This window comes from Streptococcus salivarius, assembly GCF_009738225.1.
Taxonomy (GTDB): domain Bacteria; phylum Bacillota; class Bacilli; order Lactobacillales; family Streptococcaceae; genus Streptococcus.
In genome coordinates this window covers 130,172-360,857 of record NZ_CP018187.1, presented here as the reverse complement: position 1 = coordinate 360,857, position 230,686 = coordinate 130,172, and the positions used below count along the sequence as shown (strand labels likewise).

At 40.4% G+C, this 230,686-nt stretch carries 220 protein-coding genes, 2 tRNA genes, 4 rRNA genes, 1 other RNA gene and 1 riboswitch (2 of these 228 cut by a window edge); of the genes, 41 read left to right on the top strand and 186 right to left on the bottom strand.

Annotated elements, in window-relative coordinates; all coding sequences use genetic code 11:
* From BSR19_RS01905 to BSR19_RS01890, 4 genes are all read right to left on the bottom strand, one after another.
* A 16S ribosomal RNA gene (locus tag BSR19_RS01905) occupies nt 1-51 on the bottom strand (it extends 1,497 nt beyond the left edge of the window).
* A 416-nt stretch (nt 52-467) separates the two neighbouring features.
* The gene (gene hpf, locus BSR19_RS01900) at nt 468-1,016 is read right to left on the bottom strand and encodes a ribosome hibernation-promoting factor, HPF/YfiA family (RefSeq protein WP_002883786.1); all 549 of its coding nucleotides are present in this window, start codon (nt 1,014-1,016) and stop codon (nt 468-470) included.
* Nucleotides 1,017-1,094: 78 nt separating this feature from the next.
* Nucleotides 1,095-1,757: a ComF family protein gene (locus BSR19_RS01895; RefSeq protein WP_156246370.1), complete on the bottom strand. Its 663-nt coding sequence runs from the start codon at nt 1,755-1,757 to the stop codon at nt 1,095-1,097.
* Entirely contained in the window at nt 1,738-3,057 is a 1,320-nt protein-coding gene (locus BSR19_RS01890) for a DEAD/DEAH box helicase (RefSeq protein WP_156246369.1), read from the bottom strand. The genes BSR19_RS01895 and BSR19_RS01890 overlap by 20 nt, the downstream gene beginning before the upstream one ends.
* 54 nt (nt 3,058-3,111) lie before the next feature.
* Between BSR19_RS01890 and BSR19_RS01885 the strand changes: the two genes are divergently transcribed.
* Together BSR19_RS01885 and cysK are read left to right on the top strand one after the other, a co-directional pair.
* The gene (locus tag BSR19_RS01885; RefSeq protein ID WP_060973192.1) at nt 3,112-3,738 is read left to right on the top strand and encodes a YigZ family protein; all 627 of its coding nucleotides are present in this window, start codon (nt 3,112-3,114) and stop codon (nt 3,736-3,738) included.
* A gap of 101 nt (nt 3,739-3,839) precedes the next feature.
* The gene (gene cysK, locus BSR19_RS01880; protein ID WP_002883742.1) at nt 3,840-4,766 is read left to right on the top strand and encodes a cysteine synthase A; all 927 of its coding nucleotides are present in this window, start codon (nt 3,840-3,842) and stop codon (nt 4,764-4,766) included.
* Nucleotides 4,767-4,913: 147 nt separating this feature from the next.
* Here cysK and BSR19_RS01875 read toward each other — a convergent pair whose 3' ends face one another.
* The 11 genes from BSR19_RS01875 to BSR19_RS01825 form a co-directional block, all read right to left on the bottom strand.
* Entirely contained in the window at nt 4,914-5,573 is a 660-nt protein-coding gene (locus tag BSR19_RS01875) for a CBS and ACT domain-containing protein (RefSeq protein WP_037600377.1), read from the bottom strand.
* Between the two features lie 134 nt (nt 5,574-5,707).
* A complete protein-coding gene (locus BSR19_RS01870) occupies nt 5,708-6,418 on the bottom strand; it encodes an ABC transporter ATP-binding protein (RefSeq protein ID WP_002883761.1) in 711 nt (236 codons plus the stop codon).
* Nucleotides 6,418-7,182 carry an ABC transporter ATP-binding protein gene (locus BSR19_RS01865; RefSeq protein WP_002883723.1) on the bottom strand — a complete coding sequence of 255 codons (765 nt, stop codon included), beginning with the start codon at nt 7,180-7,182 and terminating at the stop codon, nt 6,418-6,420. Before BSR19_RS01865 ends, BSR19_RS01870 begins: the two co-directional genes overlap by 1 nt.
* Nucleotides 7,183-7,184: 2 nt before the next feature.
* Nucleotides 7,185-8,135 (bottom strand): branched-chain amino acid ABC transporter permease, encoded by a 951-nt coding sequence (locus BSR19_RS01860; protein WP_002883720.1) that lies wholly within the window; start codon nt 8,133-8,135, stop codon nt 7,185-7,187.
* A 3-nt stretch (nt 8,136-8,138) separates the two neighbouring features.
* A complete protein-coding gene (locus BSR19_RS01855; protein ID WP_002890014.1) occupies nt 8,139-9,023 on the bottom strand; it encodes a branched-chain amino acid ABC transporter permease in 885 nt (294 codons plus the stop codon).
* Between the two features lie 43 nt (nt 9,024-9,066).
* A complete protein-coding gene (locus BSR19_RS01850) occupies nt 9,067-10,242 on the bottom strand; it encodes an ABC transporter substrate-binding protein (protein ID WP_014633924.1) in 1,176 nt (391 codons plus the stop codon).
* A gap of 154 nt (nt 10,243-10,396) precedes the next feature.
* On the bottom strand, nt 10,397-10,678 hold the full coding sequence (locus BSR19_RS01845; protein WP_002890011.1) for a YlbG family protein: 282 nt from the start codon (nt 10,676-10,678) through the stop codon (nt 10,397-10,399).
* Nucleotides 10,671-11,120, bottom strand: coding sequence for a YlbF/YmcA family competence regulator (locus BSR19_RS01840; protein ID WP_002890009.1), 450 nt, complete (start codon nt 11,118-11,120; stop codon nt 10,671-10,673). Before BSR19_RS01840 ends, BSR19_RS01845 begins: the two co-directional genes overlap by 8 nt.
* Nucleotides 11,121-11,205: 85 nt before the next feature.
* Nucleotides 11,206-11,796, bottom strand: coding sequence for an ATP-dependent Clp protease proteolytic subunit (locus tag BSR19_RS01835; RefSeq protein ID WP_002883818.1), 591 nt, complete (start codon nt 11,794-11,796; stop codon nt 11,206-11,208).
* A gap of 173 nt (nt 11,797-11,969) precedes the next feature.
* The gene (gene upp / locus BSR19_RS01830; RefSeq protein ID WP_002883819.1) at nt 11,970-12,599 is read right to left on the bottom strand and encodes a uracil phosphoribosyltransferase; all 630 of its coding nucleotides are present in this window, start codon (nt 12,597-12,599) and stop codon (nt 11,970-11,972) included.
* Nucleotides 12,600-12,688: 89 nt separating this feature from the next.
* Nucleotides 12,689-15,604 carry a glycoside hydrolase family 68 protein gene (locus BSR19_RS01825; RefSeq protein WP_037599043.1) on the bottom strand — a complete coding sequence of 972 codons (2,916 nt, stop codon included), beginning with the start codon at nt 15,602-15,604 and terminating at the stop codon, nt 12,689-12,691.
* 160 nt (nt 15,605-15,764) lie between these two features.
* Here BSR19_RS01825 and BSR19_RS01820 point away from each other — a divergent pair, with 160 nt between their 5' ends.
* The gene (locus tag BSR19_RS01820) at nt 15,765-17,486 is read left to right on the top strand and encodes a glycoside hydrolase family 32 protein (RefSeq protein ID WP_002890007.1); all 1,722 of its coding nucleotides are present in this window, start codon (nt 15,765-15,767) and stop codon (nt 17,484-17,486) included.
* Between the two features lie 35 nt (nt 17,487-17,521).
* Here the strand turns inward: BSR19_RS01820 and BSR19_RS01815 are convergent, their stop codons facing one another.
* The 4 genes from BSR19_RS01815 to BSR19_RS01800 form a co-directional block, all read right to left on the bottom strand.
* Nucleotides 17,522-18,685: a MalY/PatB family protein gene (locus tag BSR19_RS01815; RefSeq protein ID WP_021151464.1), complete on the bottom strand. Its 1,164-nt coding sequence runs from the start codon at nt 18,683-18,685 to the stop codon at nt 17,522-17,524.
* A gap of 10 nt (nt 18,686-18,695) precedes the next feature.
* Nucleotides 18,696-19,790: a cystathionine gamma-synthase gene (locus tag BSR19_RS01810; protein WP_002890005.1), complete on the bottom strand. Its 1,095-nt coding sequence runs from the start codon at nt 19,788-19,790 to the stop codon at nt 18,696-18,698.
* 293 nt (nt 19,791-20,083) lie between these two features.
* Complete coding sequence (locus tag BSR19_RS01805; RefSeq protein WP_049545739.1) at nt 20,084-22,864, bottom strand: cation-translocating P-type ATPase; 2,781 nt, start codon at nt 22,862-22,864, stop codon at nt 20,084-20,086.
* 116 nt (nt 22,865-22,980) lie between these two features.
* The gene (locus BSR19_RS01800) at nt 22,981-24,612 is read right to left on the bottom strand and encodes a putative polysaccharide biosynthesis protein (RefSeq protein WP_037597440.1); all 1,632 of its coding nucleotides are present in this window, start codon (nt 24,610-24,612) and stop codon (nt 22,981-22,983) included.
* Between the two features lie 94 nt (nt 24,613-24,706).
* Between BSR19_RS01800 and BSR19_RS01795 the strand changes: the two genes are divergently transcribed.
* Nucleotides 24,707-26,152, top strand: coding sequence for a UDP-N-acetylmuramoyl-L-alanyl-D-glutamate--L-lysine ligase (locus tag BSR19_RS01795; RefSeq protein WP_049545737.1), 1,446 nt, complete (start codon nt 24,707-24,709; stop codon nt 26,150-26,152).
* Nucleotides 26,153-26,228: 76 nt separating this feature from the next.
* Here BSR19_RS01795 and BSR19_RS01790 read toward each other — a convergent pair whose 3' ends face one another.
* From BSR19_RS01790 to BSR19_RS01740, 11 genes are all read right to left on the bottom strand, one after another.
* Nucleotides 26,229-26,792 carry an LOG family protein gene (locus BSR19_RS01790; RefSeq protein ID WP_049545736.1) on the bottom strand — a complete coding sequence of 188 codons (564 nt, stop codon included), beginning with the start codon at nt 26,790-26,792 and terminating at the stop codon, nt 26,229-26,231.
* A 64-nt stretch (nt 26,793-26,856) separates the two neighbouring features.
* Nucleotides 26,857-27,210, bottom strand: coding sequence for a 30S ribosome-binding factor RbfA (gene rbfA, locus BSR19_RS01785; protein ID WP_002883798.1), 354 nt, complete (start codon nt 27,208-27,210; stop codon nt 26,857-26,859).
* Nucleotides 27,211-27,305: 95 nt separating this feature from the next.
* A complete protein-coding gene (infB, locus tag BSR19_RS01780) occupies nt 27,306-30,122 on the bottom strand; it encodes a translation initiation factor IF-2 (protein ID WP_049545735.1) in 2,817 nt (938 codons plus the stop codon).
* Between the two features lie 18 nt (nt 30,123-30,140).
* A complete protein-coding gene (locus tag BSR19_RS01775) occupies nt 30,141-30,443 on the bottom strand; it encodes a YlxQ-related RNA-binding protein (RefSeq protein WP_002883776.1) in 303 nt (100 codons plus the stop codon).
* Nucleotides 30,436-30,732, bottom strand: a complete 297-nt coding sequence (gene rnpM / locus BSR19_RS01770) for an RNase P modulator RnpM (protein WP_002883779.1) — start codon at nt 30,730-30,732, stop codon at nt 30,436-30,438. Before rnpM ends, BSR19_RS01775 begins: the two co-directional genes overlap by 8 nt.
* Nucleotides 30,733-30,752: 20 nt before the next feature.
* Nucleotides 30,753-31,952 (bottom strand): transcription termination factor NusA, encoded by a 1,200-nt coding sequence (gene nusA, locus BSR19_RS01765; RefSeq protein ID WP_156246368.1) that lies wholly within the window; start codon nt 31,950-31,952, stop codon nt 30,753-30,755.
* Between the two features lie 65 nt (nt 31,953-32,017).
* Nucleotides 32,018-32,491 (bottom strand): ribosome maturation factor RimP, encoded by a 474-nt coding sequence (gene rimP, locus BSR19_RS01760; RefSeq protein ID WP_002883745.1) that lies wholly within the window; start codon nt 32,489-32,491, stop codon nt 32,018-32,020.
* A gap of 152 nt (nt 32,492-32,643) precedes the next feature.
* Nucleotides 32,644-33,897 (bottom strand): glycopolymer--peptidoglycan transferase LytR, encoded by a 1,254-nt coding sequence (gene lytR, locus BSR19_RS01755; RefSeq protein WP_060973183.1) that lies wholly within the window; start codon nt 33,895-33,897, stop codon nt 32,644-32,646.
* Nucleotides 33,898-33,905: 8 nt separating this feature from the next.
* Nucleotides 33,906-34,427 carry a GNAT family N-acetyltransferase gene (locus BSR19_RS01750; RefSeq protein WP_060973182.1) on the bottom strand — a complete coding sequence of 174 codons (522 nt, stop codon included), beginning with the start codon at nt 34,425-34,427 and terminating at the stop codon, nt 33,906-33,908.
* On the bottom strand, nt 34,420-34,863 hold the full coding sequence (tsaE, locus tag BSR19_RS01745; RefSeq protein WP_060973181.1) for a tRNA (adenosine(37)-N6)-threonylcarbamoyltransferase complex ATPase subunit type 1 TsaE: 444 nt from the start codon (nt 34,861-34,863) through the stop codon (nt 34,420-34,422). The genes BSR19_RS01750 and tsaE overlap by 8 nt, the downstream gene beginning before the upstream one ends.
* Before the next feature lie 270 nt (nt 34,864-35,133).
* Entirely contained in the window at nt 35,134-36,555 is a 1,422-nt protein-coding gene (locus BSR19_RS01740) for an NCS2 family permease (protein WP_002883789.1), read from the bottom strand.
* Between the two features lie 209 nt (nt 36,556-36,764).
* Between BSR19_RS01740 and BSR19_RS01735 the strand changes: the two genes are divergently transcribed.
* Entirely contained in the window at nt 36,765-37,577 is an 813-nt protein-coding gene (locus tag BSR19_RS01735; RefSeq protein ID WP_060973180.1) for a Cof-type HAD-IIB family hydrolase, read from the top strand.
* A gap of 44 nt (nt 37,578-37,621) precedes the next feature.
* Here BSR19_RS01735 and BSR19_RS01730 read toward each other — a convergent pair whose 3' ends face one another.
* Nucleotides 37,622-38,353, bottom strand: coding sequence for a cyclase family protein (locus BSR19_RS01730; RefSeq protein ID WP_060973179.1), 732 nt, complete (start codon nt 38,351-38,353; stop codon nt 37,622-37,624).
* Nucleotides 38,354-38,731: 378 nt separating this feature from the next.
* On the opposite strand from BSR19_RS01730, the gene BSR19_RS01725 reads away from it, so the two are divergent.
* The 9 genes from BSR19_RS01725 to serS all read left to right on the top strand — a co-directional run bounded on the left by BSR19_RS01725 (nt 38,732) and on the right by serS (nt 46,893).
* Nucleotides 38,732-39,739 carry a PTS sugar transporter subunit IIB gene (locus BSR19_RS01725; protein ID WP_021143568.1) on the top strand — a complete coding sequence of 336 codons (1,008 nt, stop codon included), beginning with the start codon at nt 38,732-38,734 and terminating at the stop codon, nt 39,737-39,739.
* 17 nt (nt 39,740-39,756) lie between these two features.
* Nucleotides 39,757-40,557 carry a PTS mannose/fructose/sorbose transporter subunit IIC gene (locus BSR19_RS01720; RefSeq protein ID WP_002886606.1) on the top strand — a complete coding sequence of 267 codons (801 nt, stop codon included), beginning with the start codon at nt 39,757-39,759 and terminating at the stop codon, nt 40,555-40,557.
* A 15-nt stretch (nt 40,558-40,572) separates the two neighbouring features.
* Nucleotides 40,573-41,487, top strand: a complete 915-nt coding sequence (locus tag BSR19_RS01715) for a PTS system mannose/fructose/sorbose family transporter subunit IID (RefSeq protein WP_002889984.1) — start codon at nt 40,573-40,575, stop codon at nt 41,485-41,487.
* 12 nt (nt 41,488-41,499) lie between these two features.
* Nucleotides 41,500-41,886: a DUF956 family protein gene (locus BSR19_RS01710; RefSeq protein WP_070655580.1), complete on the top strand. Its 387-nt coding sequence runs from the start codon at nt 41,500-41,502 to the stop codon at nt 41,884-41,886.
* A gap of 265 nt (nt 41,887-42,151) precedes the next feature.
* Entirely contained in the window at nt 42,152-43,144 is a 993-nt protein-coding gene (locus BSR19_RS01705; RefSeq protein ID WP_060973175.1) for a PTS sugar transporter subunit IIB, read from the top strand.
* 67 nt (nt 43,145-43,211) lie between these two features.
* Nucleotides 43,212-44,027, top strand: coding sequence for a PTS mannose/fructose/sorbose transporter subunit IIC (locus BSR19_RS01700; protein ID WP_038675304.1), 816 nt, complete (start codon nt 43,212-43,214; stop codon nt 44,025-44,027).
* Between the two features lie 14 nt (nt 44,028-44,041).
* The gene (locus tag BSR19_RS01695) at nt 44,042-44,953 is read left to right on the top strand and encodes a PTS system mannose/fructose/sorbose family transporter subunit IID (RefSeq protein ID WP_060973174.1); all 912 of its coding nucleotides are present in this window, start codon (nt 44,042-44,044) and stop codon (nt 44,951-44,953) included.
* 78 nt (nt 44,954-45,031) lie between these two features.
* Nucleotides 45,032-45,406: a DUF956 family protein gene (locus BSR19_RS01690; RefSeq protein ID WP_060972160.1), complete on the top strand. Its 375-nt coding sequence runs from the start codon at nt 45,032-45,034 to the stop codon at nt 45,404-45,406.
* Nucleotides 45,407-45,615: 209 nt separating this feature from the next.
* Entirely contained in the window at nt 45,616-46,893 is a 1,278-nt protein-coding gene (gene serS, locus BSR19_RS01685) for a serine--tRNA ligase (protein ID WP_037597435.1), read from the top strand.
* A gap of 34 nt (nt 46,894-46,927) precedes the next feature.
* Here serS and BSR19_RS01680 read toward each other — a convergent pair whose 3' ends face one another.
* The 8 genes from BSR19_RS01680 to BSR19_RS01645 form a co-directional block, all read right to left on the bottom strand.
* Entirely contained in the window at nt 46,928-47,557 is a 630-nt protein-coding gene (locus BSR19_RS01680) for a hypothetical protein (RefSeq protein ID WP_060973173.1), read from the bottom strand.
* A gap of 63 nt (nt 47,558-47,620) precedes the next feature.
* On the bottom strand, nt 47,621-48,931 hold the full coding sequence (gene der / locus BSR19_RS01675; protein WP_037597430.1) for a ribosome biogenesis GTPase Der: 1,311 nt from the start codon (nt 48,929-48,931) through the stop codon (nt 47,621-47,623).
* A gap of 105 nt (nt 48,932-49,036) precedes the next feature.
* Nucleotides 49,037-49,939 (bottom strand): primosomal protein DnaI, encoded by a 903-nt coding sequence (gene dnaI / locus BSR19_RS01670; RefSeq protein ID WP_002883792.1) that lies wholly within the window; start codon nt 49,937-49,939, stop codon nt 49,037-49,039.
* A 3-nt stretch (nt 49,940-49,942) separates the two neighbouring features.
* The gene (locus BSR19_RS01665) at nt 49,943-51,118 is read right to left on the bottom strand and encodes a DnaD domain protein (RefSeq protein ID WP_060973172.1); all 1,176 of its coding nucleotides are present in this window, start codon (nt 51,116-51,118) and stop codon (nt 49,943-49,945) included.
* A complete protein-coding gene (nrdR, locus tag BSR19_RS01660; RefSeq protein WP_002883820.1) occupies nt 51,115-51,594 on the bottom strand; it encodes a transcriptional regulator NrdR in 480 nt (159 codons plus the stop codon). Before nrdR ends, BSR19_RS01665 begins: the two co-directional genes overlap by 4 nt.
* A 121-nt stretch (nt 51,595-51,715) precedes the next feature.
* On the bottom strand, nt 51,716-53,245 hold the full coding sequence (locus BSR19_RS01655) for a HAMP domain-containing sensor histidine kinase (protein ID WP_060973171.1): 1,530 nt from the start codon (nt 53,243-53,245) through the stop codon (nt 51,716-51,718).
* Entirely contained in the window at nt 53,242-53,931 is a 690-nt protein-coding gene (locus BSR19_RS01650) for a response regulator transcription factor (RefSeq protein WP_002883757.1), read from the bottom strand. Before BSR19_RS01650 ends, BSR19_RS01655 begins: the two co-directional genes overlap by 4 nt.
* A 155-nt stretch (nt 53,932-54,086) precedes the next feature.
* Entirely contained in the window at nt 54,087-54,623 is a 537-nt protein-coding gene (locus BSR19_RS01645; protein ID WP_037600313.1) for a DUF177 domain-containing protein, read from the bottom strand.
* A 299-nt stretch (nt 54,624-54,922) separates the two neighbouring features.
* On the opposite strand from BSR19_RS01645, the gene rsmG reads away from it, so the two are divergent.
* From rsmG to BSR19_RS01630, 3 genes are all read left to right on the top strand, one after another.
* Nucleotides 54,923-55,636 carry a 16S rRNA (guanine(527)-N(7))-methyltransferase RsmG gene (rsmG, locus tag BSR19_RS01640; RefSeq protein WP_048673867.1) on the top strand — a complete coding sequence of 238 codons (714 nt, stop codon included), beginning with the start codon at nt 54,923-54,925 and terminating at the stop codon, nt 55,634-55,636.
* A 68-nt stretch (nt 55,637-55,704) separates the two neighbouring features.
* Nucleotides 55,705-57,069 carry a TrkH family potassium uptake protein gene (locus tag BSR19_RS01635; RefSeq protein WP_081260152.1) on the top strand — a complete coding sequence of 455 codons (1,365 nt, stop codon included), beginning with the start codon at nt 55,705-55,707 and terminating at the stop codon, nt 57,067-57,069.
* 39 nt (nt 57,070-57,108) lie between these two features.
* Nucleotides 57,109-57,780: a potassium channel family protein gene (locus BSR19_RS01630; protein ID WP_002883759.1), complete on the top strand. Its 672-nt coding sequence runs from the start codon at nt 57,109-57,111 to the stop codon at nt 57,778-57,780.
* A gap of 88 nt (nt 57,781-57,868) precedes the next feature.
* Here BSR19_RS01630 and BSR19_RS01625 read toward each other — a convergent pair whose 3' ends face one another.
* The 21 genes from BSR19_RS01625 to BSR19_RS01525 form a co-directional block, all read right to left on the bottom strand.
* Entirely contained in the window at nt 57,869-58,699 is an 831-nt protein-coding gene (locus BSR19_RS01625; protein ID WP_060973169.1) for an energy-coupling factor transporter transmembrane component T family protein, read from the bottom strand.
* Nucleotides 58,692-60,368, bottom strand: coding sequence for an ABC transporter ATP-binding protein (locus tag BSR19_RS01620; protein WP_060973168.1), 1,677 nt, complete (start codon nt 60,366-60,368; stop codon nt 58,692-58,694). The genes BSR19_RS01625 and BSR19_RS01620 overlap by 8 nt, the downstream gene beginning before the upstream one ends.
* Nucleotides 60,369-60,433: 65 nt before the next feature.
* A complete protein-coding gene (locus BSR19_RS01615; RefSeq protein ID WP_060973167.1) occupies nt 60,434-60,979 on the bottom strand; it encodes an ECF-type riboflavin transporter substrate-binding protein in 546 nt (181 codons plus the stop codon).
* 9 nt (nt 60,980-60,988) lie between these two features.
* Nucleotides 60,989-61,837 (bottom strand): SAM hydrolase/SAM-dependent halogenase family protein, encoded by an 849-nt coding sequence (locus BSR19_RS01610; protein ID WP_037600294.1) that lies wholly within the window; start codon nt 61,835-61,837, stop codon nt 60,989-60,991.
* 150 nt (nt 61,838-61,987) lie between these two features.
* On the bottom strand, nt 61,988-63,196 hold the full coding sequence (gene sstT / locus BSR19_RS01605) for a serine/threonine transporter SstT (protein WP_156246367.1): 1,209 nt from the start codon (nt 63,194-63,196) through the stop codon (nt 61,988-61,990).
* Between the two features lie 122 nt (nt 63,197-63,318).
* Nucleotides 63,319-64,011 carry a methionine ABC transporter permease gene (locus BSR19_RS01600; RefSeq protein WP_002883771.1) on the bottom strand — a complete coding sequence of 231 codons (693 nt, stop codon included), beginning with the start codon at nt 64,009-64,011 and terminating at the stop codon, nt 63,319-63,321.
* Entirely contained in the window at nt 64,011-65,078 is a 1,068-nt protein-coding gene (locus BSR19_RS01595; protein WP_060973165.1) for a methionine ABC transporter ATP-binding protein, read from the bottom strand. Before BSR19_RS01595 ends, BSR19_RS01600 begins: the two co-directional genes overlap by 1 nt.
* A complete protein-coding gene (locus tag BSR19_RS01590) occupies nt 65,071-66,444 on the bottom strand; it encodes a M20/M25/M40 family metallo-hydrolase (RefSeq protein ID WP_073685889.1) in 1,374 nt (457 codons plus the stop codon). Before BSR19_RS01590 ends, BSR19_RS01595 begins: the two co-directional genes overlap by 8 nt.
* Before the next feature lie 60 nt (nt 66,445-66,504).
* Nucleotides 66,505-67,407, bottom strand: coding sequence for a MetQ/NlpA family ABC transporter substrate-binding protein (locus BSR19_RS01585; RefSeq protein WP_013990049.1), 903 nt, complete (start codon nt 67,405-67,407; stop codon nt 66,505-66,507).
* 159 nt (nt 67,408-67,566) lie between these two features.
* Nucleotides 67,567-68,415 (bottom strand): amino acid ABC transporter substrate-binding protein, encoded by an 849-nt coding sequence (locus BSR19_RS01580; protein ID WP_060973163.1) that lies wholly within the window; start codon nt 68,413-68,415, stop codon nt 67,567-67,569.
* Nucleotides 68,416-68,580: 165 nt separating this feature from the next.
* Entirely contained in the window at nt 68,581-69,297 is a 717-nt protein-coding gene (locus BSR19_RS01575; protein WP_060973162.1) for an energy-coupling factor ABC transporter ATP-binding protein, read from the bottom strand.
* A gap of 1 nt (nt 69,298) precedes the next feature.
* The gene (locus BSR19_RS01570) at nt 69,299-70,078 is read right to left on the bottom strand and encodes an energy-coupling factor transporter transmembrane component T (RefSeq protein WP_060973161.1); all 780 of its coding nucleotides are present in this window, start codon (nt 70,076-70,078) and stop codon (nt 69,299-69,301) included.
* Nucleotides 70,075-71,052: a cobalt transporter CbiM gene (gene cbiM / locus BSR19_RS01565; RefSeq protein WP_073689639.1), complete on the bottom strand. Its 978-nt coding sequence runs from the start codon at nt 71,050-71,052 to the stop codon at nt 70,075-70,077. The genes BSR19_RS01570 and cbiM overlap by 4 nt, the downstream gene beginning before the upstream one ends.
* Before the next feature lie 3 nt (nt 71,053-71,055).
* On the bottom strand, nt 71,056-71,895 hold the full coding sequence (locus BSR19_RS01560; RefSeq protein WP_156246366.1) for an urease accessory protein UreD: 840 nt from the start codon (nt 71,893-71,895) through the stop codon (nt 71,056-71,058).
* A 1-nt stretch (nt 71,896) separates the two neighbouring features.
* Entirely contained in the window at nt 71,897-72,511 is a 615-nt protein-coding gene (gene ureG, locus BSR19_RS01555; protein ID WP_002889928.1) for an urease accessory protein UreG, read from the bottom strand.
* Between the two features lie 29 nt (nt 72,512-72,540).
* Entirely contained in the window at nt 72,541-73,254 is a 714-nt protein-coding gene (locus BSR19_RS01550) for an urease accessory protein UreF (protein ID WP_002889927.1), read from the bottom strand.
* Nucleotides 73,244-73,696 carry an urease accessory protein UreE gene (ureE, locus tag BSR19_RS01545; RefSeq protein ID WP_002949549.1) on the bottom strand — a complete coding sequence of 151 codons (453 nt, stop codon included), beginning with the start codon at nt 73,694-73,696 and terminating at the stop codon, nt 73,244-73,246. The genes BSR19_RS01550 and ureE overlap by 11 nt, the downstream gene beginning before the upstream one ends.
* Before the next feature lie 140 nt (nt 73,697-73,836).
* Nucleotides 73,837-75,555 carry an urease subunit alpha gene (gene ureC, locus BSR19_RS01540; RefSeq protein WP_002886560.1) on the bottom strand — a complete coding sequence of 573 codons (1,719 nt, stop codon included), beginning with the start codon at nt 75,553-75,555 and terminating at the stop codon, nt 73,837-73,839.
* A gap of 15 nt (nt 75,556-75,570) precedes the next feature.
* Nucleotides 75,571-75,882 carry an urease subunit beta gene (locus tag BSR19_RS01535; RefSeq protein ID WP_002886559.1) on the bottom strand — a complete coding sequence of 104 codons (312 nt, stop codon included), beginning with the start codon at nt 75,880-75,882 and terminating at the stop codon, nt 75,571-75,573.
* Nucleotides 75,883-75,893: 11 nt separating this feature from the next.
* Nucleotides 75,894-76,196: an urease subunit gamma gene (locus tag BSR19_RS01530; protein ID WP_002889924.1), complete on the bottom strand. Its 303-nt coding sequence runs from the start codon at nt 76,194-76,196 to the stop codon at nt 75,894-75,896.
* Nucleotides 76,197-76,220: 24 nt separating this feature from the next.
* Nucleotides 76,221-76,736: an AmiS/UreI family transporter gene (locus BSR19_RS01525; protein ID WP_002886548.1), complete on the bottom strand. Its 516-nt coding sequence runs from the start codon at nt 76,734-76,736 to the stop codon at nt 76,221-76,223.
* A 406-nt stretch (nt 76,737-77,142) separates the two neighbouring features.
* Here BSR19_RS01525 and BSR19_RS01520 point away from each other — a divergent pair, with 406 nt between their 5' ends.
* The gene (locus BSR19_RS01520) at nt 77,143-78,534 is read left to right on the top strand and encodes a DUF4153 domain-containing protein (protein WP_156246365.1); all 1,392 of its coding nucleotides are present in this window, start codon (nt 77,143-77,145) and stop codon (nt 78,532-78,534) included.
* 50 nt (nt 78,535-78,584) lie between these two features.
* On the opposite strand, the gene BSR19_RS01515 is transcribed toward BSR19_RS01520, so the two are convergent.
* The 6 genes from BSR19_RS01515 to BSR19_RS01490 all read right to left on the bottom strand — a co-directional run bounded on the left by BSR19_RS01515 (nt 78,585) and on the right by BSR19_RS01490 (nt 84,406).
* Nucleotides 78,585-78,917, bottom strand: coding sequence for a DUF805 domain-containing protein (locus BSR19_RS01515; RefSeq protein WP_002886546.1), 333 nt, complete (start codon nt 78,915-78,917; stop codon nt 78,585-78,587).
* A gap of 110 nt (nt 78,918-79,027) precedes the next feature.
* Nucleotides 79,028-81,124, bottom strand: coding sequence for a peptide cleavage/export ABC transporter (locus BSR19_RS01510; RefSeq protein ID WP_002889921.1), 2,097 nt, complete (start codon nt 81,122-81,124; stop codon nt 79,028-79,030).
* A 174-nt stretch (nt 81,125-81,298) separates the two neighbouring features.
* On the bottom strand, nt 81,299-82,198 hold the full coding sequence (locus BSR19_RS01505) for a helix-turn-helix transcriptional regulator (RefSeq protein WP_049545716.1): 900 nt from the start codon (nt 82,196-82,198) through the stop codon (nt 81,299-81,301).
* A gap of 177 nt (nt 82,199-82,375) precedes the next feature.
* Nucleotides 82,376-83,026 carry a phosphatase PAP2 family protein gene (locus tag BSR19_RS01500; protein WP_049545715.1) on the bottom strand — a complete coding sequence of 217 codons (651 nt, stop codon included), beginning with the start codon at nt 83,024-83,026 and terminating at the stop codon, nt 82,376-82,378.
* A 2-nt stretch (nt 83,027-83,028) separates the two neighbouring features.
* Nucleotides 83,029-83,586: an ECF transporter S component gene (locus BSR19_RS01495; protein WP_049545714.1), complete on the bottom strand. Its 558-nt coding sequence runs from the start codon at nt 83,584-83,586 to the stop codon at nt 83,029-83,031.
* Between the two features lie 81 nt (nt 83,587-83,667).
* Nucleotides 83,668-83,790, bottom strand: a riboswitch (FMN riboswitch).
* Nucleotides 83,791-83,896: 106 nt separating this feature from the next.
* Complete coding sequence (locus BSR19_RS01490) at nt 83,897-84,406, bottom strand: tRNA (cytidine(34)-2'-O)-methyltransferase (RefSeq protein WP_021143543.1); 510 nt, start codon at nt 84,404-84,406, stop codon at nt 83,897-83,899.
* A 277-nt stretch (nt 84,407-84,683) separates the two neighbouring features.
* On the opposite strand from BSR19_RS01490, the gene trkA reads away from it, so the two are divergent.
* Entirely contained in the window at nt 84,684-86,033 is a 1,350-nt protein-coding gene (gene trkA / locus BSR19_RS01485) for a Trk system potassium transporter TrkA (RefSeq protein WP_060973157.1), read from the top strand.
* Nucleotides 86,034-86,039: 6 nt separating this feature from the next.
* Nucleotides 86,040-87,479 carry a TrkH family potassium uptake protein gene (locus BSR19_RS01480; protein ID WP_002889908.1) on the top strand — a complete coding sequence of 480 codons (1,440 nt, stop codon included), beginning with the start codon at nt 86,040-86,042 and terminating at the stop codon, nt 87,477-87,479.
* Nucleotides 87,480-87,501: 22 nt separating this feature from the next.
* Here BSR19_RS01480 and yidD read toward each other — a convergent pair whose 3' ends face one another.
* From yidD to BSR19_RS01430, 10 genes are all read right to left on the bottom strand, one after another.
* Nucleotides 87,502-87,750 (bottom strand): membrane protein insertion efficiency factor YidD, encoded by a 249-nt coding sequence (gene yidD / locus BSR19_RS01475; protein WP_082759657.1) that lies wholly within the window; start codon nt 87,748-87,750, stop codon nt 87,502-87,504.
* Nucleotides 87,750-88,475 carry a pseudouridine synthase gene (locus tag BSR19_RS01470; protein ID WP_002883686.1) on the bottom strand — a complete coding sequence of 242 codons (726 nt, stop codon included), beginning with the start codon at nt 88,473-88,475 and terminating at the stop codon, nt 87,750-87,752. The genes yidD and BSR19_RS01470 overlap by 1 nt, the downstream gene beginning before the upstream one ends.
* A gap of 91 nt (nt 88,476-88,566) precedes the next feature.
* Nucleotides 88,567-89,148: an SMC-Scp complex subunit ScpB gene (scpB, locus tag BSR19_RS01465; protein WP_064525558.1), complete on the bottom strand. Its 582-nt coding sequence runs from the start codon at nt 89,146-89,148 to the stop codon at nt 88,567-88,569.
* Nucleotides 89,141-89,854, bottom strand: coding sequence for a segregation/condensation protein A (locus tag BSR19_RS01460; RefSeq protein WP_064525555.1), 714 nt, complete (start codon nt 89,852-89,854; stop codon nt 89,141-89,143). The genes scpB and BSR19_RS01460 overlap by 8 nt, the downstream gene beginning before the upstream one ends.
* Nucleotides 89,854-90,615, bottom strand: a complete 762-nt coding sequence (xerD, locus tag BSR19_RS01455) for a site-specific tyrosine recombinase XerD (RefSeq protein WP_156246364.1) — start codon at nt 90,613-90,615, stop codon at nt 89,854-89,856. Before xerD ends, BSR19_RS01460 begins: the two co-directional genes overlap by 1 nt.
* Nucleotides 90,569-91,051 (bottom strand): cyclic-di-AMP-binding protein CbpB, encoded by a 483-nt coding sequence (cbpB, locus tag BSR19_RS01450; protein ID WP_156246363.1) that lies wholly within the window; start codon nt 91,049-91,051, stop codon nt 90,569-90,571. The genes xerD and cbpB overlap by 47 nt, the downstream gene beginning before the upstream one ends.
* The gene (locus BSR19_RS01445; protein ID WP_156246362.1) at nt 91,048-91,569 is read right to left on the bottom strand and encodes a metallophosphoesterase; all 522 of its coding nucleotides are present in this window, start codon (nt 91,567-91,569) and stop codon (nt 91,048-91,050) included. The genes cbpB and BSR19_RS01445 overlap by 4 nt, the downstream gene beginning before the upstream one ends.
* The gene (locus tag BSR19_RS01440) at nt 91,551-92,525 is read right to left on the bottom strand and encodes a nucleoside-triphosphate diphosphatase (RefSeq protein ID WP_060973152.1); all 975 of its coding nucleotides are present in this window, start codon (nt 92,523-92,525) and stop codon (nt 91,551-91,553) included. Before BSR19_RS01440 ends, BSR19_RS01445 begins: the two co-directional genes overlap by 19 nt.
* Nucleotides 92,518-93,333: a glutamate racemase gene (gene racE / locus BSR19_RS01435; protein WP_002889898.1), complete on the bottom strand. Its 816-nt coding sequence runs from the start codon at nt 93,331-93,333 to the stop codon at nt 92,518-92,520. The genes BSR19_RS01440 and racE overlap by 8 nt, the downstream gene beginning before the upstream one ends.
* 63 nt (nt 93,334-93,396) lie before the next feature.
* The gene (locus BSR19_RS01430; protein WP_002883695.1) at nt 93,397-93,648 is read right to left on the bottom strand and encodes a YneF family protein; all 252 of its coding nucleotides are present in this window, start codon (nt 93,646-93,648) and stop codon (nt 93,397-93,399) included.
* 245 nt (nt 93,649-93,893) lie between these two features.
* On the opposite strand from BSR19_RS01430, the gene BSR19_RS01425 reads away from it, so the two are divergent.
* Nucleotides 93,894-94,436, top strand: coding sequence for a TetR/AcrR family transcriptional regulator (locus BSR19_RS01425; protein WP_060972193.1), 543 nt, complete (start codon nt 93,894-93,896; stop codon nt 94,434-94,436).
* 32 nt (nt 94,437-94,468) lie between these two features.
* Here the strand turns inward: BSR19_RS01425 and BSR19_RS01420 are convergent, their stop codons facing one another.
* Nucleotides 94,469-95,722: a diaminopimelate decarboxylase gene (locus tag BSR19_RS01420; RefSeq protein WP_060973151.1), complete on the bottom strand. Its 1,254-nt coding sequence runs from the start codon at nt 95,720-95,722 to the stop codon at nt 94,469-94,471.
* 137 nt (nt 95,723-95,859) lie between these two features.
* On the opposite strand from BSR19_RS01420, the gene BSR19_RS01415 reads away from it, so the two are divergent.
* Nucleotides 95,860-96,996, top strand: a complete 1,137-nt coding sequence (locus tag BSR19_RS01415) for a DUF5105 domain-containing protein (RefSeq protein WP_156246361.1) — start codon at nt 95,860-95,862, stop codon at nt 96,994-96,996.
* Between the two features lie 37 nt (nt 96,997-97,033).
* Here BSR19_RS01415 and BSR19_RS01410 read toward each other — a convergent pair whose 3' ends face one another.
* The 3 genes from BSR19_RS01410 to BSR19_RS01400 all read right to left on the bottom strand — a co-directional run bounded on the left by BSR19_RS01410 (nt 97,034) and on the right by BSR19_RS01400 (nt 99,089).
* Entirely contained in the window at nt 97,034-97,723 is a 690-nt protein-coding gene (locus tag BSR19_RS01410; RefSeq protein WP_049545705.1) for a Bax inhibitor-1/YccA family protein, read from the bottom strand.
* A 23-nt stretch (nt 97,724-97,746) separates the two neighbouring features.
* The gene (locus BSR19_RS01405; RefSeq protein ID WP_002883682.1) at nt 97,747-98,250 is read right to left on the bottom strand and encodes an HD domain-containing protein; all 504 of its coding nucleotides are present in this window, start codon (nt 98,248-98,250) and stop codon (nt 97,747-97,749) included.
* 101 nt (nt 98,251-98,351) lie between these two features.
* On the bottom strand, nt 98,352-99,089 hold the full coding sequence (locus tag BSR19_RS01400) for a TrmH family RNA methyltransferase (RefSeq protein ID WP_060973149.1): 738 nt from the start codon (nt 99,087-99,089) through the stop codon (nt 98,352-98,354).
* 102 nt (nt 99,090-99,191) lie between these two features.
* Between BSR19_RS01400 and BSR19_RS01395 the strand changes: the two genes are divergently transcribed.
* Nucleotides 99,192-99,470, top strand: coding sequence for an acylphosphatase (locus BSR19_RS01395; protein WP_013990023.1), 279 nt, complete (start codon nt 99,192-99,194; stop codon nt 99,468-99,470).
* Nucleotides 99,471-99,555: 85 nt separating this feature from the next.
* Complete coding sequence (gene yidC, locus BSR19_RS01390) at nt 99,556-100,473, top strand: membrane protein insertase YidC (protein WP_002886520.1); 918 nt, start codon at nt 99,556-99,558, stop codon at nt 100,471-100,473.
* Between the two features lie 167 nt (nt 100,474-100,640).
* Here the strand turns inward: yidC and greA are convergent, their stop codons facing one another.
* The 11 genes from greA to BSR19_RS01335 all read right to left on the bottom strand — a co-directional run bounded on the left by greA (nt 100,641) and on the right by BSR19_RS01335 (nt 113,913).
* Nucleotides 100,641-101,123 carry a transcription elongation factor GreA gene (gene greA, locus BSR19_RS01385; RefSeq protein WP_002883697.1) on the bottom strand — a complete coding sequence of 161 codons (483 nt, stop codon included), beginning with the start codon at nt 101,121-101,123 and terminating at the stop codon, nt 100,641-100,643.
* Between the two features lie 84 nt (nt 101,124-101,207).
* Nucleotides 101,208-103,184 (bottom strand): endolytic transglycosylase MltG, encoded by a 1,977-nt coding sequence (gene mltG, locus BSR19_RS01380; protein WP_156246360.1) that lies wholly within the window; start codon nt 103,182-103,184, stop codon nt 101,208-101,210.
* 96 nt (nt 103,185-103,280) lie between these two features.
* Nucleotides 103,281-103,775, bottom strand: a complete 495-nt coding sequence (locus BSR19_RS01375) for a GNAT family N-acetyltransferase (RefSeq protein ID WP_002886517.1) — start codon at nt 103,773-103,775, stop codon at nt 103,281-103,283.
* A gap of 59 nt (nt 103,776-103,834) precedes the next feature.
* The gene (gene murC / locus BSR19_RS01370; RefSeq protein WP_156246359.1) at nt 103,835-105,163 is read right to left on the bottom strand and encodes a UDP-N-acetylmuramate--L-alanine ligase; all 1,329 of its coding nucleotides are present in this window, start codon (nt 105,161-105,163) and stop codon (nt 103,835-103,837) included.
* Nucleotides 105,164-105,189: 26 nt separating this feature from the next.
* The gene (locus BSR19_RS01365) at nt 105,190-105,906 is read right to left on the bottom strand and encodes a hypothetical protein (protein ID WP_037598958.1); all 717 of its coding nucleotides are present in this window, start codon (nt 105,904-105,906) and stop codon (nt 105,190-105,192) included.
* A gap of 155 nt (nt 105,907-106,061) precedes the next feature.
* The gene (locus BSR19_RS01360; protein ID WP_156246358.1) at nt 106,062-109,157 is read right to left on the bottom strand and encodes a DEAD/DEAH box helicase; all 3,096 of its coding nucleotides are present in this window, start codon (nt 109,155-109,157) and stop codon (nt 106,062-106,064) included.
* A 105-nt stretch (nt 109,158-109,262) separates the two neighbouring features.
* Nucleotides 109,263-111,263, bottom strand: a complete 2,001-nt coding sequence (locus tag BSR19_RS01355; protein ID WP_156246357.1) for a cell division site-positioning protein MapZ family protein — start codon at nt 111,261-111,263, stop codon at nt 109,263-109,265.
* Nucleotides 111,264-111,265: 2 nt separating this feature from the next.
* Complete coding sequence (locus BSR19_RS01350; RefSeq protein WP_037598046.1) at nt 111,266-112,432, bottom strand: THUMP domain-containing class I SAM-dependent RNA methyltransferase; 1,167 nt, start codon at nt 112,430-112,432, stop codon at nt 111,266-111,268.
* 142 nt (nt 112,433-112,574) lie between these two features.
* An RNA gene (rnpB, locus tag BSR19_RS01345) (RNase P RNA component class B) lies at nt 112,575-112,942 on the bottom strand.
* 14 nt (nt 112,943-112,956) lie between these two features.
* Nucleotides 112,957-113,289: a cell division regulator GpsB gene (gpsB, locus tag BSR19_RS01340; protein WP_049545697.1), complete on the bottom strand. Its 333-nt coding sequence runs from the start codon at nt 113,287-113,289 to the stop codon at nt 112,957-112,959.
* Between the two features lie 108 nt (nt 113,290-113,397).
* Nucleotides 113,398-113,913, bottom strand: coding sequence for an SLOG family protein (locus BSR19_RS01335; RefSeq protein WP_049545696.1), 516 nt, complete (start codon nt 113,911-113,913; stop codon nt 113,398-113,400).
* Nucleotides 113,914-113,989: 76 nt separating this feature from the next.
* Here BSR19_RS01335 and recU point away from each other — a divergent pair, with 76 nt between their 5' ends.
* Both recU and pbp1a read left to right on the top strand, forming a co-directional pair.
* Entirely contained in the window at nt 113,990-114,586 is a 597-nt protein-coding gene (recU, locus tag BSR19_RS01330; protein WP_002886506.1) for a Holliday junction resolvase RecU, read from the top strand.
* Nucleotides 114,586-116,880, top strand: a complete 2,295-nt coding sequence (gene pbp1a, locus BSR19_RS01325) for a penicillin-binding protein PBP1A (RefSeq protein ID WP_060973145.1) — start codon at nt 114,586-114,588, stop codon at nt 116,878-116,880. Before recU ends, pbp1a begins: the two co-directional genes overlap by 1 nt.
* 103 nt (nt 116,881-116,983) lie before the next feature.
* Here pbp1a and pepC read toward each other — a convergent pair whose 3' ends face one another.
* The 12 genes from pepC to BSR19_RS01265 all read right to left on the bottom strand — a co-directional run bounded on the left by pepC (nt 116,984) and on the right by BSR19_RS01265 (nt 127,384).
* Nucleotides 116,984-118,321, bottom strand: a complete 1,338-nt coding sequence (gene pepC / locus BSR19_RS01320) for an aminopeptidase C (protein ID WP_156246356.1) — start codon at nt 118,319-118,321, stop codon at nt 116,984-116,986.
* 101 nt (nt 118,322-118,422) lie between these two features.
* Entirely contained in the window at nt 118,423-118,866 is a 444-nt protein-coding gene (locus BSR19_RS01315; RefSeq protein ID WP_004183747.1) for a DUF805 domain-containing protein, read from the bottom strand.
* 15 nt (nt 118,867-118,881) lie between these two features.
* Entirely contained in the window at nt 118,882-119,703 is an 822-nt protein-coding gene (gene nadE, locus BSR19_RS01310) for an ammonia-dependent NAD(+) synthetase (RefSeq protein WP_156246355.1), read from the bottom strand.
* A 10-nt stretch (nt 119,704-119,713) separates the two neighbouring features.
* On the bottom strand, nt 119,714-121,168 hold the full coding sequence (locus BSR19_RS01305) for a nicotinate phosphoribosyltransferase (protein ID WP_073685716.1): 1,455 nt from the start codon (nt 121,166-121,168) through the stop codon (nt 119,714-119,716).
* 183 nt (nt 121,169-121,351) lie between these two features.
* On the bottom strand, nt 121,352-122,653 hold the full coding sequence (locus BSR19_RS01300; protein WP_073688879.1) for an ABC transporter permease: 1,302 nt from the start codon (nt 122,651-122,653) through the stop codon (nt 121,352-121,354).
* Nucleotides 122,622-123,305 carry an ABC transporter ATP-binding protein gene (locus BSR19_RS01295; RefSeq protein ID WP_037600215.1) on the bottom strand — a complete coding sequence of 228 codons (684 nt, stop codon included), beginning with the start codon at nt 123,303-123,305 and terminating at the stop codon, nt 122,622-122,624. The genes BSR19_RS01300 and BSR19_RS01295 overlap by 32 nt, the downstream gene beginning before the upstream one ends.
* 218 nt (nt 123,306-123,523) lie before the next feature.
* Nucleotides 123,524-124,234: a MerR family transcriptional regulator gene (locus BSR19_RS01290; protein WP_156246354.1), complete on the bottom strand. Its 711-nt coding sequence runs from the start codon at nt 124,232-124,234 to the stop codon at nt 123,524-123,526.
* 89 nt (nt 124,235-124,323) lie between these two features.
* Entirely contained in the window at nt 124,324-124,749 is a 426-nt protein-coding gene (locus BSR19_RS01285) for a DUF3021 family protein (RefSeq protein WP_037600208.1), read from the bottom strand.
* 9 nt (nt 124,750-124,758) lie between these two features.
* Nucleotides 124,759-125,214 carry a LytTR family DNA-binding domain-containing protein gene (locus BSR19_RS01280; protein WP_156247076.1) on the bottom strand — a complete coding sequence of 152 codons (456 nt, stop codon included), beginning with the start codon at nt 125,212-125,214 and terminating at the stop codon, nt 124,759-124,761.
* Between the two features lie 18 nt (nt 125,215-125,232).
* Nucleotides 125,233-126,075, bottom strand: a complete 843-nt coding sequence (locus BSR19_RS01275; protein WP_156246353.1) for an ABC transporter permease — start codon at nt 126,073-126,075, stop codon at nt 125,233-125,235.
* A complete protein-coding gene (locus tag BSR19_RS01270; RefSeq protein WP_156246352.1) occupies nt 126,075-126,941 on the bottom strand; it encodes an ABC transporter ATP-binding protein in 867 nt (288 codons plus the stop codon). The genes BSR19_RS01275 and BSR19_RS01270 overlap by 1 nt, the downstream gene beginning before the upstream one ends.
* Before the next feature lie 125 nt (nt 126,942-127,066).
* Nucleotides 127,067-127,384, bottom strand: coding sequence for a winged helix-turn-helix transcriptional regulator (locus tag BSR19_RS01265; protein ID WP_156246351.1), 318 nt, complete (start codon nt 127,382-127,384; stop codon nt 127,067-127,069).
* Nucleotides 127,385-127,471: 87 nt separating this feature from the next.
* On the opposite strand from BSR19_RS01265, the gene BSR19_RS01260 reads away from it, so the two are divergent.
* On the top strand, nt 127,472-127,777 hold the full coding sequence (locus BSR19_RS01260; protein ID WP_156246350.1) for a YciI family protein: 306 nt from the start codon (nt 127,472-127,474) through the stop codon (nt 127,775-127,777).
* A gap of 99 nt (nt 127,778-127,876) precedes the next feature.
* On the opposite strand, the gene BSR19_RS01255 is transcribed toward BSR19_RS01260, so the two are convergent.
* From BSR19_RS01255 to leuS, 4 genes are all read right to left on the bottom strand, one after another.
* Nucleotides 127,877-128,290, bottom strand: a complete 414-nt coding sequence (locus BSR19_RS01255) for a YjdF family protein (protein WP_003095191.1) — start codon at nt 128,288-128,290, stop codon at nt 127,877-127,879.
* Between the two features lie 141 nt (nt 128,291-128,431).
* Nucleotides 128,432-129,664, bottom strand: coding sequence for an acyl-CoA thioesterase/BAAT N-terminal domain-containing protein (locus BSR19_RS11440; RefSeq protein WP_197092248.1), 1,233 nt, complete (start codon nt 129,662-129,664; stop codon nt 128,432-128,434).
* A 57-nt stretch (nt 129,665-129,721) separates the two neighbouring features.
* Nucleotides 129,722-130,177 carry a MarR family winged helix-turn-helix transcriptional regulator gene (locus BSR19_RS01240; protein ID WP_156246349.1) on the bottom strand — a complete coding sequence of 152 codons (456 nt, stop codon included), beginning with the start codon at nt 130,175-130,177 and terminating at the stop codon, nt 129,722-129,724.
* A 265-nt stretch (nt 130,178-130,442) separates the two neighbouring features.
* Nucleotides 130,443-132,944: a leucine--tRNA ligase gene (leuS, locus tag BSR19_RS01235; protein ID WP_156246348.1), complete on the bottom strand. Its 2,502-nt coding sequence runs from the start codon at nt 132,942-132,944 to the stop codon at nt 130,443-130,445.
* A 193-nt stretch (nt 132,945-133,137) separates the two neighbouring features.
* Between leuS and BSR19_RS01230 the strand changes: the two genes are divergently transcribed.
* Together BSR19_RS01230 and BSR19_RS01225 are read left to right on the top strand one after the other, a co-directional pair.
* Nucleotides 133,138-133,905, top strand: a complete 768-nt coding sequence (locus tag BSR19_RS01230) for a DeoR/GlpR family DNA-binding transcription regulator (protein ID WP_156246347.1) — start codon at nt 133,138-133,140, stop codon at nt 133,903-133,905.
* Complete coding sequence (locus tag BSR19_RS01225) at nt 133,898-134,707, top strand: Cof-type HAD-IIB family hydrolase (protein ID WP_156246346.1); 810 nt, start codon at nt 133,898-133,900, stop codon at nt 134,705-134,707. The genes BSR19_RS01230 and BSR19_RS01225 overlap by 8 nt, the downstream gene beginning before the upstream one ends.
* A 131-nt stretch (nt 134,708-134,838) precedes the next feature.
* On the opposite strand, the gene BSR19_RS01220 is transcribed toward BSR19_RS01225, so the two are convergent.
* From BSR19_RS01220 to pbp2a, 5 genes are all read right to left on the bottom strand, one after another.
* Entirely contained in the window at nt 134,839-135,327 is a 489-nt protein-coding gene (locus tag BSR19_RS01220; protein ID WP_060973135.1) for a phosphatase PAP2 family protein, read from the bottom strand.
* Between the two features lie 126 nt (nt 135,328-135,453).
* A complete protein-coding gene (gene nusG / locus BSR19_RS01215) occupies nt 135,454-135,993 on the bottom strand; it encodes a transcription termination/antitermination protein NusG (RefSeq protein ID WP_002883644.1) in 540 nt (179 codons plus the stop codon).
* A gap of 200 nt (nt 135,994-136,193) precedes the next feature.
* Nucleotides 136,194-136,370 (bottom strand): preprotein translocase subunit SecE, encoded by a 177-nt coding sequence (secE, locus tag BSR19_RS01210; protein ID WP_002883656.1) that lies wholly within the window; start codon nt 136,368-136,370, stop codon nt 136,194-136,196.
* Between the two features lie 8 nt (nt 136,371-136,378).
* The gene (rpmG, locus tag BSR19_RS01205; protein WP_002886472.1) at nt 136,379-136,531 is read right to left on the bottom strand and encodes a 50S ribosomal protein L33; all 153 of its coding nucleotides are present in this window, start codon (nt 136,529-136,531) and stop codon (nt 136,379-136,381) included.
* Between the two features lie 48 nt (nt 136,532-136,579).
* Nucleotides 136,580-138,907 (bottom strand): penicillin-binding protein PBP2A, encoded by a 2,328-nt coding sequence (gene pbp2a, locus BSR19_RS01200; protein WP_155164413.1) that lies wholly within the window; start codon nt 138,905-138,907, stop codon nt 136,580-136,582.
* Between the two features lie 65 nt (nt 138,908-138,972).
* On the opposite strand from pbp2a, the gene BSR19_RS01195 reads away from it, so the two are divergent.
* From BSR19_RS01195 to BSR19_RS01180, 4 genes are all read left to right on the top strand, one after another.
* Nucleotides 138,973-139,842: an RluA family pseudouridine synthase gene (locus BSR19_RS01195; protein ID WP_155164414.1), complete on the top strand. Its 870-nt coding sequence runs from the start codon at nt 138,973-138,975 to the stop codon at nt 139,840-139,842.
* Nucleotides 139,843-140,026: 184 nt separating this feature from the next.
* The gene (locus BSR19_RS01190; protein WP_013989998.1) at nt 140,027-140,359 is read left to right on the top strand and encodes a TM2 domain-containing protein; all 333 of its coding nucleotides are present in this window, start codon (nt 140,027-140,029) and stop codon (nt 140,357-140,359) included.
* Complete coding sequence (locus tag BSR19_RS01185; protein ID WP_073689661.1) at nt 140,359-140,664, top strand: DUF2752 domain-containing protein; 306 nt, start codon at nt 140,359-140,361, stop codon at nt 140,662-140,664. The genes BSR19_RS01190 and BSR19_RS01185 overlap by 1 nt, the downstream gene beginning before the upstream one ends.
* A gap of 90 nt (nt 140,665-140,754) precedes the next feature.
* The gene (locus tag BSR19_RS01180) at nt 140,755-141,600 is read left to right on the top strand and encodes a superinfection immunity protein (RefSeq protein WP_156246345.1); all 846 of its coding nucleotides are present in this window, start codon (nt 140,755-140,757) and stop codon (nt 141,598-141,600) included.
* A gap of 83 nt (nt 141,601-141,683) precedes the next feature.
* On the opposite strand, the gene groL is transcribed toward BSR19_RS01180, so the two are convergent.
* From groL to mecA, 29 genes are all read right to left on the bottom strand, one after another.
* Nucleotides 141,684-143,303, bottom strand: a complete 1,620-nt coding sequence (groL, locus tag BSR19_RS01175) for a chaperonin GroEL (protein WP_002889816.1) — start codon at nt 143,301-143,303, stop codon at nt 141,684-141,686.
* A gap of 44 nt (nt 143,304-143,347) precedes the next feature.
* Nucleotides 143,348-143,635, bottom strand: coding sequence for a co-chaperone GroES (groES, locus tag BSR19_RS01170; protein WP_002883604.1), 288 nt, complete (start codon nt 143,633-143,635; stop codon nt 143,348-143,350).
* 165 nt (nt 143,636-143,800) lie between these two features.
* On the bottom strand, nt 143,801-144,604 hold the full coding sequence (locus BSR19_RS01165) for an ABC transporter ATP-binding protein (protein WP_002889814.1): 804 nt from the start codon (nt 144,602-144,604) through the stop codon (nt 143,801-143,803).
* On the bottom strand, nt 144,604-146,544 hold the full coding sequence (locus BSR19_RS01160; protein ID WP_156246344.1) for an ABC transporter substrate binding protein: 1,941 nt from the start codon (nt 146,542-146,544) through the stop codon (nt 144,604-144,606). The genes BSR19_RS01165 and BSR19_RS01160 overlap by 1 nt, the downstream gene beginning before the upstream one ends.
* Nucleotides 146,545-147,149: 605 nt before the next feature.
* Nucleotides 147,150-149,012 carry a proline--tRNA ligase gene (locus tag BSR19_RS01155; protein ID WP_156247075.1) on the bottom strand — a complete coding sequence of 621 codons (1,863 nt, stop codon included), beginning with the start codon at nt 149,010-149,012 and terminating at the stop codon, nt 147,150-147,152.
* A 70-nt stretch (nt 149,013-149,082) separates the two neighbouring features.
* Nucleotides 149,083-150,345 (bottom strand): RIP metalloprotease RseP, encoded by a 1,263-nt coding sequence (gene rseP / locus BSR19_RS01150; protein ID WP_049553845.1) that lies wholly within the window; start codon nt 150,343-150,345, stop codon nt 149,083-149,085.
* A 16-nt stretch (nt 150,346-150,361) separates the two neighbouring features.
* A complete protein-coding gene (locus BSR19_RS01145; protein WP_037598929.1) occupies nt 150,362-151,156 on the bottom strand; it encodes a phosphatidate cytidylyltransferase in 795 nt (264 codons plus the stop codon).
* A gap of 12 nt (nt 151,157-151,168) precedes the next feature.
* Nucleotides 151,169-151,918: an isoprenyl transferase gene (locus BSR19_RS01140; protein WP_156246343.1), complete on the bottom strand. Its 750-nt coding sequence runs from the start codon at nt 151,916-151,918 to the stop codon at nt 151,169-151,171.
* 128 nt (nt 151,919-152,046) lie between these two features.
* Nucleotides 152,047-152,385: a preprotein translocase subunit YajC gene (locus BSR19_RS01135; protein WP_013989990.1), complete on the bottom strand. Its 339-nt coding sequence runs from the start codon at nt 152,383-152,385 to the stop codon at nt 152,047-152,049.
* 125 nt (nt 152,386-152,510) lie between these two features.
* Entirely contained in the window at nt 152,511-153,227 is a 717-nt protein-coding gene (locus BSR19_RS01130) for a YebC/PmpR family DNA-binding transcriptional regulator (RefSeq protein ID WP_002883635.1), read from the bottom strand.
* A 160-nt stretch (nt 153,228-153,387) separates the two neighbouring features.
* Nucleotides 153,388-154,965 carry an ATP-binding cassette domain-containing protein gene (locus BSR19_RS01125; protein ID WP_156246342.1) on the bottom strand — a complete coding sequence of 526 codons (1,578 nt, stop codon included), beginning with the start codon at nt 154,963-154,965 and terminating at the stop codon, nt 153,388-153,390.
* 153 nt (nt 154,966-155,118) lie between these two features.
* Entirely contained in the window at nt 155,119-155,991 is an 873-nt protein-coding gene (locus BSR19_RS01120; protein ID WP_156246341.1) for a helix-turn-helix domain-containing protein, read from the bottom strand.
* 194 nt (nt 155,992-156,185) lie between these two features.
* On the bottom strand, nt 156,186-157,535 hold the full coding sequence (locus tag BSR19_RS01115) for a glucose-6-phosphate isomerase (protein WP_139724661.1): 1,350 nt from the start codon (nt 157,533-157,535) through the stop codon (nt 156,186-156,188).
* Nucleotides 157,536-157,638: 103 nt separating this feature from the next.
* On the bottom strand, nt 157,639-158,454 hold the full coding sequence (locus BSR19_RS01110) for an endonuclease/exonuclease/phosphatase family protein (protein WP_156246340.1): 816 nt from the start codon (nt 158,452-158,454) through the stop codon (nt 157,639-157,641).
* Between the two features lie 97 nt (nt 158,455-158,551).
* Nucleotides 158,552-160,738: a PTS transporter subunit IIBC gene (locus BSR19_RS01105; protein ID WP_118185080.1), complete on the bottom strand. Its 2,187-nt coding sequence runs from the start codon at nt 160,736-160,738 to the stop codon at nt 158,552-158,554.
* A 153-nt stretch (nt 160,739-160,891) separates the two neighbouring features.
* Nucleotides 160,892-161,830, bottom strand: a complete 939-nt coding sequence (locus BSR19_RS01100; protein WP_156246339.1) for an AEC family transporter — start codon at nt 161,828-161,830, stop codon at nt 160,892-160,894.
* Between the two features lie 163 nt (nt 161,831-161,993).
* The gene (locus BSR19_RS01095) at nt 161,994-162,806 is read right to left on the bottom strand and encodes a metal ABC transporter permease (protein ID WP_045001971.1); all 813 of its coding nucleotides are present in this window, start codon (nt 162,804-162,806) and stop codon (nt 161,994-161,996) included.
* Nucleotides 162,799-163,506 (bottom strand): metal ABC transporter ATP-binding protein, encoded by a 708-nt coding sequence (locus BSR19_RS01090; RefSeq protein WP_037597367.1) that lies wholly within the window; start codon nt 163,504-163,506, stop codon nt 162,799-162,801. The genes BSR19_RS01095 and BSR19_RS01090 overlap by 8 nt, the downstream gene beginning before the upstream one ends.
* 1 nt (nt 163,507) lies before the next feature.
* Nucleotides 163,508-163,951 (bottom strand): zinc-dependent MarR family transcriptional regulator, encoded by a 444-nt coding sequence (locus tag BSR19_RS01085; protein ID WP_107372488.1) that lies wholly within the window; start codon nt 163,949-163,951, stop codon nt 163,508-163,510.
* A 163-nt stretch (nt 163,952-164,114) separates the two neighbouring features.
* Complete coding sequence (dusB, locus tag BSR19_RS01080) at nt 164,115-165,092, bottom strand: tRNA dihydrouridine synthase DusB (protein WP_070576221.1); 978 nt, start codon at nt 165,090-165,092, stop codon at nt 164,115-164,117.
* Complete coding sequence (gene hslO, locus BSR19_RS01075; RefSeq protein WP_048790378.1) at nt 165,085-165,951, bottom strand: Hsp33 family molecular chaperone HslO; 867 nt, start codon at nt 165,949-165,951, stop codon at nt 165,085-165,087. Before hslO ends, dusB begins: the two co-directional genes overlap by 8 nt.
* An 80-nt stretch (nt 165,952-166,031) precedes the next feature.
* A complete protein-coding gene (locus BSR19_RS01070; RefSeq protein ID WP_156246338.1) occupies nt 166,032-166,391 on the bottom strand; it encodes a hypothetical protein in 360 nt (119 codons plus the stop codon).
* A 174-nt stretch (nt 166,392-166,565) separates the two neighbouring features.
* Nucleotides 166,566-167,984, bottom strand: coding sequence for a Fe-S cluster assembly protein SufB (sufB, locus tag BSR19_RS01065; protein ID WP_156246337.1), 1,419 nt, complete (start codon nt 167,982-167,984; stop codon nt 166,566-166,568).
* Nucleotides 167,985-168,059: 75 nt separating this feature from the next.
* Nucleotides 168,060-168,491 carry a Fe-S cluster assembly sulfur transfer protein SufU gene (gene sufU, locus BSR19_RS01060; RefSeq protein WP_002883658.1) on the bottom strand — a complete coding sequence of 144 codons (432 nt, stop codon included), beginning with the start codon at nt 168,489-168,491 and terminating at the stop codon, nt 168,060-168,062.
* Entirely contained in the window at nt 168,478-169,710 is a 1,233-nt protein-coding gene (locus BSR19_RS01055; protein ID WP_156246336.1) for a cysteine desulfurase, read from the bottom strand. Before BSR19_RS01055 ends, sufU begins: the two co-directional genes overlap by 14 nt.
* Before the next feature lie 53 nt (nt 169,711-169,763).
* A complete protein-coding gene (gene sufD, locus BSR19_RS01050) occupies nt 169,764-171,026 on the bottom strand; it encodes a Fe-S cluster assembly protein SufD (protein ID WP_156246335.1) in 1,263 nt (420 codons plus the stop codon).
* A gap of 36 nt (nt 171,027-171,062) precedes the next feature.
* Nucleotides 171,063-171,833, bottom strand: coding sequence for a Fe-S cluster assembly ATPase SufC (sufC, locus tag BSR19_RS01045; RefSeq protein WP_002883600.1), 771 nt, complete (start codon nt 171,831-171,833; stop codon nt 171,063-171,065).
* Between the two features lie 161 nt (nt 171,834-171,994).
* A complete protein-coding gene (locus BSR19_RS01040) occupies nt 171,995-173,152 on the bottom strand; it encodes a glycosyltransferase family 4 protein (protein ID WP_156246334.1) in 1,158 nt (385 codons plus the stop codon).
* A 3-nt stretch (nt 173,153-173,155) separates the two neighbouring features.
* A complete protein-coding gene (gene mecA / locus BSR19_RS01035; protein WP_021143484.1) occupies nt 173,156-173,905 on the bottom strand; it encodes an adaptor protein MecA in 750 nt (249 codons plus the stop codon).
* Nucleotides 173,906-174,111: 206 nt separating this feature from the next.
* On the opposite strand from mecA, the gene BSR19_RS01030 reads away from it, so the two are divergent.
* A complete protein-coding gene (locus BSR19_RS01030) occupies nt 174,112-174,483 on the top strand; it encodes a DUF3021 family protein (protein WP_002889766.1) in 372 nt (123 codons plus the stop codon).
* Nucleotides 174,484-174,542: 59 nt separating this feature from the next.
* On the opposite strand, the gene BSR19_RS01025 is transcribed toward BSR19_RS01030, so the two are convergent.
* Entirely contained in the window at nt 174,543-175,397 is an 855-nt protein-coding gene (locus tag BSR19_RS01025) for an undecaprenyl-diphosphate phosphatase (RefSeq protein WP_002883622.1), read from the bottom strand.
* A gap of 205 nt (nt 175,398-175,602) precedes the next feature.
* Between BSR19_RS01025 and BSR19_RS01020 the strand changes: the two genes are divergently transcribed.
* Nucleotides 175,603-177,150 (top strand): ABC transporter substrate-binding protein/permease, encoded by a 1,548-nt coding sequence (locus tag BSR19_RS01020; protein ID WP_156246333.1) that lies wholly within the window; start codon nt 175,603-175,605, stop codon nt 177,148-177,150.
* Nucleotides 177,150-177,890: an amino acid ABC transporter ATP-binding protein gene (locus BSR19_RS01015; RefSeq protein ID WP_002886432.1), complete on the top strand. Its 741-nt coding sequence runs from the start codon at nt 177,150-177,152 to the stop codon at nt 177,888-177,890. Before BSR19_RS01020 ends, BSR19_RS01015 begins: the two co-directional genes overlap by 1 nt.
* 87 nt (nt 177,891-177,977) lie before the next feature.
* Here BSR19_RS01015 and BSR19_RS01010 read toward each other — a convergent pair whose 3' ends face one another.
* Entirely contained in the window at nt 177,978-180,545 is a 2,568-nt protein-coding gene (locus BSR19_RS01010) for an SEC10/PgrA surface exclusion domain-containing protein (protein WP_156246332.1), read from the bottom strand.
* Nucleotides 180,546-180,843: 298 nt separating this feature from the next.
* On the opposite strand from BSR19_RS01010, the gene BSR19_RS01005 reads away from it, so the two are divergent.
* Nucleotides 180,844-181,434, top strand: a complete 591-nt coding sequence (locus BSR19_RS01005; protein ID WP_002889749.1) for a VanZ family protein — start codon at nt 180,844-180,846, stop codon at nt 181,432-181,434.
* A gap of 299 nt (nt 181,435-181,733) precedes the next feature.
* Here BSR19_RS01005 and rpsO read toward each other — a convergent pair whose 3' ends face one another.
* Nucleotides 181,734-182,003: a 30S ribosomal protein S15 gene (gene rpsO, locus BSR19_RS01000; protein ID WP_008535715.1), complete on the bottom strand. Its 270-nt coding sequence runs from the start codon at nt 182,001-182,003 to the stop codon at nt 181,734-181,736.
* Nucleotides 182,004-182,151: 148 nt separating this feature from the next.
* Nucleotides 182,152-183,309 (bottom strand): MFS transporter, encoded by a 1,158-nt coding sequence (locus BSR19_RS00995; RefSeq protein ID WP_156246331.1) that lies wholly within the window; start codon nt 183,307-183,309, stop codon nt 182,152-182,154.
* A 107-nt stretch (nt 183,310-183,416) separates the two neighbouring features.
* Between BSR19_RS00995 and BSR19_RS00990 the strand changes: the two genes are divergently transcribed.
* Together BSR19_RS00990 and def are read left to right on the top strand one after the other, a co-directional pair.
* The gene (locus BSR19_RS00990) at nt 183,417-184,055 is read left to right on the top strand and encodes a Crp/Fnr family transcriptional regulator (protein ID WP_156246330.1); all 639 of its coding nucleotides are present in this window, start codon (nt 183,417-183,419) and stop codon (nt 184,053-184,055) included.
* Nucleotides 184,056-184,148: 93 nt separating this feature from the next.
* Nucleotides 184,149-184,763 carry a peptide deformylase gene (def, locus tag BSR19_RS00985; protein ID WP_002889744.1) on the top strand — a complete coding sequence of 205 codons (615 nt, stop codon included), beginning with the start codon at nt 184,149-184,151 and terminating at the stop codon, nt 184,761-184,763.
* A gap of 126 nt (nt 184,764-184,889) precedes the next feature.
* Here the strand turns inward: def and ilvA are convergent, their stop codons facing one another.
* The 4 genes from ilvA to BSR19_RS00965 form a co-directional block, all read right to left on the bottom strand.
* Complete coding sequence (ilvA, locus tag BSR19_RS00980; RefSeq protein ID WP_145517013.1) at nt 184,890-186,140, bottom strand: threonine ammonia-lyase IlvA; 1,251 nt, start codon at nt 186,138-186,140, stop codon at nt 184,890-184,892.
* Nucleotides 186,141-186,251: 111 nt separating this feature from the next.
* On the bottom strand, nt 186,252-189,797 hold the full coding sequence (locus BSR19_RS00975; RefSeq protein ID WP_156246329.1) for a glycoside hydrolase family 66 protein: 3,546 nt from the start codon (nt 189,795-189,797) through the stop codon (nt 186,252-186,254).
* Between the two features lie 381 nt (nt 189,798-190,178).
* Entirely contained in the window at nt 190,179-190,622 is a 444-nt protein-coding gene (gene dtd / locus BSR19_RS00970) for a D-aminoacyl-tRNA deacylase (protein WP_156246328.1), read from the bottom strand.
* Between the two features lie 12 nt (nt 190,623-190,634).
* Nucleotides 190,635-192,854, bottom strand: a complete 2,220-nt coding sequence (locus BSR19_RS00965; protein ID WP_060973237.1) for a RelA/SpoT family protein — start codon at nt 192,852-192,854, stop codon at nt 190,635-190,637.
* A 167-nt stretch (nt 192,855-193,021) separates the two neighbouring features.
* On the opposite strand from BSR19_RS00965, the gene nrdI reads away from it, so the two are divergent.
* On the top strand, nt 193,022-193,480 hold the full coding sequence (gene nrdI / locus BSR19_RS00960; RefSeq protein ID WP_022496522.1) for a class Ib ribonucleoside-diphosphate reductase assembly flavoprotein NrdI: 459 nt from the start codon (nt 193,022-193,024) through the stop codon (nt 193,478-193,480).
* A gap of 41 nt (nt 193,481-193,521) precedes the next feature.
* Here the strand turns inward: nrdI and BSR19_RS00955 are convergent, their stop codons facing one another.
* The 8 genes from BSR19_RS00955 to tig form a co-directional block, all read right to left on the bottom strand.
* Nucleotides 193,522-196,062, bottom strand: a complete 2,541-nt coding sequence (locus BSR19_RS00955; protein ID WP_156246327.1) for a bifunctional 2',3'-cyclic-nucleotide 2'-phosphodiesterase/3'-nucleotidase — start codon at nt 196,060-196,062, stop codon at nt 193,522-193,524.
* Between the two features lie 165 nt (nt 196,063-196,227).
* Entirely contained in the window at nt 196,228-196,971 is a 744-nt protein-coding gene (locus BSR19_RS00950; protein WP_060973240.1) for a 16S rRNA (uracil(1498)-N(3))-methyltransferase, read from the bottom strand.
* Nucleotides 196,972-197,925, bottom strand: coding sequence for a 50S ribosomal protein L11 methyltransferase (gene prmA, locus BSR19_RS00945; protein ID WP_049546098.1), 954 nt, complete (start codon nt 197,923-197,925; stop codon nt 196,972-196,974).
* Complete coding sequence (locus BSR19_RS00940) at nt 197,926-198,372, bottom strand: NUDIX hydrolase (protein ID WP_060973241.1); 447 nt, start codon at nt 198,370-198,372, stop codon at nt 197,926-197,928. It lies immediately after the preceding gene.
* 15 nt (nt 198,373-198,387) lie between these two features.
* A complete protein-coding gene (locus BSR19_RS00935; RefSeq protein ID WP_060973242.1) occupies nt 198,388-198,858 on the bottom strand; it encodes a DUF3013 family protein in 471 nt (156 codons plus the stop codon).
* A gap of 94 nt (nt 198,859-198,952) precedes the next feature.
* Nucleotides 198,953-200,557: a CTP synthase gene (locus BSR19_RS00930; RefSeq protein WP_156246326.1), complete on the bottom strand. Its 1,605-nt coding sequence runs from the start codon at nt 200,555-200,557 to the stop codon at nt 198,953-198,955.
* A gap of 252 nt (nt 200,558-200,809) precedes the next feature.
* On the bottom strand, nt 200,810-201,385 hold the full coding sequence (gene rpoE, locus BSR19_RS00925) for a DNA-directed RNA polymerase subunit delta (protein ID WP_002885605.1): 576 nt from the start codon (nt 201,383-201,385) through the stop codon (nt 200,810-200,812).
* A 157-nt stretch (nt 201,386-201,542) separates the two neighbouring features.
* The gene (gene tig, locus BSR19_RS00920; RefSeq protein ID WP_002889721.1) at nt 201,543-202,826 is read right to left on the bottom strand and encodes a trigger factor; all 1,284 of its coding nucleotides are present in this window, start codon (nt 202,824-202,826) and stop codon (nt 201,543-201,545) included.
* A 142-nt stretch (nt 202,827-202,968) separates the two neighbouring features.
* On the opposite strand from tig, the gene BSR19_RS00915 reads away from it, so the two are divergent.
* Nucleotides 202,969-203,811: a mechanosensitive ion channel family protein gene (locus tag BSR19_RS00915; RefSeq protein ID WP_060973244.1), complete on the top strand. Its 843-nt coding sequence runs from the start codon at nt 202,969-202,971 to the stop codon at nt 203,809-203,811.
* Between the two features lie 107 nt (nt 203,812-203,918).
* On the opposite strand, the gene BSR19_RS00910 is transcribed toward BSR19_RS00915, so the two are convergent.
* From BSR19_RS00910 to BSR19_RS00765, 29 genes are all read right to left on the bottom strand, one after another.
* Complete coding sequence (locus tag BSR19_RS00910; RefSeq protein WP_060973245.1) at nt 203,919-204,416, bottom strand: sigma-70 RNA polymerase sigma factor region 4 domain-containing protein; 498 nt, start codon at nt 204,414-204,416, stop codon at nt 203,919-203,921.
* Between the two features lie 445 nt (nt 204,417-204,861).
* Nucleotides 204,862-204,935, bottom strand: a tRNA-Asn gene (locus BSR19_RS00905).
* A gap of 5 nt (nt 204,936-204,940) precedes the next feature.
* Nucleotides 204,941-205,056, bottom strand: a 5S ribosomal RNA gene (rrf, locus tag BSR19_RS00900).
* 83 nt (nt 205,057-205,139) lie between these two features.
* Nucleotides 205,140-208,039 (bottom strand): 23S ribosomal RNA (locus tag BSR19_RS00895).
* A gap of 146 nt (nt 208,040-208,185) precedes the next feature.
* Nucleotides 208,186-208,258 (bottom strand) — tRNA-Ala (locus BSR19_RS00890).
* A gap of 54 nt (nt 208,259-208,312) precedes the next feature.
* Nucleotides 208,313-209,860: ribosomal RNA gene (locus BSR19_RS00885) — 16S ribosomal RNA — on the bottom strand.
* Together the 16S, 23S and 5S rRNA genes with 2 tRNA genes alongside form the textbook arrangement of a ribosomal RNA operon.
* Before the next feature lie 377 nt (nt 209,861-210,237).
* A complete protein-coding gene (locus tag BSR19_RS00880) occupies nt 210,238-210,711 on the bottom strand; it encodes an ECF transporter S component (RefSeq protein ID WP_156246325.1) in 474 nt (157 codons plus the stop codon).
* A complete protein-coding gene (locus BSR19_RS00875) occupies nt 210,701-211,462 on the bottom strand; it encodes a bifunctional hydroxymethylpyrimidine kinase/phosphomethylpyrimidine kinase (RefSeq protein ID WP_156246324.1) in 762 nt (253 codons plus the stop codon). The genes BSR19_RS00880 and BSR19_RS00875 overlap by 11 nt, the downstream gene beginning before the upstream one ends.
* A complete protein-coding gene (truA, locus tag BSR19_RS00870) occupies nt 211,455-212,201 on the bottom strand; it encodes a tRNA pseudouridine(38-40) synthase TruA (protein WP_156246323.1) in 747 nt (248 codons plus the stop codon). Before truA ends, BSR19_RS00875 begins: the two co-directional genes overlap by 8 nt.
* A gap of 105 nt (nt 212,202-212,306) precedes the next feature.
* A complete protein-coding gene (gene dnaJ / locus BSR19_RS00865) occupies nt 212,307-213,440 on the bottom strand; it encodes a molecular chaperone DnaJ (RefSeq protein ID WP_002886399.1) in 1,134 nt (377 codons plus the stop codon).
* Nucleotides 213,441-213,804: 364 nt separating this feature from the next.
* Nucleotides 213,805-215,628, bottom strand: a complete 1,824-nt coding sequence (gene dnaK / locus BSR19_RS00860) for a molecular chaperone DnaK (RefSeq protein ID WP_002886397.1) — start codon at nt 215,626-215,628, stop codon at nt 213,805-213,807.
* 84 nt (nt 215,629-215,712) lie between these two features.
* On the bottom strand, nt 215,713-216,237 hold the full coding sequence (grpE, locus tag BSR19_RS00855; RefSeq protein ID WP_037598025.1) for a nucleotide exchange factor GrpE: 525 nt from the start codon (nt 216,235-216,237) through the stop codon (nt 215,713-215,715).
* Nucleotides 216,238-216,275: 38 nt separating this feature from the next.
* The gene (gene hrcA / locus BSR19_RS00850; protein WP_060973125.1) at nt 216,276-217,310 is read right to left on the bottom strand and encodes a heat-inducible transcriptional repressor HrcA; all 1,035 of its coding nucleotides are present in this window, start codon (nt 217,308-217,310) and stop codon (nt 216,276-216,278) included.
* A 190-nt stretch (nt 217,311-217,500) separates the two neighbouring features.
* A complete protein-coding gene (locus BSR19_RS00845) occupies nt 217,501-218,085 on the bottom strand; it encodes a glycoside hydrolase family 73 protein (RefSeq protein ID WP_037600237.1) in 585 nt (194 codons plus the stop codon).
* Entirely contained in the window at nt 218,082-218,879 is a 798-nt protein-coding gene (locus tag BSR19_RS00840) for a M15 family metallopeptidase (protein ID WP_156246322.1), read from the bottom strand. Before BSR19_RS00840 ends, BSR19_RS00845 begins: the two co-directional genes overlap by 4 nt.
* Nucleotides 218,866-219,570, bottom strand: coding sequence for a histidine phosphatase family protein (locus BSR19_RS00835; protein ID WP_156246321.1), 705 nt, complete (start codon nt 219,568-219,570; stop codon nt 218,866-218,868). The genes BSR19_RS00840 and BSR19_RS00835 overlap by 14 nt, the downstream gene beginning before the upstream one ends.
* Before the next feature lie 115 nt (nt 219,571-219,685).
* Entirely contained in the window at nt 219,686-221,023 is a 1,338-nt protein-coding gene (locus BSR19_RS00830) for a PFL family protein (protein ID WP_156246320.1), read from the bottom strand.
* Nucleotides 221,024-221,040: 17 nt separating this feature from the next.
* Nucleotides 221,041-221,307, bottom strand: a complete 267-nt coding sequence (locus BSR19_RS00825) for an ACT domain-containing protein (protein ID WP_002889695.1) — start codon at nt 221,305-221,307, stop codon at nt 221,041-221,043.
* A gap of 321 nt (nt 221,308-221,628) precedes the next feature.
* Nucleotides 221,629-222,846, bottom strand: coding sequence for a CapA family protein (locus BSR19_RS00820; protein WP_156246319.1), 1,218 nt, complete (start codon nt 222,844-222,846; stop codon nt 221,629-221,631).
* A gap of 165 nt (nt 222,847-223,011) precedes the next feature.
* Nucleotides 223,012-223,848, bottom strand: coding sequence for a class B sortase, LPKTxAVK-specific (gene srtB / locus BSR19_RS00815; RefSeq protein WP_002889691.1), 837 nt, complete (start codon nt 223,846-223,848; stop codon nt 223,012-223,014).
* A gap of 86 nt (nt 223,849-223,934) precedes the next feature.
* A complete protein-coding gene (locus tag BSR19_RS00810; protein WP_073685760.1) occupies nt 223,935-224,354 on the bottom strand; it encodes an LPKTxAVK-anchored surface protein in 420 nt (139 codons plus the stop codon).
* 1,416 nt (nt 224,355-225,770) lie between these two features.
* Nucleotides 225,771-226,334, bottom strand: a complete 564-nt coding sequence (locus tag BSR19_RS00800; protein WP_156246318.1) for a TMEM175 family protein — start codon at nt 226,332-226,334, stop codon at nt 225,771-225,773.
* 138 nt (nt 226,335-226,472) lie between these two features.
* A complete protein-coding gene (locus BSR19_RS00795; protein ID WP_156246317.1) occupies nt 226,473-227,123 on the bottom strand; it encodes a DsbA family oxidoreductase in 651 nt (216 codons plus the stop codon).
* A 19-nt stretch (nt 227,124-227,142) separates the two neighbouring features.
* Entirely contained in the window at nt 227,143-227,322 is a 180-nt protein-coding gene (locus BSR19_RS00790; RefSeq protein ID WP_014677714.1) for a type Z 30S ribosomal protein S14, read from the bottom strand.
* Entirely contained in the window at nt 227,323-227,592 is a 270-nt protein-coding gene (locus BSR19_RS00785) for a hypothetical protein (protein ID WP_156246316.1), read from the bottom strand.
* Nucleotides 227,589-228,509, bottom strand: coding sequence for a thioredoxin-disulfide reductase (gene trxB, locus BSR19_RS00780; protein ID WP_156246315.1), 921 nt, complete (start codon nt 228,507-228,509; stop codon nt 227,589-227,591). Before trxB ends, BSR19_RS00785 begins: the two co-directional genes overlap by 4 nt.
* Before the next feature lie 8 nt (nt 228,510-228,517).
* On the bottom strand, nt 228,518-228,832 hold the full coding sequence (trxA, locus tag BSR19_RS00775) for a thioredoxin (protein ID WP_156246314.1): 315 nt from the start codon (nt 228,830-228,832) through the stop codon (nt 228,518-228,520).
* Nucleotides 228,833-229,138: 306 nt separating this feature from the next.
* A complete protein-coding gene (locus BSR19_RS00770; RefSeq protein WP_156246313.1) occupies nt 229,139-229,807 on the bottom strand; it encodes an ArsR/SmtB family transcription factor in 669 nt (222 codons plus the stop codon).
* Nucleotides 229,808-230,272: 465 nt separating this feature from the next.
* Nucleotides 230,273-230,686 carry the 3' portion of an aldose 1-epimerase family protein gene (locus BSR19_RS00765; protein WP_002889672.1) on the bottom strand. Its footprint extends 486 nt past the window's final position, so only the last 414 of its 900 coding nucleotides appear in the window; its start codon lies off the right edge, out of view; it ends in the stop codon at nt 230,273-230,275.

The following is a 230,686-nucleotide window of genomic DNA, read 5'->3' as shown; positions in this document are numbered from 1 at the left end:
TTAGGCACGCCGCCAGCGTTCGTCCTGAGCCAGGATCAAACTCTCATTAAAAATTTAATAATTGTTCGAGCGTTAACTCATTACCGTCTTCTGACGATTTATTCTTGTAAATTGACAGGTTATAATTTCTTCTATCATAACCCTGCACTTGGTTTCTTATTCAGTTCTCAAAGGTCTTTGTCTCTGTTAAGACAACTCCTATATTCTAGCAAATCTAGAATAACTTGTCAACACTTTTTCGAAGTTTTTTACTTCTCGTGTTCGCCGCCCCTTCCGAAGCAGCTTATTTATAATATCATCTCTGACTTATCTTGTCAATAACTTTTTTAAAGTTTTGGAACCTTTTCAAGTTTGTGGCAAGTCTGTTAAGACAACTTTTATATCTTAACACCCAATTTAGTTATTGTCAATAGGGTTTTTAAAAAAAAATAAAGGAAGCACGTTTCTCAACCTACTTCCCTTTTTTATTATTTAGCTTCAATCAGACCGTAGTTACCGTCTTCTCGTTTATAGAGAACATTAGTTGTATGATCTTCGCTATCAGTATAGATAAAGAAGTCATGACCCAACAATTCCATTTGAAGGATGGCTTCTTCAACATCCATTGGTTTCAACTCAATGTTTTTAGTTCTTACAACTTCAACAGCTGGTGCTTCTTCAACTTGTTCGTTATTAAAATCAGCTGAGAATACTTCTCCTGTTGGAACTTTTTCACGATGCTTACGTGCAATTTTTGTTTTGTTTTTACGGATTTGTCTTTCAATCTTATCAACCACTAGGTCGATAGAACCATACATATCTTGCGAAACATCTTCTGCTCTTAGTGTTACAGAACCTGTTGGAATAGTAACCTCTACTTTAGCTGTCTTTTCGCGATAAACCTTAAGATTTACACGCGCATTCAATTCTTGGTCTTCGTTGAAGTATTTTTCAACTTTGCTAAGTTTACTTTCAACATAGTCACGAAGTGCTTCAGTTACTTCGATGTTTTCGCCACGGATACTATATTTAATCATAAAAGACCTCTTTCTCGCTTGTTAGCGTTTTCTTTATCTTTATTATATCCTTTTCATGAAAATTTGCAAGGATTTTTATTATCTAGCTAGTGAAAAGGTCAAAACTTCTTTAATACCTATACCTTCTAACAGTTGAACCATCTGATATAAAGTGGAACCCGTTGTATAGATATCATCCACTATAATAATCTTATCTGGTAGATTTATACCTTCCTTGAGACAGAAAGCATTATCTTGACTTAGACGCTCCTCGCGTGTTTTTGAGGATTGCTTCTCAATATCTCTTTTCTCAAAGATATCCCGATAGGGAATTCCCTCTATCAATCCCTCAACTTGGTTGAATCCTCTTTCTGCCAAGCGTTCTTCCGATAATGGGACTGGCACTATGGTATAACCTTTCTTCAAAAATGGTTTTAAGTTGTTTTTAATATCTTGTTGAAATATTTTTCTAAGACAATAGTCTCCCATAAATTTATAGCGACTAAAATACTCTTTCATATTTTCCTCATATCGATAAATAGCAAGGTGCTTAGGAATATAGCCTTTTTTCATCCAAAGTTTACAATCAATACAAGCATCTCCATATAACTCTTTATTACAATTTTGACATCTTTCTTTTGAGAGGTTTTTAAACTGATGTTTACAAGATCGGCAAGAGTACTCTTTTCTTTGGTTAAACATAATAAGGTCTCTTAATTTTGGTAGTGATTCAATCCAATCATTACATAGCAGACACTTCATTGTTAAACCCTCCTTTTTTATTCATAGCTTTTATCTCTTCTCGACACCGAAGCATTGATTTGGATAGTCCTTCATGAAAGAAATAAAGCTTTCCTGTCGGTCTATCTGGTGATCTTCCAACTCGACCTCCAATCTGAATAAGACTCGAACTAGTGTATAAGTGATGATTTGCCATACAAACAAAAACATCTACTTGTGGAAAGGTTACACCACGTTCGAGGATAGTTGTTGTCACTAAGATAGACAGTTCTTTTTCTCGGAACTTCTCTACGATAGTTGAACGCTTCTCGCTTTTTGAGGAAACAAAGGCCATTTTTTCATCTGGAAGATATTTTTGTAGAATACTTGTAAACTTTTCACCTATCGCTATATTTGGAAAGAAGATTAATAGAGGAAATTTTGATTTACGTTGCTTTTTAATCTGATAAAGAAGAGGTCTTGAAAGCTTGCCTCTTGTCAGAGATTTTTGTAATCTGCCCTGCCAGAAGAATTTAGGAAGTACTAAAGGATTTCCATGGAAACGTCTAGCAAGGTGATGTTTTTCTAAAGTCCCAAGTCGAACTTGCTCTTCTAAAGATAATGTTGAAGTCGCTGTTAAGTAAATAAATCGACCGGTTTGGGTCTTCGCCTGTTCTACAGCATGATTTAACATGACATTTCCTACAAAAGGATATGCGTCTACTTCATCTACAATAACTAAGTCAAAACTCTGGTAAAACTTTAGTAGTTGATGTGTGGTAGCTATTACAAGCGGACTACCATCATATGGTTCACTCTCAGCATGAAGCAGGGAAATACTACAAGTAAAATCCCTTTTCATACGTAGAAATAATTCTCGACAAACATCAACCCTAGGACTTGCGATAGCTACATGACCTTTATTTTCAAGAACATAGGCAACGATGTTATAAATCATTTCTGTCTTACCAGCACCGGTCACAGCATGTACGAGACTATCTTTCTGTTTTTGATAAGTTCTCAAAAGTTTCTCTGAGACCTTAGCTTGATAGGGAGTCAGTTCTCCAAACCACTTCAAAACAGGAAATTCAATTTCTGATGTTTTGGAAGGAAAATAATAAAGTTCTTTTCCTTCTTGGTTTCTACCAAAGACAATACATGCTCTACAATAATACTGACCTCCCGGTAATTGCCAATCTTCCTCTATCCGACTGTAACATCTTTTACATCTAAGTTGTTTATCGACCTTTATCATACTTTCTAATGTTAAAGCCTCTGGGTGATAGTCCACTGGCAACTGCTCTTTCGTAAATAGTCGTCCATAATATTCTTTAGGTACCATATCTTTCTATTCGAAAATATGTTTGAATTCATCTTTTTATGATAAAATTTTTTTATGGATTACAAAACTATTGCCAACGATGGAATCGTTGAAGAAGAAATAAAAAAATCTCGTTTTATTTGTCACTTAAAACGTATCAGCAGTGAGGAAGAAGGAAGAGAATATATCGCTCAGATTAAGAAACAGCATCACAAGGCCAATCATTCTTGCTCTGCAATAATCGTTGGTGATGATGGCCAAATTAAGCGTTCCAGTGATGATGGTGAACCTTCTGGAACAGCTGGGGTTCCTATGCTTACTGTTCTAGAAAAACAAGGTCTTACTTATGTCGTAGCAGTTGTGACTCGTTATTTTGGAGGAATCAAGCTTGGAGCAGGTGGTCTTATCCGAGCTTACTCTGGTAGCGTTGCTCATGCTATTGAAGAGATTGGCCGAGTTGAAGTCAAGGAATTAACAGGACTAACCGTAGAGTTAACCTACTCTCAATACCAAGTCTTTTCCAACTTCCTTGAAAAAGAAGGACTCCAAGAATTTGATACAACTTTCTTATCAGATGTTTCTACTACTTTATTTGTCGAAGAGTCTGAGATTGAAAGACTCGGTCAGGAACTAACCGAATTCTATCAAGGGAAAGTTACTTATGAAAAATCTGGAAAGAAAATCGTTGAAATTCCTATCTGATAGTCAAACGTTATCACAGTGATAAAGAAGATGTATTTTACAAGTTGGCCCTACCGTCGTATACTTAGAACCATCAATCAAAGATTAAGAGGATTTTAAATATGACAATTTACAACTCAATTACCGAACTTGTTGGGAAAACACCTGTTATTAAACTTAATTCTATTGTTCCAGAAGGATCAGCAGATGTTTACGTTAAACTCGAAGCATTCAACCCTGGTTCTTCAGTAAAAGACCGTATTGCTCTTCGTATGATTGAAGATGCTGAAAAAGCTGGTACGATTAAACCTGGTGATACCATTGTTGAACCAACTTCAGGTAACACTGGTATCGGTCTTGCTTGGGTCGGTGCTGCTAAAGGCTATAAAGTTGTTATCGTAATGCCTGATACAATGAGTGTTGAACGTCGTAAAATCATCCAAGCTTATGGAGCTGAGCTTGTTTTGACTCCTGGTAGCGAAGGAATGAAGGGTGCAATTGCTAAGGCTAAAGAAGTTGCTGCTGAACGCAATGGTTGGGTACCTCTTCAATTTGCTAACCCATCAAACCCAGCTGTTCATGCGGCTACAACTGGCCAAGAAATTCTTGAAGATTTTGGTGCAGAAGGTTTGGATGCTTTTGTTGCTGGTATCGGTACTGGTGGTACTATTTCAGGTGTTTCAAAAACCCTTAAGGCTGCCAATCCAAATATCAAGGTTTATGGTATCGAAGCTGACGAATCTGCCGTCTTGAATGGTGATAAACCAGGACCACACAAAATCCAAGGTATCTCAACTGGTTTCATTCCTGACACATTGGATACAAAATCATATGACAGTGTTGTGCGTATTCCCTCTGATGAAGCTATCGCAACATCACGTACATTGGGTAGCCAAGAAGGTTTCCTAGCTGGTATCTCATCAGGTGCTGCTATTGCTGCTGCCCTAAAGGTTGCCGCTGAGCTTGGCGAAGGCAAAAAAGTCTTGACACTCTTGCCTGACAATGGTGAGCGCTACCTCTCTACAACACTTTACGATTTTCAAGACTAATAAAAAAGAAGCTGGAGCATAATGCTCTAGCCTCTTTTTATTGTATAAAGTTAAGCCTGTAGTTCATTAATTACTAGAAAAAGTAAGGATTTTAATCTCATTTCCACTGAACTCTTCCTACAAACTTTCTGTTTTTTATCCTTGTTATTAGTCTAACTCTTTTGCTTCTGTTTCTGCAATTTCAGTAACTGTAAATCCTGCTTCTACAAAAACCTTCTTGAGTTGTTCAATCCCAATCTCTCCTTCAACTTGAAGTTCAACACGAAGTACAGTGTCATTTTTAGGGGCAACAATTGTACGTTCGATGTTGAGATTCTCACTAGCAATAAGGTTCGCAATTTTTTCCAAAACACGTGGAGTATCTGTAACTTCCAACCCAATACGAATTCCAGCTTGACCATAACCAGAAATTTCCAAGAAAGCACGAAAGACATCTTTATCTGTGATAATTCCTGAAATTTGGTCATTGTCCACAACTGGAAGGACTCCAACCTTATTTTGAAGCATGATATAGATTGCATCCTCAAGGCTAGCATATTTGGAAACAGTAAGGACATTCTTGATCATGATATCTCCTACTTTTGTCTTATTAAGGAGATAATTCATTTCATAAATTGACAAGCTTGTTGCTTTTGATGGTGAGGCCTCCGCCATTGTACCTTCTGTAACAAGCCCAACAAGTTTATCGTGTTCAATTACTGGCAAACGGCGCAAACCTTTCTCACGCATAATATCTGCAGCTGCTGCAACTGTTGTTTCTGGTGAGACATAAACTACACGTTTCGTCATAAAATCTTTTACTGCCATGTTTCATTTTCCTCCGAATGATTTCTTACTTGTATTATACCACACTAAGTGAAACCGATTGCAATATTTTACTGAAAAATTAGTATTTCACAATCAGCATGAGACGATAGAAAAACGCCCTTGGGCGCTTTTTCTTATCCTCCAAGATAGGCTTTACGAACTTCATCTGATGCAAGAAGTTCTTCACCAGTACCTGAAAGAACCACTTTACCTGTTTCAAGAACATAACCACGATCCGCAATTGACAAAGCCTTATTGGCATTTTGTTCAATCAAAAGAACTGTAGTCCCTTGCGCCTTAATATCTTCGATAATATCAAAAATTTCTTGAATAAAAATTGGAGCAAGTCCCATTGAAGGTTCATCCAAAAGCAAAAGTTTTGGACGACTCATAAGGGCACGACCCATTGCAAGCATTTGTTGCTCACCACCAGAAAGTGTCGCTGCATCTTGATTCTTACGTTCTTCTAGACGTGGGAAACGTTGGAAGACTTTTTTCAAGAGAGCTGCGTTCTCTTCTTTATTTGTATGAAGGAAAGCTCCCATTTCAAGATTTTCCATTACGGTTAATCCTGCAAATACATGACGTCCCTCAGGTACTTGAGCCAAACCTTCGGCAACAATCTTACGTGCTGGTGTTTTGTGGATGTCGTTTCCAAGATAAGAAATGGTTCCCTCAGTTGGACGAACAAGACCTGAGATGGTACGAAGAATTGATGTCTTACCTGCACCGTTAGCTCCGATAAGAGTTACGACTTCACCTTCATTAACTTCAAAGCTGACGTTTTTTACAGCTTCAATCGATCCATATTTAATTGAGAGATTTTCAACTTTCAACATTGCCATTATGCTTCACCTCCCAAGTAAGCTTCAATAACGCGTTTGTTATTCTTAATTTCATCAGGTGTTCCTTCGGCAATCAAGCGTCCATATTCCAAAACATAGATACGCTCAGTAACATCCATTACCAAACTCATATCGTGCTCAATCAAGATGATAGTAATTCCGAAGTCTTTTTGAATTTGACGAATATGAGCAGTCAATTCAGCTGTTTCTTGTGGGTTCATACCCGCAGCTGGTTCATCAAGGAAAAGAATTTTTGGTTCTGTTGCAAGTGCACGAACAATTTCCAAATGACGTTGTTGTCCGTAAGCCAAGTTTTTCGCAAGTGTATCTGCCTCACCATCCAAGTTGAAGATAGCCAAGAGTTTCATAGCTTTTGCTTTTAACTCTTCTTCACTTGAATAGTACTTAGGCAAACGCAAAAGAGATGCAAAGAAATTTGAAGGTTGCTTATTTGATAAACCAACAAGAACGTTTTCAAGTACAGTCATGTCTTTGAAAAGACGGATATTTTGGAAAGTACGTGACAAACCGAGTGAAGCGATTTTATAAGGTGCTTTACCGTTTAGGACTGTACCATCAAGTGTAACAGTTCCTTCACTTGGCTCATAGACACCTGTCAAAAGGTTGAACAAGGTTGTTTTACCAGCACCATTAGGTCCGATAAGTCCAACCAACTCACCTTCATTGAGTTCCATTGAAACATCACCAACGGCAGTCAAACCACCGAAATTTTTAGTCAGATTTTTAACTTCAAGAAGTGCCATTTTTATTTGCCCTCCTTAGATTTATTGAAGAATTTTGAGAGATAGAGTTCTTTTGTTCCAAGAAGTCCACCTGGACGGAAGAGCATTACAAGAATCAAAGCCAAGGCGTAAATAATCATACGAAGGTTTGAAACATTTTGTAGGAACATGTTGATAATACCAAGAACAACAGCGGCAATGATAGTACCTGTGATAGATCCAAGACCACCAAGAACGGCAATGATAAGGTAATCAATTGATTTCATGATAGTGAAGTCTTTTGGCACGACTGTACCGATGTAGCTGACATAAAGTGAGCCAGCAATCGCTGAAATCATGGCACCGATAACAAAGATAAGAACCTTCATTTTTGTGACATTAACACCCATTGACTCAGCAGCAATTTCATCTTCACGAAGAGTGATTGCTTGACGTCCAGTTGCTGAACGTAAGAAATTAAGCACCAAAATGGTAATGATTACCACAAAGAAATAAATTACAGGCCAACTAGTATAAGGAAGGATACCTGTCAAACCAGCGGCACCATTGGTCAATTCACCACCATTAACGATAATGATACGGATGATTTCAGCCATACCAAGAGTTGCAATGGCAAGGTAGTCACCTTTCAAACGAAGGGTAGGTAGACCAAAGATAAGGGCAACAATAGCTGCGATGATGACACCGACAACCATTGAGAGGTAGAAACCGTCATATGTTGGCATCATACCAGTGATGATAGCTGATGAATAGGCACCAATTGCCATGAAACCAGCTTGCCCAAGTGTAAATTGCCCTGAGAAACCAAGAACCAAGTTAGTACCAAGTCCCATAAGGATTGAGATTCCAATCCCCATTAAGATTTGGATATAGTAAAGGTTCATGATACCTGAAAGTTCAAGACCTTTCAAGATAAGGAAGAGCCCAATGATAAGACCAAACCAAATAAGGTTTACTTTTAGATTTTTCTTCATGTCTTACACCTTCTCTTTCACATTTTTACCGAGGATACCCGCTGGGCGAACCAAAAGGATAACAATCAAGACACCATAAACGATGGCATCACGGTAACTTGACAAACCAATTGCAGTTGATAATGTCTCCAAAATACCGATAACAAATCCACCAAGTGCTGCACCAGGGATAATACCGATACCACCAAGAACAGCGGCAACAAAGGCTTTAATACCTGGCGTCATACCCATAAGAGGTTCGATAGAGTTATAGTAAAGACCAATAAGGACACCCGCTGCCCCTGCTAGTGATGATCCAAGAGCAAAAGTGAAGCTGATAGTGTTATTAACATTAATACCCATCAATTCAGCGGCATCACTGTCTACAGATACGGCACGCATAGCTTTACCCATCTTAGTCTTTTTAACAATCAATTGAAGAGCAACCATAAGCACAAGCGCAACTACCAAGATAAGCAATTGCACATTGGTTACAGAGATTGATCCAAGATGATAAGTCTCAATTGCAATCTTTTGAGGGAATGAACGTGTATCTGCCCCTACAAATAGAACCATGATGTACTCAAGGAAGAATGAGACACCGATAGCTGTAATCAAGGCAGAAATACGTGTCGAATTACGGAGCGGGCGATAAGCCAAGAACTCAATAACAACCCCTAAAATCGCACAGACAAGCATAGCAAAGACAAGGGCAACCCAGAAATTCATTCCAAGGCTATTAATCGCATAGTAACCAACGAAGGCACCCATCATATAGATGTCTCCATGGGCAAAGTTAATCAATTTGATAATCCCATAAACCATGGTATATCCAAGGGCAAGTAGGGCATAGATACTACCCAAGATAATACCATTGACTAGTTGTTGGGGAAGTTGTTCAAAAAACATATATAACCAAACTTTCTAGTTCATTTTCAGTATAGATAACAGATTATTTTTCAATTTCAACGGCTTCCGCTGAAACTTCTTCACCATTATCTCTTTTAACCATAAGAGCTGCTTTAATAGGGTTATGATCCTTATCAATCGTCATTTTACCAGTAACCCCGACAAAGTTTTTCAAATGTGCTAAGTTATCAGCAATATCAACTGATGTTTTCGCATCTTTAGATGCTTCTGCAATCATATAAACTGAATCGTAAGCTAGAGCAGCAAACATATTTGGTTCAGTTTTGTAAGCTTTTTTATATGCTTCGATGAATCCTGATGCTTTGTCAGAAAGAGAAACATTTGTTGAATATCCTGATACATAGTAGACGTTTGACGCATTCTTTTTACCTGCAAGCTCAGTGAATTTCGCATCACTGAATCCATCAGGTCCAAGGATTGGTTTATCAATTCCAAGGTCACGTGCTTGTTTAGTGATAATACCAGTCTCAGTATAGTAACCAGGCATTACAATCGCATCATAATCAAGGTCTTTAAATTTAGTCAAAGCTGACTGATAGTCCTTGTCACCTGAAGCAAAGGTAGCTTCAGTAACGATTTTACCTTTATATTCACGCTTGAATTCATCCGCAATCCCCTTAGCATAATCCGAAGCATTATCATAGTAGAGAACTACTTTCTTAGCATTCAAATTACTGTAAGAATAAGCTGCCAAAACTTTACCTTGGTAGCTATCTTTAAAGGTTGTACGGAAAACAAATTTCTTAGCTCCGTTAGCATCTACCGTAAGGTCATCCTGAGTACCAGAAGGTGTCAACAAAGGAACCCCTGTTTTTTGTGATACGAGGCTAGCCGCAGCGACAGCACCTGATGTCGCTGGACCAACGATAGCATTTACATTACTCTGAATAGCCAAGTTCGTTGAAGAGGTTGAAGCTTCAGCGTTTTCAGATTTATTATCTTTTGTGACAAGCTCAAGTTTTTTGCCATCGACGCCACCAGCTTTGTTAATTTCATCAACAGCCAACTTAATACCATTTTGCTCTGCCTTACCATAGGCTGCAACGGCACCTGTCAACTCCATATTAACACCAATTTTGATGGTATCGCCAATCTTAGTACCATTGGCATTAGCAGTCACATCTGGTGACTTGCCACAGGCAACCAAGAAAATGGAAGCAAAAAAGGCTAACACAATAAGTGTGATCTTTTTAGACATAAGATTTCTCCTTAATATTTTCTTAAAAAAGTCCACCTTATAGCTTACAGAATTATCAGACAATTGTCAACTACACATAACTAAGCTTTAGCCACAGTAATCGTTTCCATTACTTTAAGAATAACTCTTTGAAAACAAAAAAACTTTTCTCCTATTAAAGAGAAAAGTTCTTAAACGGTTCAGGAACCGAGGTGTCGTAGCGTTCCAGACTACCTACAAAGTCCATATCAATATCAGAATAGTAGGAAGGCAGAACTTTTTTCACTGCTTTCATTCCATCGAGCTCTTTCAAAATATCCTCGACCTTGTCCTCATCTACATAAAGGTGCACATAACGCATCTTATAAGAATGGTAGACAACATCCCCAAACTTGGCAATTTTACGTAAGTCTCTATTGTAGTATAAATAAACAATAATGCCTTGACGCTTAATCATGACTCATTTTCTCCTTTATGTTAGTGTCTCCCTTTTTATGATGCGGTTTGTGAGGGGCAAGAGGTAGCCCAGAATCGATAAAAATCTGGTCTGAAACAGCTTGGGCAATCTCCTCACCAAGATTGGCTAAAATAGTCTGCAAATCGAACTCTGACTGACGATAGCCAATAACCACCTCGTTCAAATCAATTTGGCGCTTCATTCGCAAAACCTGACGTTTCAACTCTCTCACATCTGGTCTAAAAGCTTCGTACTCCTTAGCAGTATCATAGCTATCCTTTAATTCCTGAAATGCAAAGAGTTGCTCTTGAAGTTCTCTGTCATTTTCGAATTTCTGGCGTTTCAAACGGTAATTTTCTACCTCAGGTAGCTTTAGAAAATACGAAACAAGACAATCTATAGCTTGATCAATAGCAAGCAACTCCTCATTGATTATTAACATGTTTTCTATTATAACACAAAAAGCCAGATGAAACGGTCCTTATACAACCGATTTGCATCTGACTTTTATTTAAGACAAGCTCAGTCTATTTTAATTGGTTATTAGCCATGATTTCATCGATGAAACCATATTCAAGCGTTTCTTGAGCACTCATCCAATTGTCACGTTCAGCGTCTACATGAACCTTTTCAATTGGTTGTCCAGAATTATCTGCTAAGATTTGCTCCAAGTTATTACGTGTCTTGAGCAAGTGTTCAGCTGCGATAGCCATGTCTGTTTGTTGCGTACCGCCACCAGTACCACCCATTGGTTGGTGAATCATGTACTCTGCATTCGGCAACATGAAACGTTTACCTTTTGTACCGCTTGAAGCGATAATTGTTCCCATAGATGCTGCCATCCCCATAACGATAGTCTGAACATCAGACTTGATGAAGTTCATTGTATCAACAATGGCAAGACCTGCCGAAACGGATCCACCTGGTGTATTAACATAAAGATAGATATCTTTTGTATTGTCTTGAGCATCCAAGAACAAGAGTTGGGCGATAATTGAGTTTGCCATATTATCTTCAACAGGACCTGTTAACATGATGATACGATCCTTGAGCAAACGTGAGTAAATATCATAAGAACGCTCACCGCGTGATGTTTGTTCAATTACTACAGGAATCATATGAATCCTCCTTTTAATATTGTCTTGATGCTATTATATGATTTTAGTCAAATTAGGTCAAATAAAAAACATCATTCTTAGCACTCTTTCTGAAAGAGTGCTAAAATTCCCTAAACCAATCTCACTTAAAACTTATTAATCTAGTAAAAAAAGGGAAATTTTCCCTTTTCAACTTATTTTGTACCAAAGAGACGGTCACCTGCATCTCCAAGACCTGGAACAATATAACCGTTTTCATTAAGTTTCTCATCCAAAGATGCTGTGTAGATATCGATATCTGGGTGAGCATCTTGCAATTTTTTGACACCTTCTGGTGCTGCAACTAAGCAAACAAACTTGATATTAGCTGCACCACGTTTTTTAAGTGAGTCTACTGCCAAGATTGCTGAACCACCAGTCGCAAGCATAGGGTCTACTACAAAAATCTGACGTTGATCAATGTCTTCTGGTAATTTAACCAAGTACTCAACCGGCTCAAGAGTTTCCTCGTCACGATACATACCAATATGACCAACTTTAGCTGCTGGTACAAGGCTAAGGAAACCATCGACCATACCAATACCCGCACGAAGAATTGGAACAATCGCCAATTTCTTACCAGAAAGTTGTTTTTGTACAGTTTTGGTAATTGGTGTTTGAATTTCAACCTCTTCGAGAGGAAGGTCACGAGACACTTCGTAACCCATGAGCATAGCAATTTCATTAACTAGCTCACGGAAGTCCTTAGTAGAAGTATCCTCACGACGGAGGATTGAAAGTTTATGTTGAATCAGTGGATGTGAAATAACTTGAAATTTACCCATAATAGTTTCTTCCTTTGCTTTATACTCACTCCATTATATCAAAAAGGCAAAAAAAACGCTTGCTTTACTGCAAACGTTTTTGAAAAGGATTATTTTTTAGGCAAATGAATCTTTCCTGTGACCAAACCATAGCCAAGAAGAGCTAGACTTGCAATTGCTGCAAAGATAGTCGCCAAGATTGAAAGAATGTTGCTCTTTGAACCTTCTGAATCACTTGGTGTCTTAGGAGTCGTAGCAAGTTTGGCAGCAACTTTAGTATTGTTGTCTTTACTTGACTCATCAGACTTAGTTACTTCATCAGCTTTAGCGACTCCGTGAGACTGAACTTCCTCTTCAGACTTCGCTGGTTTTGGAGCTTCTGTTTCAGTGACAGACTCTTCTTTAACAGGAGTCGTTGAAACAGTTGGTCCAGTTGCTACAATAGCCTCTGGTACTGGTGACGCAATCTCTGTAGCTTGAGCTACTGGACGACGGTCACCCACAGAACCCTCTGTTGAAGGTTTCGCAGGAACCTCTACATGATGATCATCTGATGAATTATTATCATTAGATGGGCGATCTGTGAAATAAGGGAACGGATTACGAACTGGAGAATCTGGATTCGTCGGCGTTGCTGGTTTATCTTCTTTATTAGTTGATGGTTGATTATTGTCTGCTGGTTTAGAAGGTGTATCTGGTTTGTTAGACTTATCATCAACAGAATGATTACCTTCTGTTGGACTTACTGGTGTTTCTGGCTTATCTGCCTTCTTGTCTTTACCATCTTTAACAGTTACAGTCAAGACACCGTGAGCTTCAGAAACGCCTGTTGAACCATCAACTGTAGGATAAGTATGTGGTTTAAGACCATAACCCGATACCGCATAATAATCTACATTAAAGTCCTCGTTTGGCAATTTAGCACTGTTTTGATCGCCTACGTGTACCAAGCTTTCACTAGATTTATCCCAAATCCAGTCACCTTGATTCGTCATCTTAGGAAGAACTTCTGTAGTATCATCTGCATTCATCTTGATAAGGAAGCTTGGAGCCCACGTTGATTTATTCTCAGCACCGGCAATTCCACCACGGTTAGTCATGTAAGAAGTTACCAAAAGAGTATCTGATGAGCCTTCAACAGGAACCGCATAGTAAGAATAGGTAGATGTACGCCAGTCAGCTGGTACAGAGGCTGTCAAAACCACACCTGAGCCATTAAGTGGACGATATTCTCCACGGAGGCTATCTGATACGAATCCGAGCATGACAACGTCATCACCGACAGCTTCACGCGCTGCTACAGTACCTTCAGCATCCGTAGATTTATTGATACGTGAAGCAGTGAAGAGGTAATACTTGTTACCCATCTTAACAACACTTGGACGTTCTACTTCATCAGTAACCAAGTGGCTAGTAACAAGTGGTGTGTAAAGTTCAGCTACAGATGGATTTTTCTCATTGTCGTCAAGTTTCAAGATACCAATAGAACCATTTGCCCATGAAGCAAGGTTATAAAGGTGTTTATTATTGACAATATTGAGGAATGACTTAAGGTTAAAGGCGTCATCTCCTCCATAGTTTGACCAGTTGTAGATTTGTTTTTCGCCTTGGTAGTTTTCGTCACCTGTATTTGATTCGAAAATAAGGTAGCGGCTACCGTTATCTTCAATGATGTGTGGGTCACGAAGACAGTAGTTATCTGTACGGTCTGGATTTCCATCGTGGTTGTGGTCATCGTTGAAAGTACTCATGAATTTTGGATAACTTTGATAATGATAGTTATCCCCACCAAAGAGAATGTGGTCATTTTCAACTGACTTAATAACAACTTCGTCGTTTTCAACAGCTAGGTTAAGTGTAGCACTAGCCAATTGTTGCCAGTTCAATTTACCGCCACTAGTATCATTCTTAGTGTAGTAAAGTTGGATACTACCGTCAGAGTTTACCGTCGCTGAACCTGACCATTGTTGGTCATCTTCAAGGGCATTATAACCAAAGATTGGACCCGCATTTTTCCAATGCGTAAAGTCATTATCTCCGTATTTACTATAGAGCAAGTAAATGTGGTTTGAGTTTTTATTTGGTGCACCGGCCATTGAGATAACCAACTGATAACCGTTCCAGTTGCTTACTACACCTGACTCAGCATCTTGGACTGGCCAAGAATCCCAAACGTCGATTTCTTCTTTTTTCATCGTTTGGGCATCAACAGTGTTGAAAGCAGGCATATTGATGATTGTATCTGCTTTAAAGTAAGGAACTGCCAATTTGCTGTCTTGCTTCAAGAAGCTAGCAACGATATCTTTCAAGTTACGGTAAGTCAAGCTAGTACCTGTACCCTTGATAGCATCATCGCTAAAGTCAACTTTATTAAGTGCTTTAATTTCTTCCTCAGTCAAGGCAACGATTTGATCTGAGGTCATATTATCTTCAACAATAGACTTGATACGACCGTTAAGTTTGCTAAGGTTTGCATTAGCAGCGCTGTTTTCAGTAGGTTTAAGGGCTACTTCAGTATGTGTATCAGCTGTTTCTGAGCTTGCTGTTGAAGTTGGTGCTTCTACTGCAGCCTCTGATGTATGAGCTGGAGCAGAAACCGCAGCAACTGTTGATGAAGGTGTTGTTGCATCTGATGAAGATGTCACTACTGTGCTAGACGCCTTTTCTTCGACTACTGATGGAGTTGTGTTGCTTGGTTGTGTCTCTGTAACTGGTGTAGTTGTAACCTCTGAATGTGCAACTGAAGATTCAACTGCTTCTGAAGTTGCCACACTTGTTGCTGTTTCACTGGCTACCGTTAGAGATGCTGTGCTTGTTTCTGGTGTTGCTGTCGCAGTAGCTACAGCTGGTGCTGTTTCTGTAACTTGATCAGCTTTTACCTGAGTGGCACCTAAAAATGCCAAGGTACCAACAAGTGCTGATGTTGCCCCTACTGCGGCAACCTTACGGATGCTATAACGCATCTTTTTGCACTCTGCTTGCTTTGGTGCTACTGTATTTGACTGTGAATTAACTGTACTATCCATATAAAACTCTCCTTTTAGGTTTTTACATGTTTTATTCTATCATTTTTTAATCTAAATTCCAATCTTTTTTTAATGACAAATTGATATTTTTTGTAAAAAACTATTTTTTTGTTAAAATAATAACTACAAAATAAGTAATTTTATCAGGAAATATCACTATATGGAATCAAAATATTCACCTCTAATTTTAGCTCTCGTTTTTTTAATTTTATTTTTTGTTTTTATAATAAAAAATGAGAACGCTAACAATCCTTCCCAAAAAACAAATAAGGTTTCTGTGAGTCAAACCTTTCATCTAGCATCTCATAAAGGATGGTCTAACGACCTACAGACTATCGTGTGGAATCAAGAAAAAAATTACTATGATATCTATTTTCTATACTCTGTGGATGGGGCTACTGATCCTTTTGGACCCAACGGTCAAGATTGGACACATACAACGACTAAAGATTTTATCACCTATAGTAAACAAGAGACTGCTATACCAGCAAAGGGTGGTGACCCTAAAGAGGGGTGGCATTCTGCTTGGACAGGTAGTGTAGTCACAGATAGTCAGGGGATTTCTGGTATCCAAAACGAAGAACCTGTCGCCTATTTTACTGGACTCATGGATGATGGAAGCCAGGCAATCTATGCTAGTGCATCAAATGACAAGGGAGCTAGCTTTACTAATTCCCTAAAAGATGGTAAACCTTTATTGACAAAGGAACAATCCTATAACGGTAAAGATTTCCGCGATCCTTATGTCTTCCACTTCAAAGACAAATTACTCATGTATGTCGCTGAAGGTAACGCCTTAGGTGTTTATCAATCTCAAGATGGTATCAACTGGACCAAAGAAGATAGCAAGGGAGACTCCAAAATCCTACCCGAAACATTTTTTAAGGGTCGTAACTGGCAGGACAACGCTCCTATCGAGTGTCCCGTTCTCAAAACAATGACAACAACTGACGGTCAGGACAAGCAAGTTCTCTTTTTTGGAGCTAAGGATACAGCTTCAGGCGAAACAACTGGAACCTACTATACTGTAGGGCATTTAGATGGTAACGGCTTATTTATTGCAGATACAGAAACAAAACGCTTAGATCAAGGCTCAGACTATTATGGCGCTAACTTCACTGGAAGCAATCGAATCGAAGAAAGCAATCATAACCTTATCAGTCTTGGCTGGGTTGGTAATTGGAATTACTTCACGTCAGGCATTCACAGTGACCAAGAGGCCAAGAGTGATTTTCTAAAAACTATCGGTTTTTACACTACACCCAGACAGCTACAACTGGATAAGAACGGTATTATTCAGTCTGCTCCCCTCTATAAAAATGAACAATTAACCCTCAAAAATCAAAACGGCAACATTTCGAGTCAAAGACCACTCACCAGTGACAATAGAAAACCTTGGATTGATAAAAGTCACAATCAGAATGCTAATGGCCTTCTTGACCTTGCTGAAAAAAATAGTGCGGGGTATTACCAACTGCATTTTTCAAATATTAAGAAAGAAGGAGGCTATATCTACATTGATATCTGGCAAGGCTCTGATTACGTTAAAATCGCCTACCAAATAACAAGTGGTACCTATCAGGTCTCTACCTATGCTGCTGAACTGAACAACAGCATGGATGGTAGTCAAACTGCCTCTTCTTACTATTACGATGGACTCTTAGGTAACGGTCAAGGTTATAAAGCTGACAGTCTCTATAAGGAAAATGATAATATCACTATAACGCTTATTACAGACAATCGTAGCTTGGAAATTTTCTTCCCCAATGGCCAAACCTACACTCTAGCCAGATTTAATACCTCTGGCAAGCAGGATGTCAAGGTTTTCTCCACTCAGGAAGATCTACTATTAAACTTGAAAATCTACGATGTACACTCATAACAATAATAAAAGTGATGCTATTTGCATCACTTTTATTATTTTCCAAAGACAGAAACGAGACGTTTAACTCCTTCAGCAACAACTGTAGTTGGCGTAGCTACGTTAAAGCGGAAATGTTTCTCTCCTTCAGAACCAAAAGTAATACCGTCATTTAGCACTACCTTGGCTTCTTCTTTAAGCAAACGTCCAAGTTCATTATGGTCTTGATCATAGGCTGAAAAATCAAGCCAAACCAAGTAAGTTCCCTCAGGTTTCATGACTTTGATATTAGTCTTTTCACTAAGTTCCTTGGTTAAAAGGTCAATATTAGTTTCAAAGACAGTCTTCAATTCCTCTAACCAAGGTTGCCCATAGGTCAGAGCTGCTTGGGTTGTAATCAAACCAATGGTTGGAATTTCATGTTGATTATTTGCCAACTGCTTTTGTTTAAAGGCTTTACGTAAGTCTTCATTTTCAATGATAGTAAAACTGTTTTTGGTACCAGCAATATTAAAGGTTTTAGTAGCCGAACTAAGCACCAAGGTAAAGTCCTTGTAAGCATCTGAAATGGTATTCATAGAGATGTGCTTATTCCCATATAGGGCTAAGTCTTGGTGGATCTCATCAGATACCAAGAGGACACCATGTTTCTGACACAAATCTGCTACCTTGGTCAATTCCTCTTTGGTCCAGACACGCCCACCTGGATTATGTGGGCTACAAAAAACATAAAGTTTAACATCATTCTCGACGATATCACGTTCCAATTGTTCAAAATCAATTTCGAAATGCCCATTAACCTTAACAAGACTATTTTCAATCAATCGACGATTATTCAAACGGACCGAACGAGCAAAAGGCGGATAAACTGGTGTGTTGATGAGAACAGCGTCGCCTTCTTTGGTAAAGGCTTGAATAGCTGTTGAAATGGCTGGAACAACACCTTCAATGAGAACAATACTCTCTTTATCAACGACGTAACCGTGTTGATTTTTTTCCCAATTAATGATTGACTGGTAAAGCTCTTCACTTGGATAAGGATAACCAAAAATATGTGTCTCAGCATAGTTGATAACTGCATCCCTAATCTCAGGAACAGGTAGGAAGTCCATATCAGCAACCCAAAGCTCAAGCAGTTCTGGATTACTTTCGGCTTCGTGCCATTTCATGGTATTTTGATCCAAGCGATTTGGTTGTGTTGTAAAATCATAACGTGTCATAGATAACTCCTTAAAGACTAAGGGCATTTTCCAAGTCAGCAATCAAATCTTGTGCTGCTTCAATACCAATTGAAAGACGAAGCAAGTCGTCTGTCAAACCATAGGAAGCACGCACATCACCTGGAATATCTGCGTGGGTTTGTGTCGTTGGGTAGGTAATCAAGCTTTCAACACCACCTAGGCTCTCCGCAAAGGTAAAGACTTTTAGGGAATTGATAATGGTTGGAATCTTGTCTTGATTAGCCACTTTGAAGGAAATCATACCACCCTTGCCTGGATAGAGGACTTCCTTAACAGCTGGTGACTTTTCTAAGAAAGCTACAACTTCTTGAGCATTGGCTGTCGATGCCTCCATTCGAAGTTTTAAGGTTTTAAGACCACGCATGAGCATATAGCTATCAAATGGTGACAAGGTAGGACCAGTCGTATTGAGGTTATAATAAAGTTTATCGTAGAATTCTTGGTTGCTGGTCACAACAACACCAGCCAAAACATCATTATGCCCTGATAGGTATTTAGTAGCTGAATGGACAACGATATCAGCACCTTGAGTAATCGGGGTTTGATAGATTGGGCTATAGAAAGTATTATCAACAATAACCACCGCACCCTTGTCATGAGCAATTTTGGCCACTTTTTCAATATCAAACTCAATCATAAGTGGGTTTGTCGGTGTTTCGATGTAGACAATATCGGTATCTTCTGTAATAGCCGCAATCATCTCATCTTCTGTATTTGTGTATTCAAAAAAGAAACGACCTTCTTTTTCCTTGTCATTAAACCAACGGAAAGAACCCCCGTAAAGATCACGCGCAGCTACAACCTTACTGCCTACTGGGAAAATTTCAAAAGCCAAAACAATGGCGCTCATCCCTGAACTTGTCGCAATAGCATAATCTGCTTTTTCAATAGCTGCAAGTGTTTTTTCCACTGTTGCGCGTGTTGGATTTTTAGTTCGTGTATAGTCAAAACCAGTAGAATGGCCAAATTCTGGATGTTGGTAAGTTGTTGAAAAATGAATTGGTGAAGCCAAGGCTCCTGTTGCTTCATCCGAATTGATTCCTGCGTGTGCCAAAATGGTTTCTAATTGATATTCTTGTGTCATAATGTGCCCTTTCTACATGGTAAAGTGGATATACTCCATATCTATGACCTCTATTTTATCACTATTTTCTGAAAATAATGGTAAGTTCATCATACGGATTCTTGATAGTTAGTTATAGTTTATTTCTATAACCTAGAAAGACAGATAGATACTGACTCTAATTTAAAATAATCCCAATTTCTGAGATTGTCGAATGTAGGTTTTCAAGCATCAAAAAGTGCCTGAAACATCATAGTTTCAAGCACTAAGAAATGATTTAAAAATCTTGCTTCAATCTAAGGTATGCCACTGACTTACTTTTTATCAAATAAGCGATATCTGATTTCTTCCAAAGCCATAATAACAAACGGACAAGCAAGTAAATAGAGCCAATCATCAAGTCCAATAGGTGCAGTGTTAAATAACGTGTGGAAGAAAGGCACGTAAGACAGGAGGATAAAGAGGACAATTTCTAAAACAATCCCTAAGCTAATAATCCGATTAGCAAATGGTTTAACTTGGAATATAGACCCTCTACCTTTACGGCTATTCATAGCCATACCAATTTGGGTAAAGATAATAGCACCTAAGGTCATGGTAGTTGCCTCTCGATAGAGGGGACCTGAGCTGGCCAAATGGTTTAAATTACCTTGATTAACCCAATAATTAAGGAAGAAAGCCCCCATAGCTAAGGCTGCTTCAATCAGTCCATACCAGACAAAAGCCTTAATCAATAATTGTCGATTGAGCAAGCGATCTGAGAGACGTCTTGGTGGTCTGTCCATAACGCCCTCTTCAGGCGGTTCAACCCCCAGCCCCAAAGCAGGCATCATATCTGTTCCCAGGTCGATGGCTAGGATTTGCATAACCGTTAAGGGAAGAGGTATGCGTCCCAAAGAGAACAAGAAGAAAGCAGAGGGTACGGCTTCTGGCGTGTTGGAATTAAAAATATAAGTCAGGAATTTTTGAATATTTCTATAAACTGCACGACCTTCTTCGACAGCATGAACAATAGAAGCAAAATGATCATCTGTTAAAATCATATCTGCGGATTCCTTGGCAACATCAGTTCCTGATACCCCCATAGCTACACCGATATCAGCTTTTTTTAGGGCAGGGGCGTCATTAACACCATCACCAGTAACAGCGACAACTTCGCCAAGTTCTTGAAGCGCATTGACCACACGGTATTTTTGTTCAGGTGCTACACGAGCAAAAACGATTTCGCCTTTAAGAGCTTCTTTGAGCTGATTGTCATCCATATCTGCCAGTTCAAGACCTGAAACAACACGCGCATCGTCCCCTTGTACAATTCCGATTTTCTTAGCAATGCTAAGAGCTGTCAAGCCATAATCACCTGTCACCATGATAATACGAATACTAGCTCTATGACATTTTTCAATGGCTTCACGCACACCCTGACGTGGCGGATCACTCATGGCAACCAAGCCTAGAAAGACCATATTGTCCTCCAAGGTCTGCATGTCCCATTTGTCTTCTCCAACATGCTCACTGTCTAAAGGTCTATAGGCCACAGCTAAAACACGTAAACCGTCTCGGGCAAACTGGTCGTTGGCCGCAAGGATAGCCTGACGCTCAGTAGCTGTCAATGATTTAATCATTCCTTGATTATCATAATAGTCTGAGCAAAGCTCCATCACTTCTTTGGGAGCACCTTTTGTGATGGAGATATGATGACTGCCATCCAATCCTGAATCAAGCTTATGCACTGTTGTCATCCGTTTACGATCAGAATCAAAGGGGATTTCCTTGAGGCGAGGGGCCCAAGTATGATTGTCATTTAAATTAATTCCTGCTTTTTCGGCGAGAACATTAAGACAAGCCTCAGTTGGATCACCTAAAATTGTAAAATTGGGATTATCAGCACTAGGGGCCACAACTTGAGCATTACTAGCCAAATGAGAGAATCGGACCAAACGATTAAGGAGCTCATTTTCTTTAAGAGAAACAGGTTGCCCTTCCTGCTCAATCTGTCCTTCTGATGCATAACCCAGCCCAGTTACCTCATAACTATCTGACAAGGTCCATAGATGGTTAACCGTCATGGCATTTTGCGTCAAAGTCCCTGTTTTATCCGAACAAATAACAGAAGTTGCTCCCAGCGTCTCAACCGAAGACAGCTTCTTAACCAAAGCATGGTCCTTAGCCATGCGCTGAACGGCCATGGCTAAAGATAGAGTAACTGTGGGAAGAAGTCCTTCAGGAATAAAGGCCACAATCATCCCCAATGCAAAAATAAAGGCTTGAGACAAAGGCTGATGGACAAATAGAGTCGCTGCCACCATAAAGAAGAGACCTACAGACACCGCAATAACTGAAATCTGTTTAGTCAAATGGTCTAATTCTTTCTGAAGGGGACTCTTTTCCTGAGCAAGATTCTGTGTCAAATCCGCAATCTGTCCAAACTCAGTTTTCATCCCGATAGCAGATACTATAAAATGTCCAGAGCCAGAAGAGACAGTAGTCCCTGCAAATACCATATTGTCATACTCTAACTCAGTCTTGTCGGGAGTCAAATCCGCTTGATCTGACTTATAAATAGGATTAGACTCACCAGTGAGGGCAGACTGGTTAACCTGCAAATCTGTCACAGCGACCAAGCGTCCGTCTGCAGAAATACGGTCCCCTTCTTCAATGAAAACCAAGTCACCTGGTACCAAGTTCTGAGCTAGAATCTTATCCTCCTTACCATCACGAAGAACTCGCGCATAGGATGGAAGAAGCTTATTAAGAGCTGCCGTAGCCTGACTTGCCCTATATTCTTGAATAAAGCTAAAGAGACCATTAATAATGTTGACCAACCAAATTGCAATCCCCAACTCTAAGCTATGAGAAAGCATGGCGATAAAGCCACCAACCCACAATAAGAGGGCCATAAGACTAGTAAAATGTCTGAAAAAGGTCAGCCAAATAGGCTCCTTCTTACTTTCCTTCAATTGGTTAGGGCCATAAGTCGCCTGCCTCTCCTTAACCTCTTGTGAGCTCAAACCTTGAGGGCTTGTCTGCAAGACTTTGTAAACTTGTTCAGGAGGATAGGTCCCTAATTTTATATGTTCTTGTCTAGAATCAACCATAATCCTTTCCTCGATTCTAAATCATTAAAACGATTTCATTTTTTCACCCTCATTATACTCTTTTTTCAGAAATTGTTAAAAAGAAAAAAACCAAGCCACATGACTTGGTTTAGATTTTATTTAATATGTAATTTAGCACGTAGGCTAGCTGCTCGGGCACCAAGCAATTGATCAGCCATACGAGTTACAAGAGCAAGAACGCCATAGACACCGATTCCAAGGCCTCCTCCAATGACCAAGTAAATCACACTACCCATACGGCTTGTTGGTGACAGTACAAACTGGAACAACCAATAGAAGATCGCAACTGGAATAGCCATGAGCACTGTAAGGATACAGATGAGCAAGGCTTTTCTAAACACTGTCTTACGACTAAAGTGCGTAACAGTGTGGAGGTGATTATACATGAGAGCAATCGGAACACCTAAACCGATGGCTGTTGAAATAACCGGGCCAAGGGCTCCTAGGAAAATAATCAATGGTAACTGTAGGATTGCCTTAACTAAAACCCCAATCGCAAAATAGTTGATAGCTTTACGGGTTTCAAAGATTGCCTGAAGCATTGGTGCTAAAACGCTATACAAGGCCAAGAAAATAACTTGAATCAGACTGGCTACAAAGAGCAAGTGGGCCTGACTATCTGGCGCACCATAAAAGACTGTATAAAGTGGTTTAGCTAAAATCACTGATCCTACAATGGCGGGAACAATAAAGAGCAAAAGCAACTGTAAGTTATTGATAATCAGTTTAGCCGCTCCCTTAAGATCTTTCTTAACCATATTTTCCGTCAAGAGTGGAATCCCAACCCCGGCAATAGAAAGAGCAACGGCAATCAAAATCATGGTAATCTTACTTGGGTTTGAAGACAAGTAAGCATAGAGAACCTGAAGTTGACTGTTACTATAGCTTGTAAACTTCTCCATAGTACGGATAAAGGTCCATTGATCAATCAGTTGGAAAAGCTGAATAGCAGATCCAGTGATAATGAAAGGAATGGCTTCCTTAAAGGTTTCAATAACAATTGCAGTTGGATTGATATCCGGATGAACAGCCTGCTTGCCAAAAAGACTCTTGAGTTTCCCCTCCTTCCAAAGGTAAAAGAAAAGCACCCCATAACTAGCCAACATACCGATGAAAGCGGCAAAAGTCGATTGGACAACTGCTGTCACATAATCGCCTGTCCCAATTTTCATGATGAAGAAGGTCGCCAACAGCATCCAAATAACACGGATAATCTGTTCCGCAATCTGACTTAAGGCATAAGGCTTCATATTGTTAAAGCCTTGGAAAAAGCCTCGTAAAACAGACATGGATGGGAAAATAACAACTGCCCAAGAAAGACTACGCATGACGCGAACCAGATCCTCGTCTCCCCCAGAAAGGTAAGACATCCACGGCGAAGCAAAGTACATGAAAACGCCAAAGATCAGTCCGAGACCAATCATGTAATACAAGATACGCTTGAGTAAGAAGAAACTCGTCTCCATTTTTCCAAGAGTGTTGTATTTAGACACCTGTTTGGCAATTGCGACTGGAATACCTGCTGTTGAAATCAAGAGGAAAAGAGCATAAATATTATACCCTTGACCAAAGAGGGCATTGGCTTGGTCACCTTGTTTACCCATCCAAGCATACCAAGGAATAATGTAGAGTGCCCCCAATAGACGACTGATAATATTGGATGCTGTCATCCATGCCGTCCCTCTTAGCATCTGCTGCTGCTGTGTATCAGTTTTAGTTTCAGTCATAACTTTCTTTCTAGAGAATAAAATATAATCTAGTTTATTATAAACTTTTGGCTGTGACTTGTAAAACAAGAACATTAAGGCTAAAATAGGAACTATGATTACTATTGAACAAGTTCTAGAGGTTCTTAAAAAGGACCATAATTTTAGAGATATTATCGACCAAGACAACTACTACTATTCATGGACTGGAGTGACTTTTGATCATCTTTCTTATGATAGTCGTGATGTCACACCATCTTCCCTCTTCTTTGCCAAAGGGGCTGCCTTTAAGCCTGAATTTTTAGAGAATGCTGTCAAAGCTGGCTTGAGTTTCTACGTGGCTGAAAAAGATTATCAAGTGGGAGTTCCTGCCATTATCGTATCAGATATCAAGCAGGCTATGAGCCTCGTTGCTCAGGCCTTCTACCAATACCCTCAAGACAAGCTTAAATTGCTAGCCTTTACTGGGACAAAAGGGAAAACTACAGCAGCCTACTTTGCCTTCAATATTCTCAAGCAAAGTCATAAACCTGCTATGCTTTCAACCATGAACACGACACTAGACGGAAAAACCTTCTTCAAGTCTACCTTAACAACACCTGAGAGTTTGGACCTTTTCCGTATGATGGCTGAAGCTGTTGCTAATGACATGACCCATCTGATTATGGAAGTCTCAAGTCAAGCCTATCTGACAAAGCGTGTCTATGGATTGACTTTTGATGTAGGTGTCTTTCTTAACATCAGCCCAGACCATATTGGGCCTATTGAACATCCAACCTTTGAAGACTACTTCTACCATAAGCGTCTCCTCTTGGAAAACAGTCGAGTTGTTATTGTTAATAGCGGTATGGATCACTTTGATTTTATCGCTGAGGAAGTTGCGGATAAAGAGCATGACTTCTATGGTAAAAACTCCGACAATGCTGTTAAACATGGCTCAGGTTTTAGCTTTAAGGCAAGTGGGAAATTAGCCGGTGACTATGATATCCAACTTATCGGTGACTTTAACCAGGACAATGCTATGGCTGCTGGTCTGGCCTGCCTACGTCTCGGAGCTAACCTTCAAGACATCAAGGAAGGAATCGCTCAAACCTCTGTTCCAGGGCGTATGGAGGTTCTAACCCAAACTAATGGGGCTAAGACATTTGTTGACTATGCTCACAATGGGGATAGCCTAGATAAGCTCTTACAAGTCGTAACCAGCCATCAAGATGGTCGTATTAGTCTAATTCTAGGGGCTCCAGGAAATAAAGGTGAAAGTCGTCGTAAAGACTTTGGACATGTCCTCAATACCTACCCTGATGTTGATGTCATCCTAACAGCTGATGATCCTAACAAGGAAGATCCTCTTGCTATCTGTCAGGAAATTGCTAGCCATATCAGTCGCGAGGTTCGTATCATTGTTGATCGAGAGGAAGCAATCAAAACAGCAATGTCTGAGACTACAGACTCTAAAGACGCTGTGGTTATCGCTGGTAAAGGTGCTGATGCCTTCCAGATCGTAAATGGTAAACGTGATAACTATGCTGGCGATATTGAAGTCGCTAAGAAATATTTGTAAAGATTTAATTAAAAAGATTCAATGATGTGTCATTGAATCTTTTTAATTCATCTCATTTTTACAAATTAAAGCAATACTACCGATAACGTCTCAATTGAGGTGGTTCATAAGACTGGACAAAAGCTGCAATTTCTGAAAAATCATCTGTAAAGAGGAATTTTGCTACTGTTTCAGCCTCCAAAAAATCATGAGCAACCATGGTATCTAACATCGTTTTCATAGCGTCATAATAGCCATTGAGATTGAAGAAAACACAGGGGTTGTCCAACTTACCGACTCGAGCAGCTGCAATAGCTTCAGAGATTTCTTCCAGTGTCCCTAGACCTCCTGGAAGGGCGATAAAGAGATCTCCTTGCTCTAGCATAGCAGTCTTTCGTTCTGCCATAGTTTCTACTATGGTCATTGAAGTTAACCCCTCATAAGCTATCTCCCTATCTTTGAGGAATTGTGGCATAATGCCATGAGCCTGTCCACCATTTTCCAAAACCGTATCACCAAGAACTCCCATAAGTCCCATCTTACTGCCACCATAGACTAGGGTATGACCATTTTTAGCAATCCACTGACCCAAGGCAATTGTTGCTTTCTTAAAGCTAGGACTGTCACCTATATTAGCTCCCAAATAGACCGTTACTTTCATTGAAGTCCTCCTTTTTATTCTATTATAACGCAAAATTCCTGCCATAACTGACAGGAATTTTTTCTTAGTCTTTACGCTCCAAATTACGAAGCATTTCATCAATTTTATTACCGTATTCGATAGACTCATCCTTAATAAAGGTCAAATCCGGAATCTTATACATGGTCAATTTTTTACCAAGTTCACGCTTGATTGTACCAGTAGCCTTTTCAAGACCAGTTTGTGCCTTTTGGTTATCTGAGGCCAAGGTTGAATGAATGGTGTAAAAAATCTTAGCAGCTGACAAATCACCAAGCATCTGTACATCTGTGATAGTGACATCTTGCACGCGTGGGTCACGAACTTTCTTTTGAAGAATTTCATTGACCTCACGTTTGATTTCCATCCCAACACGGTCTACACGAAATGAATTTCCCATAGTCTTATCCTTTCTCTCTTATTATGATGGAACAAAAGCCAGGCCAGATGACCTAGCTTTGTCTCCTTAGTAAGCTTTTTTAAAAGCTAACAAAATTAACGTTTAATTTCTTCCATAATATAAGCTTCGATAACGTCATCAACTTTAATATCGTTATAGTTTTCAATCATCAAACCACCCTCTTGAGCGTTTCCGACTTCTTTAACGTCATCTTTAAAGTGTTTCAAGCTTGCCAATTTACCATCAAAAATAACGACACCATCACGAATCACACGGGCACTTGAGTCACGAGTGATTTTACCACTAGTAACCATGAACCCACCGATTGTTCCGACTTTAGAAACTTTGAAGGTTTCACGGATAATAGCTTCACCAATGACTTTTTCTTCAAATTCAGGATCAAGCATCCCTTTCATGGCATCTTCGATTTCTTCGATAACCTTGTAAATGATGCTGTGAAGACGAATTTCAACTTCATCAGTTTCCGCTTGTTGACGTGCTTGTGGTGTAGGACGAACGTTAAATCCGATAACAACAGCATCTGAAGCTTCCGCAAGAGTAATATCAGATTCGTTGATAGCACCTACTGCTGAGTGAACAACATTAACACGAACACCCTCAACATCAATCTTAAGAAGTGATGCTGCCAAGGCTTCAACAGAACCTTGTACATCGGCCTTGATGATAACATTAACAGTCTTCAATTCACCAGCTTTAAGGGTATCAAAGAGGTTATCAAGACTAACACGATGTGTTTGTTGACGTTGTTTCATAAGGGCACGTTTGGCACGTTCTTCACCGGCTGCACGAGCTGCTTTTTCGTCTTCATAAACGGCAAAATGGTCACCCGCCATAGGCGCCTCGTTCAAACCAGTAATTGAAACTGGTGTTGATGGTGCTGCAGTCTTAATACGACGACCAAGGTCATTGGTCATAGCACGGACACGTCCGAAAGTATTACCAACAACGATTGGGTCTTGAACATGCAAGGTACCTTGTTGAACAAGGAGGGTTGCAACCGCACCTTTACCTTTATCCAAACGCGCTTCAATAACGGTACCGATGGCACGAACTGTTGGGTCAGCTTTAAGTTCTTCCACTTCAGCCACAAGAAGAACTGTTTCAAGCAATTCTTCAATGTTTTGTCCAAATTTAGCTGAGATTTCAACGAATTCACTATCGCCACCCCATGCTGTTGAAATGACTCCATGCTCAGCCAATTCACCGATAACACGTTCTGGGTTAGCACCTGGTTTATCAATCTTGTTAATCGCAACAATGATTGGAACACCAGCAGCCTTAGAGTGGTTGATAGCTTCAATCGTTTGTGGCATAACACCATCATCCGCAGCTACAATCAAGATAGTAATATCTGTAACAGAAGCACCACGAGCACGCATAGATGTAAAGGCCGCGTGTCCAGGAGTATCAAGGAAGGTAATTTTCTTACCACCCTCTTCAATTTGGTAGGCACCAATATGCTGTGTGATACCACCAGCTTCTCCAGTCGCAACACGTGAGTTACGAAGGGTATCAAGAAGGGTTGTTTTACCATGGTCAACGTGTCCCATGATAGTAACAACTGGTGCACGTTCTACCATAGCATCTTTGTTAAGGTAATCTTCGTCAACAAAGAAACGTTCGATATCAGCATTATCGACTTCTTCTTTCTTGGTTGCCTCAATACCATAGTCAACCAGCAACAACTCAATGGTATCCCCGTCAAGAGATTGGTTTTGAGTTGCCATAACGCCCATCATGAAGAGTTTCTTAACGATTTCAGCTGGTTCGCGTTTAATACGTTTTGCGATTTCTGCAACCGTCATGCCTTCAGTGTATTCAAATTCTTTTGGTAATTCATGGAATTTACGCTCTGTTACTGGTTTTGGAGCTGAATTCCCACGGTTATTTTTACCTTTTTTATTTTTGTTTTTGTTCCAGTTACTATTTCGTTGATTTCTCACTTGGTTTTGATTATTCCACTTATTATTTCTTGTTTGCTTAGGTCCATCTTCATTCTCGCGACGATTATCACGTGATTTATCTGGACGTGCCTTTTTACGACGTGTATCTTGTTCTTGTGCAGCCGGTGCTGGTTTTGGAGCTGGCTTAGCTTCAGCAACTGCTTTTTGAGCAGCGACTTCAGCCTGTTGTTTTTCTTTTCTTGCCTTTTCCTGCTCTTTCGCTCGGCGTTGCTCTGCAGCTTTTTCTTCACGGAAGCGTGTTTCACTTTGACGTGAATACTCTGCATTTTGCTCTGCTTTCAAGGCTGCTGCACGCGCTTTAAAGTCAATACGTGGTCCTGCCTGATTGTTACGGGCAGCATCGTTACGTTTATTGCGACCTTGATCATTGCGCTGTTTACCTTGGAAATTACGGTCACGATTACTATTGTTATCGCGGTTTCCATTGTTACGGTTTCCTTGACCATTTCCATTTTGGTTGCGACGATCATTATTCTGACGTTTACCTTGATCGTTTCCTTGTTGTTTTCGGTTACGATTACGGTTGTCACGGCCTCCGCCATTTTGACGACGTTCTGCTTCTGCCTTGGCACGCGCTTCACGTTCTGCCTTAAAGTTACGGCTTTGTGGTTTCTTTGGAGTCGCAGGTGTTTCCTTTGCCTCAGCCTTTGGAGACTCCTTAGCAGGAGTTGGTTTCGAAGCAGGAGCCTCAACAACCTTAGGCGCTACCTTTTCCTCTTTAGGAGCAGGTGCCACTTTGGAAGCTGGCTTACTTTCAGCCTTAACAGCTCCCCCTTTTAAACTTGAAGTGATACGATTAGCATCAGCTTCTTCAACTGATGAGGAGTGGCTCTTCACAGAAAGACCAAGTTCTTGAGCTTTTGCAACAACAACTTTGCTCTCTACACCAACCTCTTTTGCGATTTCATATAATCGTTTCTTTGACACGTGATGTCCTCCTATTCTTTAGTCCATAAGAGTCCTCATTTTCTTTGAAAATCCAGCATCAACTACAGCAACCGTTTTTCTTGGTTTACCAATAGCCATGCTTAATTCCAGTGCGTTAAACACTGTGGAGACTTCTATATTATAGTAGTTACATTTATCAGTCGTCTTTTTAGTCACGTTACTACCAGCATCATTGGCAAGAAAAACTAGTCTCGCCTGCCCTGATTGAACTGCCTTAATGACAAGTTCCTCGCCAGAAATAAGCTTTCCAGCTCTTTGTGCTAGTCCCAACATATTTGACAATTTTTCTGTGTTATTCAAGACCTAACTCTCTTCTTTTGACCTTGTGATCCACATAAGCAATGAGTTCATCATAAAAACTTTCAGGAACATCCATGGAGAAACTATGGTTAAAAGCACGTTTCTTTTTGGCTTGGAGAGCTTCTTCATTATCTAATTTAATGTAAGCACCTCGGCCATTTTTCTTTCCTGTTGGATCAATGAAAATCTCACCATCTTTAGTTTTTACAATGCGGAGCAAATCACGTTTATCAATGATTTCTCCTGAGACAACTGATTTGCGTAAAGGTATTTTTCGTGTTTTAGCCATCAAACACCTCTATGTTCTTCTTATTCTGCTTCTGTTGTTTCAGTTACTTCTTCTGTTGTGACTTCAACAGGTGTAGCTTCTTCTGCAACAATCTCATCTACAACTTCCTCAGTAGCAGCCTCAGCTTTTTCAGCTTCGAGTGCTTCGTATTCAGAAGCTGACTTGATGTCAATACGGTAACCAGTCAAATGAGCTGCCAAACGAACGTTTTGCCCACGACGACCAATTGCAAGAGATAATTTGTTATCTGGCACAACTACTGTTGCACGTTTGCTATCACCTTCGTCGAAGAGAACATAGTCCACTTCAGCCGGTGCAATAGCATTGTAGATGAATTCAGCTGGATCTTCAACCCATTGAATAACATCAATATTTTCCTCAACAGGAACTTCAATTCCTGTCTTAGCATCCAAACGTGTTGGGTGGAAACGGCTGACAACTTTCTTGATGTTGCTTCCACCACGACCAACGATAGTACCAATAGCATCAACGTTAGGATTATGACTGCGAACAGCAACCTTAGTACGATCACCTGCTTCACGAGACACGCTCATGATTTCTACAGTTCCATCAAATACTTCTGGAATTTCTTGTTCCATGATACGTTTGATGAACTCTGGATGGCTACGACTGACAAAGACGTTAACACCTTTAGGGTTGTTTTCAACTTTATAAACATAAACATCAATGACATCATGTGACTTAAAGCTTTCACCAGGAATTTGATCTTGGCGTGACAATTGAGCTTCGAGCGTTCCAAGATTGACATAAATGAAACGTTGGTCGAAGCGTTCAACTGTTCCTTGCATGATTTCACCTTCATGTTGCTTATAGTCATTATAAGTGATTTCACGCATCTGCTTGCGCATTTTTTCCATAATGGTTTGTTTGGCAGATTGCGCTGCAACACGACCAAATTCATCGACTGACTCTTCAAAACGAATCTTGTCACCAAGCTCGTAAGCAGAGCTGATAGCAAGTGCATCTTTCAAGCTAATTTCCAAACGACTATCAAAGACTTCATCTACAACTTCACGAACGGTATAAACTTGAAAATCACCTGTTTTTTCATTGAATTCAACTACAGCTGATTCTGACTGACCATAACGACGCTTGTAGGCTGACTTAAGTGATTCAACCACAGCATCGATGATGTCTTCCTTGTTAATGTGTTTTTCTTCTTCCAAGACACGGAAGGCTTCTAGCATTTCTTTGCTCATATTCTTTGTTGTTTTAGCCTCTATTGGCCAAAACTGGCATCCTTTCTTTATTTACACTAAGAGTTTTAGAGTTTGACTGCCAAACGAGCTTTAGCAACTGTTTGATAGGGAATCTCAACAGTTTTATGGCGAGTCTTATCAAGGTAATCGATTGTTAGGGTTTCCCCATCAAAGGCCACCAAGTCACCTTGGAAAATCTTGATCTTATCAATAGCCTTGTAAAGACTAACATTGATATACTGACCAACAGCATTTGTCAAAGCTTCTTTGGTTTTTAAGGGACGCTCTAACCCTGGACTAGAAACTTCCAGCATGTATTGATCCGGGAAAGGATCAGGCTGAATAGTATCCAAGAGGGGACTGATAATTTCAGTCAAGTCTGCAGTATCTTCTACAGTAATACCACCTGGCTTATCAATCAAAACTGACAAGACATAGTCACCGCCAAGCTTTTCGTACTCGATATCGACCAGTTCGTATGGCTCAGGAATAGCTGGAGCTACGACTGCCGTCACGAGATCAATAATTTTTTGCGACATTATGACCTCCTTACACACACAAGAGACGAAGTTTCTACTCCGCCTCTCTTTCGTTATTTTCCTATATTATAGCATAGCTCAAAAGCCATTGCAAGGAATAACCATATCGCTGTCATTTCAAAGCAAAAAGGTTGGGAATCACCCAACCTCATTTATTGTGCCGCTGGAACAGTGCTATAGGTAGTCACACCCGATCCATTATTATTGTATGTAGGGGTTGTCGTACCTTGTTCCTGAACATAATTACCTGTGTTTTCACTATAGTTATTGCTATAGGTAGTGCCTCCATTGTAGGTACTTACCGATCCACCACCTGCTGCCTCAGATGGCCAAGCCTCATAATTTGAAGATACTTCACTTGAAGCCGTGTTCCCTTTAGAATTAACAAAATCATCTGAGCCATAGTTAGAGCTACCAGATCCATAGAGAACCAAACTAGTCTTAAGGTTAGATTCAGAGACTTTTTTCTTACCAACTTCCTTCTTAATACGGTTTTGCACCTTAAGAATATCCTCAGTAGAGGCCACTTGATAGCTTCCTCCGTTGATCATGGCATCCGAACCAGCCAATTGGTATGACTTAATATTTTTAAGTGCATCACTATAGCCCATCAAGCTACGCAGAGTATTGGTATCACCAAGATCAATGCTAGTTTGAACATTTGAACTTACAGCTGACAAGATTTTCTTGTAAGAACCAATCGAGTCCATCTTCAAGAGCTTAGCTACAACTTTTTGAATAACCTCACGTTGACGTTTTTGACGACCATAGTCACCATCAGGGTCATCGTAACGCATACGTGAATACACTAAGGCTTGCTCACCGTTGATTTTATGGGTTCCAGGCTCAACTTTTGCCTGAAATTCTGGTTCATTTTCTGCAATTGAAATAGGGAAATCAAAATGATTCGTTACCTCAATACCACCAACAGCATCTACCAGATCAATCATACCCTGCATATTAATCAGTGCATAATAGTCAATATCAATATCTAAAACCTTTTGAATGGTTGAAATAGCCAAGTCAGCACCACCCTCAGCATAGGCTGAATTTAGTTTTGCTTCCCCCGACCCCTCAATATCTGTCAAAAGGTCACGTTCCAAACTGGTCATGGTTGTTTTCTTAGTCTTAGGGTTCACTGTTACCAAGATCATGGTATCAGAGTTCCCTTCCCAGGTTTCCTTACGTTCTTTGGATCCTGTATCTACCCCCATCAACAGAATAGTTATAGGCTTAGTCTGTTGAATGGCCTTACTATTCCCAGAAATTGCTTTAGAAGCCCTAAACGTTTTTGACAATTCGCCTGTGGCGTAATTATAAGTTGTCGTTAGGTAAATACCAGCAGCTACTACTGTCGTTGCAAAAATCGCCAACAACATCAATAAAATTTTTCGTCCAAGTTTCATGTTTTTTCCTAATCTATGAGTTTAGCCATAAGGTAAACATCTAGAAATTCTCCATTTTTAGTTCTTGCACCACGTTTCTTAGTGCCTTCAATGTCAAATCCAAATTTTTGATAGAGGTGAACCGCCCGTTTATTACGTGCTTGAACCGTCAACTCTAAGCGGCGGATAATCGGTGTATGATCTGCCCAGTCAATCATTGTTTCCATCAGAAACTGACCAACACCATTTCCCCAGTAGGGTTTAGCAACCGCAATAAATACGTCACCAATATGACTAGTCTTAGTATCTTGATCAGAGGTTACATTACAAACACCAATGACCTCACGACCCAATTTTGCCACCAAACAAATCTCATTAAGCATATGCTGATGGCCTTCAATATAAGATGCTAACTGTTCGGCACTCAGTATAGAACTTCTAGCATCTTGTGCTAGAAAATCCGATTCCAAGGCTACAGTCTCTAGTAAGCGAGCTAGAGAGGCAGCATCCTCTCTTTGAGCTTCCTCAATGACTAATTCTTGCTCAGCCATTTACCATTTCCTCCTGAATCTCCTTACTTCTAGGACCGAAAGATTCAAAAAGCAACTGACGCCCGTCTCCATGATGTGATATCGAAATTAGGAGATAGTCCCCTAACAGACTCTCGTCTAGGAGCTCACCCCACTCGATGATTGTCACGCCTTCACCATACAGAAAATCATCCAAATCAATAGAATCAGGATCATCACCAATGCGGTAGACATCTAAATGATAGAGTGGCTGTCGCCCCTCATACTCCCTTACAATAGTATAGGTTGGACTCTTTATCATTTGAGAAATATCCAAACCTTTGGCAATTCCTTTAGTTAAGGTCGTTTTGCCAGCTCCCAGATCACCTGAGAGAACAATTATATCTCCAGAATTGAGCAGTCGCCCTAGCTTTTGACCGATACTAATCAATTCTTCTTCATTTTGACTGTAAATCATGTTTTCATTATATCAAAAAATAGAAATATGGACTAGAATTCACTGTAAAAATACAGTAGAAACTTATAAATATTGAATCATTTAAGTAAGAAATTAAGATCTATGTTTTAATTTTGCATTTATCTTAGACACATCAAATGCTCATAGATTAGATTTTTTGTGAAATTTCTATGGCATTGAAAATTCATCAAAAAATCCTCTCACCTTTCTTCCACATAAAAATTGCAAAAGAAAAAGCCTGACAAATGTACAGACTTTCTCTTTCAAGCTTTAGAACACAGCCATACTGATGAAGTTAAGGATAAACAAGATATCCAAAATCCACATAATAAAGTGGACATCCTTAGCTTGACCTTTGACAATTTTGACCAAAGTATAAGTAAGGAACCCAGCTGCGATACCATAGGTAATACTATATGAGAATCCCATAAAAATAGAAGTGAAGAAAGCAGGAATAGCTTCAGACAAGTCTTCCCAATCCACACTCTTAAGGTTAGAGAGCATCATAACACCTACAATAATAAGAATAGGCGCTGTTGCTGCATTTGGAACGATTGATACCACTGGACTAAAGAAACTAGAGATGGCAAAGAGCACAGCAACCACAAGAGCTGTCAAACCAGTACGTCCACCAGCACCAATACCAGCTGCAGATTCAACGTAAGTTGTAACGTTTGAAGTCCCTGCAATGGCACCAATACTTGTACCAACAAGGTCAGAGTAAAGGGCACGGTCAAGAGCTTTTGATTCGTTGTTATCACCTGTTGAAGCAATGATACCAACCTTTTCACCAGTACCGATTAAGGTACCGATAGTATCGAAGATATCAGTCAACGAAAAGGCGAGAATAGCCATAAAGACACCAGGCAAACGAGAAACGTCTGCAAAGAGTGAACCCAATCCCTTAGATCCAAGCGCTGCACCAAAGACCTGACCAAGGTCTTTGATAGATGATGTCAAGCTAGCTGCGTGCCAGTCGATGCTTCCAAGATCAACGACACCAGCAAAAATAGCAATGATAGTCGTTACGAGGATTGAAAGCAGAACACCACCACGAATACCTTTAACGATAAAGAAAATCGCAATCGCAAGACCAATCAAACCGACAATAACAGTTGGGTTATTGAAGGCAACCAAACCTGGTGTAGCTGATGATGAAGCTGTAATTGAAGCCTTGGCCATATCAGCACCTTTACCTGCTACAGTGTAGGTATGAGGATTAATTGAGAATTTCAAGAAACCAGCATTTTTAATCCCCACATAGGCAAGGAAAACACCTATACCTGCTGAAATCGCAGATTTAAGGGCTGTTGGAATAGACTCAATAATCATCTTACGTACTTTAGTTACTGTGATAATCAATGAAATAACACCACATAGAAAGACCATCGCTAAGGCCTCTTGCCAAGTGTACCCCAAAGAAAAGACCACTGTATAGGTGAAGAAGGCATTAAGTCCCATACCAGGCGCTTGAGCGTATGGTAGGTTGGCATAAAAGGCCATCATCAATGTCCCTGCAACCGCACCAATAATTGTTGCTAAGAAAACACCTTGTGCAGGCATTCCTGTCTGAGCCAACATCGCTGGGTTAACAAAGAGGATGTAAGACATGGCAAAGAAAGTTGTCAATCCGGCAGTCACTTCTGTACGGACGTCAGTACCATGTTCTTTCAATTTGAAAAACTTTTCCATGAAAGTTTAGACTCCTTAATAAAAAATTATTGTCAAAATCCGAATAATTTCGGAACATTCTCACGTAGAATGCAACGTTACTATTCTACATGAAATTATTTGACGGTGCAAGGTTTATTTCCTGAGACTTTTCTTATGAAAAACCGAACGTTCTCAGAAAGCTCTTTCTTAATCACCAACAAAGGACAGATTTTTGCTATAATGGGAACATGACAAAAAAATTGATTGCACTAGATCTTGATGGAACCCTCTTGCGTCCAGATGGAACTATTTCAGAATTTACACAAAAAACAATTAAAGATGTACAAAACAAAGGACACCAAGTCGTTATTGCTACAGGTCGTCCTTATCGTATGGCTATCGACCATTACAAAACACTTGGGTTAGAAACACCACTCATTACCTTTAATGGCTCCTTGACCAATCTTCCAGACCAAGACTGGGCCTATGAGCATTCGGTTAAATTAGACAAAAAATATCTGATTGACCTCCTACAACGACACGATGAGTTAGAAATGGATTTTCTGGCAAGTGAATACCGAAAACATTTCTATATCACTATGAATCACCCAGAGCGTATTCAACCACAACTCTTTGGTGTTGATAAAATCATTGAGGCTATGCGTTTGGAACCAGCAAAAATTACACGCAACCCAAATGCTCTTCTTATGCAAACTCGTCATGAGGATAAGTACCAACTAGCCGATGACATCAAGAAAGACTTCAAGGAAGAAATTGAAGTTGATTCTTGGGGTGGCCCACTTAATATTTTGGAATTTTCGCCTAAAGGCATCAACAAAGCCTACGCTCTAAACTACTTACTTAAGGCCATGCGTAAATCAACAAATGATTTGATTGCTTTCGGTGACGAACACAACGACACAGAGATGTTGGAACTTGCTAAAACTGGCTATGCCATGAAGAATGCCAGCTCTATCCTTCTTCCCCACGCTAACGAACAAATTGAGTGGACTAATGAAGAGGATGGCGTTGCTCGCAAACTTCAGGAACTCTTTTTATAAATAACAAAAGACACCGAAAATTTCTTCGGTGTTTTTTCTTATGATTAAGGTAAAATAGCCACTGCACGCACTGGGGAACCTGTCGCCTTGTCCCAGTGAGGAAATGCAATTGAAATCAAAGCACCAACAGCTGGAACTTGATCCAATTGATTCAAGACTTCCACCTGATAAATGTTTTGTTCCAAGAGGTAGTATTCGTTAACCAAGCCATGTTCTGCTGCTGGAATACCCGCATCTGTATCAAAAGTCTCATGACCGACAGCCTTAACATGGCGTTCATGAATCAAGAATTCTAGAGCTTCACGGCTCCAACCTGGACTTTGCTGAACCCCATTTTCATCAAGGTTGCGCATAGCATCTTGATTTGGCCAACGCTTCGACCAATCACTACGAAAAGCGATAAAGGCCCCTTCAGTAATTTGTCCATGTTCTGCTTCAAAGTCTAAGATATCTTGTTTGCTCAAGATAAAGTTTGGATTAGTAGCAACTTCTTTAGACTTGTCGATAACATAGAGTGGTAAAAGAAGATCTTTGAGAGCAATCTCATCCAACCAACGACCACCTTCTACAAAGTGAATCGGTGCATCAATATGCGTTCCGTATTGACCAACTACTGTAAATTTTTGAACATGGAAACCATCTTTTAATGTGAAAAGGTCTTCTTGTTTCAAAGCTGGGAGAGCTGGAAAGTGTGGACTTTCCGCATTAATTTTGTGGGTCAAGTCAACCCATTTCTTAGATTGCAATTCATTATAAATACTTAGTAAATCTGACATAAGGAGGTCCTCTTTTCTTATAGATTTAACCTTAAATAGTTAATTGAAGAAATTATAGCAGCCATTACTAGCTATTACAAGCATTTATCTCATTTTTTCTTAATCCCATTTCTTCTAGTTAGATATAGCTTCAAACTATATCTAACTCTTTTTGTCTGAAAAGAAAGTATATTTGCGATAATTTGATATTTTTTTCAATTTTATGACACTTTTGTTACGAAAAGCATTGACAAATCTATGATAACGTTTTACAATTAGATTGTTCTAATTTTCGAGGGACTAAAAAAATATTGTTGTCATTTTCATGTCATGAATGATAATACCAATAATCATTTTTCTATTCCTAAGAAGCAATATATAAAAGGAGGAAGAACACTAATGGGTATCGGTATTATTATTGCTAGCCATGGTAAATTCGCTGAAGGTATTCACCAATCAGGTTCTATGATTTTTGGTGAACAAGAGAAAGTTCAAGTGGTTACTTTCATGCCAAATGAAGGTCCTGACGACTTGTACGCTCACTTCAAAGATGCCATCGCTCAATTTGACGCTGACGACGAAATTCTTGTCCTTGCAGACCTTTGGTCTGGGTCACCATTTAACCAGGCAAGCCGTATCAAGGAAGAAAATCCTGATCGCAAGATGGTTATCGTGACAGGACTCAACTTGCCAATGCTTATCCAAGCATATACGGAACGTATGGTAGCTCCTGATGCTGGGGTTGAAGAGATTGTCGCTAACATTTATAAGGAAACAAAAGAAGGCGTTAAAGTCCTTCCAGAAGGCCTTATTCCTAAAGAAGACACTAAACCAGCCGACGCTAAGCCTTCTGTTCCTAAAGGTACCATTCCTGAAGGAACCGTTCTTGGTGATGGAAAAATCAAATACGTTTTGGCTCGTGTTGACACACGTCTCCTCCACGGTCAGGTTGCGACTGGTTGGACTCACTCAACTCACCCAGACCGTATCATCGTTGTTTCAGACACTGTTTGTCATGATAAACTTCGTACAAACATGATTAAACAAGCCGCTCCATCTGGTGTTCAAGTTCACGTTATCCCAATTAAAAACATGGTTAAAGCAAACAATGACCCACGTTTTGGTGATACACGTGCTATGCTTCTCTTTGAATCTGTTGAAGATGCTCTTGCTGCTGTTAAAGCAGGTGTTGATGTTAAAGAAATCAACCTTGGTTCTTCAGCTTATAAAGAAGGAAAAGTCAACGTTACTAAAGCTCTTTCATTTGACCAAACAGATGTGGATGCTATCAAAGAGTTGCAATCATTGGGTGTCAAATTTGACGTTCGTGGGGTACCAAGTGATAGCCCAGCAAACGTTGATGCCTTGATTAAGTCAGCTGAAACTAAATTAGCAGAGAAGAAATAATTTTGGAGGATGCATAAATGAGTTTAGTACAAATTATTTTAGTCGTAATTGTTGCTTTCATCATCGGTTGTAGCTCAGTTAACGACCAAATCGAAACATACCAGCCAGTTGTGGCTTGTTCCCTTATCGGTCTTGTTACTGGTCATCTCGAACTCGGCGTAATGTTGGGTGGTAGCTTACAGTTGATTACTATGGGATGGGCTAACGTTGGTGCTGCCATGGCACCAGATGCCTCACTTGCCGCTGTTGCTTCTACAATTATCCTTATCTTGGGTGGTCAAGGAACTAAAGGAATTGGTCCTGCCATCGCCCTTGCGGTGCCTTTGGCTGTTGCCGGTCTTGCCTTGACAATGGTTGTCCGTACAGCAACTGTCTTCATCGCTCATATTATGGATAGCCGTGCAGAAGCTGCTGATATCGCTGGTGTTGAAAGATGGCACTTTATCGGTATGGCCCTTCAAGGTCTCCGTGTTGCTATCCCTGCCCTCCTCTTGCTCTTGATTCCTGCACACCTCGTACAATCTGGTCTTGAAGCTATGCCTGAATGGTTAAAATCAGGTATGACAATCGGTGGTGGTATGGTTGTAGCCGTTGGTTATGCCATGGTTATCAACATGATGTCTAGTCGCGAAGTTTGGCCATTCTTCTTCCTTGGTTTTGCTTTGGCTGCCCTTAAAGAGTTGACCTTGATTAGTTTGGGTATCATCGGTCTCTGTCTTGCCGTTATGTACCTTGCACTTGAAGCTAGTGGTTCAAATGGTTCTTCAAATGATGGAGGATCAGGTGATCCCCTCGGTGAAATTCTGGAAGACTTTTAATTAGGAGGAAAGAAAATGGCTGATTCAAAAATTAAATTAACAAAAGCAGATCGTTTCAAAGCTTTCTTGCGCTCATACTTCCTTTTAGCTTCATTCAACTATGAACGTATGCAAAATGGTGGTGTGGCCTACACCCTTATTCCTGCAATCAAAAAACTTTATCAAACTAAAGAAGAACGTGCTGCTGCCCTTAAGCGTCACTTGGAATTCTTTAATACACAACCTTTCATGGCTAACCCAATCTTTGGGGTTACGCTTGCCTTGGAAGAAGAACGTGCCAACGGTGCTGAGATCGATGATGCGGCTATCTCAGGGGTTAAGGTCGGTATGATGGGACCTCTTGCAGGTGCCGGTGACCCTCTCTTCTGGTTTACCCTTCGTCCAATCTTCCTTTCACTAGGAGCAGGTTTGGCTGTTTCAGGTAACGTCCTAGGCCCAATCGTCTTCTTCGTTCTCTGGAACGTCATGGTTGCCGCCGTTAAATGGTATACTCAAGAATTCGGTTACCGTGCTGGTACTGCGATTACAGACGACTTGTCAGGTAACCTTCTTCAACAAGTAACTCGTGGCGCATCAATGATGGGGATGTTCGTTATCGGTTCTCTTATCCAACGTTGGGTAAGCATTACCTTCACACCAGTTGTCTCTGTTGTTAAACAACAAGAAGGTGCTTATATCGATTGGGATAAACTTCCAAAAGGTATTGCCGGTGTTAAAGCAGCCTTCCTAGAACAAGCTGCTGGTAAATCACTCGAAGCCAACAAGGTAACAACATTGCAAGATAACTTGAACCAATTGATTCCTGGTCTTGCTGCCCTTGGTTTGACTTTCCTCTGTATGTACCTTCTTAAGAGAAAAGTTTCTCCAATCGTTATCATCTTGGGTATCTTTGTTCTAGCTATTGTGCTCCACATTATTGGTGTACTCTAATCGGAGCAAGGTATGGTTAAATCGCTCAATACCGAAATGGCTCACACAACTAAGGGAACTTGGTTTCGTGAAGGGCCTATTTACGGAAATATTATGGTCGGTGATAAGGCCTTCGAATTTTACAACGATACGAAGTTACAAGATTACGTTCAAATTCCTTGGGATGAAGTCACTTATGTGATTGCCGATGTCTACTTCGGTGGTAAGTTCATTCCTCGCTTTGAAATCCGTACTAAGCAAAATGGACGTTTCCGTTTTGCCAGTCGAAAAAGCCGAATAACTTTGAAAGAAATTCAAAAAAGAATTCCTCGAGAAAGTTTACGAAAAGCACCTAGCTTTATCGCTGTCCTCAAACAAGGCTTTAAAAATCTTTTCCGACTCATTGTCAAGAAGAAATAATCTCCGAATATTATAAAAAGATTGTCCAATCTAATGGTTGGACAATCTTTTTATAATACTTTGCTCATTTTTGAAAGAAATTGACTTCTTTTGAAATTTTATCTCACTAGCTATTGACATTTGCTTGAAAGCGTTTTACAATATAATTGTTCTTGATTTCTTATGTTTAAAAAGATTGAGAGACGCTTTTTTTAGCGTCTTGAAAAAAATCGGAGATAGTCTTTTTAAGCCTAGGAAAAAATAATTTATAAGGAGGAGAACACGAATGGGTATCGGTATTATTATTGCCAGCCATGGTAAGTTCGCTGAAGGGATCCACCAATCAGGCTCTATGATTTTTGGAGACCAAGAGAAAGTTCAAGTCGTAACTTTCATGCCAAGTGAAGGTCCTGATGATTTGTACGCTCACTTCAACGACGCCATTGCACAATTCGATGCTGATGATGAAATTCTTGTTTTGGCTGACCTTTGGTCTGGTTCACCATTTAACCAAGCTAGCCGAATTGCTGGAGAAAATCCAGATCGCAAGATTGCTATCATCACAGGACTTAACTTGCCAATGCTAATCCAAGCATACACTGAACGTATGATGGATGCTAGCGCTACTGCAGAGCAAGTTGCTGCTAATATCATCAAGGAAGCTAAGGGTGGTATCAAGGCACTTCCAGAGGAGCTAAATCCAGTTGAGGAAACAACTGCAGCTCCTGTGGAAGCTGCAGCACCTCAAGGAGCTATCCCAGAAGGGACAGTTATCGGAGATGGTAAACTCAAGATTAACTTGGCACGTTTGGACACACGTCTCTTGCATGGTCAGGTAGCAACTAACTGGACACCTGCTTCTAAAGCAGACCGTATCATTGTTGCTTCAGACGACGTTGCTAAAGATGAGCTTCGTAAAGAATTGATCAAACAAGCAGCACCAAACGGTGTTAAAGCAAACGTTGTTCCAATTCAAAAATTGATTGATGCTTCTAAGGACCCACGTTTTGGTAACACACACGCGCTTATCTTGTTCGAAACTGTTCAAGACGCACTTCGTGCTATCGAAGGTGGCGTGCCAATCAAAGAACTTAACGTTGGTTCTATGGCTCACTCAACTGGTAAAACAATGGTTAACAACGTTTTGTCTATGGACAAAGACGATGTTGCTTGCTTCGAAAAATTACGTGACCTTGGTGTTGAATTTGACGTCCGTAAGGTTCCAAACGATTCTAAGAAAGACTTGTTTGACCTTATCAAAAAAGCTAACGTTCAATAATCTTCATCCGGATAAATTAGTTGATAAACTCAACTAATCACAACTCAATAGAAAAGGAATTATTACCATGTCAGATATGTCAATTATTTCTGCAATTTTGGTCGTAGTTGTTGCCTTCCTTGCTGGTCTTGAAGGTATCCTTGACCAATTCCAATTCCACCAACCACTTGTTGCATGTACCCTTATCGGTGCTGCTACAGGTAACCTCACTGCAGGTATCATGCTTGGTGGTTCTCTTCAAATGATTGCCCTTGCTTGGGCTAATATCGGTGCCGCTGTCGCTCCTGACGCTGCCCTCGCCTCTGTTGCTGCTGCCATCATTTTGGTTAAAGGTGGTAACTTCACAACTGAAGGTATCGGTGTTGCGACTGCAACAGCTATCCCACTTGCGGTTGCCGGTCTCTTCCTAACTATGCTTGTTCGTACAGCATCAGTTGCCCTTGTTCATGCTGCAGATAAAGCAGCAGAAAGCGGAAACATCGCTGGTGTTGAACGCGCACACTACCTTGCCCTTCTTCTTCAAGGGTTGCGTATTGCTGTGCCTGCAGCTCTTCTTCTTGCTATCCCAGCACAATCTGTTCAACACGCCCTTGGTTTGATGCCTGACTGGCTCAACCACGGTATGGTTGTCGGTGGTGGTATGGTCGTAGCCGTTGGTTACGCCATGGTTATCAACATGATGGCAACTCGTGAAGTTTGGCCATTCTTCGCCATCGGTTTTGCTTTCGCAGCAATTAGCCAATTGACACTTATCGCTCTTGGTGCTATCGGTGTCGCTATCGCCTTCATCTACCTCAATCTTTCTAAACAAGGTGGCGGAAATGGTGGCGGAACTTCATCTGGTTCAGGCGACCCAATCGGCGATATCTTGGAAGACTACTAGGAAGGGGTGCTCTCATGGCTGAAAAAATTCAATTATCTCAAGCAGATCGTAAAAAGGTTTGGTGGCGCTCACAATTCTTGCAAGGTTCATGGAACTATGAACGTATGCAAAACTTGGGTTGGGCTTACTCACTCATTCCTGCTATCAAAAAACTCTACACTAACAAAGAAGACCAAGCCGCAGCTCTTAAACGCCACTTGGAATTCTTCAATACCCACCCTTACGTAGCTGCTCCTATCATGGGTGTTACCTTGGCTCTTGAAGAAGAAAAAGCTAACGGTACCGACATCGAAGATGCTGCTATCCAAGGGGTTAAAATCGGTATGATGGGACCTCTTGCCGGTATCGGTGACCCTGTTTTCTGGTTCACAGTTCGTCCTATCCTTGGTGCCCTCGGTGCATCATTGGCACAAGCCGGTAACATCGCTGGTCCACTTATCTTCTTCATCGGTTGGAACCTTATCCGTATGGCCTTCTTGTGGTACACTCAAGAACTTGGTTACAAAGCAGGTTCAGAAATCACTAAAGACATGTCTGGTGGTATCTTGAAAGATATTACTAAAGGAGCATCAATCCTTGGTATGTTCATCTTGGCTGTCCTTGTTGAACGTTGGGTTTCTATCGTCTTCACTATAAATCTTCCAGGTAAAGTTTTGTCTAAAGGTGCCTATATCGAATGGCCTAAAGGCAATGTCAATGGTGACCAACTTAAGACTATCCTCGGCCAAGTTAATGACAAACTTAGCTTCGATAAGATTCAAGTTGATACCCTTCAAAAACAATTGGATTCATTGATTCCAGGTTTGATGGGACTTCTCCTTACTTTTGCATGTATGTGGTTGCTTAAGAAGAAAGTTTCACCAATCACAATCATCATCGGTCTCTTTGTAGTTGGTATTGTTGCAAGCTTCTTCGGAATCATGTAAAAAGAGTAAGAGTTTAGCAAAGCTGAACTCTTTTCTTATGCTATAATAAAGGTACTACAATCAAAAAGCGAGATAGATATGGCACAATCACTAAACAAAACAGTTGAACTGCATACAACAGGCGTTTCCTACATGGCTATCGGAGGTAAAGTCGGTAAGTTTCTAATAGGAGATGTGGCTCTTGAATTCTACCCAGATGTCAATGTCGAGCAATACATTCAAATCCCATGGACAAGCATCACTCAAATCGGTGCGAATGTCTCCGGAAAAAGAATTAGTCGCCACTTTGAGGTTTTGACAGACAAGAGCAAATTCCTCTTTGCTTCTAAAGATTCTGGAAAGATTCTAAAGATTGCTAGGGAACATCTTGGTAATGAAAAAGTCGTCAAGTTGCCAACTCTCATTCAAACTATCGGCACTCGACTCAAAGGTTTATTTGCCAAAAAATCATAATTTTTGTATAATATAACAGACGGATAAGTACTAGCTAGATCCTTTCAGAAAGCCTGCGGTTGCTGCGAGCAGGTAGGGTTAACCTACGAAATTCTACCGTTTCTAATAATTAAAAACATAAACAAGTGCACTCCTGTGAAGTTGGATGGAACCGTGGCTCATGTCACTCCAACACTTTCACTGGAGTGTTTTACTTTTTGGAGGAACTTATGTTAGATGTAAAACGTATTCGTAACGACTTCGATGCCCTTGCCGAAAAATTGGCTACACGTGGGGTTGCTGCTGAAACTTTAAATGAACTTAAAGAGCTTGATGTTAAACGCCGTGAGCTTCTTATCAAATCTGAAGAACTCAAAGCTCAACGTAATATCGCTTCAGATGGTATCGCTCAAGCTAAACGTAACAAAGAAGATGCTTCAGAACAAATTGCAGCCATGCAAAAAGTTTCTGCAGAAATTAAGGAAATTGATGCAGAACTTGCTGCTATCGATGAAAAGCTTAATGCCATCGTTGTGACACTTCCAAATACACCAAACGACTCTGTTCCAGTAGGTGCTGACGAAGACGAAAACGTAGAAGTTCGCCGTTGGGGAACACCTCGTGACTTTGATTTTGAAGTTAAAGCTCACTGGGATCTTGGGGAAGACCTTGGTATCCTAGATTGGGAACGTGGTGCTAAAGTCACTGGTTCTCGCTTCCTTTTCTACAAAGGACTTGGAGCAAAATTGGAACGTGCGATTTACAACTTTATGTTGGATGAGCACGCTAAAGAAGGCTACACTGAAATGATCACACCTTACATGGTTAACCACGACTCAATGTTCGGTACTGGTCAATATCCAAAATTCAAGGAAGATACTTTCGAGCTTGACGGTACTGACTATGTCCTTATCCCAACCGCTGAAGTTCCTTTGACAAACTACTATCGCGGTGAAATCCTTGATGGTAAAGAATTGCCAATCTACTTCACAGCCATGAGCCCTTCATTCCGTTCAGAAGCTGGTTCAGCTGGTCGTGATACACGTGGATTGATCCGTCTTCACCAATTCCACAAGGTTGAAATGGTCAAATTCTCAAAACCAGAAAGCTCGTACGATGAATTGGAAAAAATGGTAGTTAACGCTGAAAATATTCTTCAAAAACTTAACTTGCCATACCGTGTCATCACTTTGTGTACTGGCGATATGGGATTCTCAGCTGCCAAAACTTACGATTTGGAAGTTTGGATTCCAGCACAAAACACTTACCGCGAAATTTCTTCATGTTCAAACACAGAAGATTTCCAAGCCCGTCGTGCACAAATCCGCTATCGTGACGAAGCTGATGGTAAAGTAAAACTTCTTCACACTCTCAACGGTTCAGGACTTGCTGTTGGACGTACAGTAGCTGCTATCCTTGAAAACTACCAAAACGAAGATGGTTCAGTAACTATCCCTGAAGTTCTTCGTCCTTATATGGGCGGTGCTGAAGTAATCGCACCAAAATAACAAGGAAAATCTCCAGAAAGAACCTGGAGATTTTTTAGTTTTTATTAGCTTTCTCGTAATAGGCTTTCAACTTATCAAATCCATCAGCGAGCTCTTCTACTAACTCTTCCATAGTTTTACTAGTAGTCACTACCACATCATACTTAACCAATACCTTGCGGATACGACCATATCTAACTGCTGCTTTAAGCATCTGACGATTCTCTTCAGTTCCTTCTACACGATGACTGACACCATCTTCCTGGGCAAAATAGTATAGAGAGGGGGCAATCGGTAAGTCTAGGACCTTATGTTGCTTAGCTAGAGTGGTATCTGATTTTTTCCGTTCGACAAAGCTAACCTCAACAGAAATCCCCCATTTTTTAGGCTGACCATAAAGGCGAATCGCCATGGCAACATCGTCTAAACTGTCCTCAGGGGCCCTATAATAGCACCAAAAGTGTGGGCGACATATTTGTGCCTGATTGGCCCAATTGCTGACACGATCCATTTTAAAGGGTGCCAGACGCTCCTCTAGAGCTTTTGATAAGACCTGCATTTCCTTGCGAGCAGCCTGGCCTAAAGCTTTGAGTGCTTCCATCTCTTCTTGATGCAGACCCGCTTTTTCAGGTTTGATATACTTAACCCCTTGTTTAGATAAATAAGCTTTAATATTTTCTAACATCATTTCTCCTTACAATGACAAAAGACCAACCTTTAAAGATTCTATTCTGGTTGGTCTCTTTTTTTATTTACGTTTACGAGCAATCAAGTGGATTGGTGTTCCTTCAAAACCGAAGGCCTGACGAATTTGATTTTCCAAGAAACGCATGTATGAGAAGTGCATAAGCTCTTCTTCATTGACAAAGATAACAAATGTTGGTGGTTTAACCGAAACTTGTGTGCCGTAGAAAATCTTAAGGCGTTTTCCTTTGTCAGTTGGTGTTGGGTTGATGGCAATGGCATCCATAATAACATCATTCAAGACAGCCGATGAAATACGACGGTTTTGACTCTCACTGATGCGTTTAATCATCTCTGGCAACTTGTTAAGACGTTGTTTAGTTTCAGCCGATACAAAGATAATTGGTGCATAGCTCAAAAATTGGAACTGCTCACGGATATCCGCTTCCCAGTTGGCAACAGTATGATTGTCTTTCTTAATCGTATCCCATTTGTTAACTACGATGATAATCCCTTTACCAGCTTCATGGGCAAAACCAGCAATACGCTTGTCATACTCACGGATACCTTCTTCGGCATTTATAACCATAAGGACAACATCAGAACGGTCAATAGCACGCATAGAACGCATGACAGAGTATTTCTCTGTATTTTCATAAACCTTACCAGATTTACGCATACCAGCGGTGTCAATCATGGTATACTCTTGACCTTCACTGTCCACAAAGTTTGTATCAATGGCATCGCGAGTCGTACCAGCAATTGGGCTAGCAATTACACGGTCCTCCCCCAAAATGGCGTTAATCAAACTTGATTTTCCGACATTTGGACGTCCAATCAAACTGAAACGGATGATATCTGGATTTTCTTCTTCAACTTCTGTTGGGAGATTTTCAACGATAGCGTCGAGAACATCCCCTGTACCGATACCGTGAACAGATGAAACTGGATAGGGATCACCAAGACCAAGAGAATAGAAATCATAGATATCTGCACGCATCTCAGGGTTATCCACTTTATTTACCGCCAAGATAACTGGCTTGTTGGTCTTATAAAGAATACGGGCAACGTACTCGTCCGCATCTGTCACGCCTTCCTTACCTGAAACGACAAAGACAATAACATCAGCTTCAGTCATGGCGATGTCGGCTTGGTGCTTAATTTGTTCCATAAATGGTGCATCAACATCATCGATACCACCAGTATCAATCAAGCTAAATTGACGGTTAAGCCACTCAGCAGAGGTATAAATACGGTCACGTGTTACCCCTTCAACGTCTTCGACGATAGAGATACGTTCACCCGCAATTCGGTTAAATAGGGTCGATTTCCCAACATTTGGGCGACCCACGATAGCAACTGTAGGTAATGTCATATGTTTAAGTCCCTGATTAAAATAGGGATTCCTTTCTTCATTTAGCAGTCTCACTTCCACCAAGGGAAGCAAACTCTCTTATTCTTTATCATAATTAGATTCAACTTAGCGGCGATTAACACCCTTCAAGTGAACCTCTTTGGCAAGAAAACGAATACGCTCCATCACACGTTTGGCCTGCCAAGTCTCGTCTCCTTGACGTCCATTGGATAGCTTAGCTTCTAAATCCGCAAAACTATAGTTAGATGTAAAGAAAGTAGGCAGCTCTTCAATCATACGATGCTGGAGGATGACTTGCAAAACATCATCCCTAATCCAAGAAGAGAATTGCTCTGCACCAATATCATCTAGAACCAAAACTTCTGCTTGTTTGACAGCGTCTATTTGTTCCTTGACAGAACCGTCCTTAATTCCATTTTTAACATCAATGGTAAAAGATGGGTAATGAATAATGGTCGTCGCAACCTTCTTGGTTTCGGAAAGTTCATGAGCCATAGCAGCCAACATGAAGGATTTTCCAACTCCCATGTCCCCGTAGATGTAGAGGCCTTTCTGGTCTGGACTAGGGTAATTCGCCACAAAATCCACGAGACTCTCAAAGGTATCCACACGCGCCACATCATCTAGAGCAATATCCGCAAAGGTAATCTTACGATAAGACTGAGGCAGACTCACCAAATTAATCCGTTTAGCTATAGCCTGTTGTTCTTGTTGCTCTTTGAGCTGACGCGTCTCCTTATAGGTCACATCAGCGTAGCCTTCATTCATGGTCAGAATCGGCTCATACCCTTTCGCAATATAGGAGGCATCACCTTCTTTGACCTTACGGCATTCCACCAAGAATTGATTAAACTTAGGAAGACTACGTTTGATTTCATCCTGGCTTAGGCTATGCTCTTGAATAAAGCTAGCCACTCTTGGATCCGCCAAAATTTGCTTCGTTAAATCTGTTGCATTGCCAGACCCATGATGCCCTGTTCGGTTTAGGGTTTGTCCAACTCTTTCCATAGGCTACTCCTTTCCTTTTTCTAGTTTTGCCAAAGCCCGACGTCTAATTTCATCCAACTTAGCCTGATCAGCCTGACTGGTTTGATTATCATAATCTGGATTACTCCAGCTCGGCACATTTGTTTTCTTCTTAGAATCAGCTTTTGCTTGTTGTGATTTCTTGTCGTAACCACTACGCAAAGCTAAAAGCCCTTGTTCGGCAGTGAGGATGTTCTTAAAGTCAAAGTCGTTAGCAAGTTTAGAGATATACTCTTGATTCACATTCGTCGAACGTGTCCGTCCCAAACTGTAGGCAACCATGAGGTTAATGACCTCATCCATAAAGCCTCTTTGTGCCAAATCCGTGAGAATCTGCTTCTCAGAATTAGTAACAGTCCCGCTTGGACCTTTGGCACCTTGTAAGTAATCTATAGGCTTTTCGGACCTAACCGCTTTAAGAATTTTTTCTTCAGTCTCCGTCAAAGCAGAGTCACCACCTAATGTTTGAGCTTGAGCCTGCTCTAATTGCACCTGCATACGCTTGACAATAATCTGGTGGTTGACGGCTGTCTTTTTAGCTAAGAGATAGATATCATACCAATTCATGCCATGAGTCTCAGACAATTTATATATTTCTGGCACATCTGTCTTTTCATCTGTAAATACAAGCCCATCAGCCTGCATACGATTCCTAAAACTAGTTAAATCAAATGAATTTTTAGGCTTGATTTCAGACACAGACTTTTGAGCCAAACGCTCATCGGTAAAGACATCCGAAAAACGTTTAGATAAATCTTGCAATCCTTGGAGACCTGCCGGTTTCAAAGCGTCTACTGCTGGTTCACTAATCTTTTGCTCGAGAAGTGAACTATAAACGGCATGTTTTAGAAACTGCTCAATTGTTAAGGGAGACTTAAGCTCTATCACATAAAACCCTTGAGGTGACTGGTAAAAGGCCAAGAGATCTACTGCTGTCAGAACCGCCAGTGCTTCTTGAAGGGGCTGCATTCCAAAGTTAAGGTGATTCAGAATAGCCGCAAACTTATGGCGGCGATTACCATTGTCATAAAAAGCCACGAAATACTGGTAGAGAGCGTATCCCTCACTCCCAATAATGGGATAATAGCAACGCATTAAACTTGCCTGATCGGGAACGATAACCTGATTACCAACATAGACAAATTCTTCAATAGGTCTCATTTTTTAGACTCTTTTTTCGCACGTACAGTCTTAGTGATTTCTTGAAGCAACTCTTCAATCTCATCAACATCTTTGAAAGAACGGTAGACACTAGCAAAACGTACATAAGTAATTTCATCAAGGTCAGCGAGTTCTTTCATCACTAAATTCCCAATGACATCACTATCAACCTCTCCATCATGGTTACGGCGAATATTTTGCTCAATACGGGTGATGGCATTTTCGATATCCTCACTAGAAACCGGACGCTTCTGAGCACTCATCAAGATACCATTGAAAATCTTATCGCGAGAGAATTGTTCACGAGTACCGTCTTTTTTGACAACCAAAAGTGGAACTTCTTCCACACGCTCAAAAGTTGTAAAACGAGCATGACAAGAATCACACTCACGACGACGACGAATGGTATTCCCATCCTCTGCCTGACGGCTATCGATAACACTAGATTTATTATGTTGACATTTTGGACAACGCATGCACTTCACCACCAATCTTTGAAATTCGGTACTCTATTTTACCATAAAAACACATAAAAAGCACGCTCTAAACGAGGCGTGCTCACGACCAAGAATCACTCTAAGACTCTTATAAATTGATTTAAAGCTCAAGTTGAGGTGTCGTCGTTTCTCCATCCGCAAATGGAATGTAAAAATCGAAACATGTCCCTACACCAAGCTCTGAACTAACCTCAATACGACATCGGTAGGCCTCCACAATCTGGTAAAGAATTGATAAACCAATACCTACACCAGATTGAGTGGATGTACGGTTACGTGCCTTATCTGAACGATAGAAGCGTTCAAAGATATGCTCAATATCTTCATCAGATATCCCTTCACCATTATCTTGTACTTGTACCAACATTTCATCTTCCAGAGCCTTAATTGTAACCTGGATTTCCTTGTTAACAGGAGAATACTTGACCGCATTATCAATCAAAATAGTAATCGCCTGTTCAAAGTGTTGGCTGTAAATCTGTGCTGGACGCTCTGAGCTCTCAAAATCATTGAGATAGAATTGGTAATCTTCATGCAAGACACGGAAGTTACCAATAACCGTACGGATTGAAGAATTCAAATCACACGTATCATTTCTATGATTTTCAAATGATCCTTTGACACGGATAGAATCCAACATATCATTAATCATAATCGTCATACGGTTGGCCTCGTGACTTGCAGCCTCAAGACTCTCCTCAAGAATCTCAGGGTCATTTTTACCCCAACGTTGCAAGAGGTCCATATGGCCCTTGATAACCGCAATCGGCGTACGTAATTCATGACTGACGTCACTCAAGAAACGCATCTGCATCTGATTATTTTCTTGGATTTTATCCATCATACGGTTAAAGTTAACCGCCAAATCACCAATTTCATCGTGGCTTTCAATCTTAGAACGAAGTTCCAAATCACTTGGCGAATCGGTGATAACTCCCATCGTTTCGTGCAACTGTCTCATCGGACGAAGAATAGATGTCAAGACAACCACAGTTGCTGCGATAACTAGGACCGTCATCCCCACTTCTAGGAAAATCAATAAGAAAATCAAACGCTCTTTCAGAGCATAGTAGAATTCCAAATCATGGAAAATCTGGGCATAACCAACGATGGTCTTTTTATCCTTACCGTAAATTGGAACTTGTAGTAAGAAACCACGCTTTCCTTTATAGGACACTGACTTCAGTTTGTTTACTTCAGACATGCCTGGAGGAGAGTCTGTGTTTTCCTCAGAAGTAAAGATAAACGTTCCCTTTTTGTCATAAACAAAAACAGATTGGTTAGAAAATAATTTATTAGAAATTGCAACTTGACCATCCAAAGAGTGCTTTTCAGAAAGCACACCATTAATGATTGATGCATAAATATTTTTAGGCGAATAAAGGGCCGCTAAAAGCGGTTCTGGACTCAACTCTTCATCAGAATCCCAGTCCTTTTCGATATAAGTAACAACTTTCGAAATTGTGTTATTTACATTTTGACGTTCACGTTGCAAAAGAAGCGTATTGGCCGAGAAAACAACAACCAGAGTGAACATCGACAATACAAGAAAGAAGACCACAGCAGTTGTCATGGTCAACTTTTTTCTAATGGTTACTTTACCAAATAATTTATCTTGTAATTTACTCATTTTTCACGGATAACGTAACCCATTCCTCGCACTGTTTGAATGTATGATTCCTTACCTGGAACATCGATTTTCCCACGCAAGTAACGAATATAAACATCTACAACGTTTGTTTCGATTGCATCATCATATTTCCAAACTTGAAGCAAGAGTTCCTCACGGGTCATCACTTGGTTCATATTGCTCAAAAGTGTGTTCAACAAATCAAACTCACGTTTTGTCAATGGAATTGCTTCATCACCACGAACAACTGTACGGTTTTGAACATCCAATTTCAAATCACGATAAGTTGACGCCTTAGCTGGTGCATTCTTAGCAGCTTCGATATCTTGGCGACGGAAGGTTGCACGAATACGTGCCAATAGTTCTTCAATCGCAAAAGGTTTTACAATATAGTCATCAGCACCACGGTCCAAACCAGCAACAATGTCCATGATTGAATCGCGGGCTGTCATCATCATAATATAAGTATCTTTTTCTTGTTGGAGACGACGTGTTACTTCAAAACCGTCCATCTCAGGCAACATAAGGTCCAAGAGAATAAGATCGAAATCTTTCTCGAGTGCCATTTCAAGTCCTTCACGTCCGTTGTCTGCTGTCACAACGTCGTATCCTTCGTGTTGAAGTTCAAGAGAGACAAAACGAGCAAGGTTTTTCTCATCTTCAACAATCAAAATGCGTTTGCTCATAATAAGTATTTACCACTTTCTTAAAATTTTTTGACTTCTATTTCCCTTAAAAAGTCTGTAGATTTACCCTATAAATAAATCCGAAAATTAACTTCTAATGATATAATAATACAGATTTTTAAAATTGTCAAACATTTTTAGTTTATTTTTTTGAATTAATTTTCGTCAAATAGACCGTTCAATTGGGCAAAGGGATTACTTGCCTCTTTTTTCTCCTGTTGAAGTGCGGCAAAATCCTCTTCTGACAAGACTTCCCAGTCATTACCTGAGAGCGAAATTTGTCCTGATTCTTCCTCAGGTGTTAATACTCTCAAAGGAATATTAAGAAGAATATTATCTAGAATACTCTCATCAAGATTAATGGTATCCCCATCCAAGATAAGAACTAGATTTTCTTCGACTAATTCCTTTTGAAGAGCTGCATCTGCCTCTTGTATAAAGGTTTCTGAAACCGGATAGTTAAAGCTAAGTGTCACAGGTTCAAGTGAACGGCTAGATGGCAAGGTAATATCATAGCTAAGTTGATAGTCCAAAAGGTACAAGCCATTATCATAGGCTACCTGACCACTTGCTTGAATCTGTTCAAGATTTAAAACTTGATCATAGCGTTCTTTAATAGACTCCAACAAAGAAGGTGCTTCGGTAAAGGCGAGCCCCTCTGGAGACTTTCTAACTTCTGAAAGATAAATCATTCTTAATCCTCAAATTAAATTTCCCCATAGGGATCTATTTTCAATCCACAAGACCATAATCCCCTACATTCACTTTTCATTAGAGAGCATGATTATGATTTTAGACTTAATTAGTATTATATCAAATTTTTAAGAAAAAATAACACCTTTAATATTACATATTTCTTAAACTTAGAACTTTTTTCAAAGCTAATGAGAAACTTACTCAGACCCTGTTTCCATCTGTCCTATAGAGATTAGATGAAAGCTCTTAATTATGGTAAAATAAGAGCATTGAAACTAGATAAAAGGAATATATAATGACACCTGAAGATTTTTACAAGGCTCTGAAAGAACTGGGGTTCGATCTCAGCCAAAAACAAAAAGACCAATTCCAACGCTACTTTGAGCTTTTGGTAGAATGGAACGAAAAGATCAACCTTACTGCAATCACAGAAAGAGACGAGGTCTACCTCAAACATTTCTATGATTCTTTGGCTCCTGTTCTTCAAGGGCATATTAAAAATCAAAGTATTCGACTTCTGGATATCGGAGCTGGAGCTGGATTTCCAAGTCTCCCTATGAAAATCCTTTGCCCTGAGCTTGATGTGACTATCATCGACTCTCTTAATAAACGCATCAATTTCCTCAATCTCTTGGCTGATGAACTTGAGCTCAGCGGTGTTCACTTCTATCATGGACGTGCAGAGGATTTTGGACAAGACAAGGCCTTCCGTGCTCAGTTTGATATTGTTACTGCCCGTGCCGTCGCACGCATGCAGGTTCTCTCAGAATTGACTATTCCTTTCTTGAAGGTTGGTGGACAACTTATTGCACTTAAAGCTGCAGCAGCTGATGAAGAGTTAGCCGATGCTAAAAATGCCTTGAACTCGCTTTTTGCAAAGCCTATTCTCAACGAGAACTACAGACTGCCAAATGGGGATGGACGTAATGTCACTATTGTCGATAAGAAAAAAGAAACCCCTAATAAGTACCCACGTCGTGCTGGAATTCCTAACAAGAAGCCGCTATAACGTTTATCCAAGGAGGTGTCTTACTCCTTGGATTATTATTTACTCTTATGATAACTCGGAGGTTTTCATTGATCAATCGTCTTTCTGTCACGCAAAAGCTTGTGCTCAGCTTTGTCTTTGTCATTATAGTGGGAAGTATTTTACTTAGCCTTCCCATAAGCCACTATGCTAATAGTCCAGAAACAAGCTACCTGGATCATCTCTTCAATACTGTGTCAATGGTCTGTGTAACTGGACTTTCTGTTGTCCCGGTCAGTAAGGCTTACAATGGTCTCGGTCAAATTTTCTCTATGCTTCTCATGCAGACGGGAGGACTTGGGCTCGTCTCTCTTATAGCCTTTAGCACCTATACCCTGAAAAATAAATTAGGACTGAGTGATCAAGATCTCCTTCAATCCGCACTTAGCAGGGATAACCAAAAAGATTTGAAAGCTTATCTTTTTAAGGTCTATAAAATTACTTTTTCTATTGAAGCTTTGGCAGCACTTGTGATTATGACTGATTTCATTCCTCGTTTTGGACTTGGTCATGGCATTTTTAATAGTCTCTTTCTAGCTGTCTCTGCCTTTTGTAATGCTGGATTTGACAACTTGGGTTCTAACAGTTTACAGGATTATGCAACCAATCCAACCATTAACCTTGCTGTAGCTTTTCTCATTATGTCTGGAAGTTTGGGATTTGCAGTTTGGATTGATTTGATTCAACTATTGCGACGTTATATTAAAGATCGTCCAAGGAATTGGAAATTAGCTTGTAGGCCTTTCAGCAATCAAAGTCGTCTTGTTCTTATAAGTACAGGCTGTCTCCTTTTAGGAGGAACACTACTTGCTTGGTTACTGGAAATGGATAACTCTAAAACAATCGGTACTCTCAATGTCTGGCAACAACTTCTGGTAAGTTTCTTTCAGACTGTAACCATGCGTACCGCTGGCTTTGCAACTATTTCCTATACCAATGCCGATTTCTCCACAAATCTTCTTTTTATGATTCAAATGATTATTGGGGGTGGTCCTGGAGGAACTGCGGGTGGCATCAAGGTGACAACTGCCTCTATCATGTTCCTGCTTTTTAAGTCAGAACTATCTGGTAACTCGAGCGTTGTTTTTCGAAATCGTATTATATCTAATAAGACTGTTTTGCAAGCATTCACAGTTATACTCTTTTTCCTAACAATGCTCTTTGTCGGCTATGTTATTTTGCTGGAGACTAATCCTACACTATCGCCCCTAGGCCTACTTTTTGAGAGTGTGTCAGCCATTGCTACCGTTGGTGTTTCAATGGATTTGACCCCTAATCTAAATACTCTAGGACGACTCGTTATCATGTCTCTGATGTTCATTGGCCGTGTTGGACCTATCACTGTTCTCTTGAGCTTGATGACCAAAAAAGAAAAGCATGTCTCTTATGCCCCAACTGATATTTCAGTTGGCTAAACAATTTTATTCATTGACAATATTCTGAAAGGATTTTATATGAAAACACAAATTATTGGGGTCCTCGGTTTGGGAATCTTTGGACAAACCATTGCAACCGAACTCTCCTCTTTTGGACAAGACGTTATTGCCTTAGATAATAACTCTACAACAATTGATTCCCTTGCTGATCAGGTGACTAAGGCCGCTGTTGGTGACATTACTGACATTGACTTTCTACGTTCTGCTGGTATTGATACTTGCGATACAGTCATTATTGCAACTGGAGAACACTTAGAATCTTCTGCACTGGCGCTCCTGCAATGTAAAAAACTTGGCATTACAAATATTATTGCTAAAGCTATGAATAACAATTATGAGGAAGTCCTTTACGGAATGGGGGCCAACTGGGTCATCACTCCTGAGCGTAGCACAGCAAAAGAATTGGCTTCAAATATCCTCCGTTATAACATTTCAAATATTTTTCATTTAGAGGACGACGTGGCTTTAATTGAACTTAAAATTCCAAAAGAATGGGCTGGAAAGTCTTTGCATACATTAAATCTAAGACAAAATTATAACGTCAACGTTATTGGTTTTAGAGATGAGCAAAATGGCAAGTTAAACACTCACTTTGACCCAAGTAAGAAACTACCTGACGAAGGAATCATCCTAGTAGTCGCCGACAATCGGACACTAGAAAAATTTGATTATTTAGGCTATTTGAAATAACAAAAAAACGTTCCAATCTCGTTCATCTGGACAAGACGGGAACGTTTTTTATTATACTTAATGGCAGATTCTCTCTATGCTAAGAGCATTAGCCCCATGGATTATAAAAACGACCATGATTGAAGAAAATTAATCCAATACTAATCCCCAATATAAGGATAGCTGATAGGATGACAAGGTAATCTTGTTTCATCAAAGATTTATGCACATACCATGTACGTTTTTTGTAGCGACCAAATCGTCGTAATTCCATAGCTGTCGATATGGTATCAATTCGTTCGAGAGATGAAAAAATTAGTGGAAGAACAATTTGGAGATTCCCGCGAATGCGTTTGACCAATCCCACCTTTTGCGACAAATCCAAACCACGAGCCTCCTGAGCCTTACGAATCGTAAAGAATTCTTCTTGAACATCTGGAATATAACGCAAGGTTAAACTCACGGAATAGGCAAATTTATAAGGAACCCCAATTTGATTCAGGCTAGCCGCAAACTGACTCGGATGAGTAGTCATGAGAAATAGAATGGCAAGAGGGACCGTTGAAAAATACTTGAGCAATAGATTTGCAAGGTAAAAAAGCTCCTGACTGGTTAGATAGAAACGCCCCCAACCTTCAATAATAACTGTCTTAGCCCCGTAAATTTCTTCACCATAACCAGGTGAGAAAAGGTAGACCATAAGTAAATTAAAGAGGGCAATCGATCCAATAATCTTAACAACGAATGAAATATCTCGCCAACGAATCTTGGCCAAATAAAAGAGATAAATAGAAAGTAAGCCTACTGCTAGAATAAAACGTGGGTCATAGGTTGCCATACAAGCAACTGAAACCAAGATAAAGAAAAGCATCTTACTTGCCCCAGACAAATCATAGAGGAAACCTTGACCTGACTGATAACCAATTAAACGATTAGACATTAGGGCCTCCTTTTTCGATATAATACTGGGTTACTTCTACTGGATCACTTGACAATTTCTGACCCAAAGTATAAAGAGATGTCTGCTTGAGATTAGCTGACTCAAGTAAATCCTTCTGATTAAGAATTGTAACAGGATTGTCGTCTGCAATGATTTTCCCCTCAACCACAACGAGACAACGATCACTATATTCCAACATGAGCTGCATGTCATGGGTAATCATCACAATGGTATGGCCTTGCTTCTGAAGACTGTCCAAGAAATTCATGATATCTGTGTAAGTCTTGTAATCTTGACCAGCCGTTGGCTCATCCAAAATAATGATTTCAGGTTTCAAGACCAAGATAGACGCAATGGTCACGCGCTTTTTCTGACCAAAGGAAAGCGCAGAAATGGGCCATTTACGAAAGCTATAGAGGCCACAAGTCTTCAGGACCTCATGAACACGCTCTTCAACCTCGGTTTCTTCAATCCCTCGCAAGCGTAAACCAAGAGCCACTTCATCAAAAATCATAGTTTGGCTAATCATCTGATTAGGGTTTTGCAAAACAAAGCCTATACGCTCTGAACGCTCGGTGATGCTATCCTGACTGATATCCTGACCCTTGTAAGTTAATTTCCCTTGACTAGGGACAAAACCGCATAGAGCTTTGGCAAGCGTCGACTTTCCAGCTCCATTTTTACCGACAATCGCTAGTCGCTCACCTTTTTTCAAGCTAAAGGACATATCGTCTATAATCGCCGGATTATCCCCATAGGAAACGCTAAGCCCCTCAACCTTCAAAATAGATTCACTTGAACTGTCTCTTTTATCTTTCAAAACTCTATCTGGCAGAACAAGGTCAGATAAGTCTAAAGCATCCAATTGACTAAGATTTTGTGCATCTCTTGTGTCAAATCCCAACTGACGTAAAACCGTCACATATAGAGGTTCGCGAATCCCATTTTCCAGTAAGAGAGTACTTGATAAAAGCTCATCTGGGCTACCGTTAAAGAGGAGGGTACCATCATTGACCAGTAAAATCCGGTCAACAGGACGATAAAGAACATCTTCTAGACGATGCTCAATAATAATTGTTGTAGCTCCCACCTCTTTGTGGATTTTATCAATGAGGTCAATGGTTTCCTGTCCTGATTTAGGATCTAAATTTGCTAGAGGCTCATCAAATAAAAGAATAGGACTCTCATCAATCAAGACTCCAGCCAAACTAACTCGTTGTTTTTGGCCACCTGATAAGTCTTGAGGGCGGTGATTCAAAAGAGAAGTCAAGTCTAGACGTTCAGCCCAGAGAGCTACCTTATCCTTCATCTCACTTTGATTAGCACAATCATTTTCCAAGGCAAAAGCCAAATCCTCGGCTACTGTTAAGCCAATAAACTGACCATCTGGATCCTGCAATACCGTAGATACCAACTGTGACTTATCATAGATAGATTGCTTGAAAATATCCTGACCATCTATCCTTACCTGGCCTTTTGCCTGACCTTTATGAATATTAGGTATGATACCATTGAGACACTGAGCCAGGGTCGACTTTCCGCTACCAGAAGGGCCTAAAATGAGCACTTTCTCGCCTTTGACAATATCAAAGCTGATATCTTTAAGCGTCGCTTCTGCTTGCGCATCATATTGAAATGTAAACTGATTAAAACTAATGTATTTATCCATGTTTCTACTAAAAAAGAGAGGAGGTATCAAAGCAAACTGACAGTCCCACTCTCCTATGATTCATGCTAGTCTTTGGTAAGACTACCAGATTGTGTACGTGAGCTAGCATAGATTGCAAGAAGGAGGGTTCCTCCGATTGCAATTGTAATAAAGTTAGCTACGCCAGCTACAAAACTTTGTGCATAAAGATATGACCAGGCTTGTGCGAATTGGAGTCTATCACCAATAGGAGTAACGATACCATAGGCAATAAGGAGGGCCAATGCTTGTGCTAAGTTAAACCAAATCATACTCATCAAAGAAAACTTGCCAGTTGTCACATCATATTTTTTGTTGAATAGACCAATTACAAGACCTGTAATGGCACTTGCAAACACCCAAGCCCATGAGATATTTCCGTATTGAATACCATCTTTAAGCGCATGCCCAATAAAGCCCATAAAGAAACCTGTAATAGGCCCAAAAATCACTGAAAATAGTGCTTGAACAGCATACTGAAGTTGGATGCTGGTATTCCCAAAAATAGGAATATTAACAAACATACCAATGATAATAAAGAGTGCTGCACCAATACCTGTCGCAACTACTGTACGAATTGAATTATTTTTCATAATCTTACTTTAATCTCCTAAATGTTTAATTTCAATGTGCCAGTTAGACCCCACACCAACATTATAGGCCTTGGCAAAAGACCCCTGGTTTATGGCTAAGCCAACACGATAAAGGGAATTGATATAAATAATTGGCTGACCGATACGAACATCCGCAAAAGATTTCCCATAGGTAACTTGATTTTGGTAGACCAACATATCATTGTTAAAGATGGTCACCTCGAATCGATCACCAAAGTTTGGTTCCAAGGCATAAAAGTCATCACGTGTGATAGAGGTCCAAAGAGAGCCGAAACGGACGTCCAAAATATCAATTGCACCACGAACCAAATTATCCTCTATGATGGTTTCAACCACTGGAAGCTCTAGAATTTTGTCCACAGGTAACTCAGGACCTACTTCATCAAAACTGATATGACCAGAAGCTAATTTGGCACCTGTATAGGCATAAACATCACGACCATGGAAGGTATAAGACAGCTCCGTATTACTACGACGATTCTCAACTTCTGAAATTTCACGGACAGCAACGATACCGACATCCTTCTTGATATAAGAAAGTGTTCCGTTATCTGGTGTGACGATATATTGCCCCGTCTTTGTTAAGGCAACCACACTTTTACGTGATGAGCCTACACCCGGATCAACTACCGAAACAAAGGTTGTTCCCTTTGGCCAGTACTCGACAGTCTGAAACAGACGATAGGAAGCTTCAAAAGTGTTGTAGGGTGTAATATCATGTGTAAGGTGATGAACTCCCAAACTTGGTTCTTCTTGAAGAGCCACACCAATCATGGCCGAAACAGCACCGTCGACCAAACCAAAGTCTGATTGAAGCACCAATAAATTATTAGTCATAAATGTTTCACCTTTTCTCTTTGAACGGTTTATTTTACCATATTTTATGGGCTTTTTAAAGATGATAGATTCTTGAGCTAGCTATAGTCTTTGACTATGTTTTCTCCAAAATCAAAAAACCAGCCAAATCGGCCGACCTTATACAATTATCTATACTTTCTTCCAACGGCTCTTTTCTGCTACTGCTGTAAAAAGCACGTCTGTTGAAGAGTTAAGGGCTGTTTCACAAGAGTCTTGGATGACACCTACGATAAAGCCAACACCAACAACTTGCATGGCCAAATCATTTGAGATACCAAAGAGGCTACATGCTACTGGCACTAATAGAAGGGATCCTCCAGCAATACCTGAGGCACCACAGGCAGAGATAGCTGAAACCACACTAAGAATGAGTGCTGTCGCAAAATCGACCTGAATTCCCAAAGTCGTTACTGCAGCAAGAGTTAAGACATTGATTGTCACGGCTGCCCCAGCCATATTAATAGTTGACCCCAAAGGAATAGAAACTGAATAGGTATCAGGATTTAAACCAAGATCTTTACAAAGCTGAAGGTTAACAGGAATATTAGCTGCTGACGAGCGAGTAAAGAAGGCTGTAATCCCAGAGTCTTTCAAACAAAGGAAAACCAGTGGGAAAGGATTTTTGCCCATCATCACAAAAACAATGATAGGATTAACAACCAAGGCAACAAAGGCCATTGTTCCCACTAAGACAAGGATTAGGACACCATAATCCGCCAAAACACCAACACCATTCTCAGAAATAGTATTAAAGACAAGACCAAGGATACCAAATGGTGCCAAGTTAATAATCCAACGAACGATTTGTGAAGTCACTTCTGCCAAGGTATGTAGCAAATCTTTCGTGTGAGTGCTAGCTGTTCGCATGGCGAAACCAAAGACAACCGCCCATACTAAAACACCAATGTAGTTGGCTTGAGCCAAGGCATTGACAGGGTTATCCACCATCTTAAGCAACAAATCTTTAAAGACTTCTCCCACACCTTGAGGTGCCGTCGCTTTAGTCGCTGCCGCTGCTCCCAACTTCAGAGAAATTGGAAAAATATAGTGAGAAATAACAGCCGTCAATGCTGCCGCAAAGGTCCCAAAGAGATAAAGAACAATAACTGTCTTCATGTTGCTTTGTTGCCCTTCTCGCGTTTGAGAAAGGGCATTGGCAACCAAGGCAAAGACCAAGAGTGGAGCAATTGCCTTCAAGCCACCAACAAACATATCCCCTAAGAGACCAATAACCGTAAACTTAGGAACAAGCAAACCAAGTACAGCACCAATTACCACACCAATGGCAATACGCTTGATTAGACTGGTCCTATTCCAAGTTGAAATAAATCGTTTCATAACTCATTAACTCCTTTTTATGGGTAGCTCAACCATAAAGTATTCGATAGCTTCCATACTATGATAAATATCTGAAATCGTCAAGAAATGAGAAAAGCCTGTGGCAAACAGGCTCTCAAATCCTATTTATGACTCAATTTACGGGTCAAGAAATCACCCAAGAATTGGATAAGGAAAATCAAAATCAAAATCAAGAAAGTTGCCAAAATGGTAACTGAGGTACTAGAACGGTTATATCCATAGTAGATAGCGATGTAACCAAGACCACCGGCACCGATAGCACCGGCCATGGCAGTTTCACCCACAAGGGAAATCAGAGTTACGGTTGATACACGAACCAATTCTGGGAGCCCTTCACCAAGGTAAACTTTAATCGTATCCCAAAGTGTTGCGCCACTAGCTTGTGCTGCTTCAATAACGCCACGGTCAAGATCTGCAAGTACCACCTGTACTTGACGTGCAAAGAATGGGAAAGTCGCAGCTGACAATGGAACCAAGGCCGCTGTCATACCAAGGTTAGTCCCCACGATAAAGTAAGTGAAGCCTTTCAAAATTGCCAAGAGGATGATGAAAGGAATGGCACGGAAGATTGAAGTGATTTTATCCAAGATTTGGAAAACAAATTTATTTTCAATGACTCCACGAGGACCTGTCAATACCAAGAAGAGCCCCATAACAAGACCAAGAAGCCCCCCAATGATGAAGGAAATAACCGTCATATAGAGAGTCGCATAGATGGCGTCTGGCCAAGAGTTAACCCCCTGCATACCAATACGATAAATATCTGGAAAGTTTTGTTGAATCCAATCTGCCATTATTGGGCTCCTTTCTTAAGTACTTGCAAGCTGACACCTGCATTTTCAATCGCTCTTTGGGCAGCAAGAACCTTATCTGCCTCACCATCCAATACAACGACCAATTCACCAACAGGTGTATCACCTAGAATCTCAAGGTTACCGTAAAGGATGTTACTTGAAACTCCGTAATCTTTGAAAATTTCAGTCAAGAGTGGCTCATCTGTTGAAGAACCAGCATATTTAAGTTGAACGAGAAGGGCTGAGTTTGGTAAGTTTTTCACTACGGGTTGTGCATTAATCTTAGCCAAGGCATCTTCAATCCCTGCAGCAGTTTCAATAAATTCTTGTGTCAAATCTTCTTGTGGATTTGAGAAGATATCAAGAACACTGCCCTCTTCTAAAAGTTGACCATTTTGCATAACAGCCACACGGTTACAAATGTCTTTAACAATTTGCATTTCGTGGGTAATCATAACCACTGTCAAACCAAGCTTTTTATTCAAATCCTGCAAAAGTGAAAGGATCTGCTTAGTTGTTTTTGGGTCAAGAGCTGAGGTAGACTCATCTGAAATCAAGATTTCAGGATCATTGGCCAAGGCACGGGCAATCGCTACACGTTGTTTTTGACCACCTGACAACTGTGCAGGATAGTTTTCGGCACGATCAGCCAAATCAACCAATTCCAAAAGACCACGAATTTTTTTGTCTTTTTCTTCATTGCTTAATTTAGAATGACGAAGAGCAAAAGCTACATTTTCATAAGCCGTCTTTTGAGCCATAAGGTTAAAGTGTTGGAAAATCATCCCAATCGTTTGACGTTTCTGGCGCAATTCTTTTGTCGATAATTGGACCTTACCATCTGCAAAAGTCACATCTTTACCGATAGTGATTTTACCAGCTGTAGGCACTTGCAAAAGATTGATCGCACGCACAAGGGTAGATTTACCAGCCCCTGAATAACCAACAATTCCGTAAATATCACCTTTCTCAATCTGGATAGACACATCCTTAACCGCTTGAATAGTGCGGCGTTTCTGCGTAAAGGTGATATCAATATTTTTCAAATCAATAATGACATTACTCATAACTTGCAATTAACTCCTTAATTAGTTCAATGTGGGTGTAGTAATCTGCTAGACTAACATTTTCATCCCCACCATGGTCACGACTGTTAGCATTCCCTATACCAAAGGCTGCCATAGGAACACCCAAAGCCTGATGAATCATATGCATAGGCCCCGTACCTGCTGCTGTTGGAAGGACAGCGACACCTTCTTCATAAAAGCCTTTTGCTAACTCAATAACATTGACAATAGCTGGATCAGACATATCACTTCGATAACTTTCTTCACCAAGAGTGAAGGTTACCTTGATACGGTCAAATCCTTCTTTTTTGAGGTGAGCCTTAATACACTCCAAAACGTACTCAGGTGTCAAGCCAGGGACCAAACGCATCTCCATCTTAGCTCTGGCTTGAGCTGGTAAAATGGTCTTAACCCCTTGCCCCTGATAACCTGTTGAAATTCCCTCAATAGAAAGAGCTGGCTCAAAATAGTAAGTTTTTAAGAACGCTCGGCGGTCACTTTCTAAAATGGGTAGTTTTAAGCCGTAAATCCTACGAAGACTGTCTGCATTTTCAATGGCATAAGTTTCGATAAGATTCATCTCTCGTTCGTTTGGTTGGACAATCTTTTCATAGATGCCGTCGATAAGGATACGTCCCTGATCATCTCTCATGCTTGAGATAGCATTGAGCAAGTACCATGACGCCGATTCAATCACTGCACCAAATTTAGAGTGGATATCAACATCAGCACTCTCGACAGACAAGTCAAAGGTAATAATCCCCTTGTTGCCACCTGTGATTTCCAATTGACCTTTACTATTTCGGTTCCCTTGCTCCCAAACCAATAGGTCTGCTGGAAGAAGATCATCTCGGTATTTTTCTAAATATTTTTCAAGGTCTGTTGATGCAGATTCTTCAGCACCTTCCATCATAAACGTAATATTTACAGGAAGATCTCCGACCTCACGAATATACTTACGAAGAGCTGTCAACCGAGCTGTGATATGGCCCTTATCATCGTCGACACCACGACCATACATATATCCCTTTCGAACAGTCAGACGGAAAGGTTCATCGGTCCATGGCTGATCATTGTCCGCAGGAACAGTGTCATAGTGTTGATAGAAAATAATTGTTTTCGCTTCTGGATTTGGACTCTTGAATTTCGCCAAGACAAAAGGTGCCGTATGGGTCTCGTCAATTGTCACCTCTGCGCCAACACCAGAGAAAATCTCACCAAGGTAAGCAGCTACATCATAGAGACCAATATTTTGAGCAAAAATAGATTTTTTAGAAATCAAAGTCCGCAAAACTTCAAAATAGTGCTGAGCAATTTCATCGTTACGAAATTTTCGTAACTGCTCTTCTTCACTTGAAAATGCCATCAAATCGTCTCCTTCATACACGACAAAACGGCGTGCTCTCACACGCCCTCTGTCCTTAGCTTATTTCTTTGAATTAGCTTTCAATTGATCTTGTGTTGGGGCACCTTTCCATGCTGGAAGGTCAACCTTGTTAGATGCATCATAGATGATTTGCGCTACTTCATCATTTTGGTAGGCTTTAATCAAAGTCTTGATAGCATCAGCTTTATTTGATTTTTCCCAATCTTTATTAGCTGCAATGATATTGACCCAATCTTTCAAATCTTGGCTTGGATCTTCTTGGAAGAGAGTTGTGTCATAGTCAACGTTTTGTTGTTGTGCGTATGAGTTGTTAACAACTGCTGCATCTACTGATGAAAGAGTTTGGGCAGCTTGTTCAGCTGCGATTTCTTTAATATCCAATTTCTTTGGATTTTCAGAAATGTTCTTGATAGTTGCCAATTCACCATCTTTAACATCCAACTTAATCAAACCAGCTGTTTGAAGGAGTGTCAACGCACGGCTTTCGTTTGTACCATCATTAGGTACTGAGATAGTAGCTCCATCTGGAAGCTCTTTAACATCTTTATACTTAGCTTTTCCGTTTTCAGTACCTGAGAAAAGGTGGATTGGGCTAAGAAGTGTGTCAGCTGCCGCAACAACATCACCTTTATTTTCTTTGTTCCAGTTGTTCAAGAAATAAATGTGTTGAAAAGCATTAACATCGATTTCGCCGTTTTTAAGGGCTTCATTTGGTTGGTTGTAGTCTGTGAACTCTTTCAACTCGATAGTAACACCCTTGTCTTTAGCCAATTCTTTGACTTTATCCCACAATGGCTCAGTAGTGTCATCCAAAGTCATGACACCAACTGTTAATGTTTTATCATCTTTAGCTGATTTGTTACCGCCAGCACCACAAGCAGCCAAAGCTACTGTTGAAGCGACTGCCAATCCTGTAATTCCAAGAATTTTTTTAAGTTTCATAACGAACTCCCTTTAATTGTTTTAAGTGTAAAATTATTATCCCATAGGATAAGAATTGTAGCAAATTGTTTATATTTGTATATATCTATAGTTTTTAACTATAACATGTCCTAGATTTTAATTATATGAAAAAGCTGAGATTCATTCCCAGCTCCTTTCTTATTTTTTGCTTGGAACTTTCAAAGCGTCTTTAGTTGGAATATAATCTTTGTTTCCAAGGAATTTTTCAGCCAACTTAGCCAAAGTACCATCTTTTTGGAGTTCTTCCAAACGTTTGTTTACAAATTTTTGAAGGTCTTTTTGGTTATCTGCGAACAAGAAGTAGATGTATGGTTGTTGATCAGATTTAAGCTCAATCGTCTTCAAGTTGCTCAATTTATTGTTTTTGATGATTGCATTAACAGTTGGTGCATCAAAGATCTTGAAGTCATACTTACCTTCATTCAAACTTGTCAACATTTGTGTAATATTTTCATTTGTGTAGTTAAGTTCAACTGGCTTGTCTGAATGTTTCTCATTAAACTCTGTCAATTGAGTAGCTGTCGATGTTCCTTGAACAACCTGCGTTGAGTGTCCAGCAATATCATCATATTTCTTAATATTACTATCTTTTGGAACAGTCAAAACAGCTGGTGTGGTACCAATTGGATACGAGAAGAGATATTTTTGGTCACGTTCTTCTGAATAAGAGATATTGTTCCCAGCCATTTGGTATTTAGCTGAGTCAAGACCTGTGAAGACTGAAGACCATTCTGTTTTTTGGAATTTCACTTCATATTTGTCAGAGTCTTTGAAGACTGCTTTGGCAACTTCCACATCGTAACCAGTCAATTCACCGTTTTCTTCATATGAGAACGGTGCTGTTGTCCCAACAGTGGCAAAGTTAATTGTTTCTTTAGCACCTGAAGATTTAGATGCTTCTTTTGATGATTTAGATGAACATGCAGCAAGCAAAGCTACTGAAGCAATGGCTACACCCGTAATTCCAAGAATTTTTTTAAGTTTCATAATACTCTCCTTTGAGATTGATTGTTTTTATTGTAACAGAATTCACTAAGCTTAACTAATACTTAAACATAATCAAGGTGATAAGAAAATACTATCACCTAAAAATATCAATTGTTTGACAAAGAAAAAAGTAGGAAACCTAGAACGATTTCCTACTTATCCTTATTAATAATGTGACAAACGCTCAACTACTTGCTGGTTACTGAGCACTTCCTGGACAGGAAAGAAATCAGCTTTGCCATCTTCGAAAAGAAGAACATCAGCCTTTTCATGATGAAGGTGCTTGAAGTGGTGAGCAGACATGATAATGGTTTTTCCAGCTGAATGAAGGTCATGTAGAAGTTCCCTAAAAAATTCTTCATATTCTTTAGAAAGATTATTGAAGGGTTCATCAAGAATATACACATCTGGATTCGTTACCATGATACTGGCAAAAGCCACTTTCTTCTTTTCTCCACCAGACAGTTGATAGGGAACGCGATCCCTTAAATCTTCAATTTTAAGCAGGGATAGCGTGTCTTGAACGCGCTGTGAGACTTCTTCTTCGGTTAGACCTAGCTGGCGAGGACCAAAAGCAATCTCATCATAGACAGTACTATTAAATAACTGACTATCCACATCCTGAAAGAGGATTCCGAGGCGACTATAAAAATCTCGTTTTTGACGTTTGTCCTTCAGCCATTCTTTGAGGTCCTTCCCTAAGAAAAGAATGCGACCAGATTCTTCCTGCTTGAAGCCAGTTAATAAACTGATAAGACTTGATTTTCCAGTCCCATTTTCCCCCATCAACATCACATATTGTCCTTGTCTAATCTCCAAATCAAGACCAGTAAAGACCTTTTTTTGTTCATAGGCACAGGCCACTTGTTTCAATTGAAACATCTCATCCTCCTAACAGAATCTGTCCTAAAATCATTGCTACTAGACCTATCAAGGCCAGCCAGTCCTTCCATGTGAATGACTGTGATGACTTGACATACTCACCAACAAAGCAACGTGCTTCCATGGCTTGAGTCAGTTCCTCACCATAGCGTATAGCTTTAAGGTATAAAATTCCCCAGATATTACTTCCAATCCGGAAACGATGGTTGCCGCCAAAGCTTCGTGCTTCAATCCCTTTGAGCAAATCCATTAATTGTTTTCCAAAGACATCGATATATTTTATGGTGATATCTAACTGGAGCAGAACAAGATCAGGAAAATGCAACCCTTTTAATGCCACTAGCATCTCACTTATTGTACTTGTCTCTGAATAATAAGCAATGGCTACGGCAATCAAAGGAAGTCTAAAAAGAAAGAGCGATTGACCTCCGCTAAGTAAGAGATGCGGTAGATAAAGAACGAGAGGGAAAATCAACAACACTACAGTTTTTTTCAAAGTTCTTACTAAAACAGAATGCGGTAAAAAAGCCACGCCAGCTCCTAAAAACAAGGCTAAAATCCACAAAACTGTGAGATTTCGGCTAATTCCCACTGAAACAAGTAAGAAAAAGAGAAGTAAAACCTTAGCTGTTGGATGAAAGACTGATGCTACTTTTAAAGGATGCGTTTCAAACTTTTGAAGAAGAGCTTCCAGATGGTGACGATTCCGGATAAGAAAGTTATTTCTACCGACTTTAGTGACTACTGGGCGCTCTTCCGACATCCAATCTGGCAGAATCATTTTTCAACCTTTCTACCGAAAATCAAGCGATAGAGGATGAAGAAAATCAAAACAGCAGAGGCAGCGCTCAGGATATAACCCAAAACTTCTGGAATGCCTGCGATACTATAATCTGGGAAGAGGGCATTGAATGAAAAACCATTCAACATTCCTTTTGGCGCTTGGGCTTCCACATGGTAATGAGACAATTTTTCTACCAACTCTTTGACATCCCATTCTGCAAAGGCTGTTCCCGTCGCCAATAAACCAAGTGGCGTTAGGATAATTAAGGCTAAGATAAAGAGCAATAAAGGACGTAGTTTCTTAGTCGTTATTTCCTGAGTATTATCAATATTCAAACGTTCAATGAATTCTTGAACACCGGCTGTGAAAAATCCTTCTACCAGGCCGATAAGCAGGTGAGTCAAGCCCATTACTGGAAGCGTCACTCTCAAAGGGTATGGATTGTAAAGCGGATTACCACTGCTATCTTTAAAGAGAATCGGTTGAATTCCTAGTAAAACCGCAACAGTCAGGGCTGCAACTACAATTCCAATATAACCTCCAAAAAAGCTAGCAATTATCCTGTTCTTTGTCCACTTATTCAAGAGTTTATAAACAGCATAACCCACAAATGGCATGACAACAGCCATACAAAAGGCATTCGCACCAAAGGCCAAAATCCCACCATCACCAAATAGCAAAGCCTGCATAGCTAGAGCCACACTAACTGCTAAACAGGAGGCCCAAGGTCCTAATAATATAGCAATTAGCACTGCCCCAACAGCATGGGCACTCGTTCCACCTGGGGCTGGAAGATTAAACATCATGATAAGGAAGGACAAGGAAGTCCCGATTCCCAACATAGGAATCGTTTTTTTATCAGTGTCAACCTTTACCTTCACCTCCTTGACAGCCTTATACCAAATAGGCAACATAACTGCTCCCATTGCCGCACAAGTCGTAGGGCTTAGGTAATTTTCAGGAATATGCATTTTTTATCTCCTCATATCATTTTTTCTCAAATTCAAAGGGGTTAATCCATGTATTTCTTGTCTAAAATAGTCTGCACAGGCATAAATGACGCGACGATTATCCTCGGCAGTTTTTCCTAAGATACGTAACACCAGACCCGGGATATCTAAGGATGAAATAGCAAAATCAGACTCTAAATTCAGATTTTCTAAGTGCTTCTGCAAAGCCTTAACAAAAGCCTCGTCAATATTTGGTGACACCATTACCAAACTATTGTAATTACGCCAGCCTTCAAAATAACCAAGTTTAAACATATCTTGTTTCTGAGGTTCTAAGAGAGTCTGATCGCTATAAACAAGCTCATTATCTTGGTAAATCTGTGTCAAATTACGAAAACAATGGTATTGAAACGGTAGATCCTCATGAGACCAACCTGCCGTTACACCATCTGAATAAATCAAGTGAGCAGACTTATCCATATCAATACGACTTGTTTGGAAATAGCGTGATTTTAAATAGGGAATAACTTCATCAGCCATGTACTCCAAATAACTATTTTCTTCAAGTGTGATAGACGTATTCTGTTGTGTCAACTGTCCTTTCTCACACTTGTAAACATAAGTAGGTGTCTGAGTGGTCACCAAGGCATGAGCATCTTTATTAACATCAATGATCACTTGATACTGCTCACCCTCGACAAAGCCCCCACCCATATTAATTAGGAAATAGTAAGGAACGCCATTGGCATCTGAATTATCTGCCGATACTCGAGAGTTGCCTTCTTGGTATTTCTTGTGGGAAATTGTACGACCATTTCGATTTGAAAATCCAAGATGGACAAAGCCATCATATGCTTGTGTCATCTTACAAGTCCTCTAGTAGGAAATTCTTACGAATCCATTCTTCCACTTCCTTAACATTGTCATCATTATTCAAATTTGTGAAAATGAAAGAATCTTCGTTACGGAAATGAAGGGTATCTTCACGCATACGGTCTAGGTTGGCTCCAACATAAGGTGCAAGATCAGTCTTATTAATCAAGAACAAATCACTCTTAATCATCCCTTGACCAGCCTTACGTGGGATTTTTTCACCCTGAGCAACGTCAATAATATAAATGGTAAAATCAACCAAATCAGGGCTGAAGGTTGCAGCCAAGTTGTCTCCTCCACTTTCAAGGAAAATAACATCCAAATCATGGTTAAAGCGCTCTTGAAGAGTTTCAATCGCTTCAAAGTTCATAGAGGCATCCTCACGAATCGCAGTATGAGGACATCCACCAGTTTCTACACCAATGATACGGTCTTCGTCTAAGCTTGAATTTTTAGCTAAGAAAAGGGCATCTTCTTTTGTATAGATATCGTTAGTAATAACTGCTAAATTTAAGTCGGACATACGTCGTGTAAGACGCTCAAGCAAAAGGGTTTTACCTGAACCAACAGGTCCACCAACTCCAATAATTACAGTACGTTTTGTCATTGTTTTTTCCTCTCAACCTTGTTGATATTTTAGGACATGAATAGGCGGAATACCTGTGTTTCATGTTTCATCTGAGCTAATTCAAGACCAGGCGTATTGGCCCCAAGGTAGGACGCATCCAATTCTTGAATTTCTTGTGTCATTTTTTCTAATTGTGAAAAGCTACGTAAAACAATCTCCTGTCCAGCAAACTGTCCAAGGGGAATGGCACGCACAGCATTTTGAACCATCGTCGAAATCACACTATAGCCATAAAGTGCTATGGCTTCATTACATCCCAAGCCCTTGTTAAACACATAGAGCGCAAAGACAATAGCTGGATTGCCGAAGACCACACCCTTACGTATTTTAGACTGATAGTCATCCAATACCGGAATAGCATGAAGCCTTTGAATGAGTCGAAGCATTTGCTTAGCAATCATCTTAGTTCCCTGTCTTGTTTCACGCGCTTGCGTCGAAACTGTCAAGACCTTATCATAATGCCAAACCTGCTCTATGTTATCTGTAACCATAGCATCATAAACCAGTTTGATTACAAGACCTTCACCATATTTAAACTGACTAGCTAAATAGGCTTCTTGCCACTCTTCGTAACCTTTATCATCTGTTACAGTGTCTTCACGTAGATAATTTTCCATCCCAAATGAGTGGTTAAATGATCCAATTGGAAAGGTTGAATCGACAATTTGCACAATTTCAAGATAATCTTGCAAAGACACATTAGCAAAGGGATTAATGTTCATGGGCAGTTAAATTCACATGGCGTAGGGGTTTATCAAGGACCACTTCTTCAATCGTGTAGGCAATCTCTTTTTGAGTCAAGACTTGCTCTACTACTGGGTCAACCTCTAAATAAATCTTGGCATCTTTCACCTCAATTGGTTTATGAGTATTCCCAAGAATGTGAGCTGTGATTCCCATTTCATCCATATCTTTAGGTGAGATGACAATCAAATCCTGTGACTCAACACCAATAGCTAGAACATGGTGATCATCGATAAAAAAGGCAGAGCCATTTTGCAATTTTTGTCCCTTATCAAGACGAATACCAAATTCATTCCCATGATCACTCTTCACTCGAATAATTTTTTTGTTAAGATCGTCACTCGAAAGAATGACTGTTTCAATATGGTATTTGTCCACATCGATATCCTTAACAAGAGCATCTACTTTTGTAAAAATCATACTTTTTCCTTTTCTATTACATTTTAAAAGTCTAGCATCAGACTCATATAGCAACCTAATAAAGTACTAAAAACGTTATGGCTGTAAAATACAAAAGAGGTTGGAGGAAGAATTCCAGCCTCATGTATATAGCGTTTTCCTTAGAACAAGAAATAACGTTGAGACAATGATGTCGTATGGATTGGCTCACAAGTAACCAACTCATCATCAATAAAGACATCAAAGGTCTGTGGATCGATACGGATTGTTTTTGGAGCGTAGTCATTAAGCTTCATATCACGCTTAGTCAAGTTACGTGTATTCTTAACAGGAAGAACAATCTTATTCAAACCAATTTCTTCTTTGATACCGTGATCATAAGCATATTGAGAGACAAATGTAAGATTTGTTTCATGAACCGCTTGACCGTAAGCACCATATAATTTACGCATGATACGTGGTTGAGGTGTTGGAAGACTTGAACCAGCGTCACCCATAACACCATAAGTTAACATACCACCCTTAAGCACCAACTTAGGTTTTGCACCAAATTGTGCTGGTTCCCAGATAACCAAATCTGCAAATTTACCAACTTCTACAGAACCGATATAGTCTGCAATACCATTGGTGATGGCAGGGTTAATTGTATATTTAGCCACGTAACGTTTAATACGGTTATTATCGTTAAACTCTGAATCCCCTTCAAGTGGACCACGCTGAGCCTTCATCTTATCAGCTAGTTGCCAACAACGCATTGCTACTTCACCGACACGTCCCATTGCCATGGCATCTGAAGTCATGATACTAAGGGCTCCCATATCGTGAAGAACATCTTCTGCAGCCACAGTTTGTTTACGAACACGTGATTCGGCAAAGGATACGTCTTCTGGGATTTTTGGATCCAAGTGGTGACAAACCATAACCATATCTAACAACTCACCAATAGCATTTGTAGTATATGGGTTAGTTGGGTTAGTTGATGATGGCAAAATATTTTCCTTACCTGCAAAGACCATAATATCTGGAGCGTGCCCACCACCAGAACCTTCGGTATGGAAGGTATGAACGGTACGACCTTGGAAAGATTCCAAAGTATTTTCCATAAATCCACCCTCATTCAAAGAGTCGGTGTGGACCGCAAAAGAAACATCGTATTTATCCGCAACTTTAAGGGAATTATCAATTCCTGCATAAGTCGCACCCCAGTCCTCGTGTGTCTTAATTCCTGCTGCACCAGCTTTAATTTGCTCTTCAACCACTTCAGTCTCAGAACCAACACCTTTGGCAAGGAAACCAAAGTTAGCAGGCATATCATCAACAGCTTGCAACATACGAGTAATATGAAATTTACCTGGTGTACATGTTGTTGCATTACTACCGTCGGCGGGACCAGTACCACCACCAAAGAGGGTCGTAATTCCATTATCCAAACCAAATTCAGGAAGGTCAGCAGAAATATAATGTACGTGGAGGTCAATACCACCTGCAGTCACAATCAAACCTTCTGCAGCAATGGCTTCTGTACTAGCACCCACAACAAAGTCCACATTGTCCATTGTATCTGGGTTACCACCGCGACCAATAGCAACAATCTTACCATCACGAATACCGATATCTGCTTTAATAATACCTGTATAGTCAATGATGGTTGCACCTGTAATAATGGTATCAACAACTGATGGATTGTCACGTGTTTCCGTAGCACTAACACCCATACCATCACGCAAAACTTTACCGCCACCGAACTTAGATTCCTGTCCATAAACAGTAAAGTCTTTTTCAATGGCTGCAAAAAGATTGGTATCTCCAAGACGTACGCTATCCCCTACAGTTGGTCCATAGTGTTGAGCATACTCTTCACGATCCATTTTAAAACTCATCGATTTGTCCTCTTTCTAGTCTAAGAAACCATTGACCTTGTTATTGAAGCCAAAAATACGACGTTTCCCTCCAAAGTCAATAAGTTGTACTGTTTTCGTTTCACCTGGCTCAAAACGAATGGCTGTACCTGCTGGAATATCTAGACGTTTGCCTCGCGCCTTTTCACGATCAAATTGAAGACCAGCTTCGTTTGCTTCATAAAAATGGTAGTGAGAACCCACTTGAGCAGCACGGTCACCCACATTTTTCACTTCAAGACTAATGGCTTCGTAACCACCGTTATAATCAATTGGCTCACTCGCCACATGGTATTCACCTGGAATCATTACACTTCTCCTTACTGAATAGGATCATGAACAGTAACCAGTTTTGTACTGTCCGTAAAAGTAGCTTCAACTTGAATCATTGGAATCATTTCTGCAATACCTTCCATAACATCTTCACGTGTTAAGAGATTGCGAGCTTCATCCATCAGTTGGGCAACAGTTTTACCTTCTCTTGCACCTTCAAGCACATAGTCAGTGATTAAAGCAACTGTTTCTGGATGATTCAATTTGATTCCTTTGTCTTTACGTCGTTGAGCAATCATAGCCGCAAGGCTAATCATCATTTTTTCCTGCTCGCGCATTGTCAATTGCATCGTTTTTCCTCCTTAAATCAATGCTTACCACTTGCCCCAAAGCATCAAAAGCCCTGGAATCCAAGCTGTTACAATTCCTTCAAAAATAGCTAGGTAAGGGACAAATTTTCCTAGATTCTTCTTAAGATTAATTTCAATAAAGGCAGTTAGCCATAGGATACCCCACAAGAACCAAATAATACCATACCAAGCATTACCACCGTATCCAGATGTTAAGCAAAGAATCCCTGCTGGTAGCGTATTAATTGCCACAAATAAACTAAACCACCCATACAAACGTTGATCAAAATCGAAAATCGTATTGATCGCTGAGTAAAGATAGGTGAAAGCAAATAAAAGACCAGTAGCGCTACCATAAAACCATTCAGCGCCTTGCCCTGTACAAGCTCCGTAAGCAATGACAATAATGTTGAGAATCAAACCCAGACCACCCGTAAAGATATTCATGACAACATTTGATTTATCAGGAATACCCTCTAAACGATGGAGTCCATTACTCATCAAAACCATACCAACATAGAGTAGGATGACACCTAACATAAGAACCTCCTAAGTTTTTTATGTTAATATCATACTACTTTGAAAACACATGTCAACGAATTTTCAGAAATTTTGCAACATTTAGATGGTAGTCAATCTAACATATAGTGTCAAAAAATGACATCACCTTTAGTGATCCTCGATAGAAGTCCTTTGCTCAATCCCAGATAAACAAACAGTTAATCTCTAAAAAACTATCTTTAGCATTTGACAGTTTCTGACAATATAGCCCGTACAATCTATCATTCAATGTAAGCATAATATTTTTTTCTCGCCTATTTTTGCAACTCATTCTCCAGACCTAAGTCCATAGACCTATTTTTAGTAATTTTACAGTTAGGTGACAAAATCGAACATTTTTTATGATAAAGTCTTTTTTGGACTAACATCCAAAAGGAGAATTATGATGGAAACAAATAACTATACTACTAATTTACAGCTAGTCTCCCAGGAATATTCCGACGAAAAGACTAGTCTTCAAACCAGAACCAAGAAACTCTTGGAATATTTTTCACCAAAAGACATTTGGAAAATTAAGGGACTGATTGTCGCCTGTCTCGTGGCCTGCTTCCTATATGTCACTTACTTGACCCATTTTTCCTTTGCCTTTCCAGCAACCCTTGTCTTGATAAGTACGATTGAACTGGGCTGTCGTCTATTAGGTGGAAAAGCAAAGGGAATGCGACTTGAATCGGCAATGTTTATGGTCACTAGTCTACTACAAGGTTTACAAATTAGTCTTTGGGGTCTGCACGACAACTGGGGGAGCGCTCAGATTCTTTGCCTTCATGCGAGTATCCTCCTTTACTTAATGGCACGTACTGGACAAAGTAGTCAAGACCGTTTGGGAATTATGGTTTGGCTAGACCTCATATACACTAGCTGCATCTTCCCACTGAAATATTTCTTTATCGGAGCCTGGACACTACTCTATAAAACAGCACCTAAACAAGAAATCTCTGAAGAAGAAAAACACGCAGTTCAGAACCACAAATGGATGATTCTCATTAGTATCATGATTGCCTTGGTACTGACTGTATTCGCTGCTAGTCAGCTTAGTCAGGTCTTGCCTGCTTTCGGACAACTTTGGCAACTGTTCTTCCAGACACTTGCTACTCTACTTGATTTCACTATCACCTTCAAGGATAACGGATTATTGTTCTCTCGTTTAATAACCAGTATCCCTCTGGCTCTAGGACTTTTTGCTCAACTCGGTGCAACCTATTTGGCAAAAGAAAAGCCACTTAGTCAAAAACGATTTGAAGGCCGTCTTAAAACAACCCGTCAGTTTCCAAAAGTAGCAGCTTATATCGTACTCGGAAGCCTCTGCCTTACTTATGCCCTATTCATATTAACTGCCACTAGTCAAATGGGAGAACTCCTTTCTCTCAACCAAGTCAACATTCCAGCTCATCAAGCCTCACATATTGCCGTTCAGGGCTTCTGGCAATTAGTTCGAGTCTCTACTCTTAACTTGGGAATCCTAGCTGGACTTTACATTTTTTCTAAAGAAAACTTCTTCACCCACAAGGGGCTTCGTTTGTTGAGTACCCTACTCTTTACTTTTGCTAGCCTCTTTGCCCTTATCGCCGGCTGGAAACTCTTTGGCGTTTATATAGCACTCTATGGTGTAACGCCACGTCGCTTACTATCAGGTTGGTTTGTCACAGTACTCTTTATTTGGTGTGTCCTAACACTTATTAGACTTTATAAGCCTATCCAGGCAACCCGTCTCGCTGTATTTTATGCAACTATCAGCTTCACCTTGGTTAGCCTCTTAGGTAGCTTTATTTTATAAGAAAAAAGAGTGGAACTAGATTAACTAGTTTCACCCTTTTTATATTGGAGTTATTTTGAATCTCTTGTAGGAAAGGCATACATCACCCAAAGTACTACTAGTAGTGGTGTCGCTTTTAATACAATCCAAGCAACATTGAAATTGGCATCACGTAGACGACGAATCTGCATAGAAATGGTAGGAAGCGCCGTTGCTGCTATAAATAGAATGAAAGCTGTCAATGTAAAGCCAGCAGCTCTTGTTTCCCCAAGTAAGTCCATCAGTAGGAAAATCAAACTACCGATAATTCCATTAATCAAGACAACCCACCAATAGTCTGATCGTTTTGTACGACCATAAAAATCGAGATAGCCTAACCAAAAATTTTTATATGCCTCTAACATGTTTACACCTCTTAATAGTCTGCTACCAGTATACTATATTAATAAGATAGGTGCAAGATGTGAAAATTTAGACTTCTTAAGTTTTCTACATATATAATAGGAAGATTATTTTAAATAAACTGGAATAGATTGAAATTAGGACTGTCTGACTCAATCTGGCCACTCACCATGGTCACTACACGACTGACATGTTGACGTACACTATTGCGGTGAGCAATAAAAATCATTGTTCGTTTAATCTTAGCAAGATTAGCCATGACCCTGCTTTCAGTATCACTATCAAGACCACTGGTAGCTTCGTCAAAAATCAAGATAGGCTGCTTGGACAAGAGAGCCCTCGCTATAGCCAAGCGTTGTTTTTGACCACCTGATAGACCACCGTCTTCAGATACTTGGGTCTGAAAGCCTAGTGGCATTTTTTGAATATCCTCTAAGATATCAGCTTGTTGGCAAACTTTAAGAAGCTTTTTCTCGTCAACTTCTCCTTCAAATCCTAATAGCAGATTCTCTAAAATCGTCCCCGTAAACACATAGGTCTGCTGGGGAACGTAAGTCACCATTTGACGCAACTCCGCATGGCTAATGGCATCTTTATCTAGGGTTACATGACCACTAGATTTCGTATAATAACCTGACAACATTTTAGCTAAGGTCGTTTTTCCAGATCCACTTTTACCCATGAGGGCGATTTTCTCACCCTTATGAATCGTTAAATCAATCTTACTAAGAGTCTCTTGCTGATAACTAAAACGGTGACTGACTCCTTTAAAAGCAAGTTGTTTAAAAGATAACTCTTTAAGTTTTCCTTTTTCTTCCTTGTCCACAACATAAACTTCTTGAAGACGATTATTGGCGACTTTGGCTTGCTGAATTTTGGATTGGAGATTAATAATATTAATTAAAGGAGTTGTAAAATAATTCAGCAACATATTATAGGTAATCAACTGACCTGCAGATAGTTGCCCTTCCATGACCAATTGTGCCCCATACCAGAGGATAAAGACATTAGAAACTAACTGAACCCCTGTCTTTAACCCATCCTGCGTTAATTGCCACTTGGCCTTAGACAAGGACTTCTTCAAATAGTCATGGAATTTCACCTCAATTTCCCGATAACGTCTTTCCTCAACCCTCAAGGATTTTAAGGTTTCAATGCCTCGCAAATCATCAATAACAGCGGTATTGACCTGACTATTTGCCTCCATCAATTGATAATTTTCTTTCTCAAAAAGCTTATAGAATGCCACAATGATTAATACATAAAAAGGAACTACTGTGAGAGTCATCACAAAAAGTGACTGATTTTGTACAATAAGAGCCACAGCTAGAGTCATCACAATGGTCACATCTAGGAAAATCGATAAAATAGTTGAAGCTAGAGCATCTATAATAGTGTTAGCATCCCCAAAACGTGACGTGATTTCACCAGTACGACGTGAACTAAAGAAACTAATAGGCAAGGAAAGGACATGCTTGATATAAGGAAGAATGACAGCAATGGACAGGTAATTACCCAATCGATGTAGAAGATAATCTTTGAAAAAAGTAAAAACTTGTTGAGCAAGATAAGAGATACATAAGCCTAGCGAAATCATAGTCAGAAGATTATTGGCCCCCTGAGGAATCAAGCGGTCGATAATAGCTTGCAAATAATAAGAACCAATAATATTAACAAGGGTCACTAGAAAACTTAATAAGACAATAACTGCAATCAAACCCTTACGACGAAACAAAATTGGTAAAAATGAAAGAAGTCCAGGTACATCTTCTTTGTATTTAGTATAGGCTTCTCCTGGAACAAAAAAGAGAGCAACTCCCGTCCACTCTTTGGCAAATTCCTCTAAGGGCATTTTAATGACCTTCTTGCTAGGATCTGGATCACCAATAACAAGCTGCCCCTTGATTTGACCAAACACCGTATAATAATGTTGCAGCCCACCTTCTTTAACCACATGTACAATAAAAGGATAAGATAGGTTTTCTTGTTTAAACAAGTCTAAATCCGCACGAATAGCCTGAGTTTCAAGACCCAACTGCTTGGCCGCTTCCACCAAACCAAGCGCAGAGGTACCTTCACGAGAAGTCTGAGCCAACTCTCGCAAATAAGCTAAACTATAAGATGAACCATAGTGTTTAAGAATCATGGCCAAGGCAGCGACACCACAATCACGCTGATCAACCTGTGAAATATATGGATATTTTGACATGGTGACTCCTTATTAAAGACAACCTGCAAAATAAGGCAAGATAGTGATAAGTAGTGAGAATAGTGTAAATAATTTTAGTTTTTTCAAAATAAAACTCCTTTTAACTGTTATTTATGTTTCTATAGTAAACATTTAACCATTAAAAAAGTAGTGACATTTATGTCACCACCATTTCTATAAACCATCTGCCGCTTTACCTGCCTTTATACTTTCTTCTAGTACCGAGTCTTCTAAAACGGAAGCAAACATTATGGCCTTATCGTAATTTTCTGCAGCCTCTTTCTTGTTTCCTTTATGAAGAAGTTCATATTTGGCTTTGAGAACAAAAACACTAGGTTTATAGCTATAGAATTGTGATTTTTCTATAACAGCTAAGGCTTTATCCACAACTGTTAAGAAGTCTGAGAAGGAATTGTGAAAAATCTTCAAAGCAGCGATAGCCATCAAATCATTAAACAAAACAATATTATAGACATCATCTGTCCAAATTTCCTGATTTAATACTCTCTTTACGATTCTTTCAAAAAGTTTTTTATCATACTGTTTTCTTCCATAAAGATGGAAGAAATAGTAGTCAATAACTAATAAATCGTTAGTTGAGAATTTCCTCTTCCTTTTGACTTGTTCAAACAAGTCTTCATATATCTCCTCAACTTTAGGACTCTCTTCCCAACTAGTAAAACTCAAAATATTTTCCAAAATATCTAGAGTTAACAATTCTTCTTCTGGAAGAAGTTCAAAGAATTTCTCATAGACCTCCTCAATTAAGGCAAGTTTAGCCTTTATTCTTTCTGGATTTCTATACGTTGGAAACTTAATCAGACGATTCTTCATCTCGTAGTATTCGTCAGGGATAGTGATATTATCATGATCCAATAAATCGGTCATATTTTTTCCTAGACGTTTTGCAATATAAGATAATTTATCCAAAGACGGGAGCGACTCCCCTTTTTCAATGCGAATTAACTGACGAACAGTCAATTCCGCACCATCTAAACATAGCACTTCACGTGACATCTGCTGGCGTTCACGCTCAGTTTTGATTCTTAGTCCAATGCTGTCTTTTATGTTCAAGAGACACTCCTTTATTTCGAAATTTTAAAAACATTATATCATAATTATAATATAATTAATATACAATTAATGCATTTTTAATAGAACAATAGTGAAAATAAGCTATTTTTATACATTTTATATAGGAAAGACCTTCCTTTGTATCAAAAAACATGCAGTTCAAAACTACATGTTTTTTTATTTCTGTTTACTTTGGAATCGCCATTCAAAGCGAATGCGGTCATAAGTTGGATAAATCGCATTAAGCAAACCAAAGGCTAAGGTAAAGCCAGCTAAAACATCTGTTGGATAATGAACTCCTACATAAATACGCGAAAGTCCAACAAGGAAAATCAGAAGCCCAGTAATAGCATAAACTACTATTTTAGATTCTTTTTTCTCCAAACGCTGAGCAAGGACAATGGCAATTGCTCCAAGAATCATAAAAGTTCCCAAAGAATGACCACTAGGGAAAGAATAACCACTAGCATGCACTAAATGCGTAATTGATGGACGCTGACGCTGATAAATATACTTCAAACTTACAATCAAGATACTAGCGAGAAGCCCACTGGCTCCCACAAAGATAGCTTCTGATTTATACTGACGTAGATAAAGCCAGATGACTGCTACGATTGCAATAATAGCCTGTACAGGCGTATTCCCAAGTATGGTAATAGTTTTAAAAAAGCGTGTCAATCCTGCTGGTAAGCCTCCTCGAACCCAAGTTTGAATGTTGCTATCAAATCCTGTCAAGGCTTCAGGATAGAACTTAACCATATAACCGAGAGCAACAAATAACAATAAGGCAAAAGAAGCATAAATATAATGTGTGTGTGTGTGTTTCATATTTATAATTTTACTAGAATAGACTTAAGTGGAGCATAAATCAAAGCAAAGACTAGCGCAAAAATCAATCCTTCAAGTAAATTGAAAGGTACTACCATAGCGAAAAGGTATTTATAGAGACCTATAAATTGCGCAATATCAAAGTTGGCAAATTTAGCATAGAGTGGTACTGCATAAATATAGTTAAGAATAACCATAGCAACTGTAAGCAAAGCAGTTCCTAAAACAGAACCAAGAATATAATTCTTGCTTGTTTGATTTTTCTTCCAAAAATAGCTTAGGCCCCAAACAAAGACGCCTAGAGCAACAAAATTCATAGGAAGTCCAATCATTGATCCTGGTCCACCATTGTTTAGCAAGAGCTTCAACAATGAACGAAGCAAGAGAACACCGATGGCACTCTTAAAATCAAAGATGACCAAGGCAATAAGAACAGGAAGGATTGAAAAATCAACCTTCAAAAAATCTGCTGCTGGAATCAATGGAAATGAAAAATAAAGCAACAAGAATGAAACTGCAGATAAAATGGCAATGTAAGCCAATTTACGTGTGTTTGTCATAAAAAAATTCCTCCAAATTTTAACAATTTGAAAGAAGTTCCCAATGGATTTGCCCATGCCAAAAAAAGCCTACGCAAAAAGACTGGTCTTCTTCCATCCAGACTATACTGTCGGTTGAGGAATCACACCTCATCAGCTTGCGCTCGCGGACTTATCCAAAGAATCACCGCCGGTCGGGAGTTTCACCCTGCCCTGAAGACCTTTTAAGGATAACATAAAAAAACCTTGGTGACAAGGTTTTCAAATTATGGATTTCTAATCTGTTGATAGTCAATGACTATAATTATTCTTTTAAAACAAAATGAAGTATCTATTTTAATTTATCGTGTTGATAACGGTGACTCAGCTCTAGCCCCTCAAATTGTTGCTGACGAAGCGCTTCGTAAACAATCATACAAACAGTATTGGACACATTTAGACTACGCACATGTTCATCATTCATCGGAATACGAATAGCTTTTTCAGGATGCTCACGCATAAAATCTTCAGGTAGGCCTGTATCTTCACGACCAAACATAAAATAGTGGTCCTCACCATCGGCATAGGCCTCTTCTGAATAAGTCTTATCCGCAAATTTCGTGACTAAATGCAAACGACCCTCTTGATTTTTAGACATGAAATCTGCCAAATTGTCATAATAAGTGATGTCAAGCTTATCCCAGTAGTCTAAACCTGCACGTTTCATTTTCTTGTCATCAATTGGAAAGCCCATAGGACGGATGATATGAAGAGGGCTATTAGTCGCTGCACAGGTACGTGCAATATTTCCGGTGTTTTGTGGAATACGAGGTTCAAACAAGACAATATGATTACGTGACATCTCAATTCTCCTAGACATAAAAAATACCATGTCGCCCGGAGTCAAGCTCAGCAGACGACATGGTTGTGGACGTTCATTAGCTTAAATCATGACAGGTTAGATTTAAAATAACGAATCTTTGAATATATTTTAGCACTTCTGGTCTAAAAGTCAATACTATTTAAAGAAAAATTTCACCTTTATTCACTTAAATAGGAATAGTTGATAAAGCTAGCTGAAAAGGATGATTTTTCCGCTAAAATAGAGTATCATAGTAATGATTATTTGGAGGTAACTCATGCGTATTATTGTCGTAGGTGCCGGTAAAGTCGGTACCGCACTCTGTCGTTCTCTTGTTGAAGAGAAGCACGATGTTATTTTAATTGAAGAAAAGGAAGAGGTACTCAAACGCCTCAGCAAACGCTATGATGTTATGGGCTTTGCTGGAAATGGGGCTAATTTTAAAATTTTGGAACAAGCCGAGGTTAGCAACTGTGACGTCTTTATCGCAATGACCGATAAAGATGAAGTGAACATGATTTCAGCGGTTCTGGCTAAACAAATGGGTGCCAAAGAAACTGTTGTTCGCGTACGTAACCCAGAGTACTCTAATGCTTATTTCAAAGACAAAAACTTTCTTGGATTCTCATTAGTAGTTAACCCTGAACTTTTAACAGCTCGCTATATTGCCAATACAGTTGAATTTCCAAACGCCCTATCAGTTGAAACTTTTGCTAATGGACGCGTTATTCTTATGGCATTTAAAGTTACTGAAAATAGCCAATTATCTGGTATGACAATGGAACAATTCCGTAGGAAATTCGGCAATATTCTAGTTTGCACGATTCACCGTCAGGGTGAACTCATCATTCCAGATGGAAATGCTACCATGCAAATTGGGGATAAGATTTATGTCACTGGTAAACGTGTTGATATGGCACTTTTCCACAGTTACATCAAGCCAAAAAGCATCAAAAAACTTTTGTTGATTGGTGCTGGGCGCATCTCCTACTACTTGCTCAATATCTTGAAAAACAATCGTATTAAGGTCAAATTGATTGAGCAAAAAATGGACCGTGCGCAAACCTTTAGTCAGGTCTTCCCTGAAGTTTCTGTTATCTTAGGTGACGGTACTGCTAAAGACCTTCTTCTCGAGGAAAGTGCAGCCAGTTACGATGCCGTAGCTACCCTAACCGGAGTCGATGAGGAAAATATCATTACCTCTATGTTCCTCGAAAGCCTTGGTATTCACAAGAATATTACTAAAGTCAATCGTACCAGTCTTTTAGAGATTATCGATACACGTGAGACAACAACAATTGTCACACCTAAGAGTATTGCCGTTGACACTGTAATGCACTTTGTCCGTGGGCGTTATAATGCTAAAGATTCTAGCCTCGATGCCCTTCACCATGTGGCTAATGGTCGTATCGAAACCTTGCAATTCCAAATTAAGGAAAACAACAAAATCGCTGGGAAGAAACTTTCTGAGCTTGAATTTGCTAATGGTGTCCTTATCGCTGCTATTATCCGCAATGGAAAATCTATTTTCCCAACGGGAGAAGACAGACTCGCTATTGGGGATAAAATCGTGATCGTTACACTCTTACAAAATGTAACTCATATTTACGACTTGTTGAAGAGGTAAGCTGCCATGAATCGATCTATTGTCCGTTTTCTTATTGCCAAGCTCCTACTGATTGAGGCTGCTCTCTTGGTTGTGCCACTTATCGTCGCTCTTATTTATCAAGAAGATGCCAAAGTATTTGCCAGCATCTTGGGTACGATGGGGATTCTCCTCTTTCTCGGAGTGCTTGGTACTCTCTTTAAACCGAAGAACTACCATATTTACACCAAAGAAGGGATGCTTATTGTAGCCCTCTGTTGGGTGCTCTGGTCTTTCTTTGGAGGATTGCCCTTCGTCTTTGCTGGTCAGATCCCAAGTGTCATTGATGCCTTTTTCGAGATGAGCTCTGGTTTCACAACCTCGGGGGCTACTATTCTCACAGATACTGGAGTACTTACCCACTCCCTACTTTTCTGGCGAAGCTTCGCCCACTTGATTGGAGGGATGGGGGTATTGGTCTTTGCCCTAGCCATCATGAACAACAGTAAAAATGGTCACCATGAGGTTATGCGTGCAGAGGTGCCTGGTCCAGTATTTGGTAAAGTCGTTGCCAAGCTCAAAAATACAGCTCAGATTCTTTACATCATCTATCTGACTATGTTTGTTATTTTTGCTGTTATTCTCTGGCTTTGCGGTATGCCAATCTTTGATAGTATCATCACTGCTATGGGGGGCGCAGGTACTGGGGGATTTGCTGTCTATAATGACTCTATCGCCCACTACCACAGTGATCTGATTACCTATGTGGTTACTGTTGGTACCCTACTCTTTGGGGTTAACTTCAACCTTTATTTCTATATCCTCCTTCGCAAAATCAAGTTTTTCTTCCAAGATGAAGAACTACGTACCTACTTTGCGATTGTGGCTATTTCAACAGGTTTGATTTTCCTCAATATTTTTGGGATTTACCACAATTTGGCTGACTCTTTCAAATACTCATTTTTCGAAGTGTCAACTATCATCACAACAACCGGTTTTGGTCTAACGGATATTACCAAATGGCCACTCTTTTCTCAGTATATCCTACTCCTCCTGATGTTTATCGGGGGATCAGCAGGTTCTACTGCCGGTGGTTTCAAGATTATCCGTGCTATGATTATTGCTAAGATTGCACGAAATCAGACCCTGGCTAGTCTCTATCCTAATCGTATCCTGTCACTTCATATCAATGGAAGTGTTCTCGATAAAGAAACCCAGCACAGTGTTCTTAAATATCTAGCTGTATATGTACTCATTATACTAAGTTTAGTCACTGTTTTGTCACTGGATAATCAAGACCTCTTGATTGTGACAAGTGCTGCTGCTTCTACCTTTAACAATATTGGACCTTTACTTGGAACGAGTGATAGCTTTGCTATTTTCAGTCCTTTGTCTAAGCTTATCATGGGATTTGCTATGATTGCAGGACGTTTGGAAATTTATCCTTTACTACTCCTCTTCCTGCCAAAAACTTGGTCAAAAACTTAAGCATAGAAAAACTCCTTTGGATTCATTTATTCAAAGGAGTTTTATTACGTTTTAGACTAAAATAATCTGGCACCGGATCATCGCCAGTCTCTGATAAAGGGTGACATCTTAAGATACGGGCAACTCCCATAAGAACTCCCTTTAAACCGTGCATTTCTATTGCTTGGATCATATAAACCGAACAAGTTGGACGAAAACGGCAAGAGGGTGGAAATAGGGGAGAAATCCATCTCTGATAAGCCTTTACTAAGGCAATCAGAAATCTTTTCATTATTTAACCTTATTGACAGCAGCGTTATGAAGCTGACTGATTTCTTTCTTATTCAGACGGCGTGATTCACCTGGGCGAAGCCCTGTTAAATCAAGGGTACCAAAACGCGTACGTGACAACTTATCAACAAGCAAGCCCACTGATTCAAACATTTTCTTAACCTGGTGGTTACGCCCTTCATGAATTGTCAATTCAACAACTGAACGGTTCTTTTCATGGTCTACTTTGATAATATTGTAACGTGCTGGTTTTGTTTTCTTACCATCAATGACAACACCACGAGTCAAAGGACGAAGGTTCTCCTTGGTCGCAATACCTTTGACACGCGCCAAATAAACCTTGTCAATCTCATTACGTGGGTGAATCATCTTATCGGTAAAGTCACCATCATTAGTCAAAATAAGAAGCCCCGTCGTATCCCAGTCAAGACGACCAACAGGATAGATACGTTCCTTAACGTGGGGCATGAGGTCAATCACCGTCTTACGATTTTTCTCATCAGATACCGAAGAAATAACCCCTCGTGGTTTATTAAGAAGATAATAGACCTTCTCTTCATTATAAATTGGGCTACCATTTACCTCTACAATATCACCATTTTTGACAATTGTTGCCAATTCCGTAACGGTCTTACCATTTAGGGTCACACGACCCTCTTTAATCAGTTCCTCAGCCTTACGACGGCTGGCCACACCAGCGTGGGCAATATATTTATTAATTCGCATTCTTTTTCTACAGCTTAAGCTGTATCCTTTCTACCTAGCATCTCTGCTATGTTTCTTTATTTTTAATGATTAGTTTCAACAAGGTTTACTCTTAATTGTCCAAGTCCTCAAGTTCCTCTGAAGCATCTTCCCTAAAGAGACTCGTTTCTTGATCTTCAAGTTCTAGTTGATCAATCGCCACAAGCTCGTCTAAACTGTTAATACCCATATAGTCTAGGAAATAATCAGTAGTCGCATATAGGTTAGGACGACCGACAGCATCCTTTTTACCAGCCTCTTGAATAAGATCAAAGGCCTGAAGTTTAGCAATAGCGCCACTAGAATTAACACCTCTAATGTCATCAACTTCAGCGCGAGTAATGGGCTGTTTATACGCAACTATAGAGAGGACCTCAAGACTCGCTCGTGATAGACTCTGGTTAATAGGCGTTTTAGAATAGTCACGAAGGAGACTTGCAAAATCTGGTTTAGTCACTAACTTATAGGTATTTGATGATTCCAATAAACACAGAGCTGAATCCTCATCTGCCTCGTACTTAGCTTGCAATTTCTCCAAAGACTGAGTCAGACCCGTCACTGGCATTTCCAAAAGCTGTGCCATAGTACGTAGACTAAGACCATCTTCACCAGCCACAAAAAGTAAAGCTTCTAATCGTGCTAAGTGACTACTCATTCGTCCATTCCTTTCTTAGTGTGATTGTGCCAAAAATTGTTTCCTGTTGTACTGATATGCGATGTACCTTAATCAATTCAAGAGTTGCCAAAAAGAGGGTGATTACTTGATTCATGTCTTTAGCATCTGTGAAAAGTTCATCCAGATATAGCTCATTTTTTGAGCCAAATGCTTCCTCAATAATCAGCATCATGTCTTCAATTTTATAATCGTCACGCGCAATGGTTGTATGATTTCGGCGAATTTCTTCTTGCTTTTCAGTCATGATTTTTGAAAAAGCCAAGAAAATGTCTTGAATGGTCTTATCCTGATTCAGCGTCACATCTTCATAAACTAATTCAACTTTTGGTTTTGAAAAATACTGAGCCCGCACTTCATGCTGCTTAGCCAACTCTTGACTAGCTGCTTTGAAGCGTGCATATTCTTCCAACTGACTCAAGAGCTCTAGTTCTGGATCATCTGCTTCTGGCTCAGCTTCCACCACTGTCGGCAGAAGCTTACGACTCTTAATCAGCATGAGCTGACTAGCCATAAGCATATATTCCCCAGCAACTTCAAGCTTCATGGCTTGCAAGGTTGCCAAATAAGCCAAGTATTGCTCAATAACCTCAACAATGGGGACATCGTAAATATCTACCTCATACTTAGAAACCAGATGGAGCAACAAATCCAGTGGCCCCTCAAAATCTTTTAACTTAATATCCATTAGATTTTATAGTATTTCTCCAAGGTCACTGGACTTTTTAGTCCCAGTAAACGAGCAAGTTCAAAGGCGCCCGTTCCCTTTTCAATTTGTCTAAGAATAAATTGCTGACGCAAGACTTGAGCAGTCACATTCGATAAGCCACAGTCACTAACATAAGTCTGGATTTGCTTATACAGCCATTGTCGAGTATAGACCTTACCCAAAAGCAATCCCTGACTGTTCACATCCTTAATAGCCAACAAATACTGTTTCAAATCTGCTTCAAGTCTAAGAACACGCTTAGTCGTTCCCTTGGCCACAGTTACAACACCAAAATCCAAGTCGATATCGGACCAGTCCAACTCCAAAATCTCTGAAGGCAAGAGCCCCAACTCTAGAATCAGCAGACAGGCCAGTTTCCCAGCCCCTTCACGTCCCTCATAAAGCGATGAAAGATCCAGTATCTGCAACTTATCCTCCTGAGAAGGTAGCGTTACCATCTCTGATAGTTTGAAAAAATTCGCTAATTCACCCTTTTGATAGAGATATAGTAAAAATTGATTGACCGCAGAGCGCTTACGTTTTTGTACGGATGGCTTCCATTCCTTGAGTTGGTTTTCATAGAGCTTTAAAGTGGTTTGATCAATTTGTCCTGAAATCAAAGTTGCAAACTGCTTAAGATCATAAGTATAAGCTTGCTTTGAACTCTCTGAAATGACCTTAGTAGCCAGAAAATCAGTGATCTGAGTTGTTAGTTGTTTTTGGAATGATGATATAGTCATGTGTAAAGTCATGTAAGAGGCTATTAACCGCCTTTAGAATCGATTTTCGTGTGATAATTCCTTTGAAAATACCTTGGCTATCAACCACAGGAAGGAAAGGATTATCAACTAGTTTATGCATTACCTCGTTTAGATTAGCATTATCTTCCACTGTTTCCACGACATCTGATGTCATCGGCCCGATATCACGGTTAACCATCTCCCACTCTTGCAAGTTATGTTCATCTTGATAACGCTTAATATCTGTCAAAGATATGGTCCCAAGATAATGCTTATCCTTAGTCAAAACGGGAACGCGCGAATAACCGTTACTCGTCAAAAGCAAAACCACATGATTAGCGTTATGACTATCAATAAAAATAGCAACCTGATCTGATGGAATTAAATAATTATCTAAACGAGCCAACAAAAAATCTTCAAATTCTTTAGCAATCATCGTTCAAATTCCTGTGTAAGTTCTGAATAAAGTTCATGGTCACGTGTGTAATATTCCACACGAATTTTTGCATCATTTATAATCACCTTTGCATAAAGTTTCTCATGGATAGGTCCACGTGGCTGTAAAACAGAACCTGGATTGATAAACACTGTCTCACCATTTCGCCAAGCTGTTGCCGCATGCAAGTGGCCATAAAGACAAATATCTGCATCCTCTTGTTGCGCCCAAAGATCTAACTTGTCCCAGGTAAAATTAATGCCATAGAGATGACCATGTGTTTGTGCAATAATCACATCTCCAAGTTTAACGACCAAACGTTCTGGATAACCTGAATCATAGTCACAGTTTCCTCGAACAACATGGATACCTTCCCAAACAGGATCACTTGATTCTAACTCAGAATCCCCGTTGTGGAAAATAGCATCCACCTTTCCCTGATAACGATTTTTTATATCTACTACAATGTCACGATCTCCATGGGAGTCGCTCATTACGATTATTGTTTGTTCTGCCATGTTGGGAAGACCTCCATAAGTTTCTTAACAGCTTGTCCACGGTGAGATTGTTCATTTTTCTCTTCTGCAGAAAGCTCTGCTGCCGTTTTACCCGTATTACCAACTAAAAAGAGTGGATCATAACCAAAACCATTATCGCCTTTCGGTTCTCGGCCAATATAACCCTTCCAGTCGGCATCAACAACCAAACTATCACGTCCAGGTGCTGCAACAACTAGGGTTGTATGGAAGTTCGCCGTACGTTTGCTATCATCAAGCACCATAGCCAGCTCGTGCAATAATTTAGCATTATTTTCAGCATCTGTAGCATCAGGACCTGCAAAGCGTGCAGACCAAACTCCTGGTAAGCCTCCAAGAACATCTACCTGCAAACCAGAGTCATCTGAGAGGACCATTTTACCAGTTAAGTCAGAAATGGTTTCCGCCTTCAAGCGTGCATTTTCCTCAAAGGTCATACCTGTTTCAGCAACTTCAGGAAGGTCTGGATAATCATTAAGATTCTCTACCTTAATGCCTAGTTTTCCAAATAGTTTACGAAATTCCTTAGTTTTTCCTTCATTGCGTGTCGCAATCAATAGGACATCACCAAAATCTGATTTGTTATCAGAACCAAAGAAATCACTCAAGGTGACACCTTCTCTTGGCACATGAACATAGACAAGCTTATCCCCTTCACTAACTACCAAGGCCCCTTGATGTTGCGTAACAGCTAGGTCACGACCAGTTTCCTCTTTCAAGCAATCCAAAATAAAGGATACTAAGCGAAGGTCTGAAGAATGTTTAGCAATATGTAACTGGAAACCACTAACAGCCAAAACGTTAGTCAAGGCTTGGAAAAGGTCAACAAATTGTTCATAGGCCTCATCACCACCAAAACAAGTCAAGTGATTGTAGCTTCCAAAACTAGCCAAATACCAGTCTTGTTCGTCTTTATATTCTAAAATTGATTTAGTCATTTTCTAACTCCTTGTCCAAATCGACATGTTGGACAGCAACTTCTTCACCCAGCCATTGTTCTGCGATTTCTTTAAAACCAAGCACACTAGCTGTGGTGTAATATTCTTCCGTCTTGTCTTCGACTTCACGGCTACGATTAATTTCAAAATAATTGAGCAAAACGGAAACATCACGAACCGTTTCAGCTCCGCTATCAATTAGCTTGACACTTGGCCCCATAACATTCTGGATGATAGGACGTAAAAGTGGGTAATGGGTGCAACCTAAAACCAAGGTATCTACCTTACCGACTAAAGGTGCCATGCTCTCATAAACAATCTTTTTAGCCACACTTGAGTTAATTTCATTGGATTCAACAATGGGGGCAAAGCGAGGACAAGATAAACTCAAGACATTCATTTGTGGTGCCAGATGCTTAATTTTTTGTTCATAGATGTTAGAGGAAATCGTCATAGGAGTCCCAATGACGCCAATATGACCCGATTGGCTAGACTTAATGGCAGCACTAGAACCAGGCAAAACCACACCTAGCACTGGGATATCCAAGGCTCCTTTGATTTCCTCCCAAACTACTGCTGTTGCCGTATTACAAGCAATAACGATCATTTTTACATCTTTGGTCAGAAGAAATTTAACCAACTGCCATGTATACTCTCTGATTTGTTCTGCTGGTCTAGGACCATACGGCGCCCTAGCAGAGTCACCAATATAAACAATAGACTCGTGAGGCAACTGACGTTTAAGTTCACGTACCACCGTCAGTCCTCCGACACCAGAATCTAAAAATCCTATAGGTCGATTATCCATCTTGCCTCCTTATCCCCTAGGTTACATGTAAAAAGCTGAGATTCACGTCCCAGCTCCCCACCATTATTTTTTCTTTTTCTTGCTATCTGCAAGTGCTTGTTTTTGTTGTTTGATAATTTGGTTATATGTTTGACGCACTTTTGCTTCATTTGGCTTTTGACCCGCAGCCGACATCATGGTACGAACAGCGTCCACATTCAAACGAGGATTTTCAGCCAATTCTTTCTCCATTTGTTTGCGGGCAAAGTATGCGCCTCCATAAAAACCACCTAAAAGGGCTACAAAAACAAGAATAATCCAAAGGACGGTGTTCATAAATTTAATTCTCCTATAACGTTGATTTACCTTATATTATAGCAAAAATGGACCCTACTGACAAATAAGACGTTGGTTCTTAAAAACGTATAGAAAAAAAGTTTTTTCGTTTAAAATATCGATAAAATGAGAGTTTCAGTATTTTTCACTTACAACTGTAAAGGACTTGTAAGATTTCTAGAAAAAAAATAGGTTATTATATAAGTTGTGGAATTATTATTATGTTTATATAAAGGGGTTTATTTATGCTCAAGGAAGCAACTATTTCCGAACGAAAAATTGTCAACGCATTTATTGAACTCTTAGAAGAGAGTTCACTCGAACAAATCAGCATCACAGACATCATCAAGAAGGCAAATCTCAGCAGACCAACTTTCTACTACTACTATTCAAATAAAGAAGATTTGGTTGAAACAACCTTCTCAAAGATTTTAGATAAAGTTTCAAGTATTCTTCAGGAAGACATGACCTACCAAGAGGGTGTTGTTACTGAAATGCTAGGATATCTTAAGGAAAATCAAAGACTCTGTCTCACCTTAATGACACACATTCCAAACATCAATGAGATGATTCGTGAATTCATTATCGAGACCATCCTTAACTCTGATATCGAAAATGTTACAGAGCTCATGGAACAAAGCTATCATATTCCTGCCAAATATTCATTGGAAATTTATGTTAGCACTATTGTTACCATTTTAACACTCTGGCTCAAAGAAGGCTGTGTCGAATCCCCTGAGGAGTTAGCCGATATCATTCTTGAAGCTGTAATCATTAAAGTAAAATAAGCTAGGGCCTTTAAGGCCTAGCTTATTTTTTGTTAAATGTCAAAATCAAAACCATCAAGAGTAGCAAAGTAATCATTCATCGTCTCTGCACGGCGGATCATACGAGCAGTTCCATCTTCTTGGTAGAGAATTTCTGCAGAACGAAGACGTCCATTATAGTTGTAACCCATTGAGAAACCATGTGCACCTGTGTCGTGGATAACCAAGGTATCTCCAATACGAGCTTCTGGCAATTCACGGTTCTTAGCAAACTTATCATTATTTTCACAAAGAGAACCTGTCACATCAACTACTTGAATGTCACCATCTGGATTAGTCATATTCGTGATGTGGTGGTAGGCATCGTACATAGCTGGACGAAGCAAGTTAACCGCAGAAGCATCTACACCAACGTAACGACGATAAGTGTCCTTAATATGAAGAACCTTAGTAACAACAAGGCCATGAGGTGCTGTCATGAAACGTCCAAGTTCAGTGTAAATACTGATATGTCCAAGATCATTCGGAACAAGGATCTCATCAAATTTAGCATGAACCCCTTCACCGATAACAGCAATGTCATTTTGCTTATTAGCCGGTGTGTAGTCTACCCCAACACCACCTGATAAATTGATAAAGTCAAGACTAACTCCAAGTTCATTCTTGATTTCTACCGCCAATTCAAAGAGTTGAGCAGCCAAGGTTGGGTAATACTCATTCGTTACTGTATTTGACGCTAGGAAAGCATGCAAACCGAATGATTGCACTCCTTTTTCTTTAAGGTAGGCATAACCTTTGAAGAGTTGTTCCTTAGTCATCCCAAATTTTGATTCTTCAGGATGATCCATGATATCAGTACCAAGAGAGAAGACACCTCCTGGGTTAAAGCGCAAAGAAAGGGTTTCAGGAAGCCCTGCAGCCTCTTCCAAGAAAAAGATATCTTCGTAAGCATCAAGGTTAATTGTCGCATTAATATCACGCGCGTAAACAAACTCTTCAGCACGTGTATCATTAGATGTAAAGCTAATCGCGCTACTATCAAAACCAATTTTCTTACTCATGACAAGCTCTGTATCGGTCGCACAATCGACACCACACCCTTCTTCTTTCAAAATTTTGAGGATTGCTGGATTAGGTGTGGCCTTTACAGCAAAGAATTCTTTAAAACCTGGATTCCACGAAAAAGCTGCATTAACTGCACTTGCTGTTTCACGAATACCTTTTTCATCGTAAAGATGGAAAGGTGTGGGAAATTCTGCAGTGATTTGTTCAAGTTTATCAGCTGCAATAAAAGGTGTTTTTGTCATTTTATTCTCCATTTTTTTACAATAGTAATCCTATTATAGCATAAGAAAAGGCTTGAAACCCAATTTTCTAATAATCTCAAGGCATATTTCATGATACAATAGACCTATAACCTAAATAAAATAACGGGGGATTATTTATGAAAAAATATCTTTACTCTGGGGCTCTTGCTCTAGCAGCCATCTTAACGCTCTCAGCATGTGCCAAGCCAAAACTTGATGCCAAGCTTTCTGTTAACGATATTGTCTATATGTCAGGAAGCGACCTCAAGCTCAAGGATGACCAAACCCTAGTCGAAGTCTCATTCAAACTCGAGAATACTTCGGAAGATATGGAAAATGAGCTCAAAACATCTGCTAAACAATTCTACCTCAAAGATAAAGATGGTAAAAAAGTCACAGCAAGCAAGCTCGACAAAGGTGACCTCCCTACTCTCTTCAACAAAAATAAGAACGTAGAGGATGCTACAGATGACTTTGGAAAGCTTGAAGCTGACGACTACAAAACTGTCTCGCTCTTTTTCGAAGTTAACAACGACGAAAGCTATAAACTCTATTTTGAATCAAAGGATGAGAAGACAGAAGGACAAACTGTTTCTACTAACCTAAAAGATTTCGATGGTAAAACAACTACCAATGTTAAAAAGACTGTTGATGCTTATTTCAACGCAGTTCTTCTAGGTGGCGAAAGCAAAGACTACAGCAAATTTGTTTCTAACGACTTGGACAAAGCTAAGGGCGAACTTAACCAATATTTCTCAGATAGCCTTCAATACAGCTATGATGCAACTGATAACATCAAACCAACCGGTGATGAAGTTCCAAAAGTTTTTGGTTGGGTTCAAACTGCTAACCGTGAACGCGGCAGCTACACTGTTGACAACATTATCGTCGCTAAAGATAAGGCAGAATTCAATGTCAACATGTCAACTATCAGTATGAAAGCTGCAGACGATGCCTATGGTGCTAATCACCCAAATCTCACAGACGAACTTAAAAACTACCTACAAAGCAATGGTGCTAACGCTGGAAATGTCGACCAACTGACAAGACAATTCTACATGGAAACTCACCTACCGAATTCAATCAAAGAAGTAACCCCATCAACACCAAAGACTGAAGGGACAAATATCTTTGATAATTACTCAGTCGAGCTTACTAAAAAAGACGACAAGTGGGCTTTCCCAGATAAAGATAGCTATGTCGGAAAATGGGATTACTATCCACTCTTCTACGCTTACACAGGTCAGCAAGGAACACTCACAAAAAACTATTAGACAGTAAAAAAATCAGCCATCTGGCTGATTTTTTTTACTAATTACGTCTAGCAAAGAGTCGCAAGATATTCAAGAATAAGTTAATGAAATCCAAGTAAAGACTAAGTGCCATAGAAACTGCCCATCCATCTGTGACCTGACCATTGGTACCATAATATACCTTCTTAATCATCTGGTTATCGTAGGCAATTAAACCTGAGAAAATAAGAATTGATACAATACTAATCACAAAACTCATCATGCTACTTGCAAAGAAAATATTAATCAAGCTAGCCACAATAATCCCAATCAAGGCTGCCATAAGGAACTTGGCCATGCCTGATAGATCTCGCTTAATGGTAACTCCGATAAGTGCCATGATAAAGAAAACAATGGCAGTGCTAAGGAAAGCTTGGAAAACAATGGCTTGCGTATATTGTACGATGATAAAGCTAAGTGTAAATCCATTCAGAGCAGAATAAACCAAAAATAAAGGTAGAGCCGCAGGTGTATTCCTTCTTGCAGCACCGCTAGCCAAAAAGACCAAACCAAACTCTAAAAAGAGTGCCGCCATGTAAACCCAAGAATAATTCATGAGAATGTTGACAAAAAGATGCGAAAGAGGGAAGAGCATCAGATAAGAGATGACTGCTGAAAGTCCCACTCCCATACCGACAAGACCATAAATCTTTCCGAAAAAGCGGTTCAAGCCCGCATCACTAGTTGTATAAATTGCATTTGATTCCATAGTTATCTCCTAAAAATAATGAATTATTGGTGGTGGCTTTGTAGAGTCTTGCGACGGAAAAACTTACGATTTTTGATTCGGTTTCGTAAAGGTGTCGCTGCTTCTTTAACCGCCCAATACTTATCAACCATAGTAACAATATAAGATTCCTTATACTTCGGCGGCGCAATCGTTGCTCCCCACATATGCTTGAGGATAATATCCTCTTCTTTTTTATTCAGATTAACAAGCTTTCTGGCATTACGAACAGCAATACGTGGGTGTACCCAAGCATGACTCTTGTTAAATTTAGTCACTCGCCAATCATAATAGAAAAAGTCATGTAAGAGACCACCTCGAGCTGTGCTCTTGGCATCCCAGCCAAATTTTTTAGCAATCTTATAGCTGGTGTAACTAACATTAACCGAGTGTTCTAAACGTGTCGAATGATGGTGTTGTACAATCCCATCCAATTTTTGAAAACGTGGATGAGAAATCAAATGTCCCACAACTTCCATGAATTCTTTATCATCTTCTGGTCGTTTCATAATAATACCTCATTAATGTTTCTAATGCTTCTTCATTATACCACTAGTACTTAAAATTACTTTAAAAGTCAGTTGTTTTCTCCTAAAATCATCCTTGAGACCTAGAGACTAAACATGAGAATTCCTGCTGCAACAGCAACATTCAGACTCTCCGCCTGACCTGGCATGCTAATATGTACGAGTTGATCAGCAGACTCAGCCATTTCCTGACTAATTCCCTGACCCTCATTTCCCATCACTAGGGCAAAATTGCCATCTGTCTTAACTGCTTTATAGTCAACGGAAACATCGGAAAGAGTCGTTGCTAAGACGGGGATACCTTGTTTTCTGCAAGCCTCAACCATGTCAAGAATTGGTCCACGATAGATTGGAAGGTGGAAATGACTTCCCTGCATAGAACGCAAGGTCTTCTGATTATAAATATCAGCTGATTTATCCGACAAAAAGACTCCGTCATAACCTGCGGCATCTGCTGTTCGAATCATTGTTCCTACATTACCAGGGTCCTGAACATCCTCCAAGAGAAGATACTTCCCTGAGAGAGACTTTGGCAAGGCTTGAGATTGTTTAGCAACTTCTGCCACAATCCCTTGAGGTGTCTGAGTTTCACAGAGTTCCTTAAGCACCTCTGGACTAACCAACTTAACCTTAGATATATTAGCCACACGATCAGCCATTTCCTCAAGTACGAAAACTTGAAGAATCTCGGCACCACTTGCCTTTGCTTCCTCAAAAAGATGCCATCCTTCTAAAAGATAGCTAGTTTTACGGTGCTTGCGCTGCAATAATTTTCTAGCAGACTTAATGCTAGCATTTTGCTTTGATTGAATGATTTCCATACACTCATTATAGCAGAAATTCCTTGATAAATCTTGGACTTGACCGACTTTATAGCAAGGATTATACTAAAAGAAAGAGCTTTCAAAAGGAGGTCGTGGAACATGCAAAAAGTAAGATTATTAGTCTCAGGAAGAGTCCAAGGTGTTGGTTTTCGTTATTCAACCTATGCTCTGGCACTAGATATAGGAGATATATACGGTCGAGTTTGGAATAATGACGACGGAACTGTTGAAATCCTAGCTCAGTCAGATAATCCTGCTAAGTTAGCTAAATTTATTCAAGAAGTTCGAAAAGGACCTTCAAAATGGTCTAAAGTAACCTATGTCGATGTGACCATGGCAAACTTCTCAAATTACAGCGATTTTCGGATGGCTAATTAAGAGGAAGCCCCGTTTTTAGCTTGTTCTCTTCCTTAAAAAAAGGTAAAATAGACAAGTATAACTAAAAAACAAAAGGAATGATATTGTGAATAAAAATCAAAAACGTCTAGCCCTGATGGGGCTTGCTGCCAGCATGCTACTCTTCCTATCAGGATGTGTAAGCCTTGATAAGTCTGGTAATCCTACTGGTTGGGTCTGGAACCTCCTTGGTCGCCCTATGAGCCACGTCATCACCTACTTCGCAGATAATCTTGGTCTTGGCTTTGGTCTTGGTATTATCTTTGTTACTATCATTGTTCGTTTGATTATCTTGCCACTTGGTCTTCACCAATCTCGTAGCGCAGCCTACCAATCAGCAAAACGTGAGTACCTTGCGCCTATCTTGGAACCAATCAACGAACGTTTGCGTAACGCTGAAACACAAGAAGAAAAAATGGCTGCCCAGTCTGAACTCATGCAAGCTCAGCGTGAAAACGGTCTAAGCTTGATGGGTGGTGTCGGCTGTCTTCCTCTATTGATTCAGTTCCCATTCTTCTCAGCACTCTACTACGCAGCACGTTACACTCCTGGTGTACTCCAAGATAACTTCCTCTGGTTTAACCTTGGTCACCGTGACTTCCCATTGATTATCATCATCGCAGCTCTTTACTACTTCCAATCTTGGTTGTCTATTCAACAAGTTCCTGAAGAGCAACGTAAACAAATGGCAGCGACGATGTACAGTATGCCAATCATGATGATTTTCTTTGGTATTAGCTCACCTGCAGCCGTAATCCTCTACTGGTTCGTTGGTGGTATCTTCTCTATTATCCAACAGTTGATTACCAACTACATCATCAAACCTCGCTTGAAAGAAAAAGTTGCTGAAGAGTTCAAAAAGAACCCTCCAAAAGCACCTCGTACAACACCAATCAAGCGTAAAGATGTGACACCAAAAAATACTCAAGCAATTGCAAGTAAACCAAAGAAAAACCGTAACGCCGGTAAGCAAAATCGTAAATAAGCTACAAAGCACTCTTGGCAAATGCCAAGAGTGCTTTTCTTATAGATTAATTCAGACTAACCTAATTCCTAATAGCGCCAACAAGCAAAAAAGGAGTGCGACAGAACAGCTGTTTTGTCTCACTCCCACTAGTTTCAAATATTGAACACCTTAATTCCAACAGTCACTTAGGCTGTTTTTTCTACACTAAGGATTTCCACAGAGTAGCTACCTGCTGGTGATTCGATAGCGACTTTGTCGCCAACTTTCTTACCAATCAAGGCTTGAGCAATCGGACTTTCATTTGAAATCTTACCTGAGAAGATATCAGCACCGGCTGCACCAACGATATGGTAAGTATCTTTGTCGTTTGTACCAACTTCTTGAACAACAACAGTTTTACCAATTGCAACCTCGTCATTAGCAACAGCATCACTATCAACGATTTCTGCATAACGAATTTTTGTTTCAAGAATCTGAATTTGTCCTTCAACAAAGGCTTGTTCGTCTTTGGCTGCTTCATACTCAGAGTTTTCTGAGAGGTCACCATAAGAACGAGCAATCTTAATACGTTCTACAACTTCTGGACGACGGACGAGTTTGTACTCCTCCAATTCCGCTTCAAGTTGTTCTTTCTCCGCTTGTGTCATTACATATGTTTTTTCTGCCATTTTTTTCTCTTTCCTATTTTTTGAGCCCTTGGCTTTATTTTCAAAATCACTCTTTGTTTGCTTGATTTTAATGAGCCAATCAGACTATTTATCTTTTAGTTTGCTATTAATGTAAGTTTCAACGTTATGCTGATGCTCTTCATAGCTTTCAGCAAAATAAACATTACCAGTAGTTACATCTGCAACAAAGTACATGTACTTGGTAGATGATGGATTGATAACCGCTTCAATTGCAGACAGACTAGGGCTGTCCACAGGACCTGGCATCAACCCCTTATGAACATAATCATTATAAGGGGAGTCAATGTTTGTGTCAATAGTTGCATCCTCTTTCAAGGTCGTTTCCTGACCAAGTTTTCCAAGAGCATAAAGAACTGCAATATTACTTTGTAGAGCCATGTCTGAGTTAAGACGATTATAGAAGACGCTCGCAATATTTTTACGGTCGTCATCTGTAGCTCCTTCTTTTTCCACAAGAGAAGCTAGGGTCAAAATTTCATTAACATTGTGCCCGCTAGATGAAATCGTCGCATAGTAAGGTGATAGGTAGGTGTCCATCGTTGACAACATTTCCTCTGCCAAAGATTCCACCGTCGTATCGTCATGAATGTTATAAGTCGCTGGGAACAGATAGCCCTCTAGGACATACTTAGCATCCGTAGAATTCGGAAGGTTGGCCAACAAGGTTGGGTACTTCGCTTTCATCTTAGTAATGAAAGCATCATCCTTCATCAGCTTCAAGAAATCTTTTGCCTTAAGTCCAGTTGATGTTTTTTTGCCTTTTTTCGCTGAGGAATTAACTTCAACTGCCTTAGCAATTTGATCAATGGTGTATCCTTCTTTGACCAAGACCGTACCAAGAGATGGCTCCTGAGGTGTATCACTTCCTTTTTTCTGAAGTGCCTCAATAATTTCATCCATGGTCATGCTAGCCTGAAGGTTGTAATAACCACTTTTCAGATTTGAGATGTTCTTAAACTTGGTATAGTAATTAAAGACCTTACCAGACTTAATGACACCAGCTGATTCCAATAGTTGACCAATGTAACTGCTACCTGAATTTTCAGGAATTTCAACACTAACAAACTTAGTTGAATTAACATCTTTTGCGCCAACAGCATCACTAACATAACGATAACCAAAGAATGCAGCTACTGACAAGATAAGTAGCAAGAAGATAATAATATTTCTTGCAATTTTACCAGCACGACGGTTATTTTTATTGCGTTTGTGATTTCGGTTAGAACGTGAAATCGGCTCTTCGTCGACAATGTCAGCCTGTTTAACATCTTTTGGCGAAGACTTTTTCTTCTTCACTTTCTTACCTTTCTTTTTCTTAGGTTTTCCAGAGGCTTCTAGAGAAATACTCTCATCATCCTCATTACCATCAGTCACTAGCTCTGATTGAACCTTTTCTTGCGACGCTTGGTCACTTGTTGCATGATGTTCCTGCAAGAATGATTCTTTTTGACGTTCTGAGGTCAATTTGGCCTCCAATTCTTTAGGGTCTGTATAAATAGCTTCGTTAGACTTAGCTTCAATGAGCTCCTTGGCAACATCTGCAGGAATATACTCCTCTTCAGATGCTTCGTTAAGGCTAGTTTCCCAAACTGGACGTTTAAAACGGCGTTTCGACGTTTCAGTCTCCTGAGGAATATTTACCTTTTTCTCCTCCTCAATAGGTTCTTTAGAAATAGACGCTACATTTGAATGAGCATCAGACACTAAAGACTCAGCTTGAGAAACAGAAAACAAGCCAACACTATCTTGTCGAGAATCTTGAGCTGTCTCAGAAGTCATAGATTTAGCGAAAGCACTATGAGAAACAGAATGTGAACTAAAATCTTGGTTACTTACTTTATTGGACGCTGAGGTACTATGTGTTGTAGCGCTCTCAGCTGACGTTGAACGTGGTGTCTCGGGCATAGTTGCACTTTTATTATGCTCCTCCTCGCGAAGAGAACGGAGCCGTGTTGCTTCTTGTAAATCTCGAAGAATCTGATCTTTAAAGCTTAGGCTATCTTCAGCAGATTCCGAGTGTTCATTAAACTTGTCCGTCAAGGCATACCTCCTCTATAGTAACAAACGCCATTATATCTTAAAAAGTCAGTTAATGCAAATCAATTGGTCCTTTGTCACAGTAACGTAACACTGAATTCAATGGGTTTCTGGATTCTCCCAAACCATATTATACCAAGTGCTACCGCCATGATTTGATTCTGATTCTCCTTCATCAGTGAAGCCATTCATCTCATAATAGGCAATCAGGTAATCATGGCAAGTCAAACTAATACCTTGGCGTTTTTGGGCGATAGCTAGATCCTTAAGCGCTGCAATCAAGGCTGTACCAATCCCTTGCCCTTTAAAATCTTTGGAGATAGACAAACTAGTAACTGCAATAAAGCCTCCTTGACTAGCATTAGGAACCACCTTATGGAACAAGTCATCTGTAAGATAACGTTCCGCAATCACAGGCCCTTCAATGTAGCCAGCTACAACGCCATCAATTTCAGCAATTAGAAAGGTATCACAAATCGTCTTTAAACGCTCCGCAATAGCCTCTGGAGTTGCAGCCTCTTCAGGTGAAAAATTATCTTGTTCGATACGGACAACATCAGCCCAATCATCCTCTCGGGCATGTCGAATAAGCATACTAAATTCCTTTCTATTAAGAGAAAGAGCTGAGCGAAATCGCTACAGCCCTTAATATATTACATGTGTGTTTGCAAGCTTGCTAGGAGCTCTTCAAACGAGCGTTCGTAAAGTTGGATATCCCCAGCTCCCATAAAGACATAAACAGCATTGTCATGGTCAAGGAGAGGTGAGACGTTTTCAACTGTAACCACTTTGGCAGGTTTATTGATCTTAGCAGCAAGATCTTCAACCTTAACATCACCATGGTCAACTTCACGCGCTGAACCATAAATTTGCGCCAAATAAACAGCATCTGCTTCGTTCAAAGCTTCAGCAAATTCATCAAGAAGAGCAATGGTACGTGTGAAGGTATGTGGTTGGAAAATAGCAACAATCTCTTTAGATGGGTACTTTTGGCGTGCTGCATCAAGCGTTGCAATAATTTCAGTTGGATGGTGAGCAAAGTCATCGATGACAACAGTACCACTGATAATTTTTTCTGTGAAACGACGTTTAACACCTGAGAAAGTTTTAAGGTGTTCTGCAACCAAATCCATGTCGAAACCAGCTACATAGAGGGTCCCAATAACCGCAGTTGCATTCAAGATATTGTGACGACCATAGGCTGGCACATGGAATTCTCCAAGAATTTGTCCATCGTGTTTTACCTTGAAATTAGACCCTGTCGTTGTACGAACAATGTCTGTTGCCATAAAGTCATCATTTTCTTCGAAACCGTAGTAATAGATTGGCGCATTGGCTGTAATCTTACGAAGGTGTGGATCCTCACCGTAAACAAAGAGTCCTTTTTGCACTTGCTTAGCATAATCATCAAAGGCAGATAACACATCATCGATACTTGTAAAGTAATCAGGATGGTCAAAGTCAATGTTAGTGATGATTGAGTATGCTGGGTGGTATGGCATGAAATGACGTTCATATTCATCAGACTCAAAGACAAAGTATTGTGCATTAGCAGAACCTCGACCAGTTCCGTCACCGATAAGGTATGACGTGTCTGTGATATTTTTCATAACATGTGACAAGAGACCTGTTGTAGAAGTCTTACCATGTGCACCTGCCACACCAAAGCTAGTGAATTGATCCATGAAGTGACCCAAAAACTCGTGATAACGCTTAAAGCTGTAGCCATTTTTAATCGCATAAGCAACTTCAACGTTGTTGTCTTCACGAAAGGCATTTCCAGCAATCAATTCAACATCTTCTGTGATGTTTTTTTCATCGAAAGGAAGGATAGGAATACCTGCTTGCTCAAGACCACGTTGTGTGAAGTAATATTTTTCCACATCTGAACCTTGAACCTTGTGTCCCATTTGGTGGAGCATCAAAGCCAAAGCTGACATACCAGATCCTTTAATTCCAATAAAATGATAAGTTTTTGACATAGTTTCTCCTTACAATCGCACTGCGATTAGTTTGCGTCTTCTAAATGCGTCAAATTTAATTCTTGAGCAACTCGGTGTTCACGGTAAGTTTGACGTTCTGGGTAATTATAAACCTGGCTACGTTTCAAGAAGTCATAGCTATTTTTCTTGACCTTCTTACGAGATGGGTTACTAGGCTGTTGATAGGTTGGAGCCACTTCTGCCAAGATGTAAGAATCCTGTTGCAGACGATTTGCCAAGTGATGGATTTTTGAGTGTTTCCCGTTAGGTGCTAAAGTTCGCTTGATAGCACTTACAGGAGCTCCCAATATAGATGCTGTCACTGGCCCTTTATCCGTTGTTACAGCAGCTGGCTCAACAGTAGCCTCAAAGCTTGGCTTAGCTTCTACCTTAGGCTTAGCAGTTAGTTGACGGCTATTAGTATGTTTGGTTTGTTGAACTTCTTGGCGGAGGAATTTTTGGCGTTTCTCACGGACATCACGCTTAGCCTTTTCACGGGCTTCCTCTGCATAAGTCATGCCAGCTTCTTGTGTCTCCACTCGTTTTGAAGCCTGCTTACGATTGCTAGGCTTAGCTGACAAGAAATCATAGTTCGGCAACAAATCATTGTAGTCCTTATCTTGGTAAGGGCCACGGATATTTGTGATTAAATCTTCATTTTCATATAGGCGCATAGAGACCGGTTCTTGCAAGCAAGATTCCCCGTCTGGAATCAGCGGAAATTGTCGTCTTTGGCGATGCATAAAAGACTTCCTTTCGTTTTCGAGATAATGCGTATCTTAATATAAACAATCGGGAATGGGAAGATACGTCTTGCAGTATTCTATTATAGCCTAATTCAAAAGATTTGCCTAGTAGCATTTTCACATCTTAGTATTTCAATATCAAACATAACAAATTAAGATATTACAATACCAAGAATTTCTTTAATATCCTCAACGGTCATGCTGGCACGGCTTTCATTGCCATCCAAGACAGTTGTTACAAGGTTCTTCTTGCCTTCTTGAAGCTCAAGAATTTTCTCTTCAATAGTCCCTCTTGTAATCAAACGGTAAACTTCGACATTTTGTTCCTGACCTATACGATGCGCACGACTAATAGCCTGCATTTCTACCGCTGGATTCCACCAAAGGTCAATCAGAATAACCGTATCAGCACCAGTTAGATTCAGTCCCACTCCTCCTGCTTTTAGAGAAATCAAAAAGGCATCTCGACTTCCTTGATTGAAGGCTCTGGTCATCTCTTGACGACTATCAGATGGCGTTGACCCTGTTAGCTTATAAGAGGAAATACCTAATTCTTGTAAGAGCCCCTCTGTAATATCTAACATCCCACGAAATTGTGAAAAGATAAGAACACGGTGGTCTGATTCCTTAATTTGACTAAGCAACTCTCTTAGGCTATCTAATTTTCCGCTATCTCCAGCATAGTCCATAAAAAGAGCTGGGGTATCACAGATTTGTCGTAAGCGGGTAATTCCTGACAAAATTTCCACCTTACGACGGTTGATTTCCTGATCACTTGCAGAAATTAAACCTTGCTGCATCTGTTGCAATTGCGCTAAATAGATAGCCTTTTGAGCATCTGACAATTCACTTTGGTGAGTGATTTCAATCAAATCTGGTAAATCAGGAAGGACCTCTTCTTTCCTACGTCTTAGAATAAAGGGAGAAATATACCTAGCCACTTCCTTTGGTGTTAACTTAAGGAAAGTTTTCTTAGCCGGTAAAAGTCCTGGTAGAATAATTTGGAAAATAGACCAAATCTCCAACAAATGATTTTCAATAGGCGTTCCAGATAGTGCTAAGCAATGTGGAACAGAAAAATCACGTAGATATTGGGCAATCTTTGTCTGTGTATTCTTCATGACCTGAGCCTCATCGAGAATGAGATAGTCATATTTACCAGCCTTGTAGGCATCAAAATCCTGACGGAAGGAAGCATAGCTTGTAATAATAATCTGGTGGTCTTCAGCAATGATGTCATCACGTCTTGGCTTGAGTCCATAAGAAACCGCTACATCTAACTGAGGAGCGAACTTTTTAAACTCATCCTGCCAATTGTAAATCAGGCTTGATGGTGACAAAACCAAGACTCGTTGCTCTTCTTCTAAATGTGCAGAGAGATAGGCAATGGTCTGCAAGGTTTTCCCCAACCCCATATCATCGGCCAAGATACCGCCAAAACCATAGTGATGCAACATAGATAGCCACTGAACACCCTTTTCCTGGTAGGGACGAAGGTCAGCTTCTACCTTATAAGTTGGCAAATCAAAGGTCTCTGGTTTACTCAAATGTTGCGTTAAGAGTTGGAAATCTTTTGAAAAACGAACAGAATCACTTTCTGAAAGAGCCTCCATTAATTGATAGGCAGTCAATTGATTTAGTTCTAGGTGACCTTGCCCTGAATATCGAGCTCTTAGAGTTTTGAGACTCTCACTAATACGATGCGTCGCTTCGTCAAAAACAATCAACTGACCACTACGATTGATAAAATAGGGCGAACTTTCCATCAAAGCTGCTAAAGCATGATCCACATCTTCATCGTCAAGACTTGAAAAATCAAAGGAAATATCTAATAAATTCCCCTGACGCTCTACCTGAACCTGTGGACTCTGTTCAACCCGTAAGTCACGCAACTCCTGCCCAATCAGAACCGTCCCTGTATTGTCAAATTCTGCTAGAGTATTCGTAAAGAAATCATAGAGCTCTTGACTGCTACTTAATCGTTTAGATGACTGAAAATCAGGGGTGAATCCATGCTTAGCCATCAAACGGAAAACAGCCTGCTCATGACGATAGTTACTCGTAAATCCTAAATGACTCAACTCTTGTCGATTATGGACTAGGAAACCATCAAAATCAAAGGCTAATGTAAGTATAACCTCACTGTCACCTTTCAGATCAAAGTGAAATCTCGGTGTGAAATCCTTGATATTAAAGGCTTTAGGAGCTTTAACTGGTCCCATAGTCCTAAAATCAAAAAGACTAGCAGCCAAGATGGCTTGTTCATCAAGATTAAAGCTGACATGCTTATTCAAATCGCTTCCGATTGGAAGAGAGCGTAAACCAACCAAAAGTTTTTGTTGTTTTCGATTCAAACGATAAAAAACACCTTGATAAAAGAGAATACGATTATTAAAAAAGGCCTGACTATTCTTCTCAGCAACAGTCAATTCAATCATCTTAGGCTCAACAGAAATATCAAACGAGAAGAGATGGGCATCAGCAGTCAAATCCTCAACCAAAAGTCGGTGATATTCGGTTCCTTCCCATTCAAACCTAAAGCCATCCAAATCTTGCATCCGTCTCAAACCTTCCTCAAAAAAACCGTAGGGGAGACAAAGATGACGTGCATTATTCGGTAAAATAAAGTCTAAATTAGTCTTGGCTTCATCTGGAATCATCCGTCCTAAGAAGTCTAAAAATGCCTGTGAAGCCTGGTCAAATTGAATAAGCGATAGGGGTTCATAATAGTTCTTACCTATCTGATAATAACTCTCAGCCTCTACAAGTTTGAGAAAGGCAGGAATATCTCGAATAACATAAGAACGTTCATCTGGTAAGCGACGTAAACGTATACTCCACCAAATCTCTGAACCAAAGGTAGATTCCTCTCCCTCTACCATCAAGCTATATCTAACAGTATCATCCTCATTTAGGGAAAGGCCTTCTAAAAATAAACCACCAAAAGAGTGTCCTCGCTCTTGGCCCTGAGAGGACTCTTGTTCCTCTTCCAATTCTGTCAAGAGACGCTGGCCTTCTTTGTCGTTTTTTAGATAATACTCAATCGCTGCCAAATGGGGACAATAGCCTTTTTGAGCGAAATAATCACAGTCACACGTGATTTCAGAATCATTGAGTGCATAAATTAAATGATGTTGGTCAACTGTTGTATCTAACTGAGTTTCTGAGACCTGATGAATGGTAATGAGATCCTTTTCAAAAAGTTCAATACCCTCATTACGGACTCTACCCGGCATCAATTTTGCCATAGTATTCACCCCTATCTTATCCCTCTATTATAGCATAAAATCCTTATAAACTAGGCCTTCACCAAGATAAAACAAAAAACACTCCCGAAGGAGTGTCGCAGATTATTATTCGTAATCAAGTTTATCTGAGTGACCTGAACCATTACCAACATAGTAACCTGTCTTACAGTTAATACTGAAGAGGTAGGTTCCATCTGGAAGGTACAAGTTGTAGTAACCATTACCATTGATGATGTTGACTGGCTCAAGGATGAAGTTATCTCCTGAGAAGTAACCACGTGAGTGTGATGTTTCGATAATCTTATCAAGAACACCATCAGCCCATGTCCAAGCTGGGTTACTTGTATCTGCTACTACGTTTGCATTATAAGGCACACGTGAGCGATTACGTTGAAGGATTGATGGGTTATAATTTGTGATTCCGCGTGTTACAACTGTTGAAGCTGCAGCTGAGCCACCAGTAGTTCCTCCAGTCGCACCAGTTGAACCTGTTGAACCTGCTGAGTTAGCTGCTCCATTTTGCGCTCCAGAAGTATTTGATGCGGCCGCACCACCGCCATTAGAAGCTGCTCCAGATGTGTTATCACCTGAAGGTGCAGCAGGACTAGCAGTATTAACACTTTCAGAAGCTGTCGCTGCAGACGTTGCACTCGCAGCCTTAGCTTTTTCTTCAAGTTGAGTCTTACCACCCTTAATAGTTTCTTGAATAGTGCTATCGAGACTCGCGTTCCCAGTTGTTGTTACACTTTCTGGAAGATTATTAAAGTTAGCATCTGATTTAACAGCGATAGAGGCATTATAGCTACCATCTACAAGAGCATCTGACTCAAACTGACTGTTAATCTTTTGTACAGCTTCAATTTGTTTCTTCAAGTTATCATATTTTTTCTTAGCTGCATCATAATACTTGGTTTTCTCCAATTTCTTGAGCAGTTTTTCCAAATCTGATAACTTACCAAATTGATCATTAGCGAGTTTTGTTTGCTCGTCATCTGTGAAGAAATTCTTATACATTTCTTCAAATGCCTTATTATCAGCAGCTGACGTATCCTTGCTTGATGATGATGTCACTGCTGAAGAAGCTGTGCTTGTTGTTCTCGCCGATTGGCTATGTGTTCCTTTATAAAGAGCATAGCTACCACCGATAATAGCTAAAGCAAGAACTGCTAGAGCACCTATAACAACACCTTTACGACGGTAAACTGGAATGTCACCATCAAAGGCACTCTTATGCGATGGTGAAATAGACTCTGAAGAGATTCTGTCTTCTGCAGATGGGCGATTGACTGCCATAGACACTTTTGGTGTTGTCTTTTCTTCATCAGCTTTTGCTCCAGTTACCCCTGCCACCGTTGATGCAATAGCTGCCAAATCAATAGTGTCTGAAATAGCAGCATCATCCAACATAGGTTTTGAAGCTTGTGGCTCAGTATCGTCAATATTGGCAACAGCAGAATTTTGTGGTTCTGGATCATCAATGTTAGCAATCAAAGGATTGTTATCATCAACATTATCGACCAATGCATCGTTATAGGCTGGCTGATTAGTTGAAGTAGAGGAATCAGCGAGTGCATCACCAAGGTCAAATTTTTCTGTTTCTGACGTGATGAAACGATCAGCATTTGTTGACGTAATGATAACTTCAGAACTTTGACTTTCTGGTTCTGCAATAACCTCAGGTTCAACAGGGGCATTTGGCAACTGCTTGTCAATATGAGATTGAGTTTCATCAGCCTTGTTATCTGTAGCACCAAAACCAAATGTGACCGGTGTTACTTCTTCAGTAGCTGTTGTTGAGTTGATTGACTCATTAGCCATTGATTGACCAATCAAACCTGAATCCGCAAACTCCTGACGTTGCTTTTGAATAAAGGCATCCAAAGGTGATGTATCGCCGTCAGCTTCAATTTTCTTTGAAAATTTTTGTGAGGCAACTTCTTCACGGTGTTGCTTGATATACTTATCCAAAATGCTATCTGTTTCTGTTACACCAGCATTAATCTCAGCTTCTTTTCGGACAGCCTCACCGACCGTCATTTCCTTGGCATCTTGGAAATCTAGCTCTTGGCTACCTTCATAGCCATTTTGTGTTTTATCTTCTGACACGTTTAATTTACCTTTCTAGCCTCAGAACGGCGAACACGCTCTCCAAAATATTGATACAAATCAACACGGAGGGTCCCGTTATAAAGCTTACGTTTTTTATCGGCTTTCATACCGTATTTGCTTTCAAAGTGTTCATCGCTGGTCAAGATAAACTTGCTCCAAGTTTTAAGTGGCGCAAAAGTTTGACCCATTTCATTATACAAGATATCCACAGCCTTGTCATCCAACAAACGCTCACCATAAGGAGGGTTTGAAATAATGACACCATTGATTTTATCTGTTTTCAGGTCCTGTAAACGCATTTGTTTCAATTTAATAACATCTTCAAGACCTGCCTCACGAGCATTGGCTTTTGCAATTTCAACCATACGGCCATCAATATCACAACCCATAATATCTAATTCAATATCGTAGTTTGCCTTGCTATCTGCTTCATCACGTACCGACTGTACTAAATCCTTATCCACCCAATTCCATGCTTCAAAGGCAAAATCACGATTAAATCCTGGTGCAATGTTCATGCCAATCATTGCAGCCTCAATACAGAAGGTCCCTGAACCACAAGTCGGGTCAATCAATGGTTTATCCGGATACCAATTACTAAGTTCAAGGATAGCAGCCGCCATATTTTCCTTAATCGGTGCTCCACCTTTATCAGTACGGTAGCCACGCTTAAAGAGACTAGCACCTGTGGTATCAATCAAAACCGTAGCCTTATCCTTCAAAATAGAGACTTCAATCTTAAATTCCGCTCCTGTTTCTTGGAGAGGCACTCCTTCTGGACGGTGGAAATACTTCTGCAATTTCTTAACGACAGCTTTTTTTGAAATTGCCTGAACAGATGGCTCATTATGAAGCTTTGATTTAACACATTTAGCCTTAGAAATTGGGAACTTTACACCTAGCGGAAGATAATTTTCCCAGTCTAAAGCAAAAACTCCCTGAAAAAGTTCCTCAAAGGTACGTGCTGGAAATTCACCCACTACAATCTTGATACGATCTGCTGCCCTCAACCAAAGGTTAGTTTCAGCAATTGCACGAACACCACCTTGGAAACGCACCTTACCATTTTCAACCTGCGTGTCATAACCTAACTCACGCAATTCACGTCCAACCACAGCCTCAAGACCTGCTGCTGCAGTTGCTACTAATGTAAATGTTTCTTTCATTGTCATCCTTTTATCTCATTGTTACGAGTACAAACTTTCTTAACCGATAGCTTATTACCCACTCTTTTCTTTAAATATAAAAGAGAGAATTCTTGCTAAAAGAAGGCTGAGACATGTGTCCCAGCCTCACCTATATGCAATTTTCTATAAGCCATGTTTTGTTCCAGAAGTGACTAGGTACCACTTCCTTCGATAATCATCTGTCTACTGCAAAGCAGTCAGGATGGTCCGTTCGTTTCCAGCCATCCCATGCCCCTACCAAAGTTTGGGTTGCTAGCTTGAGGGGTTTACCGCGTTCCACTTTTTAGGTTTCCCTAAAAACTCCGTCACTGTGGCACTTTCAGAGCTACTAAAACCTATCCTAAGACTTAGCCAGTTCACTCGCCGTAACTTGAAAATCAAGTCCCTAGGCTTATTAATTCACCTAGCACAAACACTACTGGCATCACAGCCAGTGCTAGCATGGACTTTCCTCATGGAAGACTAGCAACCATGCGATTATCCGAAAATTGCACAAACCAGTTTTATTCGACGATTTGTTTTCCAAAGACCTCTTTCTCCAAACGACTGATACGTTTTAAGATATCATAGTTTGAAGCCGAAGCAACATTGGCATTCGCACGTGATGACTCACTTGTCGCACTTGCGTATGCTGGGCGACTAGCAGGAGCTGATGAAGTCTTAGCCTTCAGTTTTGCATTTTCTTCTTGCAATTCCTTAACTAGAGCAATATAGACACCGTAATCTTTGATTACATCGTCTAGAAACTCATCAACTTCTTTTTTATCGTATCCACGCATGCTTGTTTTAAATTCTTGTTCGTAGATTTTCTTGGGCGTTAAATTAATCTTAGCCATTTTTATTCTCCAATACTTGTCTTATCTAACTTACTAATACTTTACTGTCTAATGTTCTTATGATACAGAAAAAAAGATAAAAATGCAAGTTTAAAATTCAATTATATCCTATTCCGACATGACTTCATTGAGGTCATCAAAAGTCAGTCTAGATACGGGATAACCCCTTGCTTCTAACATCATACCGTAAAAATATTTCAGATTTGTTTCATTTTCAGGTTCATAAAATAAATAAGCCTGATCTGTATTGTCAATGAGAAACTGATTAAATTGTTTAAACTGTGCTGGAGATTGGTAAGCGGGGAAGCTGTACTTGACAAAATCAACCTGCTTAAAGGCTGCTAGTTTTGTTTGATTACCTTCATTCCAATTCTGACCATGCGTTTCAAAAGGGAAGATAGTCGCTAACTTCAAAGGATAGTCTTTTTGAAGTTCTTTGGCTACTTCTAGTGCCCAAAATTCAAAACCGAGGTTCCCAGTAAAAATCATCCAATCCACACCATCATCCAAGAAACGCATCAAATCACGTTTGATTGCTTTCTTGATAATGGTTACTTTAGGGTCCTTGTCTTTAAAAATACCGAGTTCAAAGCTCTTATAGCCAGTTACCAGTAGTGATGTCATTTGTTGTTTTCCTCGTTCATTTTATGGTATAATGAAATAGTCTTTATGCATATCTTATAAAGAAGAAGGGAAAGAAATGGTAAACTATCCCCATCAGATATCTCGTAAGATAGCACAAGTACGTCCTAAAAAATCAAATAGAGTTGACTTTGCCAATCGGGGGATGAGCTTTGAATCTGCTATTAACGCGACTAATGATTACTATTTGTCGCGTGGTTTAGCCGTTATTCATAAAAAACCTACCCCTGTTCAAATTGTCAAAGTCGATTATCCCAAACGCTCACGGGCAAAGATTGTAGAAGCTTACTTTAGACAAGCTTCTACTACCGACTACTCCGGCGTTTACAAAGGATACTACATTGATTTTGAAGCCAAAGAGACACGACAAAAGACATCCATGCCTATGAAAAACTTTCATGCGCATCAAATTGAGCACATGTCTCAGGTCATCAGTCAAGATGGGATCTGCTTCGTGCTACTTCACTTCTCGACGCTTAAGGAAACCTACCTTCTGCCTGCCAAAGACTTAATCGCTTTTTATCAGATTGATAAAGGGACGAAATCAATGCCTCTTGATTATATCAAAAAAAGAGGCTATGCAATTGCAGAAGCAGCTTATCCTCAAGTTCCTTACTTAGAAATCATTGAAAAATTATTAGGTGGTAACACATAATGGCTAAATTTAATTTCAGCAACTTTAAAGAATCACTTAACGGTTTGACTAAACGTGCTAAAAACATCAAGGTCAAGCGTTCAGATTCTTCTCGCTATAGCAAAGGAAAACGCTCTGCCGCTTCAGACCAAAGTTTGGGCTGGCGTATTGCAAAATACGGATTTATTGGACTGCTCACTTTCTTTGTAGTCTGTGTCATCGCTGGTGGTAGCCTCTTTGCCTACTATGTTAGCAGTGTTCCTAAACTTACCGAGAACAAACTGCAATCAACAAACTCAAGTAAGATTTACGACGCTAATGGTAGTCTTATTGCCGACTTGGGAGCTGAGAAGCGTGAGAGTGCATCAACAGATGAAATTCCAACAACTCTAGTTAATGCCATCACCTCTATCGAGGATAAACGTTTCTTCACTCACCGTGGGATTGACGTCTACCGTATCATGGGGGCAGCTGTTAACAACCTTCGTCGTAGCAGCACCCAAGGGGGGTCTACGCTCGACCAACAGTTGATTAAGTTGGCTTACTTCTCAACTAACACTTCTGACCAAACCCTTAAACGTAAGTCACAAGAAATCTGGTTGTCACTCCAAATGGAGCGTCAATTCACTAAACAAGAAATCTTGACCTTCTACATTAATAAGGTTTATATGGGTAATGGTTACTACGGTATGAAGACGGCAGCTAAATCTTACTTTGGTAAGGACTTGAGCGACCTCTCTGTTGCCCAAGCAGCTCTTCTTGCTGGTATTCCACAAGCACCAACACAATATGACCCTTATGCTAATCCAGATGCTGCCAAAGAGCGTCGTAACACTGTTCTTAGTGAAATGTATGAAGACAAAAACATTTCCAAAGAAGAGTACGAGCAAGCTAAAGCAACTGATGTATCAGATGGCCTTCTTCCACTTACGAAGAAAGCTAGCTATGAGCCATACTTAGATAACTACATCAAACAAGTTATTGAGCAGGTAGCTACTGATGCCAATGCTGATATCTACTCAGCAGGTCTCGACGTCTACACTAACCTTAATCCAGATATTCAAAAATATATCTGGAACGTCTATAATACTGATGACTATATCTACTATCCAAATGATAGTTTCCAAGTTGCTTCTACTATTATTGATGTTACTAACGGTCGTGTCGTTGCCCAATTGGGATCACGTCACCAAGATGAAAATATTGCTCTCGCTACTAACCAAGCTGTTCAAACAGACCGTGACTGGGGTTCTACAATGAAACCAATCACTGACTATGCTCCTGCTATTGAAAAAGGTATTTATACAAACACTGGTACGACTGTTTACGATAATCCTTACAATTTCCCAGGTTCCTCAACGCCAGTTTACAACTGGGACCGTAAGTACTTTGGAAGTATCTCATTGACTTATGCGCTTCAACAATCGCGTAACGTAACAGCCGTTAAAGCTCTTCAAGCTGTTGGGTTGGACTATGCCCAGTCCTTCTTGAAAGATTTAGGTATTGAGTATCCAGAAATGTTCTACTCCAATGCCATCTCATCTTCAACATCATCAGCAGATCCTAAGTATGGTGCATCAAGTGAGAAAATGGCCGCAGCCTATGCAGCCTTTGCAAATGGTGGTACTTACTATAAACCTTCTTACATTAAATCAATCAAATTTGAAGACGGTTCAACAAAATCATTTGATTCTAAAGGTGTTGAAGCCATGTCACCACAAACAGCTTACATGATGTCAAGCATGTTGAAACAAGTAATGACAGGTGGTACAGCGACTGAAGCTTATGTCCCTGGTACGTTCAACGCTGCTAAGACCGGTACATCTAACTATGGTGACGATGAATACTACAAGGTACAAAAAGAAAGTGGCGTCTACGCTTACCTTATGGTTCCAGATGAAACTTTCGTTGGTTACAATACCAAGTATTCTATGGCGATTTGGACAGGTTATAAAAATCGTAAAACACCACTTCATGATTCAGACCTTGATATCGCTAAACAAATCTATGGTGTAACAAGTAGCTACCTTAACCAGATGTATGGTGCGGGTTCTGAAGATTTCGATATGCCTAGCGGTGTTTATAATAATGGTAGCTATGTCTTCCTTACTGGTTCTTCAACATCAAATGTTTACACAGGATCACTTGGAACATCTAGCTCATCATCAAGTTTAGACTCAAGCCAAAGCAGTGACTCATCAAGTTCACAAGATAGTCAACAGTACGGTCCTGATGCTTCAACAAATCCATCGACATCGGCCTCTTCTAATGGCTCTGAACATTCAAATTCAAACACTGCTACAGCAGAAGAATAAGAAATAAAAAGGGTTATCTGATTGGATAACTCTTTTTTTACCGATAGATTTTAAAGAAACTATAAAAAACACTGGAAAATTTCCAGTGTTTTCATGTATTGTCTTATTTTGAAGCAAGGGCTCCCATTGGGTCCCAAGGAGCAAGTACTTGTGGCTCTGCTTCATAGGCTGCTAATTCTTCAGCTGTAAGGAAGTCTTTGCGGACAACGATTTGATAAGTGTATTCATCCATCCAGGCATCAGAAGCGACAAAGTAACCTTTTTGTCCAACCTTGTCTCCCCAAGAGTTTTCAACCTTCCATTTAACAGATTTGCCATCGGCATCCAAATCAACCCCAGTCAATACCATGGCATGAGTCATGAGAGATTCACTGTAGTCCAAACGTCCTGCCTTATCTTGAGTCAAGTTAATATCCATGCTAGCTGTAAAGTCATAAACATTAGTTGCAAGAATACCTTTTTGACGGTCTGAAACTTGACCAACATCTGAACCAAACCAAACAGTTTCTCCAGACTTCATCTGTGCAATAGCAAGCTCTTTGAAACGGTCCATTGGGAGGTTGATATAACGAACACTTGGTGCACCTACAATATTACCTAACATCTCAACAGTATAAGATTTCCCGTAAGGTTTATCAGCTGTTGGAGCGTTGATAACTGACACATAGTCACTGAGTTTGAGACCCACATATTTTTCAAAGAATGCTTGTGGTGTGATATTTTTCTCAGATTGATAGTTGTCATCCTTATCTCGGTAGGCAAAATCAAACTGACGTGGTGGTAAACCAAGAGTCATAGCAAGATAATTGAAAATTTCTTGAAGAAGCTCTTCCTTCTTAGCTTGAACAGTAGCCTGATCAGCACCACCTGCAATTAGGTCACGTAAGATTTGAGCATCTTGACGAAGGAGCTTATTGAGATATTGGTTAAGCTCACGACTATTGCTTGAAGATACAGATTCTGGATAAACCGATTTTGGTACAACACCGTATTTTTCAAAAAGTGATACGACCATATCCCATTGTCCACCATCTTGTTGAGGGGTATCCAAAAGGAATTTAACCTTACGACTGCCAATCTCTTGATCTGCTGTGGCAATAATTTGTTCCAAGAACCAGTTCGATTTTTCATACTTGTCCCAGAAGAAAGTGTGAGCTTGAGAAAGTTCGAAACTTTCCAATTTAAAGTCTGAGATTAATTTGTGACGGAAAGTATTTAGTGCCGCAAACATCCAGCAACGTCCTGAAGCTTTCTGGTTAGACACCTCATCTTTAGTCAAATCGATTGAGAAAACATGGTCGTTTTCAACTTCTGATTGACGTGTTTCGATGGATTTGAGCAAGCCATTGTGAGTTACAGCATTCTCAATAGCACTGTACTTGGCATTGGCCTCATATTCTGCAAATAGTTTATCTGTGAAATCTGTTGATAGTGAAGTCATAAGATTCCTCCTTTTAAGCCTTATTCCTCTCTATTTTATCACTAATTTCTGAAAATTCAATTTAAAAATAACCCTAGGTTTGACCTAGAGTTACGACAATCTTATTCAACTTTATCAAACTGCGTTTCTGGTACTGGTTTCGTTGGTTGACAAGACATGATAAGGAGGACAATGCTTCCAATCAATGAGAAGATAACCAAAATTCGTACAAGCCCTATATAACTTAGAAGTACCCAAGCCGGATGAAAGCCTGCATCTCTTAAACGACGGATTTGTAGAGACAATTGAGGGATAAGTTCAATTAAGCTAAAAAGCATTAGTGGCCAAGCATAGGTAATAATTATTTTTTGCAGTTCAGTCTGATTATTCAACAGAGCTGGATCACTAAGGTCAACATTACTGAAGAAAGGAATAAGAACACAAAAAACAGTAAGAATAGTAATAATAATGACATTAACCAAGTAAGCCCACCAGTAGTCTGGACGAGTTGAACGTCCGCTAAAGTCAAAAGCACGCTTCCAAAAATCAATATAAGCTTTGATCATAATTCATTTCTCCTCTTATTTCCAAAAATCATCAAAAATAGTGATTGGCAAGTGACGTTTGTGTTGACCTTTACGCCACCAAGTCTCAATAGTTTCCTGGGCTTTGGCTGAGACTTCCTTACCTTCAAGGTAGTCATCAATTTCACGATAGGTCACTCCAAGTGCCACTTCATCAGCGATTCCTGGTTTGTCCTCTTCCAAGTCAGCTGTTGGCACTTTTTCATAAAGGGCCTTGTCCGCACCAAGTTCTGCAAGAAGGGCTGCACCTTGACGCTTGTTTAGACGAAAGAGTGGCAAAATATCTGCACCACCATCGCCAAATTTTGTGAAGAAGCCAGTAAGGTTCTCAGCGGCGTGGTCTGTCCCGATAACTGCCCCACTATTTTCTCCCGCAACTGCGTATTGGGTAATCATGCGTTGACGAGCCTTAATATTTCCCTTGTTAAAGTCAGAAATACTTACACCTGCCTTGGCAAGTTCCGCAACCTGACCATCAACAGCTTCCTTAATGTTAACCGCAAGACTCACATCTGGCTTGATAAAAGCAAGGGCGTGTTGGGCATCATCCTCGTCTGCCTGCACTCCATAAGGCAAGCGAATGGCAATAAACTGATAGTCTTTCCCTGTCTCTGCACGAAGCTCTTCAACGGCAAGTTGGGCTAGACGGCCAGCCAAGGTAGAATCTTGACCTCCGGAAATCCCTAAAACATAAGACTTAAGGAAAGGATGTTTGAGCATATAAGCCTTCAAAAAATCAACAGATTTTCGAATCTCTTCTTTTGGATCAATGCTAGGTTTAACGCCTAGTTGAGCAATAATAGTTTCTTGCAAAGTCATAATTCTCCTTTTACTCTGACAAGTCATGGGCTTTCTTTCGTACATTGTCAATAAGGGTCATCTTGTTATCCCAGACATCTTTAGCCAAGTCAACTGGATAATCTTGAGGGTTAAGCACGCGCTTATACTCATTCCAAAGTTCGTCCAATTCCTTAGTCGCATAGGCCTTGATTTCATCAAGACTTGGTAACTCATAGATTAGTTGCCCCTTGTCGTAGATTGGAACCAAGAGTGGCACTGCATCAAAATCACGAACAGTCTTATTAATGTAGGTGTATGTTGGGTGGAACATATTAATTTCTTCTAGAGCATTAACATCCGTGTCTGCGAAAGTGATATAGTCACCTTCTGATTTGCCCTTAGCACGACTCGTAATACGCCACACTTGCTTCTTACCTGGTGTTGATACCTTCTCAGCATTGTTGGACAATTTGATAGTATCATGCATGACACCCTGATCATCCTCGATTGAGACAATCTTGTAGACAGCACCCAAGGCTGGTTGATCATAGGCAGTGATAAGCTTAGTACCCACTCCCCAGACATCGATCTTGGCCTTTTGCATCTTCAAGTTGAGGATGGTATTTTCATCAAGGTCATTTGAAGCATAAATTTTGGCGTCAGGGAAACCGGCAGCATCCAACTGCTTACGGACCTGCTTCGATAGATAAGCCAAGTCACCTGAATCAAGACGAACACCCAAGAAATTGATTTTATCACCTAGCTCTTTAGCTACACGAATAGCATTCGGAACACCAATCTTAAGGGTATCATAGGTATCTACAAGGAATACACAGTCCTTGTGAGTAGATGCATAGGCTTTAAAGGCATCATAATCGTTGCCATAGGCTTGAACGAGAGCATGGGCATGGGTACCAGAAACTGGAATGCCGAAAATCTTACCGGCACGCACATTTGATGTCGCATCCGCACCACCAATCACAGCTGCACGGGTACCCCAAATTGCTGCATCCATCTCTTGTGCACGACGTGTCCCAAACTCCAATAAAGGAGCATCTTCAATGACAGAGCGAATGCGAGCTGCCTTGGTAGCAATAAGAATCTGGTAATTGAGGATATTTAGCAAGGCAGTCTCTACTAACTGACACTGGGCCAAGGGACCTTCCACTTGGAAAATCGGTTCATTCGCAAATACCAAATCACCCTCAAGGGCTGAATTGATAGTCAACTCGAGTTTTAGGTTGGCTAGATAGTCTAGAAAATCCTCAGGATAGGCTAACTCTTTTAGATAAGCAATATCAGTTTCTGAGAAAGTCAGATTTTCAAGATAGTTGACAATACGTTCTAGACCTGCGAACACAGCAAAGCCATTTTTAAACGGAAGTTGACGGAAATAAACTTCGAAAACGGCCTTTTTATTGTGAATACCTTGGTTGAAGTAGACTTGCATCATATTGATTTGATACAAGTCAGTGTGCAAGGTTAAACTGTCATCTTTATACATGGAATTCCTCCAATCGAATAGGTACTTATTTTTTGTTACTAATAGCTTGTATATGTTGACTATTATAGCATTTTTGGGCAATTGTCTCCACTTTTCAGAAAGTTAATTATTGTTTGGATTTTCCGATTATTCTACTGATGATTTTGACAAAAAAGAGCAGCCTGGTGAGACTACTCTTCATTTCTATTCATATCTTAGTGACTCGACAGGGTCCATTTTACTGATTTTACGTGCTGGAAGGTAGGCTGATACATAGCCCATCAAGAGCGAGAAGCCAAACATGATGAGAATTGATGTCAGATTTAGATCAAATACCTTGCTGACACTTGGGTAGAGATGTGAAACAATCATGTTGGCCAAGCTTCCAATCCCCTGTGATACAAGTAGGGCAAGAGCCAGTGAGATACCCGTAATCCAGAGTGCCTCATAAACAAAGATAGCTTTCACGTCACGATTAAGGTAACCGACAGCCTTCATGACACCAATCTCTTTTGAGCGTTGCATGATATTAATATAAATGATAATTCCAATCATGACAGCTGAAACTAGGATAGCTTGTGACGAAAGGATAATCAAGAGTGCTTGGATAACACGGATGAATTTAATAATGACATCGAGGATGGCCTGCTGTGAAAGAACTAGGTACTTCTTGTTTTTCTGTAACTTTTTAGTGACTTCCTTAGTCTTGGCTGGATTCTTAAGCTCCAAAAGCATGTAAGAGACTGTTTTAGTAAAGCCATTTTCTTTGAGCAACTCTTCCAATTGTTTGGCTGGCATATAGCTATTGCTCTCTTCAGCATCCTCGCTGTCATCAACAATACGGACAATCTTAGTCTTGATATCTGCTACTTTAGTTCCCTCAGCAGTATTTTCAACAATCTGAGCTGAGATTTCTTTTCCGATAAAGTCTTTAGCCTTGAGCTTCTTCCCTGTTTCTTCATTGTAATGTTTGACAAAACTCATCGGAAGGGTTAATCCCTTTTCATCTGCGGATTTAAAAGGCTTCCCGGCTGAAATCTTATCCTTACCATTGCGAGATGTAGATATTTTTGTGTTCTTGTAGAGACTGATAACCTGAGAATAGTTAGGAAGGTCCTTGCTGAAATCCATGGTCTTACCATCAAGGGTAAGACTTGCCATGTTCATTCCAAAGGGGCTCTCCAAATATTTAATATCATCACTCTTAATCTGACTACGAATAAACTTCTCATCATCCGCATTTAGAACCCCTCGGGCTGCTGATTTAGCACTAAGACTAATCTGAATTTGGGATGGAATGTTACCACCATCGGTACTGTCATTAATCATACCAACAATAGCATTCCCCAAACCAAAGGAAATTAAAACACCGATAAAACCAATGGAAGTTGCCGTCGCAATCAAAAGATTACGCCACTTACGTTCCATAAAGTTGCTCAATGACAATTTAAGTTTATTCTTGAGGGTCAATCCCTTATTTTTCGATTGTTTCAACGACTTCACCATCCTTCATTTTAATGACAACATCCGCATAATCCGCCACTTCAGGGTTATGGGTTACGATAATCACAGTTTTGCCTGCCTCAGCTAGCTCTTTAAAAATTTCGAGAACATTTTCCTGAGACTGAGAATCAAGAGAACCAGTCGGTTCATCAGCCACAATCATTTCTGGATTATTAACTAGGGCACGGGCAATGGCCACACGTTGTTTTTGCCCACCAGAAAGCTGCTTAACATTTTTCTTGATAAATTCTCCGATTCCAAGACGGCTGAGCTCCTTTTCCGCAATCTCGATCATCTCTTTATCAGTCATATTTTTAACGTAAAGAGGCATCTTGACATTTTCAAGGACTGATTGATGAGGGATAAGATTGAAATTTTGAAAGACAAAGCCAATATGGGCCTTTCTAAAATAGGTCAGGTCACGCTCTGAAAAATCACGCATGTTCTGATTCTTGAAATACAGATTTCCCTGATACTGACTATCCAAGCCGCTAATAATACTGAGCAGACTGGTCTTACCACAGCCAGATGGACCGTAGATAGCAGTGATCTTTGCTGGTGCAATCTCAAGTGTAACATCGTTCAAAGCGCGCTCTTGGTTCGTACCGTCGAGATCATAGTACTTTGAGATGTGGTCAATGGTTAAAATGGACATGGTTTCCTCCATAAATTTGATTTAAATTAGAGTTTGGTTAAATTTCAGCTGATTATCTGCATGAAAATTTCAAGCAAAATAGCAGAAACACTTAACTAATCGCCTTCTAAAACGATACATTAATTATAAACATTAAATGATTATAAAAATAGTGACATAAATGTCACTATGGCATGAGAAAAAGCCAAATTCCTTAAGACTTTGGCTTTGGCTTTAGTTTATTGACAATAAATACGAATAGCTTCTGCGAGAAAAACTGCAGTCCCTGATCCCCCGACTTTATCGATAAAACTAGAAAAGCGATTATCTGTTTGGTACATCTGACCTAGACCAGCTAATACCGTTTGGTCACATGGATAAAAATGCTGACTAATATAGTCTTGTAACACCTTTACTTGTTCCTGAACACTATTGTCATCAGGATTAGACTCCTTGAGCTGTCCAAAAGTAAACATAATTGCAGTCATCTCTTTTGTGACTTCAGGGAAGGGCTCCTCTCCCTTAGCCGCAAAAGCTTGATAAGCTTCTGTCTGACCCCATCTAGCCTGAGCTTCTTGCTGAAATTCTTCCATAGCTTTTTGATCAAATGCTTCAAATGACATTTCTTCTTCCTCCATTTGTAAGGCCTTAGCATGAGCTATGACGGCTTCTAAATGGGACTTTTTCAGCTCTAAAAGCTTGATTTGATCCTTAAGCGCTTGGACTTTGTCATAGCCTGCTTGACCTACGATTTCCTTAATTTTTTTTAGAGGAAAGTCTAACTCACGGTAAAGCAATATTTCCTGCAAACGGACAACCGCATCGCGATTATAGTAACGGTAACCATTTTCAGCCACAATTGATGGTTTCAGCAAATCAATTTCATCATAATAATGAAGGGTGCGCACACTGACACCTGATAGTTGGCTCACTTCTTTTACAGATTTCATTAGAACTCCTCTCTGATTAAGAGTATAGGCTATGACGTGGCGTGAGGGTCAAGGGGCAAAAGAGTCTTTTTTGAGGTTCGTATAATTTCTTACTTTTCTTTCTTTTTCTGGCTTCGACGATGTATTAAGGCTTGATTAATACGCTGTGTTCTCATATGCATTTGCCAAATGAGGTAAAGCCAGATAATAATATAAACGGAAATGAAGACAATCCATATGATAGGATTCAGCACAGCATCAATCCAACCCGCTATTAGACAAGTCCCTATCAGTACAATCGCCGTCAACAAGAAATGCAAGATTACTCTAAGTCTATACGACATACGGTCAAGGTCTTCCAAAATCCACGAGAGCATTCCCATCAAACCGCTCATCATAAAGAGGGCTAAAATATTTCCCACACTAACTTTTGGATAGATAATCTGGGGAAATAATTGACCTAGTAAAAGAAGTGCAAGATAGAAGAACGATCCCGTTCTCACGCCGGATACAAAATAAGCAATAAAACGTTTCATAGGTTCCTCCTAGACCCCTAAATAATCCATCAAGGATTTGACATATTTTCGGCTGACACTAGACTTCACTCCACCTGTCATTTTGGCCATCATATTGCCAGAAAAACTATCCGATAGGGATTCCAAATGGTCTATATTCATAACAGCATGACGTGATATCTGTAAAAAACTTCGACGATTGATGCGATGCTGAAAGTTTGTCAGTGTCTCTTTCATCGTATAGGTTTTGTCTATTGTATAAATCGTTAACACATTCTTATCAATCTCAGCTAGGATAATATCATCAATTTTTACCATAACCAAATGATCATTCGTTTTAATAGGAATCACCACTTGATTTACAACTGAAAATTGTTCGAGGTAATCCATTACCTCTCGTGCTTGATCAGACAATCGCTCCGCTTGGATAACCACACAGGGGTCCTTTGTCGAAATATCTGACTTTTCTTCAAAACGAAGTTTCATTCCTATTCCAACTCTCACTTATTTTTTCTTACTAGACTTTTTCACTAAAATAGCCCAAAGAATGCCTACTAGAAGAATACCTCCTAACACTATAAGGTAAGTATTTTCCTTTGTCAACAACTCTTGCCACTTGAGTTGAACACCCATTTTCTCTTGGAACTCTTGACGAAGATCATCTTGACCTTTAAAAGTCTCACTTAATGTTTCATTCATGAGGACTTGCCGATAAAGTGATGCAATATAAGTTGCTGGGGTACATTTCATTAGTAATTGAGCAAAATCAGGTAGAACGCCCAAAGGTACATAAGTTCCTACCAAAAAACCAGAAGCTGTACCCACTATGGTCGCAAACTTCCCAAGACTGTCTACTGATTGGAAAAAGTGAACAAAAATGGCATTCACCAAGCTAGAAAGCAGGCTACTAAGCAACATAATGAGGAGAACTTCAGGTAGTATGGATAGTTTGGGAACTTCTCTAAAATAGCCACACATCAGCACATACATAAGGACCTGCATAGATAAAGAAATGATGATTGCACTCGCTAGATATGAAGATGGTAACCGCCATATTCCTTGATCCGATAAATAAAGATCCTGATCTACTTGATGTTCACGGTCCTTTACTAACTGAGTCAAGGCAGCCAGACTTGTCGTAATCCCTGTCACAGCCAGCGTTCCACTCATTAGCCAATTATTTAACACAGGACCACTATTGGGGAGCTGAGCCCAAGCATCTGTTAGATTTTTTTGAAGAAAAATAATATAAAGAACAAAGGAAATCAAGGCTCCCAACAGGGAGAAGAAAACCCCTGAACGATTTCTAAAATACAATAAAAAATTCCGCTTTAGTAAGGCTAGCATTAGCGGACCTCCCTTCCTGTAAGTGCAATAAAGGCATCATCCATGGTCCCTGGACGAAACTCAAAATGGGCTAGTTTATCTCTAACTTGCGCCAGGTAATCAATGGCTTCCCTTTCACTATCGGGTTGAAAAACATACTCCAATTGACTTTGTTGCTCTACTGACATTCCCGAAGTTTTGAGACTTTCTATCTGCTGTATCTCCTTGAAGCGAATCTTCAAGATGTTTTTTGCATACTGACTCTTAATATCTAATGCCGATCCTTGAGCAATCACTTTCCCATGGTCCACAATATAAATCTGATCAGCTTCATCTGCTTCATCAAGATAATGCGTGGTCAGTACAACGGTCATCCCCTCTTCTCTCTGCAATTGATAGAGCAAATCCCAAATAGACTTCCGGGTTTGAATGTCTAAACCTGTCGTTGGCTCATCTAAGAACAAAAGGCCTGGACCGTGCAGTAGAGCACGCGCAATGTCAACCCGACGCTTTTGGCCGCCTGAAAGCGTTCCATATTTCTGCTTTTGGAAAGCTGATAGGCCTAGTCGATCAATAAGATCAGACACACGATTTGGTTTTAGGCCTTTGTACTGTCTGGCACGAATGGTCAGATTTTCCCTAACCGTCAGCATCTCATCTAAAACACTGGTTTGGAAGACCACACCAATTTTAGTACCGGGTTCATAAATAATGTCGCCTTGCGTTGGTTGTTTCAAACCAATCAACATGGAAATCGTCGTTGATTTCCCCGCCCCATTTGGTCCTAGAATCGCATTAAACGTCCCCTTTTCAAACTGTAGGTGAATATGATCAACCGCTAGATGATTTCCATACCGTTTACTGATGTTTTTAGCTTGTAATATCATGTTCTCTCTCCTTTTTGACAATATCAGTCTAGCAAAAAAGCCGTTATAAAAACGACTTTTGGGGATAAACGGTCAAAATGAGGGTCCAAGTGGTGAGATGGAAGAGACAAAAAGAAGTAGAAAATTTATTGCAACCATTCTTTTCCCCATTGATTCAAGTCCTTTAAAATCGGCATCAGTGATTTCCCTTTTTCTGTCAGCTCATATTCTGTATGAAGAGGCAGAGACTCATAATCATATTTCTCAATCAATTGGTTCTCTATTAAAACATCTAATCCACGTGTCAAACTGATAGTTGTAATCCCTTCAACTTCTCTTCTCAATTGATTGAAACGGACTCTCTTATGCTTGTTTATAACCCATAATATATTCATCCTCCATTTCCCACCAACCACATCTAAGACTCGAGACATACTACAGTTCCAATTTTTATTTGTTAACATTTTTTCTCCTTACAAAAATGTGCCTACTATTCAGGTAGTTTGTAAAGTATTATAATCTATTTATCATTTATTTTAAAGGAGTCACTTATGTTTATTGTAAATCTTACCTATATAAAGTCCCTTGATGAAGTTGAAAAACACTTAGAAAAACACATAGATTTTTTAAATCAGTATTATACAAAAGGTCTTTTTATCGCATCTGGAAGAAAAAATCCAAGAACCGGCGGTATCATTCTCATGAGAGCTAAAAATAAAGAAGCCGTTCAAGAAATCATTACACACGATCCATTCTATCAAAATGAGATTGCTCAATATGAGATTATTGAATTTGAGGCAAGTAAATATTGTCCAGAATTTGAAACTATCGTCAGTAAATCTTTTGACGACAAGTAGGTTTATTAGGAATCTATATACAAAAGGAATTTTCAACACAAGTAAAAACAGCTCTTTTTATACGAAAAGAGCTGTTCTATTTTATGAAAGAGAAAGTCACTAGTGACCTTTGTGCTTCTCTCTTCGTTTTTGCTGTTTGCGTTCAAATTTCTCTTGTTTGAGCAATTGCTTTTGGACACTAGATTGATGTTTTGAAATCTTTTTCCTTTCCTCATACTGCAACTGCAATAGTTCTTTCGACTTGGAAGAAACTTTCTGATTTACTTGTTTCTTCACCATTCGCTGTAATCGTTTAGGATTCTTGACTTTTACATGTTGCTTAACTATAGCTTCTGGACTAAAAGATAATTGAGTAAACTGAGTCTGTAAGATCTCTAGAATTTCATCATCTTTTGGCTCCTGACCAAATGTCACACGACAAACTTGATAAGTTTCTAGATACACTTGTTCGAACAAACCATGCCAAAATCCATCTTCAAAATAAACTGTCAATCCAATTGAAATTGTTTCCACGACAGCACCTCCTTAAATCTATCCCTAAGAATGGACAACCAAGGAGGAAGGTTACTGATAGGCTTGCCTACGTCTGGACTACCAACCAGAACTGTGTTTTTATCTTAGTTGGGACTATTATAGCATATTTATAAGCTATTTTTATTGCTTCTTCAAATGCCTATCAAAAAAATGAATCGTAGCCAGCCAAGAGTCCTTACTCTCTTTCATCAATAAACGCCAATCTTTTCGATAACGGTGATTTGGTTGATAAGCCACTGTCAACATGTGACCTGTTTCATGATATTTTTTAAAGGTAATGTAGTGTCCTTTATAATGCGAGATAATATCATCAATTGCTGATGAGGCATCCCATATTTCATCAACAGTACTTCCGAGCAATAAAATTGGCGAAGAGAGTTTACTAATGTCTATCCTAGCAGAGCAATCTTTAGGGATAGGTTTTCTAAAAAGTTTGCTGAACAGATAATCTCTAAGTCGAAACTTTTGATAGGGAAGTTCTTTTTGCAAATGCGTCCAAGAAGAAGTATGAGAGTTCCATTTCCCTTCTATCCCTTCATACACCACATCAGAGGGTGAATTTAGTACCAAACATTGAATGTCATTAAAAAGGCTCTCCTCAGCTAAAACCAACTCTGCCCCCTTAGACCGTCCATAGATTCCAATTTTTTCACTATCTACTTGAGGATGCTTACGTAGATAATCCTTCGCTTCCACAAGGCACTCTAAAGGAATACGTTCCAAATGTTTTGGTAACCCCTCTAAACCAAAGTAGGCAATTGCTAGGCAAATATAACCTCTAGAAGATAAAAGCTGAGCTATATTCTGTGCCTTTTCAATCCGTCCTTCACTACCGCTCACAATAATCAATGCTGGTGTTTTTATTGCCTTTTTATCATAAAAGAGTCTCCCTTGAAAATATCTCCCGTAAATATCTTTATGACTAATTTGCGAACTCATGTAATGTCTTGTGAAAGTTCTCTCTGCAATGACAGTATTTCCTTGCATAATTTTGATATCCACAAAAAAATGATCTAATAAGGGAATTTCAGAAAGAGAGTTTGGAAGTTTCTTTCTCTTATTGGTCAAGGGCTTTGCATTAAAAAATAATCCCATTGTTGAAATACCTTCATAAGATCCGGAACAAGATGGAGTTTGTGACATATCAATAATACCATTCTTATCTGATACAAAAGTCGCTGTTGATTTCCATAAACCATCATGAGCTAAAAGCATGGGAGCATTGATACAATAATAATCGGATAGAAACATTTCGACTCGATATGTTTCTCTTGGGTTTAAGCCATCGATGACAATACTAAAAGATTCGTCTGCCAACTCAGACTCTGAGATAAATTCCATTTGTATATTCATATCTTCCTCTTTTTTGTTAACATAATTAACAATATTGTTTTAAAATTACCGTGACTTTTACCACGGTAACTCTCGCCATACCTGTTCAACATCATCCATCAGTTTCATAACCATTTGAAGGTCCGCTTCACTATAGTTTCTTAAAACTGAAAAAATGGTTTTTTCAATATGTTCTTGCTGCTCTTTATGGACGTTAAAAACGTCAACCCCTTTTTTGGATAATATCAGATATTTATTTTTTTCATTATCCGGTGCAAATTCAAAAGCAACGAGGTCTTTCTTGGTTAAACGTCTAACACTCTGAGTAACGGCACTCCTTGATACTTCAAGTAACTCAGATAATTTTACTAGATTCACAGGCTGATTTCGACCTATCAGGTCAATCAAATGGACTTCATTAATAGTGATTGATTTATCAATACTATTTCTATGCTGATTCTTTTTCAACCGTTCAAAGGCTAAGACAAAGCTGTTAAAACGATTATTAAACTTATGCAGTTCTTTCTTATTCATAGTTTCCTTCTTTTTGTTAATGATATTAACAAAATAGCGTTTTCTTGTCAAGAAGAGTAAAAACTCCTCCAGAGCTTAGCTCTGAAGGATTCACTTTTATTTCACAACAATGTTAACAAGTTTATTAGGCTCAAACAGTTTGGGAAACTGTTTGAGGTTGAGCATGAACAAATAAATCGGTTATTTCACAACAATGTTGACAAGTTTGTTCGGCTTCAATAGTCCAGTGGACTGTTGAAGGTAGCAGATAAGGCTAATAAACTCGTTATTTAACGACAATATTAACGAGTTTATTAGGTACACTAATCACCTTCACAATTTCCTTGCCATCGATCTCTGCTTTGACTTTTTCGTTAGCAAGAGCTACTTCTTGCAACTCTTCGCGTGAAAGATCTTTAGCGACCATCAATTTGGCACGGACTTTACCTTTGATTTGAACAACGATTTCGATTTCGTCTTCAACCAATTTGCTTTCGTCCCATGTTGGCCAAGCTACATAAGAGATTGACTCACCTGTTGCTGCAACTGTTTGCCAGAGTTCTTCTGCCAAGTGAGGCGCAAATGGAGCGATCAATTGGATAAAGCCTTTGGCGTAATCCACATAGAGTTCATCTTCCTTGTTAGCTGCATTGACAAAGACCATGAGTTGGGCAATGGCTGTGTTGAATTTCATAGACTCGATTTGCTCTGTGACAGATTTAACCGTTTCGTTATAAACCTTGTCAAGAGCGCCATTGTTTTCCGCAACGATTTCTTTACTTGTGATCAAACGGTAAACACGGTCGAGGAACTTACGGCTTCCTTCTAGACCTTCTTCAGACCAAGCGATTGAAGCATCAAGTGGTCCCATGAACATTTCATAGACACGAAGGGTATCAGCACCGTATTGTTCCACCACATCGTCTGGGTTAACTACGTTCTTGAGGGATTTAGACATCTTAGCTGGTGCTTGCTCCAATTCTTCCCCTGTTTCCATGTGGAAGAATGAACCATCACGTTTTTCAACCTTGTCAGTCGCCACAAGAGCACCACGGTGGTCACGGTAGCTAGTTCCCAAGATCATTCCTTGGTTAAAGAGTTTTTGGAATGGTTCCTTAGTTGGAACGACACCAAGGTCATAGAGGAATTTATGCCAGAAACGAGCGTAAAGCAAGTGGAGCACAGCGTGTTCTGCACCACCCACGTAGATATCGACTGGCAACCATTGTTTGAGTAGATCCTCATCAGCCAATTTTTCTGTGTTATGTGGATCGATATAGCGGAGGTAGTACCAGCTTGAACCTGCCCATTGTGGCATGGTATTGGTCTCACGACGACCTTTGACACCATCTTCACGAGTCACTTCAAGCCAGTCTGTCAAGTTAGCCAATGGGCTTTCACCAGTACCTGAAGGGCGGATATCCTTGGTTACAGGCAAGACAAGTGGGAGGTCACTTTCTGGAACGGCTGTTGAAGTACCATCTTCCCAATGAATGATTGGGATTGGTTCACCCCAGTAACGTTGACGGCTAAAGAGCCAGTCACGAAGACGGTAAGTGATTTTTTCTTGACCAAAGCCTTTTTCTTCCAACCAAGCCACGATTTTGGCAATCGCTTCTTCTTTGTTAAGACCGTTCAAGAAGTCAGAGTTGACGTGAAGGCCGTCTTCTGTGTAAGCAGCTTCTTCAACGTTGCCACCTTCGAGCACTTCTACAATTGGAAGGTCAAACTGTTTAGCAAATTCCCAGTCACGCTCATCGTGAGCAGGTACGGCCATAACAGCACCTGTTCCGTAGCTAGCAAGAACATAGTCAGCAATCCAGATTGGAATTTCTTTACCATTGACAGGGTTTACGGCATAAGCGCCAGTCCAAACCCCTGTCTTTTCCTTGGCAAGGTCTGTACGAGCCAAGTCTGATTTAAGGCTAGCTTGGTGTTTGTAATCAGCTACAGCCTCAGCTTGTTCAGGACTTGTGATAGCATCTACCAAGTCATGCTCAGGAGCCAAGACAGTGAAAGTTGCACCAAAAAGGGTATCAGGACGAGTGGTAAAGACGGTGAATTCCTTGTCTGTTCCTTTCACTTTGAAGGTGACATTAGCACCAGTTGATTTACCAATCCAGTTGCGTTGCATGTCCTTGATAGACTCTGGCCAATCAAGGTCATCCAAGTCATTGAGCAAACGCTCAGCATAGGCAGTAATTTTAAGCATCCATTGGCGCATTGGTTTACGGACAACTGGATAGCCTCCACGCTCAGACGTTCCATCAGGAAGGACTTCTTCGTTGGCGATGGCTGTTCCCAATTCTTCAACCCAGTTTACTGGCACTTCAGCTTCATAGGCCAAACCTTTTTCGTAAAGCTTAGTGAAAATCCATTGCGTCCATTTGTAGTAGTTTGGATCTGTTGTGTTGACTTCGCGATCCCAGTCGTAAGAGAATCCAAGCGCATTGATTTGGCGTTTGAAGTTGGCAATGTTTTCCGCTGTGAATTCTGCTGGGTCATTCCCTGTATCCATAGCATATTGCTCTGCAGGCAAACCAAAGGCATCCCATCCCATTGGGTGAAGGACGTTATAGCCTTGTGCACGTTTGAAACGGCTGAGGATATCAGTCGCTGTGTATCCTTCTGGGTGTCCTACGTGAAGACCCGCTCCAGATGGGTAAGGGAACATGTCAAGCGCATAAAACTTAGGTTTTGAGGCATCAGTTCCTGTCTTAAAAGTGTGATTGTCAGCCCAGTATTTTTGCCACTTAGGCTCGATTTCTTTATGATTGTAAAAACTCATGGTTTCTCTCCAATATTCGTAATGCTTCTATTATAGCATTTTTGAGGGATTTTTAAAGATGATAAGGGAACTTTAAGAGGCAAATTCACCTGAGTCTGTTTTGCGTTCTTTTCATTCTTTTTAAGTTTTTTTGCGCTTTTTTATTGTGGAAAAGCAAAAAGATGCTATACTAGTATCAGAAAGAAGGTGACTCATGTATCAGGAGCAACGATTAGAGAAAATATTAACACTCTTGGAAGAGAGGGGAAACCTATCTGTCAAGGAAATGGTTGATGAATTAGGAGTTTCCAAAGACACTGTCAGAAGAGATTTCGACTGTCTCAGCCAGAGGAATCTGGCTCAACGTACCCATGGTGGCATTCTTCCAGTTAAAAATACCACTGTTCTAGGCTTCCAAGAACGTCAGAAAGGACTCACTGAAGACAAGAAAAAAATGGCAGATCTAGCGCTTAGCTTGGTCAAAGACCAATCTCTACTCTTTTTCGATGTCTCTACCTTGATGCTTGAAGTCTCACAAAAATTGACTAAGAAGGTCACTATCTACTCCCACTCTTTGGACAACGCCTTGGTCCTAAGTGGCAAAGAAGGCGTTGACTTCCATCTCTTGGGAGGAAGATTTTACAGTAAAAACCGCTTCTACTATTCGCTTCACGAAGCCCAGCTCTTGCAACATCTACAATTTGACTTAGCCTTCTTTGGAGCGGCTAGTCTCAATCAAGGAGTGGTCAGTTATGAGGACGAGGAGGATGTTGCTGTTAAGCAACTGGCCATGCAGGCTGCCCGAACCAAGGTTCTTATTGCTGAATCAGACAAGTATGAAAAACATTCCAAATATATCTTGGGTAAGATTAAAGACTTTGACTACTGGATTACAGATAAAAAACCTGATCCTGATTTGGTCGAAGCCCTTAAAGACAGAGTAACGATTTTATATGATGGAAAGGATAGCGATTATGAATAATATCCGTTTGATTATCAGTGACATTGATGGCACTATTCTCACTAGTAACCACCAGGTGGATGAACAACTGATTGAGGTAATGCCAGAGCTTGAAAAGGCAAATATTCCCTTTGTTTTAGCTTCTGCCCGTTCTCCACTAGGAATGCAACCAATCGCTCATAAACTGGGACTTCATGACAATCCCATCGCCTGCTACAACGGCGCCTTAGTACTTGAGGGTGACCGTACTATCATCCAACACCCTGTGGATAAAGCTGAAATTCAAGAACTTCTTAGCTACTTATCCACAGATTATCCAAGTGTCTCTGTGAATATCTACTCTGGCAAGGACTGGATTACCAACAAACTAGACAAATGGTCTCAGTTGGAAGGAAGCATCACGGGTGAATCTCCTATGATTAAGGAGCTGCAAGACACGGTCTCAGATTCAGAGCCTCCTATCCACAAGCTTTTGTTGATTGATGAGCCTGAAGTTATTCAGGACCTCCATCAAAAACTCCTAAGCATGGATTTTACACAGACAGCCTTCTACTTATCCAAAGATAACTACCTTGAAGTCACAGCCAAACATGTTTCTAAGGAACACGCTCTCATCGAGGTTGCCAAATATTACGACCTTCCTCTTGAAGAAGTCATGACAATCGGAGATAACTTCAACGACAGTCCTATGCTGGCTCTAGCTGGCCTGGGAATTGCTATGGGCAATGCACCTGAAGGGGTCAAGGAAACAGCAAACTTAGTAACGACTTCAAATGATGAACATGGTGTGGCTCAAGCTATTACAGAGCATGTCCTAAACTAAGCCAATATCTAATGGTGGGAACAACCTTTAATCGCCAACTCGAATTTTAGAACAAAAGGAAAGGTGCCCCAGAGGTACCTTTCTTTTTTCAACGAAAAAAGCCCTCCTCTTTCAAAGAAGGACTAGATTTTCTATAGGTAAAGAAGAAGACCCACAAGGATTCCAATGACGTAGCCTGCCAAAACATCACTAGGATAGTGAACACCACCTAGCACGCGCAAAAGAGCTAGAGCGCCCGCCAGAAAAAGCATAGCCCCACCTAGCCAGGGGTTAAGCGTCAGCGCCAACATAGCAATAACAGTCGCTGAGAAAACATGCCGGCTGGGAAAGGACTTGCCTAGACTGTCCTTCTTAATAAGGGATTGGATAGCCCAAGTCTGGTATGGACGCGGTCGATTATAGAGACTACGACCAAGAGAAAGAAGGAAAAAGCCTCCCCCCATAATAAGCACTGTCGTAGAGAGAATAAACCAGCCACCCCTTAGCAAAACCCAAATAAGAAATATAGGAAAAAGCAGGTAAAAAGTCCTAGTTATAATTTTGTTCAAGCCTTCTAAAACCTTAGCGTAAGGACGTAAAGGAGTACTAATCCTATCGTAAAATCGTTTATAATTCATCATCCGTTAGAAAAAAGGGAGTGACACAGAACTAAATTTCAAAAATCTAGCTTCTAGTCTCTCCCCTCAAGTTTAATGAGATAGTCTTCCGAGGTTGAAGTCTCTTATCTCGACCTCTATTTGTCTATCTTAGAGTTCAGCGATTTGGTAAAGTTCAAGTTCAGCAGCTGTTTCTGAACCAAACATGTTAATCATGATTTTAACCTTGTTGTTTTCAATTTCTACAACACGGCCTTCTTGACCCATAAAGGCACCATCAATGATTTGAACCACATCACCAACCTTGATATTAGTATCAAAGACATCAACAGTTTGACCCATTGAAATCAAGATTTGACGGATTTCTTCTTCCAAAAGTGGTGTTGGTTTAGAACGGTTACCGTGAGAACCAACGAAACCAGTAACGTTCGGAGTATTACGGACAACGAACCATGCTTCGTCTGTCATTACCATCTCAACAAGAACGTAACCAGGGAAGCGGTTTTCTTCCACTTCTTTAACTTTACCGTTTTTCTCAACATTGACAGTTTGAGTTGGGATTTCAACACGCAAGATATTTTCAAGCATGTTATAAGTTTGGGCACGTTGCAAAAGGTTTTCTTTAACTTTGTTTTCGTATCCTGAATACGTTTGAAGGACGAACCAGCCCTTGTCGAATGAATCTAGCATTTTAGGATTCCTTTCTTTTTTCTAAATGACATTTAAACACCTTTGGCTAGCTATCTTCTAGATGCGAGTGTTAAATGTAAATGAATGCCTATGGTTTAATTCAAAGCGTAATAAAAAAGCCTGATGGCCCTTGTTCTCGCTTTTATCTGCATTTATTATAACAAAAAAGAGCAGGCATTCCCACTCTTTTTGTGTTTTCTTTAGAAAAAGTTAATCAGTGCTGACATAGCGCGACTCAACAATTCATCAAACGCATAGATGATGACAGTGAAGAACGCAGTATACTCAAGAACTGAAATAAAATCATGCCAGCGTTGTTTACGGTCTGGCCAAGTCGTGTCTTTCAAGACTTTGAAAATACTTCCAGTTTGTCTCACGGTGTCTCCTATCTTGTTTCCTTATGCAAGGTGTATTTTTTACAATGTTTACAAAATTTGTTAACTTCTAGTCGTGTTGGTTTGGGAGTGCTACTCACATTAATTGAGTAGTTTCGGCTCCCGCATTCAGCACACGCTAGGCTTGCTTTTTTCTGTGCCATAACGCCTCCGTTCTTTTTATCTTACCACTTTTAGGTACAATTGACAAGCTATCTAAACAGACCTGAGAAGGAGTCTGTAATCTTATCCCATAGGCTACTTGCCTGATCTTTAACGTCATTCACAACATCTGATGCCTTATCTGTCCATGACTTGTTACTACTATTACGTGAGTCATTTGGATCTGCCGTATAGTCTAGGGTTTGACCATCAGCTGCATAGGCATTTTCAACAGTAAACTCAGTACCTGGTGTATTTGGTAGAACATCCGCAGCGATATAGCTGAAGATCGTCGAAGCTGTTCCCGAGCTAGCTCCTGTTAGGTAGTGACTTTCGTCAGTCTTATCAAAACCAATCCAGGTCGTCATGACCACATCAGGAGTATAACCAATCACCCACTGGTCACTAGTCAAATCCTTGTTAAATTCAGCCTGAACAGTACCTGTCTTACCTGCCATTGTGTAACCCGTGTAGTTGGCATTCACAGCAGAACCATTTGAGAAGGTACCAAGCATCATGCTGGTCATCTGGTTAGCTACTGACTGGCTGATAACACGTTTAGACTTCTTACTATGGGTAGCAATAATGTCACCACTGGCATTTTCAATTTTAGTAATGAAATAAGCTGTGTTCATCTCACCACCATTAGCAAAGGTAGCATATGCCTGAGCCATTTGAAGAGGACTGGCTGTCACACCACCACCAAGTGAAATTCCCAGTTCTTCTGGAACATTGTCAAAGTTAAGACCAAATTTTTGACCGTAACTAATCCCCTTTTGAATACCGATTTGATTAAAGAGGTAAACTGCTGGGACATTGTAGGAGTTGGCCAAAGCTTGATACATGGGCACATCCTCTGTTTCAATATCACCATAGTTAGTAGGGGTATAGCCGTTATAGTCGATTGGTTTATTAGGAAGGTCCTTGTTTATGCTCCATCCTGAAGCCAGAGCTGGGGCATAGACTACCAAAGGTTTGATGGTTGATCCAGGACTACGCTTCCCTTGGGTTGCATAGTTAAAGTTACGGAAGGTTGTGTCACTGGTACCACCTACACGACCTACTAGACCACGGACCGCTCCAGTTGTTGGATCAAGTGCCACACTAGCTGACTGAGCTGTACTACCATCACTTTCTGATGTAGGGAAGAGATAGGTATTTTCGTAGGTTTGTTGCATATTAGCTTGTGAGTTGGCATCCATCTCTGTGTAGATTTTGTAGCCATTTTTTACGATTTCATCCTCACTCAAGCCATAAGTCTTTGTAGCTTCTTCAATGACGGCATCAAAGTAAGACGGATACTTGTAGTCATCACCAGTCCCTTGATAGGTATCATCCAGGCGACTAGCCATATCAACTCCAGCCGCACTGTCGGCATCTGCTTGACTCAACTTCTTGTCATCAACCATGTTGGCGAGGACAGTGTTTCGACGGTTGGTCGCATTTTGGATATTATCGATTGGGTTATAAATTTCAGGTCCCTTAAGCATACCAGCGAGGGTCGCTGCTTCATCAACGGTTAGATTGGCAGCACTTGTCCCGAAGTATTTTTGGCTGGCGTCTTCAACACCCCAAACCCCATTTCCGAAGTAGGCATTATTGAGGTACATAGTAAGGATTTCTTGCTTGCTGTATTTCTTGGTTAATTCCAAAGAGAGGAAGAATTCCTTGGCCTTACGAGTAACAGTCTGTTCTTGAGTCAAGAAGGCATTTTTAGCCAACTGTTGGGTAATGGTTGAACCACCACCAAAGCGCCCCATGGACACAATAGCCAGGAGGAATCGCTTGACGTTAACTCCGCTATTTTTATAGAAGGTACGATCCTCAGTTGCTATGACAGCATTCTCCAAGCTATCACTAATAGCGTCTAGTTCCACATAGGTTCCTTTTTGCCCTGACAAAGAACCAGCTTGATTGCCTTCTTTGTCATAGATAACCGTAGTGGCTTTCAAGGCATCTTGAAGGTCTGAAACATTGGTCGTCTTGGCAATATAGAAAAGGTAGGAACCTACTGTCAGAACCAGCACAGCTAGCATGATAAAGAGAATTTTCCCAATATGATAGCGACGCCAGAAACGGCGAATAGGATTTCTTGGCGAAAGCGTAAACTTGCTCAAGAAGGCCTGAACCTTACCTAGGGGTTTGGTGGTATCAATAGGTTTCTTTTGCTTAGAACGTTGATAACGTGACGTCTCTTTACTTTCCTGAGACATATCCAAGTCTTCAACGGCTTGTTCAACCTCATCAGGTTTCTTAGCGAACAATCCCTTTATCTTATCTTGTAAATCCTTCGATTTTCCAGCAGGCTGGGATTCCTTACCCTTTCCGCTAGTTTCTTCTTTAAAAAGTTTGTTTTTTAGATTATCAAAAAATGTCATAACCTTATTATACCAAGTTTTTACAGATTCTGTCCTCTTTTAAACGTTCATGATATAATGAAACCATGACTTTACACGTAGAAATTATCAATCCCTATCCTGCAACGACTGTCAAAGACTTGCTAGAAACTAAGCTCCTCATTCCTCGTAAAATTCGTCATTTCCTACGCACGAAAAAGCACGTCCTCATCAATGGAGAAGCTATTAATTGGCAGAGTCCTGTTGAAAAATGCGATAAGATTAGCCTGACCTTTGACCGGGAGGACTACCCTGAAAAAATTATCCCTATGGGAAATGCTAATTTGATAGAGCCTCTCTACGAGGATCCTCATCTCATCGTGGTCAATAAGCCTGAAGGAATGAAAACGCATGGTAATGAACCCACGGAAATTGCTCTACTTAACCATGTTTCAGCCTATTGTGGGCAAACCTGTTACGTCGTTCATCGACTAGACATGGAGACTAGTGGAGCTGTGCTCTTCGCTAAAAATCCGTTTATCCTGCCAATTCTCAATCGACTCTTGGAAGATAAGAAGATTCAGCGTCAATACTGGGCATTAGCTGAAGGTAAATTCCAAACCAAGGAGACTGTGTACAATGACAAGATTGGACGCGACCGCCATGATCGTAGAAAACGAGTGGTTGAGCCTAGAAAAGGGCAGGTTGCCTATACAACCGTCACACGCCTCAAAGCCTTCAAAGGAGCCAGTCTGGTCAATTGTCAACTAAAAACCGGACGGACCCACCAAATTCGGGTGCATCTGGCCCACCATGGTCATGCCATTCTGGGGGACCCTCTTTATAGCCACCGCCCCGCATCTCGACTCATGCTCCACGCCCACACTCTTTGTTTCACCCATCCCTTAACACTCGAAAAAATCACTGTTAAGGCGAGTTCAGACAGTTTTGAAAAAGGGTTGAGAAATCACAAATAATAGAAGTAGGCTCATTCTCAAGCATAGTGCGAAAGGATTATCCTAATGATCCTCTAGTTATGACACAGTGGAAGCTTGCAAATAAGTTGCTTTTATTGACTTCAAAAGCCTTGACCGCCTTGAATCTCCCTTTACAATATGTTATCCTTTACATATCATTTAAAATTTGAGGGGTATTTAATTTATGAATCCAGTCGATCAATGGATAACCATTAACGCCAAGTATTTCCCAACAGAACAAGTTCAGTACATCCGTCAACGTCTTGAAGCACTTCCTGAGCAACAACTTTCAATGCTTTACTCAATCAGCTTCCAAGATCCAACAATGTTGTTGATTATTTCACTTCTAGGTGGGACTCTTGGAATTGACCGCTTTCTATTAGGACAAATTGGTCTCGGTGTTGGTAAACTTTTGACGTGTGGTGGATGTGGTATCTGGTCAATCGTTGACTTATTCCTCATCATGGATGCTACTCGCCAATCAAACGCTCAAAAACTATTTGCAGTTATTGGCTAATGAAAAACTATTTCACACGCTTGTGGGCCTACCACCAGCGTTTTTTTAGATTATATCTCTTAGTTTTAGTGGCAGTTTATGGAGTCTACCTTTTACATCTTCCAACACCACTCAGTTTAATCCTAAGACCATTTGGCCTTAAAGCTTGGAGTGCCGGTCTAACACGCGCTAGTGTTAGACTCTTACACCTAGATTGGCAAGGAGCCTGGGACTATAATCCACTGATATATCCTCTAGTGGTCTATATCCTAACCTATTTCTTTCTCTTTCCCATCTTTAGTGATAAGAAGATTATAAGGAAATAAAGTAAAGACTCCCATTGTAGTCCCCTTACACTATTGCTATAATTGTAATTATCAACATTTTTATAATCAAGATATCTGGAGGTTATACACATGAAGCAACAAGATTGGATCGATTTTTTCCAAGCAGTTAATGGTCGTAATCCAAGTATTCAAGAAATGGCTGAAGCAGCTCAGAAAGGCGAGTTTATCCGAGAAACTCCCAAACAAACTGTCGAAATAACAAAACCTGTCCCACAAAAAGACACTGTAGAAACTAAGCAAGACTCAGAAGGTGTTGAGCCTACAGAACCTGCACCATCAACAGAAGTTGTAGAAACTGCCGAAAAAGATGTTGACAGCTATGACGTCGCTGAAGAGCCACTCACTAACTCTACAGCAGATGAAGAAGAAACTTTCCAAGCAACTAACTTATCTCAAGAAAAGCAATCAAAGACCTTCCAGGAACAAGTTAAACCTGTTGTAGAAACTGCCAGTCAGACTGTTAACCAATTTGCGAATCAAACTGGTGAAACTTTCCAACAAGCAAGTAAAAATCTAAACGAAACTTGGAAGAAACAAGACAAGAAAACCCAGACAAACTTCATCATGTTAGCCATCGCTGATATTCCATTTATCATCTGGGCCCTCGGAATATATTTAATTGGAGTTGCTAGCGATGAAGTTGGGGCAACATTACCCTCAGCACTTTTCCTCCTAATTTTTTCTTTACCTTTTGTAGCACTTATTATCTTACCAGCCCTCCTAAACAAAACAGACAAGAAATGGCTAATCTTTGTCTTATCTATCCTCCTAAACTGGACATTCATCGGTTGGGTCATCCTTCTTGTTGTTTCTATCAATATGAATAAGGAAGCAGAGCGTATCAAGCAGCAACAAATGATGATGCAAATGGCAGGTCAACAAGGAAGTTCTGGTACATTTAACCCTTTTCAGTAATTAATAACAAATAATTGAAAAAAAGAAAACCCAGAAAAAGTTTCTCAACTTTTCCTAGGTTTTTTCTTTTGCTTTTTAAACTCTTAGTAACCCATCATTCCTGGATCCATAGCTGGCGCTGCTGGAGCCTCTGGTTCAGGTTTGTTGGCAACGACTGCTTCGGTTGTCAAGATAAGACTTGCTACTGAAGCGGCATTTTGAAGAGCAGAACGCGTTACCTTAACTGGGTCAATGATTCCTGCTTCAACCATATCTACCCATTCACCATTGGCAGCGTTAAATCCTGTACCAACTGGGCTATTTTTCAATTTATCGATGATAACGGAACCTTCATAACCAGCGTTATAAGCAATTTGGCGCACTGGCTCTTCCAAGGCACGGAGGACAATATTACGTCCTGTAGCGTCGTCACCTTCAAGATCAAGTTCAGCAACCTTAGCAATGACGTTAACTAAGGCTGTACCCCCACCTGCTACGATACCTTCTTCAACAGCGGCACGAGTAGCATTAAGGGCATCTTCAATACGAAGTTTCATTTCTTTAAGGGCTGTTTCAGTGGCTGCACCAACCTTAACGACTGCAACCCCGCCTGACAATTTAGCCAAACGTTCTTGAAGTTTTTCACGGTCAAACTCAGATGTTGTTGTTTCCAATTGAGACTTGATGAGGTTAACACGGTTAGCAATCGCTTCTGCGCTTCCTGCACCTTCAACGATAACTGTGCTATCTTTATCCACAGTTACTTTCGAAGCTTGACCAAGTGCTGCCATCGTTGCATCCTTAAGCTCAAGACCAAGATCCTCAGTAATAACAGTTGCTCCTGTCAATACGGCAATGTCTTCTAACATCGCTTTACGGCGGTCACCAAAGCCAGGCGCCTTAACAGCAACAACATTGAAAGTTCCACGAATCTTGTTAAGAACAAGCGTTGGAAGCGCTTCACCATCCACATCATCAGCAATAATCAAAAGTGGACGACTGGTCTTAAGCACTTCTTCCAAGAGTGGGAGGACATCTTGAATATTTGAAATTTTCTTGTCAGTCACAAGGATAAATGGATTTTCAAGGTCAGCGACCATTTTTTCATTATCAGTAACCATGTACTGAGAAAGATAACCACGGTCAAACTGCATACCTTCAACCACTTCGAGTTCTGTCTCCATACCACGAGACTCTTCGATAGTGATAACACCGTCATTACCAACACGTTCCATAGCTTCTGAAATGTATTCACCAACTTTTTCAGAACGTGATGAAACAGCTGCAACTTGGGCAATGGCTTCCTTATTGGCAACTGGTTGAGCAATAGCTTTAAGCTCTTCCACAGCTGTAGCCACAGCTGCTTCAATCCCACGACGGATACCGATTGGATTAGCACCAGCCGTTACATTTTTTAGACCTTCACGGACAATAGCTTGTGTCAAAACAGTGGCTGTAGTTGTTCCGTCACCGGCAATATCGTTAGTTTTTGAAGCCACTTCGCTGACCAGTTTGGCACCCATATTTTCAAAGTGATCTTCGAGTTCGATTTCCTTAGCAATTGTTACACCATCATTAGTGATAAGAGGTGAGCCAAAAGCTTTTTCCAAAACCACGTTACGACCTTTAGGGCCAAGCGTTACCTTAACTGTATCAGCCAAAGTATCAACACCACGAACCATTGCTGCGCGTGCATCTGATGAAAATTTAATATCTTTTGCCATAGTTACTCCTTCTTTATCTTAGTTTATATCTGATTAGCATTGACCTAAGCTAGGACCGCTAAAATATCTGCTTCACGGATAATTGAAACGGAATCATCTCCGTCTTTAACATTGACACCTGCACCATTTTCAACAAGAACTTTATCGCCTGCTGCAACACTAGGTGCAATCAATTCACCAGTAAGAGTACGGATTCCTTCACCTACTGCCAAAACCTCAGCAGTCTTTGTAGCTTCATGACTAGCTCCTGCCAATACAAAGCCACTAGCTGTTTTTTCTTCTGTTTCTTCAAAACGGACAACGATACGATCGCCCAATGGTTTCAATGCCATACCAATTACCTCCAAATGTTATTTGTTATTAGTAACGTGTGAAACGTTATTTTTAGCACTCATTAATCAAGAGTGCTAATCTATATATTTATTTTAGCACTTGGTCAAAAATAGTCAAGAAAAAACTACCCAAAATCTGAACTTTGGATAGTTTCTTTTTGCTTATTAACCGAGTACCAAGGCATCGTCATTGAGGACTTGTCCACTATTTTTGTGGAAGAGATCCATAAGTTCTGCAACAGTGAGATTTTTCTTTTCCTCACCTCGCACATCGACGACGATTTTACCATGATAGAGCATGACCAGACGGTTCCCATATTCGATAGCATGTTCCATATTATGGGTAATCATAAGAGTTGTCAACTCTTGTTCTTCAACAATCTTACGCGTCAAATTCATAACCATGTCACTTGTCTTAGGATCTAGCGCAGCTGTATGTTCATCTAAAAGCAAAATCTTTGGACGAACCAAGGTCGCCATAGCAAGTGTCAAGGCCTGACGTTGTCCACCTGACAAGAAATTAGCATCGGTCTTCATACGATTTTCAAGCCCAAGACCAAGATCTATCAAGGCTTCCTTGAACACTTGACGTTCGCTCTCAGTAATAGACTTTTTAAAGAAGCTACGTTTCTTACCTCGACGATAGGCAATCGCCATATTTTCTTCAATAGAAAGGTTTGTCGCTGTCCCCATTCGAGGATCTTGGAAAACACGGCTAATATCTTTAGAACGCTCATCTACAGATGCTTTCTTAATAGATTGTCCCTCCAACAAGATATCCCCTTCATCAATGCTAAGAACACCAGCGATTGAATTCATCAAGGTTGATTTACCAGCACCATTTCCTCCAATAACAGAGATAAAGTCTCCCTGCTCAATGTCGAGATCCAAACCACGAAGGACGTGATTTTCATTGACTGTGCCTTTTTCAAAGGTCTTGTGAATCTGTTGTAAACTAAGTAAAGCCATTACTTGTCACCTCCTAAAGTCAAGGATTTGTTAGGTTTGATTTTCAATTTTTGTCGTACTTCTGGTACATATAGGATGACGGCAAGCAAGATGGCTGAAGCCAATTTCAACATTTGAGCATCAACGTTCATGGCAAGGATAATAACCAAGACCAGACGGTAAAGAACAGCTCCTACAACAATTGACCACAGGCGTTTACCAAGTGGTAGATACTTGACGATAACTTCAGCCAAGATAATTGCAGCCAAGCCATTTACGATTGTACCAGTACCCATATTCATATCCGCATAGCCATTGTTTTGAGCTAGGAGGGCACCTGATAGGGCAATCAAACCATTGGAAATCATGTAGCCAAGAATCTTCATACGGTCAACCTTGATACCATTGGCTTCACCCATGGCAAGGTTATCACCTGTCGCACGAAGGGCCAGACCAACCTGCGTATTAAGGAGAACAACCAACATAAGCACTACCAGACTAACAAAAATCAGTCCTAATAGAATCACACCATTCAGCTTAGACAAACCGAGTCCCATCACCATAGTTACTAGCGTATTATGTCCCGATAGAGAGACATTGGCACTTCCAAGAACCAAAAGGTTAACGGAATAGAGCCCCGTTAAGGTAATAATCCCTGTTAAAAGTGCTGGTATCTTCATTTTCGTATGCATAAAACCAGACACAGCTCCAGCAAGCATACCAGCCACAAAACCACCTAGAGTCGCAAAGATTGGGTTGATTCCACGGATAATCATGATAGTTGTCGTAGCAGCACCAAGTGGGAAGGCCCCCTCAGCTGTCAAATCAGCAAGGTCCAAAATACGGAAGGTAATGAAGACCCCAATAGCCATAATTGCCCAGAGAAGTCCCTGAGAAATAGCTGTCAGCACCACATTTGAAAAACCATTCTTAGATGACTTATTAACCTTAAGCTTAATGACACCCTTATCTTTTTTGGCAATCGGTTTGTCATCTTGTGTTGATGCCTTAGATTCCTCGTCACTAATACTAGAAACATCAATGCCAAGTTCTTTAGCCATGTCATGGTTAACCACAACATTTAGTGTTTTAGGATACTCTGCATCGACATCCTTGACCTTCTCACCTCGGAGAACACGGCCTGCCAACTTACCTGTTTGACGACCAAGCGCTTCATAGTTGGTTCCATAAGTGAATAGGACACCTTTTTCCACACTACCAGCGTCACTACCAACAACTGGAACCTTAGTCTCTTTAGAAAGATCTACCAAGGTATTAATAGCACTAACAATAGTATTGTCAGTTGGGATGAAGATGACTTGGGTCTGACTCATCAAACTTTTGGCTGTGTCTTGGATATCGTTGGTTGATGAAATTCCCTTAATAACCGTTTCAATACCAGCTTCCTTGAAGTATTTCTTGGCTTCTTCAACCTGAACCTCTGAGTTACGCTCGCTGGTCGTGTACATAATCCCAACTTTTTTAGTATTTGGAAGGACCTTTTTCAACAACTCAACTTGTTTGTTGATAGGTGACATGTCACTTGTTCCCGTCACATTTCCTCCAACATTGTCCATAGACTTAACCAGTTTAGCTGAGACTGGATCTGTGACAGCTGTAAAGAGAATTGGCTTGTCCTTTGTCAAACTACTCAAAGACTGAGCTGCTGGGGTTGCGATAGCCAACATAAGATCGTTATCTTCAATAAGCGACTGAGAAATCGTCTGCAAGTTAGACTGATCCCCTTGTGCATTCTGATAATCAATTTTGATGTTCTTACCGTCAACATAACCTTCCTCTTTGAGTTCTTCAATGAACCCTTTACGTGTCGCTGACAAGGAAGGATGTTCCACATATTGGAGCACACCGACGTGAACCAAGTCTTTATTAGAAGCATTGGAACATGCTACCAAGAGGACAGCTGTGATAACAGCCATCATACTGACCAAGAATTTCTTCATCTTGTATACCTCTATTTTTTATTCTATCTATTTCCAATTTTCTTTTATGCTTTTTCCGAGACGATAGGGTCAAAAGCAAGCAAATTAGACCTTACATCGCTTCATCAGATCCTAAAGTCCGTCGTCCAAAGACCATCACCTTTTGACCTTATAAAAGTTGGCTAGAATTCACCATTTTTTAGACATCTAAAGGTCAAAAGAAAACTAAAAATAGACCACGGTATGAAAAAACCAGTTAGGACAGGCCCAACTGGTTTTCTGCATTTTAACTAGCACAGGCTAGCTTATGTCACCGGTTAGACCTATTCATCTAATCGGCTAATCCATCACAAAATGCTTTAGCTTCATAGATACAAACTGACTGACGCTTGTATCCTGAAACACAAACGTCCTATCTAAAGAAACTAAAGTAATAAAAAGCTTTAAGACTTCCCAAATGGGTCGCTTTATTAAGCATGTGATGCCTCCGTAGTTATGATAGTTTTAAGTTTACACTATTTAGACAATTCTGTCAAATTGGAATTTACTATCTTTTCTCTCAATTTATCATTATCACTGCAAAAGAAAAATCTCTTCCTGCTCCAGCAAGAAAAGATTTTTTAATCTTAAGCATCTTGTTCTGTTGTTAAGATAGCAAGTGTTTCAATCAAGTTATCGGCATTAACTTCAATAGTATCACCAGTTGCCTTGATTTTAACTTCGACAACACCTTCGCTGGCTTTTTTACCAACTGTCACACGGATTGGAAGTCCGATAAGGTCACTATCAGAGAATTTAGAACCGACACGCTCATTACGATCATCTGTCAAGACATCATAACCTTCAGCCATAAGAGTTGCTTCCAAACGTTCTGTCAAAGCATTGGCTTCTTCATCCTTAGTGTTAACTGTGATCAAGTGAACATCATATGGAGCCAATTCTTTAGGGAAGTTAATTCCCCATGCATAGCGGTATTGACCTTTTGGTGTCTTGTTAACAAAGAGACGTGCATGTTGTTCAATCACAGCTGACAAGATACGGCTAACGCCGATACCGTAACATCCCATGATAATTGGAACAGCACGGCCATTTTCATCAAGAACGTTAGCACCCATACTTTCAGAGTAACGTGTCCCAAGTTTAAAGATATGACCAATCTCGATACCACGCGCAAACTGAAGGACACCTTGACCGTCTGGAGAAATTTCACCCTCTTTAACTTCACGAATATCAACGTATTCTGCCTTGAAGTCACGCTCTGGGTTAACCCCTGTCAAGTGGTAACCATCTTCGTTAGCTCCAACAACCGCATTAGCCACATCTTGAACCTTACGGTCCGCAACGATGCGAACATTTTCAGGAAGGTTAACTGGACCAAGGGAACCGAAGTTAGCACCAAAGACTTGACGTGCTTCATCTTCCGTAGCTGGTTCGAGGAAATCAGCAGCAAGGTAGTTTTTCAACTTCACATCATTAACCTGATCATTACCGACGAGAAGAGCCACTACTGGTTCATCATCAGCAATGAAAAGCAAAGTCTTGATGGTTTGTTCTTCTGGAACATTCAAGAAAGCAGCAACTTCATCAATTGATTTGCAGTCTGGCGTTTCAACTCGAGTCACTTCTTCTTGAGTCACAACCTTAGTCGCTGGTGTGTAGGCATTTGTTGCCATCTCAAGGTTCGCTGCATAGCTTGACTCTGTAGAGTAGGCAATTGTATCTTCACCAGATACCAACCATGATGTCAATTCATTCTTGATTTCTTCCATGACATCTTCTGGAATCTCATCCAATGAAGCAATTGACTTATCAAGAACTACCCAACGATTAAGGTCTGTACGCTCAGGAGTGACAGCCATAAATTCTTGGGAATCCTTACCACCCATAGCACCACCATCACCGATGATACCCTTAAACTCAAGGCCAGCACGTGTAAAAATAGCCTCATAAGCTTTACGGTAATCTTCATAAGTAACATCCAAATCTTCATAGTTTTGGTGGAAACTATAGGCATCCTTCATGATAAATTCACGTGTACGAAGAAGACCGTTACGAGGACGTTTTTCATCACGGTATTTTGATTGGATTTGGTAGAGATTAAGTGGCAATTGTTTGTATGATTTAACTGCATCACGAACCAAGGCTGTAAACGTTTCTTCGTGAGTTGGACCGAGGATAAAGTCAGATTTATCACGGTTTTTTAGTTTATAAAGGTCTTCACCGTAAGTTTCATAACGGCCTGACTCACGCCACAAATCTGCTGTCAAAAGCGCTGGCGCCAACATTTCAACCGCACCGATTTTTTCAAACTCCTCACGCATGATGGTTTTGAATTTCTCGATAGCACGATTTGCCAATGGCATATAAGCATAAATACCAGCAGAGACCTGACGCACGTAACCCGCACGTACCATAAGGGCATGACTGATAACTTGAGCATCACTTGGCATTTCACGAAGTGTTGGAATCAACATTTTACTTTGTTTCATCATTTACATACTAAGGAGGCTGGCCCTTGGGTCAAGTCCCTTAGACTTCCTTTCGTTTCTTTGTTTCTAATTAAAAGAAAGCACGCATAATATCATTCCAAGTGACTGCAATCATAAGAACAACCATGATAGCAACACCTGCAAGTGTAATATAGCTTTCAATTTCTTGATTAAGTGGTTTACGACGAATGGCTTCAATAATATTCATAACAATTTTTCCACCGTCAAGGGCTGGAATTGGGATAAGATTGAAAATTCCCAAGTTAATTGAGAGCATCCCCATAAGGTTGAGAATGGAAATCAAGCCACTTTCTGAAGCCTGGGCAGACATCTGGAACATGGCAACCGGTCCACCAAGTTTATTCAAACTAAAGTTGGTGATAAGCCCCTTGAGTGCCACGAGAATTTTGAAGGCCCCTTCCCAAGCCATTTGGAAACCACCAAAAATCTTATCTTTTAGACCTGTTTTTAAGGCAGGAGAAACACCCAAAAAGTAGCTACCTTGACTCTCCTTAGGTTTAACAGAGACCGTTTCTTCCTGACCGTTACTTCTCTTAACCGTCACAGAAAGGCTGTCACCTTTGGAGAATTTTTGAGTATTCTCTGTCAATGCTTCCTTCAAGCTGTCCCAATCAGTAACCTTGTCCTTATTGATGGCCTCGATGGCATCACCATTTTTCAAGCCTGCTACCTGAGCAGCACCACCATCAGCCACCTGAATACGGTTGGTTGATGTGTCTTGAACACCACCTTGAACAAAGGCTAAGATAATAAAGACAAGCACCCCAAGAATGAAGTTATTCATAGGACCAGCAAAGTTGGTAATTAAGCGTCCCCAAATGCTAGCATTTTGATATTGGACATCCTTAGGAGCGATACGAAGTTCTGTACCATCCTCCTCAACGATAGTGGCATCATGGTCAACCTCATAGGTCTTGCTCTCATCTAGGACTAGACCTGTAATGGTTAACTTATCTTCCAAATCATAGGCAGTGACGTTCATAGGTAAAGCCGTCTGGTCAACCTGGCGATCCGAAAGGTTGATACGTCTTACCTTACCATCTGATCCAATCGTTAGACTAGCAGGACTACCTGTTTTAATCTCAGTTGTATCTTCACCCCAACCAGCCATACGGACATAACCACCCAAAGGGAGGATACGGATAGTATAAACGGTACCATCCTTACCAGTGTGTGCAAAAATTTTCGGTCCCATACCAATGGCAAATTCACGAACCAAAATTCCTGAACGTTTGGCGAAAAAGAAATGACCAAACTCATGGAAAACGACAATCACACAGAAAATCAGTAAAAAGGTAATAATAGCTTTCATCTAGACACCCCCACTCTTAAAAAAGTCCTAGGAAGTGCATGATTGGGAAAACGAAGATCCAGCTGTCACAACGGTCCAAAATACCACCATGCCCAGGAATGAGATTGCCTGAGTCTTTAACGCCAAAGTGACGTTTAATAGCTGATTCAACCAAATCACCAAATTGACCAAAAATACTAAAGAGAATCGTACAGATGAGCAACCAGAAGAAGTTATGAGGGGCATAAACTCCGTGGTTAATCAAACCAAAGATAAGAGCCACAATGATTGCTGATAAGATACCCCCAACACTACCTTCAATAGTCTTATTTGGTGATACTTTTGGCAATAACTTATTTTGACCAAATTGACGACCAAAAAGATAAGCCCCAATATCCGTTGCCCAAACAATAAAAAGGGCAAAGAGAACCTTTTCCCAACTATCCAAACGTGCTGCAATGAGATTTTGTAAACCAAAACCAACATAAAAGGCAGATGCGATTGGATAAGCTGCATCATCAAAAGAATAGTGGTCGCTATTAAGGACAGTCCCTGCTAGAATCAAAAATGAAATAACAGCGAAACCTGTCACACTAGCATTTGTTGGAAGACTGATAAAATACCGATCAATCGGTACAGCCAAGATAAAGGCTGCCACCATTGATAAAATACCCTCGATAGAGAAAATCTCCAAGTGCTTCATGCGAAGCATCTCAGACACCGCAACCATGGCCATAGCCCCAACTAAAAGTTGGAAAGGAAGACCGCCGATAAAGAGCAATGGGAGGAAAATGGCTGCTGCCACACCCCCACCAATTAAACGTTCTTGCATGAGAGGTCCTTTCTAGACACCACCGAAGCGACGGTGACGTTTATTGTAGTCAGAGATGGCTTGACGTAGCCCCTGCTGGTCAAAGTCTGGCCAGAAAACATCTGTGAAGTAAAACTCACTATAGGCAGACTGCCAAGGTAAGAAATTACTAAGACGAAGCTCGCCACTCGTACGGATAATTAAATCTGGATCACGATAGAGGTAAGGCAATTTATCTGTCATCAAATGCTTAGCAATGAGATCTTCATCAATAGCTTCAGGACTGAGTTTTCCTGCTTCAACCTCTCTAGCAATCGCTTGAACAGCAGACACAATCTCCGCACGACCACCATAGTTCAGTGCAAAATTAAGAACCAAACCGGAATTATGTTTCGTCTGCTCAACTGCCTTTTCAAGAGCATCTAAAGTCTCCTTAGGCAAACGACTGTTATCTCCGATTGTCAAAATACGAACATTGTTTTTGTCTAATTCTGGTACATACTTGTTAAAAAATTCAACTGGCAAATTCATGATGAATTTCACTTCATCTTGTGGGCGTGACCAGTTTTCAGTTGAGAAGGCATAGACTGTCAATACCTTAACTCCAAGTTGTGATGCTTCGATAGTTACCTTTTGCAAGGCGTCCATCCCAGCCTTATGCCCCATCACACGTGGTTGTAGACGCTTTTTAGCCCAACGGCCATTTCCATCCATAATAATACCAATATGGTTGGGAATATTGTCTAGAACCTCTTGATGAGATTTTTTTCTAAATTTAAACATGGAATATCCTCTAAATATAGTTTACCCTTTATTTTACCACATTTTCAGGGGTTCTGAACAGCTTTTAATACCGATAAGATTAGAAAACGCAAAAAGACCAGGATTTAACCTAGTCTCAAATACACATCTTACTTTTCATCAGAAGACTCAATTGCTGAATCTTCTTCGATAATTGTCTTTTTAGTTGTTTCTGCTGTTTCTGTAGTTGGTGCTGGTGTGATCACTTTCATGATTGAACGACTCAAATCAAAAGTCAAGAAGACACCTTCTGCATCCAAAACGATACGGTTATTCTCTTTGTCAATCTCATCAACAATAGCAATCAAACCACCGATTGTTTCAACTTCAGCACCCTTAGCAAGGCCTGCAAAACGGTCTTCCTGTGCCTTTGCTTGGCGACGACGGCTGAAAGCCACATAAGCAACAATAGCGACCACATAAATGGCCAAAACTAGCATCATATTCATATTTCGTATTCCTCCAATAATTCACTTGGCTACTACTATATCAGATTAAGTCAGGACAAGCAAGACAAATCCTTAGACAGACCACACAAAAACACTTTCCATCGTGAGGAAAGTGTTGAATGAGATTACATATCTGCTACGTTGTGGTAAACCTTTTGAACATCATCGTCTGCTTCAAGCGCATCAATAAGTCCTTCGAAAACTTCAAGGTCTTCACCTTCAAGAGTAACCTCAGTTTGTGGAATCATTTCAAGTTCAGTCACTTGGAACTCTTCTTGTCCGTTAGCACGGAGAGCTTCCAACGCTTTATGAAGATCTGTTGGCTCAGTATAAACAGTGATAGTACCATCTTCTGCTTCTACATCTTCAACTTCTACATCAGCTTCAAGCAATTGTTCAAAGATTGCGTCTGCATCTTCACCTGCAAAAACGATAACACCTTTTTTATCAAACATGTATGAAACAGAACCTGATGCACCCATGTTACCGCCATTTTTACCAAAGGCAGTACGTACGTTAGCAGCTGTACGGTTAACGTTTGAAGTCAAAGTATCTACGATGATCATAGAACCATTTGGCCCAAACCCTTCATAACGTCCTTCAACGAAAGTTTCATCTGTGTTACCTTTAGCCTTATCAATGGCCTTATCAATAACGTGTTTTGGCACTTGCGCTTGTTTAGCACGCTCCAAAACAAATTTCAAAGCTGAGTTTGATTCTGGATCTGGTTCACCTTGTTTAGCAGCTACATAGATTTCAACACCAAACTTAGCGTACACCTTAGAGTTTGCACCATCTTTAGCAGTTTTCTTAGCAACGATATTAGCCCATTTACGTCCCATGGGATTCACCTCTTCTAAGAGATGTTCTGACATCTCTGATTTGTTTTTTTCTTTTTTGAAAATAGCAAAACACGCTAAATTCACAATCCCTTACATTATAGCACTTTGACTGCCGTTAGTAAAATTGAAATAAATACTAGGCATTTATCATATAAAACATTTACTCAGTGCCCTCTCCCAAACGAATAATCTCATCAAAATATGGTTCATTTTCCTTTATTAGATGGTGGGTAACCGTGATATAAGTGATATTAGGATCACTTAATAATAGGTGCTCAATACGAGTAGCATTTTTATGGTCAAGATTTGCAGTGGCTTCATCAAAAATCACAACAGAACTTCCTTTTAAAAACGCTCTTATCAGGCCTATTCTTTGTTTTTGACCCTCCGAAAAGCTACCGTCACTTACTTGCTCATCTATACGGCTTAAGAAAGATAAAAGATTAACCCTTTCAAGAACTTCCTTGATGTGCGTATCAGTAACGGCTTCATTCCAAAGAGTTAGGTTGTTCCTCAAGGTATCATTATAGATATGAGTTTGACTCCCAACATAGGCACAGTTAGATACGATTGAGTTCTCATCAATCTCTTTTAACTCCAATTTCTCAAACAAGATTTTTCCCTCATAATCTTTAAGATTTCCTAGGAGCATATTAAGCAGGGTGGACTTCCCACTACCTGAGCATCCAGTAATAGCGTACTTTCCTCCTTTTTTAAAGGTTTGGGTGAATCCCTCAATAATACCCTTCTCTCCAAAATGATAACTTACATTCTCAAAACGAACATCCTGAATAGTCGCTATGCAAGTCTTTGGATCCTCTGGAAAATCGTGAAATTTTTTTAAGATAGGATCGACAGACTTAATTGTCACTTGCAGCTGATTAATGGTGGATAGAGAGTTAAAAATATTACCTGATATCTGACCCACAGAAGCAATGGTACCTACGGCAATATTCCCAAAAATAATTAACAAGCCAGTTAGAAGAAGTATCAACATCTGAGCGGCAACTGAAAATAAAGCCATCAGCGTCTCAGTGCTAGTATTTCTTTTTGTAAAAATAATTTTTTGTACAATATATTCCTCAACAATGGACCTCACTTGTCTAAGAAATATCTGTTTACGACTGGCGTAATAAATATCTGCATATCCATATAACTGATCGCTTATTCCAGAAACAAGCTCCTCATTCGCTTGGGAAAATTTCTCCATTGATTTCTGCATTTTATTGGTAAATGGTTTGGGAAGATAGGTCAGACACAAAGTTAAAAAAATGGCTAACAGAACAATCCTTACATCATAACTTAATAAGGCAATAATTGAAAACAAAGTAGTGAATACTGTTGAACAAAGGGTATAAATACTTGTAAAGCCATTTGATTCAATCAATTGGATATCATTATTTAATACTGAGAGATGCTCTCCAATATCACTCTTTCTGAATTCACTAAAAGAATGGTGAATAATTTTACTAAGATAAGACTGACGAATAGACAAAGTCATTTTCTGGATTAGTTTTGTTTGATTTACAGCAATAATATAATTCAAAACTAAATAAATAACGTAAAGCCCTACCTCTAAACCTAATAAAGCTAAAAAGGATTGGATTCGCTTCGATACTAGCTGATTAGTCATTAAAGCCAAGGTTACCGAAGCACTCACGAAAATAGCAGCATTCAAGGCTAACAGTAAGATATGAACTAAATTTTCATATTTGTATTTAAGAATATAGGTTCTCATAGATTTCCTCACAATCTAAATCACCTTGGTATTTAGTCAGTTGGATAAATTGAAGACATGGGAACTCCATATATCCATTGAAAATTAAAAACCATAGTGATATCGTACTATGGTCTTAGTTTATTCTATTTTTTAATTCACTCTATAAAATTGTCATATAGTGGAATTTAGCAGCTCTTGATACTCTGATTCCTTAGTAAGCAATAAATTTTCCGCACCTAAAGTCCTAAGAGTTTCTAAACACCCCTCAATTAGATTTCTCCCTTCAGTAACTTCACCTGACTTTATCAAGTAGGTTCCCATTACAAATATCAACTCATGTCTTTCATATAAGAGGACCTCAGGAATTCCACTATCATTGACTAAATCTAAGTAGTATTTCGCAGAATCTAGTTCATCACGCCGTAAAAACTCATAAGCTGCATTAATAAGAAGACTAAGTCGAATTCTTTGATTTGAGTCGCTCTTTCCAAAAAGGCTAGTTCTATACACGATCTCCTTGGTCAAAACATTAAGTGTCTGGGTGGAAATAAACGACATACTATTTCCTAATATGATTAACTCTCTTTTTCCCCATTGTTCAATGCTGAAAAGATAGTCTGTTAATTCCCTTACCTTATTTTCATCAACTTCTTTATTTGAAACACTTACCAAAAAAGATTCTAGCATAATACTGTTATAGAGAAATGATTTGTCTTGTGTGAGCTCAAATTTATGACGCTCTTCTCCAGCGTACTTCTGTAACAATAAAATATCGTTTTGATAATAAGCCTTACTAGCACTTTCTAATAACTTTTCAGTATGAGTTGGATTATCTTGAGATAAAATACCATAGAACTCTTCAATACTGACATCCAATTTATCTAACAAAAGAAAAAATCTAGATAATGAGATATCAGATTCTCCACGTTCAAATTTTGATAGGAAAGATACTGATAAATAATCACTAGCAAGTTCTTTCAATGTCAAATTCTTTGATAAACGAATTTTTTTCAACAAAGCACCCATTTCCACAGGTCCAATCATGATCCATCCTCCTATGCTTGAACTAATTATAACAGCAATCATTTCTAAATTAAAGAGCCACAAAGCCCAACTAGCCAGTCCAAAACGTTTAAAATAAAAATTCGTAAATTAACCTACAAGAAATAATCAATGGAAAGTTTTAGCTTACAAATGGATAAAAAAAAAGACCAGCCAAAGCTGATCTTATCTGAGAATTACAAGCGAGCGTTAAGTTCTGCTCCAAGTTCTTCAAATCCTGGTTTACCAAGAAGGGCGAACATGTTTTTCTTGTATGCTTCTACACCTGGTTGATCGAATGGGTTGATAGCATTCAAGTAACCTGAAAGGGCGATAGCAATTTCAAAGAAGTAGATGATGTAACCCAATGTAAAGGCATCTTGTTCAGGAAGAGTGATGAACATGTTTGGCACATCACCATCTGTGTGTGCAAGAAGAACACCGTCTGTTGCTTTTTTGTTAACAAAGTCAACATCTTTACCTTGGAGGTAACCAAGTCCATCAAGATCTTCTTCCAATTCAGGGATAATCACGTTCTTACGTGGTTTTTCCACACGAACAACTGTCTCAAAGAGGTTACGTGTACCTTCTTGGATAAATTGTCCAAGAGAGTGCAAGTCTGTTGAGAAGTTTGCTGATGTTGGGTAGATACCTCTTTGGTCTTTACCTTCAGATTCACCAGCCAATTGTTTCCACCATTCTGAGAAGTATTGAAGTGATGGTTCATAGTTAGCCAAGATTTCAGTTGTATAACCTTTACGGTAAAGGATGTTACGAAGTGCAGCGTATTGGTAAGCTTCGTTTTCAGAGATTTTAGATGAAGAGTACTCTTTACGTGCAGCGTTAGCACCTTCCATAAGGGCTTTGATATCAGCACCTGAAGCTGCGATTGGCAAGAGACCTACAGCTGTCAATACTGAGAAACGTCCGCCGATGTCATCTGGAACAACGAAAGTTTCCCAACCGTTAGCATCTGCTTCAACTTTAACTGCACCTTTTTGGCGGTCAGTTGTTGCGTAGATACGTTTGTTTGCTTCTTCTTGACCGTATTTCTTAACAAGGAGTTCCTTGAAGACACGGAAAGCGATAGCTGGTTCAGTTGTTGTTCCTGATTTAGAGATAACGTTAACTGAGAAATCTTTACCTTCAACATACTCAAGCAAGTCAGCAAGGTAAGTTGATGAAATTGAGTTACCAGCATAAACGATTTGTGGAGCTTTACGTTCTTCTTTTGTTTGAAGGTTAGCAAAGTGATGGTTCAAGAAGTCAATGGCTGCTTTGGCACCAAGGTAAGAACCACCGATACCGATAACAACCAAAACATCGCTTTCTTCTTTAATTTTTTCAGCAGCTTTCAAGATACGATCAAACTCTTCACGATCGTAGTTCTCTGGAAGGTCACGCCATCCAAGGAAGTCTGCCCCTGGGCCTGTTCCTTTGCGAATCATTTCGTCTGCTACTGTTACTTGTGCTTGAAGGTTGTCCACTTCGTGTGGTGCTACAAATTTATCCAAAACTTTTGAATAATCAAATGTAATATGAGCCATTAGTCTCTCCTTATAAAAATTCAATTATAGCTTCTAGTTTACTCTTTTATTTGTCTTTTGACAATGTTTTTTACCCTTATTAGATCATAATAGGATACAGTTTCTACTTAAATGTTAATTCTGCTTCAAGACCGTAGTGGTCACTTACCAACGGTTGGTTATTGCCATCAAAAATCACACTAAGGCGCTCTACTGTCCAATCTTGGCTTGCAAAAACATAATCGATACGTAAAGGCTCTTCATTGCCCTTCCAGCCATCGATACCTGGTCCAACTGTATAGCTACCAGTTGTTTCTTTAGCTACTTCAAAACTATCTTGAAGATTGAGCGAGCTAGCCAAAATGGCTTTATGCCCTTCGCGACCTGCTGGGTTGTTAAAGTCACCTGCTAGAATGAGCGGTTTCCCAATAGCTTTGAAACGTTCTTCAATACGTGCCCACTCTTCTTGGAAACCTTTGTCCCACCATGAAAGGTGAACACTAGCAACAGCAAGTTCTCGGCCATCTACAGTAGTTTCAGCAACTGCTACACGGCGTGTATGGTAGTCAGTTGGATCATCAACATCTGAAACCAAGATTTCACTCGCTGTCAATGGTTGACGTGACAAGACGGCAACCCCCTCATTAAGGTGATCATAACCAATGTGATTATAGGCCCAAGTCCAATGGTATTGAAGCCCTTCTTCAGCTAACTTTTCCACAAGAAGACGGACAAAGTGATCTTGGTGGATTGGTGTTGCGGATGGAAGCGCATGATAGTAAGCATCCGTGTCCACAACAGAAGTCTCTATTTCTTGGTTAACTTCCTGGAAGCAAATAATATCATACTTAGCCTTTAGGATCTGTTCCTTTAAGGTTTGGAATTTTCCTTCAGCATCTTCTTCCATCCAACTGTGCGTATTTAAAGTTAGAAATTTCATAAGTTTATCCCTCTTCTGACTTGCATCTAGAAATGACATAGGGTCATTTACAAACAAAACAGCCCAAGGGCTGTCTGCTTGTTTATCATTTAGCAAATTAAAGTTCTACTTTTGCAACTGGAGCGTTAGCAGCCAATTTACCTGTATGTTCTACTTTAACTGATTTGATTGCATCTGCATTTGTAAAGACAACAACTGTAGATGTTTCACGACCTGCTTCACGGATAGCATCAAGGTTTGCTTCAACCAAGAGGTCACCTGCAGCAACTGTTTGACCTTCAGTAACTTTAACGTCGAATGGTTTACCTTCAAGACTGACAGTGTCAAGTCCGATGTGAACCAAAACTTCAAGACCATTGTCAGTTACCAAACCAAGAGCGTGTTTAGTTGGGAAGATACTTGTTACTTTACCAGCTACTGGTGAAACGATTTTACCGTTTTCTGGTTCTACAGCGAAACCGTCACCCATCATTTTTTGTGAGAATACTGGGTCTTTAACATCTTCGATGTTGATAACTTGACCATCTGCAACTGAGTGAACATCTTCAGTCACACCTTTGAATTTAGCTTCTGCTTTTCGAACAGCAGTCATTTGACTTGGAAGTGTTTCAGGAATAACTTCACCTGAATCAAGTACATCTTGGATATCAGATTTCAATACGTCAGCTTTAGGACCGTAGATAGCTTGGATACCTTGACCTTTCATGACAAGACCCATAGCCCCTTCGGCTTTCCATTGAGCTTCAGTTCCGACTTTTTCAGCGTCTTTGACAGTAACACGGAGACGTGTCATACATGCGTCAACGTCCACGATGTTAGCACGCCCACCAAGAAGGTTGATAATGTTGATAACTTGTGAACTTGCTGAGCTTGTTCCAGCACCTGCTGATCCAGCAGATTCTGCAGGAGCATCATCATTTTGTTCATAGTTACCGTTACGTCCTGGTGTAGCGTAATCAAATTTCTTAATCATGAAGTTTGCGATGAAGAACATGATAACACCAAAGAGTACAGTTACCCAAATGAAGTTAACGATATCCATCGCCAAACCAGCGTTAATAGCGAGTGGTGTACGTGTCAAGAATTCGATAGAACCGAATGAGTGAACACGAAGGTGAACGATATCAGCCATGGCAAAGGCACATCCTTGCACCAAAGCATAAATGATGTAAAGCGGAGTAGCTACGAACATGAACATGTACTCGATAGGTTCTGTTACCCCTGTCAAGAATGTTGCAAGCGCAGTCGCAGTCAACATACCTTTGTACTGATGTTTCTTATCATCATCAACGTTACGGTAGATAGCTACCACCATACCCATCAAGATACCAAATGAACCAATCATTTGACCAACTTTAAAGCGAGCTGGTGTAACGGATTCAAGAAGGTGTTTGTATTGTTCTGGGTGTGCACCTTTAAGGTTTGCAAGGTCAGTAACCCAAGCAAGCCAGAGTGGGTCTTGACCCAATACTTCAGTACCTTTAGCAGCACCAGTCAATACGTGGTAAGTACCACCCAATTGAGTATAGTTAATTGGGATAGTCAACATGTGGTGGAGACCAAATGGCAAGAGAAGACGTTCCAAAGTACCGAACAAGAATGGTGCCAAGATTGGAGCAGTTTCTTTTGAGTTGGCAATCCACATACCAAAGCCGTTGATTCCTGATTGGATAACTGGCCATACGATAGCAAGAACGATAGCTGCGATAGCTGAACGAAGAATAACTACGAATGGTACGAAACGTTTACCATTGAAGAATGACAAAGCTTCTGGCAATTTACGGAAGTTATAGTATTTGTTGAAGGCAGTAGCTCCGATGAAACCAGAGATGATACCTACGAACACACCCATGTTAAGGGCAGGAGCTTCCATAACGCTGATAAAGTAATCAGATACCTTGATTGATTGACCAAAAATGGTATGGACTGTAGCAGCCTTATCAGCAAGAATATCTGAAGTAACACCAAAGATTGAACCAGTCAAACGGTTAATCAAGATAAAGGCAAGACCTGCCGCAAAGGCACCGCCTGCACGTTCCTTAGCCCAGCTACCACCAATGGCAAGGGCGAACAAGATGTGAAGGTTACCGATAACCCCCCAACCAATCTGCTCAAGAAATCCACCAGTAATAACAAGTGGTGCCATGTTTGGATTAATCATGGCAACTGTTTTACCGAGAGAAATCATGAGACCTGCTGCTGGCATAACCGCGATAACAACCATGAGGGCTTTACCGAATTTTTGCCAGAACTCAAAGCCAAATTTTTCTTTTAGCTTATTCATTTCATTTCCTCCTACGTTTGATGCAAACGTTTGCATAACTTATGTAATTATTATAGCATCTTTTTACGATTTGTAAAGCGTTTTCGTAAACTTTTTTTGAATTTTTTTACAAATTTAAAAAACCCCAGAAAAACCGGGGTTACTTGATTATTTTTAAGCCATAAGGACCATCAAAATTGGAATTACAATCATGGTAGCAAGGGTAGTCTCAGTAACCATGACAGCAGCGTAATCACTATCAGCCCCATATAGTTTAGCAACGACTGGAGCATTGGTCATGACAGGCATAGCCGACTGGATGATAAAAACTTGCTTCATCAAAGTTGGGAGGGGCGCCCAATATACGATGGTAGCCATTAAGAGAGGAGCAACCACAAAGCGTCCCAGCAAAATCAGTAACTGGTCCTTTTTAAGAACCAACTGCTTGACACCTGCATTGGATACTGACAAACCGATGAAAATCATAGATAAAGGAGTCGTCAAACTACCTAAATACTGCAAGTCACTGGCTAAAAAGCTTGGTAATTTAATATGGAGGATAACAATAAGAAGGCCTAACATGAAGCCCATTAGAGGGGGGGAAAAGATTTTTTTCAGACTTGTTCTTAAATCAAATTCAGCCTCTCCTTCCCCATCACGTTGGATGAGGTAGGTCCCCAAGGTCCAGAAAAAGGTCGTATTGCACATATAATAGATAAGAACATAGGGGATACTAGCATCGCCGAAGAGGGCTTGATTGATAGGGAGCCCCACAAAAATGGTATTCGAATTAAAAAACATGGAAATAAAGAGCCCACGACGCTCCTTTTTCACTGCAAAAATTCTAGCCACCGCTGTCGCAATACCGAGTAAAATCACCATAGAAAGTGTAGGAAAACGCAATTCCGGTAACATTTTTAGGAGGTCGGCCGCTGTGAAACGGTGTGTGATGGTATAAAGCATATAACAAGGAAGGGCAATTTGAGTGACTAGCTTAGCTATAAGACCCCGTGACTTGTCGTCAAACCAGCCTTTTTCACCCATTACGAATCCCACTAAAATCATACCCAAAATGACTAGGATTCCCGATATACTCGTTAGAAAGATTTCCATGTTTTCTCCTTTTTTGTTACTATTACAAATGATAGTGGATACCAGAGAAATATAATCATCATTTCTGCCTAGAAAGCTACCATTCTTATTTTAACTTCTCTCAAAAACCACTTTAGTATATCACAAAAAGAGCTTGATTTCTCAAGCCCTTTTCTTCTATTATCTATTCTGCTTTTAAGAGAGGTTCAAAGATTGATACCAGACCAAAGAAGGCGATAAAGATAAGGGTAATAGTGGCACTAGCTGGTGTTTCCCAATAATAGGAAATAAAAATACCAGAGAGCATGCCAACCAAACCAATACCAATAGCCCAGAAAATGACAGATTTAAAGGTTTGACCTATTTTCATACCAATAGCTGCTGGAAGAATCATGATGGTGGAAACCAAAAGTGATCCTGCTGCTGGAATCATCAGGGCAATTGCTATCCCTGTCACAATATTGAAGAGGAGAGACATGAGACGAACTGGCAAGCCATCCACATGAGCGGTGTCCTCGTCAAAGGTTAAAAGATACATAGGACGAATAAAGAGTAAGGTCAAGACCAGTACAATAGCCGCAATAACAAAGAGAGCACGCACCTGCTCTGGGCTAATCGTGATGATAGAACCGAAAAGATAGCTATCTAGACTCATGCTACTGCTACCTGCCTTGTTACTAAGAATAAGAGCCACTGCCAATCCCATTGACATGAGGATAGCCGTTGAAATCTCCATATAATGCTTGTAACTGACCCTGAGATATTCCAAAACCAAAGCGGCAATAACCACAACCACAAGGGTCATCCAAGTGGTTGATTGTCCCAAGAAAATCCCAACAGCCACCCCAGCTAGGGACACGTGACTCAAGGTATCACTCATCAGACTCTGACGACGAAGAATTAAGAAGAGCCCTAAAATCGGCGAAAAGATGCTGATAGCAATCACGGCGAGAATAGCACGTTGCATAAAATCATAGGCTAATAATTCACTAATCATGTCTGTGCTCCTCTCCATCCTTTTCATGAACATTGAAACAACGCCAAGGCAATTTCTGATTACGAACCAGATGAATATTACGGTCTGTGTACTCTTTGACTTCCTCTGGGTCGTGGGTAATCATCAAGACCGACTTGCCATGCTTGTGAGCCGAGTGGTGCATGAGTTCATAGAAAGTATTAGCTGTCCCTGCATCCATACCCGTCGTTGGCTCATCCAAGACAAAAATATCTGGATCTGAGGCAAAAATACGAGCAATAACAGCACGTTGCTTCTGGCCACCTGAGAGACGCCCAATTTGCTTGTGACGATTTTCCCACATACCTACAGACTCAAGGGCACGTTGAACGTGTTCCAAGTCGTGCTTCGTCAAACGACGAAACCACCCCTGACGAGGATAACGGCCAGACTTCACAAACTCGTAGACCGTGCTCGGAAAACCTGCATTAAAGCTGGCAATTTGCTGGGGAAGATAGGCCATACGAAGCTTTTTACCATCTTTATTGGTTTCAGAGATGGTTACAGTTCCCTTCTTAGGCTTGAGAATTCCGAGGGTAGCCTTGATAAGCGTTGACTTGGCAGCTCCATTTTCCCCAGTCAGGGTTACAAACTCCCCAGAATCCAAATGATAGTGAATATTGTCCAGAACGGGCTCCGCATCATACTGGAAGCTCAGTCCTTCAACTGTAATATAGCGCATCTTATTCCTCAATTTTTTCTGCTAATTCTGTCAAGAAACGTCCAATAACCTGACGCTCTTGATTATCAAACTGATCCAATACAGACCGATAAACCCCCAAGGTCTCTTGGTGGTGTTCCTCATGCTCCTGAGCTATGGGTTGAGCCTCCTGTGTCAAGACAAAGTAGGTCACGCGCCCATCATCCTTGTCTTTCTTAGCCTCCAACATACCCTCTTTGACCAAGGTTTTAACAGCCTTGGTAACAGCAGCCTGACTGACATTTAAGGTCTTTGCCAACTCCGAATTGGTCTTGCGACCCTCAGCCAAAAGCATGAGAATATGTTCCTGAGTATTAGTCAATTTGACTTGACTACGGCACTGACCAATAAGGAGCTCATGCTGATTTTCAGCCTTGAGCACGATTTGATTAATCAATTGATTGACTTGTTCTTCTAGTTCTAGCATTGCTTTCTCCATTTACTTAACCAGTTAATTATATCGAAAACATAGAGATTTTGCAAGGGAGGACAAAGAAAAAGATTGGTGATGGGCTATCATCACTATCAAGGAAGAATAAGAGTAAAATAAAAACCTAACCAAGCTGGTTAAGTTTTTATCAGATATAGAGTTATCGCAAAGTCGCAAAGATTTCTTCAACCTGAGCAACAGACTCGGCACGTGAGACTTCGCCACGAACCTTAGCTGCTCCTGCTGTGCCACGAAGATAGTGTGGTGCCAAACCACGGAATTCACGGACAGCAATCTTTTCACCTTTAAGGTCTACCAAACGTTTGAGATGATCTTCGGCGATGTCCAATTTCTTATCAAATGGAAGTTCTGGCAACTCCTCTCCTGTTTCGAAGAAGTGGTTGATTTGCGTGAAAATGTAAGGATTGTTCATAGCTGCACGACCCACCATAACGGCGTCTACACCAAGTTCTTCAATCATAAGTTTAGCGTCTTGAACGCTACGAACATCGCCATTTCCGATAAACGGAATCTTAGTGATAGCCTTAGCAACACGGGCCAAAGTCTCGTGATCACAGTGACCTGTGTACATTTGCTCACGAGTACGGCCGTGCATAGCAAGGGCAGAAACACCTGCAGACTCAGCTGCAAGAGCGTTTTCCACAGCCAAATCACTATTTGACCAACCCGTACGCATCTTAACAGTCAAAGGAATATCAAGTACTGACGTTACTTCCTTGACAATGTGGTAAATCTTGTCTGGATCCTTGAGCCACTTGGCACCAGCTTCATTTTTGACTACCTTATTGACCGGACAACCCATGTTGATATCAACGATATCAGCCTTGGTATTGGTCTGGATAAAGTCAGCCGCACGCTTCAAGCCCTCAGCATCACCACCGAAAAGCTGGATAGACATTGGATGCTCATTCTCATCAATATGAAGCATGTGGAGGGTCTTCTCATTATTGTAGAGGAGCCCTTTTTCAGAGATCATCTCCATAACCACAAGACCAGCACCAAATTCCTTGGCAATGGTACGGAAGGCCGAGTTGGTCACACCTGCCATCGGAGCTAATACTGTACGATGAGGAATCTCTACGTTTCCAATCATGAAGGACGAATTAAGTTTAGTCATTGATGAGTTCCTCCAAGTCAGCTTCTGAAAATTCATACTTGGTTTGGCAGAATTGACAGACGATTTCAGCACCATGGTCCTCGTCTTTCATGGCTTGAAGTTCATCCTTACCAAGTGTCAAGAGGGCATTTTCAAAACGTTCACGTGAGCAATCACACTCAAAGCTAAGCTCCTCTTCAGACAAACGTTTGAAAGGTTCATCCCCATAAATGGCATTCAAGAGAGCTTCGATATGGTCATCAGACGCCAAAAGCGTTGAAATGGCTGGCATCTCTTGGATGCGTTTTTCGTAACGAGCGATTTCTTCCTCGCTAGCTCCTGGCAAGACCTGAAGCATGAAGCCACCAGCAACCTTGACCTTGTCCTCTTCGTCAAGAAGTACATTAAGACCTACAGCAGATGGCGTTTGCTCAGATTCTGTCAAATAGTAGGCAAAGTCTTCACCGATTTCACCAGAAATAAGTGGTGTTGATGACGTGTAGGGATTACCAGTTCCATAATCGATGATAGAAACAAACTGCCCTTGTCCCATGAAAGGACCCACCAAGACTTCACCAGTTGCTGTTTTCTTGATGTCCACACCTGGATTTTGGATGTAGCCCTTAACATGTCCTTTGGTATCAGCTACAGAGATGATATGCCCAAAAGAGCTGTTCCCGATAACTTTAACCGTAATTTTGCTCTCACCTTTTTGGTTAGCAGCCAAGATTTGATTGGCAATAAGGGTACGCCCCAAAGCAACTGTTGATGATGATAATGTATTGTGTTTTTCTTGTGCGGTTCTAACTGTTTCAGTGCTATCAAGAACGTAAGCACGGAAAGAACCTGATTCTGAAATTGTTTTTATTAATTTATCCATAGTGACTCTATTATAACACAAAAAAGAGGGTGGAAAAGTCGTAAACGCTTGGCGTTTCCTCTCCCACTCTCTCTAGCAAATTACCATGAAAATTCGGACAGCTTTTCCCTCAAACTTGCTATTTTCCTCTCGTCAAAATGGTGTTTCTGTCTTATTACAGGTGGCAAATTCTCCAAATACTCAATATAGACGCTGACAAGGAGATTATAGTCATTAGTCGTCAAACGCTTGAGTTGACTATGAATGAAGGTAGTTGCCTGATCATACTGTTCATGGATTAACAAGTCGTCAATGTAGTCATTTCCATCAATAGTGTGACCTTGCTCGTCCTCCACCTGACCTAAATCAATATCTAGAGTCTCAAATTTAAAAGCCTTACTGACCACATTAGCTGTCCCACGAATCTGATTGAGTAGCCAGTCACTGTTATATACTCCCATATTAGTCCCCTCCATTACTTGCTATTCAAATCTATTATATCTTTTTAAATAGCAGTTGTAAACGCTTTCTGATTATTACAATTACTCCATTCCTAACATTAATCTAGAGCTCATTTCTTGATTTTTCAAGCAAAACAAAAAGGACCGTCTGGTCCCTTTAGATTATCAGAGTTTTTACCCAACTGATCCTTCCATTTCATAACTAATCAAGCGGTTAAGCTCAACAGCATATTCCATTGGAAGTTCTTTGGTAAATGGTTCCACAAATCCCATGACAATCATCTCTGTTGCTTCTTGTTCTGAAAGTCCACGGCTCATGAGGTAGTAGAGTTGCTCTTCAGAAATCTTAGAAACCTTAGCTTCGTGTTCAAGAGCAACTTGTGAGTTATGGATTTCGTTGAATGGGATAGTATCTGATTTAGACAAATCATCCATCAAGATGGTGTCACATTCGATGTGAGATACCGATTTCTTAGAATCCTTGTTGAAAGTGACTTGTCCACGGTAGTCAACCTTACCACCATTACGGGCGATTGATTTAGAGACAATAGATGATGATGTATGCGGTGCATTGTGAATCATCTTAGCCCCTGTATCTTGGTGTTGACCCGCATTGGCGAAAGCGATTGAAAGCATGGTACCACGCGCACCTTCTCCATCAAGGTAAACAGATGGATACTTCATAGTTACTTCGGCTCCAAGGTTACCATCAATCCACTCAACAGTCGCATTTTTCTTAGCCGTAGCACGTTTAGTTACCAAGTTGTAGACGCTATCTGACCAGTTTTGGATAGTTGAGTAGCGCATGTAGGCACCATCAAGTGCAAAGATTTCAACGATAGCCGCATGAAGACTGGCAGTTGTGTAAGTTGGCGCTGTACATCCTTCAACATAGTGAACGCTGGCACCTTCATCAACGATGATAAGAGTACGTTCAAACTGAGCAGTTGCTTCGTTATTGATACGGAAGTAGGTTTGAAGCGGAATATCCACCTTAACACCTTTAGGTACATAGATAAAGGTACCACCTGACCAGAAGGCTGAGTTAAGGGCTGCAAATTTATTATCTGTTGGCGGAACCAGTTTTGAGAAGTACTTCTTGAGGAGTTCTGGATACTCTTTAAGAGCTGAATCCGTATCTGTAAAGATAATCCCCAACTTGTCGTACTCTTCTTTCATATTGTGGTAAACCACTTCTGATTCATACTGAGCTGAGGCTCCAGCAAGATAAGCACGCTCTGCTTCTGGGATACCAATACGTTCAAAAGTTTCCTTGATTTTCTCAGGAACATCTTCCCAGTCACGAGCAGGTTTGTCTGATGCCTTTTGGAAATAAGTCAGGTCATCAAAGTTAATACCAGAAAGGTCTGGACCCCACTCTTGCATGGCCATTTTGTTAAAGGTTTCCAATGATTTTAAGCGGAATTCAAGCATCCACTCAGGTTCCCCCTTTTCAGCAGACATGGCACGGACAACGTCTTCACTGATTCCTTTTCCGGTTGAAAAGACTGGTGTCACATCATCATGGAAACCGTATTTATATTCTCCCAAATCAATGGGTTTTGGTTCTACTTTTTCATTTGTTTCAGTCATAGTATTTTCCTTTATTAAAGGTTTTATTCGTTTTCCTTTTTGCTTGGGCAAGGAGACTGACTGCTCCTTGACTTCCTAAAGCTCACTTCTCTCTATCGCTTTTTTAAGGGCATTCCAAGAGAGTGTTGCACATTTGATACGTTGTGGAAATTTAGAAACCCCCGCCAAGAGCTTAGCCTCACCTAGCTTATCTTCATCTTTATGATCTCCTTGAATCATAAGAGAGAAAATCTCCGCTAGTTCCAAAGCCTCTGCCTTAGTTTTACCAATAACCGCATCCGTCATCATACTTGATGACGCTGTAGAAATGGTACAACCATCTCCAGCAAAGGCAATGTCTTCAATCACGTCACCATCAAATTTTACTGACAGATTGATAACATCTCCACAAGTCGGATTATTCAGTTGAAGTTGCTCCACATCAGGTAGAACACCATGATGGTGAGGGCTCTTAGAGTGATCGGCCACAACAGCCATATATAAACTATCTAGTCTAGAGAGTGCCATTGAAAAACTCCTTCGTCGCAAGAATTGCCTCTACAAGCTTGTCACAATCCTCTTTAGTATTGTAAATATAGAAGCTTGCTCGGGCAGCTGATGAGATACCTAAATGATTGATTAAAGGCTGAGCACAGTGGTGACCTGCACGCACTGCTACTCCTTCATAGTCAAGGGCAGTCGCCACATCATGAGGATGAAGCCCATCAATGTTAAAGGCAATAACACCTGCGTGCTGGCTAGGATTATCTGGACCGTAGACTGTCAATCCCTCAATCTCATGAAGTTTAGGCAAAACATAGTCTACTAACTCCTGCTCGTAAGCATGAACATTTTCCATACCTAAAGCAGAGAGGTAGTCGACAGCAGCACCAAGAGCAATCGCCCCCGCAATGTTAGGTGTCCCAGCCTCGAATTTCCAAGGCAATTCCTTCCAAGTGGCTTCCTGTTCGTAAACGAAATCAATCATTTCACCACCAAATTCAATAGGATTCATCTGGTTAAGAATCTCTTCCTTGCCGTAAAGAACCCCAATCCCTGTTGGACCTAACATCTTATGTCCAGAAAGGGTGAAGAAATCACAATCCAAATCCTGAACATCAATGGCCATGTGGGGCGCCGATTGGGCACCGTCCACCACCATATAGGCACCAACTTGGTGGGCGAGCTTGGCAATCTCTTTGACAGGATTGATGCAGCCTAAAACGTTAGAAACCTGAGCTAGACTGACAAATTTTGTCTTTTCAGTAATCTTGTTGACCAAATCTTCCATATCCAATTGGCCATCTTTCAAGTAGGCGTAAACAAGTTTAGCCCCCGTCTTCTTACAAGCTTCCTGCCAAGGAATGATATTGGAGTGGTGTTCCATAATTGAAATAACCACCTCATCTCCTGGCTCAAGAACCTGCTCTGCAAAACGACCAACCCAGTTAAGACCTGTCGTCGTTCCACGGGTAAAAAGGACCTCTTTGGTTGATTTAGCATTGATAAACTGACGAAGCTTTTCACGACTAGCTTCGTAAGCAGCTGTTGCACGCTCTGCCAAGGTATGCACGCCACGGTGAACATTGGCATTGTCCTCATGATAGTAAGCCATGAGAGCGTCCAAAACGACTTGAGGCTTCTGGGTCGTTGCCGCATTATCCAAGTATACCAAAGGTTCATCATTAACTACCTGATCTAAAATGGCAAAATCTTGTCGAATCTTATAGGCATCTAAAGCTGACATCATATCTCCCTATCTAGATATATTATAGGTTAGACTATCTGCGTCGATAGTTCCTAACGTTTGTTTAGTTTTGTATCAGTTACAGAAATCATTTCATCGCGTACTTCTTTAACTGGAATTTCGGTAATAACCGCTCCCAAGAAACCGCGAATAACCAAACGTTCTGCAATGTCTTGATCAAGTCCACGACTCATGAGGTAATACATATCCTCTGGATCCACCTGACCGATTGAAGCAGCATGCCCTGCCGTAACTTCGTTTTCGTCAATCAAGAGGATTGGGTTCGCATCTGAACGTGCCTTGTCAGAAAGCATTAGAACACGGCTTTCTTGTTGTGCATCAGCACCCTTAGCACCTTTGACAATGTGACCAATACCATTGAAAGTCAAGGTACCACGTTCCAAAATAACACCATGTTGTAGGATATGTCCCACAGAGTTGTTACCATAGTTAGTTACACGAGTATCAATTCCTTGAACCTGACGCCCTGATGAAAGACCAATAACTTTAAGGTTGGCATGGCTTCCATTACCAATCAAGTCACTATCAAAGTCAGCAATAACATTGCCCTCGTTCATGATACCAAGAGCCCAGTCAATGCTGGCATCACGACCGATACGACCACGACGACTAATATAAGTTGTAACGTTTTCGCCCAAACGGTCAATAGCAGCAAACTTAACTTGTGCACCATCTTGAGCAATGACTTCAACTGAAATGTTGGCACTAGCTTTTTCAGTCGCTTCACCTAGCGTTTCAAAGCGCTCAAGGTAAGTCAATTTACTGTTTTTACCAGCCACGATCAAAACGTGTTTGTTAAATGGAACATTTGAAGTTCCATCTTGGTAAAAATAGCTTTCAACTGGCAAGTCAATTTCAACATTATCTGGTACGTAAAGGACCGCTGCACTATTGAAATAGGCATAGTTATAAGCTGCCAATTTGTCCTCATCATAGGCTACAGCCTTACCAAAGAAGGCTTCAACGACTTCTGGGATTTCCTCAAGAGCAGTCGTCAGGTCTGTGAAGACCACACCTTGACTAATCAAGTCAGCTGGCAATTGTTCAAGTACAGTATTTGTTCCTACTTGGACCAATTTAGGGTTGTTTCCAAGCGCTGTAAAATCAGGTACATTTGCTGATGGTTCATTTTCAGTAATCGTTCCATCACCGAGATTCCAACGGTGGAATTTAACACGCTCAATTTTTGGAAGAGCCAAGCTTTCAAGCTTATCAAAGGCTGCTTGACGAAGGTCTTGCAACCAAAGTGGCTCTGCTTTTGCTTGTGAAAAAGCGATAATAGATTCTTTTGACATAGGTTACTCCTTTTCTAGTTATTTCGAGTAACAGACTTACGCTTCTTCGTGGTACTCGTAACCGAGCTCTTCAGCGATTTTCGCATAACCTTCTTGCTCAAGACGAGCAGCCAATTCAGGACCACCTGAAAGAACCACTTTACCTTCCATCATCACGTGTACGACATCTGGAGTGATGTAGTTCAAGAGACGTTGGTAGTGAGTGATAATCATGGCACCAAAGCCTTCGCCACGCATAGCGTTAACCCCTTTTGAAACCACTTTAAGGGCATCGATATCAAGACCTGAGTCAATCTCATCGAGAAGAGCAAACTTAGGTTCCAGCATGAGCAATTGAAGAATTTCGTTACGTTTTTTCTCACCACCTGAGAAACCTTCGTTAAGGTAACGCTCAGCCATTTCTTCACGCATACCAAGCAATTCCATCTTTTCATCCAATTTAGTGATGAAATCAAGAACAGAAATCTTTTCGTCATCTTCTTTACCAGCGTTCATAGCCGCACGGATGAACTCAGCATTTGTGATTCCTGGGATTTCAGCTGGGTATTGCATAGCAAGGAAAAGACCTAGGCGTGCACGTTCGTCAACTTCCAAGTCAAGGATACTTTCACCATCAAAAAGGATGTCCCCTTCTGTGATTTCATAGTTTGGATTACCCATGATAGCAGCTGAAAGGGTAGATTTACCAGTTCCGTTAGGACCCATGATAGCAGCAATCTCACCAGTTTTAAGAGTCAAATTAAGACCCTTCAAGATTTCTTTATCTTCAACAGAAACATGAAGATTTTTGATTTCAAGTACAGACATTGTATACTCCTTTTTCATATATACAGCGAGCAGTCGCTCGCTAATTTGCATTATTTTTTTGAAAATAGTCTTGCTATTTTCTGGAAAACAAAAAGAGAACTTCCATTTTCCTTAATTAGAATCATTATAACAAAAAAGCCATTACTTGGCTTTTCAAATGTTTAATTTTTTCGCCCTTGCTTCCATTTTAACAGGGTTGCTTGGCGATAATCACTATTTCCGATAAATTTCAGGAGGTTGAAGAGAGGTGTTCGACCAACGCCCCAAATCTCAAGCCCTTCAATCAGAATTTCCATTCCCAGAAGTAAACTCAAGAGCAAGAGAATACCACCAAAACGGCTAGAAACATTTAACAAGAGGGCAATCAATGAAAAGAGGATAGCGATGGCATAGACCACTAGAACCGCTCCACGATGAGTAAAGCCCATAGCTAGGAGACGATGATGCAAATGCATCTTGTCAGCTTCCATAGCTGGGCGCCCTGACAACTTACGGCGGACAATAGCCACCACTGTGTCAACAATAGGCACTCCAAGGATAATAACAGGTGACAAAATAGCCACCGCTGTCGCATTTTTCAACCCTTGCAATGACAAGACACCAATCATAAAGCCAATAAAGAGCGCCCCTGTATCACCTAGATAGATAATCGCTGGATGATAATTGTAAGGGAAAAATCCCATAATGGCAGCCACCAAGACAAAGATGGTCATGGTCAAGAAAATATCAGTGTCATAGAGGAAGAAATAAGAAATCACCCCCATAGTCATAAGGGAAATGATAGAAACTCCTCCAACTAAGCCATCCAAACCATCAATCAGATTAATGGCATTGGTGATGGCCGCAATCCATAACACCGTTAAAATCAAGGTCAAGACCGGCCCAAAATGAATCATGGGACCACCAAATGGAATCTTAAAGCTATCAAATCGGAAGTCTGTAAAAGCCCAAACGATGACAGCTCCAATGACAATACCAAGCATCTTAGGTAGAGGCTTTAATTCCAAGATATCATCAATGAAGCCAGTCAGAGCTACGACAGATCCTCCTACAACAACCGGCAAGATGTACCTGATGTAAGAAACATGCCAGATATCCTTATGAATAATCATAGGCATAAAGACCAAGGTCGCTAGTACAAAGGCCAACAAAATAGCTAGGCCACCAGCACTAGGCATTGGCTTTTTATTGATACGTCTTGCATTGGGATTGTCAACAGCTCCGACACGTAAGGCCAAAGAGCGTACCAAAGGAGTCGCCACAATGGCGATCAAAAAGGTCCCAATCAAAACGAATATATAGTTAATGGTCCAAGGCATGTCTTAGCTCCATTTCGTTGCTTGTAGTACCGGTAAGGCGTCCTCTTCCATCAAGATTGTTGCATGCTCCTGTAGGTAGGCACGTGTTCGGTCTGCCACATTCGCATATTCAAGAAAACGCGCATACATATTGTTCGCGTAATAATCAGGCTCATCAGCCAAGTAAAGAAGGATTGTCATATAGTAGACATCCCCAAGCTTATAAAGCTCAGAACCTTCAACAGGTACATCCTTCAAGCCTTGTGTAAAGGTCACTACTTGATCAAAGTCAGAGAAAGCCAAGACATAGTGGGTATAGTCTTCACGAATATTTTCTTCAGCCACTTCCTTGGTAGGCTCTGTCATAGCCTTATCAACTTCTTCCAAGGTCTTCTCAAGTTCTTCGAGCTTATGGTGTGCTTCGATATCCCCCTTGTCCATAAAGTTACCTTCAAGAGCCTTGAGGAACTCTTCTGGAGAAAGCCCTGAGTAGTCGTCCATATCTGACAAATCGTTGAAATCAAGGTCTTCCTTAAGATCTGATTTAGTCACAAAGACATCCACACGGTCCTTGCGTGGCGTGACACGGAAGCTCAGCATCCCGCTATTTTTAAAGTTATCAGGCAAGTCCAACTCATCCATGACAGTGTAGAAAAATTCCTCTGTTTTTTCCTGGGGAATCAAGAAATCTTTCAATTCCATACCATGTTCTTCAAGATCTTCCATGGTAATCATGATTTTTAGAGTTGTCTCGCTTATTTGTTTCATTTCCATATGTAAAAAACCTCGCACGAGTAGTTATTTCATTATACTAGAAAAGCCAAGAGATAGCAATTTCTGAGCAAGTTTGCGTCTTATTTAGGATAGGGTTTCTAAAAACTTCTTAATGCTAACAAAACCTTGTATTTCCCCATTAATACCTGTCATCTCCCCCAGAAAGCGATATAATATAAGTGAAACTATACGTGGAGGTGATGACCATGACTGCCTACAAAAAAGGGTGGCTACGAGCTAGCATTGCTGGGGGAATAACGAGTTTATTGACGCTCTTTCTCTACTTGTCGGGGCAACCTCATCAAGTAAACAAATCTACCTTTCTTACGGGGCTAATTGTCGCCATCATACTAGCAACTGCTCCCATTTACGACGATAACCGTTTATCGCTCAAACAGCAATCACTGCTCCACTTCTCTATCATGTGTGTTACCATCCTTCCAATCCTCTGTTTGTCCGGATGGTATCCCTTGCATAATGTCGTGGACTTCTTGAAAATCCTAGCTAGCTTCTTAACTTGCGGACTGGTCCTATGGTTGCTGGCTTATCTCATCTTTGGAAAACTTATCCACAAATGATTTCAAAACCAGATAAAAAGGACTCCAATTGAAGTCCTTTTCAGTTTACTTAAAAGTAATTATCCAAAAATAAGTTTAACAGCTCCATAGAGAAGCACAATAATACCAAGTACGATACGGTATTTTCCGAAAACTGTAAAATCATGTTTCTTAATGTAATTCATCAAGAAGCGAATCACGAACAAGCTGACAACAAAGGCTGTCACACTAGCTACCAAGAGAATAGCCACTTGTCCACCTGTCAAAGTATTTCCGTCAATGAAGTACTTAACTGCCTTAAGGCCACTGTAACCAAACATGGTTGGAATACCAAGGAAGAAAGTGAAGTCAGCAGCTACGCTACGACTAGTACCAACGATGATACCCCCAAGAATAGTAGCACCTGAACGGCTTGTCCCTGGAATGATACTCAAGACTTGGAAAAGACCAATATAGAAAGCTGTCTTGTAAGACATACGTGCCAAATCCGTTACCTTAGGTTCTACACGTCGATTGCGGTCCTCAATCCAAATAAAGGCAATCCCGTAGACCACCAACATGATAGCTACTACAAAGAAATTACTGAGATGGGCCTCCATCCAGTCATCTAAAAGAAGACCAAAGAAGGCTGAAGGAATACAGGCAATGACCACCTTGAGCCAAAGCTGCCAAGTCAATTGCACTTCACGTGCTGTCTTACCAGGTTGGAAGGGATTCAAACGTTTAAAGTAAATGACCATAACCGCAAGAATAGCACCAAGTTGGATAACGATATTAAACATATCAATGAAATCTTTACTTTGTCTCAAGTTCAAGAATTCATTCACCAAAATCAAGTGACCCGTAGATGAAATCGGTAGCCACTCAGTGATACCTTCGACAATCCCAAGAAAGACTGCTTTTAGTAATTCAATAATAAATTGTGCCGTTTGCATAATTATCTCCGTTTTAAAATGCTAGCCTCATCACACCAAAAATGATTAAGGCTCCAACTCGTCCTTCCCATTATATCAAATTACAACTTGTATTTGAAGACAATCTTGGTATAGAGATTGTTTTTCTAATCCCAACTTATTGTCATTAATCCTAATTTCCTGTAAAATAGTAAGGTATGACATTTTTATAGGAGACATTGTTTCAATGAAAAAAATTATTGTAGCCTGCTTTGCAGCGCTCCTCCTCGTTTTTGGCGGAGTATCAAGCGCTCAAGCAGACGAGTATCTCCGTGTCGGTATGGAGGCTGCCTATGCACCTTTCAACTGGACGCAGGACGATGACTCAAACGGAGCCGTTCCAATCGAAGGTACCAAACAGTATGCCAACGGTTATGACGTGCAGATTGCTAAAAAAATCGCTGAAGCTCAAGGGAAGAAACCCTTGGTGGTTAAAACAGCTTGGACAGGTTTGATTCCTGCCCTCACTTCCGGCAAAATCGATATGATCATCGCAGGTATGAGCCCAACAGCTGAACGTCGTCAAGAAATCGACTTTTCAGATACCTACTACCGAAGCGAACCTGTCATGGTTGTCAGCTCAGACGGTGATTATGCCAACGCTAAGAGTCTCAAAGACTTCAAGGATGCTAAAATCACAGCTCAACAAGGGGTTTATCTCTATAATTTGATTGATCAAATCCCAGGTGTCAGCAAACAAACCGCTATGGGAGACTTCGGTGCTATGCGCCAAGCCCTTGCATCTGGTATCATCGATGGTTATGTTTCAGAGCGTCCTGAAGCAAAAACTGCCGAAGAAGCTAGCTCAAAATATAAGATGATTACGCTTAAAGATGGTGGTTTCCAGGTTTCAGACGATGACGTATCCTTGGCCGTCGGTCTTCGCAAAGGAGACAGCCAGCAAATGGAACAAGTCAATAAGGTCCTTGCTGGAATCAGCCAAGAGGAACGTGTTAAACTGATGGATCACATCATTGACATCCAACCTGCAGATAAGACTGACGAGGCTAAAAAAGGAAACTTCTTTAGTCAGATGAGCACCATCATCGCTAAGAACTGGCCACAATTCCTACGTGGTACAGGAATTACCCTTCTTATCTCAATTATCGGTACAGTTGTAGGTACTTTCATCGGTCTTATGATTGGTGTTTACCGCACAGCTCCTAAGGCTGCTAATAAATTTGTAGCCTTGCTCCAAAAACTCTTCGGTTGGGTTCTTAATGTCTATATCGAAGTTTTCCGTGGTACACCAATGATTGTACAATCTATGGTTATCTACTACGGTACTGCCCAAGCCTTTGGTATCAATATTGATCGTACCCTAGCAGCTGTCTTCATCGTTTCTATCAACACCGGAGCCTACATGAGTGAAATCGTTCGTGGTGGTATCTTCGCTGTAGATAAAGGACAATTTGAAGCTGCAACTGCTCTTGGATTTACCCATGGCCAAACCATGCGTAAGATTGTTCTTCCACAGGTTATCCGTAACATCTTGCCAGCTACTGGTAATGAGTTCGTTATCAATATCAAGGATACCTCTGTTTTGAACGTTATCTCTGTTGTGGAACTTTACTTCGCAGGTAACACTGTCGCAAGCCAAACTTATCAATACTTCCAAACATTCTTTGTTATCGCAGCAATCTACTTTGTCCTTACCTTCACAGTGACACGCATCTTGCGTTATGTAGAACGCCGTTTGGATCAAGATACTTACACACAAGGAGGGGTTCACTAATGACTGAGACGATTTTAGAAATTAAAAACCTCAAAAAATCATACGGAAAAAATGAAGTCCTCAAAGATATCTCCCTCAGTGTCAAAAAGGGTGAGGTTATCTCAATTATTGGTTCTTCAGGTTCAGGGAAATCAACCTTCCTTCGCTCTATTAACCTACTCGAGTCACCTTCAGGTGGTGAAATCCTCTATCATGGAGACAATGTCCTTGAAAAAGGTTACGACCTCACTACCTATCGTGAAAGACTCGGTATGGTTTTCCAATCTTTCAACCTCTTTGAAAACCTTAATGTTTTGGAAAATGCTATCGTAGCTCAAACAACCGTTCTCAAACGTGACCGCAAAGAAGCTGAGAGTATCGCCAAAGCTAACTTGGAGAAAGTTGGTATGGGGGAACAATACTGGAAAGCTAAACCAAAACAACTCTCAGGGGGACAAAAACAACGTGTGGCCATTGCCCGTGCCCTCTCTGTTGATCCTGAAGCCATCCTATTTGACGAGCCAACTTCAGCCCTTGACCCAGAAATGGTAGGGGAAGTACTCAAGACTATGCAGGAGCTATCTGAAACTGGTTTGACCATGATTATCGTTACCCATGAAATGGAGTTCGCACGTGATGTTTCAGACCGTGTCATCTTCATGGATAAAGGGGTAATCGCTGAACAAGGTAGCCCAGAACAAATCTTTGAAAATCCTAAAGAAGAACGTACCAAGGAATTCCTCAAACGTTTCTTGGGTTAAAAACAAAAAAGTTAAGGTTTCGACCTTAACTTTTTTTAGATTCTCAAATATATAAAAAAACGGCATCTGCCGTTTTTTTGTCTATGATTAGTTACGACGTGTACGTCTGTCAACAAAACCAAGGAAGGCCAATAATGTCATAAAGAGACCTACAAGGCTGAATCCTACTGCAGTTGACTCACCTGTTTCTGGCAAGCTGTCTGCTTCTTGTACAGGAGCTTGTTTCTCTGCTTTTGCTTGACCATAATTTACAGGAATTTGAGCCGCCGTTTGAGCTGCTTTTTCTTGTGTTGTGAAAGCAACAACTTTACCATCTACATCGTAAACAGGTACTGGTGTAAGACCTTTAGAGATGATGTTAGCATACTCTTTAGCCAATTGTGTTTGAAGCTCTTTGTCTGCCTTAGCTTTCATATAGTTATCGAAAGCTGTTTGAACTGTCGTGTATTCGCTCGTTAATTTATCACGCTTAGCTGACAATTCAACCAGTTTCGCACGTTCAGTTGAAAGAGCACCTTTCGCCGCAGTAAATTTAGCAAAGGCCGTTGCACGTTCTGCCTTAGCCTTAGCTAGGTTAGCTGAAGCATTTGTAAGAGCTGCTACATGGTTCTTAGCAGAAGCCAAAGCTTGGTTAGCTTGTGTCAATGCTACTTGTTTCTTAGCAGTATCTTGCTTAGCAGCGTTGTAGGCATTTGTCAAACGTTGCAAGGTCGCAGAGCTTGCCGCAAGTTTATCTTTAGCTGTTTGAAGCTCTGCTTGTTTTTCATCAAGAGTTGCTTGAGCTTTGCTAAGTGCTGCTGCTTTTTCTTGTGCATTAGCATTAAGATTTTCAACTGCAGCATTAGCTTTTTCCAATTCTGATTTAGCAGTTGCAAGGGCTGCTTGTTTTTCAGAAAGGTTATTCTGAGCAGCTGCCAACTTGCTTGCAGTCGCTTTAAGAGCTGCAAGTTCTGATTGAGTATTCTTAAGTTTAAGAGTTGCTGACTCAGAAGCAGATTTCTTGCTAGCCAAATCACTTTGAGCTTGATCGTTAGCTTGTTTAGCAGCTTCATAAGCTGCTTTTGCAGCTGCTAGATTTGCATTTGAAGATGGTTGAGATGAGTTACCTACATATGGGTTAGCAATCTTAGTTGTGTCAAAGCTACTATCAGAAGCGATAGAATTTTTGTTGACATTGTTTACGTGAACATTAAAGGCACCGGCAACAACACTGATATCTGTACCAATGTAAGACTCACCACCATCTGCTGTAAGTCCAGAGATAGAACGAGCATGGTTCCACTCATTACCATTAAACATGAAGTCGAGCATAGCTTCATAGACATATTTCTTAATGTCGTTAAGTGTAAATGGTCCTGTCAAACCTTGCCATGTATTAAGGTTTTCACCAATACTTACACTATTAAATGACTTACCAGCACGGTCAAGGGCGGCACTATCATGTCGTTTATGGGTAATAGCTTCCCAACCCCAGTTATCTGCTACATAACCATCTGAAACACGATCAGCCGCAAGAACACTACCTTTTGAAACAGATGTTTGAGTTGTACCAAAAGCTGTACGAATTTGGTTAATCAAACTTGAAGCATACAATGACAAATCTGTAATTTGAGCTTCACTAAGGTTATTCAAATCACTAATTTTAACATTTTTATCCGCTTCATTATCTTGATAACTATTGTTACCACGATCACGTTTATTGACGTTCTTCAAGACTTGTTCAGCTTGAGCTATTTCTGCTGCTGTCGCTGTTTTAGACTCATGAATCTTAAGAGCATTGACATACTCTTGTGACACTGAGAATTTTTGACGAACATTAGCTGTTGAAGTTGTTGAAGATTCTGCTTTTTTCTTAGCTGCTTCAGCGGCTGCAAGGGCAGCTGCTTTTTCATTAGCTACCGTTTGAGCAGTCTCATAGGCTGCTTTAGCTTGGTTTGCTGCATTTTGATCTGCAGTCAATTGACCTTCTTTAGCTGAAATAGCAGTCGCTTTTTCTTTATCAGCTGCCTGAGCGGCTGCCAATTCTTCTTGAGCTTTTTTCTCAGCTACTGTTGCAGCGTCAAAAACTGATTGTGCTTTAGCTTGGTTAGAAGCTGCCTCAGAAGCGCTAGAACCATTAAGAGCTGCTTTAGCAGCATCTACTGATTTTTGAGCATTAGCAACTTCACTAGCTTTAGCATTGACATTAGCTTGATCTGTATTAACGACAGATTGCTGTTTGTCTGCTGCATCTTTGGCAGTTTTTTCTGCTGATTGAGCTGTTTCGACTGCTGACTTAGCTTCCTTAGCCGCATTTTCTGCAGTAGTTACTTGACCTTGAGCGGCAGCAATAGTTTCTGGGCTTGCTTCATCGGCTGCTGTTTGTGCCTTTTGCAAGTTAGCATCCGCTGTCGCTAGATTTGCTTGAGCCTGGTTGGCAACTGCTTCATGATTAGCAACTACTGACTCTTGTTGCGATACTGCTTGATTTGCAGCGCTGGCTTGTTCTCTAGCCGCTTCAACTTGGGCTTGAGTTGGGACAGCTTGTGTAGCTGTCGATGATACTGATGCTGTTGTTGAGGCTTGATCGTTTGTCGTTACCTCATCAGCTTTAGCAACTGTAGCAGAAACTGCAAGTGCTGCAATTCCAGCTGTCGCCAAAACCTTTTTATTCATAAGACGAACTCCTTTTTATGTTAAAAATTCACTACTATATAATAACATTTTAATAATCCTGAAACAAGATGCTGACTCCTAATTTTTTAAATTTAATTATTTTATAAGCTTTCATAGCCTGTTTACAAAAACCATTAAATTGTTAGTCAAAAGTAGAGTTGCTGTTTCAAAGTCCTTTTTTAGTCTTTGATTCTGCCTTATCTTTCCATTTTACCAAAACTTCGTTACAGTTTCTTAACTTTCTTTAAACGTTTTTTTGATATAATGTGTACTCATCATATGCAAATGGAGGAGCAAAGTGGCAAAAACATTAAAAACATTGAGTAACATCTTACTAGGAAGCCTATCACTGTGCTTGTCTTATTGGTTTTATAGGGGCCATCTCGAACAGTACGTTCATTACATCGCCCATTATGGCTCCTACTTCCAAGTCTTACTCAACCTAGTCATCATAGTCCTGCTTAGTTACTTTGTCTATGCTTTTTTGAAACTCCTTCTTACTAGACAGCTGAAAAAACAGACACTGCTCCTACTCTACTTCATTTACTTTCTTGCTCTCTTCTACCTACTTTTCTTGAAAAACATTGGTACCCAAGGTCTCTCACTTAATCCCCTTTCCTTCGCTCGGGAATTATACTGGGGGAGCCACTTCGTTCCCATCATGAACCTATTAATGTTCATTCCTCTGGGACTCCTCTTTTCTTCACGATTGAGTAATCTCCTACTTTGTCTCCTGACCCTTTTCACCGTCGAATCCATTCAGTATTTTGGACATTTGGGAGTCTTTGATTTAGGAGATATCGCCTTAAATATGCTAGGTATCCTTGTCGGAACCGCTATCCATCAACTCCCTCAATTTCAAACAGTTATCAAAAAGATTTTAAGATAGAGAAGCCTCCAGAATTAAATCTGGAGGTCTTTTGCTGGCTCTATAGATCTATCATCGTAAGAAATTCTTAGATGAATACAGCAAAACTGCCCTCTGAATCTAGAAAGCTGTTCTGAACTCGGGCTAAAATCCTAGTGAAAAAGAAAAACTGCCCCATTATAGAGCAGTTCCATTTTCGTGTATTCAATTGAACAAGGCCTAAGCACTTGGCAAAAAAGATAAAATCTCCTAAAAACTAAAGTTTCTTCGTCAATTTTCCTATTTTTGCTTTGTGCTTTTAACGGTCTTTGTATCTTGAATTAACGACGAAGTCCAAGTGAGCTGATCAACTCACGGTAACGGTTAACGTCTGTACGGCGAAGGTATGCCAACAAGTTACGACGGTGACCAATTTTTTTCATCAAACCACGGTAAGTAGCGTGGTCTTTTTTGTGTTGTTTAATGTGGTCGTTAAGGTGGTTGATTTCCCAAGTAAGGACAGCAACTTGAACCTCTACTGAGCCAGTGTCACCTTCGTGACGTGCGTATTGAGCAATGATTTCATTTTTTTTCTCTTTTGAGATTGCCATGTTTTTTCTCCTTTTTTTGCTCCATCCGAGTCTTAGGATTGGCTCTCCTAAAACCAAGAAAGAGTTGGTTTGTCTTTACGACCTCTCTATTTTAGCTTATCTACTAATCTTTGTCAATCACAAGATTCGCTGTTTAGATTTCTACATCTTAGACTTTTTTTGTCATTCTTGATTTCATCAAAAACCCAAGGAAAAGTAGGAAACTTACTATAGCATAGGCTAGGAAAATCCAACTAAAACTTGGAGATACAAGTGCCAATAATTTCAAAACATAAGGAGAGAGGGCAGACCCTAGGTTACACCCCAAGAGGACATAGGCTGTCGCTTTGTTCAACAGATTTCTAGCAATACGCTCAGAAAGTTGGTTAAAGATAATTGTCAAAACAGTACTATAGAAGAAACCAACACCAACTGAGGATACAATCAAAATCGGTAAGTTACTAGCCACTGACATCCCAAAGAGACAAACCGCCAATAAAAACATCACTATATGCAAAAGATGATTCTTAAAATATCCTATAAGAGAAGCGAAACTTAGTCCAGCTACAATTCCAATTCCCTGCTCTAAACTAAGTACTAAAGCTGATTGCCCACTCGCAATGGTCTTACCAGCAACCTGAAATAGAGGCACGCGCAAACTAATCGAAGAATTAATACAGATGACAAATCCTGCTAAAAGGGCCATGCCAAGGATCATACTAAGGTCTTTTTTGTTTAGATCTTGTTTACTTTTTGTAATTTGCTTCCTCTCCACCTGATCCATCGTTGGCACAAAAAGGAGGTACATGGTCAGAATCACAAAACCAAGACCATAAATAAGAAAGGCAAAGGTCCAATGGATTTTCAATAGTTGACCAACCAAAAGAGAACACGAAGCTCCACCAATCAACTCCATGGAGCCACGAATACCTAACATCTGAACCCGTTCTTTACCTTGAAAACGTTGACTGATGATGGCAATCGCCTTAGCATTGATAAGGCCAATCCCCATCCCAAAAGCAATACGTGACAGTAAGACAAGAGGATAGGCTTGTACAAAAAAAGGAAAAATCCCAGCACTACTAAGTAAAAGCAATCCAGTCACAATTAGCTGTCTATCACTTAGCCATTTGTCAATAAATGAATTAAGTAAGAGCATCGCTACTACGGAAAATGAAGGGACAGATACTAAAAGCTCCACTTGCGCGGCAGAAAAGGTTGGGCTATAGTAGTCCAACATAGGTGGTAGCGCTGTTGAAATCGAAAAGGCCGAAATCAAGAGCAAGGATAGCCCAAGTAGGCTCATTTTTTCTAAAATTCGTGTCATAATATAGGGATTAGAACATCCTTTCCTTACTTGTCTGATAGTTATTTTTTCATTATAATCTAAGGAGACTTTAAAAAATAGGACCTAGGTCCTAAAAAAGGAGATGTATGCGTAATCATGACATAAGACCTCAACTTGATCAGGTCTTTCCACCCCCCTACCTCGACCAATTACAGAAAGTCACCTTTCAAAAGAATGATTATATTTGTACCCAAGGGCAAGCTATCACAGAGCTAACCTACATTTTGTCAGGAAAGGTAAAAATTGTGCGTTCTCTCTTCAATGGTAAAGAACATATCCTAGAAATGCTTAACCAACCACAAATATTTGGAGATGTAGAACTCATGACCAATCAACCAGCAGGGTCATCAGTCATTGCTTTAGACGAGGTTCAAGCAGTTCAGCTCCCTTTAAATAATAAAGAAGAGCTCCTCAAAGATCCCGTTTTTCTCTATCAAATTGGGCATAACCTAGCCATGGCACTGCATAAACAGGGTATTACTGCCTCAACAAATGCAAGCTACTCTGTCAAAGAGCGTCTGGCTACTCATATGTTGAGTATTGAGGAAGAAGGTGTTTTTCAACTATCACCATCTATCCTAGCTGCCAGTTTTGGGACTAGCTATCGCCATGTGCAACGAGTCATCAAACAATTTATCGATCAAGGAATTATTGAAAAAGAAGCTTTTAAGACCTATCGTATTTTACAACGACAAACCTTGGAAAAACTGGCTTTTATCGATTAGAAAAAGCCTCACTTTAACCCTTGATGGTTTAATTTTCAACCCTTTTGTGCTATAGTTATAAACAAGTAAATCAAAGAAAATAGAGGTAAACAAATGGACGCTCAAACCAAAATTATCCGCGCCAGCCATATGATTGATATGAATGATATCATTCGCGAAGGAAACCCAACCTTGCGTGCTGTCGCTGAAGATGTAACCTTCCCACTATCAGACGAAGACGTTATCCTAGGTGAAAAAATGATGCAGTTTCTTCGTAATTCACAAGATCCTGTTATTGCTGAAAAAATGGGACTTCGTGGGGGAGTCGGTCTTGCAGCCCCACAATTGGATATTTCAAAACGCATTATCGCGGTTCTCGTTCCAAACCCTGAAGACGCTGAAGGTAATCCACCAAAAGAAGCATATAGCCTTCAAGAAATCATGTACAACCCTAAAGTAGTTGCCCATTCTGTTCAGGATGCTGCTTTGGGTGATGGAGAAGGATGCCTCTCAGTCGACCGCGACGTTCCTGGTTATGTGGTTCGTCATGCTCGAGTAACTGTTGAATACTACAACAAAGAGGGCGAAAAGCAACGTGTTAAGCTCCGTGGGTACAACTCAATTGTTGTTCAACATGAAATCGACCATACTAACGGTATCATGTTCTACGACCGCATCAATAAAGACAATCCATTCGCCATTAAAGATGGACTCTTGATTATCGAATAAAGAAAGCCTCAGTAGCAATACTGAGGTTTTAAGTTGAAGATAAGACCTTAGTGCCTCCGTATAGCTAGGTTAAAGTAGAAAAGAACCGACTTTCGTCGATTCTTTTTTCATTATATGAACCTGTCCTCAGACAAGCATATTGTAAAGTGTTTCGTTACCGTGAAGGTTGATATAACTTGGGTCAAAGGCTGAAAGACGCTCGAGAAGTCCATCATAATCGTCCTTATCACTAAGAGCGATACCAATGAGAACTGGACCTTTTCCTTTATTAGCACGTTTGATGTACTCAAAACGAGTGATATCATCATTTGGTCCCAAGATATCATTTACAAATTCACGAAGGGCACCAGGACGTTGTGGGAAGTTAACCACAAAGTAATGCTTGATGCCATCGTAGATAAGCGCACGTTCTTCCATCTCTGGCATACGGTTAATATCATTGTTACCACCTGAAATGATGCAGACGATGGTTTTTCCTTTAATCTCATCTTTAATCACTTCCAAAGCTGCTACTGATGCTGCACCTGCGGGTTCTGCAATGGTACCAACCTTAGAGTACATATCAATTAGGGTTTCTGAAATCAAGCCTTCATCAACTCCCAAGAGACGGTCAACATATTTACGTGCAACTTCATAGGTCTTGACACCTACCTTTTGAACAGCAATCCCATCCGCAAACTTATCAATTTCTTCGAGTTTTACAGGATAACCACGGTCAAAGGCAGCACGCATACTACGAGCACCACTAGCCTCAACACCAATAACTTCCATAGATGGTGCCACATCCTTGATATAAGTAGCCACACCAGAGATAAGGCCTCCGCCACCTACTGGAACCAAGATACTATCGAAGGAAACACCCTCCTCTTGAGCCTGCTCATAAATTTCATAAGCAACTGTTCCTTGACCCGCTTGGACATTATAATCGTCGAATGGATCAATGAAAGTCATGCCTTCAGACTTGGTATATTCCTGTGCTGCTTGAGCAGAAGCATCAAAGGTATCTCCCACCAATTTGATTGTTACAAACTTGCCACCAAAGAAACGGACTTGACCAATTTTTTGGAGAGGCGTTGTTACTGGCATAAAGATGGTTGCCGGAATCCTCATCTCGTTACAAGTGTAAGCAACCCCTTGAGCATGGTTTCCGGCTGATGCACAAACCACACCACGCGCCTTATCCTCATCACTCAATTGATGAATAGCATAGTAGGCTCCTCGCAATTTGAAAGAGCGTACCTTTTGCATATTTTCTTTTTTAATATAAATGGTCGCCCCGTATTTTTCAGATAAGTAGCGATCAAAATCTAGTGGTGTGCGTTCCACCACGTTTTTTAAGACTTCATTAGCCTTTACGATATCATTTGCAGTAATCATTGGCTCTCCTTTGACACAATATTCAAACTATTTCTATTGTATCACAATTTTCAGAAAAAATAGCAGCCAGTATAAAGAAAACTCCTTGTTTACACAAAGAGTTCTACTTATTTATTTATCAACTTTTTTTGACATCAAGAAGTTACGAAGAGCTGCAAGGGTTGCCGCACCTGCAAGGACAATAGCTGTAAGGATAGCTACAGCATGTTCTCCCCACTTGTGAGATTTTGCTGTTTTAGCAATTGTAGCCTTAAGATCTTCAGTTGTTCCTTTTTCACCTGCTTGCGTCGTTGTCTTACTTGCAAGGTTAAGATCTTGACTACCACTGTAAGTGTTATCTGACGAAGCTGTATTGACAAGGTCTTGACGGCTACTGCGAGTATAGCTAACATTTGTTGTAATGCTATCAATCATCTCAACAATATTTCTGATTGTAGTTGCATCGTACAAGCCACCCTCGGTATCTTTCAAGATTGATATTGCTAATTTTTCAATAGAAGCTTCTGAAGAAGTTGCTACCATAGGGTGAGATTCTGAGCTTGCTGTTTCTGAATATCTTGCATAATTGCTAAAGAGTGACGCTGCCTCTGTAATCGTTTCAGAAGTACTTGGTAAGTTTTCTGAGACGCGAGGAGCTGCAGAGAGTCTATTCCAACTATTGATGTTTTCTGATAGTCCATCAAGAATGACTTCCTCAGACGTGCTCACTGTTTCTGAAATTGCCGAAGTCACTTCTGAAGTGCTCACTTGACTTTCGGATTCTGTCAATGAAACAGCTGGTTCTTTAACTACTTCTGATTCTGAAACGACTGTGCTGATTGAATTCTCTGATTCAGATGCTGAAGTCTCGGAAGTTGATGCTTCTGAACTAATTTCAGTTTCTGATGCTTCCGATGATACTGTTGCACTTTCTGATACTTCTGATGAGGCTGTTGAGTCAGCTGTGCTTGTGGCCTTTGAAGCTGGTGTAGTGATTGAATCTGACGCTACTGCACCTTGATCCGTATTAGATATTGAGTTGTCATCTTTCTTATCATGTGCGGTCTCTGATACAGCTATTGCCACTGGAACAGCTGCTGAGTTTACTAACTCGTCAACTGTTGGTGCTGGTTTAGTTATTTCATCTAGTTTAGGAGCTTCAACAGATGGTTTCGTATCAGTTGGAGCCTCTGAACCTTTGTTTACTGTTGTATTTTCGGATTTAGCTGTTTCTGAGCTTGCTTCAGATGTTACGGTATTGTCTGCTTTCTTACCAGCTTGGTTAGTAACTGGTTTCAAGATAACTGGTTCTACCGGTGTTGCTGTTGTGTCTTCCTTGATATAGAGCATGTTCCAAAGCATTAGTTTAGGAACTGAAATGACAAGTACTGGTTGACCATTTTCATCTGTTTCAAGGCTTGCTTGTGCCTTCTTCATGCTTGAAGTTGCCCAATCATCTGGTGACGTCACATAGACTTGATCAGCAATTTTAGCTGCTTCTTGGGCTGTTTTACCTGCTAGACTAAGACGAACTGTGAGATTTTCTTGAGCGTCCGGTGTTTTATTATCCGCATAACCCTCTTCATTATGCCAGCCCGCATTGATGCCCATCATGTTAATCATTTGAACAGTTGAGAAACCTTTTCCTGATTTAGCAAATGTCCAAACTTGATCTCCTGTCACACCTAGAGCATCCTTAGAAAGGATTTCACCAGCAGCATTCTTGGTAGATACAGCCTGAGTGCTGTTAGTCACCCCCTCACCACGAAGAAGAGTTTCATAAGCAGTGATAAACTGTTGGTAATTGTAAAGCTTACGAATAGTGTCCTTAGCCACACTGAGGTATTGAGTTGGGTAATAAGCACTTTGAAGGACGTTTAGGGCTGCATTAGCATTGGCAAGGGCTGCAATGGACATGTGATAGCCACCGGCTGCAGCTACTGTCGCATCTACGAGAAGAGTCGCGTCAGCTTGCAATGGCTTACCAGCAAGGGCATCTTTACCAGCACCGTTAGTTGCTTTTCCACCAGGAACAGTATAATCAATACCTGGTTCTTCCATGTAGGCACCAACGATAAGTGATTTACCAGTTTTATTGCGTACCATATCGATACGTGCTTTCAAATCACCATAGGCAACCTGCATACGTCCTGGAATAACTGAACCACCGTTTGTCCAGAGCTCATTATAAACAACATCTTGACGTGCCTTGGCTAATTTATCATCATTACCACCATTGACATCATTGATTGTGATGTAGTACTTTTCACCAATGAGGTCTTTCATAGCATTAATAAATGACGCATAGGAATCAGACATCATGTATGAGTCAGCCTCGTCTGAGCTGTTACGGTGCTCATAATCAGTCACACGGTTGTCACCAATTGTATCACCTTGCCAACCATCGAAGCCCATACGATCCATAGCTGATTTCATGACACCCGCAATGTATTTTTGCCAATCTGGATTAGCTGGATCATAGTAAACTTGAGTTGGGTTATCACCGATAGTGTAAGTCATCGGCTCACCCTTCTTACCAAAGCTATCGTAGAAGTTATAAGCCAAAGCAGCAAGTGGAAGTGCTGGATTCTTTGGATTTGAATCTGCTGAAATCATGTTATAAAGCATGGCAACAGCACCTGACTTATGAACTTGGTCAACTAATTCTTTAACAGCCTTAGTGTCAACCTGAGTATGACTCCAGGTATTCCATTTTTGAACAAAGCTATCAACACCCTCTGGGTAAGGATCTGTAGCTTCACTATAAGCATCATAGAAGAAATATGAGTTGATATTCATAGACTTCATGAGCTCAAGCTCTTTACGGTAGGCTTCAAGATTTTTAACAAGAATACTGTTTTGATCCGTTGGCGAACCTGCTACAATACCGTAACGTGGGAAAACTGTCCAATCATCTTCAACAGACAAGCCAGCACGCTTGCTTGACAAAGTACTACCTGATTTATCGTTGACACTGATTGTCACCAAGTAACCTGTATTGTTTGTCAACCACTCTGACGCTACTATCAAGTTTGAAACCTTAGCTGAGGTTCCTGCCGCTAGCGTAAGGTCAACGTTATCTTGACCGATGATCTCTGAAGCATGTTGAAGTGTCAAGTTGACAGTCATCGTCTTAGTTTCTGCTGTTGGATTAGACACAACAACAGAATAGTTAATATCACCATCTGTCTTGCTATAAGCAGCTTTTGTTGTTTCTGGATCTGTCAAGTAAGCATCACCATTTAAGTTTTGCTCTGTCACTTCTGTAACTGGTGTCACTTGAGCAGTTGAATGGCGTCCTGCTTCAGTAGCATTATCAGATGATGATGTGATGGTTTCCACAGCAGCTGACTCAGGAGCTAGTGCTTCACTAGCTACAAGCATTTCTGAGCTAGCACTCTCTGCTGGCACAGCTTGTGAAAATATTGTAGAAGCTGTTGCTGTTGTTGCAGTATCTGTCGCAACAGCGGCAGATGATGGACCTACTTCTGTTGTCGCAACTGGAGCAACTGCCTCCGTTGGTACCACCACCAAGTTATCTGCTTCTGTTGTAATGACTGGTTTTGTTGCTTCTGAACTGACTATGCTATCTGCCTTGGCGACCTGATTCATCCCTAGGACACCGCCGGCTACAAACAAACCTGATAATAATTTAGTTGACGCTACTTTCTTTGACATCTCTCTATCCCTCTAAAAAAGTTTAAATCACCTCGGCGTTTCAAATTATCACTATTTGTATTTGCATGCTGTAAACTCGAGTTATTTTTTAGTTTCATAAAAATCGCTTGGTGTTTCTTATGAAACTAATGTTAACTTAATCTTTTTTGTAAGACAAGGGAATTTCCGGCAATCCTCGTAAACGGTAATTTTTTCATCATGAATGGTCAGATTTTTTCAGAAATTTGAGAAAAACATTTTCTAATTTCATTAAATATTCACTTGGTTAAGCCTACTTAAAATAACAAAAATAAATCCCAAATAATGAAAATCGATCACCTAAATTGCCCATACGATGAGAGTAAAAAAACCACCTCTCACACAAGGCGAGAAATGGTTTGTTTATCGATTTTTAGTATCTAAAATAATGGTCACAGGTCCGTCATTGACCAGACTAACCTGCATATCTGCACCAAAGCGTCCTCTTTCTACAGGAACATGTGTTGACAAGGATTGGTTGAAATCGTCATAGAGCTGGCTAGCCATGTCAGGCTTTGCAGCACCTGTAAATGCTGGTCGATTCCCTTTTTTCGTATCTGCAAAAAGCGTAAACTGAGAAATCGACAAAATCTGGCCATCAATATCCTTAACAGAAAGATTCATCTTGCCATCTTCATCTGAAAAAATACGCATATTGACAATCTTACGAACTGCATACTCTAGGTCCTCTTTGGTATCCTCTGGACCAACTCCGACCAAGAGTAAGAGCCCCTGATTAATAGCACCAACCGTAGAATCCTCAATAACCACAGAGGCACTTTGCACGCGCTGAATCACAATCTTCATTGCAGTAACTCCTTACCCATTCGTACGTTTAACACTGTAAACGTCAGGGATAATTTTAATCTTATCCACTAGACCAGTCAATTCAATAAGGTTTGCAATTTCAAAGCTAACGTGAATATTGGCAAACTTCATGTCCTTAGTCGGTTGCGCATTGACCGTAGCGATGCTCTTGGTCGTATTTGACAAGATTTGGAGAACATCATTCAACAGACCAGAACGGTTAAGGCCATAGATGTCAATCTCTGCCAAATAAGATTTATTGGCATTACGTTCATCCCACTCCACTTCGATTAAACGTTGTTCATAACCTTCTTGACTCTTGATATTATTACAATCTGAACGGTGAATAGCAATTCCACGGCCCTTGGTGATGTAACCTTCAATCTCATCTCCAGGTACTGGGTTACAGCACTTAGCGATACGCATGAGGAGACCAGAGGCACCTTGAATGATGACTCCATTTTCACTCTTAACCTTAAGAACTTCTTTCTTCTCAGTCTTAACCTCGCCACCGTTCATTAGCTCTTCAGCTTCAGCTTTTGCCTTAGCACGCTCTTCCTCACGGCGTTCTTTTTCTGTCAGACGATTGAAAACAGCAGCAGCACTAATTTCGCCAAAGCCAACAGCAGCATAGAGAGCTTCTTCACTACGCACACTCATACGAGGGAGAATTTCCTCAATATGTTTCTTGTCTAGGTATTTATTGGCAATATAGCCATGCTCTTGGAAGTAGGCAATCAAAAGCTCACGACCTTTGGTGATAGAAGCTTCCTTATCCTGATTCTTAAAGAATTGTCGAATTTTATTTCTGGCCTTGGTTGTCTTGACCATCTTAATCCAGTCACGACTAGGACCAAAAGAATTGGCATTAGTGACAATCTCAACCACATCACCTGTCTTAAGTTTGGCAGTCAAGGGAACCATACGGCCATTAACCTTAGCACCTGTAGCCTTCTCTCCAACTTGGGTATGGATAGCATAGGCAAAGTCAATAGGTCCTGAATCTTTAGGTAATTCCTGAACAGCACCATTTGGCGTAAAGACATAAATACGCTCTGAGAAGATATCCTCTTTAACAGAGTCTACAAATCCCATAGCATCACCATTTGAGGCATCTTGAAGTTCAACAAGATCTTTAATCCAGTTCATTCCCAAAGCGGACTCTTTCGAATCTACCTTGCCCTTGATCCCTTTCTTGTAAGCCCAGTGAGCTGCAACCCCGTATTCAGCAACTTGGTGCATTTCCTTGGTACGGATTTGGATTTCAATAGGTCCTTTTGGTCCATAAACCGTTGTATGGATAGACTGGTAACCATTGGATTTAGGATTGGCAATATAGTCTTTGAAACGGCCAGGCATCGGACGCCAGAGCTCATGAATGTATCCCAACATGGCATAAACATCACTGTGCGTCTCCATGACACAACGGATGGCAATCAAATCATAAATTTGATCGAAGCGCTTTTTCTTGTCGCGCATCTTACGATAAATAGAGTAGATATGCTTTGGACGACCATAAACATCACCAACCAGTCCTTGTTCAGCTGTGTAGGTCTTAATTTTATCGACAATCTCGTCCACAAGTGCCTCACGCTCACGACGTTTTTCCTTCATCATGTGAGAAATCTTGTAGAATTCCACCTCATTAAGGTAACGGAAGGACATATCTTCCAATTCCCATTTGATACGACTAATACCCAGACGGTGAGCCAAAGGAGCATAGATTTCCATGGTTTCACGAGAAATGCGCTCTTGCTTATCCTTGCGAAGATGCTTTAGGGTACGCATATTGTGTAAACGGTCGGCCAATTTAACCAAGATGACACGGATATCCTTAGACATGGCCATAAGCATCTTACGGTGGTTTTCAGCCAACTGCTCCTCGTGGGACTTGTACTCAACCTTACCAAGCTTAGTAACACCATCTACGATATTTCGTACATCCGTACCAAAATCCATTTCCAAATCATCGAGCGTTTTTTCGGTGTCTTCAACGACATCGTGTAAGAAACCACAGGCTACTGTCACTGCATCAAGATGAAGGTCTGCCAGGATACCTGCCACTTGAATAGGATGAATAATATAAGGTTCTCCTGACTGACGAGATTGCCCACTATGAGCATCTGTCGCATAATGCCAGGCTTTTTCAACTAATTTCAAATCATCTGCTGACATGTAGGCCGAGCAAATGTCTAAAATTTCTTCTCCTGTTACATTTTTATCTTTAGCCATGATTTCTTCCTTCGCTTCTTTTAATAACCTTTATTTTATCACTTTTACAAGTAAAGAAAAAGAGCTAGATAGGCAATTATTAACTGCAAGGAGCCAACTTGAAAAGCACAACATCTTGTGTTAGAATGATTGAGCAAACACAAGATATAGATAGAAAGAGGACGCTTATGTCTCAACTTACCCTCGTTTATATTAGTCTAAGTGGCAATACCCAAAGCTTTGTCAAACGTATGTCTGACTACCTATCCCTCAACCACGGGATTGAATGTCGCCAAATCAATATTAAAGAGCTTAATCATGAAACCTTCCAAGTAGATGAACCCTTTGTCGCACTCTTGCCAACCTACCTTGAAGGGGGAAATGGCGTGGACAATGGAGATGTCGAAATCCTAACCAATCCACTGGGAGATTTTATCGCAGCCCATGATAACCACAAACGTTGCTTTGGTATCATCGGTTCTGGTAACCGTAACTTCAATAACCAGTACTGCCTAACCGCCAAACAATACAGTCAACGTTTTGGCTTCCCTATGTTGGGAGACTTTGAACTTCGTGGCACACAGTCTGATATCGAGCGTCTGGCACCTATTATTCTAGAAGCACAAAAGAACTTTAACCAACGCTAAAACTACAGCAAAAAAGCCCTAATAGGGGCTTTTTCCTTTGCTTAATTTTTTTCGTGTTTTTTGATTCCAAAGAATCCAGCCAAGGTCATAAGAACCATACCAGCTAAAGTTGCTGACATAGATTCGTCTGAACCAGTGTTTGGCAAGGCCTTAACTGAACTTGAACCTTGAGTTTCTTGCACTTGAGCTTGAGGTAAGATAACGACTTGAGCGTTTGACAATTGGATAGCTGAAGCAGGTTTAGCCATGCTAGCAACTGCAGTAGCATTTGGTTTCACATGCTTAGTTTGGTCTGCCATCTCAACACCTTTTGGTGACTTCTCAGATTCTTTCTTAGTCGTATCCTCAACTTGATTTGCCTTTTCCTTAACAACCAAGCGGTACTCTGCAAATCCTGCTTGTGTTGATGGTCCTACATAACTAATGGCATCCTGACCAGCAAGGTGGGCACGTGCATTGTCAGATGAGGCAAAACGGATATCTGCATTCGTAATATTAGGGACGAAACTCCAATTTCCATCAGCAGTTGGGTTAATCGTTTTCTCACTAACGATATAATCAATGATTGCCTGACGATTCTCAAGATTGAGGAGACGTTTTTCTGCAGCATCCTTAACACCAGGGAAGTTACCAGTCGCACGATAGTTGTTAGTCACGACAAGGAAAGTCTGATTCAAATCAATGGGTTTACCTTGATAAGTCAAGTCACGAACACGACTAGCATCTGGGTTAACCAACTTACCTTCACGATCGTATTTGTTAGGTTGTGTCAAATCAAACTTATAAGTCACCCCATCAATCACATCGTAATTGTATGAGCGATAGCTACTATTAATGAGTTGTTGTGGCTCTTTGCTATTAGGATCAATCTGATTGAACTGTCCTGCAGACATTTCCAACCATTCTTTTATTTGTGCACCAGTCACCTTGAGTAGGGCAGTAACATTGTCGTAGAGGTAGAGGTCCGCGACATTCTTAATGGCTAGTGGTCCTGCTGGAATATCGGTATAGTAGGTCGCATCCCCACGAGTCCCCGCCTTGAAAGGTGCTGCAGCTGAGAGGAGTGGAAGATTCTCATCTACTGTTCCCGCTACTTGTTTTTTAGCATACCATAGTTGTGCATTATTAACGATTTGAATAGATGGATCGTCCTGAACCTGAGCAAAATAGCTAGTAATTGGTGCAGTAGTCTCACCAACTTCCTTACGAACATAGTTGATTGTTCCATTATGGTCATGAGCAGCCATATTAATTAAGTCCTTGTCCGCAACATCTGACTTAGTATCAATCTTTTCAAGCTTGGCCTTACTGTTAACAACTTTCCATTTACCATCCGTGTAAGTCAATTTGACATCCATGATGCCTAGATGATCTCCGAATTTACCAGCCATAACCACAGGTTTCCCATTGATGAGACCATTGACATCATCTACACCAGGATATTTCGCATAAAAACTTGTACCATCTCCATTTGGGAAATCCGCATGAGAATGCCCTGTCGCAACAGCATCAACACCTTCGATACCAGCAATTTGGTAACCTTCATTTTCCTCATTCTTAGTGTATTCATTGTCACCAATACCAGAGTGAGCAGCAACAAGGATAAAGTCAGCTCCTGCAGCCTTCATCTTAGGAACGATAGCCTTAACAGCCTCCATTGGATCATCCACAGTTACCTTACCTTCAAGGTTGGCCTTATCCCAAACCAAAATCTGTGTTGGAAGGACACCAGTAATACCGATTTTTAGCGTTACCTGTTTGCCGTCTGTATCAGTAAAGGTCTTGTTAACAATTTTATAAGGGTTGTAATAGTAGTCACCTGTCTGAGCATTACGCACATTGGCATTGATAATGTTAATCTTAGCAGCCTTAACCATACGATCCAAAAATTCTAGACCATAGTTAAACTCGTGGTTTCCAAGTGTTTCGGCATCGTAACCCAGCATCTCAAAGGCCTTGTACATAGGGTGAGTCTCACCTTGGGCAACAGGGTCAATCAAAGCCTTATAAGTCCCAAAAGGAGTTCCCTGAATCGTATCCCCACTGTCCACTAATACCGTATTGGGATTAGTTTCACGGGCTTTTTTGATAAGAACAGCAGTTTTAGACAGACCAACTGTTTGAGACGGCTTATCTTGATAATAATCATAGTTAACCAAGTTGGTATGAAGGTCTGTTGTTGACAAAATCTGCATATCAACAGTCTGCCCCTCATGAGCAGGCTCTGTCACAGTTTCAGCCTGTACTGGCACCGCTGGTGTCACCTGATTGGCATTCGTCAAAACAGCACTGGCTTCTTGACTTGCTTGGGCCGTCGAGGTATTAGCTGATGACTCTGCAGATGCATTTGCAGCTACTGTTGTTGATGTAGGAGATACAGTCTCTGTCCCTCCTTGAACAACTGTTCCTGAAGTGCCTTGTCCAGATACGGCAGCAGTCCCACTATCTGTCACAGTTTCAGTTGAGGTCGTTGGTACTGGTGCCGTTGCTTCATCAGCTTGCCCTACGACTTGTGGCACAGTCAAGAGAGCAAAAAGGCCCAAAACCACAGCAGATTGAGTCACATAACGATTCGTTTTCATTAAAAATCTTCCCCTTTTATAAAGATAGTACAATTATATTAAATCTAAATAAGATTATCAACTTTTTTAGAAATGCTCGATTTGTCATACAAAACTAATGACACGATGCAATCTTAGCTGAAAAGTATCAAATACAAAAAAAGTTGGAACAAGGCCAACTTTCTCTTACTTATTCAATTCCAAGGCATAACTGACACTACTCAAAGCATAGAGAGGAGCAGTTTCCGTCCGCATAATACGAGGTCCAAGGCCAATTTTAATACCACCAGCCTCTTCAAAGGCGTCAATCTCAGACGGAGAAATACCACCTTCTGGTCCGAAGATAAAGAGAATTTTCTGACCATTCTCTACCTGAGCCAACTCACGAGCTAGAGTAGCCAACTCACCTGCTTTGGCTGTTTCCTCATAGGCGATAAAAATCTTATCAAAATTATCTAATTCTGATAGAAATTCCCCTTTTTTCTCGAACAATCTGACTTCTGGAACACGATTACGCTTGGATTGTTCTGCAGCTCCTAGACCAATCTTGGCAAGCTTATCTTCCTTCTTGGCAAGCTTCTTACCATCCCACTTAACCACAGACCAGTCGGCAGGGAAGGCCCAAATAGCCTGAGCTCCAAGCTCTGTTGCCTTTTGTGTCACCAACTCCAGCTTATCTCCCTTGGGAAAACCTGAGGCAATGGTTACAGAAACAGGCATCTCGACATTATCAGTTAAGTCTTCAATCACTTCAAAGACATGATTCTCACGGTCAGTCACACGCGCAAGACGCTTGATACCATCTTCAAAAACCAAGACAACCTGATCATCCTCTGTTAAACGCATAACGTTAAACATATGCTTCACAGTATCCTTGTCTTTGATGATTACTGGATTTTCAACCTGCCCCTTTATAAAATACTGTTGCATTTAGCCTCCGATCACACCTGAAATATCATCCGTCTTTTTGAAGACACAAGCATTCCACTCTCCCTGAACCATGTGAGTTTCTAGGAAGAAACCTGCTTTCTCAGCCGATTCACGCACCATATCCCATTTTTCAGAAATAATACCTGACATAATCAAATAACCTTCATCCTTAACCAAACGGTAGGCATCTTCCGTCAGATGAATGAGAATGTCCGCCAAAATATTAGCCACGATAACATCAGCTTCTTGCGTCACACCCTTCAAAAGATCTCCCGCAGCAACGTGGATATTTTCCATATCAGGATTCATATCAATGTTTTCCTGTGCCACTCGAACCGCCACATCATCAAGGTCATAAGCGTAGATTTCCTTGGCACCAAGCAGAGAGCTGGCAATCGAGAGGACACCTGAACCAGTCCCCACATCAATCACCGTCTCACCACCACGAAGCACCTGCTCCAAGGCAAAGAGGCTCATCTTAGTTGTTGGATGTGTTCCTGTCCCAAAGGCCATACCAGGATCCAACTTAATGATCTTTTCCCCCTCTGATGCTTCATAATCCGTCCATGACGGTACGATGGTCAAATCATGGGTAATTCGTGCTGGTTCATAGTATTTTTTCCAATTCTCAGCCCAATCCTCTTCAACCAATTCTTGAGTAGCCAAGTGAATATCTCCTGTTTCAAGACCAAAATCTGTCAACTCAGCCAAACGCTCATTGACCTGCTTAGTAATGGCCTCGATATCTGCTGACTCTGGATAATAAGCCGTAATTTTAACCGTCTCAACCTGCTCAACCTCAGGATAAAGTTCCCCAAAACGGTCCGCATTTTCCAAATAATCTGCACTATCATCAATAGCCACACCCTGGCTCCCAGACTCAATTAAAATATTAGAAGCCGCTTCTTCGACCTCACGATTAACTTCAATCGTTAATTCTTGCCATTTGTCCATTTATTTCTCTGTTTCCTTTCCTACTAAATAGTCTTTAAAGCGTTCCTGCAACTGGGGAATGACACCTTCTGCTTTTATAAAATCCTCTATAGGCATTAGTTTAAATTCCTGTCCCTCGTCACCAAAACGAATCTCACGATACTGCTCTTGGCTAATTTGGCCAACCACAAAGACAGCTGACCTATCTTTATCCAACATACTAGGATAGATTTTCGACCAAATAATCGATTCCTCTTTCAAAGTCAAGCCCAGCTCCTCCCAGACCTCACGTTGAAGACATTCAAGAGGCGTTTCTTGACCTTCTCTTCCACCACCTGGCAACTCCCATGTATTTGGCCAAGGAATATCTGGTTTATTATCTCTGAGAATGACCAAAATACTTTGCACTACGAGTAAGGCAGCCTTAACACCTGTAAAATCGAACTGATCTTTTAAATAAGCATCCATCCCTTTTCGCTCCCTTTAATACCTTGGATAAGCAAAAAATTCCTTCTCTTCAAGTTGAGTTTTCCCTTTTTCGAAAGCTTCTTTGTCCCAAACCAAACCGAATTCCTCAGGTCCATCATCAGATAGAAAATCCATCAAGTCACTCAATCCTTCTGTTGCCACCTCATTCAAGGTCTCCGCAAAATAGGACAAAAACTCACGAGATAGACCTTTCTTAGGTTCATATGGAATTGTCACTAGGTAGTCCTCTTCATCAAAACGTGATTTTGCTGGATTGTAAAAGAGCACGTAATCCTCAAAAATGACATCTTCATCAGACACTTCACCCTTATCATCAATAGTCTCGACATTACTATTGTTTTGCGCTTCTAGGATGAACGTTACTTCCACAGCATGATTCTTTTTATCCCAGTCCATCGCAAAATCATAGTCCAAGTGCTTATCCAGTTCTTCTTCTAATACTGACAAAAAGCCGAATTTAGCCATTTGTTTTCCTCGTTCTTTCTTATTATTCCCTTTATTTTAGCATAAAAGGAGCCAATAAAAAACAGAGTAGGCTATCCCACTCTGTCTTAGATAATTATTTAGCATTTTCAACCGCTGCTGTCACAAAGGCACTGTAAAGTTCTTCAGCATGGTTTGGACGGCTATGATATTCTGGGTGGTATTGCGCTGCCACAAAGAATTTCTTGTCTGGGAGTTCTACAACTTCCATCAAACGATTATCTGGTGACACACCTGAGAATACAAAGCCTTCAGCCTCAAACTGTTCACGGAATTTAGTATTAAATTCATAACGGTGACGGTGACGACGTTGAACAACTTCTTGGTTGCCATAAGCTGCAGCAGCCTTAGAACCTGGTTTCAACTTACATGGGTAAAGACCGAGACGAAGAGTACCACCCATGTCTTCAATGTCAATTTGATCACGCATAATATCGATAATTGGATATTTTGTGTTTGGATCAAGCTCAGCTGAATTAGCGTCATCCAAGTGAAGAACGTGGCGAGCAAACTCAATACATGTCAATTGCATACCGAGACAGACACCTAACATTGGCACATCATTTTCACGTGCATAACGAATAGCTTGAATCTTACCTTCAGTACCACGTTGACCGAAACCACCAGGAACAATAATACCATCAGCATCAGCCAAACGAGAAGCAACATTTTCAGCAGTCAAATCATTAGCATTGACCCAGTCAATATCAATAGCAGTATCATTTGCCAAACCTGAGTGTTTAAGTGCCTCAACTACTGACAAGTAAGCATCGTGAAGCTCCACATACTTACCAACAAGAGCAATTTTAGTTGTTTTCTTAAGGTTAAGCACCTTATCAACCATAGCAGACCATTCTGTCATATCTGCAGCTGGAGCATCCAGTTTCAAATGATCACAAACGATTTGATCCATACCTTGAGCCTGCATATTAAGTGGCACTTGATAGATATGTTCCACGTCGAGTGATTCGATAACAGCCTCAGGTGCAACATCACAGAACTGAGCTAATTTATTCTTTATTCCCTGACCAGCAGGTTGTTCTGTACGAATAACCAACATATTTGGTTGGATACCCAAACCACGCAATTCCTTAACAGAGTGTTGCGTTGGTTTTGTCTTCATTTCACCAGCAGCCTTCAAATAAGGAAGAAGCGTTGTGTGGATATACATAACGTTGTCAGAGCCCACATCAGCCTTCATTTGACGAAGCGCTTCAAGGAATGGAAGACTTTCAATATCACCAACCGTACCACCAACTTCAGTGATAATGACATCTGAATCAGTTGTTGTCGCTGCGCGTTTAATCTTGTCTTTCAAAGCATCTGTGATATGCGGAATCACCTGAACAGTCGCACCAAGATACTCTCCTTTACGTTCCTTACGCAAAACTTCGCTATAAATCTTACCAGTAGTCACGTTAGAGTATTTATTAAGATTGATATCAATAAAACGTTCGTAGTGACCAAGGTCAAGGTCAGTTTCAGTACCATCATCAGTGACATAAACTTCACCGTGTTGGTAAGGACTCATTGTCCCTGGGTCAATATTGATGTAAGGATCAAATTTTTGAATCGTAACCTTAAGACCACGGTTCTTAAGCAAACGCCCAAGACTTGCAGCTACAATCCCTTTACCAATTGAAGATACCACACCACCAGTGACGAAAATATATTTTGTCATGTTAACTCCTTATAATATAATTCAAAACAACTACAGATAGCAGATTGGTTACCCACTCAGATAATCACGATAGTCCTTTCCTAGTACCTGCTGGGAGTTGTACAAAGTACCTCACCTTAGACAGGTCCAGTAAATGACTAAAAACAAAAATGACCCCCAAGAGTTTTACTCTGGGAGCCTTAATCATGACCTCTTCAAAAGAGGTGCCCGATAAATAGTCTAAACTATCCAAGACCATTTGTCAATGAAAACTTAGTCGTTTGACTCATCCTCATAGTCATCGTCATCATCTTCTTCTGACAACTCAACATCATCCAAATCATCATCTGGAATAATTTCATTCAACTCAGAGTCATAAGATTCCACTTCGGCTTTCTCATCATCTTCGCTATCGTCGTCATATTCTAGACTATCAGAATCAGGTGTAAAGTTCTCGTCTTCTGGATCATCGTCATTATAATCGATGGCATCTTCATCACCATCCATGAAGGCATTAACTTTCTTGTTCTTACGTTTTGGTGCATTTTCATCAGTATCTTCCAATGTGATGACCTCTTCATCGATTTCATCAATTGCATACCATGAACGCAAGCCCCATTTGTTATCACCTAGTGGAATGAAACTTCCATCCGTATTCAAATCTGAATAAAAGAATGGCAAAGCATTGCGGATATCAGCATCCGATTTTTCTAAGTAATTTTGAATTTCATTGACCAAATCATTGAAATACATTTCATTATCACGACCACGTGTTTCTAAGATAGCACGGGCCACTTCAATCATTGATAATTCACTTTTTTCTTGTCCAGCAAATACGTCTAGTTCCAAAGTGGTTCTCCTTCATTCTTACTCAAGCTAGTTTCTATCAGAAATAGCTCAGCAATCAATTTTTCGCTACCTTTTATTTTACGCTAAAAAGAGTCAATAGTCAAAGCATTTATAGAAGAAAAAATCAAGTCTCAACAGAAACTTGATTTTAGTCATATTATTTAACTTTTGCTGTGCTTGTGATAACTTCAACAGCTTTCTTCATAGTGATATCGTGTTTAAGCATTTCAGGTGAAAGAAGTGCAGAAACTTGTGATACTTCCATGTTGTACTCAGCTGCAAGATCGTTAATTTCTTTTTGGATTTCTTCTTCTGTAGCGTCGAATCCTTCAGCAGCAGCAACAGCTTCGATAACAAGGTTAGTTTTCACACGTTTGTCAGCGTCAGCTTCATATTGTTTGTGAAGATCTTCTTGAGTTGTACCAGTGATTTGGAAGTACATTTCAGGAGAGATACCTTGACGTTGCATGTTGCCCATGAATTCGTTCATAGCACGGTGAACTTCGTCTTCAACCATTTCTGCTGGCAATTCAACGATTTCAGCGTTTTCAACAGCCAAATCAAGTGCAGCACCTTCAACAGCGTCATCAAATGCAATTTCTTTAGCTGCTTCAAGTTCTTTACGGTATTTAGCTTTCAACTCGTCAAGAGTTTCGACTTCATCGTCAAGATCTTTAGCCAACTCATCATCAAGAGCTGGAACTTCTTTAGCTTTAACTTCGTTAACTTTAGTAACAAATACAGCAGCTTTACCTGCAAGGTCAGCAGCTTGATAGTCTTCTGGGAAAGTTACTTTAACTTCTACTTCATCACCAGCTTTTGCTCCAACCAATTGGTCCTCGAAACCTGGGATAAATTGACCTGAACCAAGTTCAAGAGAGTGGTTTTCACCTTTACCACCATCAAATTCAACACCGTCTACTGAACCAACAAAGTCGATAACAACAGTGTCGCCATTTTCAGCTGCACCTTCTTTAACAACCAATTCAGCCAAGTTTTTGCGTTCGTTTTCAAGCTTAGCATCAACTTCTTCATCAGTAACTTCTTTAGAAGCTTCAACTGAAACTTCAAGATCTTTATATGCACCAAGTTTTACTTCAGGTTTTGTAACAACTTCTGCAGTAAGTGTCCAATCTTGACCTTTTTCAATTGATTTTACATCAATTTTTGGTTGTGCAACAACATCAAGACCAAGTTCAGCAATCGCTGCTTCATAAGCTGCTGGAAGAATTGCATTCAAAGCATCGTCGTAAAGAGCTTCTTCACCAAATTTTTGGTTAAATACGGCACGAGGCATGTGTCCTTTACGGAAGCCTGGAGCGTTCAAATTCTTTTTAACCTTGTTAAATGCTTGATCCAAAGCTGGTTGAATTTTATCTTGACCGATAGTGAATGTCACCACACCACGGTTAGTGGCTGTGTTTTCAAATGATACAGACATGTAGTCATTCTCCTTAAAATTTTTTATAGATACAGTTTAGTTTACCATATTTCAAAGCCTTTTAAAAGTTTTTTTATCCAATTTAATCACAAGAAAATCGTTAGAAACTGCTACTTTTTCAAAATTTTGATAAACTAGAGCTATGAATATTTTACAAAGATACATCCAACAATTTAATTTTGAAGAGACCCTAATGGTACTCATTACGAAAGGGATTAAACTCCTTATTCTCCTCATCATCTTTCTTCTTAGTAAGAAGATTATCAACTTCCTTTTTAAACATACAGTGGGACGCTCTCTAGCTTGGACAATTCAAACACCTGCTCGACAAAAAACCATTGAACGATTACTACACAATTGCATGAACTACGTGCTATACTTCTTCCTTGTTTACTGTCTTCTTAGTATCCTTGGGGTCCCAGTATCTAGCCTCCTTGCTGGGGCAGGACTTGCTGGGGTTGCTCTTGGTCTAGGAGCTCAGGGCTTCCTATCTGATGTCGTTAATGGTTTTTTCATATTGTTAGAAAACCAATTTGAAGTCGGTGACGCAGTTGAAGTAGGAGCCGTTACAGGCCTTGTTTCAACCGTAGGTATTCGAACTACTCAAATTCGAGGATTTGATGGAACCCTCCATTTTATACCTAACAGAAATATCACAATTGTATCTAACAAATCTCGAGGGGACATGAGAGCTCAAATTGATATCCCAGTCTATCCGTCAACCGATATCAATAAAGTGACAAGCATCATACAAAAAGTAAATCAAGAAAACATTGAAAACTATCCTCAAATCTGTGGAGCTCCAAATATCATTGGATTAAGCACAACTCCTTCTGGACAACTAGTATTTCGTATTGATATTTTTACGAAAAATGGACAACAAACTCATATCTATGCTGATTTCTTAAAACTTTACCAAGAAGCTCTAATCAAAGAAAAGATTGAACTTCCAAGATTCATTGGAAACCCTATAGCAGTAAAATAAATTCATTACATTAAAAACACTTCAAAAGATAGATAAGATAGATCTACTTTCGAAGTGTTTTTTATTCATATTAATCAATAATGCTAGTCAAGGTTCTATATTAAGAATTAATCATCTTCATTGTAAGGATCAAAATCAACCATCCAAAATTTTAACTCTCGAATCATCTTTTTTCGACCTCTAAAACACTCCCCAGCTAGCAAACGGTCTAACTTAGTAGAATCTTCCGAAGACAACTGATTACGGAAAGCATTAAGCTGCTCGTCATAAACAAGCCTATCAACAGCATCTAACTCTTTATTTGGGAGACAAAAAGCAATATCTGAAATTTCGATATAACATTGTCGATTAGCTTGTCGTTTTACAGACTCCTGCCTTCTAACCTCATCATTAAGTCTATTTCTAAATTTCGTTTTAAAATATCGCCGTAACTTATCATCATCAGACTTTAATTCAGGAAACTTTTCTAAAAGCTGATAAAGCGTCATCATAGCTTCTTGCTCCATATCAGCTTGGTCCCAAAGTTGGATGAAATATTGTCTACTAGCCTTAAGTACAATCGGCCTTACAACTTCATATGCATGAACAAAAACTTCTTGTTCCATTAAACCTCCTATAAATAGATAAAATATTTGCAATTAAAATAATTACGAAACCTATTATAAGAGATACATAAGAAATAAAATAGAGACATATATGTCACTATAAAAATGATAGACTCTATAATTTCTGAAGTGGGTAAAACCACTGTAGAGATTATAGAGCTTTTTGAGTATACACAAAAATTCCCATAAGAACTATAATGAAAAGCGACCAAACCATCATTAGAGCTTATAAGATTTATTAAGAATACCACAGAATTAATCGGAAATAGAGAGTAAAATATTAAGGTTTCCCTTGTTTTTGAAACTGTCACTCATATCCAAATTTAAACAAACCGTGAGAACCGGTGGCTTGCTCTTCGGCTAAAAGCTTTTCGAAACCACTAGCACGGCTAGTGGTTTTCGTAAAACAAAAAAGCTAGACCTAAGTCTAGCAATGAGAATTATACTCCGCCAGTAGGACTCGAACCTACGACATCATGATTAACAGTCATGCGCTACTACCAACTGAGCTATGGCGGATAAACGCTAAGCGACTACCGTATCTAACAGGGGGCAACCCCCAACTACATCAGGCGTACTAGGGCTTAACTTCTGTGTTCGGCATGGGAACAGGTGTATCTCCTAGGCTATCGTCACTTAACTCTGAGTATTCTCAACTCAAAATTGAATATCTATACTGTATCAAGAAACCAAATCGTTGTCAATATGTCTCAGTTACTTTCTTTGGATAAGTCCTCGAGCTATTAGTATTAGTCCGCTACATGTGTCACCACACTTCCACTTCTAACCTATCAACCTGATCATCTCTCAGGGCTCTTACTGATATAAAATCATGGGAAATCTCATCTTGAGGTGGGCTTCACACTTAGATGCTTTCAGCGTTTATCCCTTCCCTACATAGCTACCCAGCGATGCTCTTGGCAGAACAACTGGTACACCAGCGGTAAGTCCACTCTGGTCCTCTCGTACTAGGAGCAGATCCTCTCAAATTTCCTACGCCCGCGACGGATAGGGACCGAACTGTCTCACGACGTTCTGAACCCAGCTCGCGTGCCGCTTTAATGGGCGAACAGCCCAACCCTTGGGACCGACTACAGCCCCAGGATGCGACGAGCCGACATCGAGGTGCCAAACCTCCCCGTCGATGTGAACTCTTGGGGGAGATAAGCCTGTTATCCCCAGGGTAGCTTTTATCCGTTGAGCGATGGCCCTTCCATGCGGAACCACCGGATCACTAAGCCCGACTTTCGTCCCTGCTCGAGTTGTAGCTCTCGCAGTCAAGCTCCCTTATACCTTTACACTCTGCGAATGATTTCCAACCATTCTGAGGGAACCTTTGGGCGCCTCCGTTACCTTTTAGGAGGCGACCGCCCCAGTCAAACTGCCCGTCAGACACTGTCTCCGATAGGGATAACCTATCTGGGTTAGAGTAGCCATAACACAAGGGTAGTATCCCAACAACGCCTCACTCGAAACTGGCGTCCCGAGGTCATAGGCTCCTACCTATCCTGTACATGTGGTACAGATACTCAATATCAAACTGCAGTAAAGCTCCATGGGGTCTTTCCGTCCTGTCGCGGGTAACCTGCATCTTCACAGGTACTAAAATTTCACCGAGTCTCTCGTTGAGACAGTGCCCAAATCATTACGCCTTTCGTGCGGGTCGGAACTTACCCGACAAGGAATTTCGCTACCTTAGGACCGTTATAGTTACGGCCGCCGTTTACTGGGGCTTCAATTCATACCTTCGCTTACGCTAAGCACTCCTCTTAACCTTCCAGCACCGGGCAGGCGTCACCCCCTATACATCATCTTACGATTTAGCAGAGAGCTGTGTTTTTGATAAACAGTTGCTTGGGCCTATTCACTGCGGCTGACCATAAGTCAGCGCCCCTTCTCCCGAAGTTACGGGGCCATTTTGCCGAGTTCCTTAACGAGAGTTCTCTCGCTCACCTGAGGCTACTCGCCTCGACTACCTGTGTCGGTTTGCGGTACGGGTAGAGTATAATTAACGCTAGAAGCTTTTCTTGGCAGTGTGACATCACTAACTTCGCTACTAAACTTCGCTCCCCATCACAGCTCAATGTTATAAATATAAGCATTTGACTCATATCACACCTCACTGCTTGGCCAGACACTTCCAATCGTCTGGTTTAGTTAGCCTACTGCGTCCCTCCATCACTATATACTCTAGTACAGGAATATCAACCTGTTGTCCATCGGATACACCTTTCGGTCTCTCCTTAGGTCCCGACTAACCCAGGGCGGACGAGCCTTCCCCTGGAAACCTTAGTCTTACGGTGGACAGGATTCTCACCTGTCTTTCGCTACTCATACCGGCATTCTCACTTCTATGCGCTCCAGCACTCCTCACGGTACACCTTCTTCGCACATAGAACGCTCTCCTACCATACCTATAAAGGTATCCACAGCTTCGGTAATATGTTTTAGCCCCGGTACATTTTCGGCGCAGGGTCACTCGACTAGTGAGCTATTACGCACTCTTTGAATGAATAGCTGCTTCTAAGCTAACATCCTAGTTGTCTGTGCAACCCCACATCCTTTTCCACTTAACATATATTTTGGGACCTTAGCTGGTGGTCTGGGCTGTTTCCCTTTCGACTACGGATCTTAGCACTCGCAGTCTGACTGCCGATTATATCTCGTTGGCATTCGGAGTTTATCTGAGATTGGTAATCCGGGATGGACCCCTCACCCAAACAGTGCTCTACCTCCAAGAGACTTAACATCGACGCTAGCCCTAAAGCTATTTCGGAGAGAACCAGCTATCTCCAAGTTCGTTTGGAATTTCTCCGCTACCCACAAGTCATCCAAGCACTTTTCAACGTGCCCTGGTTCGGTCCTCCAGTGAGTTTTACCTCACCTTCAACCTGCTCATGGGTAGGTCACATGGTTTCGGGTCTACGACATGATACTAATGCGCCCTATTAAGACTCGGTTTCCCTACGGCTCCGTCTCTTCAACTTAACCTCGCATCATATCGTAACTCGCCGGTTCATTCTACAAAAGGCACGCTCTCACCCATTAACGGGCTCGAACTTGTTGTAGGCACACGGTTTCAGGTTCTATTTCACTCCCCTCCCGGGGTGCTTTTCACCTTTCCCTCACGGTACTGGTTCACTATCGGTCACTAGAGAGTATTTAGGGTTGGGAGATGGTCCTCCCAGATTCCGACGAGATTTCTCGTGTCTCGCCGTACTCAGGATACTGCTAGGTATAAAGACTATTTCGAATACGAGGCTATTACTCTCTTTGGCCTACCTTCCCAGGTAGTTCTTCTATAATCTTTAAGTCCACGTTGCAGTCCTACAACCCCGAAGAGTAAACTCTTCGGTTTGCCCTCTTGCCGTTTCGCTCGCCGCTACTAAGGCAATCGCTTTTGCTTTCTCTTCCTGCAGCTACTTAGATGTTTCAGTTCACTGCGTCTTCCTCTACATTACCTTAACAGTAATGAGTGACAGGCATTACCTGCCGGGTTCCCCCATTCGGACATCTCTGGATCATTGCTCACTTACAGCTCCCCAAAGCATTTCGTCGTTAGTCACGTCCTTCATCGGCTTCTAGTGCCAAGGCATCCACCGTGCGCCCTTATTAACTTAACCTTATTTTGGTCTTGCGACCTAACTCATTAAATATTCACAGCGTTTCGGTTTATTTTCTTGTTACTATCTATATGTAATTAATTACATATGGAATTTGATATAGATATTCAATTTTCAATGGACAATACTTGAATCTTTCGATTCAATGGAGCCTAGCGGGATCGAACCGCTGACCTCCTGCGTGCAAAGCAGGCGCTCTCCCAGCTGAGCTAAGGCCCCACAAGACCTCTCAAAACTAAATAAGAAACTCAAGTACATTCCGTTTTTCCTTAGAAAGGAGGTGATCCAGCCGCACCTTCCGATACGGCTACCTTGTTACGACTTCACCCCAATCATCTATCCCACCTTAGGCGGCTGGCTCCAAAAGGTTACCTCACCGACTTCGGGTGTTACAAACTCTCGTGGTGTGACGGGCGGTGTGTACAAGGCCCGGGAACGTATTCACCGCGGCGTGCTGATCCGCGATTACTAGCGATTCCGACTTCATGTAGGCGAGTTGCAGCCTACAATCCGAACTGAGATTGGCTTTAAGAGATTAGCTTGCCGTCACCGACTCGCAACTCGTTGTACCAACCATTGTAGCACGTGTGTAGCCCAGGTCATAAGGGGCATGATGATTTGACGTCATCCCCACCTTCCTCCGGTTTATTACCGGCAGTCTCGCTAGAGTGCCCAACTGAATGATGGCAACTAACAATAGGGGTTGCGCTCGTTGCGGGACTTAACCCAACATCTCACGACACGAGCTGACGACAACCATGCACCACCTGTCACCGATGTACCGAAGTAACTTTCTATCTCTAGAAATAGCATCGGGATGTCAAGACCTGGTAAGGTTCTTCGCGTTGCTTCGAATTAAACCACATGCTCCACCGCTTGTGCGGGCCCCCGTCAATTCCTTTGAGTTTCAACCTTGCGGTCGTACTCCCCAGGCGGAGTGCTTAATGCGTTAGCTGCGGCACTGAATCCCGGAAAGGATCCAACACCTAGCACTCATCGTTTACGGCGTGGACTACCAGGGTATCTAATCCTGTTCGCTCCCCACGCTTTCGAGCCTCAGCGTCAGTTACAGACCAGAGAGCCGCTTTCGCCACCGGTGTTCCTCCATATATCTACGCATTTCACCGCTACACATGGAATTCCACTCTCCCCTTCTGCACTCAAGTTTGACAGTTTCCAAAGCGAACTATGGTTGAGCCACAGCCTTTAACTTCAGACTTATCAAACCGCCTGCGCTCGCTTTACGCCCAATAAATCCGGACAACGCTCGGGACCTACGTATTACCGCGGCTGCTGGCACGTAGTTAGCCGTCCCTTTCTGGTAAGCTACCGTCACAGTGTGAACTTTCCACTCTCACACTCGTTCTTGACTTACAACAGAGCTTTACGATCCGAAAACCTTCTTCACTCACGCGGCGTTGCTCGGTCAGGGTTGCCCCCATTGCCGAAGATTCCCTACTGCTGCCTCCCGTAGGAGTCTGGGCCGTGTCTCAGTCCCAGTGTGGCCGATCACCCTCTCAGGTCGGCTATGTATCGTCGCCTAGGTGAGCCGTTACCTCACCTACTAGCTAATACAACGCAGGTCCATCTTGTAGTGGAGCAATTGCCCCTTTCAAATAAATGACATGTGTCATCCATTGTTATGCGGTATTAGCTATCGTTTCCAATAGTTATCCCCCGCTACAAGGCAGGTTACCTACGCGTTACTCACCCGTTCGCAACTCATCCAAGAAGAGCAAGCTCCTCTCTTCAGCGTTCTACTTGCATGTATTAGGCACGCCGCCAGCGTTCGTCCTGAGCCAGGATCAAACTCTCATTAAAAATTTAATAATTGTTCGAGCGTTAACTCATTACCGTCTTCTGACGATTTATTCTTGTAAATTGACAGGTTATAATTTCTTCTATCATAACCCTGCACTTGGTTTCTTATTCAGTTCTCAAAGGTCTTTGTCTCTGTTAAGACAACTCCTATATTCTAGCAAATCTAGAATAACTTGTCAACACTTTTTCGAAGTTTTTTACTTCTCGTGTTCGCCGCCCCTTCCGAAGCAGCTTATTTATAATATCATCTCTGACTTATCTTGTCAATAACTTTTTTAAAGTTTTGGAACCTTTTCAAGTTTATGGCAAGTCTGTTAAGACAACTTTTATATCTTATCACCCAATTTAGTTATTGTCAATAGGGTTTAGTAATGTTATTAACCTTTTTTAGACTGAACTTTTTTGAATCCTTGATACAATACCCATCCAACAACTACACCAAAAGCATTCTGGCAGAAATTAGGAATCACTTCTGCGATTGAAGCTCCTGTTCCATACATAAATACTGAAGCAAGTGCATAGCCACCCACCATCACAACTGCTGCAATCAGAAGGCCTAGGATACGATAGTTCCCTTTAAAGCCAGCAAAATAACCTTGTGCACCATGGATTAACAAACTGATAAACATCCATTGCGGAGCAGATGATAGCAGATCTATCAGAAAAGCAGACAATCCGCCCACAATTGCACCCTCTTTCTTCCCAAGATAGAAGGCTGTGAAGTAGATTCCTGCATCTACCAAAGTTAAAAGCCCTGTTGGAGTCGGAATTTTAGCTACGAATCCAAAGGTCACTGATAAAGCCGTTAAAATAGCTAATAATGTTAGATCTTTTGTTTTCTTATTTTGCATATTGAACTACTCCAAATTCATTTGATTGTTTAATTGATTCATAAACAAAGGCTTTAGCATTTGCTACAGCTTCCGTTTCTGAACATCCTTTAACTAATTCACTAGCTATACTTGAAGCAAATGTACATCCTGCACCGGTATTATTTTTGTCTAGCACAGCTTCTTCAAACAATTTGTAGTCTGTTCCATCATAAAAGACATCTATCGCTTTAGTACCATCCAAGCGGTTTCCACCCTTAACAACGACAGTCTTAGCTCCTAATTCATTGAGATAGCTAGCCGCATGCTTCATATCATCAAGAGTCTTGACCTTTCTATCTATAAGCAGTTCGACTTCAGGTAAGTTCGGAGTGATAACCGTGATATAAGGGAAAAATTTAACCAATTCATCACGTAGTTGGGAAACTTCAACGTCATGAGTCTCCTTACATACTAAAACGGGATCCAAGACAATTGGAATATCAGAATGATTTTTAACAAAATCCAACGTTAATTCTGCAATCTCAACGTTAGGCAACAAACCAATTTTAATTGCTGAGAAGGGGATATCTTTTAGTGAATCAAGTTGTTGTTTAAAAACATTAGTATCAACCGGAATGACCTCAAAACCATTCTCAGTCATAGCTGTTAGACAGGTAAGAGCCACAAATCCATGCTGTTTATTTGTGGTAAATGTCGCTAAATCTGCATGAAGTCCGCCACCACTAAAAATATCATTCCCTGAAATCGCTAAAATCAACTCATTACTCATATCGTATCTCCTTTAAATACAAACCATTACCAGCTGTCGTTGGTCCTGCAAGATTACGGTCACGACTTTCTAACACTGTCTTAACTTGCGAAACAGGCATGCGACCATTGCCAATCTTCAACAAGGTGCCAACCATATTTCTAACTTGCTTATAGAGAAAACCATTACCAGAAAAAGTAAAGATATAAAATCCAGTTTTCTCATCGATAGATACACTAGCCTGGGTAATTGTGCGTACTTTATTTTCTACAGAAGTTCCTGAAGCTGTGAAGCCTGTAAAATCATGTGTACCGACCAAATCCTTAGCAGACTCCTGCATAGGTGCTAAACTTAGAGGGTAGGGATAGTGGGTCGCATAATTACGCATCATGGGGTTCTTAGGTCGCCCTGCATCTACTAGGAACTCATAAGTTTTACTATGTTTGTTGTATCGCGCATGGAATTCTTCCGATACAAGTTCGATACTAACAACATCAATATCATCTGGACATTGCGTATCTAAACCGAAACGCAACTTCTCTGGATCTCGCTCTTGAGGTAAATCGAAGTGAATAACTTGTCCATAGGCATGAACACCTGCATCTGTACGACCCGCTCCATGAACGGTGACAGGTGTACCGCTATTTAACCGTAAGAGAGTCTTTTCAAGTTCTTCTTGAATGGAACGTGCATTTGGTTGTCTTTGAAAACCTGAGAAAAGTGTACCATCATAGGAAATTGTCGCTTTGTATCTAACCATAGAATTATCATATCAGATTTTTTTAAGGATAAAAAGTAGGTCAATCGCCAACTGACCCCATACAGTTTTTGGCGTAAAGAAAAAGACGCATTAAGCGTCCTTCCTTTATAAATCTTCTAAAGCATCCTTTACCTTATTGAAAAAACCTTTTTTCTGTGGTGCGATTTTTTCGTCACCACTTGCTTTGGCGAATGCAAGGAGAGCTTCTTTTTGAGCATCATTTAGCTTCGTAGGAGTTACAATCTTAACTGTAACGTGTTGGTCTCCTTGTGAACCTCCACGAAGACGTGGAGCACCCTTTCCTTTTAGACGGAAAGTTTTGCCTGTTTGAGTTCCTGCTGGGATGGTCATCTCAACATTTCCGTGAACCGTTGGTACTTCGACAGTGTCACCAAGGGCTGCTTGGACAAAGGAAATATTAAGTGTATAGTAAATCGTTGATCCATCACGCGTAAATTTATCGCTTGGATTAACATTGATGATTACAAAGAGATCTCCATAAGGTCCACCATTGAAACCAGCTTCACCTTGACCAGCAAGACGGATTTGTTGACCTGTTTCAACACCTGCTGGAATCTTGACAGATACTTTGTGGCTTTGTTTTTCATGTCCTGTTCCATGACAAGTTTGACATGGCTCTTTAATTTCTTGACCTGTTCCATGACAGACATCACAGGTTACTTGACGACGCATCATACCAAGTGGCGTTTGCGTATCAACATTGATAACCCCTTGACCATGACAGCGACCACAAGTTACAGGGCTTGTTCCAGGTTTTGCACCAGATCCTGAACATGTCTTACATGTCGCTTCACGATTATAGTGCACTTCTTTTTCGGCACCAAAAATCGCCTCTTCGAAGCTTAGGTTGACACGGTACTGAAGATCATCACCTTGACGTGGAGCATTAGGGTTACGAGTAGCACCACCACCAAAGAAGCTAGAGAAGATATCCTCAAAACCTCCAAAGCCTGCACCACCATCGAAGCCTCCAAAGCCTCCTTGACCACCAAAACCATTCGCACCATCTGGTCCGTACTGGTCATAGGCTGCACGTTTTTGGTCATCACTTAGAGTTTCGTAGGCCTCTTGGACCTCTTTATATTTTTCTTCCGCACCTGGTTCTTTATTAATGTCTGGGTGGTATTTTTTAGACATCTTACGATAGGCACGTTTGATTTCATCTTGAGAGGCATCCTTAGATACCCCAAGACGATCGTAATATTCCGTATTGTTCATACAAGATACTAAGAGCGAACAGAAAGCGACTGAAATTTAGGAAACCAATAAGAAATCCTGATTTCTTAGGAGGTTTATCTAATTTCCTAGCTTTCCACTCGTGTTCAATTTCTCGAACACTCTTTGTTCCTTTCTATTTTATTTGTTACGATACGAAGCACAAATATATCTTATATTCACTTCACTTATTTTAGCGAAAAACAGAGGCTGGTTTGCAACCTCTGGATTTCTTACTATCATTTACTAATTAGTCAGAACTGAGCACGCCCTAAGCTCTTGGTGAAAAAGAGAAATCTCCCTAGAAACTAAAGTTTCTGCGTTGAATCTCCTATTTTCACTATGAGGTTTTAACGGGCTTTGCATCTTATTTTTCAGTAAACTCTCCGTCTACGACGTCGTCGCCTGAGTTATCTGCTGTTTGTGCACCTTCTGCTCCTGCTTGAGCTTGTTGTGCTGCTGCAGCTTGTTCGTAAAGTTTAACTGCAAGAGCTTGAGCTTTTTCGTTAAGAGCTTCCAATTTAGCCTTCATGTCATCAAGATTTCCTGATTCTTGAGCTTTCTTAAGATCATCAAGGGCTGATTGAGCAGCATCACGTTCTGTATCGAAACCTTTACCTTCTGTTTCTTTGATTGTCTTCTCAGTGGCAAAGATAGCTTGGTCAACTTCGTTACGAAGATCTACTTCTTCTTTACGTTTTGCATCTGCTTCAGCATTTGCTTCAGCATCTTTCATCATCTTTTCAATTTCTTCATCTGTCAAACCAGAGTTAGATTGGATAACAATTGTTTGTTCCTTTTGAGTTCCAAGGTCTTTAGCTTTAACAGATACGATACCGTTCTTATCAATATCGAAAGTAACTTCGATTTGTGGGATACCACGAGGTGCAGCTGGGATATCAGTCAATTGGAAACGTCCAAGAGTCTTGTTATCTGCTGCCATTGGGCGTTCCCCTTGAAGAACGTGGATATCAACGGCTGGTTGGTTGTCTGCTGCAGTTGAGAAGACTTGTGACTTAGATGTTGGAATTGTAGTGTTGCGGTCGATGAGTTTTGTGAACACTCCACCCATTGTTTCGATACCAAGTGACAATGGAGTTACATCAAGAAGGACAACGTCTTTGACATCACCAGTGATAACACCACCTTGGATAGCAGCACCCATAGCAACTACTTCATCAGGGTTAACTGATTTATTTGGTTCTTTACCAGTTTCAGCTTTAACAGCTTCTACAACGGCAGGGATACGAGTTGAACCACCGACAAGGATAACTTCGTCAATATCTGACAAGCTCAAACCTGCATCTGAAAGGGCTTGACGAACTGGAGTTTTCGTACGTTCTACAAGATCACGAGTCAAATCATCGAATTTCGCACGAGTTAATGTCATTTCCAAGTGAAGAGGCCCAGCCTCACCAGCAGTGATGAATGGCAAGCTGATTTGTGTTGAAGTGACACCAGAAAGGTCTTTCTTAGCTTTTTCAGCTGCATCTTTCAAACGTTGAAGAGCCATCTTGTCTGTTGACAAGTCGATACCATTTTCTTTCTTGAATTCTTCAACCATATGGTCGATGATTTTTTGGTCAAAGTCATCACCACCGAGTTTGTTATCCCCTGCAGTTGCCAATACATCAAAGACACCATCACCCAATTCAAGAATAGATACGTCGAATGTACCACCACCAAGGTCGAATACCAAGATTTTTTCTTCTTTATCAGTCTTATCCAAACCATAAGCAAGGGCTGCTGCTGTTGGTTCGTTAACGATACGTTCTACTTCAAGACCAGCAATTTTACCAGCGTCTTTAGTCGCTTGACGTTGAGCATCATTGAAGTAAGCAGGCACTGTGATAACTGCTTTAGTTACTTTTTCACCAAGGTAATCTTCAGCATAACCTTTCAAGTATTGAAGAATCATAGCTGAAATTTCTTGTGGTGTGTATTCTTTACCGTTTGCAGAAACTTTTTCAGAAGTACCCATCTTAGATTTGATAGAGATGATTGTATCTGGGTTTGTTACTGCTTGACGTTTTGCAGCGTCACCAACGATGATTTCACCGTTTTTGAATGACACAACAGATGGAGTTGTGCGGTTACCTTCTGGGTTTGCGATAATTTTTGATTCAGTTCCTTCAAGAACTGCTACTGCTGAGTTTGTTGTACCTAAGTCAATACCAATGATTTTAGACATATGTTTTTCCCCTTTTTACTTAATTTCTATTTTGCTTTTTTATCTTTCATTCATAGTTTTCTGTCATTTCGGACAAGTTTTCAATTAATTATATACAACTACCATAGCTGGGCGTAAGACGCGTTCGTGGAGTTTATACCCTTTTTGGAAAACTTGTGCAATCGTATCTGCTGGATGTTCATCATCTGCAGGCATTGTTTGAATCGCCATGTGGAAGTTGTGATCGAAATCACCATCTGCTGGGATTTCTTCAATTCCTTCCTCTTTAAGAGCATGCACTAAACTTTCTTGCACCATTTCCAAACCTTTTTTGACATCATCAGTCAAGCCCTCAACGGCAAGAGCGCGTTCAAGGTTATCAAGTGATGGCAAAATTGCTTTTGCCAAATCTTGGCTACGATACTTTTGCAATTGTTGACGTTCTTCATTAGAACGGCGCTGAATGTTTTGCATTTCTGCATGAGCACGAAGGTATTTGTTTTCAAATTCTTCGGCACGCGCTTGGGCTTCTTCAAGTTCAGAAGGTTCGCTTACTTCCTCTACAACTTCTTCAGTTGTCTCCGTAGCTTCCTCTTCTTTCACTTCTTCTTTTTTAATATCTTCAGTCAAGGCATACACCTCTTTCTATACTATTTAAATGTTATATCTTAGCTAACTTCATAATGGTTACTATTGAGGTAACGGTAATAATCCGTCAACTTCATAACCAAAACTCTACTAATAACATTGACCAAACTAACCATGCGACGATAATCCATTTCAACTGGGCCAATCACATGCATGAGCGCCATCCCACGATAAGGAATCAGGAATTTATGACTCATAACTGTGACATTTTCAAGCGCTTCTTCAGTTGATTCTGCAACCGAAATCTTGGTCACTTCATCATCGGAGATAGCTGATCGAAGCTCAAGTGCCACATGTTGTGGATTGTCCAAAAATTGATAGGTTTTTAAGTCGGCATAGGTCAGTGATGCAACCTTACCTTCAATGAAAATCAATTCCTGAAAAAGTTGTGAAAAGATATAATCAAACAAATCTAAAACATTATCTGTTATCTTGAAATACTTTTGCACAATCTGAGGAATCTCAGTTCTCAATCGGTAATGGATATCTAAGACAGTGTTTCCCAAAAAACGTTCTTGAACAAGCTTATGAAGAATTTCCAAATCACTAGACAAGAAATTCTTTGGAATAGCAAACTGAACTGTCACAGGCTTAGATTCATCTAGAGTAAGAACCGCTAAAGCGTCGTGATTGGATAGATGAACAATGTCAAATCCAGTCAGACGTTGTCGTGTCGGTTCCACATCTTGAATCACTGCTGTGCATCCTGTCATTTCTGCCAGCAGCTTTGCCGCTGCATCCAAGATATCTTCAAGTTTAAAAGCTTCAAAGTCGAAAGCTTTAACCACTTGATAAACATCTTGTTCATCAATCGTATCAAGATTCAAAGAATTAGCGACGAAATACTGGAAACCTGCTCGGCTTGGCATACGCCCACTAGAAGTATGAGCTTTTTCAAGATAGCCCATCTTTTCTAGCTTGGCCATGTCATTACGAATGGTCGCTGAACTCGAATCAATTGATTCTTGTAATGCTTTAGAACCAACCGGTTCATGTGTACGAGTGAACATCTCAACTATCAAATTCAAAATAGTGTTTTGCCTTTGCGTAATCACGATGTCACCTCATTTCTATTTGTTAGCACTCTAATACGTCGACTGCTAACTTATGATTCTATTATACACCTAAACTTGAACATGTCAACCCAAAAAACCAAAAAAATTAGCACTCTTTTTGAGAGAGTGCTAAAAATACATCTCAAGACCTAGAGAAGCAAAAAAAGAGCACCTCCTAGGTACTCTAATCTTATCGATCATATTTTGACAAATGATAGGTCTCAATAATAGATATGAGGTGTTTGGCGTAATCTGGATCACTGCTAAAACCCGCAGCTTGTAGTTTTTCTGCCGCAACTTTATAACTAGTCGTTCCTGCCACCTCTTTATAGGTCGACTCGCCCCACGTTCCTTGGCGAAGTTCTTCTAAATAAGTCATCATAGAACTTGACCAATCCTTAAAAACTGCAAAATCCACCTTTTGGTATTGCCATTTCCCTTTACTGTAGATACTATCCTTTAAACGAATACGTTCTTGACCCGGCTGAGCTACCAGACTGTAGATGTTATGGTATTTAACAGATAAAAGACTGCTACCATAATTCGACTCATATGCAGCTTGGCTAAGGAGAATTGACGCTGGCACACCATAGTTTTTGGACATCTTTTGAGCTGTTGGAGCTAAGGTCTCAATAAACTCTTGCTGCGTGTAAGCAACCTTTACCGAACGAGCATTATCATCTGTAGAGGCATGAAGAATCAAAGGTAAGACAATACCTAAAGCGAAAACAGCAACTAAGGTTATGAAGGCTTTTAGTTTAAAACGTCGTCTCACTTAGCTTTCTCCTTTAATAATGCCAAATATTCCTCCAAAGTAAGATTATGTTCAGTCATATACTCTGCTGACTCTTTACCAACATAGCGGAAATGCCAATCCTCGTAACCTACACCAGTTGATGATGTTTTACCATCTGGAAAACGAAGAACAAAGCCATATTTCGGCGCCAACTCTTTGACTTTAGCTACTGTATCTGGATCTGCTTCATTTAAGCTATCTACAGTACTCATATCAATCGCAAGACCTGTCTGGTGTTCACTCGCTCCTGGTGGTTGTGAATAGGTTTGAACCTTTTTCTCCGCCTGAGACTCCGTCAAACTTGGGTCAGCAGCCATTTCCTGCTGAACATAACTGTTATAAAGTTCTGTCTGATAAGCGACACTACGATAACCTGATATCAAGTGGTAACTTGGATCAATTTCTTGAGCAGCTGCTAAAAACTCCTTAACATTCTTAGCAATTCTCGCATCTACAGAAACACCATCGACATCAGCAATCTCAGGGTTAAGTTCTTTAGACTTATTATCTCGATTTACCAAAAGCAATTGCCAGTCTTTAGGCGATACATCAGGTAGTCCCTTTGTATCCTTGCTTCGAGTCGCATCGGTAGCTTGCTTACTACTTTTTATTACCGACGATCCATTGGTTTGTTGAACCGTACGACTGACACCAAATACAGAATAAAGTCCTGCTGCAACTAAAAGGACTGCAATCAAGACACTACTGATAACCAAAAACCAGTTGGTTTGCTTTTTCGCCTGACGGCGACTTGGATAGTTATTTTTTACCATTTTCTTTTTCTATTATCTCTCGCCCAACCTGACGATAAGTCATATCGCCAAGTGCTTCTAATGTAAATTTACCATTTTCATAAGCAACAACAGTAACCGAACCGTTGTCCAATGAAGGATGCTCGACAGAAGGATCAATTAACCAAGCAAAGGTTGCAATGGTCATACCGTGACTAACAACGATAGCATTACCACCACCAGACCTCTCAAGATCCTCAGCAATAGCTGTAAACCCTTCTATAATACGTTTTCTGAGCACTTCCCAAGACTCTGCCCAACCAGCCGTATCCACATCAAGGATACCTTGTGCAAGTTCAGGATAAGTTACCTCATGCAAATCCTTACCTTGAAAAGCATCTGTTCTCGGTAGCACACCGTAGAAAAGTTCACCATCATAGCCACCATCTAAACTACCAAAACACCACTCACGAATACGTTTGTCACGCTTATAGGGAATAGTTTCTAAACCCGTCTCACGCAAAATGATATCCATGGTTTGAATCGTTCGACCTGAATCACTAGAATATGCAGCTTTAAAAGGAATACCTGCTGCTCTCAGACCTACCCCCAATTCACGAATACCTTCTTCACCGAATGGGGTCAAAGGGCTATCAGACCAACCTTGTGCACGACCAATGGTGTTAAACATCGTTTTGCCATGTCTCGCAATATATAACCTAACCTTACTCATAGCGCCCCTTCTTTCCGTCATTTTTGAATTCATTATAGCACAAATCCCCTCGACTATCTAGCCAGCGAGACCATCAGAAAATGCCTTACCAATTGGTAAAGCATTTATCATCCGCTTAGTTTTTAAAGCTGTGAACAGGAGCTGGGATTTGACCACCACGCGCAATAAAGTCAGCCGATGAAGCTTTGTTTACCTTCATTACTGGTGCATAACCAAGAAGACCTCCAAGTTCCAGCATGTCACCTTCCTTACCATAAGGAATAATACGAACAGCTGTTGTTTTCTGGTTAATAACACCGATAGCCGCTTCATCAGCAATCATGGCCGCGATTGTAGTATCTGGCGTATCAGCAGGAATAGCAATCATGTCTAGACCAACAGAACAGATAGCTGTCATAGCTTCCAATTTTTCAAGGTTGATATGACCAGATTTAACAGCCGCAATCATCCCCTCATCTTCAGAAACCGGAATAAAGGCACCTGACAAACCACCAACTTGGTTACATGCCATGATACCACCTTTTTTAACTTGGTCATTAAGAAGGGCTAGAGCTGCAGTAGTACCATGTGTACCAACAACTTCAAGACCCATCGCTTCAAGGACACGGGCTACTGAATCACCAACTGCTGGTGTTGGCGCAAGAGACAAATCTACAATACCGAACTCGACACCAAGACGTTCACTGGCCATTTGACCAACCAACTGACCAACACGTGTGATTTTGAAGGCAGTCTTCTTAACTGTTTCAGCTAAAACATCGAAACTTTCGCCTGGAACTTTCTCAACTGCACGTTGCACAACACCAGGACCTGAAACCCCAACATTGATTACAACATCAGCCTCACCAACACCGTGGAAGGCACCTGCCATAAATGGATTATCTTCAACCGCATTGGCAAAGACAACCAATTTACCTGGACCCATTGAATCTGCCTGAGAAGCCTCTTTGATGATACGTCCCATGTCACGTACTGCTGTCATGTTAATACCAGTCTTTGTTGAACCAATGTTGACAGACGAACAGACAAAATCAGTCTCAGCAAGCGCACGTGGAATAGAATTGATAAGAATCTCATCACCTTTTTGGTAACCCTTTTGAACGAGCGCAGAGAAACCACCAATAAAGTTAACGCCGATTTCCTTAGCTGCTCGGTCAAGCGCCTTCGCAAAAGGTACATAGTCTGTAGCATCTGTTGCCGCACCGATGATTGAAATCGGAGTAACAGAGACACGTTTATTAACAATCGGAATACCAAGTTCAGCCGCAATCTCGTCGCCAACAGTTACCAAATCCTTAGCCTTAGATACAATCTTGTTATATACTTTTTCCGCTGCCTTATCGATATCTGAATCTATACAGTCTAGGAGTGAGATTCCCATGGTAATGGTACGAACATCAAAGTTCTGTTCCTCAATCATGGCAATGGTTTCTGTAACCTGTTTAATATTCATTTTAAACTACTCCTATCTTACAAGTTGTGCATCGCATCAAAAATCGCTGAACTTTGGATGTTGATTTTAACGTTCAATGACTCACCAAAGGCTTCCAATTCAGCACGTAGGTGTGTAAAATCTTGTTTGCCTTCCGATGATACAACCGCCATCATGGTAAAGAATTCATCAAGGACTGTTTGAGAAATATCATCAATATTCAAACCAAGTTCTGCTACCTTAGTCGCAACACCCGCAACAATACCTGCTTTGTCCTTACCTACAACTGTAATAATTGCTTTCATGAGAAGCCTCCATCATTTTATTTTGTATAATTTTAGCATATTTTGATTAAAAATGCTATTTTTTATGAAAATTGCCTCTTTTTTCTTAAAAAAGACGAATATTTCAGCAACATTTAATCATTATCGTTTATGAAAACATCCTCTCTTTGACCTAACTACTTGTGGATAAACTTGTTCACAACCTAAATAATTTCCTTCTTTTAAAACCTTGAAAAATCAATATTCAACACAGTTAACAGACTTATCCACACCTGTGGATAAGTCTGTGGGTAACTTGTCGATAAACAAAAAATACCGCCAAATTTAGGCGATATCTTAGCTTTATTTCCATTTTAAATTAACATGGGCATTCATTTCTTTATAGGCAGTATCGATACGTTCTTTGGTCTCTTCATCTAGTTTATTTCTATATTTACCACCTTTAATGAAATCCTCTAAAATATAAGTTTGGTAAGTATACAAAGGATACCCCTCTGGCGAAGTTGTTCCTTTAGGCGTACGGTTAACCCAAGTCGGATGTGCTTGAGCCGTCTTAATCGTGGTTTGACCATTCTTTTTCTCAAGGGTCACATCCATTAAGACACCTCTCTCTGTCCACTCTGCACTATCCACACCATCCATAGTCTCTATGCGCTGGTTAGAGATAAAATTCCCCATTGAGTAAATAATAAGTTTTTGCTGCCCATCCTTTTTAACCACCTCTGAAGGCTCAACCACATGAGGATGACCTCCAAAGATAATATCGGCACCCCAATCAATCATCTTATGATAGAGTTTAACCTGTTCATCTGTCGGTTCCAAACGATACTCAACACCCATCTGAGGCATGATAACCGTGATATCTGCTTCTTTTTCTGCACGCTGAATCTCAGCTTTCATACGTTTTTCATCCAAATTCGATAAGTGGTCTGCAACCTCTTTATCCGTTAAGTTCGACTCTAGTCCATTGTAACCATAAGCATAGGAAAGTATTGCAACCTTGATACCATTAACATTCTTGATGAGGAGTGGCGCCTTGTCACGCACCGGCTTTTCATAAACACCAACAGGATCAATGCCCACCTCTTTAAAAGCATCAGCCGTTGTAAAAGTTCCCTCTAAACCAGAATCCAAGATATGATTATGAGCCAAATCCATAACATCATAGCCAGCATCCTTAATAGCTGCAATCACTGATTGAGGAGCATTAAACAGAGGATAGCCTGACAAAGGATAATCAGGATTGATAGTTCCCTCAAAATCACCCAAAACCAAATCAGCCTGCTTTAACCACGGCTTCACATAAGTAAAATTCTCCGTGAAATCATAGCTACCATCTGCCTGCAGGGCACTCATATAGAGACCGTCATGATAGAGCAAGTCCCCATTAGCCATGATACGTGCTGTCTGTACCTGGTTCGAGGCATTCTTTTGCTGTTCGTTCTTACTATGAACAATTAAAATCTCAAGAAAAAGCAAACCTAAGACAAGAGCAATTAACCCCATCAAAATCTTATTAGTCATCGCATTGTCACGCTTTTTAGCCTGGCTCTGTTTCATAATACTCTCCTTTTTCATACTTCTAGTGTACCAAAAAAACTTATCCATTGATGATAAAAAAGATTAATAAACGGTTACATCTCAATTCCACGACGATTGAAAAGATCAGTTTTCTTAGACAAGATAAAAACTCTACTTCATACTGAAGTAGAGTTCTGTTAATGATTAACGTGTTGGTGTGTATTCCAAATCTTTACCATGTTTAGCTACAAAATCAGACATTTCAGAGTCTGGAATTTGACGTAAGTAGAGATTGGCACGAATCGTTTCATCTTCCTCACGACAAGTAGAAAGAACGAGGTATTTATCTGAAGCACTAACCTTCAAATCCTTGTTTTTAACACTTGCTTGATCATAGATAATATCCAACTGTTGTTTAAAGTCTTTATCGCTTTCAAATGATGTACGATAGAAAGCTGTGTCTTCAGGCACAATTACCATAGCAAGCGCTTCATAATAGTACTTACGTTGAGGCGTCTCAATAACAACATATTTGTGTTTATCAAAGAACGACTGATCACTATAGTAGTTAACATCGTTGAACATACGACTATCAGCAACCTTACTGCCTCGAGCATGGCCAAAGAGCCAAGTCAAACGATCACTGAAATCTTTCTTATTGTCTGTATCCATGAAGACAGTTCCCAAATACGGAACGTTTCCTCCATCAAATGTTTTATCTAAATAGGTTGAATTGTCCGTTGTTTGAACAACTGGCTCATCCAATTTAGTCCCTGGTGCATAGACATAAGCGATAGTATCAGGGTTTGTTGCCTCAAGACCATCAAATTTATTTTTGAGGTAGGCTTTCTCCTCATCTGAAACTTTATAAGTGTTTGCTTTTTTAGTCGTTAAAACACTCTTAACACCATTAGAGGATGATGCTGTTGGAGACATAAACTGGAAGCCAAGGAAGATAGCCAAAGCAGCAATTACTACGGCAGAAATCCCAGCAATCAGTTTATTGCGAGATCCATTAGATTTACGATTGTGATTACTCATAAAATGTCAAATCCTTTTCTTTATCCATAGAAAAATATCACCGAAGCCCTAGCCCCAGTGATATTCTTTTTAGCAATAGCAGTTAATTATTTAACAGCTGCTGTGTTTGGAAGAGCTTTAGCGTCAGCTTTTGCTGCTGCTGGAGCTTTCTTTTCTGCAGCTTTAACAGCTTTAGCTTCTTCTTTAGCGTCTTTGTTAGCGTTAGCTTTATCAGTAACTACAAATTCGTCTTTGATGATGTTTCCGTTAGCATCACGTTTTGGTTCGATGTGTTCACCAGCATCTTCAAATTTTTGTTTAGTTGAATCTGCATCAACGTTGTTAAGACCATCTTTAGCAGCTTGAGTAAGACCATCAGTCTCGTTTGAGAAGAAGTCTTTACCAGTTACTTCTGTTTTGTTATCAAGGTTTCCTGTGTGAACGTTACCTTCGTTGTTAGCGAATGCAGGAGCTGCTGCGGCGAATACTGCAAGAACTGCAGCTGATGTAAGCAATACTTTTTTCATAATTGTTTCTCCTCTAATGGATTATTATATATTTAGTATCAGGACCTCCCTGACATCTATAGATTATAACACTATCTAGAGATATGTCAACAATTTTTAAAAACTTTTTTAAATTTTTAATATATCCTACAATTCCCACAAACAAAGGGTTTTTGAAGTCTGTTACCAAATAGTAATAATTAATCATTTTTAATTTTAATGTTATTTTAGGTAATTTATTATGTCCTCTGCTAAGTTTAAATACAAATTTAAATCATATATAAAAGCATAATTTGTAAAATATACATTCATTATTATAAAAAACAATGGCTAGAAGAGTCCTATAAAATGACCAAATCTAAGTTATTTGAGGTATAGAACAATATCAACTCTCAAATTATCGCACCTACTTATTTTCTGGTATTTTTGGATGATAAATACATAATATACAAGACTTTAGTTTGTTGCATTAGATAAAAATTAGGATTTATGAGAGTTTTTTTGTTTAGGAATTCGTTTACATCAGTTAGAATTATGAAAAAATAAGCTACTATCTTATTTTTGATAGAGTTTAAACTAAATTTTTTTAAGAAAATGATTTTGACAAATTTTTCGTATACACTATGAGTAAAACTCAAAATAAGGATATTTTCCAACTTGTCTACCCATAAAAGAAGTATATTGGGAAAAATAATTTTAGAATCAGATCCTCAATCATCTATTCTAGTCTAACTAATCCCTCCTTCTGCCCGTTAAGCACTTGTACCATATTCGAAACCATCTCCATAGATAGGTTATAGCGATTATCCTATAAGTAAACAATCGTTTCGCTTTGTATTCCGACTTAATCAGAGAAATCTATATCTCACCAAACAAATAGATTATTCTCTCGAAGCGATTTCAAAGGTTCTAAATCATAGTAACAAAGAAATTACAAAGACTTATGTTAACACTAAAGATACCGTCAATCAGACTGTAGGTGACATCGCATTTCATAGCTTAAAATAATGATGAGGTGAATATGGGGTGAATCTTTCTCTTCTAGACATAAAAATACCTCTTAAGTAGATTTTAGGTATTTACCTTGTCTACTTAAGAGGTATCATATCAAACTCTTGAGTGCTTTGAAACGTTGATATAATCGTATCGATTAACGTTTTGAGTGCAGTGGTTGCCATCCAATCAAACATCGCTTCGCTTGTTTTCTTGGGGCAACTATGCATAGCATATCTCTATGCGACTAAAGTCGCTAGAGCTATCCTAATTGCGCACCGCCAATTCTCATACAAAAAAACACCTTGCAAGTTGCAAAGTGTTTTCGTTTGTACTCTGCTGTCCAGTAACGAATTAACGTTTAGAGAACTGGCTAGCTTTACGAGCTTTCTTAAGACCTGGTTTTTATAACCGATGCTATTTAGCCATTATTTTTAGTCTTTTTCAAGATTTGTTGCTTAAAAAACCATAGATAACATTAACAATCATCAGTAGCGGGGCAATAGGAATGAGATTTGGAAAAAGATAACCAACTAATAATATGATCACTAGCTGCAATCCATATAATAGTGCCCACCGATAAGGTATCTTTTTTTCTTCAGCTGATAACGGTCTTTGACTCGTCTTAATCACCATTGCTGTCATGATTATCCAAGCTACATCCCAAAGGGCAAGAACGATGAGGTAAAACAGGAGAAAGGCAAAATTAGCGGAATGCTGTCCAATCCCTCGAGTCGCTAAGGGAACAAAACTAGCTGTTAAAAGCCAAAAACTATTGGCTCCAAATAAACGAAAGCTGACATGATTTACTAATTTGTAGAGTTCATGATAATATAGCCAGACTGCCATGATTTGCAAAAAACTAGTAATGTAGATAAAAAGCATGGGTAGCATGCTTCTAAGTCCTACTACGGTCAATTCCTTAGGTAACTGTAACTCCAAGGCCATAATTGTGACAATAATGGCCAATATAGCATCTGACAAGGCTTCTACCCTTTGTTTTTCCATTCTGCCCTCCTAATGACTGCTTTTTTGCTTTTTTCTAACGGCTGTGTTGAGGGCTCTATGCTGCAGCCATCAATCCCACAAACTAAACCTGTCTCTTCTGAATTGCTGTCTAGTAGTTGAAAAGGGGTATCTATCATTTTATTGTGCTCCTTCCTCTGCTTGAATTTGTTTTAATACCGCTAACATGTATTCATAAGGCTGAGCACCTGAAATGCCATACTTATTGTTCAGAATAAAGAAAGGTGCACCTTGAACGCCTGATTGATTGGCTTCTAAGATATCGCGTTTGACCTCGTCAGCAAACGCATCGCCAGCAAGAACCTGCGCTGCCTCTTCTTGTGGTAGAGCGAACTCACTGATAACAGCTAGTAACACAGAATGATCCGCAATATTGGCATGTTCTTCAAAGTAAAGATAGTACAAGGCCATAATGAAATTTTGATGATCTTTTTTATCTAAATACTTCTGCGACCATTTAATAAGACGGTGAGCTGAAAAGGTGTTGGTTGGGATAATCCCCGCCATATCAATACGAAGCCCTTCTTCATTTCCCATGCTTTCCATGTGCGCAAACTGAGCTTTAGCTTGCTCAGTGGTCATACCGTGACTGGCAGCAAACTCTGTGAGCATGGTTTCACTTGTTTCTAAAGGCGCATTGGGATTTAGCTGGTAAGCTTTCATTGTCAAATCTTCCGGGTTTAAACCAACAGCTGCCATAGCACGCTTCATCCGACTAGCACCAATGTAACAAAATGGACAGGCAATATCTGACCAGTAACTAATTTCCATATTTCTTCCTTTCTTTCCACTACCAAGAAGCTTTTTTCAACCCAGGAATGACACCTTGGTAAACTTGCTGGCGTAAACAAATCCGACAAAGTTTAAACTTGCGGTAAACCGAATGCGGGCGGCCGCATGCCAAACAGCGTGAGTATTCTTGAACCGGATAGGCCTTCTTTTTCCTTTGTATCAAAGCTTTTCTTGCCATTTAAACCTCTTTCTTATCAACCAATTGACCCTTTTTAAAGACTAATAAACTCGTCAGGGTAGGCTGAATGCCAAATAAAGAAATAAGACGGGGCACTTGAAAAATATCTGCTTGGTAAAGCACCAAGTGCTCTCGTTCAGCCATGTCTATGAGTTCTTTTTGCCCAAGAGACGATAGACTGCATTGATTTCCTGAAACAAGAAGAGCTAAATTTTGATGTTTGGCTAACAGTTCTTCTAATTCGATACTAGACGTGACTGATTTCATCATAGGTTATCAATATAGGCCAATGTATCTAGGGCAGCAATGGCACCGCTACCTGCTGCAGTAATGGCTTGTTGGTATTTTGGATCTTGCACATCACCAGCTGCAAAAATACCTGCAACAGAGGTCTTTGCTGTTCCTGCCTGTGTTTGAATATAGCCTTTATCATCCAATGCTAATTTTCCATCAAGAAAATCGGTGTTTGGCTGATGACCAATGGCCACAAAGAGACCGTCAGCCTGAATGTACTCAATATCACCTGTTTCATTATTACGAACATCCAAACCAGTCATTCCCATCAGATTAGATGTAACTTTGACAGGCGTGTAATTTAACATCCAATGAATTTTATCATTTGCCTGAGCCCGTTTGGCCATAATATCAGATGCGCGTAACTCATTGCGGCGGTGGATAACGGTCACTTTCGATGCAAAGCGTGTCAAATAGAGGGCTTCTTCCATAGCGACATCACCCCCGCCAACTACAAGGATTTCACGCTCTTTATAGAAGAAAGCATCACAGGTCGCACAAGCGCTGACACCTTTTCCGATGGCCTCTTCTTCGCCTTCAATTCCTAGGTATTTAGCGCTAGAGCCTGTTGCGATAATAACGGCCTTGGTATCAATGATTTCACCATTATCCAGATGTACCTCGAAAGGAGACGATTCGCCTTCAATTTTTTGAACAAATCCAAAGGTCATTTCGGTGCCAAACTGTTCTGCTTGGCGGCGCATTGTTTGGACTAATTCATTGCCATCAATCCCGTTTTCAAAACCTGGATAATTTTCTACGAGGGTTGTGGTGGTTAATTGACCACCCTCAGAATAGCCTGTGATCAATCGATTTTTCAAACCAGCTCGACTTAAATAAATGCCAGCTGTGTACCCTGCAGGTCCTGAACCTACAATAATTGCATCATACATAAATCACCTCATGATAACTGTGCTTGGATTTTTTCTATCAATGTTTGTTTAGGATGAACACCAACAAGAGCATCAACGGGTTTGCCATCTTTAAAAATCACCATTGTTGGGATAGAACGAATGCCAAAGAGATTGGCCAGATCTTGTGATTGGTCCACATCCACCTGAGCAATCGTTACTTTTCCGTCAAATTCCTGTGAAAGTTCTTCCACTACCGGCTCCATCATCCGACAAGGTGGGCACCACTGCGCCCCAAAATCGATAAAACTTACCCCATTTTGGATAGATTTCGCAAATGTTTCGGTTGTTAGTTGTGTCGTCATAAAAAACTCCTATCTAAAATAAATCGCTTCTATTCAATTATATAATTGAATAGCATAAGAATAAAAGAATGAATTTCAAAAAGGTTAACTTAGCCCTTCTAAAACTCCAATTTGTATCACTTAGTTTCTTTGAGATACTAAATAAGAAGTATTTCAAAGATGCAATTCAATGAAATTATTGAATAGGTTGAGTAAAAAAGAAATTCAACTTTTTTATTGAATAATTGAATTATAGCACACTAAATCTATTTTGCAACGATTTTGCTCACGAGTCTCCGGTTATAAGAAAAGACTAAGGAATACACCTTAGTCAAGTTCTGAACGAGAGGATGCACCCCACTTCCAATCAGCAAAACTGCGATTGAGACTATAGATACTGTAGCCTAAACTCTGTAAATCCTGTGCTGCTAGGTTAGCATAGCCACATTGGCGCCCGCGACAATAAACAATGATGGTCTTCTCTTTGGGAAGCTGAGCTTTTTTTTGATCAAACTCATCGATTGGTAAATTACAAGCTTTTGGCAAGTGCCCTGCCTCATACTCCTCAACAGGCCTTAAATCAAGTAGGAGAGCATCTGTCTTAGCTGCTAATTCAATTGCATTAGCGAGCTCAATCTGAGGAACACCAGCTGCCTCATCATAGTCTGACTCAATCGCTCTGACTTCTGCTAACTGTTCTTCACCGACGGCAAATAACAGAAGGACTAACTGGACAACCTTTTCAGAAGCCAAGCTATAACGGATAAAATTACCATTTCGACTCGTCACCACCAAGTGACTTTCTTTTAAAACCTGAAGGTGGCGCGAAGTATTGGCAACAGAGAGACCCGTCGCATGCGCAATTCCCTCAACTGTCTTTGGTCCCTGTGATAATATATTTAAAATATCAAGACGCTTCTCACTTCCTAGCCCCTTTGTTAAGCGAGATAGCTCTTGGTAAATATTTTGTTTGTAATCAATCATTGTCTCTTGCATCAAATCAACTCCTTATCTATTCAATTCAATAGTATAATTCTTAAAAACAGTTGTCAACTATTCCATTCGAAAGATGTTGATACTCATTTGTGGCAAAAAAGCCGGCATTCGCCAAAAAATAAAAAGAATACTTATCCTTAACATTTACTAATATTAATAGGAAGAGAACTTCATTATTCCTCTTAGTTCTATAAAAAGTGTGGCTAATTTGAGGCAAAATTTTAAATTAAATTTGCCACAAATTAATGGCTTCACTATTATTTTAAATCAAGAAGTAGTAAATAATCTTATTTTTTTACTACCAGACTGTCTTTAGATATTAGCTTTTCGTCACCAACTACAGTTGACATAGACCCACAAAAAACTTAAAAACCTTGCGATGTAAGACTGGCACGGAGAAGACCATTCTATCATCACAAGGTAAGAGTATTCAAATCTTATTGAAGACTCAAATAATAACAAATTTTAATTAAGGATAGTAATATCATAGGTTTTTCTAGAAGTTTCTTGAGGTGAAATTTTCGTTACCTGTCTTTTATCTTCTAAGAAATTACCTTCTTCAAGTGAAGTGGAGAGACCACTCCAAGGTTCCAAAGCAATGAATGGACTTTTATTAGCTGTAGACCACAGAATCAAGTTTGGAAAATCATCAAAATCAACTCGAAGACCTTTACCAGACTTTCTCGAGCGAAGTGTCACGCTGCGAGATTTCAGTCGGTCAAGTGTAATGGCGTCATGAGAAAAAAGTGAGTAATCCAAATCAAGAGACTTTTGGTTTTCCAAAAATGGCGTCCGATCTTGTAAATCTAATAACCCTGTCTCAGGGAAACTCTTTGGTATCGAACAAGACTCAACCTCACTAAATTCAAGAGAATAGTC

Excerpts from the sequence above, each read along its gene's own strand:
- hpf (WP_002883786.1), bottom strand. The coding sequence starts at position 1,016 with ATGATTAAATATAGTATCCGTGGCGAAAACATCGAAGTAACTGAAGCA.
- BSR19_RS01895 (WP_156246370.1), bottom strand. The coding sequence starts at position 1,757 with ATGAAGTGTCTGCTATGTAATGATTGGATTGAATCACTACCAAAATTA.
- BSR19_RS01890 (WP_156246369.1), bottom strand. The coding sequence starts at position 3,057 with ATGGTACCTAAAGAATATTATGGACGACTATTTACGAAAGAGCAGTTG.
- BSR19_RS01885 (WP_060973192.1), top strand. The coding sequence starts at position 3,112 with ATGGATTACAAAACTATTGCCAACGATGGAATCGTTGAAGAAGAAATA.
- cysK (WP_002883742.1), top strand. The coding sequence starts at position 3,840 with ATGACAATTTACAACTCAATTACCGAACTTGTTGGGAAAACACCTGTT.
- BSR19_RS01875 (WP_037600377.1), bottom strand. The coding sequence starts at position 5,573 with ATGGCAGTAAAAGATTTTATGACGAAACGTGTAGTTTATGTCTCACCA.
- BSR19_RS01870 (WP_002883761.1), bottom strand. The coding sequence starts at position 6,418 with ATGGCAATGTTGAAAGTTGAAAATCTCTCAATTAAATATGGATCGATT.
- BSR19_RS01865 (WP_002883723.1), bottom strand. The coding sequence starts at position 7,182 with ATGGCACTTCTTGAAGTTAAAAATCTGACTAAAAATTTCGGTGGTTTG.
- BSR19_RS01860 (WP_002883720.1), bottom strand. The coding sequence starts at position 8,135 with ATGAAGAAAAATCTAAAAGTAAACCTTATTTGGTTTGGTCTTATCATT.
- BSR19_RS01855 (WP_002890014.1), bottom strand. The coding sequence starts at position 9,023 with ATGTTTTTTGAACAACTTCCCCAACAACTAGTCAATGGTATTATCTTG.
- BSR19_RS01850 (WP_014633924.1), bottom strand. The coding sequence starts at position 10,242 with ATGTCTAAAAAGATCACACTTATTGTGTTAGCCTTTTTTGCTTCCATT.
- BSR19_RS01845 (WP_002890011.1), bottom strand. The coding sequence starts at position 10,678 with ATGATTAAGCGTCAAGGCATTATTGTTTATTTATACTACAATAGAGAC.
- BSR19_RS01840 (WP_002890009.1), bottom strand. The coding sequence starts at position 11,120 with ATGTTAATAATCAATGAGGAGTTGCTTGCTATTGATCAAGCTATAGAT.
- BSR19_RS01835 (WP_002883818.1), bottom strand. The coding sequence starts at position 11,796 with ATGATTCCTGTAGTAATTGAACAAACATCACGCGGTGAGCGTTCTTAT.
- upp (WP_002883819.1), bottom strand. The coding sequence starts at position 12,599 with ATGGGTAAATTTCAAGTTATTTCACATCCACTGATTCAACATAAACTT.
- BSR19_RS01825 (WP_037599043.1), bottom strand. The coding sequence starts at position 15,604 with ATGGATAGTACAGTTAATTCACAGTCAAATACAGTAGCACCAAAGCAA.
- BSR19_RS01820 (WP_002890007.1), top strand. The coding sequence starts at position 15,765 with ATGGAATCAAAATATTCACCTCTAATTTTAGCTCTCGTTTTTTTAATT.
- BSR19_RS01815 (WP_021151464.1), bottom strand. The coding sequence starts at position 18,685 with ATGACACGTTATGATTTTACAACACAACCAAATCGCTTGGATCAAAAT.
- BSR19_RS01810 (WP_002890005.1), bottom strand. The coding sequence starts at position 19,790 with ATGACACAAGAATATCAATTAGAAACCATTTTGGCACACGCAGGAATC.
- BSR19_RS01805 (WP_049545739.1), bottom strand. The coding sequence starts at position 22,864 with ATGGTTGATTCTAGACAAGAACATATAAAATTAGGGACCTATCCTCCT.
- BSR19_RS01800 (WP_037597440.1), bottom strand. The coding sequence starts at position 24,612 with ATGACTGAAACTAAAACTGATACACAGCAGCAGCAGATGCTAAGAGGG.
- BSR19_RS01795 (WP_049545737.1), top strand. The coding sequence starts at position 24,707 with ATGATTACTATTGAACAAGTTCTAGAGGTTCTTAAAAAGGACCATAAT.
- BSR19_RS01790 (WP_049545736.1), bottom strand. The coding sequence starts at position 26,792 with ATGAAAGTAACGGTCTATTTGGGAGCTAATATAGGTGACAGTCCTAGC.
- rbfA (WP_002883798.1), bottom strand. The coding sequence starts at position 27,210 with ATGGGAAATTCATTTCGTGTAGACCGTGTTGGGATGGAAATCAAACGT.
- rnpM (WP_002883779.1), bottom strand. The coding sequence starts at position 30,732 with ATGGCTAAAACACGAAAAATACCTTTACGCAAATCAGTTGTCTCAGGA.
- nusA (WP_156246368.1), bottom strand. The coding sequence starts at position 31,952 with ATGAGCAAAGAAATGCTAGAAGCCTTCCGTGTCTTGGAAGAAGAAAAA.
- rimP (WP_002883745.1), bottom strand. The coding sequence starts at position 32,491 with ATGTCGCAAAAAATTATTGATCTCGTGACGGCAGTCGTAGCTCCAGCT.
- lytR (WP_060973183.1), bottom strand. The coding sequence starts at position 33,897 with ATGAAACTTGGACGAAAAATTTTATTGATGTTGTTGGCGATTTTTGCA.
- BSR19_RS01750 (WP_060973182.1), bottom strand. The coding sequence starts at position 34,427 with ATGGCTGAGCAAGAATTAGTCATTGAGGAAGCTCAAAGAGAGGATGCT.
- tsaE (WP_060973181.1), bottom strand. The coding sequence starts at position 34,863 with ATGATTTACAGTCAAAATGAAGAAGAATTGATTAGTATCGGTCAAAAG.
- BSR19_RS01740 (WP_002883789.1), bottom strand. The coding sequence starts at position 36,555 with ATGGAAAAGTTTTTCAAATTGAAAGAACATGGTACTGACGTCCGTACA.
- BSR19_RS01735 (WP_060973180.1), top strand. The coding sequence starts at position 36,765 with ATGACAAAAAAATTGATTGCACTAGATCTTGATGGAACCCTCTTGCGT.
- BSR19_RS01730 (WP_060973179.1), bottom strand. The coding sequence starts at position 38,353 with ATGTCAGATTTACTAAGTATTTATAATGAATTGCAATCTAAGAAATGG.
- BSR19_RS01725 (WP_021143568.1), top strand. The coding sequence starts at position 38,732 with ATGGGTATCGGTATTATTATTGCTAGCCATGGTAAATTCGCTGAAGGT.
- BSR19_RS01720 (WP_002886606.1), top strand. The coding sequence starts at position 39,757 with ATGAGTTTAGTACAAATTATTTTAGTCGTAATTGTTGCTTTCATCATC.
- BSR19_RS01715 (WP_002889984.1), top strand. The coding sequence starts at position 40,573 with ATGGCTGATTCAAAAATTAAATTAACAAAAGCAGATCGTTTCAAAGCT.
- BSR19_RS01710 (WP_070655580.1), top strand. The coding sequence starts at position 41,500 with ATGGTTAAATCGCTCAATACCGAAATGGCTCACACAACTAAGGGAACT.
- BSR19_RS01705 (WP_060973175.1), top strand. The coding sequence starts at position 42,152 with ATGGGTATCGGTATTATTATTGCCAGCCATGGTAAGTTCGCTGAAGGG.
- BSR19_RS01700 (WP_038675304.1), top strand. The coding sequence starts at position 43,212 with ATGTCAGATATGTCAATTATTTCTGCAATTTTGGTCGTAGTTGTTGCC.
- BSR19_RS01695 (WP_060973174.1), top strand. The coding sequence starts at position 44,042 with ATGGCTGAAAAAATTCAATTATCTCAAGCAGATCGTAAAAAGGTTTGG.
- BSR19_RS01690 (WP_060972160.1), top strand. The coding sequence starts at position 45,032 with ATGGCACAATCACTAAACAAAACAGTTGAACTGCATACAACAGGCGTT.
- serS (WP_037597435.1), top strand. The coding sequence starts at position 45,616 with ATGTTAGATGTAAAACGTATTCGTAACGACTTCGATGCCCTTGCCGAA.
- BSR19_RS01680 (WP_060973173.1), bottom strand. The coding sequence starts at position 47,557 with ATGTTAGAAAATATTAAAGCTTATTTATCTAAACAAGGGGTTAAGTAT.
- der (WP_037597430.1), bottom strand. The coding sequence starts at position 48,931 with ATGACATTACCTACAGTTGCTATCGTGGGTCGCCCAAATGTTGGGAAA.
- dnaI (WP_002883792.1), bottom strand. The coding sequence starts at position 49,939 with ATGGAAAGAGTTGGACAAACCCTAAACCGAACAGGGCATCATGGGTCT.
- BSR19_RS01665 (WP_060973172.1), bottom strand. The coding sequence starts at position 51,118 with ATGAGACCTATTGAAGAATTTGTCTATGTTGGTAATCAGGTTATCGTT.
- nrdR (WP_002883820.1), bottom strand. The coding sequence starts at position 51,594 with ATGCGTTGTCCAAAATGTCAACATAATAAATCTAGTGTTATCGATAGC.
- BSR19_RS01655 (WP_060973171.1), bottom strand. The coding sequence starts at position 53,245 with ATGAGTAAATTACAAGATAAATTATTTGGTAAAGTAACCATTAGAAAA.
- BSR19_RS01650 (WP_002883757.1), bottom strand. The coding sequence starts at position 53,931 with ATGAGCAAACGCATTTTGATTGTTGAAGATGAGAAAAACCTTGCTCGT.
- BSR19_RS01645 (WP_037600313.1), bottom strand. The coding sequence starts at position 54,623 with ATGATTTATCTTTCAGAAGTTAGAAAGTCTCCAGAGGGGCTCGCCTTT.
- rsmG (WP_048673867.1), top strand. The coding sequence starts at position 54,923 with ATGACACCTGAAGATTTTTACAAGGCTCTGAAAGAACTGGGGTTCGAT.
- BSR19_RS01630 (WP_002883759.1), top strand. The coding sequence starts at position 57,109 with ATGAAAACACAAATTATTGGGGTCCTCGGTTTGGGAATCTTTGGACAA.
- BSR19_RS01625 (WP_060973169.1), bottom strand. The coding sequence starts at position 58,699 with ATGTCTAATCGTTTAATTGGTTATCAGTCAGGTCAAGGTTTCCTCTAT.
- BSR19_RS01620 (WP_060973168.1), bottom strand. The coding sequence starts at position 60,368 with ATGGATAAATACATTAGTTTTAATCAGTTTACATTTCAATATGATGCG.
- BSR19_RS01615 (WP_060973167.1), bottom strand. The coding sequence starts at position 60,979 with ATGAAAAATAATTCAATTCGTACAGTAGTTGCGACAGGTATTGGTGCA.
- BSR19_RS01610 (WP_037600294.1), bottom strand. The coding sequence starts at position 61,837 with ATGACTAATAATTTATTGGTGCTTCAATCAGACTTTGGTTTGGTCGAC.
- sstT (WP_156246367.1), bottom strand. The coding sequence starts at position 63,196 with ATGAAACGATTTATTTCAACTTGGAATAGGACCAGTCTAATCAAGCGT.
- BSR19_RS01600 (WP_002883771.1), bottom strand. The coding sequence starts at position 64,011 with ATGGCAGATTGGATTCAACAAAACTTTCCAGATATTTATCGTATTGGT.
- BSR19_RS01595 (WP_060973165.1), bottom strand. The coding sequence starts at position 65,078 with ATGAGTAATGTCATTATTGATTTGAAAAATATTGATATCACCTTTACG.
- BSR19_RS01590 (WP_073685889.1), bottom strand. The coding sequence starts at position 66,444 with ATGGCATTTTCAAGTGAAGAAGAGCAGTTACGAAAATTTCGTAACGAT.
- BSR19_RS01585 (WP_013990049.1), bottom strand. The coding sequence starts at position 67,407 with ATGAAACTTAAAAAAATTCTTGGAATTACAGGATTGGCAGTCGCTTCA.
- BSR19_RS01580 (WP_060973163.1), bottom strand. The coding sequence starts at position 68,415 with ATGAAACTTAAAAAAATTCTTGGAATTACGGGTGTAGCCATTGCTTCA.
- BSR19_RS01575 (WP_060973162.1), bottom strand. The coding sequence starts at position 69,297 with ATGTTTCAATTGAAACAAGTGGCCTGTGCCTATGAACAAAAAAAGGTC.
- BSR19_RS01570 (WP_060973161.1), bottom strand. The coding sequence starts at position 70,078 with ATGATTCTGCCAGATTGGATGTCGGAAGAGCGCCCAGTAGTCACTAAA.
- cbiM (WP_073689639.1), bottom strand. The coding sequence starts at position 71,052 with ATGCATATTCCTGAAAATTACCTAAGCCCTACGACTTGTGCGGCAATG.
- BSR19_RS01560 (WP_156246366.1), bottom strand. The coding sequence starts at position 71,895 with ATGACACAAGCATATGATGGCTTTGTCCATCTTGGATTTTCAAATCGA.
- ureG (WP_002889928.1), bottom strand. The coding sequence starts at position 72,511 with ATGACAAAACGTACTGTAATTATTGGAGTTGGTGGACCTGTTGGTTCA.
- BSR19_RS01550 (WP_002889927.1), bottom strand. The coding sequence starts at position 73,254 with ATGAACATTAATCCCTTTGCTAATGTGTCTTTGCAAGATTATCTTGAA.
- ureE (WP_002949549.1), bottom strand. The coding sequence starts at position 73,696 with ATGATTTTTACAAAAGTAGATGCTCTTGTTAAGGATATCGATGTGGAC.
- ureC (WP_002886560.1), bottom strand. The coding sequence starts at position 75,555 with ATGAGTTTTAAAATGGATCGTGAAGAGTATGCTCAACACTATGGACCA.
- BSR19_RS01535 (WP_002886559.1), bottom strand. The coding sequence starts at position 75,882 with ATGATTCCAGGTGAATACCATGTGGCGAGTGAGCCAATTGATTATAAC.
- BSR19_RS01530 (WP_002889924.1), bottom strand. The coding sequence starts at position 76,196 with ATGCAATTGACAATGCGCGAGCAGGAAAAAATGATGATTAGCCTTGCG.
- BSR19_RS01525 (WP_002886548.1), bottom strand. The coding sequence starts at position 76,736 with ATGTTAGGTGTCATCCTACTCTATGTTGGTATGGTTTTGATGAGTAAT.
- BSR19_RS01520 (WP_156246365.1), top strand. The coding sequence starts at position 77,143 with ATGGAAACAAATAACTATACTACTAATTTACAGCTAGTCTCCCAGGAA.
- BSR19_RS01515 (WP_002886546.1), bottom strand. The coding sequence starts at position 78,917 with ATGTTAGAGGCATATAAAAATTTTTGGTTAGGCTATCTCGATTTTTAT.
- BSR19_RS01510 (WP_002889921.1), bottom strand. The coding sequence starts at position 81,124 with ATGTCAAAATATCCATATATTTCACAGGTTGATCAGCGTGATTGTGGT.
- BSR19_RS01500 (WP_049545715.1), bottom strand. The coding sequence starts at position 83,026 with ATGAAACACACACACACACATTATATTTATGCTTCTTTTGCCTTATTG.
- BSR19_RS01495 (WP_049545714.1), bottom strand. The coding sequence starts at position 83,586 with ATGACAAACACACGTAAATTGGCTTACATTGCCATTTTATCTGCAGTT.
- BSR19_RS01490 (WP_021143543.1), bottom strand. The coding sequence starts at position 84,406 with ATGTCACGTAATCATATTGTCTTGTTTGAACCTCGTATTCCACAAAAC.
- trkA (WP_060973157.1), top strand. The coding sequence starts at position 84,684 with ATGCGTATTATTGTCGTAGGTGCCGGTAAAGTCGGTACCGCACTCTGT.
- BSR19_RS01480 (WP_002889908.1), top strand. The coding sequence starts at position 86,040 with ATGAATCGATCTATTGTCCGTTTTCTTATTGCCAAGCTCCTACTGATT.
- yidD (WP_082759657.1), bottom strand. The coding sequence starts at position 87,750 with ATGAAAAGATTTCTGATTGCCTTAGTAAAGGCTTATCAGAGATGGATT.
- BSR19_RS01470 (WP_002883686.1), bottom strand. The coding sequence starts at position 88,475 with ATGCGAATTAATAAATATATTGCCCACGCTGGTGTGGCCAGCCGTCGT.
- scpB (WP_064525558.1), bottom strand. The coding sequence starts at position 89,148 with ATGAGTAGTCACTTAGCACGATTAGAAGCTTTACTTTTTGTGGCTGGT.
- BSR19_RS01460 (WP_064525555.1), bottom strand. The coding sequence starts at position 89,854 with ATGGATATTAAGTTAAAAGATTTTGAGGGGCCACTGGATTTGTTGCTC.
- xerD (WP_156246364.1), bottom strand. The coding sequence starts at position 90,615 with ATGACTATATCATCATTCCAAAAACAACTAACAACTCAGATCACTGAT.
- cbpB (WP_156246363.1), bottom strand. The coding sequence starts at position 91,051 with ATGATTGCTAAAGAATTTGAAGATTTTTTGTTGGCTCGTTTAGATAAT.
- BSR19_RS01445 (WP_156246362.1), bottom strand. The coding sequence starts at position 91,569 with ATGGCAGAACAAACAATAATCGTAATGAGCGACTCCCATGGAGATCGT.
- BSR19_RS01440 (WP_060973152.1), bottom strand. The coding sequence starts at position 92,525 with ATGACTAAATCAATTTTAGAATATAAAGACGAACAAGACTGGTATTTG.
- racE (WP_002889898.1), bottom strand. The coding sequence starts at position 93,333 with ATGGATAATCGACCTATAGGATTTTTAGATTCTGGTGTCGGAGGACTG.
- BSR19_RS01430 (WP_002883695.1), bottom strand. The coding sequence starts at position 93,648 with ATGAACACCGTCCTTTGGATTATTCTTGTTTTTGTAGCCCTTTTAGGT.
- BSR19_RS01425 (WP_060972193.1), top strand. The coding sequence starts at position 93,894 with ATGCTCAAGGAAGCAACTATTTCCGAACGAAAAATTGTCAACGCATTT.
- BSR19_RS01420 (WP_060973151.1), bottom strand. The coding sequence starts at position 95,722 with ATGACAAAAACACCTTTTATTGCAGCTGATAAACTTGAACAAATCACT.
- BSR19_RS01415 (WP_156246361.1), top strand. The coding sequence starts at position 95,860 with ATGAAAAAATATCTTTACTCTGGGGCTCTTGCTCTAGCAGCCATCTTA.
- BSR19_RS01410 (WP_049545705.1), bottom strand. The coding sequence starts at position 97,723 with ATGGAATCAAATGCAATTTATACAACTAGTGATGCGGGCTTGAACCGC.
- BSR19_RS01405 (WP_002883682.1), bottom strand. The coding sequence starts at position 98,250 with ATGAAACGACCAGAAGATGATAAAGAATTCATGGAAGTTGTGGGACAT.
- BSR19_RS01400 (WP_060973149.1), bottom strand. The coding sequence starts at position 99,089 with ATGGAAATCATTCAATCAAAGCAAAATGCTAGCATTAAGTCTGCTAGA.
- BSR19_RS01395 (WP_013990023.1), top strand. The coding sequence starts at position 99,192 with ATGCAAAAAGTAAGATTATTAGTCTCAGGAAGAGTCCAAGGTGTTGGT.
- greA (WP_002883697.1), bottom strand. The coding sequence starts at position 101,123 with ATGGCAGAAAAAACATATGTAATGACACAAGCGGAGAAAGAACAACTT.
- BSR19_RS01375 (WP_002886517.1), bottom strand. The coding sequence starts at position 103,775 with ATGCTTATTCGACATGCCCGAGAGGATGATTGGGCTGATGTTGTCCGT.
- murC (WP_156246359.1), bottom strand. The coding sequence starts at position 105,163 with ATGTCAAAAACTTATCATTTTATTGGAATTAAAGGATCTGGTATGTCA.
- BSR19_RS01365 (WP_037598958.1), bottom strand. The coding sequence starts at position 105,906 with ATGCATCGCCAAAGACGACAATTTCCGCTGATTCCAGACGGGGAATCT.
- BSR19_RS01360 (WP_156246358.1), bottom strand. The coding sequence starts at position 109,157 with ATGGCAAAATTGATGCCGGGTAGAGTCCGTAATGAGGGTATTGAACTT.
- BSR19_RS01350 (WP_037598046.1), bottom strand. The coding sequence starts at position 112,432 with ATGAAAGAAACATTTACATTAGTAGCAACTGCAGCAGCAGGTCTTGAG.
- gpsB (WP_049545697.1), bottom strand. The coding sequence starts at position 113,289 with ATGGCTAAGATTAATTTAACGCCCAAGAAAATCTACGAACAAGAATTT.
- BSR19_RS01335 (WP_049545696.1), bottom strand. The coding sequence starts at position 113,913 with ATGACATCACTACTGGTAACTGGCTATAAGAGCTTTGAACTCGGTATT.
- recU (WP_002886506.1), top strand. The coding sequence starts at position 113,990 with ATGGTAAACTATCCCCATCAGATATCTCGTAAGATAGCACAAGTACGT.
- pbp1a (WP_060973145.1), top strand. The coding sequence starts at position 114,586 with ATGGCTAAATTTAATTTCAGCAACTTTAAAGAATCACTTAACGGTTTG.
- pepC (WP_156246356.1), bottom strand. The coding sequence starts at position 118,321 with ATGACTTCACTATCAACAGATTTCACAGATAAACTATTTGCAGAATAT.
- BSR19_RS01315 (WP_004183747.1), bottom strand. The coding sequence starts at position 118,866 with ATGATCAAAGCTTATATTGATTTTTGGAAGCGTGCTTTTGACTTTAGC.
- nadE (WP_156246355.1), bottom strand. The coding sequence starts at position 119,703 with ATGACTTTGCAAGAAACTATTATTGCTCAACTAGGCGTTAAACCTAGC.
- BSR19_RS01305 (WP_073685716.1), bottom strand. The coding sequence starts at position 121,168 with ATGTATAAAGATGACAGTTTAACCTTGCACACTGACTTGTATCAAATC.
- BSR19_RS01300 (WP_073688879.1), bottom strand. The coding sequence starts at position 122,653 with ATGGTGAAGTCGTTGAAACAATCGAAAAATAAGGGATTGACCCTCAAG.
- BSR19_RS01295 (WP_037600215.1), bottom strand. The coding sequence starts at position 123,305 with ATGTCCATTTTAACCATTGACCACATCTCAAAGTACTATGATCTCGAC.
- BSR19_RS01290 (WP_156246354.1), bottom strand. The coding sequence starts at position 124,234 with ATGAAATCTGTAAAAGAAGTGAGCCAACTATCAGGTGTCAGTGTGCGC.
- BSR19_RS01285 (WP_037600208.1), bottom strand. The coding sequence starts at position 124,749 with ATGAAACGTTTTATTGCTTATTTTGTATCCGGCGTGAGAACGGGATCG.
- BSR19_RS01280 (WP_156247076.1), bottom strand. The coding sequence starts at position 125,214 with ATGAAACTTCGTTTTGAAGAAAAGTCAGATATTTCGACAAAGGACCCC.
- BSR19_RS01275 (WP_156246353.1), bottom strand. The coding sequence starts at position 126,075 with ATGCTAGCCTTACTAAAGCGGAATTTTTTATTGTATTTTAGAAATCGT.
- BSR19_RS01270 (WP_156246352.1), bottom strand. The coding sequence starts at position 126,941 with ATGATATTACAAGCTAAAAACATCAGTAAACGGTATGGAAATCATCTA.
- BSR19_RS01265 (WP_156246351.1), bottom strand. The coding sequence starts at position 127,384 with ATGTTAACAAATAAAAATTGGAACTGTAGTATGTCTCGAGTCTTAGAT.
- BSR19_RS01260 (WP_156246350.1), top strand. The coding sequence starts at position 127,472 with ATGTTTATTGTAAATCTTACCTATATAAAGTCCCTTGATGAAGTTGAA.
- BSR19_RS11440 (WP_197092248.1), bottom strand. The coding sequence starts at position 129,664 with ATGAATATACAAATGGAATTTATCTCAGAGTCTGAGTTGGCAGACGAA.
- BSR19_RS01240 (WP_156246349.1), bottom strand. The coding sequence starts at position 130,177 with ATGAATAAGAAAGAACTGCATAAGTTTAATAATCGTTTTAACAGCTTT.
- leuS (WP_156246348.1), bottom strand. The coding sequence starts at position 132,944 with ATGAGTTTTTACAATCATAAAGAAATCGAGCCTAAGTGGCAAAAATAC.
- BSR19_RS01230 (WP_156246347.1), top strand. The coding sequence starts at position 133,138 with ATGTATCAGGAGCAACGATTAGAGAAAATATTAACACTCTTGGAAGAG.
- BSR19_RS01225 (WP_156246346.1), top strand. The coding sequence starts at position 133,898 with ATGAATAATATCCGTTTGATTATCAGTGACATTGATGGCACTATTCTC.
- BSR19_RS01220 (WP_060973135.1), bottom strand. The coding sequence starts at position 135,327 with ATGATGAATTATAAACGATTTTACGATAGGATTAGTACTCCTTTACGT.
- nusG (WP_002883644.1), bottom strand. The coding sequence starts at position 135,993 with ATGCTAGATTCATTCGACAAGGGCTGGTTCGTCCTTCAAACGTATTCA.
- rpmG (WP_002886472.1), bottom strand. The coding sequence starts at position 136,531 with ATGGCACAGAAAAAAGCAAGCCTAGCGTGTGCTGAATGCGGGAGCCGA.
- pbp2a (WP_155164413.1), bottom strand. The coding sequence starts at position 138,907 with ATGACATTTTTTGATAATCTAAAAAACAAACTTTTTAAAGAAGAAACT.
- BSR19_RS01195 (WP_155164414.1), top strand. The coding sequence starts at position 138,973 with ATGACTTTACACGTAGAAATTATCAATCCCTATCCTGCAACGACTGTC.
- BSR19_RS01190 (WP_013989998.1), top strand. The coding sequence starts at position 140,027 with ATGAATCCAGTCGATCAATGGATAACCATTAACGCCAAGTATTTCCCA.
- BSR19_RS01185 (WP_073689661.1), top strand. The coding sequence starts at position 140,359 with ATGAAAAACTATTTCACACGCTTGTGGGCCTACCACCAGCGTTTTTTT.
- BSR19_RS01180 (WP_156246345.1), top strand. The coding sequence starts at position 140,755 with ATGAAGCAACAAGATTGGATCGATTTTTTCCAAGCAGTTAATGGTCGT.
- groL (WP_002889816.1), bottom strand. The coding sequence starts at position 143,303 with ATGGCAAAAGATATTAAATTTTCATCAGATGCACGCGCAGCAATGGTT.
- groES (WP_002883604.1), bottom strand. The coding sequence starts at position 143,635 with ATGGCATTGAAACCATTGGGCGATCGTATCGTTGTCCGTTTTGAAGAA.
- BSR19_RS01165 (WP_002889814.1), bottom strand. The coding sequence starts at position 144,604 with ATGGCTTTACTTAGTTTACAACAGATTCACAAGACCTTTGAAAAAGGC.
- BSR19_RS01160 (WP_156246344.1), bottom strand. The coding sequence starts at position 146,544 with ATGAAGAAATTCTTGGTCAGTATGATGGCTGTTATCACAGCTGTCCTC.
- BSR19_RS01155 (WP_156247075.1), bottom strand. The coding sequence starts at position 149,012 with ATGAAACAAAGTAAAATGTTGATTCCAACACTTCGTGAAATGCCAAGT.
- rseP (WP_049553845.1), bottom strand. The coding sequence starts at position 150,345 with ATGAAAGCTATTATTACCTTTTTACTGATTTTCTGTGTGATTGTCGTT.
- BSR19_RS01145 (WP_037598929.1), bottom strand. The coding sequence starts at position 151,156 with ATGCAAGAACGTTTAATTGGTGGGGGTGTGGCAGCAGCCATTTTCCTC.
- BSR19_RS01140 (WP_156246343.1), bottom strand. The coding sequence starts at position 151,918 with ATGTTTAAATTTAGAAAAAAATCTCATCAAGAGGTTCTAGACAATATT.
- BSR19_RS01135 (WP_013989990.1), bottom strand. The coding sequence starts at position 152,385 with ATGAATATGATGCTAGTTTTGGCCATTTATGTGGTCGCTATTGTTGCT.
- BSR19_RS01130 (WP_002883635.1), bottom strand. The coding sequence starts at position 153,227 with ATGGGACGTAAATGGGCTAATATCGTTGCTAAGAAAACTGCTAAAGAT.
- BSR19_RS01125 (WP_156246342.1), bottom strand. The coding sequence starts at position 154,965 with ATGAGAACCTATATTCTTAAATACAAATATGAAAATTTAGTTCATATC.
- BSR19_RS01120 (WP_156246341.1), bottom strand. The coding sequence starts at position 155,991 with ATGATTGGACCTGTGGAAATGGGTGCTTTGTTGAAAAAAATTCGTTTA.
- BSR19_RS01115 (WP_139724661.1), bottom strand. The coding sequence starts at position 157,535 with ATGGCTCATATTACATTTGATTATTCAAAAGTTTTGGATAAATTTGTA.
- BSR19_RS01110 (WP_156246340.1), bottom strand. The coding sequence starts at position 158,454 with ATGAAATTTCTAACTTTAAATACGCACAGTTGGATGGAAGAAGATGCT.
- BSR19_RS01105 (WP_118185080.1), bottom strand. The coding sequence starts at position 160,738 with ATGAATAAGCTAAAAGAAAAATTTGGCTTTGAGTTCTGGCAAAAATTC.
- BSR19_RS01100 (WP_156246339.1), bottom strand. The coding sequence starts at position 161,830 with ATGGAAATCTTTCTAACGAGTATATCGGGAATCCTAGTCATTTTGGGT.
- BSR19_RS01095 (WP_045001971.1), bottom strand. The coding sequence starts at position 162,806 with ATGATTAGTGAATTATTAGCCTATGATTTTATGCAACGTGCTATTCTC.
- BSR19_RS01090 (WP_037597367.1), bottom strand. The coding sequence starts at position 163,506 with ATGCGCTATATTACAGTTGAAGGACTGAGCTTCCAGTATGATGCGGAG.
- BSR19_RS01085 (WP_107372488.1), bottom strand. The coding sequence starts at position 163,951 with ATGCTAGAACTAGAAGAACAAGTCAATCAATTGATTAATCAAATCGTG.
- dusB (WP_070576221.1), bottom strand. The coding sequence starts at position 165,092 with ATGACTAAACTTAATTCGTCCTTCATGATTGGAAACGTAGAGATTCCT.
- hslO (WP_048790378.1), bottom strand. The coding sequence starts at position 165,951 with ATGGATAAATTAATAAAAACAATTTCAGAATCAGGTTCTTTCCGTGCT.
- BSR19_RS01070 (WP_156246338.1), bottom strand. The coding sequence starts at position 166,391 with ATGGGAGTATATAACAGTGACTGGCTACTCAATCAGATTCGTGGGACA.
- sufB (WP_156246337.1), bottom strand. The coding sequence starts at position 167,984 with ATGACTGAAACAAATGAAAAAGTAGAACCAAAACCCATTGATTTGGGA.
- sufU (WP_002883658.1), bottom strand. The coding sequence starts at position 168,491 with ATGGCACTCTCTAGACTAGATAGTTTATATATGGCTGTTGTGGCCGAT.
- BSR19_RS01055 (WP_156246336.1), bottom strand. The coding sequence starts at position 169,710 with ATGTCAGCTTTAGATGCCTATAAGATTCGACAAGATTTTGCCATTTTA.
- sufD (WP_156246335.1), bottom strand. The coding sequence starts at position 171,026 with ATGTCAAAAGAATCTATTATCGCTTTTTCACAAGCAAAAGCAGAGCCA.
- sufC (WP_002883600.1), bottom strand. The coding sequence starts at position 171,833 with ATGTCTGTACTTGAAATCAAAAATCTTCATGTTTCTGTTGAAGATAAA.
- BSR19_RS01040 (WP_156246334.1), bottom strand. The coding sequence starts at position 173,152 with ATGCCTTGGACCATTAACTATATATTCGTTTTGATTGGGACCTTTTTG.
- mecA (WP_021143484.1), bottom strand. The coding sequence starts at position 173,905 with ATGGAAATGAAACAAATAAGCGAGACAACTCTAAAAATCATGATTACC.
- BSR19_RS01030 (WP_002889766.1), top strand. The coding sequence starts at position 174,112 with ATGACTGCCTACAAAAAAGGGTGGCTACGAGCTAGCATTGCTGGGGGA.
- BSR19_RS01025 (WP_002883622.1), bottom strand. The coding sequence starts at position 175,397 with ATGCAAACGGCACAATTTATTATTGAATTACTAAAAGCAGTCTTTCTT.
- BSR19_RS01020 (WP_156246333.1), top strand. The coding sequence starts at position 175,603 with ATGAAAAAAATTATTGTAGCCTGCTTTGCAGCGCTCCTCCTCGTTTTT.
- BSR19_RS01015 (WP_002886432.1), top strand. The coding sequence starts at position 177,150 with ATGACTGAGACGATTTTAGAAATTAAAAACCTCAAAAAATCATACGGA.
- BSR19_RS01010 (WP_156246332.1), bottom strand. The coding sequence starts at position 180,545 with ATGAATAAAAAGGTTTTGGCGACAGCTGGAATTGCAGCACTTGCAGTT.
- rpsO (WP_008535715.1), bottom strand. The coding sequence starts at position 182,003 with ATGGCAATCTCAAAAGAGAAAAAAAATGAAATCATTGCTCAATACGCA.
- BSR19_RS00995 (WP_156246331.1), bottom strand. The coding sequence starts at position 183,309 with ATGACACGAATTTTAGAAAAAATGAGCCTACTTGGGCTATCCTTGCTC.
- BSR19_RS00990 (WP_156246330.1), top strand. The coding sequence starts at position 183,417 with ATGCGTAATCATGACATAAGACCTCAACTTGATCAGGTCTTTCCACCC.
- def (WP_002889744.1), top strand. The coding sequence starts at position 184,149 with ATGGACGCTCAAACCAAAATTATCCGCGCCAGCCATATGATTGATATG.
- ilvA (WP_145517013.1), bottom strand. The coding sequence starts at position 186,140 with ATGATTACTGCAAATGATATCGTAAAGGCTAATGAAGTCTTAAAAAAC.
- BSR19_RS00975 (WP_156246329.1), bottom strand. The coding sequence starts at position 189,797 with ATGTCAAAGAAAGTAGCGTCAACTAAATTATTATCAGGTTTGTTTGTA.
- dtd (WP_156246328.1), bottom strand. The coding sequence starts at position 190,622 with ATGAAGATTGTGATTCAGCGCGTGCAAAGTGCCTCTGTGGTTATTGAG.
- BSR19_RS00965 (WP_060973237.1), bottom strand. The coding sequence starts at position 192,854 with ATGGCTAAAGATAAAAATGTAACAGGAGAAGAAATTTTAGACATTTGC.
- nrdI (WP_022496522.1), top strand. The coding sequence starts at position 193,022 with ATGTCTCAACTTACCCTCGTTTATATTAGTCTAAGTGGCAATACCCAA.
- BSR19_RS00955 (WP_156246327.1), bottom strand. The coding sequence starts at position 196,062 with ATGAAAACGAATCGTTATGTGACTCAATCTGCTGTGGTTTTGGGCCTT.
- BSR19_RS00950 (WP_060973240.1), bottom strand. The coding sequence starts at position 196,971 with ATGCAACAGTATTTTATAAAGGGGCAGGTTGAAAATCCAGTAATCATC.
- prmA (WP_049546098.1), bottom strand. The coding sequence starts at position 197,925 with ATGGACAAATGGCAAGAATTAACGATTGAAGTTAATCGTGAGGTCGAA.
- BSR19_RS00940 (WP_060973241.1), bottom strand. The coding sequence starts at position 198,372 with ATGGATGCTTATTTAAAAGATCAGTTCGATTTTACAGGTGTTAAGGCT.
- BSR19_RS00935 (WP_060973242.1), bottom strand. The coding sequence starts at position 198,858 with ATGGCTAAATTCGGCTTTTTGTCAGTATTAGAAGAAGAACTGGATAAG.
- BSR19_RS00930 (WP_156246326.1), bottom strand. The coding sequence starts at position 200,557 with ATGACAAAATATATTTTCGTCACTGGTGGTGTGGTATCTTCAATTGGT.
- tig (WP_002889721.1), bottom strand. The coding sequence starts at position 202,826 with ATGTCTGTATCATTTGAAAACACAGCCACTAACCGTGGTGTGGTGACA.
- BSR19_RS00915 (WP_060973244.1), top strand. The coding sequence starts at position 202,969 with ATGAATATTTTACAAAGATACATCCAACAATTTAATTTTGAAGAGACC.
- BSR19_RS00910 (WP_060973245.1), bottom strand. The coding sequence starts at position 204,416 with ATGGAACAAGAAGTTTTTGTTCATGCATATGAAGTTGTAAGGCCGATT.
- BSR19_RS00880 (WP_156246325.1), bottom strand. The coding sequence starts at position 210,711 with ATGCAAAATAAGAAAACAAAAGATCTAACATTATTAGCTATTTTAACG.
- BSR19_RS00875 (WP_156246324.1), bottom strand. The coding sequence starts at position 211,462 with ATGAGTAATGAGTTGATTTTAGCGATTTCAGGGAATGATATTTTTAGT.
- truA (WP_156246323.1), bottom strand. The coding sequence starts at position 212,201 with ATGGTTAGATACAAAGCGACAATTTCCTATGATGGTACACTTTTCTCA.
- dnaJ (WP_002886399.1), bottom strand. The coding sequence starts at position 213,440 with ATGAACAATACGGAATATTACGATCGTCTTGGGGTATCTAAGGATGCC.
- dnaK (WP_002886397.1), bottom strand. The coding sequence starts at position 215,628 with ATGTCTAAAATCATTGGTATTGACTTAGGTACAACAAACTCAGCAGTA.
- BSR19_RS00840 (WP_156246322.1), bottom strand. The coding sequence starts at position 218,879 with ATGGTAAAAAATAACTATCCAAGTCGCCGTCAGGCGAAAAAGCAAACC.
- BSR19_RS00835 (WP_156246321.1), bottom strand. The coding sequence starts at position 219,570 with ATGAGTAAGGTTAGGTTATATATTGCGAGACATGGCAAAACGATGTTT.
- BSR19_RS00830 (WP_156246320.1), bottom strand. The coding sequence starts at position 221,023 with ATGAATATTAAACAGGTTACAGAAACCATTGCCATGATTGAGGAACAG.
- BSR19_RS00825 (WP_002889695.1), bottom strand. The coding sequence starts at position 221,307 with ATGAAAGCAATTATTACAGTTGTAGGTAAGGACAAAGCAGGTATTGTT.
- BSR19_RS00820 (WP_156246319.1), bottom strand. The coding sequence starts at position 222,846 with ATGAAACAGAGCCAGGCTAAAAAGCGTGACAATGCGATGACTAATAAG.
- srtB (WP_002889691.1), bottom strand. The coding sequence starts at position 223,848 with ATGAGTAATCACAATCGTAAATCTAATGGATCTCGCAATAAACTGATT.
- BSR19_RS00810 (WP_073685760.1), bottom strand. The coding sequence starts at position 224,354 with ATGAAAAAAGTATTGCTTACATCAGCTGCAGTTCTTGCAGTATTCGCC.
- BSR19_RS00800 (WP_156246318.1), bottom strand. The coding sequence starts at position 226,334 with ATGGAAAAACAAAGGGTAGAAGCCTTGTCAGATGCTATATTGGCCATT.
- BSR19_RS00795 (WP_156246317.1), bottom strand. The coding sequence starts at position 227,123 with ATGGAAATTAGTTACTGGTCAGATATTGCCTGTCCATTTTGTTACATT.
- BSR19_RS00790 (WP_014677714.1), bottom strand. The coding sequence starts at position 227,322 with ATGGCAAGAAAAGCTTTGATACAAAGGAAAAAGAAGGCCTATCCGGTT.
- BSR19_RS00785 (WP_156246316.1), bottom strand. The coding sequence starts at position 227,592 with ATGATGAAATCAGTCACGTCTAGTATCGAATTAGAAGAACTGTTAGCC.
- trxB (WP_156246315.1), bottom strand. The coding sequence starts at position 228,509 with ATGTATGATGCAATTATTGTAGGTTCAGGACCTGCAGGGTACACAGCT.
- trxA (WP_156246314.1), bottom strand. The coding sequence starts at position 228,832 with ATGACGACACAACTAACAACCGAAACATTTGCGAAATCTATCCAAAAT.
- BSR19_RS00770 (WP_156246313.1), bottom strand. The coding sequence starts at position 229,807 with ATGCAAGAGACAATGATTGATTACAAACAAAATATTTACCAAGAGCTA.